The 177,777-nt window shown below is 70.9% G+C and carries 160 protein-coding genes, 5 tRNA genes, 1 pseudogene and 2 riboswitches (1 of these 168 cut by a window edge); of the genes and pseudogenes, 81 read left to right on the top strand and 85 right to left on the bottom strand.

The window, feature by feature from the left end:
• Window positions 1–553: 553 nt before the first annotated feature.
• From ACGFW5_RS02750 to ACGFW5_RS02740, 3 genes are all read left to right on the top strand, one after another.
• The gene (locus tag ACGFW5_RS02750; protein ID WP_393832359.1) at window positions 554–2,380 is read left to right on the top strand and encodes a DEAD/DEAH box helicase; all 1,827 of its coding nucleotides are present in this window, start codon (window positions 554–556) and stop codon (window positions 2,378–2,380) included.
• Between the two features lie 691 nt (window positions 2,381–3,071).
• The gene (locus ACGFW5_RS02745; protein WP_328312555.1) at window positions 3,072–3,716 is read left to right on the top strand and encodes a helix-turn-helix domain-containing protein; all 645 of its coding nucleotides are present in this window, start codon (window positions 3,072–3,074) and stop codon (window positions 3,714–3,716) included.
• A gap of 88 nt (window positions 3,717–3,804) precedes the next feature.
• On the top strand, window positions 3,805–4,593 hold the full coding sequence (locus ACGFW5_RS02740) for a PDZ domain-containing protein (RefSeq protein ID WP_393832321.1): 789 nt from the start codon (window positions 3,805–3,807) through the stop codon (window positions 4,591–4,593).
• Here ACGFW5_RS02740 and ACGFW5_RS02735 read toward each other — a convergent pair.
• The 8 genes from ACGFW5_RS02735 to ACGFW5_RS02700 form a co-directional block, all read right to left on the bottom strand.
• Window positions 4,526–6,046, bottom strand: coding sequence for an MFS transporter (locus ACGFW5_RS02735; protein ID WP_393832320.1), 1,521 nt, complete (start codon window positions 6,044–6,046; stop codon window positions 4,526–4,528). The two genes, ACGFW5_RS02740 and ACGFW5_RS02735, sit on opposite strands and share 68 nt — an antisense overlap.
• Window positions 6,043–6,219, bottom strand: a complete 177-nt coding sequence (locus ACGFW5_RS02730; RefSeq protein ID WP_393832319.1) for a hypothetical protein — start codon at window positions 6,217–6,219, stop codon at window positions 6,043–6,045. The genes ACGFW5_RS02735 and ACGFW5_RS02730 overlap by 4 nt, the downstream gene beginning before the upstream one ends.
• Window positions 6,220–6,275: 56 nt before the next feature.
• Window positions 6,276–6,884: an ArsR/SmtB family transcription factor gene (locus tag ACGFW5_RS02725; RefSeq protein ID WP_393832318.1), complete on the bottom strand. Its 609-nt coding sequence runs from the start codon at window positions 6,882–6,884 to the stop codon at window positions 6,276–6,278.
• A 100-nt stretch (window positions 6,885–6,984) separates the two neighbouring features.
• Window positions 6,985–7,983: a glycine betaine ABC transporter substrate-binding protein gene (locus ACGFW5_RS02720; protein ID WP_393832317.1), complete on the bottom strand. Its 999-nt coding sequence runs from the start codon at window positions 7,981–7,983 to the stop codon at window positions 6,985–6,987.
• On the bottom strand, window positions 7,983–8,861 hold the full coding sequence (locus ACGFW5_RS02715) for an ABC transporter permease (protein WP_393832316.1): 879 nt from the start codon (window positions 8,859–8,861) through the stop codon (window positions 7,983–7,985). The genes ACGFW5_RS02720 and ACGFW5_RS02715 overlap by 1 nt, the downstream gene beginning before the upstream one ends.
• Entirely contained in the window at window positions 8,858–10,132 is a 1,275-nt protein-coding gene (locus ACGFW5_RS02710; protein WP_393832315.1) for a betaine/proline/choline family ABC transporter ATP-binding protein, read from the bottom strand. Before ACGFW5_RS02710 ends, ACGFW5_RS02715 begins: the two co-directional genes overlap by 4 nt.
• Window positions 10,125–10,772 (bottom strand): ABC transporter permease, encoded by a 648-nt coding sequence (locus ACGFW5_RS02705; protein ID WP_393832314.1) that lies wholly within the window; start codon window positions 10,770–10,772, stop codon window positions 10,125–10,127. The genes ACGFW5_RS02710 and ACGFW5_RS02705 overlap by 8 nt, the downstream gene beginning before the upstream one ends.
• A gap of 24 nt (window positions 10,773–10,796) precedes the next feature.
• Window positions 10,797–11,282: an Lrp/AsnC family transcriptional regulator gene (locus ACGFW5_RS02700; RefSeq protein ID WP_393832313.1), complete on the bottom strand. Its 486-nt coding sequence runs from the start codon at window positions 11,280–11,282 to the stop codon at window positions 10,797–10,799.
• A 121-nt stretch (window positions 11,283–11,403) separates the two neighbouring features.
• On the opposite strand from ACGFW5_RS02700, the gene hppD reads away from it, so the two are divergent.
• Complete coding sequence (gene hppD, locus ACGFW5_RS02695) at window positions 11,404–12,549, top strand: 4-hydroxyphenylpyruvate dioxygenase (protein WP_393832312.1); 1,146 nt, start codon at window positions 11,404–11,406, stop codon at window positions 12,547–12,549.
• Between the two features lie 95 nt (window positions 12,550–12,644).
• Here hppD and ACGFW5_RS02690 read toward each other — a convergent pair whose 3' ends face one another.
• Complete coding sequence (locus ACGFW5_RS02690) at window positions 12,645–14,303, bottom strand: tetratricopeptide repeat protein (RefSeq protein ID WP_393832311.1); 1,659 nt, start codon at window positions 14,301–14,303, stop codon at window positions 12,645–12,647.
• 98 nt (window positions 14,304–14,401) lie between these two features.
• Here ACGFW5_RS02690 and ACGFW5_RS02685 point away from each other — a divergent pair, with 98 nt between their 5' ends.
• Window positions 14,402–15,769, top strand: a complete 1,368-nt coding sequence (locus ACGFW5_RS02685; protein WP_393832310.1) for an FAD-binding oxidoreductase — start codon at window positions 14,402–14,404, stop codon at window positions 15,767–15,769.
• Window positions 15,770–15,941: 172 nt separating this feature from the next.
• On the opposite strand, the gene ACGFW5_RS02680 is transcribed toward ACGFW5_RS02685, so the two are convergent.
• Both ACGFW5_RS02680 and ACGFW5_RS02675 read right to left on the bottom strand, forming a co-directional pair.
• Window positions 15,942–16,436: an SsgA family sporulation/cell division regulator gene (locus ACGFW5_RS02680; RefSeq protein WP_393832309.1), complete on the bottom strand. Its 495-nt coding sequence runs from the start codon at window positions 16,434–16,436 to the stop codon at window positions 15,942–15,944.
• Window positions 16,437–16,610: 174 nt separating this feature from the next.
• Window positions 16,611–17,777, bottom strand: coding sequence for a hypothetical protein (locus tag ACGFW5_RS02675; RefSeq protein WP_393832308.1), 1,167 nt, complete (start codon window positions 17,775–17,777; stop codon window positions 16,611–16,613).
• Between the two features lie 276 nt (window positions 17,778–18,053).
• Here ACGFW5_RS02675 and ACGFW5_RS02670 point away from each other — a divergent pair, with 276 nt between their 5' ends.
• Together ACGFW5_RS02670 and ACGFW5_RS02665 are read left to right on the top strand one after the other, a co-directional pair.
• Window positions 18,054–19,676, top strand: coding sequence for an RDD family protein (locus ACGFW5_RS02670; protein WP_393832307.1), 1,623 nt, complete (start codon window positions 18,054–18,056; stop codon window positions 19,674–19,676).
• 74 nt (window positions 19,677–19,750) lie between these two features.
• Window positions 19,751–20,536, top strand: coding sequence for an RDD family protein (locus tag ACGFW5_RS02665; protein ID WP_393832306.1), 786 nt, complete (start codon window positions 19,751–19,753; stop codon window positions 20,534–20,536).
• Here ACGFW5_RS02665 and ACGFW5_RS02660 read toward each other — a convergent pair.
• Window positions 20,522–20,851 carry a hypothetical protein gene (locus tag ACGFW5_RS02660; RefSeq protein WP_393832305.1) on the bottom strand — a complete coding sequence of 110 codons (330 nt, stop codon included), beginning with the start codon at window positions 20,849–20,851 and terminating at the stop codon, window positions 20,522–20,524. The genes ACGFW5_RS02665 and ACGFW5_RS02660 overlap by 15 nt on opposite strands.
• 422 nt (window positions 20,852–21,273) lie before the next feature.
• Between ACGFW5_RS02660 and ACGFW5_RS02655 the strand changes: the two genes are divergently transcribed.
• Together ACGFW5_RS02655 and ACGFW5_RS02650 are read left to right on the top strand one after the other, a co-directional pair.
• Window positions 21,274–23,664 carry an immune inhibitor A domain-containing protein gene (locus ACGFW5_RS02655; RefSeq protein WP_393832304.1) on the top strand — a complete coding sequence of 797 codons (2,391 nt, stop codon included), beginning with the start codon at window positions 21,274–21,276 and terminating at the stop codon, window positions 23,662–23,664.
• 135 nt (window positions 23,665–23,799) lie between these two features.
• The gene (locus ACGFW5_RS02650) at window positions 23,800–24,099 is read left to right on the top strand and encodes a hypothetical protein (RefSeq protein WP_267052983.1); all 300 of its coding nucleotides are present in this window, start codon (window positions 23,800–23,802) and stop codon (window positions 24,097–24,099) included.
• 45 nt (window positions 24,100–24,144) lie between these two features.
• On the opposite strand, the gene ACGFW5_RS02645 is transcribed toward ACGFW5_RS02650, so the two are convergent.
• Together ACGFW5_RS02645 and ACGFW5_RS02640 are read right to left on the bottom strand one after the other, a co-directional pair.
• Window positions 24,145–24,732, bottom strand: a complete 588-nt coding sequence (locus ACGFW5_RS02645) for an isochorismatase family protein (protein ID WP_393832303.1) — start codon at window positions 24,730–24,732, stop codon at window positions 24,145–24,147.
• Window positions 24,733–24,858: 126 nt separating this feature from the next.
• Window positions 24,859–26,187, bottom strand: coding sequence for a nicotinate phosphoribosyltransferase (locus tag ACGFW5_RS02640; protein ID WP_393832302.1), 1,329 nt, complete (start codon window positions 26,185–26,187; stop codon window positions 24,859–24,861).
• A gap of 275 nt (window positions 26,188–26,462) precedes the next feature.
• Here ACGFW5_RS02640 and clpS point away from each other — a divergent pair, with 275 nt between their 5' ends.
• From clpS to ACGFW5_RS02590, 10 genes are all read left to right on the top strand, one after another.
• Entirely contained in the window at window positions 26,463–26,768 is a 306-nt protein-coding gene (gene clpS / locus ACGFW5_RS02635; protein ID WP_100578580.1) for an ATP-dependent Clp protease adapter ClpS, read from the top strand.
• The gene (locus tag ACGFW5_RS02630) at window positions 26,768–27,349 is read left to right on the top strand and encodes a DUF2017 domain-containing protein (RefSeq protein ID WP_393832301.1); all 582 of its coding nucleotides are present in this window, start codon (window positions 26,768–26,770) and stop codon (window positions 27,347–27,349) included. The genes clpS and ACGFW5_RS02630 overlap by 1 nt, the downstream gene beginning before the upstream one ends.
• A gap of 319 nt (window positions 27,350–27,668) precedes the next feature.
• Window positions 27,669–29,132 carry an amino acid permease gene (locus ACGFW5_RS02625; protein WP_393832300.1) on the top strand — a complete coding sequence of 488 codons (1,464 nt, stop codon included), beginning with the start codon at window positions 27,669–27,671 and terminating at the stop codon, window positions 29,130–29,132.
• Window positions 29,133–29,228: 96 nt separating this feature from the next.
• Window positions 29,229–29,651, top strand: coding sequence for a Mov34/MPN/PAD-1 family protein (locus ACGFW5_RS02620; protein ID WP_393832299.1), 423 nt, complete (start codon window positions 29,229–29,231; stop codon window positions 29,649–29,651).
• Window positions 29,652–29,721: 70 nt separating this feature from the next.
• Window positions 29,722–29,805, top strand: a riboswitch (cobalamin riboswitch).
• 58 nt (window positions 29,806–29,863) lie between these two features.
• A complete protein-coding gene (locus ACGFW5_RS02615; protein WP_393832298.1) occupies window positions 29,864–30,844 on the top strand; it encodes an ABC transporter substrate-binding protein in 981 nt (326 codons plus the stop codon).
• A gap of 172 nt (window positions 30,845–31,016) precedes the next feature.
• Window positions 31,017–32,045 (top strand): FecCD family ABC transporter permease, encoded by a 1,029-nt coding sequence (locus tag ACGFW5_RS02610; protein WP_393832297.1) that lies wholly within the window; start codon window positions 31,017–31,019, stop codon window positions 32,043–32,045.
• A complete protein-coding gene (locus tag ACGFW5_RS02605) occupies window positions 32,042–32,836 on the top strand; it encodes an ABC transporter ATP-binding protein (protein WP_393832296.1) in 795 nt (264 codons plus the stop codon). Before ACGFW5_RS02610 ends, ACGFW5_RS02605 begins: the two co-directional genes overlap by 4 nt.
• Before the next feature lie 66 nt (window positions 32,837–32,902).
• Complete coding sequence (locus ACGFW5_RS02600) at window positions 32,903–33,031, top strand: putative leader peptide (RefSeq protein WP_393832295.1); 129 nt, start codon at window positions 32,903–32,905, stop codon at window positions 33,029–33,031.
• A 145-nt stretch (window positions 33,032–33,176) separates the two neighbouring features.
• A complete protein-coding gene (locus tag ACGFW5_RS02595; protein WP_393832294.1) occupies window positions 33,177–33,509 on the top strand; it encodes a MoaD/ThiS family protein in 333 nt (110 codons plus the stop codon).
• A gap of 1 nt (window position 33,510) precedes the next feature.
• Window positions 33,511–34,461, top strand: a complete 951-nt coding sequence (locus tag ACGFW5_RS02590) for a PLP-dependent cysteine synthase family protein (protein ID WP_393832293.1) — start codon at window positions 33,511–33,513, stop codon at window positions 34,459–34,461.
• 31 nt (window positions 34,462–34,492) lie between these two features.
• Here ACGFW5_RS02590 and ACGFW5_RS02585 read toward each other — a convergent pair whose 3' ends face one another.
• Window positions 34,493–34,981: a type II toxin-antitoxin system PemK/MazF family toxin gene (locus ACGFW5_RS02585; protein WP_393832292.1), complete on the bottom strand. Its 489-nt coding sequence runs from the start codon at window positions 34,979–34,981 to the stop codon at window positions 34,493–34,495.
• A 232-nt stretch (window positions 34,982–35,213) separates the two neighbouring features.
• On the opposite strand from ACGFW5_RS02585, the gene ACGFW5_RS02580 reads away from it, so the two are divergent.
• On the top strand, window positions 35,214–35,966 hold the full coding sequence (locus ACGFW5_RS02580; protein WP_393832291.1) for an MBL fold metallo-hydrolase: 753 nt from the start codon (window positions 35,214–35,216) through the stop codon (window positions 35,964–35,966).
• 86 nt (window positions 35,967–36,052) lie between these two features.
• Here the strand turns inward: ACGFW5_RS02580 and ACGFW5_RS02575 are convergent, their stop codons facing one another.
• Window positions 36,053–37,303 carry a PTS transporter subunit EIIC gene (locus ACGFW5_RS02575; RefSeq protein ID WP_393832290.1) on the bottom strand — a complete coding sequence of 417 codons (1,251 nt, stop codon included), beginning with the start codon at window positions 37,301–37,303 and terminating at the stop codon, window positions 36,053–36,055.
• Window positions 37,304–37,796: 493 nt separating this feature from the next.
• A complete protein-coding gene (locus ACGFW5_RS02570; protein ID WP_393832289.1) occupies window positions 37,797–39,092 on the bottom strand; it encodes a PTS transporter subunit EIIC in 1,296 nt (431 codons plus the stop codon).
• A gap of 231 nt (window positions 39,093–39,323) precedes the next feature.
• On the opposite strand from ACGFW5_RS02570, the gene ACGFW5_RS02565 reads away from it, so the two are divergent.
• From ACGFW5_RS02565 to rdgB, 3 genes are all read left to right on the top strand, one after another.
• Window positions 39,324–39,557 (top strand): glucose PTS transporter subunit EIIB, encoded by a 234-nt coding sequence (locus ACGFW5_RS02565; RefSeq protein ID WP_393832288.1) that lies wholly within the window; start codon window positions 39,324–39,326, stop codon window positions 39,555–39,557.
• Between the two features lie 235 nt (window positions 39,558–39,792).
• Window positions 39,793–40,554, top strand: a complete 762-nt coding sequence (gene rph / locus ACGFW5_RS02560; protein WP_393832287.1) for a ribonuclease PH — start codon at window positions 39,793–39,795, stop codon at window positions 40,552–40,554.
• Window positions 40,555–40,819: 265 nt separating this feature from the next.
• Window positions 40,820–41,422: an RdgB/HAM1 family non-canonical purine NTP pyrophosphatase gene (gene rdgB / locus ACGFW5_RS02555; RefSeq protein ID WP_393832286.1), complete on the top strand. Its 603-nt coding sequence runs from the start codon at window positions 40,820–40,822 to the stop codon at window positions 41,420–41,422.
• 57 nt (window positions 41,423–41,479) lie between these two features.
• Here the strand turns inward: rdgB and ACGFW5_RS02550 are convergent.
• The 4 genes from ACGFW5_RS02550 to bcp form a co-directional block, all read right to left on the bottom strand.
• Window positions 41,480–41,551: transfer RNA gene (locus ACGFW5_RS02550), tRNA-Leu, on the bottom strand.
• 60 nt (window positions 41,552–41,611) lie between these two features.
• Entirely contained in the window at window positions 41,612–42,274 is a 663-nt protein-coding gene (locus ACGFW5_RS02545) for an HNH endonuclease signature motif containing protein (protein WP_393832285.1), read from the bottom strand.
• Entirely contained in the window at window positions 42,271–42,918 is a 648-nt protein-coding gene (locus ACGFW5_RS02540) for an HNH endonuclease signature motif containing protein (protein WP_393832284.1), read from the bottom strand. Before ACGFW5_RS02540 ends, ACGFW5_RS02545 begins: the two co-directional genes overlap by 4 nt.
• A 95-nt stretch (window positions 42,919–43,013) precedes the next feature.
• Window positions 43,014–43,481 (bottom strand): thioredoxin-dependent thiol peroxidase, encoded by a 468-nt coding sequence (gene bcp, locus ACGFW5_RS02535; RefSeq protein ID WP_393832283.1) that lies wholly within the window; start codon window positions 43,479–43,481, stop codon window positions 43,014–43,016.
• A 98-nt stretch (window positions 43,482–43,579) separates the two neighbouring features.
• On the opposite strand from bcp, the gene ACGFW5_RS02530 reads away from it, so the two are divergent.
• The 4 genes from ACGFW5_RS02530 to ACGFW5_RS02515 all read left to right on the top strand — a co-directional run bounded on the left by ACGFW5_RS02530 (window position 43,580) and on the right by ACGFW5_RS02515 (window position 45,491).
• Window positions 43,580–43,945 (top strand): DUF3618 domain-containing protein, encoded by a 366-nt coding sequence (locus tag ACGFW5_RS02530; protein ID WP_393832282.1) that lies wholly within the window; start codon window positions 43,580–43,582, stop codon window positions 43,943–43,945.
• A 44-nt stretch (window positions 43,946–43,989) separates the two neighbouring features.
• The gene (locus ACGFW5_RS02525) at window positions 43,990–44,322 is read left to right on the top strand and encodes a GroES family chaperonin (RefSeq protein ID WP_393832281.1); all 333 of its coding nucleotides are present in this window, start codon (window positions 43,990–43,992) and stop codon (window positions 44,320–44,322) included.
• 97 nt (window positions 44,323–44,419) lie between these two features.
• Window positions 44,420–44,491, top strand: a riboswitch (guanidine-III (ykkC-III) riboswitch).
• A gap of 33 nt (window positions 44,492–44,524) precedes the next feature.
• On the top strand, window positions 44,525–44,845 hold the full coding sequence (locus ACGFW5_RS02520; protein ID WP_393832280.1) for a DMT family transporter: 321 nt from the start codon (window positions 44,525–44,527) through the stop codon (window positions 44,843–44,845).
• A gap of 178 nt (window positions 44,846–45,023) precedes the next feature.
• On the top strand, window positions 45,024–45,491 hold the full coding sequence (locus tag ACGFW5_RS02515) for a hypothetical protein (protein WP_393832279.1): 468 nt from the start codon (window positions 45,024–45,026) through the stop codon (window positions 45,489–45,491).
• A gap of 26 nt (window positions 45,492–45,517) precedes the next feature.
• On the opposite strand, the gene ACGFW5_RS02510 is transcribed toward ACGFW5_RS02515, so the two are convergent.
• Complete coding sequence (locus ACGFW5_RS02510) at window positions 45,518–48,142, bottom strand: transglycosylase domain-containing protein (protein ID WP_393832278.1); 2,625 nt, start codon at window positions 48,140–48,142, stop codon at window positions 45,518–45,520.
• A 349-nt stretch (window positions 48,143–48,491) separates the two neighbouring features.
• Between ACGFW5_RS02510 and ACGFW5_RS02505 the strand changes: the two genes are divergently transcribed.
• The 5 genes from ACGFW5_RS02505 to ACGFW5_RS02485 all read left to right on the top strand — a co-directional run bounded on the left by ACGFW5_RS02505 (window position 48,492) and on the right by ACGFW5_RS02485 (window position 54,014).
• Entirely contained in the window at window positions 48,492–49,292 is an 801-nt protein-coding gene (locus ACGFW5_RS02505) for an ABC transporter permease (RefSeq protein ID WP_393832277.1), read from the top strand.
• Window positions 49,293–49,302: 10 nt separating this feature from the next.
• Complete coding sequence (locus ACGFW5_RS02500; RefSeq protein WP_393832358.1) at window positions 49,303–50,139, top strand: ABC transporter permease; 837 nt, start codon at window positions 49,303–49,305, stop codon at window positions 50,137–50,139.
• Window positions 50,140–50,259: 120 nt separating this feature from the next.
• A complete protein-coding gene (locus ACGFW5_RS02495; RefSeq protein WP_393832276.1) occupies window positions 50,260–51,228 on the top strand; it encodes an ATP-binding cassette domain-containing protein in 969 nt (322 codons plus the stop codon).
• A 68-nt stretch (window positions 51,229–51,296) separates the two neighbouring features.
• Complete coding sequence (locus tag ACGFW5_RS02490) at window positions 51,297–51,971, top strand: DUF1707 domain-containing protein (protein WP_393832357.1); 675 nt, start codon at window positions 51,297–51,299, stop codon at window positions 51,969–51,971.
• Window positions 51,972–52,643: 672 nt separating this feature from the next.
• Window positions 52,644–54,014, top strand: a complete 1,371-nt coding sequence (locus ACGFW5_RS02485) for a DUF445 domain-containing protein (protein WP_393832275.1) — start codon at window positions 52,644–52,646, stop codon at window positions 54,012–54,014.
• A gap of 259 nt (window positions 54,015–54,273) precedes the next feature.
• On the opposite strand, the gene ACGFW5_RS02480 is transcribed toward ACGFW5_RS02485, so the two are convergent.
• The 4 genes from ACGFW5_RS02480 to ACGFW5_RS02465 all read right to left on the bottom strand — a co-directional run bounded on the left by ACGFW5_RS02480 (window position 54,274) and on the right by ACGFW5_RS02465 (window position 60,056).
• Window positions 54,274–54,579: a hypothetical protein gene (locus ACGFW5_RS02480; protein ID WP_393832274.1), complete on the bottom strand. Its 306-nt coding sequence runs from the start codon at window positions 54,577–54,579 to the stop codon at window positions 54,274–54,276.
• Window positions 54,580–54,825: 246 nt separating this feature from the next.
• On the bottom strand, window positions 54,826–55,725 hold the full coding sequence (locus ACGFW5_RS02475) for a restriction endonuclease (RefSeq protein ID WP_393832273.1): 900 nt from the start codon (window positions 55,723–55,725) through the stop codon (window positions 54,826–54,828).
• 103 nt (window positions 55,726–55,828) lie between these two features.
• The gene (locus ACGFW5_RS02470) at window positions 55,829–58,966 is read right to left on the bottom strand and encodes a DUF3427 domain-containing protein (protein ID WP_393832272.1); all 3,138 of its coding nucleotides are present in this window, start codon (window positions 58,964–58,966) and stop codon (window positions 55,829–55,831) included.
• A gap of 70 nt (window positions 58,967–59,036) precedes the next feature.
• Complete coding sequence (locus ACGFW5_RS02465) at window positions 59,037–60,056, bottom strand: SEC-C domain-containing protein (RefSeq protein ID WP_393832271.1); 1,020 nt, start codon at window positions 60,054–60,056, stop codon at window positions 59,037–59,039.
• A gap of 131 nt (window positions 60,057–60,187) precedes the next feature.
• Between ACGFW5_RS02465 and ACGFW5_RS02460 the strand changes: the two genes are divergently transcribed.
• The 7 genes from ACGFW5_RS02460 to ACGFW5_RS02430 all read left to right on the top strand — a co-directional run bounded on the left by ACGFW5_RS02460 (window position 60,188) and on the right by ACGFW5_RS02430 (window position 67,743).
• Window positions 60,188–61,018, top strand: a complete 831-nt coding sequence (locus ACGFW5_RS02460) for a class E sortase (protein WP_393832270.1) — start codon at window positions 60,188–60,190, stop codon at window positions 61,016–61,018.
• 9 nt (window positions 61,019–61,027) lie between these two features.
• Complete coding sequence (locus ACGFW5_RS02455) at window positions 61,028–61,294, top strand: DUF3311 domain-containing protein (protein ID WP_393832269.1); 267 nt, start codon at window positions 61,028–61,030, stop codon at window positions 61,292–61,294.
• Window positions 61,291–62,871 (top strand): sodium:solute symporter, encoded by a 1,581-nt coding sequence (locus tag ACGFW5_RS02450; RefSeq protein ID WP_393832268.1) that lies wholly within the window; start codon window positions 61,291–61,293, stop codon window positions 62,869–62,871. Before ACGFW5_RS02455 ends, ACGFW5_RS02450 begins: the two co-directional genes overlap by 4 nt.
• A gap of 199 nt (window positions 62,872–63,070) precedes the next feature.
• On the top strand, window positions 63,071–63,394 hold the full coding sequence (locus tag ACGFW5_RS02445; RefSeq protein ID WP_393832267.1) for a DUF6412 domain-containing protein: 324 nt from the start codon (window positions 63,071–63,073) through the stop codon (window positions 63,392–63,394).
• A 188-nt stretch (window positions 63,395–63,582) separates the two neighbouring features.
• Complete coding sequence (locus ACGFW5_RS02440) at window positions 63,583–64,350, top strand: YidC/Oxa1 family membrane protein insertase (RefSeq protein ID WP_393832266.1); 768 nt, start codon at window positions 63,583–63,585, stop codon at window positions 64,348–64,350.
• A gap of 201 nt (window positions 64,351–64,551) precedes the next feature.
• Window positions 64,552–65,409, top strand: a complete 858-nt coding sequence (locus tag ACGFW5_RS02435) for a fumarylacetoacetate hydrolase family protein (protein WP_393832265.1) — start codon at window positions 64,552–64,554, stop codon at window positions 65,407–65,409.
• Between the two features lie 849 nt (window positions 65,410–66,258).
• The gene (locus ACGFW5_RS02430; RefSeq protein ID WP_393832264.1) at window positions 66,259–67,743 is read left to right on the top strand and encodes a choice-of-anchor A family protein; all 1,485 of its coding nucleotides are present in this window, start codon (window positions 66,259–66,261) and stop codon (window positions 67,741–67,743) included.
• Between the two features lie 99 nt (window positions 67,744–67,842).
• On the opposite strand, the pseudogene ACGFW5_RS02425 reads toward ACGFW5_RS02430, so the two are convergent.
• Window positions 67,843–68,350: pseudogene (locus ACGFW5_RS02425) on the bottom strand (heme-degrading domain-containing protein).
• A gap of 158 nt (window positions 68,351–68,508) precedes the next feature.
• A complete protein-coding gene (locus ACGFW5_RS02420) occupies window positions 68,509–69,771 on the bottom strand; it encodes a Gfo/Idh/MocA family oxidoreductase (protein WP_393832263.1) in 1,263 nt (420 codons plus the stop codon).
• Between the two features lie 56 nt (window positions 69,772–69,827).
• On the opposite strand from ACGFW5_RS02420, the gene ACGFW5_RS02415 reads away from it, so the two are divergent.
• From ACGFW5_RS02415 to ACGFW5_RS02355, 13 genes are all read left to right on the top strand, one after another.
• On the top strand, window positions 69,828–71,030 hold the full coding sequence (locus tag ACGFW5_RS02415) for an ROK family protein (protein ID WP_393832262.1): 1,203 nt from the start codon (window positions 69,828–69,830) through the stop codon (window positions 71,028–71,030).
• A 193-nt stretch (window positions 71,031–71,223) separates the two neighbouring features.
• Window positions 71,224–72,015, top strand: coding sequence for a hypothetical protein (locus ACGFW5_RS02410; RefSeq protein WP_393832261.1), 792 nt, complete (start codon window positions 71,224–71,226; stop codon window positions 72,013–72,015).
• A 449-nt stretch (window positions 72,016–72,464) separates the two neighbouring features.
• Window positions 72,465–73,238 carry a GntR family transcriptional regulator gene (locus ACGFW5_RS02405; protein WP_393832356.1) on the top strand — a complete coding sequence of 258 codons (774 nt, stop codon included), beginning with the start codon at window positions 72,465–72,467 and terminating at the stop codon, window positions 73,236–73,238.
• Between the two features lie 275 nt (window positions 73,239–73,513).
• Window positions 73,514–74,644: a TIGR03364 family FAD-dependent oxidoreductase gene (locus ACGFW5_RS02400; protein WP_393832260.1), complete on the top strand. Its 1,131-nt coding sequence runs from the start codon at window positions 73,514–73,516 to the stop codon at window positions 74,642–74,644.
• Entirely contained in the window at window positions 74,641–75,354 is a 714-nt protein-coding gene (locus tag ACGFW5_RS02395) for an HAD family hydrolase (protein ID WP_393832259.1), read from the top strand. The genes ACGFW5_RS02400 and ACGFW5_RS02395 overlap by 4 nt, the downstream gene beginning before the upstream one ends.
• On the top strand, window positions 75,351–76,430 hold the full coding sequence (locus ACGFW5_RS02390; RefSeq protein WP_393832258.1) for an ABC transporter ATP-binding protein: 1,080 nt from the start codon (window positions 75,351–75,353) through the stop codon (window positions 76,428–76,430). Before ACGFW5_RS02395 ends, ACGFW5_RS02390 begins: the two co-directional genes overlap by 4 nt.
• A 97-nt stretch (window positions 76,431–76,527) precedes the next feature.
• Window positions 76,528–77,355 (top strand): 2-aminoethylphosphonate ABC transporter permease subunit, encoded by an 828-nt coding sequence (locus ACGFW5_RS02385; RefSeq protein WP_393832257.1) that lies wholly within the window; start codon window positions 76,528–76,530, stop codon window positions 77,353–77,355.
• On the top strand, window positions 77,342–78,139 hold the full coding sequence (locus tag ACGFW5_RS02380; RefSeq protein WP_393832256.1) for an ABC transporter permease: 798 nt from the start codon (window positions 77,342–77,344) through the stop codon (window positions 78,137–78,139). The genes ACGFW5_RS02385 and ACGFW5_RS02380 overlap by 14 nt, the downstream gene beginning before the upstream one ends.
• 169 nt (window positions 78,140–78,308) lie before the next feature.
• Window positions 78,309–79,385, top strand: coding sequence for a 2-aminoethylphosphonate ABC transporter substrate-binding protein (locus tag ACGFW5_RS02375; RefSeq protein WP_393832355.1), 1,077 nt, complete (start codon window positions 78,309–78,311; stop codon window positions 79,383–79,385).
• Window positions 79,386–79,534: 149 nt separating this feature from the next.
• On the top strand, window positions 79,535–80,314 hold the full coding sequence (locus ACGFW5_RS02370; RefSeq protein ID WP_393832255.1) for an HAD-IIA family hydrolase: 780 nt from the start codon (window positions 79,535–79,537) through the stop codon (window positions 80,312–80,314).
• A gap of 115 nt (window positions 80,315–80,429) precedes the next feature.
• Window positions 80,430–80,993, top strand: coding sequence for a hypothetical protein (locus ACGFW5_RS02365; RefSeq protein ID WP_393832254.1), 564 nt, complete (start codon window positions 80,430–80,432; stop codon window positions 80,991–80,993).
• 1 nt (window position 80,994) lies between these two features.
• Window positions 80,995–81,678 (top strand): class F sortase, encoded by a 684-nt coding sequence (locus ACGFW5_RS02360; protein ID WP_393832253.1) that lies wholly within the window; start codon window positions 80,995–80,997, stop codon window positions 81,676–81,678.
• A 293-nt stretch (window positions 81,679–81,971) separates the two neighbouring features.
• On the top strand, window positions 81,972–83,012 hold the full coding sequence (locus tag ACGFW5_RS02355; RefSeq protein WP_393832252.1) for a glycoside hydrolase family 6 protein: 1,041 nt from the start codon (window positions 81,972–81,974) through the stop codon (window positions 83,010–83,012).
• Window positions 83,013–83,133: 121 nt separating this feature from the next.
• Here ACGFW5_RS02355 and ACGFW5_RS02350 read toward each other — a convergent pair.
• Window positions 83,134–83,207, bottom strand: a tRNA-Lys gene (locus ACGFW5_RS02350).
• A 258-nt stretch (window positions 83,208–83,465) separates the two neighbouring features.
• On the opposite strand from ACGFW5_RS02350, the gene ACGFW5_RS02345 reads away from it, so the two are divergent.
• The 5 genes from ACGFW5_RS02345 to ACGFW5_RS02325 all read left to right on the top strand — a co-directional run bounded on the left by ACGFW5_RS02345 (window position 83,466) and on the right by ACGFW5_RS02325 (window position 90,159).
• The gene (locus ACGFW5_RS02345; protein WP_393832251.1) at window positions 83,466–84,851 is read left to right on the top strand and encodes a peptidoglycan-binding protein; all 1,386 of its coding nucleotides are present in this window, start codon (window positions 83,466–83,468) and stop codon (window positions 84,849–84,851) included.
• Between the two features lie 17 nt (window positions 84,852–84,868).
• Entirely contained in the window at window positions 84,869–86,194 is a 1,326-nt protein-coding gene (locus ACGFW5_RS02340) for an SPFH domain-containing protein (RefSeq protein WP_393832250.1), read from the top strand.
• Between the two features lie 389 nt (window positions 86,195–86,583).
• Window positions 86,584–87,183 carry a lytic polysaccharide monooxygenase gene (locus ACGFW5_RS02335; RefSeq protein WP_393832249.1) on the top strand — a complete coding sequence of 200 codons (600 nt, stop codon included), beginning with the start codon at window positions 86,584–86,586 and terminating at the stop codon, window positions 87,181–87,183.
• A 26-nt stretch (window positions 87,184–87,209) separates the two neighbouring features.
• Window positions 87,210–88,901 (top strand): AMP-binding protein, encoded by a 1,692-nt coding sequence (locus tag ACGFW5_RS02330; protein ID WP_393832248.1) that lies wholly within the window; start codon window positions 87,210–87,212, stop codon window positions 88,899–88,901.
• Window positions 88,902–89,160: 259 nt separating this feature from the next.
• The gene (locus ACGFW5_RS02325) at window positions 89,161–90,159 is read left to right on the top strand and encodes an SGNH/GDSL hydrolase family protein (RefSeq protein WP_393832247.1); all 999 of its coding nucleotides are present in this window, start codon (window positions 89,161–89,163) and stop codon (window positions 90,157–90,159) included.
• 187 nt (window positions 90,160–90,346) lie between these two features.
• Here ACGFW5_RS02325 and ACGFW5_RS02320 read toward each other — a convergent pair whose 3' ends face one another.
• Window positions 90,347–91,075 (bottom strand): GntR family transcriptional regulator, encoded by a 729-nt coding sequence (locus ACGFW5_RS02320; protein WP_393832246.1) that lies wholly within the window; start codon window positions 91,073–91,075, stop codon window positions 90,347–90,349.
• A 59-nt stretch (window positions 91,076–91,134) separates the two neighbouring features.
• Here ACGFW5_RS02320 and ACGFW5_RS02315 point away from each other — a divergent pair, with 59 nt between their 5' ends.
• A complete protein-coding gene (locus ACGFW5_RS02315) occupies window positions 91,135–91,959 on the top strand; it encodes a class I SAM-dependent methyltransferase (RefSeq protein WP_393832245.1) in 825 nt (274 codons plus the stop codon).
• 78 nt (window positions 91,960–92,037) lie between these two features.
• On the opposite strand, the gene ACGFW5_RS02310 is transcribed toward ACGFW5_RS02315, so the two are convergent.
• The 10 genes from ACGFW5_RS02310 to ACGFW5_RS02265 form a co-directional block, all read right to left on the bottom strand.
• Window positions 92,038–93,681 carry an MFS transporter gene (locus ACGFW5_RS02310; protein WP_393832244.1) on the bottom strand — a complete coding sequence of 548 codons (1,644 nt, stop codon included), beginning with the start codon at window positions 93,679–93,681 and terminating at the stop codon, window positions 92,038–92,040.
• A 255-nt stretch (window positions 93,682–93,936) separates the two neighbouring features.
• Window positions 93,937–94,785 (bottom strand): helix-turn-helix transcriptional regulator, encoded by an 849-nt coding sequence (locus ACGFW5_RS02305; RefSeq protein ID WP_393832243.1) that lies wholly within the window; start codon window positions 94,783–94,785, stop codon window positions 93,937–93,939.
• A 145-nt stretch (window positions 94,786–94,930) separates the two neighbouring features.
• Window positions 94,931–96,355: an MFS transporter gene (locus ACGFW5_RS02300; protein WP_393832242.1), complete on the bottom strand. Its 1,425-nt coding sequence runs from the start codon at window positions 96,353–96,355 to the stop codon at window positions 94,931–94,933.
• Window positions 96,356–96,543: 188 nt separating this feature from the next.
• Window positions 96,544–96,620: transfer RNA gene (locus tag ACGFW5_RS02295), tRNA-Lys, on the bottom strand.
• Between the two features lie 73 nt (window positions 96,621–96,693).
• Window positions 96,694–97,452, bottom strand: coding sequence for an IclR family transcriptional regulator (locus ACGFW5_RS02290; protein WP_393832241.1), 759 nt, complete (start codon window positions 97,450–97,452; stop codon window positions 96,694–96,696).
• Window positions 97,453–97,664: 212 nt separating this feature from the next.
• On the bottom strand, window positions 97,665–98,423 hold the full coding sequence (locus ACGFW5_RS02285; RefSeq protein ID WP_393832354.1) for an amino acid ABC transporter ATP-binding protein: 759 nt from the start codon (window positions 98,421–98,423) through the stop codon (window positions 97,665–97,667).
• A gap of 13 nt (window positions 98,424–98,436) precedes the next feature.
• Window positions 98,437–99,087 carry an ectoine/hydroxyectoine ABC transporter permease subunit EhuD gene (gene ehuD / locus ACGFW5_RS02280; RefSeq protein ID WP_393832240.1) on the bottom strand — a complete coding sequence of 217 codons (651 nt, stop codon included), beginning with the start codon at window positions 99,085–99,087 and terminating at the stop codon, window positions 98,437–98,439.
• Window positions 99,084–99,743 carry an ectoine/hydroxyectoine ABC transporter permease subunit EhuC gene (ehuC, locus tag ACGFW5_RS02275; protein WP_393832239.1) on the bottom strand — a complete coding sequence of 220 codons (660 nt, stop codon included), beginning with the start codon at window positions 99,741–99,743 and terminating at the stop codon, window positions 99,084–99,086. Before ehuC ends, ehuD begins: the two co-directional genes overlap by 4 nt.
• Window positions 99,740–100,618 carry an ectoine/hydroxyectoine ABC transporter substrate-binding protein EhuB gene (gene ehuB / locus ACGFW5_RS02270; protein ID WP_393832238.1) on the bottom strand — a complete coding sequence of 293 codons (879 nt, stop codon included), beginning with the start codon at window positions 100,616–100,618 and terminating at the stop codon, window positions 99,740–99,742. Before ehuB ends, ehuC begins: the two co-directional genes overlap by 4 nt.
• A 180-nt stretch (window positions 100,619–100,798) precedes the next feature.
• Window positions 100,799–102,199: an amidase gene (locus ACGFW5_RS02265; RefSeq protein ID WP_393832237.1), complete on the bottom strand. Its 1,401-nt coding sequence runs from the start codon at window positions 102,197–102,199 to the stop codon at window positions 100,799–100,801.
• Between the two features lie 266 nt (window positions 102,200–102,465).
• On the opposite strand from ACGFW5_RS02265, the gene ACGFW5_RS02260 reads away from it, so the two are divergent.
• Complete coding sequence (locus ACGFW5_RS02260; protein WP_393832236.1) at window positions 102,466–103,533, top strand: LLM class flavin-dependent oxidoreductase; 1,068 nt, start codon at window positions 102,466–102,468, stop codon at window positions 103,531–103,533.
• A 297-nt stretch (window positions 103,534–103,830) separates the two neighbouring features.
• Here the strand turns inward: ACGFW5_RS02260 and ACGFW5_RS02255 are convergent, their stop codons facing one another.
• Window positions 103,831–104,256: an NADPH-dependent FMN reductase gene (locus ACGFW5_RS02255; RefSeq protein ID WP_393832235.1), complete on the bottom strand. Its 426-nt coding sequence runs from the start codon at window positions 104,254–104,256 to the stop codon at window positions 103,831–103,833.
• A 313-nt stretch (window positions 104,257–104,569) separates the two neighbouring features.
• Here ACGFW5_RS02255 and ACGFW5_RS02250 point away from each other — a divergent pair, with 313 nt between their 5' ends.
• The gene (locus ACGFW5_RS02250; protein ID WP_393832234.1) at window positions 104,570–106,270 is read left to right on the top strand and encodes a glycosyl hydrolase family 18 protein; all 1,701 of its coding nucleotides are present in this window, start codon (window positions 104,570–104,572) and stop codon (window positions 106,268–106,270) included.
• Window positions 106,271–106,438: 168 nt separating this feature from the next.
• Here the strand turns inward: ACGFW5_RS02250 and ACGFW5_RS02245 are convergent, their stop codons facing one another.
• Window positions 106,439–108,364, bottom strand: a complete 1,926-nt coding sequence (locus ACGFW5_RS02245) for a putative bifunctional diguanylate cyclase/phosphodiesterase (protein WP_393832233.1) — start codon at window positions 108,362–108,364, stop codon at window positions 106,439–106,441.
• A 340-nt stretch (window positions 108,365–108,704) separates the two neighbouring features.
• Between ACGFW5_RS02245 and ACGFW5_RS02240 the strand changes: the two genes are divergently transcribed.
• Window positions 108,705–109,976: a M6 family metalloprotease domain-containing protein gene (locus ACGFW5_RS02240; RefSeq protein WP_393832232.1), complete on the top strand. Its 1,272-nt coding sequence runs from the start codon at window positions 108,705–108,707 to the stop codon at window positions 109,974–109,976.
• A gap of 156 nt (window positions 109,977–110,132) precedes the next feature.
• Here the strand turns inward: ACGFW5_RS02240 and ACGFW5_RS02235 are convergent.
• The 12 genes from ACGFW5_RS02235 to ACGFW5_RS02180 all read right to left on the bottom strand — a co-directional run bounded on the left by ACGFW5_RS02235 (window position 110,133) and on the right by ACGFW5_RS02180 (window position 119,437).
• A tRNA-Lys gene (locus ACGFW5_RS02235) sits at window positions 110,133–110,206 on the bottom strand.
• Window positions 110,197–110,835 carry a bifunctional DNA primase/polymerase gene (locus tag ACGFW5_RS02230; RefSeq protein WP_393832353.1) on the bottom strand — a complete coding sequence of 213 codons (639 nt, stop codon included), beginning with the start codon at window positions 110,833–110,835 and terminating at the stop codon, window positions 110,197–110,199. Before ACGFW5_RS02230 ends, ACGFW5_RS02235 begins: the two co-directional genes overlap by 10 nt.
• 393 nt (window positions 110,836–111,228) lie before the next feature.
• Window positions 111,229–111,576 (bottom strand): hypothetical protein, encoded by a 348-nt coding sequence (locus ACGFW5_RS02225; RefSeq protein WP_393832231.1) that lies wholly within the window; start codon window positions 111,574–111,576, stop codon window positions 111,229–111,231.
• A 459-nt stretch (window positions 111,577–112,035) separates the two neighbouring features.
• On the bottom strand, window positions 112,036–112,281 hold the full coding sequence (locus tag ACGFW5_RS02220) for a hypothetical protein (protein ID WP_393832230.1): 246 nt from the start codon (window positions 112,279–112,281) through the stop codon (window positions 112,036–112,038).
• Entirely contained in the window at window positions 112,281–112,493 is a 213-nt protein-coding gene (locus tag ACGFW5_RS02215; protein WP_393832229.1) for a hypothetical protein, read from the bottom strand. The genes ACGFW5_RS02220 and ACGFW5_RS02215 overlap by 1 nt, the downstream gene beginning before the upstream one ends.
• An 88-nt stretch (window positions 112,494–112,581) precedes the next feature.
• Window positions 112,582–113,421, bottom strand: a complete 840-nt coding sequence (locus tag ACGFW5_RS02210; protein WP_393832228.1) for a DUF5753 domain-containing protein — start codon at window positions 113,419–113,421, stop codon at window positions 112,582–112,584.
• 18 nt (window positions 113,422–113,439) lie between these two features.
• The gene (locus tag ACGFW5_RS02205) at window positions 113,440–113,967 is read right to left on the bottom strand and encodes a DUF6879 family protein (protein WP_393832227.1); all 528 of its coding nucleotides are present in this window, start codon (window positions 113,965–113,967) and stop codon (window positions 113,440–113,442) included.
• Window positions 113,948–114,178, bottom strand: a complete 231-nt coding sequence (locus ACGFW5_RS02200) for a hypothetical protein (RefSeq protein WP_393832226.1) — start codon at window positions 114,176–114,178, stop codon at window positions 113,948–113,950. The genes ACGFW5_RS02205 and ACGFW5_RS02200 overlap by 20 nt, the downstream gene beginning before the upstream one ends.
• Before the next feature lie 166 nt (window positions 114,179–114,344).
• Complete coding sequence (locus ACGFW5_RS02195) at window positions 114,345–115,679, bottom strand: AAA domain-containing protein (protein ID WP_393832225.1); 1,335 nt, start codon at window positions 115,677–115,679, stop codon at window positions 114,345–114,347.
• The gene (locus tag ACGFW5_RS02190; RefSeq protein WP_393832224.1) at window positions 115,676–117,289 is read right to left on the bottom strand and encodes a hypothetical protein; all 1,614 of its coding nucleotides are present in this window, start codon (window positions 117,287–117,289) and stop codon (window positions 115,676–115,678) included. The genes ACGFW5_RS02195 and ACGFW5_RS02190 overlap by 4 nt, the downstream gene beginning before the upstream one ends.
• Complete coding sequence (locus ACGFW5_RS02185; protein WP_393832223.1) at window positions 117,280–118,629, bottom strand: hypothetical protein; 1,350 nt, start codon at window positions 118,627–118,629, stop codon at window positions 117,280–117,282. Before ACGFW5_RS02185 ends, ACGFW5_RS02190 begins: the two co-directional genes overlap by 10 nt.
• Window positions 118,550–119,437: a phosphatase PAP2 family protein gene (locus tag ACGFW5_RS02180; RefSeq protein WP_393832222.1), complete on the bottom strand. Its 888-nt coding sequence runs from the start codon at window positions 119,435–119,437 to the stop codon at window positions 118,550–118,552. Before ACGFW5_RS02180 ends, ACGFW5_RS02185 begins: the two co-directional genes overlap by 80 nt.
• A 207-nt stretch (window positions 119,438–119,644) precedes the next feature.
• On the opposite strand from ACGFW5_RS02180, the gene ACGFW5_RS02175 reads away from it, so the two are divergent.
• On the top strand, window positions 119,645–120,250 hold the full coding sequence (locus ACGFW5_RS02175) for a histidine phosphatase family protein (RefSeq protein WP_393832221.1): 606 nt from the start codon (window positions 119,645–119,647) through the stop codon (window positions 120,248–120,250).
• Between the two features lie 563 nt (window positions 120,251–120,813).
• On the opposite strand, the gene ACGFW5_RS02170 is transcribed toward ACGFW5_RS02175, so the two are convergent.
• The gene (locus ACGFW5_RS02170; RefSeq protein WP_393832220.1) at window positions 120,814–122,382 is read right to left on the bottom strand and encodes a hypothetical protein; all 1,569 of its coding nucleotides are present in this window, start codon (window positions 122,380–122,382) and stop codon (window positions 120,814–120,816) included.
• Between the two features lie 230 nt (window positions 122,383–122,612).
• Here ACGFW5_RS02170 and ACGFW5_RS02165 point away from each other — a divergent pair, with 230 nt between their 5' ends.
• Complete coding sequence (locus ACGFW5_RS02165) at window positions 122,613–123,116, top strand: hypothetical protein (RefSeq protein WP_393832219.1); 504 nt, start codon at window positions 122,613–122,615, stop codon at window positions 123,114–123,116.
• Between the two features lie 62 nt (window positions 123,117–123,178).
• Window positions 123,179–124,042 carry a spermidine synthase gene (locus tag ACGFW5_RS02160; protein WP_393832218.1) on the top strand — a complete coding sequence of 288 codons (864 nt, stop codon included), beginning with the start codon at window positions 123,179–123,181 and terminating at the stop codon, window positions 124,040–124,042.
• 79 nt (window positions 124,043–124,121) lie between these two features.
• Here ACGFW5_RS02160 and ACGFW5_RS02155 read toward each other — a convergent pair whose 3' ends face one another.
• Window positions 124,122–124,688 carry a hypothetical protein gene (locus ACGFW5_RS02155; RefSeq protein WP_393832217.1) on the bottom strand — a complete coding sequence of 189 codons (567 nt, stop codon included), beginning with the start codon at window positions 124,686–124,688 and terminating at the stop codon, window positions 124,122–124,124.
• 99 nt (window positions 124,689–124,787) lie between these two features.
• Between ACGFW5_RS02155 and ACGFW5_RS02150 the strand changes: the two genes are divergently transcribed.
• From ACGFW5_RS02150 to ACGFW5_RS02140, 3 genes are all read left to right on the top strand, one after another.
• Window positions 124,788–125,477: a response regulator transcription factor gene (locus ACGFW5_RS02150; protein WP_393832216.1), complete on the top strand. Its 690-nt coding sequence runs from the start codon at window positions 124,788–124,790 to the stop codon at window positions 125,475–125,477.
• On the top strand, window positions 125,474–126,853 hold the full coding sequence (locus ACGFW5_RS02145) for a sensor histidine kinase (RefSeq protein WP_393832215.1): 1,380 nt from the start codon (window positions 125,474–125,476) through the stop codon (window positions 126,851–126,853). Before ACGFW5_RS02150 ends, ACGFW5_RS02145 begins: the two co-directional genes overlap by 4 nt.
• Window positions 126,854–127,930: 1,077 nt before the next feature.
• The gene (locus ACGFW5_RS02140) at window positions 127,931–129,436 is read left to right on the top strand and encodes a cellulose binding domain-containing protein (protein WP_393832214.1); all 1,506 of its coding nucleotides are present in this window, start codon (window positions 127,931–127,933) and stop codon (window positions 129,434–129,436) included.
• Window positions 129,437–129,505: 69 nt separating this feature from the next.
• On the opposite strand, the gene ACGFW5_RS02135 is transcribed toward ACGFW5_RS02140, so the two are convergent.
• Genes ACGFW5_RS02135 through ACGFW5_RS02110 form a run of 6 tightly spaced genes read right to left on the bottom strand, consistent with a single transcriptional unit; the run spans window position 129,506 to window position 134,965 of the window.
• A complete protein-coding gene (locus tag ACGFW5_RS02135; RefSeq protein WP_393832213.1) occupies window positions 129,506–129,685 on the bottom strand; it encodes a hypothetical protein in 180 nt (59 codons plus the stop codon).
• Window positions 129,685–130,251, bottom strand: coding sequence for a hypothetical protein (locus ACGFW5_RS02130; RefSeq protein ID WP_393832212.1), 567 nt, complete (start codon window positions 130,249–130,251; stop codon window positions 129,685–129,687). The genes ACGFW5_RS02135 and ACGFW5_RS02130 overlap by 1 nt, the downstream gene beginning before the upstream one ends.
• Window positions 130,252–130,298: 47 nt before the next feature.
• Window positions 130,299–131,726, bottom strand: coding sequence for a GH1 family beta-glucosidase (locus ACGFW5_RS02125; RefSeq protein ID WP_393832211.1), 1,428 nt, complete (start codon window positions 131,724–131,726; stop codon window positions 130,299–130,301).
• A 55-nt stretch (window positions 131,727–131,781) separates the two neighbouring features.
• Window positions 131,782–132,597, bottom strand: coding sequence for a carbohydrate ABC transporter permease (locus ACGFW5_RS02120; RefSeq protein ID WP_393832352.1), 816 nt, complete (start codon window positions 132,595–132,597; stop codon window positions 131,782–131,784).
• A gap of 23 nt (window positions 132,598–132,620) precedes the next feature.
• Complete coding sequence (locus ACGFW5_RS02115; RefSeq protein ID WP_393832210.1) at window positions 132,621–133,628, bottom strand: carbohydrate ABC transporter permease; 1,008 nt, start codon at window positions 133,626–133,628, stop codon at window positions 132,621–132,623.
• Between the two features lie 2 nt (window positions 133,629–133,630).
• A complete protein-coding gene (locus tag ACGFW5_RS02110; protein WP_393832209.1) occupies window positions 133,631–134,965 on the bottom strand; it encodes an extracellular solute-binding protein in 1,335 nt (444 codons plus the stop codon).
• A 233-nt stretch (window positions 134,966–135,198) separates the two neighbouring features.
• Here ACGFW5_RS02110 and ACGFW5_RS02105 point away from each other — a divergent pair, with 233 nt between their 5' ends.
• Window positions 135,199–136,230, top strand: coding sequence for a LacI family DNA-binding transcriptional regulator (locus ACGFW5_RS02105; protein ID WP_393832208.1), 1,032 nt, complete (start codon window positions 135,199–135,201; stop codon window positions 136,228–136,230).
• A 54-nt stretch (window positions 136,231–136,284) separates the two neighbouring features.
• Here ACGFW5_RS02105 and ACGFW5_RS02100 read toward each other — a convergent pair whose 3' ends face one another.
• From ACGFW5_RS02100 to ACGFW5_RS02085, 4 genes are all read right to left on the bottom strand, one after another.
• Complete coding sequence (locus ACGFW5_RS02100; RefSeq protein ID WP_393832207.1) at window positions 136,285–136,479, bottom strand: hypothetical protein; 195 nt, start codon at window positions 136,477–136,479, stop codon at window positions 136,285–136,287.
• A 22-nt stretch (window positions 136,480–136,501) separates the two neighbouring features.
• Window positions 136,502–136,574 (bottom strand) — tRNA-His (locus ACGFW5_RS02095).
• A 133-nt stretch (window positions 136,575–136,707) separates the two neighbouring features.
• Window positions 136,708–137,310 (bottom strand): oligoribonuclease, encoded by a 603-nt coding sequence (gene orn / locus ACGFW5_RS02090; RefSeq protein WP_393832206.1) that lies wholly within the window; start codon window positions 137,308–137,310, stop codon window positions 136,708–136,710.
• Window positions 137,311–137,320: 10 nt separating this feature from the next.
• Entirely contained in the window at window positions 137,321–138,571 is a 1,251-nt protein-coding gene (locus tag ACGFW5_RS02085; protein ID WP_393832205.1) for a helix-turn-helix domain-containing protein, read from the bottom strand.
• Window positions 138,572–139,786: 1,215 nt separating this feature from the next.
• On the opposite strand from ACGFW5_RS02085, the gene ACGFW5_RS02080 reads away from it, so the two are divergent.
• Window positions 139,787–140,308, top strand: a complete 522-nt coding sequence (locus ACGFW5_RS02080; protein WP_393832204.1) for a universal stress protein — start codon at window positions 139,787–139,789, stop codon at window positions 140,306–140,308.
• Between the two features lie 234 nt (window positions 140,309–140,542).
• Window positions 140,543–141,112 (top strand): GPR1/FUN34/YaaH family transporter, encoded by a 570-nt coding sequence (locus tag ACGFW5_RS02075; RefSeq protein WP_393832203.1) that lies wholly within the window; start codon window positions 140,543–140,545, stop codon window positions 141,110–141,112.
• Between the two features lie 125 nt (window positions 141,113–141,237).
• Here ACGFW5_RS02075 and glmS read toward each other — a convergent pair whose 3' ends face one another.
• Together glmS and ACGFW5_RS02065 are read right to left on the bottom strand one after the other, a co-directional pair.
• Window positions 141,238–143,055 (bottom strand): glutamine--fructose-6-phosphate transaminase (isomerizing), encoded by a 1,818-nt coding sequence (gene glmS, locus ACGFW5_RS02070; RefSeq protein WP_393832202.1) that lies wholly within the window; start codon window positions 143,053–143,055, stop codon window positions 141,238–141,240.
• A 63-nt stretch (window positions 143,056–143,118) separates the two neighbouring features.
• On the bottom strand, window positions 143,119–143,400 hold the full coding sequence (locus ACGFW5_RS02065; protein ID WP_393832201.1) for a hypothetical protein: 282 nt from the start codon (window positions 143,398–143,400) through the stop codon (window positions 143,119–143,121).
• A gap of 333 nt (window positions 143,401–143,733) precedes the next feature.
• On the opposite strand from ACGFW5_RS02065, the gene ACGFW5_RS02060 reads away from it, so the two are divergent.
• On the top strand, window positions 143,734–145,320 hold the full coding sequence (locus ACGFW5_RS02060) for a beta-N-acetylhexosaminidase (RefSeq protein WP_393832200.1): 1,587 nt from the start codon (window positions 143,734–143,736) through the stop codon (window positions 145,318–145,320).
• 146 nt (window positions 145,321–145,466) lie between these two features.
• Here the strand turns inward: ACGFW5_RS02060 and ACGFW5_RS02055 are convergent, their stop codons facing one another.
• The 12 genes from ACGFW5_RS02055 to ACGFW5_RS02000 form a co-directional block, all read right to left on the bottom strand.
• Window positions 145,467–147,278, bottom strand: a complete 1,812-nt coding sequence (locus tag ACGFW5_RS02055; protein ID WP_393832199.1) for an IucA/IucC family protein — start codon at window positions 147,276–147,278, stop codon at window positions 145,467–145,469.
• Window positions 147,275–147,847 carry a GNAT family N-acetyltransferase gene (locus tag ACGFW5_RS02050; RefSeq protein ID WP_393832198.1) on the bottom strand — a complete coding sequence of 191 codons (573 nt, stop codon included), beginning with the start codon at window positions 147,845–147,847 and terminating at the stop codon, window positions 147,275–147,277. The genes ACGFW5_RS02055 and ACGFW5_RS02050 overlap by 4 nt, the downstream gene beginning before the upstream one ends.
• On the bottom strand, window positions 147,844–149,139 hold the full coding sequence (locus ACGFW5_RS02045; protein ID WP_393832197.1) for a lysine N(6)-hydroxylase/L-ornithine N(5)-oxygenase family protein: 1,296 nt from the start codon (window positions 149,137–149,139) through the stop codon (window positions 147,844–147,846). The genes ACGFW5_RS02050 and ACGFW5_RS02045 overlap by 4 nt, the downstream gene beginning before the upstream one ends.
• A complete protein-coding gene (locus ACGFW5_RS02040; RefSeq protein WP_393832196.1) occupies window positions 149,123–150,571 on the bottom strand; it encodes a pyridoxal phosphate-dependent decarboxylase family protein in 1,449 nt (482 codons plus the stop codon). The genes ACGFW5_RS02045 and ACGFW5_RS02040 overlap by 17 nt, the downstream gene beginning before the upstream one ends.
• A gap of 917 nt (window positions 150,572–151,488) precedes the next feature.
• Window positions 151,489–152,328 (bottom strand): siderophore-interacting protein, encoded by an 840-nt coding sequence (locus ACGFW5_RS02035; protein WP_393832195.1) that lies wholly within the window; start codon window positions 152,326–152,328, stop codon window positions 151,489–151,491.
• A 2-nt stretch (window positions 152,329–152,330) separates the two neighbouring features.
• On the bottom strand, window positions 152,331–153,365 hold the full coding sequence (locus ACGFW5_RS02030; RefSeq protein ID WP_393832194.1) for an ABC transporter substrate-binding protein: 1,035 nt from the start codon (window positions 153,363–153,365) through the stop codon (window positions 152,331–152,333).
• A gap of 138 nt (window positions 153,366–153,503) precedes the next feature.
• Window positions 153,504–154,151, bottom strand: coding sequence for a GNAT family N-acetyltransferase (locus ACGFW5_RS02025; RefSeq protein ID WP_393832193.1), 648 nt, complete (start codon window positions 154,149–154,151; stop codon window positions 153,504–153,506).
• Window positions 154,152–154,365: 214 nt separating this feature from the next.
• On the bottom strand, window positions 154,366–154,560 hold the full coding sequence (locus ACGFW5_RS02020; protein ID WP_393832192.1) for a hypothetical protein: 195 nt from the start codon (window positions 154,558–154,560) through the stop codon (window positions 154,366–154,368).
• 440 nt (window positions 154,561–155,000) lie between these two features.
• Window positions 155,001–156,161 (bottom strand): acyl-CoA dehydrogenase family protein, encoded by a 1,161-nt coding sequence (locus tag ACGFW5_RS02015; RefSeq protein WP_393832191.1) that lies wholly within the window; start codon window positions 156,159–156,161, stop codon window positions 155,001–155,003.
• Window positions 156,162–156,163: 2 nt separating this feature from the next.
• Complete coding sequence (locus ACGFW5_RS02010) at window positions 156,164–157,102, bottom strand: hydroxymethylglutaryl-CoA lyase (protein WP_393832190.1); 939 nt, start codon at window positions 157,100–157,102, stop codon at window positions 156,164–156,166.
• The gene (locus tag ACGFW5_RS02005; protein ID WP_393832189.1) at window positions 157,099–159,078 is read right to left on the bottom strand and encodes a biotin carboxylase N-terminal domain-containing protein; all 1,980 of its coding nucleotides are present in this window, start codon (window positions 159,076–159,078) and stop codon (window positions 157,099–157,101) included. Before ACGFW5_RS02005 ends, ACGFW5_RS02010 begins: the two co-directional genes overlap by 4 nt.
• A 58-nt stretch (window positions 159,079–159,136) precedes the next feature.
• Complete coding sequence (locus ACGFW5_RS02000) at window positions 159,137–160,774, bottom strand: carboxyl transferase domain-containing protein (RefSeq protein WP_393832188.1); 1,638 nt, start codon at window positions 160,772–160,774, stop codon at window positions 159,137–159,139.
• 110 nt (window positions 160,775–160,884) lie between these two features.
• Here ACGFW5_RS02000 and ACGFW5_RS01995 point away from each other — a divergent pair, with 110 nt between their 5' ends.
• Entirely contained in the window at window positions 160,885–161,481 is a 597-nt protein-coding gene (locus ACGFW5_RS01995) for a TetR/AcrR family transcriptional regulator (protein ID WP_393832187.1), read from the top strand.
• A gap of 92 nt (window positions 161,482–161,573) precedes the next feature.
• Window positions 161,574–162,344, top strand: coding sequence for a phosphatase (locus tag ACGFW5_RS01990; protein WP_393832186.1), 771 nt, complete (start codon window positions 161,574–161,576; stop codon window positions 162,342–162,344).
• Between the two features lie 699 nt (window positions 162,345–163,043).
• On the opposite strand, the gene ACGFW5_RS01985 is transcribed toward ACGFW5_RS01990, so the two are convergent.
• From ACGFW5_RS01985 to ACGFW5_RS01975, 3 genes are read right to left on the bottom strand one after another with little or no spacing between them, the layout of a single operon-like run.
• Window positions 163,044–164,066 carry a cation diffusion facilitator family transporter gene (locus ACGFW5_RS01985; RefSeq protein WP_393832185.1) on the bottom strand — a complete coding sequence of 341 codons (1,023 nt, stop codon included), beginning with the start codon at window positions 164,064–164,066 and terminating at the stop codon, window positions 163,044–163,046.
• A gap of 37 nt (window positions 164,067–164,103) precedes the next feature.
• A complete protein-coding gene (tesB, locus tag ACGFW5_RS01980; RefSeq protein ID WP_393832184.1) occupies window positions 164,104–164,976 on the bottom strand; it encodes an acyl-CoA thioesterase II in 873 nt (290 codons plus the stop codon).
• Between the two features lie 24 nt (window positions 164,977–165,000).
• Window positions 165,001–166,158 carry an acyl-CoA dehydrogenase family protein gene (locus tag ACGFW5_RS01975; protein ID WP_267053096.1) on the bottom strand — a complete coding sequence of 386 codons (1,158 nt, stop codon included), beginning with the start codon at window positions 166,156–166,158 and terminating at the stop codon, window positions 165,001–165,003.
• A 180-nt stretch (window positions 166,159–166,338) separates the two neighbouring features.
• Here ACGFW5_RS01975 and ACGFW5_RS01970 point away from each other — a divergent pair, with 180 nt between their 5' ends.
• From ACGFW5_RS01970 to ACGFW5_RS01955, 4 genes are all read left to right on the top strand, one after another.
• Window positions 166,339–167,595, top strand: coding sequence for an ATP/GTP-binding protein (locus tag ACGFW5_RS01970; RefSeq protein ID WP_393832183.1), 1,257 nt, complete (start codon window positions 166,339–166,341; stop codon window positions 167,593–167,595).
• A 55-nt stretch (window positions 167,596–167,650) separates the two neighbouring features.
• The gene (locus tag ACGFW5_RS01965; RefSeq protein ID WP_393832182.1) at window positions 167,651–168,256 is read left to right on the top strand and encodes an RloB family protein; all 606 of its coding nucleotides are present in this window, start codon (window positions 167,651–167,653) and stop codon (window positions 168,254–168,256) included.
• Window positions 168,257–168,348: 92 nt separating this feature from the next.
• On the top strand, window positions 168,349–170,946 hold the full coding sequence (locus tag ACGFW5_RS01960) for an N-6 DNA methylase (RefSeq protein WP_393832181.1): 2,598 nt from the start codon (window positions 168,349–168,351) through the stop codon (window positions 170,944–170,946).
• A complete protein-coding gene (locus ACGFW5_RS01955; RefSeq protein WP_393832180.1) occupies window positions 170,936–172,144 on the top strand; it encodes a restriction endonuclease subunit S in 1,209 nt (402 codons plus the stop codon). Before ACGFW5_RS01960 ends, ACGFW5_RS01955 begins: the two co-directional genes overlap by 11 nt.
• A 91-nt stretch (window positions 172,145–172,235) precedes the next feature.
• Here the strand turns inward: ACGFW5_RS01955 and ACGFW5_RS01950 are convergent, their stop codons facing one another.
• Both ACGFW5_RS01950 and ACGFW5_RS01945 read right to left on the bottom strand, forming a co-directional pair.
• The gene (locus ACGFW5_RS01950; RefSeq protein ID WP_393832179.1) at window positions 172,236–172,457 is read right to left on the bottom strand and encodes a DUF397 domain-containing protein; all 222 of its coding nucleotides are present in this window, start codon (window positions 172,455–172,457) and stop codon (window positions 172,236–172,238) included.
• Window positions 172,450–173,244, bottom strand: a complete 795-nt coding sequence (locus ACGFW5_RS01945; RefSeq protein WP_393832178.1) for a Scr1 family TA system antitoxin-like transcriptional regulator — start codon at window positions 173,242–173,244, stop codon at window positions 172,450–172,452. The genes ACGFW5_RS01950 and ACGFW5_RS01945 overlap by 8 nt, the downstream gene beginning before the upstream one ends.
• Before the next feature lie 137 nt (window positions 173,245–173,381).
• On the opposite strand from ACGFW5_RS01945, the gene ACGFW5_RS01940 reads away from it, so the two are divergent.
• From ACGFW5_RS01940 to ACGFW5_RS01925, 4 genes are all read left to right on the top strand, one after another.
• Window positions 173,382–173,654: a hypothetical protein gene (locus tag ACGFW5_RS01940; RefSeq protein ID WP_393832177.1), complete on the top strand. Its 273-nt coding sequence runs from the start codon at window positions 173,382–173,384 to the stop codon at window positions 173,652–173,654.
• The gene (locus ACGFW5_RS01935; protein WP_393832176.1) at window positions 173,651–173,797 is read left to right on the top strand and encodes a hypothetical protein; all 147 of its coding nucleotides are present in this window, start codon (window positions 173,651–173,653) and stop codon (window positions 173,795–173,797) included. Before ACGFW5_RS01940 ends, ACGFW5_RS01935 begins: the two co-directional genes overlap by 4 nt.
• A 151-nt stretch (window positions 173,798–173,948) precedes the next feature.
• Window positions 173,949–177,515, top strand: a complete 3,567-nt coding sequence (locus ACGFW5_RS01930) for a type I restriction endonuclease subunit R (protein ID WP_393832175.1) — start codon at window positions 173,949–173,951, stop codon at window positions 177,513–177,515.
• Between the two features lie 5 nt (window positions 177,516–177,520).
• Window positions 177,521–177,777 carry the beginning of a M48 family metallopeptidase gene (locus tag ACGFW5_RS01925; protein ID WP_393832174.1) on the top strand. The gene runs 526 nt beyond the window's last position, so the window shows 257 of its 783 coding nt (coding positions 1–257); the start codon lies at window positions 177,521–177,523; its stop codon lies beyond the right edge, outside the window.

Here is a 177,777-nt window from a genome sequence, read left to right as displayed (position 1 = left end):
GGTTTGGGGCGGAGCCGCAGGGGCTCTGTCTTCGGCGTGGGGTCGTGGGTGGTTGCTCGCGCAGTTCCTCGCGCCCCTGGCTACGCGATGCCGGGCGGCATGTGCGTCTTCAGCCCGTCCGGCGTCTTCAGCCGGTCCGGCGTTTGAGGACGAGCGCCGTTTAGGCGCGATCGGGGTTTGGGGCGGAGCCGCAGGGGCTCTGTCTTCGGCGTGGGGTCGTGGGTGGTTGCTCGCGCAGTTCCTCGCGCCCCTGGCTACGCGATGCCGGGCAGCATGGGCGTCTTCAGCCCGTTCGGCGTCCTCCGCCCGTCCGGCGTCTTCAGCCGGTCCGGCGTTTGAGGACGGGCGCCGTTCAGGTGCGAACCCGATTTGGGGCGGAGGCCCGGGTGTGAGCCCGCTCTCACAGGCGGCCCGCCGGGGCGGGGCCGCCGGGGCTCGACCCCCCGCGCCGGTAAGGTGGCCCGGTTGTCGTACGTAAGAGCCGGTGTTCCGAACCCCGCCCGGACGGGGCCGGGCCCGCCTCAGCAGCAGCCCGCCGGGCCCCGCGGCCCGGATGCCCGTGATCCCGTACACCGAGAGCCCCGAGCCGGAGACCGTGACTACTACCGCCTCCCACCACCTCTCACCCGCCTTCCCCGGCCGCGCCCCCTGGGGCACCGCCAACAAGCTGCGCGCCTGGCAGCAGGGTGCCCTGGAGAGGTACGTCCAGGAGCAGCCGCGCGACTTCCTCGCCGTCGCGACGCCCGGCGCCGGCAAGACGACCTTCGCGCTGACGCTCGCGTCGTGGCTGCTCCACCACCACGTGGTGCAGCAGATCACCGTCGTCGCGCCGACCGAACACCTCAAGAAGCAGTGGTCGGACGCGGCGGCCCGCGTCGGCATCAAACTCGACCCGGACTACAGCGCCGGCCCGTTGAACCGCGAGTACCACGGCGTCGCCGTCACCTACGCCGGTGTCGGCGTGCGCCCGATGCTGCACCGCAACCGCTGCGAGCAGCGCAAGACGCTCGTCATCCTCGACGAGATCCACCATGCCGGTGACAGCAAGTCGTGGGGCGAGGCGTGCCTCGAAGCGTTCGATCCCGCCACCCGGCGGCTCGCGCTCACCGGTACGCCCTTCCGGTCCGACACCAACCCGATCCCGTTCGTCACGTACGAGGAGGGGAACGACGGCATCCGGCGTTCCTCCGCCGACTACACGTACGGATACGGCAACGCGCTCGCCGACGGTGTCGTGCGGCCGGTCATATTCATGAGCTACAGCGGCAACATGCGCTGGCGCACCAAGGCCGGCGACGAGATCGCGGCGCGGCTCGGCGAGCCGATGACCAAGGACGCCATCTCGCAGGCGTGGCGCACCGCGCTCGACGCGCGCGGCGACTGGATGCCCAATGTGCTGCGCGCCGCCGACCAGCGCCTCACCGAGGTCAGGAAGGCCATCCCGGACGCCGGCGCGCTCGTCATCGCCTCCGACCAGGACTCCGCCCGCGCCTACGCCAAACTGATCCGCGAGATCACCGGCACGAAGGCGACCGTCGTCCTGTCCGACGACACCGGCGCCTCCAAGCGGATCGACGAGTTCGCCGAGGGCGACCAGCGGTGGATGGTCGCCGTCCGCATGGTGTCGGAGGGCGTCGACGTGCCGCGCCTCGCCGTCGGCGTGTACGCCACCACCATTTCGACCCCCCTCTTCTTCGCCCAGGCCGTCGGCCGTTTCGTACGGTCGCGCAGGCGCGGTGAGACCGCTTCCGTTTTCCTGCCCACCATTCCGATGCTGCTCGGCTTCGCCAACGAGATGGAGGTCGAGCGCGACCACGTGCTCGACAAGCCGAAGAAGGACGGCGAGGAAGACCCGTACGCCGAGTCCGAGCAGGAAATGGACGACGCGAACAAGCAGGAGGACGAGGACACGGGGGAGCAGGACATGCTGCCCTTCGAGGCCCTGGAATCCGATGCCGTCTTCGACCGCGTCATGTACAACGGCGCCGAATTCGGCATGCAGGCCCACCCGGGAAGCGAGGAGGAGCAGGACTATCTCGGCATTCCCGGGCTGCTCGAACCCGACCAGGTGCAGATGCTGCTCCAGAAGCGGCAGGCCCGGCAGATCGCGCACAGCCGCCAGAAGCCGGCCGACCAGGCCGATCTGCTGGAAATGCCCGCCGAGCGGCGCCCGGTCGTCTCGCACAAGGAACTGCTCGAACTGCGCAAGTCGTTGAACACGATGGTCGGCGCGTACGTCCACCAGAGCGGCAAGCCGCACGGTGTCATCCACACCGAGCTGCGCCGGGTGTGCGGCGGTCCGCCGAGCGCCGAGGCCTCGGCCGGGCAGCTCCGCGAGCGGATCAAGAAGGTCCAGGAGTGGGCGACCCGTATGAAGTAGCCCCCCGGCGGCGGGGCGGGGGAGCACGCGAGCGGGGCCCGGTGTCTGCTGCCGGGTCCCGTACGTATTCCGGCGGGGCTGGTGCCGGGTCCCGAGCCGGGTCCCGAGCCGGGTCCCGTTCGTGTTCCCGGCGGGGCTGGTGCTGGGTCCCGTTCGTGTTTCCGGCGGGGCTGGTGCCGGGTCCCGAAGGTGTTGGCGAGGCTGGCGCCGGGTTGCGCTTGCGTTCCCAACTGGGCTGCTGCCGGGCCCCGTTCGGGTTCCCGTGGGGTCGGGGCGCGCCCCGGCGGACGGCTTCCGCGGGCGTCCTGCCGTACGACTGTCGTCGGGTAATGTCCCGGCAAATCTGTGGTGCCAGGCCTCGCTCCCCGGCGATACGGACTTAGATCCCGAAGGTGATCGAACGGGGACCAAATTCATCGCTTCCGGTGTTTATTTGTCCATCCACTGGGTCTGTTCCGCCCATTCCGCAGGGCCCGGAATTCTGCTCGCGCCCGGATTCTGGACGAGGTCTTCCGCTGAGCGGTGTCCGCTCGCTACTGTCCCCGCCATGCAAAACGCCCCGTGGCAGCGTCGCCGCGGAGCGCAGCCGGTGCCTTGGCCTCGCCGGCGGGCTCTGCGCGCGACGCCGATGGGACCGGCGCCGCGAACCACGTGAGAGTGCCGCCGCGACTCGCCACCTAAGGAGTGGGTCGTGACCGCGGAGACCTCCCAGACGCTCGACCGGGGACTACGTGTCCTCAAACTGCTCGCCGACACCGACCACGGTCTGACGGTCACCGAGTTGTCCAACAAACTCGGCGTCAACCGCACGGTCGTCTACCGCCTGCTCGCCACCCTGGAGCAGCACACCCTCGTACGCCGTGACCTGGGCGGCCGGGCCCGCGTCGGGCTCGGGGTGCTGCGCCTGGGCCGCCAGGTGCATCCGCTGGTCCGCGAGGCGGCGCTGCCCGCGCTGCGCTCGCTCGCCGAGGACATAGGGGCCACCGCCCACCTCACGCTGGTCGACGGTTCCGACGCGCTCGCCGTGGCCGTGGTCGAGCCGACCTGGACGGACTACCACGTCGCCTACCGCGCCGGGTTCCGTCACCCCCTGGACAAGGGCGCCGCGGGCCGGGCGATCCTCTCGGCCCGGCAGAGCGGCGGCCTGGGCGAGCCCGGTTTCACCCTCACCCACGGCGAGCTGGAGGCCGGGGCCAGCGGCGCCGCGGCCCCGCTGGTCGGGGTCACCGGGATAGAGGGCAGCGTGGGTGTGGTGATGCTCGCCGATGCGGTGCCCGAGCGGGTCGGGCCCCGGGTGGTGGACGCGGCGAAGGAAGTCGCCGACGCCCTGCGCTGAGCGGCGACGACCGGCCCCCGGCCCCCGGGGCCACGGGTGGCGAGGGGCGTGCGGCCGTCGGCAGGGAGCGTACGACTAGATTGGGGCCGTGCTCACTCGTCACTCCCGCCTCCGCAACCTCGCCGTCGGCGCCGCACCGGTCGTCGCGCTGCTCGCCGTCGCCTGCTTCGCGCCGCTGCCGTTCGCGGTGGCCCAGCCGGGGCCGACCGCGAACGTGCTGGGGAACGACGAGGGCAAGCCGGTGATCACCATCACCGGCGCGTCCACCCGCCCCACCAGCGGGCAGCTGCGCATGACCACCATCCTGGCCACCGGGCCCGACGCGGATGTCAAAATCTCCGACGTCGTCGACGGCTGGTTCCGCGCCGACCGGGCCGTCATGCCACATGACTCGGTCTATCCGGGCGGCGGCAGCGAGAAGGACATTTCCGAGCACAACCAGGCGGAGATGAAGCAGTCCCAGGACGCCGCCTCCGTCGCGGCCCTCGGCTATCTCGGCCTGAGCCCCGCCAAGGTCAAGGTCGATCTGCACCTCGCCGACGTCGGCGGCCCGAGCGCGGGCCTGCTCTTCACGCTCGGCATCATCGACAAACTGAACGGCGACGGCTCCGGCGGCGACCTCACCGGCGGCCGCACCATCGCAGGCACCGGGACGATCGCCGGGAACGGAACGGTCGGTGAGGTCGGCGGTGTCGCGCTCAAGACCCGGGCCGCCGCCCGGGACGGGGCGACCGTGTTCCTCGTACCGAAGGGCGAGTGTTCGGACGCCGCGTCCGGACTGCCCAAGGGGCTGCGCCTGATCCCCGTGACTACGCTGAAGGGCGCGGTGTCCGCGCTCCAGGCCCTGCAAAAGGGCCGGCCGGTTCCGTCCTGCTGATTGAGTCGGTGCTGGTGTCGTGACCGGTGCCGATGCCGGTGCCGGTGCCCGCGCTGGTCCTGGTGTCGGAGCCGGCGCTGGTGCTGGAGCCGGAGCCGGAGTCTGACCCCGAGCCCGAGCCCGAGCCCGAGCCGGAGCCCGAGCCCGAGCCGGAGCCCGAGGCGGGGACCGCGGTGGCGGCGAGGCCTACGACCTCCGCCTTCTCGGAGCCGCCCGCCGCGTTCATGTCCTTCCACGACGGGAAGACCAGCGGGCTCAGCGTCGCCAGCAGGTACACCCCGCCGACCAGGAGCAGCGCTCCGCGAAGCCCCGTGCTCTCGACGAGGAAACCGGCGGCGAGCCCTCCGAGCGGCATCGCCAGTTCACCGCCCGCCGTGAGCACCCCCGAGACCCGGCTGCGCAGCGCGTCCGGCACCTGCTCGTAGATCACCGTCGTGAGGATGGGGTTGAGCGTGCCGCTCGCGAGCCCCGCCACCGCCATCGTGACGGCCAGCGGCAGCGTGGTGCCGGTCAGCGCGGCCACGGCGTACCGGGGCGCCCCGCAGAGCAGCACGCACACCGAGAAGACCGTACGGCGCGGAAAGCGGTGGCCGAGCAGGCCGTACAGGAGCGCGCCGGCGAGGCCGCCCGCCCCGAACAGGGCGGACAGCAGGCCGAGTTGGGGTGCTCCGCCCAGGTTCCGTGCGGCGTGGATCGGCAGGAGTACGGCGTTCCAGCCCTGGTCGGTGCCGTTCATCAGCATGACCGTGACGACGATGGCGAGGAGGAGCCGGGTGCGCGCCAAGTGGGCGTATCCCTCGCGCAGTTCGGCCTTGTACGTGCGGGGTGAGACGGGCGGTGCGTCGCGCCGGGGCCGGGCCTCGGGGACGCCGCGCAGGCCGGCCGCGACCAGCACCGCCGATGCGGCGAAGGTGGCGGCGTCGATGAGCAGGACGTTGCCCGCGCCGGTCAGGGCGATGAGTACGCCGGCCAGGGCCGCGCCGGTCATCCGGGCGCCGCGCGCGACGGCGTCGTATCCACTGGCCGCACGCGACAGGGTCGTACCCGACCGGTTCGCGAGGTCCGGCAGCAGGACGTAGCGGGCCGTTACGCCCGGGGTGTGGGCGAGGCCGCCCAGCGCCATCAGGGCGCACAGCAGCCAGAACGCGAGGAGTCCGGCGTGGTGCAGCAGCGGGATCGCGCCGACGGCGAGCCCGCACACCACGTCGGAGCCCACCGAGATCCGGCGGCGCCCCACGCGGTCGATGACCGGACCGCCGATGAGCGCCGCCATGACGATCGGCAGCGTCGCGCAGAAGGCGACGACTCCCGCCCGGCCCGCGCTGCCCGTGGTCTCCAGCACGAACCACGGCACACCGATGAAGGTCAGTGAACTGCCGGTCGCCGAAACGGCGTTGGCGGTCAGGACCGCCGTGAGTGGCTTTGTGTCGCGGTGTCCCCCCGGCCCGCTCATGCGAGGCCGGCTCGCCGATGGGGCGGCTGCTGGGTCAGGCGTAGCCCCAACTCGACGAGTATCCAGCCCAGTTGGGCGCGCAGGGGCGGCTTGCTGGGGAGTGGGGTGCGGGCCTTGGCGGCCAGTTCGGCGGTGCGCAGGTGGTGCAGGAGGAGGTGGGTGTCGCTGTGCATGGTGCGAGTCCCTTCGGCGGGGCCGGCCTCGGCGGGCCGGATGCGGTGGGCCGGGCTCAGCGGGGCTGGTTGGAACGCGGGAAGGAGTGCAGGTGGACGCGGACCTGGGCGGCGTCGGACTCCGGCGCGATGGCTCGGTACGTCTCGACGACGGCGTGCAGCTTGTCGTTGAGCTCCTGGAGCTGGGCGGCGGTGAGGTTCAGGGTGAAGTCGCTCAGGTCGCCGCTGGAGGCCCATGGTTCGGGCCAGTCGCGCAGGGTGCCGAGCCAGGTCGCCAGTTCCTGGGTGTGGATGGTGGCGACCTCGTGCATGAACAGATCGGCCGCGCCCCGTACCTCCGGGTCGGCGCTGGTGTGCAGGCCCTTGGCGAAGGAGGTGCCGCTGTGGGCGGCCTTCCACCAGCGCTCGCGCCCCTTGCCGCGCCCCGGGTCGTCCTCGACGAATCCGTGCGAGGCGAGCTGGCGCAGGTGGTAGCTGGTCGCGCCGCTCGACTCGCCGAGCCGCTCGGCCAGTCGGGAGGCGGTGGCCGGTCCGTCGTGGCGCAGCGACTTCAGGATCTGGATGCGCAGGGGGTGGGCGAGACCGCGCAGGGAGCGGGCGTCGAGGATGCGCTCGCCGGACTCGTTCTCGGGCGGCTGGGCGCCGGGCCGCTTGTTCTCGGGCATGGTCCAAAGATAGCTATGCAAAGAGAGGCTTGCAACGCTTTCTTTGCATCAACTTCTTTGCACCGTGTTCTTTGCATGCGCCGCCGGGCCCGGATCCGGTTCACCCCTTCTTGATGAACCCCTCCCGCACCAGCCACTCCAGCGCCACGTCATGCGGGTCCTGGCCGTCCACGTCGACCCGGGCGTTCAGCTGACGGGCGACCTGCGTGGTCAGCTTCGCGCTGACCGGGTCCAACAGGCCTGCCATCGCCGGGTACTTCGCGTACGTCCTGCTGTGCAGGATCGGCGCCGCGTTGTAGTTGGGGAAGAAGTGCTTGTCGTCCTCGACGGTCGCCAGGTTCATCGCCTGGATGCGTCCGTCGGTGGTGAACACCTCGCCCAGCAGGCAGGAGTTGGACTTGGACACCTGGGTGTAGATGATCCCGGCGTCCATCTTCTGGATGTTGGACGCGGGGACCGACATCCCGTACGCCTTCTCCATGCCGGGCAGCCCGTCCTCGCGCGAGGCGAACTCGTTCTCCACGCAGATCGTCACCGCCGACGGGTCCTTCTTGGACAGCGCGGCCACGTCGGAGAGCGTCTTGAGGTGGTACTTGGCGTTGTTGGACTGGCTGATGCCCAGCGAGTAGGTGTTGTCGAGGGTCGACTGGGGCAGCCACGTCACGCCGTTCTTCAGGTCGGCGTCGCGCACCGCCCGCCACTGCGCCTGCGGGTCGACGATCGGCTTGCTGTTGCCCAGGTACGTGATCCACGCCGTGCCCGTGTAGTCGTACATCGCATCGGCGTCGCCCTTCACGATCGCCTCGCGGGCGCTGATCGAGCCCGGCAGGTTCGTCCGGTCCAGGACCTCGGCGCCGGCCGCCTTGAAGACCAGGCCGACCATCTGCCCCAGGATGATGTTCTCGCTGAAGTTCTTCGACGTGACCGTCAAGGAGGCCCCCTTGAGGGGCAGGCCCTTGCCGAGCGAGCCCGGCAGTACGTCGTCCACCAGCGGGGAGCCGGACTTCAGCCCGCAGCCCGACACCACGGCGAGCAGCGCCAGAGCGCCGCCGGCGCCGGCCAGGGCCGTACGGACGTGCCGCACACGGCGGTGCCGCATCACTCCACCTCCAGTCCGCGCGGGGTCAGCGCCACCTCGGCAAGCGACGCGAGCCAGTCCACGAGCAGCGCGAGAGCCACCGTCAGGATCGAGCCGAGGACCAGGACCGGCATGCGCTGGGTCTGGATGCCGGAGGTGATCAGGTCGCCGAGTCCGCCCCCGCCGCCGAACGTGGCGAGTGTGGCGGTGCCGACGTTCAGGACGAGCGCGGTGCGCACCCCCGCGAGGATCAGCGGCACCGCCAGCGGCAGTTCGACCCGGCCCAGGGTGCCGAGCGCCGACATGCCGATGCCCCGGGCCGCCTCCACGAGCTGGGGGTCGATCGCCTTCAGGCCGGCCACCGTGTTGGACAGGACCGGCAGGACCGCGTAGATCACCATGCCGATGATCGCCGTGCCCGGCCCGATGCCCAGCCAGATCACCAGGAGCGCGAGCAGGCCGATGGCCGGGGTGGCCTGGCCGATGTTGGCGAGCGCGGTGACCGGCGGGGCAGCCCTGCTCAGCCCGCGCCGGGTCAGCGCGATACCGAGCGGGATCGCGATGATCAGCACCCAGAACGTCGAGATCGCGGTCAGCTTCACGTGCTGCCACAGGCGCAGCTGGACGTTGCCGTTGTCCAGGGAGTTCTTGGCGATCGTGTCCAGATGGACGGTGGTGATCCAGAAGTACGTGATCACCAGGACCACCGCGAGGACCAGCGGCAGGAAGACCAGCTTCTGCCAGGTGATCCTGCGGGCCGGTCTGCCCGGTACCGGGCTCGCCGCGTCCTCGGGCTCGGGCTCGGCGAGCGGATCGGGGAGCTCGTCGCGGAAGGCGTGGCCCTTCACCTCGTGCTCGCCCGGCGGGCGCTCGGCCGGAGCGGGGCTTCTCGGCGTCATGACTCCTCCGCACCGCCCTCCAGCTCCTGTTCTCTCTGGTGGTGGCGGAGCTCTTCGAGGTCGTGCTGGTGCTCGATGGCGGCGAGCCGGTCGGCCTCAAGGAGCTCGTGCACGGAGTTCATCAGGGTCTCCATGTCGACGACGCCGATGTACTCGCCGCGCCGCCCGGTCACCGCGACCCGGCCACCGGAGTCGGTGAGCACGGCCTCCAGGGCGTCGTGCAGCGTCGCGTCCCGGGTCACCGTGTCGTGCACCAGTTGGCCGGCCCGCGCGAGCGAGCCCTTGGCGCGCATCAGGTCGCCGCGCCGCAGCCACTTGTAGGGCCGGTTCCTGCGGTCCAGCATGAGCAGTTCGTTGTGCGGGCCGCTGCGCAGCTTGTTGAAGATCGACTGGAGCGGGTCGTCGACGGTGACGGTGGGGAAGTCGGCCATCTCCACGTCCCGTACGCGGGTGAGGTTGAGCCGCTTCAGTGCCGCGCCCGCGCCCACGAACCCGGACACGAAGTCGTCGGCGGGGTTGGTGAGGATCGCCTCGGGGGTGTCGAACTGGGCGATGTGCGAGTGTTCGCGCAGCACCGCGATCCGGTCGCCCAGCTTGATCGCCTCGTCGAAGTCGTGGGTCACGAAGACGATCGTCTTGTGCAGCTCGTGCTGGAGGCGGATCAGCTCGTCCTGGAGGTGGTCGCGGGTGATCGGGTCGACCGCGCCGAACGGCTCGTCCATCAAAAGCACCGGCGGATCGGCCGCCAACGCCCGTGCCACGCCCACGCGTTGCTGCTGACCACCGGAGAGCTGGCGCGGATAGCGGCCGTGGAACTCGCGCGGGTCGAGGCCGACCAGGTCGAGCATTTCCTCGACCCGGTCCTTGACCTTCGCCTTGGACCAGCCGGTCATCTTCGGCACGAGTGCGATGTTCTCGGCGACCGTCATGTGCGGGAACAGCCCGGACGACTGGATCGCGTACCCGACCTTGCGGCGCAGCTTCACCGGGTCGATGTCCGTGACGTCCTCGTCGTTGATCCGGATGCGACCGGACGTCGGCTCGATCAACCGGTTGATCATCTTGAGGGTCGTCGACTTGCCGCAGCCCGAGGGGCCCACGAACACGACGGTCTCGCCCGCCTTGATCTCCATGGTCACGCTGTCCACGGACGGGGTGGCGTTGCCCGGGTAGCGCTTGGTGAGGTTTTCCAGCTGGATGGAGGCCCCGGACGTCGCCGCGTGGCCCGGCCCCTCGTGTGCGGGACCTTCGGGCTCGGATCGCTCAGACACGGATCCCCCTCGGAATGGTGAGACGGCCGATGAGTACGTACGCCGCGTCGAAGAGCAGGGCGAGCACCACGATGCCGAGGGTGCCCGCCAGCACCTGGTTGATGGCATTCGCGCTGCCCAGCGACGCGATCCCGCGGAAGATCTCGTTGCCGAGCCCCGGACCCGACGCGTACGCCGCGATCGCTGCGATGCCCATCAGCATCTGCGTGGAGACCCGGATGCCGGTCAGGATGGGCGGCCAGGCCAGCGGGAGTTCGACCCGGAGCAGGCGGGCGGCGCGCGACATCCCGATGCCCTTGGCGGCGTCCACGAGGGCCGGGTCGACGCCGCGCAGGCCGACGATGGAGTTCCGCACGATCGGCAGGAGCCCGTACAGGGTCAGGGTGACGACCGTGGGCGCCACGCCCAGGCCCACCAGCGGGATCAGCAGGCCGATCATGGCGAGCGAGGGGATCGTGAGGATCGTCGAGGTGGACGTGATGGCGAGGCCCGCCGCCCAGCCGCTGCGGTAGGTCACCACGCCGATGACGACGCCGAGCACGGTGGCGATCACCATGCACTGGAACACCGCGCTCGCGTGCTGGAGCGCGTCGGTGAGCAGCTGTTGGTGTCTGCCGGACAGGTAGTCCCAGAAGCCCACGCGCTCACCCCTGTCGGTCTCCGGTCAGCCACCGCCGGACACGGAGTCCTGACCCGCCTGCTCCACCAGCGGGATGATCCGCAGCGGGACCGGGTTCTCCATGACGATCGCCGTCGCGGCCCGGACGATGCCATCAAAACCGACAACCCGGTCGATCACACGTTGGAGATCGGCGTTGGAGCGCGCCACCAGACGGCACAGCATGTCGCCCTGGCCGGTGGTGGTGTGCAGCTCAAGGACCTCGGGCACGGACGCCAAGTGGGCCCGCACATCGGCCCCCTGGCCCTGTTTGATCTCCAGGGTGGCGAACGCGGTGACCGGGTAGCCGAGCGCGGCCGGATCGACGTCGGGACCGAAGCCCCGGATGACTCCATTCGACTGAAGCCGGTCGAGCCGCGCCTGGACCGTGCCGCGGGCCACCCCGAGCCGCCGGGACGCCTCCAGGACGCCGATGCGGGGCTCACGCGCGAGCAGCACGATCAGCCGCCCGTCCAGATGATCGATCGCCATGGCCGCCTCCGGATGGTCATCGTGTACAGAACGCCCCCTCATGGTGGCCGGAGACTGCACAGATTGACCAGTGAAAACGCGAACTATTGCGCAGCTTGCCCTCCGGGGCGACGCTCCCTCTATGACTGAGACCCTGGATCAGACCCCCGGAACCGCGCGGCAGGCCGACCCCTTCCCGGTGAAGGGCATGGACGCGGTGGTCTTCGCCGTGGGCAACGCCAAGCAGGCCGCGCACTACTACTCGACGGCCTTCGGCATGAAGCTGGTCGCGTACTCCGGACCGGAGAACGGCAGCCGTGAGACCGCCAGCTACGTGCTGACCAGCGGCGCCGCCCGCTTCGTGTTCACCTCCGTCATCAAGCCCACCACCGACCGCGGCCGCTTCCTCGCCGAGCACGTCGCCGAGCACGGTGACGGTGTGGTGGACCTCGCCATCGAGGTGCCCGACGCGCGGGCCGCGTACCAGTACGCCACCGAGCACGGCGCCACCGGTCTTGAGGAGCCGCACGAGGTCAAGGACGAGCACGGCACCGTCGTCCTCGCCGCGATCGCCACGTACGGCAAGACCCGGCACACCCTGGTCGAGCGCTCCGGCTACGAGGGCGCCTACCTGCCCGGGTTCGTCGCCGTCGCGCCGATGGTCGAGCCCGTGGAGAAGAGGTTCTTCCAGGCCATCGACCACTGCGTGGGCAATGTCGAGCTCGGCAAGATGGACGAGTGGGTGGCGTTCTACAACAACGTCATGGGCTTCACCAACATGAAGGAGTTCGTGGGCGACGACATCGCCACCGAGTACTCCGCGCTCATGTCCAAGGTCGTCGCCGACGGCACCCTCAAGGTGAAGTTCCCGCTCAACGAGCCGGCCATCGCCAAGAAGAAGTCGCAGATCGACGAGTACCTGGAGTTCTACGGCGGCCCCGGCGTCCAGCACATCGCGCTCGCCACCAACGACATCGTCGCCTCGGTGAAGGCCATGCGCGCAGCCGGTGTCCAGTTCCTCGACACCCCCGACTCGTACTACGACACCCTCGGCGAGTGGGCCGGCGAGACCCGGGTGCCCGTCGAGACGCTGCGCGAGCTGAAGATCCTCGTCGACCGCGACGAGGACGGCTACCTGCTCCAGATCTTCACCAAGCCGGTGCAGGACCGCCCGACCGTCTTCTTCGAAATGATCGAGCGGCACGGTTCGATGGGCTTCGGCAAGGGCAACTTCAAGGCCCTGTTCGAGGCGATCGAGCGCGAGCAGGAGCGGCGCGGCAACCTCTGAGCCGCAACTGATCGCAGCCGTACGGTAATTGAGTTACCGTCATGAGTCCCCGGCCCCACGGACCTGACCCGTGGGGCCGTGGCCTTGCACCGTGCTCAGCCGCGCCGTGACGGCTTCGCGGGTCTGGCGGGCCGGGGCCTTGCCGGGCGCCTGGCGCCCTGGTTCGACGCGGAGCCGGACGACGCGGAACTCCCGTCCCCGCCGCCGCCTGCGCCGCCGGAACCGCCGCCGGAGCTGGAGTCGGAGCCGGACGAGCCCGCCTGAGAAGACGCGGCCGCCACGTGCCCGTACATGTCCTTCGGGCCGCCGTCCGACGGCTCACCCAGCGCGGCGAGAGCTTCCTTCGCCTTCGGCGCGAGCGTCGGCGAGAAGTACGGGTTGGTGCGCAACGCGTCCTGAAGGTGACGCCTGGCCGCGCCCGACTGGCCCAACTCCTGCTCGATGACGCCCTGGTGGTAGGCGAAGAGGGCGTCGCGCACCCCGGAGTCGGTCGCCTTCTTCACGTGCGCCAGCGCCTGCTCCGTCTCACCCGCCCGGTACATCGCCCAGCCCAGCGCATCCTCCGCCGCCGCACTGGGATGCGCCCGCCACTCGGCGTCGAGCCGGTCCACCGCGGCGCGCGCCGCCCCGTGGTCCGCCTCGAACCGGCCGAGCACCAAGGCGTCGTCCACCCCGTTGGCGCCGTCCCGCGCGGCCAGCTCGCGCAGCTTGTCGAACCAGGTGCGCGCATCGCCGTCCAGGCCCTGGGACTCGTACAACTCGCCGAGCTCCATGACGTATTCGGGCCGCGGCAGCCGGGCGACCGCCGCCAGGTAGTCGCGCCGGGCGTCCGCCTTGCGGCCCAGCGCCACCTCGGCCCTCGCCCGGCCCGCGAGCGCCGCGTGCGCCCCCGGGTCGGCGTGCAGCGCGGCCTCGTACCGCGCGAGCGCGCCCTCCGGCTCGCCCCGCTCCCACGCCAGGTCGCCCGCCGCGGCCAGCGCGGCCGCCTTCTGCACGGGCGACGTGGCGTGCGCGACCGCCTCGTCGAGGGCCACCGTGGCGTCCTCGCGCCAGCCGCGCGCCCGGTAGACCTCGGCCGCCCGCGTCAACGCGGCCGGCCCCTCCCGCAGTTCGAGCAGTTTCTCCACCGCTTTCGCGGCGCCCTTGAGGTCGCCGAGACCGTCGTACGCCTCGATCAGCGCCGGGTAGAGCGTCCAGCGGTCCGCCGCGCGGGCCCTGACCCCCTCGGCCAGGGTGCGTGCCGCCGCATAGTCGTGCCGGGCGTTGGCGAGGGCCGCGAGCCCGATCTCGGCGTCCTGATTGTCCTTCGGCCGCACCTGGAGCGAGCGCCGCAGCGCCCCTTCGGCCCGGGGATAGAACGAGGGGTCGGCGCCCCGCACCCCGCGCTCCACATACGCCGAGCCCAGCACCGCCCAGGACGCCTCGTCCTTGGGGTGGGTGCGCACCCAGGCGGCCCGGTCCGTGATGAGGGCCGTCAGATCGCCCACCGACGCGGGCGCCCCCGCGGCCACCGCCGTCAGGGCGCGGGCCGCGGGCGCCGGGGCGGGCGGCGCCGCCTTGGGCCCTGGGCCCTCGGGCATGAGCAGCACGACACCCCCGACCAGCGTGCCCGCCGCGAGCGCCACCAGACCGGCCCGCCGCAGGGCGGTCCACGGTCCCGGGCGCCGCGGGGTGCGCTGGGCCGCGGCCGAGGCCGAGAGCCAGGCCGCCCGCCGCGCCGCGTCCGTGTCCCGGTCCGTCTTCGTGGTCTCCATGGAGATCACTGTGCGTCAATAGGAAGAGCTGACCCGGTCCCCCCGACCGGCCGGGGAAAGGGTTCACACCGATGGCCCCCGGGTGCCAGGCTGAAGACATGGACGATCTTCTCGAACGGCTGCGTAAGGGCCTCCCGGCGGACGCCGTCATCACCGACCCCGACATCACCGCCTCCTACGCCCACGACATGGCGAGCTTCTGCTCGGCCGGAAGCCCGGCCGTCGTGGTGCTGCCCCGCACCGTCGAGGAGGTCCAGCACGTGATGCGTACGGCCACCGCGCTGCGCGTGCCCGTCGTGCCGCAGGGCGCGCGCACCGGACTGTCCGGAGCGGCCAACGCGAGCGACGGCTGCATCGTCCTGTCCCTGGTCAAGATGGACCGCATCCTGGAGATCAGCCCGGTGGACCGGGTCGCGGTCGTCGAACCCGGCGTCGTCAACGCCGTCCTGTCACGAGCCGTCCACGAGCACGGGCTCTACTACCCGCCGGATCCCTCCAGTTGGGAGATGTGCACCATCGGCGGGAACATCGGCACCGCGTCCGGCGGCCTGTGCTGCGTGAAGTACGGCGTGACCGCCGAGTACGTACTCGGCCTCGAAGTGGTCCTCGCCGACGGGCGGCTCATGAGCACCGGGCGGCGCACCGCCAAGGGCGTCGCCGGGTACGACCTGACCCGGCTGTTCGTCGGCTCCGAGGGCAGCCTCGGCATCGTTGTCAAGGCGGTCCTCGCGCTGCGGCCCGCGCCGCCGCCGCAGCTCGTGCTCGCCGCCGAGTTCGGCTCGGCGGCCGCCGCCTGCGACGCCGTCGTCGCGATCATGGAGCGCGGCCACACGCCGTCGCTGCTCGAACTCATGGACCGCACCACCATCCAGGCCGTCAACCGCATGGCGAACATGGGACTGCCCGAGAGCACCGAGGCGCTGCTGCTCGCCGCCTTCGACACCCCCGACCCGGCCGCCGACCTCGCCGCCGTCGGCGCGTTGTGCACCGCCGCGGGCGCCACCGACGTCGTCCCCGCCGACAGCGTCGCCGAGTCCGAACTGCTGCTCCAGGCACGGCGGTTGTCCCTGACCGCCCTGGAAACGATCAAGTCGGCCACGATGATTGACGACGTGTGCGTGCCGCGCTCGAAGCTCGCCGCGATGCTGGAGGGCACCTCGGCGATCGCCGCCACGTACGGACTGACCATCGGCGTCTGCGCGCACGCCGGCGACGGCAACACCCACCCCGTGGTCTGCTTCGACGCCGCCGACGAGGACGAGTCACGGCGCGCCCGCGAGTCGTTCGACGAGATCATGGCGCTCGGCCTCAAACTGGGCGGCACCATCACCGGCGAACACGGCGTCGGGGTCCTGAAGAAGGAGTGGCTGGCCCGCGAACTCGGACCGGTCGGCGTCGAGATGCAGCGCGCGGTCAAGCACGCCTTCGACCCGCTGGGTCTGCTCAACCCCGGCAAGCTGTTCTGACGGCGACCTCGCACGCCTGCGCCTGCGCCTCGGCCTCGCACACCTGCGCCTTGCGCGCCTGGGCCTTGCGCGCCTGGGCCTTGCGCGCCTGCGCCTTGCGCGCCTCGGCCTTGCACACCTGCGCCTTGCACACCTGCGCCTTGCGCGCCTGCGCCTTTCAGGCCGGCTCCTTTCACGCCTGCTCCTCCGGGCGGGACTCGTCGCAGGGCCAGGGGTCGCGCAGCCACAGCTCGTCGGCGCCGCCCCGGCCGGTGGCGGGCGCGAGCAGCGCGGCGAGGCCGTCGTCGATGCCCAGCTGCTCCGTCTCCGCGCCCGGCGGCACCACCCGCAGCGTGCGCTCCAGCCACGCCGAGACCTGCACGGCGGGCGCTTCGAGCAGCGCGTCGCCGTCCGGCGAACTGAGCGCCATCACCACCACGCTGCGGCCCTCGGCCTTCGTCGGCCAGATCCGCACATCGCCGTGGCCGCACGGCCGGAACACCCCCTCCACCAGGAGCTCGCGCGCGAACGTCCAGTCGACGGGGGAGTCGGACCCGATGTGGAAGGTGATGTGCACGGCGTAGGGATCGTCCGTGCGGTAGGTCAGCCGGGCCGGCACGGCGATGCTGCGCTCGGGCGACAGCACCAGCGTGAGCTCCAGTTCGCGTTCCACGACGGTGTGACGCATGGGGTCCTCTTCTCTTCCCGGTACGGGCCCGGCGTCCGTGTCCGTGCCCGCGGTACGCGGCCCGGGAGCGGGCCGTACCGGGTGAGAGCGCGTTCCCCCGCGGTCATGACGCGACTACGGGAAACTTTTTCGCGGGATCCACCAGGCACCCCCTAAGCCCGCCGCCACCTGCGCTCAGGGCGGCCCCGAGCCGCCGAGCCAGCTCGCTCCGTACACCGCCGAGCCAAGCGCGAGGGCGGTGACCACGGGCACCGAGCGGGTCGCGCGCATCCGGGACAGCGCGAGCGCCACCGGCAGCAGCAGCGGGAAGGCGGGCAGCAGCAACCGCGGCTTGGAGCCGAAGTAGCCCGATGAGCACAGCGCGAGGGCCACCACGATGCCGGTGTAGACGAGCAGCGGCAGCGGCTGGCGCCGGCGCACGCACGCCACGTACGCCCACAGCGCGAGCGCGGTGCCCGCGATCAGGCCGAGCCCGGCGAGCACGACCGGCCAGCCGCCCAGGTGGGCCACGATGAACTTCCCGTACGCGAGGCCTCCGTCGAAGCCGTTGCCCCACTCCGCCTGCACGTCCAGATAGGCCAGCGGGCTGCCCCGGCGCAGGCCCACCCACAGGATGTAACCGGCCGCGCCGAGCGGGGCGAGCACCACCCCGGCGAGCATCCGGCCCCCGATGTGCCGGCTGCGCCGCGCCTCGACCGCGGCGCCCGCCCACACCGCGGCGGCGACCGCGAGACCCACCGGCCGGGTGAGCCCCGCGAGCGACGCGAGCAGCCCCGCGCCGACCCAGTGCCGGCGGGCTACCGCATACAACGACCAGGCGGCGAGCGCCACGAACAGCGCTTCGCTGTACGCCATGGACTGGACGATCCCGACCGGTACCGCCGCCCACAGCGTGACCAGGAAGAGCCCCGCCCGATGGCCGTGCAGATGATGCCCGATCAGATACATGCCCCAGGCGGCCACCGGGCCCGCCACCGCGCTGACCAGCAGCCCCGCGTCGCCGAGGCCCAGCGGGCCCACCGCGGCGACGGCCCGCTCCAGCCAGGGCAGCAGCGGGAAGAACGCCTGGTCGGACAGGACCCGGCCGTCCGGCGCGGTCAGCGTGAAGTCGTAACCCGACTCGGCGACCCGCACGTACCAGAGGGAGTCCCAGCGTGCGGACAGCAGCGCGTGGGCGTCCCGGCCGTTGGCGCGCGACCACAGCGTCAGGACCAGCAGACCGAGCGCGCGGACCGCCGCGAAGGCCGCGACCGCCGACCAGGCCCCGCGCAGCCCGGCAGGCGCCGCCCCGGGTCTGTCCACCGGGCTGTCATGACCCGTCCGACCAGGCCCCACGCGCATGCTCACTCACTTTCCTGACCGGCGGCGCCGGGGGCATCCGTTCGATGCGCCACGACTTTACGCACTGCCGCGCACCCGTCGTGCGTCCAGGACCCGGGTGCCGCACGGTGCCCCGGCATCGCCCGTACGCGGCCTTCCTGCCCGGCTTCCTCCAACCGGGCGCACGTTCTTCGTTAGGGTCCTCCTGGGACAAGCGGAAGCGCGCGGTCGGCACCCGGTACGGCCGGCGCGCCACGGCGGACATCAACGGTGCTGGATCGGAACGGAGTTGGGGACATGGCGACGGTTCCTTCTGACGGCGACGGGAGCGCAGCCCGGGAGGGTTACTACCCGGACCCCTCCATTCCCGGATATGTCCGGTACTGGAACGGGGTCTCCTGGGTGCCCGGCACGAGCCGCCCCGCCCCGGTGGCGGGTGAGGCGCCGCCCACCCCGCCGCCCGGCGCCGCCCCCGCGCCGGCCCCTTCGCTCGCCGCGGTGCCGCCGGTGCAGGCCGCGCCCGCCGAGGAGACGGGCCCGGTCTTCCTCGACGAGCCCGAGGGCTCGGCCGCCCTGGCCGCGCAGGGGCAGGGGCAGGGGCAGGGCGCCGGGTCGCAGCCCGTCTGGCACGCGGACGCCGCTCACCAGTCCGGCTTCGGCGGCGACCAGGACCGCCGGGTCTCCTGGGGCCGCCCGGTCGACCCGCGCGGCCTGCCCGAAGCGGCGGCCGACCCCCGACAGTCCGACCCCCGCCTTTCCGACCCTCGCCTGTCCGATTCCCGCCCGTCCGACCCCAGGCTGCCCGACCCCCGGCGCCCCGACGCAGGCCGGCCCATGGACTCCGCGTACCGGGCGGACCCCGGACAGCAGCCGCATCCCGCACAGTCGGCGGCCGCCGCGTGGACCGGGGGCCCGGTGCCGCACCAGCAGCAGCCCGCCCAGCTCGCTCCTTCCGTGCCGCCCGCCGCCGTCGAACCGCCGCCCGCCCGCGCCCAACTGCCCGCGGCGGCCGACCCGGTGCGCCCGGCGGCCCCCGGCCGCGCTGACGGCGGGTACGTGGCCCCGGCCCGGATGCCGTCCCCCGCCGGGCCCCAGCCGATGCCCCACCCCGCGTCACCGAGTCCCGTACAGCCCAGCCCTGTACAACCCAGTCCCGTACAACCGAGCCGCGCGCAGCAGCAGCCACCGGCGCACACCGCTCAGCCCGGTCATGCACAGCAGTCCGCTCCCGTCGACGCCGCTTCCGCCCACGCCGCTTCCGTGGCCGGGTCGCCGATGACGGCCGGGCCCGGGGGAGGCGCCGCGTCCTGGGCGCAGCAGGTGCACCAACTCGCCCAGCCCGACCCGCAGGGACAGGCGCGGCCGCAGGAGCCGGTCGTGCCGTGGAAGCCACCGGTGGCCGACCCCTTCCTCCAGGCCGCGCAGGCGCAGGCCTCGGCCCGGCCCGCCGGGCTCGGCAGGCGGCTGATCGCGCGGCTCGTGGACACCGTGCTGCTCGGCGCCGTCGTCGGTGGTCTCGCCGTGCCGCTGCTCACCCGGGTCGGCGACCACATCCAGGAGAAGATCGACGCGGCGAAACTGTCGGGCCGTACGGTCACCGTCTATCTCCTCGACGGCACGACCGCGGGCTTCCTCGGCATCGTGCTGGGCGCCTTCCTCGTCCTCGGCCTGCTGTACGAGGCGCTGCCCACCGCCAAGTGGGGCCGCACGCTCGGCAAGAAGCTGTGCGGCGTCCAGGTGCGCGGCATCGAGTCGTACGAGCCGCCGACGTTCGGCCAGGCGGCACGGCGCTGGCTGGTGTACGGCGTGCTCGGGCTGCTCGCGGTGGGCGTGGTCAACGTGGCCTGGTGCCTGTTCGACCGGCCGTGGCGCCAGTGCTGGCACGACAAGGCGGCCCGTACGTTCGTCGCGCAGGACTGAGGCCTCTCGCCGGGCGGCCCCCGAACGGCGTCCCTCAGGTCGCGGGCGCCTCGCGCGCGCGGTGCACTACCGCCATGAGTACCGATCAGCCGCCGCCCGGTCAGCCGCCCGAGGACGACCCGTTCCGCAAGAAGCCGTCAGAGCCTTGGCAGAGCGGTTCTCCCTACGGCGGTGCGCAGCCGCCGCCCGCTGATCCGCCGCACGGTCCGGGCCCGTCCGGTGGCGGGGGCGCCTATGGCACGCCGCCTCCGCCGCCCGGCGGGGGTGGCCCCTACGGCGGCCCGCCTCCTCCCGGTGGCGGCTCGCCGTACGACAGCGCGCCGCCGCCCTCCGACCCCTACGGCGGCCAGTACGGCGGCGTCGACCCGTTGGCCGGCATGCCGCCGCTCGCCGACTTCGGGAAGCGGTTCCTGGCCCGTGTGATCGACTACCTCATCATCGCGATCCCGCTGGGCCTGATCGAATGGGCGACCAGCAACCGTTTCGTCGTCGTCTCGACGGACAACGGCGACTCCGGCTCCGAGGTGATCAGCAAGGCGTACTCCGGCAGCGGGCTGCTGTGGCTGCTGATCTCGCTCGTCGCCTACATCGGCTACGACACCCTCATGGTGTCCAAGACCGGGCAGACCCTGGGCAAGAAGTGGCTGGGGCTGCGGGTCGCGATGCTCAACGACGGCCGGGTGCCCACCATCAACGCGGCGCTCGCGCGGGCCGCCGTGCTGTGGGCGCCCTTCGTGCTGTGCTGCTACTGCGTGTGGGACATCGTCCTGGGGATCACGATCCTGGCGGACAAGCCGTACCGGCAGGGCTGGCACGACAAGGCCGCCAAGACGGTGGTGGTGGTCTCAACCCCGCAGTGAGTGCTCGCGTGTGACGTCCCGCCGGGCGCGGGGGGACGGCACGCGCGCAGAAGCGGAAGTCTCGACGACGGCCGCACGGTTGACCGGTGCCGCACCAGCGGCCGGGGCCGTGCGGTCGTTTGCGTCCGCCCGCGAGCGGCGGGGCAGCGGCATGGGGACCGTCACGGCGACGAGCAGGCCGAGCAGGAGCGCGGCGAGCACGATGACCGCCACTCCGACGCCGGACTCGGTGCGCGAGAGCAGCAGCATGGCGACGGTCGAGAAGACGACGGTGGCCGAACCGTAGGAGAGCTGTGCGGCAGTGGGACGCGGCATGGCGTTATCCGTCCTCATGGTTCGGATAGGGGGTGAGCCTTTCGACCGTTCTCAACCGGTGGGCCGGGCCACCGGATCGCACTGCCAAGCGACTCTACGACGGTCCATGCCCGAGCGGAACTGTTGGTAAGCGTGACCTAACCCACGGTGCCGGTGCACAGGGGGCGCACAGAGTCATTTGCCGATGCGCCCCGGTCCGGATGGCGAGACGTGTGCACCTGTTGTCCCGGTCTGTTAGCACACCGGTCACGTCCGGATAACGGAACTGACCTTCTGCATAATGTACTTGGCACGAACAAGTCAAGATCTGTCTTTTCTTTGGCAACTCCGGTCCAATGTCGTCACTTGAGACGCGCGTCGAGCACCGGAACCAGCCCCTCACCCCCCGGTTCCTGCCGGCCCGCGGGGGAGGAAATCGTCAAGTGACCAGCAGCAGGAGGGCGGCAAGAGCCGCCGCCGTGCTCGTGGCCATAGCCACGGTCGGCGCAACGGGCTCGGCATTCGCCACGGCCCAGGCGGACTCGAAGGCTCCGGTGGCCGTTCAGCGCCAGGACCCGTCGAGGGCCAGCGGCCAGGAGCACAACCTGAAGGGCCCGTTCAGCGACCAGCAGGCGCAGCAGCGCCAAGCGGCGCTGGAACAGGTCATATCCGGCAAGAAGCAGGTGGAGAAGCGCGGCGGCTCCGACGTCGTCAAGCTCAGCGACAAGAAGTACGTCGAGCTCGGCCGCGAGAAGACCGACAAGATCTTCACGATCCTGGTGGAGTTCGGCGACCAGGTCGACAACACCACCATGTACGACCCGGACGGTCCCGACGGCCCCAAGCCGCCGCAGCCCAAGTACGGCGGCACCGCAGGCCCGGCGCACAACCAGATAGCCAAGCCGGACCGGTCGAAGGACAACTCGACCGCCTGGCAGGCCGATTACAACCAGAAGCACTACCAGGACCTGTACTTCGGTACCGGCAAGAACGTCAACTCGCTCAAGACGTACTACGAGAAGACGTCCTCGGGCCGTTACTCGGTCGACGGCCAGGTCACCGACTGGGTCAAGATCCCGTACAACGAGGCCCGTTACGGCTCCAACTACTGCGGCCAGACCAACTGCGCCAACGTGTGGGACACCGTCCGTGACGGCGTCAACGCCTGGGTCGCCGACCAGAAGGCCAAGGGCCAGACGGACGCGCAGATCAAGGCCGTCCTCGGTCAGTACGACCAGTGGGACCGCAACGACTACAACAACAACGGCAACTTCAACGAGCCCGACGGCTACATCGATCACTTCCAGATCGTGCACGCCGGCGAGGACGAGTCGGCGGGCGGCGGCGCCCAGGGCACCAACGCCCTGTGGGCGCACCGCTGGTACGCCTACGGCACCGACGCGGGCAAGACCGGCCCGGCGAACAACAAGGCCGGCGGCACCCAGATCGGTGACACCGGGATGTGGGTCGGCGACTACACGATGCAGCCGGAGAACGGCGGCCTCGGTGTCTTCGCGCACGAGTACGGGCACGACCTCGGTCTGCCGGACCTCTACGACACCACCAACACCGCCGAGAACTCGGTCGGTTTCTGGTCCCTGATGTCGGCCGGCTCCTGGCTCGGCACCGGCAAGGACTCCATCGGAGACCTGCCCGGCGACATGACCGCGTGGGACAAGCTCCAGCTGGGCTGGCTCGACTACGCCTCGGTGAAGGCGGGTTCGAAGGTCACCGCCAAGCTGGGCGTCTCGGAGTACAACACCAAGGACAACCAGGCGCTCGTCGTCGAGCTGCCCAAGAAGGAAGTCACCACCACCGTCGTCAAGCCCGTCGAGGGTTCGAAACAGTGGTGGAGCGGGATGGGTGACAACCTCAACAACACCCTGACGCGTTCGGTCGACCTGACCGGCAAGTCCAAGGCGTCCCTGGACCTTTCGGGCTGGTGGGACATCGAGAAGGACTACGACTTCCTCTACACCGAGGTCTCCACGGACAACGGCGCCAGCTGGAACGCGATCGACGGCACCGCCGACGGCAAGGCCATCACGCGCGACTCCAGCGACAAGCCGGCCCTGACCGACGCGTCGGGCGCGTACAAGAAGCTGTCGTACCCGCTCGACCAGTTCGCCGGCAAGAACATCCAGCTCCGCTTCCGCTACCAGACGGACGGCGGCGCGGGCGGCAAGGGCTTCACCGCCGACGCGATCACCGTCACCGCCGACGGCGCCGCCGTCGTCACCGACGGAGCCGAGGGCGGCGACAACGGCTGGACGGCGAAGAACTTCACCCGCATCGGGGAGTCCTTCACCAACGACTACCCGCAGTACTACCTCGCGGAGAACCGCCAGTACGTCTCGTACGACACGACCCTCAAGGTCGGCCCGTACAACTTCGGCTTCTCCAAGACCCGTCCGAGCTGGGTCGAGCACTACCCGTACCAGAAGGGTCTGCTCATCTGGCTCTGGGACACCTCCCAGAAGGACAACAACGTCTCGGCCCACCCCGGCCAGGGCCTGATCCTGCCGATCGACGCGCACGCCAAGCCGCTCAAGTGGGCCGACGGCACGATGATCCGCAACAAGATCCAGCCGTTCGACGCGCCGTTCAGCCAGTACCGGACGGACGCCTTCACGCTGCACAACGCGGACGTGGCGACCAAGATCAAGTCGCAGGCGGGCGTGCCGGTCTTCGACGACCACCACGGCACGTACTGGTACGCCGAGAACCCGACCGGCAGCGTCAAGGTTCCTGACACCAAGACGCGGATCTCGATCGTCGACCAGCCGCGCAACGGCCAGACGATCACGGTGAAGGTCGGCACCTCCACCAAGTAATTGTCAAAACCGCAGGTCAAACCATGATCGGCCGTCGCCCTCTAGCGGGCGGCGGCCGATCGTGTTTAGGTGCGTCCTACGAGTCCTTATTGACAGCGGGTCCAATGCGTCGTCTCGCAGGGGGAGTGGTCCGGCATGCCCGGCGGAGGTTATTGCAAGTTGCCAGGAGGCAGCGTGGTCGTCGCGCTGACCCTGCCGAACCCGGCGGCACCGGGCACCGACGTGCGCGTCCTGGTGCACGCCGTCAACCGGGCGCGCGCCCTGACCAGGCTCCGCAATCTCGGTCTGCGGGCGGTCTATCTGCGCGGCCAGACCGCGCCGCCGACCCTGGACGAGATCACGGCCGTCCTGCACCATCCCGACGGTTTGCTGTGGCGCACGGCCCCGGAGACCACCGAGGAGCTCTGGCATCCGATACGGGCGCTGCTGAGGTAGGAGCGCCGCGCCAGGGAAGGGGCCGGAGCCCGGGCCGCGGGCCCGCTACACGACGGGCTTGCCCGACAGGTCGACGCCCGCCGCCCGCATCTCCTCGACCGCGGCCGTCGTGGTGTGCGGGGCGACCCCGGCCGTGAGGTCGAGCAGGACGTGGGTGGCGAACCCGGCCCGCACCGCGTCGAGCGCGGTGGCCCGCACACAGTGGTCCGTGGCGATGCCGACCACGTCGACCTCGCCGACCTGCCGCGCCCGCAGCCAGTCCGCGAGCGAGAGCCCGTTCTCGTCCAGGCCCTCGAAGCCGCTGTACGCGGCGGCGTAGGCACCCTTGTCGAAGACCGCGTCGATGGCCCCGCTGGCGACCGCCGGAGCGAAGTTGGGGTGGAAGCCCACGCCCTCGGTGCCCGCGACGCAGTGCACCGGCCAGGAGTGCTCGAAGTCCGGCGTGTCGGAGAAGTGCGCGCCCGGGTCGATGTGGTGGTCGCGCGTGGCCACCACGTGGCGGTAGGCGGAGCCCGCCGCCTGGCCCACCAGGTCGGTGATGGCGGCGGCGACGTCGGATCCGCCCGCGACCGCGAGGGAGCCGCCCTCACAGAAGTCGTTCTGGACGTCCACGACGATCAAGGCGCGGTGCATGTCGGCTGTCCTTCGGTCTGCGGGCCCGTGTGGGGGTGGGGCTGTTCTTCGAGCGTAGAGACTTCGATGGCCGCGCGGCAGGGGGCAAACGGGGGCGGAAACCCGCTGGGCGGCGCGGCGTACGGCTCAGACGTACTCGGTGGGGATGACCGGCTCGCCCCGCGAGAGCTGGCCCGCGGACATCGGCAGCGCGGCCAGTGCGTCGATGTGCCGCTCGCGGGCGGTGTCAAGCGGCTCGCGGGCCACGACGGTGCCGCCCTTGACCAGCTCGACCAGGAGCTGGCGGTCCATGAGCGCGGCCGGCACCGCGCCGGTGCCGACGACCTCGGCCTCGGCGATCCCGTACGCGTCCGAGCGGCGCGCGGCCCACTTGCGCCCGCCCAGCGAGGACTTCGCGCCGAGCGACTTCTTGGCGACCGGGATCAGCGGCGCCTTCGCATCGGCCGACTGGGCGCGCGCGACCAGCTTGTAGACCATGGAGCAGGTCGGGTGCCCGGAGCCGGTGACCAGCTGCGTGCCGACGCCGTACGCGTCGACGGGGGCCGCCGCCAGTGAGGCGATGGCGTATTCGTCGAGGTCGGAGGTGACCACGATCTTGGTGGTGGTGGCGCCGAGGTCGTCGAGCTGCTGGCGCACCCGGTGGGCCACCAGGAGCAGGTCGCCGGAGTCGATACGGACCGCGCCGAGCTCCGGCCCGGCGATCTCGACGGCGGTGCGGACCGCCTCGGCGACGTCGTAGGTGTCCACGAGCAGGGTCGTGCCGCGGCCGAGCGAGTCGACCTGCGCCCGGAAGGCGTCCCGCTCGCTGTCGTGGAGCAGCGTGAAGGCGTGCGCGCTGGTGCCGACGGTGGGGATGCCGTAGCGGAAGCCCGCCGCGAGGTCCGATGTGGAGCTGAAGCCGCCGACGTAGGCGGCGCGCGAGGAGGCGACCGCGGACAGTTCGTGGGTGCGGCGGGCGCCCATCTCGATCAGCGGGCGCCCGCCGGCCGCGGCGGACATCCGGGAGGCGGCGGCGGCGATCGCGGAGTCGTGGTTGAGGATCGAGAGGATCACGGTCTCCAGGAGCACGCACTCGGCGAAGGAGCCCTCGACGCGCAGGATCGGCGAGCCCGGGAAGTACACCTCGCCCTCGGGGTAGCCCCAGATGTCGCCGCTGAAGCGGTAGGAGGAGAGCCAGCGCAGGGTGGGCTCGTCCACGATGTCGTTCTCGTGCAGGAAGCCGAGGACGCCCGGGTCGAACCGGAAGTTCTCGACGGCGTCCAGCACGCGTCCGGTGCCGCCGACCACGCCGTAGCGGCGGCCCTCGGGCAGGCGGCGGGTGAAGACCTCGAAGACCGAGCGCCGCTCGGCCGTACCGGCCTTCAGGGCGGCCTGGAGCATCGTGAACTCGTACTGGTCGGTGAAGAGCGCGGTCGACGGCACGTCCACCGGCAGACCGAGGTCCGCAGCATTCACAGCGAGCTACCTCGCACTTTCGTCCGGGCCGGGCACACGCCGGCCGGGGTTCCGGGGGATCGCCCCCCGGTGAGGGGGCATGCCGGGATGCTACCCCGAATACTCGTCACTCTGACGATTTCTAGGGGCCCGTTTGTGCGATGACCCGCTGCGGGTGGCAGCATGGAGGCCGTGGCTGTGATTTTTGGGGGCCGACCCCGGACCCCCGGCAGGCCGCTTTTCCCGGGGGCCGACCCCCGGACCCCCGGCAGAAGAGACGAAGGTCGCCCAGAGTCGTGAGCGTTGCCCCCGTAGAGATCGAACGCCCCGAGTCGGCGGAGTCGAGCCTTCCCGTCGCCGAGCCCGATGTGCCCTGGGTGACGCTCGTCCACAACGACCCGGTCAACCTGATGAGTTACGTGCAATACGTCTTCCAGTCCTACTTCGGCTACTCCAAGGACAAGGCCCACAAGCTGATGCTCGACGTGCACCACAAGGGGCGGGCCGTGGTCTCCAGCGGCAGCCGCGAGGAGATGGAACGCGACGTGCAGGCGATGCACGGCTACGGGCTCTGGGCGACGCTGACGCAGGACCGCGGCTGATGGCCGGGCACTTCGAGGGGACGCCCGGCGGCGGCGCGGCCGTCGCGCTCGACGAGGTCGAGATCGCCATCCTGCGCTCGCTCGCCGTCCAGCTGCTCGAACTCATCGGGCCCGGCGATGAGCCGGCCGAGGACGAGGACCCGCTGGCCGCCCTGTTCGCCGAGGGCCCGAGCGAGCCGCCCGCCGACCCGGCGCTCGCCCGCCTGTTCCCCGAGGCGTACGCGAGCGAGGAGAGCGACGAACTGCGCGCCAAATCGGCGGAGTTCAGGCGCTTCACCGAGAACGACCTGCGCACGCGCAAGCGCACCGACGCCCTCGCGGTGGTGCACGGCCTGGACGCGCTGAGCCCGAAGGGCGACGGCGGGGCCGTCCTGAAGCTGACCGCCGACGACGCGCGGCACTGGCTGGGCGCGCTCAACGACCTGCGCCTGACCATCGCCACCCGCCTCGACATCACCGACGAGGACGAGGGCGGCGAGCTGTACCGGCTGCCGGACCAGGACCCGCGCAAGCCGATGGTGATGGCCTATCTGTGGCTCGGTGTGTTGCAGGAAACACTCATCGAAACGCTCCTGCCCTGACCGATGGGCCCCCGCAGGGCCGTTCGCTCAGCGGACACTCAAATCCGTATAACGATCCTGTCACCCCATCGGCCTGCATTGTCATATTGACGGAACTTTGTCCGCTTCTTCCTGTGGTCTGCGCCACACCACCCGCTGGGGATCACTCATAAGGCCGTGATAAATCTTCACGACCACCCGGGGACGCCACCCATGTTCCCGGGGGCGCTTCGACCGGCAGACCGCCGGTGGCACTCCATCCACATCCGGGGGGATCAGGACCTGATCCGACGCTTCGTGACCGAGGCGGGCGGGTCAGCATGGAGAAAGGCGCACCACCATGACCTCAGCGCAGGTCGACCGGCACGGAGACCGTCCTGCCGGCCATGAGGCCGCGGAGACCGCCCAGGCTCCGGGCGAAGGCTCGGGCGAGGGATACCACCGGGGCCTCGGGGCCCGGCAGATCCAGATGATCGCGATCGGCGGTGCCATCGGCACCGGCCTCTTCCTCGGCGCGGGCAAGGGCATCTCGAAGGCCGGCCCCAGCCTCATCCTGGCCTACGCCATCGCGGGCGTGGTCATCTTCTTCATCATGCGCGCCCTCGGCGAGCTGCTCATGTACCGCCCGGTGTCGGGCTCCTTCTCGGAGTACGCCCGCGAGTTCGTCGGCCCGTTCTGGGGCTATGTGACCGGCTGGACGTACTGGCTCTTCTGGGTCGTCACCGGCATCGTCGAAGTCACCGCGGCGGCCCAGTACATGTCCTACTGGACCCACGACAGCATCCCGCAGTGGGCCTACGCCCTGATCTTCACGCTCATCCTGTACGCCGTGAACCTCATCTCCGTGAAGCTCTTCGGTGAGCTGGAGTTCTGGTTCTCCATGGTCAAGGTCACCGCCATCGTCGGCATGATCCTGATCTGCGCCGGCATCCTGACCCTCGGGTTCTCGGACGCCGCGGACACCGCCACCGTCGCCAACCTGTGGAACGACGGCGGGTTCTTCCCCAAGGGCATCGGCGGCACGCTGATGACGCTCCAGATCGTGATGTTCGCCTTCCTCGCCGTCGAGCTGGTCGGTGTGACCGCGGGCGAGTCCAAGGACCCCGAGAAGACCCTGCCCAAGGCCATCAACACCGTGCCGTGGCGCATCGCCGTCTTCTACATCGGCGCCCTGATCATGATCCTCTCGGTCGTCCCGTGGCACGAGTTCACCCCGTCCGTGAGCCCCTTCGTCGCCGCCTTCCAGAAGATGGGCCTCGGCATGGGCGCCGGGATCGTCAACTTCGTCGTGCTGACCGCCGCGCTCTCCTCCTGCAACTCGGGCATGTACTCCACCGGCCGCATGCTGCGCGACCTCGCGCTCAACGGCCAGGGCCCGAAGGTCCTCACCAAGCTCACCAGGAGCGGCACGCCGCTGGTCGGCACCACGGTCTCCGCAGCGCTCATGCTGGTCGGCGTCTGGATCAACTACGTGGCGCCCGGCAAGGCCTTCACCTACGTGGTCTCCTTCGCCACCATCTCCGGCATGTGGGCCTGGATCATGATCCTGGTCTGCCAGATCCGCTACCGCGCCAAGTCCGACCGCGGCGAGCTGCCGCGGTCCAGTTTCCGCGCCCCCGGCGCCCCTTACACCAGCTGGTTCGCGCTGCTCTTCATCTTCCTGGTCATCGTGATGATGGGCATCGACAAGGACGCCCGCATCTCCCTGTACTGCGCGCCGCTGTGGGCCCTGATCCTCGGCGTCTCCTACCTGGTCCTCAAGGCCAAGAACCCCGAGAACAAGGCGTTCGCCAAGCGCAGCTGAGCCGCTGACGCGGCTGTGACCAGCAGGTTCTCACCATGCGGGCCGTTCCGTATCGCACCTCGATACGGGACGGCCCCTCTGCTTATCCTTGCCGACATGCTGACCATCACCCAGGCCCTGTACGACCAGCTCGTGGCGCACGCCCGCGCCGACCACCCCGACGAGGCGTGCGGAATGGTCGCGGGCCCGGTGGGCACCGGCCGCCCCGAGCGCTTCATCCCGATGCTGAACGCCGCCCGCTCGCCCACGTTCTACGAGTTCGACTCGCAGGACCTCCTCAAGCTCTACCGCGACCTCGACGACCGCGACGAGGAACCGGTGATCGTCTACCACTCCCACACGGCGACCGAGGCCTACCCCTCCCGCACCGACGTCACGTACGCGAACGAGCCCGGCGCCCACTACGTCCTGGTCTCGACGGCGGACACGGACGGCGCGGGCGAGTTCCAGTTCCGCTCGTACCGCATCGTGGACGGCGTGATCACCGAAGAAGAGGTAAGGGTCGTAGCGGCGTACTGACGGATACGCAGGCCGGCGGATCTTCGCGCATACTGTCCCTACGCAATCTCGACCATCGGGCGGCAGGACCCAGGAAGCCGGTGCGAATCCGGCACGGTCCCGCCACTGTGACCGGCCGCGCGCACCATCCCGCGCGGCCGGAAGCCAGGAACTGACCTGCCGCCTTCTCCCATCGACAGGGGACGTGGAAATCCCCTCGGAGGAGCTGAGCCATGCCCTGGCGCCGCGCGGCACTCGCCGCCGTCCTGCTGTTCCCGCTCGCCGCGTGCACCACACGGGCGCAGCCCGAGGCCGCGGGCGGCCCCGCCCCCGGCTTCCCGTACACGCTCACCAACTGCGGCGTCACGACGACCTTCACCGCGCCCCCGAAACGGGCGGTGACGATGAACCAGCACGCCACGGAGGTCATGCTGGAGCTGGGCCTCGCCAAGTCCCTCGCAGGAACGGCCTACTTGGACGACGCGATCCTGCCGAAGTACGCGGCCGACTACCGCTCCGTGCCGGTCCTCGCGGCGCAGTACCCCTCGTACGAGAAGCTCCTGTCCGCGAACCCCGACTACGTGTACGGCGGCTACGCCTCGGCGTTCGCCGCGAACGAGGGCCGAGCGCGCGAGAGCCTGGCCAAGAGCGGCATCACGTCCCGCCTCAACGTGGAGAACTGCCCCAAGGGCGCGGCGACGACGATGGACGACGTGTACGACGAGATCCGCGAGGTCGGCCGGACCTTCGGCGTCGCGGACCGCGCCGAGGCCTGGATACGGACGGCCGATGCGACCAACGAGCGCACGCGCACGGCCCGCGCGGGCAGCGCCCCGGTGCCCGTCTTCGTCTACGACAGCGGCGACAAGACGGCGTTCACGGCGGGCGGCAAGGGCATCGGCAACGACATCGTGACCCGGGCGGGCGGGCGCAACGTCTTCGCCGACGACCTCAGGACGACCTCGTTCGGCGACGCGAGCTGGGAGAACGTCGTGGCCCGCGCCCCCGAGACCATCCTGATCCTGGACTACGGCGGCACGAGCGTGGAGGCCAAGAAGAAACGCCTGCGCGACGACCCGGCGCTCGCATCCGTCCCCGCCATCAAGAACAACAGCTTCGCCGTCCTCCCCCTCTCCGACATGGTGACAGGCGTCCGAGCCCCGGCAGCGGTCACCGAACTGGCGGCCCAACTGCGGCCGGGGGCGACCCGATGAGCGGGCGGCTCACGTACGGGCAGGCCGGGGGCGACCCGATGAGGGGGCGGCTCACGTACGGGCAGGCCGGATCCGCCGGCGGCCACCCGGCGAGGCGGGCCCGCCCCAACGCCGCGCCCCGCGCGCGGAGTTGGGGCCACCCCCAGCGCCGTACCGGAACCGGGGTGCGGGCATGATCCCGCGTCGGGGACACCCCGCCCTGCTCGGCGGGCTGGCCCTCGCGCTGATCGCCGCAACCGGAGCCGGTCTCGCACTCGGCTCGGTACGCATACCCCTGGGCGACGTGCTGGACATCGTCACCGGCACCGCCGAACCCGGCCCCAACCAAACCATCGTGCTCGACGTCAGGGCACCCCGCGTCGTGCTCGGTGCGGTCACCGGCGCCGGCCTCGCCGTCATCGGAACCACGCTCCAGGCCCTCGTACGCAACCCCCTCGCCGACCCCTTCCTGCTCGGCGTCTCCAGCGGCGCCTGCGCCGGAGCCGTCGCCGTGATCGTCCTCGGCGTCGGCGCCGGAGTGGCCACCACCGTCGCCCTGCCCGCCGCCGCCTTCGCGGGCGCACTCGCCGCCCTCGTCCTCGTCTACACCCTCGCCCGACGCGCCGGCTCCATGACGGGCGGCCGCCTCGTCCTCGCCGGAGTCGCCGTCTCCTACGTCCTGTCCGCGCTCACCAGCCTGCTCCTGGTCACCTCCGCGAACGCCGAACACGTACAGGAAGTCCTGCACTGGACGCTCGGCGGACTCGGCGGCGCCCGCTGGGACATGCTCGCCCTGCCCGCGACCGCCCTCACCCTCGGCACCCTCGCCCTGACCGCCCTGGCCCGCCCCCTCGACCTGCTCCTCGTCGGCGAGGAGGGTGCCACCGTCCTCGGCCTCGACACCAGCCGCTTCCGCGCGGCCGCCTTCGTGCTCGCCTCCCTGCTCACCGGCATCCTCGTCGCCTACAGCGGGGCCATCGGCTTCGTCGGCCTGATGGTCCCGCACGCCGCCCGCCTGGCCGTCGGCGCCGCCCACCGCACCCTGCTCCCCGTCGCGGCACTCGGCGGCGCCACCTTCCTCGTCCTGGCCGACCTCGCGGCCCGTACCGTCGCCGCCCCGCAGGACATCCCCGTCGGCGTGCTCACCGCACTCACCGGCGGCCCGTTCTTCCTCTGGATGCTGCGCGGCCGCAAACCCGGCACGGAAGGCGCCCCCGCATGACGACCCTGCGCACCGACGCGCTCTCCTACACCACACCCCAGGGCCGCACCCTGCTCCACGACATCACCCTGCACGCCGCCCACGGCGAAACCGTCGGCCTTGTCGGCCCCAACGGCAGCGGCAAGACCACCCTGCTCCGCTGCGTCTACGCCACCCTGCGCCCCACATCGGGCCGCGTCCTGCTCGACGACGCCGACCTGCACGCGATGCCGGTCAAGACCCGCGCCCGCCGCATCGCCACCGTCCCCCAGGACGCCGACGCCGGCGGCATCGAACTGACCGTCCGCGAGATCGTCGCCATGGGCCGCTCCCCGCACCACCGCTTCTGGGAGACGGACACCCCGGCCGACGACGCCCTCGTACGCGACGCGCTCGCCCGCGTCGGCATCGCCGCCCTCGCCAACCGCCCCTTCCCGTCCCTGTCCGGCGGCGAACGCCAGCGCGCCCTGGTCGCCAGAGCCCTCGTACAACAGCCGGACGTCGTCGTCCTCGACGAGCCGACCAACCACCTCGACATCCGCTACCAGCTCGAAATCCTGTCCCTGGTAAGGGAGTTGGGCACACTCAATCTCCTCGCCCTGCACGACCTGAACCTCGCCGCGTACTACTGCGACCGCGTCTGCGTCCTCGCGGAAGGCACCGTCGTCGCGGCAGGTCCCCCCGGCGACGTCCTGACCGCGCGGCTCCTCAAGGAGGTGTACGGGGTGAACGCCGAGGTGAGCGTCCACCCCGCCACCGGCGCACCGACCGTCGTCTACCTGCCGCCGACCAAGGTCACGCCCACATCCTGAGCAGCTTCCATCCAGGATGCGAGATCACATTCCAGGAAGCGGACCGGGAATCTATACGATGACCCCATGGTTTCGAACGACGTGAGCGACAAGACGCCGAGCAGCGGCCCCGCCCTGCTGCTCGTGGCGCGGCTGCACGTCGACCTGTGCCGCCTCGCCAGCGCGATCTGTACGCCCCGCGCCGCCGCCGTCTGACGCCGCTCACACCCTGCACGGCACCGCACCACCGCACCAGGCGCCACCGCACCACCGCACGCTCCGTGCGGCGCGCGGACCCGAACCCGAGACCGGGCCCGGCCCGCGCCCACCTGCCTCTTCCTTCCGATCAGGAGCCCACGCCATGGCCATCGAGGTCCGCATCCCGACCATCCTCCGCACCTACACCGACGGCGCCAAGGCCGTCGAAGGCAGCGGTGCCACCCTCGCCGACCTCCTCAACGACCTCGACGCCCGGCACACCGGCATCCGCGAGCGCATCGTGGACGGCGAAAACCTGCGCCGCTTCGTGAACGTGTACCTCAACGACGAGGACGTCCGCTTCCTCGACGGCATCGACACCAAGCTGGCCGACGGCGACAACGTCACCATCCTGCCCGCCGTCGCCGGAGGATCTGTCGCGGCGCAGCCGCGTCCGGCCGGGGCGGTGGCCGGGCGACGGGCCGGGTCCGTCTGACATGCGGTACGACTCCCCGCTCGCCGCGGTCGGCAACACCCCGCTGGTCCGCCTGCCGCGCCTGTCCCCCTCGGACGACGTACGGATCTGGGCCAAACTGGAGGACCGCAACCCGACCGGCTCCATCAAGGACCGGCCCGCCCTCCACATGGTCGAACAGGCCGAGAAGGACGGCCGGTTGACACCCGGCTGCACCATCCTCGAACCGACCAGCGGCAACACCGGCATCTCCCTCGCGATGGCCGCGAAGCTCAAGGGCTACCGCATCGTGTGCGTGATGCCGGAGAACACCTCTCAGGAACGCCGCGACCTGCTCGCGATGTGGGGCGCCGAGATCGTGTCGTCGCCGGCGGCGGGCGGCTCCAACACGGCCGTACGGGTCGCCAAGGAGCTGGCCGGGCAGAACCCGGACTGGGTGATGCTCTACCAGTACGGAAACCCGGACAACGCGGGCGCCCACTACGCCACCACGGGCCCGGAAATCCTCACCGACCTGCCCTCCATCACCCACTTCGTGGCAGGCCTCGGCACCACCGGCACGCTGATGGGCGTCGGCCGCTACCTGCGCGAAAACGTCCCCGGCATCCAGATCGTCGCCGCCGAACCCCGCTACGACGACCTGGTCTACGGCCTGCGCAACCTCGACGAGGGCTTCGTCCCCGAGCTGTACGACGCCTCCGTCCTGACCACCCGCTTCTCGGTGGGCTCCGCCGACGCGGTGACCCGCACCCGCGAGCTCCTGCAACAGGAGGGCATCTTCGCGGGCGTCTCCACCGGCGCCGCCCTGCACGCCGCGATCGGCGTCGGCAAGAAGGTTGTCAAGGCGGGCACCCCCGCCGACATCGTCTTCGTCGTCGCCGACGGCGGCTGGAAGTACCTGTCGACCGGCGTCTACACCGCGCCGACGACCGAGGCCGCGATCGAGACCCTGCACGGACAGCTCTGGGCCTGACGGCCCGTGCCGGACGGGCGCGGAGGCGCCGTCACCCCGCCAGGTGGCGGACCTGGTCCCACAGGGTCGGGTCCACCACCCCCACCCGGCGCCGGAACGCCCACACCCCGACCTCACGCAGCTCGTCCGTCTCCAGGAAACTGGGCCGGCCGTGCGCGTCGGCCACCGTGCCCGGCGGCAGCGGAATGACCCCGGCCCGCTCGTCGTGATACTTGCTGGTGATCTTCGCGACGGTCACCGCTTCACCGCGCACCCGCAACACCAGACACGGACGGTCCTTGCCGCCCCGGACATCCTCGTAGGGCACCTCCGCCCACCAGATCTCCGCGGCCTGCGGCAACCGCCGCCCCGCCGCCCCGCCCGCTAGGCCCTGACCCCCCGGCCGCCCCGGCGGACGCACCCGGCCACCGGGCCCACGCCGCGAGCGCCCCCGCCGCAAGCGCCCCCGCCCGTCCGCGACAGCCGCCACCAGGGCAAGCGCCACCACCGCTCCCAGCGCCAGCCACCACGACGTGTCCATACCGCAGACGTTACCGGCGCACCACCCACCGCGCGCGCTCCCCACCAACACCATCCGAACCGGTGACAGCGCAGGTGAGTTCCCCCACAACGGCCCGCCCCAAAGGAGCGAGCGGCCTTGACGCGCCTTACGCTCGACGCACCGCAAGCCCTTACCCGCGGCCTCCCCCCGACCCGCCCGCCCCGCAGCGACAGGCTTCGCCTGGCCCCTCTGTTCCGGAGGTTCACGCTCCATGAAGCTCACCGTCGTCGGCTGCTCCGGGTCGTTCCCGTCCGCGGAATCGGCCTGCTCCAGTTACCTCCTGGAGGCAGACGGCTTCAGGCTGCTCCTCGACATGGGCAACGGGGCCCTCGGTGAGCTACAGCGCCACATCGGCCTGTACGACCTCGACGCGATCTTCCTTTCCCACCTGCACGCCGACCACTGCATCGACATGTGCGGCTACTTCGTCGCCCGCTACTACCGCCACGAGGGCGGCCGCTGCGCCCCGATGCCCGTGTACGCACCGGAGGGCGCCGAGCAGCGCCTCACCACCGCCTACGCGGACACCCCCTCCCCGTCCTCCATGAGCGAGGTCTTCGACTTCCACACCCTGAAGCCGGGCTCCTTCGACATCGGCCCCTTCTCGGTGCGCACCGAGCGGGTGTGCCACCCCGTCGAGGCGTACGCCATCCGCGTCGAACACGCCGGACGCTCCCTCACGTACTCCGGCGACACCGGCCCGTGCCCCGCCCTCGACGAACTCGCCGAGGGCGCCGACCTGTTCCTGTGCGAGGCGTCCTTCACCTACGGCAAGGAGGACATCCCGGCGCTGCACCTCAACGGCCGCGAGGCCGGCGAGCACGCGGCACGCGCCGGAGCCGGGCGCCTGGTCCTCACCCACATCCCGCCGTGGACGGACGCGCAGGCCAACCTCGCGGACGCCCGCGCGGTCTACCCGGGCCCGACGGAACTCGCCGTGCCGGGCGCGGTGTACGACATCTGACCCTGCGCGCGGCTCAGGCATGCGGAAGGCCCCCGGAACCGTACGGCCGTACGGTTCCGGGGGCCTTTGTGCCGAGCGCCGAGGGCTTACGCCTTCGTCAGGTCCTCGATCTCCTCCTCGGGCTCACGGCCCGGGGTGGGGATGTTGAACTTGACGATCGCGAAGCGGAACAGGGCGTAGTAGATCGCTCCGAAGACCAGGCCGATCGGGATGATCAGCCAGGGCTTGGTCGCATGGGTCCAGTTCAGCGCGTAGTCGATCAGGCCGGCCGAGAAGTTGAACCCCGCGTGCACGCCCAGGGCCCAGGTGACGGCCATCGAGATCGCGGTGAGCACCACGTGGATCACGTACAGGACCGGCGCGATGAACATGAACGAGAACTCGATCGGCTCGGTCACACCGGTGACGAACGAGGTCAGAGCCAGCGAGACCATCATGCCGAGGACGACCTTGCGGCGCTCCGGGCGAGCGGTGTGGGCGATCGCGAGGGCGGCGGCCGGGAGGCCGAACATCATGATGGGGAAGAAGCCCGACTGGAACATGCCGGCCGTGTGGTCACCGGCGAGGAAGCGCGGGATGTCACCGTGGACGACCTGGCCGGCCGCGTCCGTGTAGTCACCGATCTGGAACCAGGCGACGGTGTTGACGAACTGGTGCATGCCGACCGGGATCAGAGCGCGGTTCACGCCACCGAAGAGGGCCGCGCCGCCGGCGCCGAGGCCGGTCATCCACTGCCCGAAGTCGGCGATGCCGTTGCCGATGGGCTCCCACACGAGGCCGAAGAAGACACCGACGACCAGGCCGACGAAGGCCATGATGATCGGGACGAGACGGCGGCCGTTGAAGAAGCCGAGCCAGTCGACGAGCCTGGTGCGGTGGAACTTCTGCCACAGCACGGCCGCGAGCAGACCCATGATGATGCCGCCGAGGACACCCGGGTCGTTGTACTTGGCGTCCACGATCTTGCCGTCGGCTATGTGCTGCTGCACGATCGGGAAGGCCTGAAGCACCTTGCTGTAGACGAGGAAGCCGACCAGAGCGGCGAGCGCGGTGGAGCCGTCGGACTTCTTGGCGAAGCCGATGGCCACGCCGATGCAGAACAACAGGGGAAGAGCGCCCGTGATGGCGCCGCCCGCGTTGCCGAAGACGTCGGAGACCTTGTTCCAGCCGAGGCCGTCCTTGCCGAACACGTCGGGCTGACCCAGGCGGACCATGATGCCCGCGGCGGGCAGCACGGCGATCGGCAGCTGCAAGCTGCGGCCGACCTTCTGCAGACCCTGGAACAGGCCGGAGCCCCGCTTCTTCGCGGGCGCCGCCGTAGCGGTGGCCGTACTCATCAACATCCTCCAGTAGGGCAAGGCGCCGCCCGGGAGCATGAGAAAATACGGGGGGACGGCGGCGTCTCAGGGGAACGCGGTCAAGCCCGCGTGGTCTACACCAATGAGTGGTGTAGACCAGTTGTAGCACGGTGAGGGTTAGATAAGGAACCTTCGTTTTTTGTGGCCTGAGCCATACCGGGCAATCGACACAACACCGACTTGCCGCCGTGACCTTTTCGTAGCCGCGCAGGGCCGCAACGACCCGCGAAAGCCAGGCCACAAGGCCCGGCGAAACGCCCCGCCAAGGCCCCCGTCGCACCCCCGCGAACGACTCGTCGACGACAGGCGAAGGCCCCCGGACCGGAGAGTCCGAGGGCCTGGCGGTTCACCGCAAGGAGAACTGCGCGGAGGTGGCGGAGGTATGGGGAGGCGTGCAGAGCTGCGCGGAGCTGTGTGGAGGCGGGCAGGGGCGGCGCGGGGGCGGCGCAGGGCTGCGCAGGCCTACGTAGGCCTACGCCTTGACGTTCTCCTTCTCCAACTCGTCCTCGTCCGGCTCCCGCCCCGGCGTCGGCAGGTTGAACTTGGTGATCGCGAAGCGGAACACCGCGTAATAGACGACCGCGAAACAGAGCCCCACCGGAATGATCAGCCAGGGTTTCGTCGCCAGACTCCAGTTGATGACGTAGTCGATGAGACCGGCCGAGAAACTGAACCCGTCCTTGATGCCGAGCCCCCAGCTCACCGCCATCGACACACCCGTCAGCACCGCGTGGATCACGTACAGGAGCGGCGCGATGAAGACGAAGGAGTACTCGATCGGCTCGGTGATGCCCGTGACGAACGAGGTCAGGCCGACCGAGAGCATCATGCCGCCGACCTCCTTGCGGCGGTGCGGCTTGGCGCAGTGCGCGATCGCGAGCGCCGCCGCGGGCAGCGCGAACATCATGATCGGGAAGAAGCCCGTCTGGAACTGGCCGGCCGTCGGGTCGCCCGCCAGGAACCGCGGGATGTCGCCGTGCACGATCGTGCCGTCCGGCTTGGTGAAGTCGCCGAACTGGAACCAGATGAAGGTGTTCAGGAACTGGTGCAGGCCGATCACGAGCAGCGCGCGGTTGGCCACACCGAAAATGCCCGAACCGCCCGCACCCAGGTCCACCAGCCACTTGCTGAAGCTGGTCAGCCCGTCACCGACCGGCGGCCACACCCACAGGCACGCCACCGAGAACACGATCGCGACCCCGGCCATGATGATCGGCACGAGCCGGCGCCCATTGAAGAACCCCAGCCAGTCCACCAGCTTCGTGCGGTGGAAACGCTGCCAGAAGTACGCCGTCAGAAGGCCCATCACGATGCCGCCGAACACCCCCGGGTTCTGGTAGGTGGCGAGCACCGCCGAACCGTCCTTGGCCACGCAGGCCCCGGCCGTGAGGGTCGCCCCCGTGGCGCAGTCCTTCGGGAACTGAAGCAGCACCCCGTAATACACGAGGAAACCCGCCACCGCGGCCAGCGCGGTCGAGCCGTCCGACTTCTTCGCCATGCCGATCGCGACGCCCACACAGAACAGCAGGGGCAACCCCAGCGAACCATCGAGCAGCGCGCCACCCGCACCCTTGAACACCTTGGCGACATCGTCCCAGCCGAGCCCGGTCTTGCCGAAGACGTCGTCCTGGCCCAGCCGGTTGAGGATGCCCGCCGCAGGCAGCACGGCGATGGGCAGCTGGAGACTGCGACCCATCTTCTGCAGCCCCTGGAACAGGCCGTTCCACCACTTGGGCTGCGGCACGGCGGCCGCGCTGCTGGCGCTCATCGGCAACCTCCAGGCCTGCGGAACAAGCCGGTCGGGGCGGTCGTTTGCACTGGTGTAGACCAGTTGCGGTATCGTCCGGAGCGAACCCCTCGCGGGGCATGGCTCCGGTGATCGCCATCCTTGGCCAGGCAGAATGCGCCCGCGCGCATAGCTGGGCCAAACGTGGGCTACCGTGACAAAGCGGACCTACCGTGGGCCGACACAGCGTTCTTCAAGAACCAGGAGAGACACATGGCCAGCAAGGCTGAGAAGATCGTCGCCGGCCTCGGCGGTATCGAGAACATCGAAGAGGTCGAAGGCTGCATCACCCGCCTGCGCACCGAGGTCATCGACCCCAGCAAGGTCGACGAGGCAGCCCTCAAGGCCGCCGGCGCCCACGGCGTCGTCAAGATGGGCACCGCCATCCAGGTCGTCATCGGCACCGACGCGGACCCCATCGCCGCGGAGATCGAAGACATGATGTGAGTCGCTGACTCCCTCACACCGCGAGGCCGGCCCCACCACCAGGAGGCCGGCCTTTTCGCGCACCCGAACCCCAACCCGGCCAAGCCCACGCCACCGAGCATTGCGCGCTCCCCCCCCACCACGGCAGGCGCAACCAGCCACGCACCGCCCACCCGCACCGCCCACCCGCAGCGCCTCGCCTCCGCACGCCGCGAACCGGAACCGGCCCCCACCCGCATCGCCTAGGCTCTTGGCCATGTCTCGAATCGACGGCCGCACCCCCGAACAGCTCCGCCCCGTCACCATCGAACGCGGATGGAGCAAGCACGCCGAGGGCTCCGTCCTCGTCTCCTTCGGCGACACCAAAGTCTTCTGCACCGCCTCCTTCAGCGAAGGCGTCCCCCGCTGGCGCAAAGGCAGCGGCGAAGGCTGGGTCACCGCCGAATACTCGATGCTGCCCCGCTCCACCAACACCCGCGGCGACCGCGAATCCGTCCGCGGCAAGATCGGCGGCCGCACCCACGAGATCTCCCGCCTCATCGGCCGCTCCCTGCGCGCAGTCATCGACTACAAGGCCCTCGGCGAAAACACCATCGTCCTGGACTGCGACGTCCTCCAGGCCGACGGCGGCACCCGCACCGCCGCCATCACCGGTGCCTACGTCGCCCTCGCCGACGCCATCACCTGGGCCCAGCGCAAGAAACTCATCAAGCACGGCCGCCAGCCCCTCACCGACACCGTCTCCGCCGTCTCCGTCGGCATCGTCGACGGCACCCCCCTCCTCGACCTCTGCTACGAGGAAGACGTACGCGCCGAGACCGACATGAACGTCGTCTGCACCGGCGACGGCCGCTTCGTCGAAGTCCAGGGCACCGCCGAAGCCGAACCCTTCGACCGCAAAGAACTGAACGCCCTGCTCGACCTCGCCACCGGCGGCTGCACCGACCTCGCAGCCCTCCAACTGCGCGCCCTGGCCGCGCTGTCCGACGCCGCCACCGACGGGCCCGCACCGGCCTGACCAGCCGGGATCGCCCAGCCACCGGGGCCCCGGCCCGCCGCGCCCCGGCCCGCCGCGCCCCGGTCCGCTGGGCCCCCGGGTCTGCCAAGCCCCCGGAAGCCCCAGAGCCGCTATGCCGTCGGCAACGTCCGTTCGGCCATCACGAGCGGCGACAACACCCCCGACATCAGCGGCGTCACCAACACGGCCAAGGAAGTCGGCAAGGTCTGCACACGCCCTGAACCACCCGCCCCACCCGCCCCACCCGCCACCGATACTGGTGGACATGACCCGCCTGATCCTCGCCACCCGCAACGCCGGCAAAATCACCGAACTCCACGCCATCCTGGCCGCCGCAGGCCTGCCCCACGAACTCGTGGGCGCCGACGCCTACCCCGAGATTCCCGACGTCAAGGAAACCGGCGTCACCTTCGCCGAGAACGCCCTCCTCAAGGCCCACGCCCTCGCCCAGGCCACCGGCCTCCCCGCCGTCGCCGACGACTCCGGCCTCTGCGTCGACGTCCTCAACGGCGCCCCCGGCATCTTCTCCGCCCGCTGGTCCGGCACCCACGGCGACGACCGGGCCAACCTGGACCTCCTCCTGGCCCAGCTCTCCGACATCGCCGACGAACACCGCGCCGCGCACTTCGCGTGCGCCGCCGCCCTCGCCCTGCCCGACGGAACGGAACGCGTCGTGGAGGGCCGCCTCCTCGGCACCCTGCGCCACGCCCCCGCAGGCACGGGCGGCTTCGGCTACGACCCGATCCTCCAGCCGCACGGCGAAACCCGCACGTGCGCGGAGCTGACGGCCGACGAGAAGAACGCGATCAGCCATCGCGGGCAGGCGTTCCGCGCGCTGGTGCCGGTGCTGCGGGAGTTGTTGGAGTGATACGGAAACGGCGTGGTTTCCCCTGCAGCCAGGAGAAACCACGCCGTGCCGATTCGGTGCGCCCGGTCGGATTCGAACCGACAAACACGATTACCTAAAAATCGCCGCTCGCCCTTGGCGTACGGGCGCGCACGCCCTTCCACTGTACTGGGCGAAGTCCGCTGTCGGTGGCCGGGCGGGCAGGGTCGGTTACGGAGATCTGCGGCGGCCGCCTCGACACCAGGTCGTGGTCACTGCGTGGCAGTTGGGGCACAACAGCCGAAGGTTCCCGGCCCGGTCGTCGCTCCAGTCCCCGTTGATGTGGTCGACCTCCAACGTCATCGGCCTGCCCTGCCACCGTGGTCCGGTACCGCACTCGTCGCACCGCTCAGGGATGCCGATCTCGTGCAGGGCTCGGCGCAGATGGACGGTTTTCGTACGGCGTTCGCCATCGTGCTTCGTCAGCACATCCTCGGCGCTCCTCCTCCGGGCGGGGGACGACTTGCCTCGCTGGTGCGCTTGCCCGAGGAAATGTTCCGTCGAGATTTTGTCCTCGGCCATCCAGTTGCGTAAGGCCGTCCTCTGACTCGTACTGTCCGGTCTGCCGAGGCGACGGAGCAGATCGGCGAGCGAGACGGATGCGGTCACCGCGCGGCGCAGCTCCGCTGTAGGGGGGCGAGGGCCCGCCCCCCGGGGGCTGCGGCGCCGGAAGTGCGCGATGTCGATGCCGTAGTGCGCGAAGCGCTTGAACAGATAGCGGCGCAGAGGCCCGTCGGGCGAGACGCCGAAGAAGACGATGGCCTCGTCGATGTCCTCACAGGCCTGGGCCGCCTCGACGAGCCGTTCACGCGTGTAGCGCGGCGTTGAGTTCACCTCGCACCCGCGTTCCCGGCCTTACCTCGGCCGCGATAACTGTCCGTTGTGGAATGGCAGTTGGGGCAGAGGAACCGCAGGTTCTCGATGCGGTTGTTCCGCCAGTCACCGTCGATGTGATCCACTTCGAGGGGGAGCGGCCGTCCCCGCCAAGTCGGTTCGGTGCCGCACATCGCGCAACGTTCGGTGAGGCCCAGGGACGCCATGGCGCGCTTGAGCCGATCGCTCGGAATCCGCCGCGCTGTGCCCGGTTCCTGTTGGACGAGCAGCGCTTCGGGCAGCCGCTGCCGGGTCTCCCCGGCGCGCGAGGGAGGTCTGAAGTGTGAGGTGTCGATGCTGTATGCCTTGATGCGCCGGGTGATGTGCGTGTGATGGCCGCCCACGACTTCGAGGCTCAGCCGGCGCAGCACCTCGCACATGTTCGTCGAAACCGCGACCACCGGCTCAAGAACCTCCCGAGTCCAGCGGGACCCCTCGCGTTCGAAGTGCGCGGTGTCTATGCCCAGCTTTCGCATGCGCTCGCGTATGTACCGCCGTGATCCACCCTTCGGGTCGACTCCCAGCTTGGCCAGTGCCTCCGACAGGGTGCGGGAGGAGCCGGCCGCTTCGGCCAGCCTCTCCCGGGTGTACGGGCTGGTGCCCATGGTCCCTCCGTCCCGGCCACGCGTTCGCGACCTCGTACGGAGTAACGAACCGGATAGCGGACGGTCACCACCGGAATGCGGAACGGCCCGCGCCGCTAGACGCCGAGGTCCTTGATGATTTTGGCTACGTGGCCCGTCGCCTTCACGTTGTACAGCGCGCGCTCCACCTTGCCCTCCTCGTCCACGACCACCGTCGAGCGGATGACCCCGGTCACCGTCTTGCCGTACAGCTTCTTCTCGCCGTACGCCCCGTACGCCTCCAGGACCTCCTTCGAGGGGTCGCCGACCAGCGTGACCTTCAGGGACTCCTTCTCGCGGAACTTCGCCAGCTTCTCCGGCTTGTCGGGGGAGACGCCGATGACGTCGTACCCGGCGCCCGCCAGCAGCTCCAGGTTGTCCGTGAAGTCGCACGCCTGCTTGGTGCAGCCGGGCGTCAGGGCGGCGGGGTAGAAGTACACGATGACCTTGCGGCCCTTGTGGGCGGCGAGCGAGACCTCGTTGCCGTCGGCGTCGGGCAGGGTGAAGGCGGGTGCGGTGTCGCCGGGCTGAAGTCGCTCGCTCATGGGGGTTTCCTCCGGAAAGGCCGCGGGTGGGGCGTACACCGACAGAGCCTAATGGGGGCCTGTGACAGTGCATCGGCGGCGGAGCTGACAGACTGTGGATGACGGATCACCACCCCACCCATACGACCACCGGAGGCGGCGCAGTGTCGGAAGCCAGGACCCCTGCGCAGATCGAGGCGGACATCAGGAGCCGGCGGGACCAGCTCGCGGTGACCCTCGACGAGATCGGGGTGCGGCTGCACCCGTCCACGATCGTCGGCGATGCCAAGGCGAGGCTCGCCTCGACCGTGGACCACACCGTGGGACGGGCGTACGTCGCGGTGAACCGTACGGTGAGCGACGTGAAGGCGAAGTTCGTGTCCGAGGACGGGGCGCCGCGCGTGGAGCGGATTGTTCCGGTCGCGCTCGTCGCGGTGGGCCTGGTGGGGCTGCTCGCCCTGTCGGCGAAGAAGCGGCGTGGCTGACCCTTCGGCGTACGTGTGGCATCCGGGCGGGTAGGTTCGACCTCGTGAGCGAGAACACCCACGACAAGCTGCCCATCCGGATGTTGCACGACCGTGTGCTGGTCCGGTCCGACACACCTGAGGGGGAACGGCGTTCGGGCGGCGGCATCCTCATTCCGGCGACCGCCGCCGTCGGCAAGCGGCTCGCCTGGGCCGAGGTGGTCGCGGTCGGCCAGAACGTGCGCACGGTGGAGCCGGGGGACCGGGTCCTGTACGACCCCGAGGACCGGGCCGAGGTGGAGGTGCGGGGCGTGGGGTATGTGCTGATGCGTGAGCGCGATCTGCATGCCGTGGCGTCCGAGCGGGTGTCGGTGGATGCCACCGGGCTGTATTTGTAGCGTCTGATCTGGGGCGGTAACGCCCGGGGCGACGTGTGCGCAGGGGCCGGTGACTGTCGTCACCGGCCCTTACGCATGCCCTTACCTATGCCCTTGCGCATGCCCTTTTGTTACGGTGGTGGGACCCCGACGAGACGCGTCGTACCGGGTCAGGACAAGACGACGCACCCCGTATGTGTGCGCGTCTTTCGGAGGTGCCGTCATGGCATGGGTCCTGCTTGTTGTGGCCGGTCTGCTTGAGGTGGGCTGGTCGATCGGGATGAAGTACACCGACGGTTTCACCCGTCTGGTCCCCAGTGTGTTCACGTGTGCCGGGATCGTCGCGTCGATGGTGTTGCTGTCGCAGGCGGCGAAGACGTTGCCGATCGGTACCGCGTACGGCGTGTGGGTGGGGATCGGCGCGGCCGGTGCGGCGGTGCTGGGCATGGTGGTGCTGGGTGAGCCGGTCACGGCCGCCCGGATCTTCTTCGTCTGTCTGTTGCTCGTGGCGGTGGTCGGTCTGAAGGCGACGAGCGGTCATTGAGGTTGGCGTCCGTCGACGGGGGGCGTTGCCGGGTGGCTGTCGCGGGGGCCGCGGCGGCCGCGCGGGTCGCGGGGGGGCCGTTGCTGAGCGGCTGTCGGCTGTCGCGCGGGTCGCCGGGGCGGGGAACAGCCTCGGTCGAAAGGGGCATTACTTTCGGTTTCGGGGTAGACGAGACGTCATGCACGGACAACATGCGCGTCCTACGAGCACTCTGTTCGGCTCCGTCTCCAAGGAAGGGACACCAGCGCCCGGCGGCCCCCGGCACTCCCGTTCGCGGCCCAGTGGCCATCTGCGGCGCCGCCTTCTGGCCTACCGGCAGGTCGAGTTCGTATCGCCCCGCCTGCCGGGGGATCAGGGCACCGACGAGGACAGTCTGCTCCTCGTGCACACCCGCAAGGTCGTCGGTCAGGTCCGCCACCGGATCTGCGGGCGGTGTGCCGAAGGTGTCATCACGGGGGTGGAGATCGAGGAGCGGTTCCTCGACGCGGGCCTGGATACGCGGGCGTTGTCCCATCTGCGTGCCCGCCACCCGGGCGTGGTGTGGCGCAGTGCTTTCGAGGACGCGCCGGGGCGGCGTGATGCGCTGCGTCGGATGCGCATTCCGGCGGCGACGGGTGCCGAACAGCTCTGTTCGCATCTGCGGTAGTCGTCGGGTCTCCGCTCGCGCCGGGGTCACGGGCGGGTGGGGCTCCATGGGGTGCGTGGGGCGTGCGGCGGTTCGGCGACGCCTGCTGTGGTGCCGCCCAGGCCTTCGGTCGTCCCGCCGTCGGTGGCGCCGCCGTTGTCGGTGCCTGCGTTGGTGGCCCCGCCGTTGGTGGCGCCGCCTTGGGTCTGCCCCTGGTTCTGCCCTTGGTTCTGTCCCTGGTTCTGGCCTTGTGTCTGGCCTTGGTTCGCGCCCGCGTTGACGGCGCCTTCGTTGTCGGCGCCGCCCTGTGCCCCTTGGTTCTGGCCCTGGTTCTGTCCTTGGGTCTGGCCCTGCGTCCGGCCTTGGTTCTGTCCTTGGGTCTGGCCCTGCGTCCGGCCTTGGTTCTGTCCTTGGGTCTGTCCTTGGGTCTGGCCCTGGTTGCGGCCGCCCGTCCTGCCCTGGTTCTGCCCTTGGTCCTGGCCCTGTGTCTGCCCTTGGTCCTGGCCTTGGTTGCGGCCGGGCGTCCCTGACTGGAACGGGTTCGGGGTGGGCGGTTCGACGGGTGCGTTGGCGCCGTCCTGGAGTTCCAGGTCGAAGTCCTTGACGTCGCTGCCCTGGAGGGCGTCCTTGGTGTACTGCGCCCAGATCTGCGCGGGGGGCCCGCCGCCGTTCACCCGGGGCAGGCCGAGCGCGCCGTACAGCGGTTGCTGGGCCGCCGTGTCGGGGTCGGCGCCCATGACGGCGACGACGGTGGCCAGGTCGGGGGTGTAGCCCGCGAACCAGGCGGCCTTGTCCTGTTCGGCGGTGCCGGTCTTGCCGGCAGCGGGGCGTCCGGAGGCCTGTGCGGCCGTGCCCGTGCCGCCGTCGACGACGCTTTGCAGCATCGACGTCGTGGTGTCGGCGGCCTCGCGGCTGACGGCCTGCTCGGTGTCCTGGGAGGGCAGGTCGGTCTGCTCGCCGTCCTTGGTGACCGATTCGACCATCGTGTAGGTGCCGTGTCGGCCGTGGCCGGCGAGCGTCGCGTACGCCTGTGTCATGTCGAGCACGCTCGCTGTAGAGGGGCCGAGCGCGATCGAGGGGGAGGCGACCAGGTCGGGGGTGTCGGCCGGGATGCCCAGGTCGATGGCGGTCTGCTTGACCTTGGCCGGGCCCACGTCGACGGCCATCTGCGCGTACACGGCGTTGACGGACTTGTCGGTGGCGGTGCGCACGGTGATCATGCCGTAGGTGGCGTCGTCCTCGTTGGAGGGGTTGTACAGGCCGCCCTTCCAGCCTTGTACGGGACGTTTGTTGGTGCCGTCGTAGACGGTGTTCGGGGTGATGACGCGTCCGTCCTGGGTGGTGGAGCCGTTGGCCACGGCGGAGGTGAAGACGAACGGCTTGAAGGTGGAGCCCACTTGGAAGTCGCGCCGGGTGGCGTTGTTGACGTACTGCTTGGTGTAGTCGATGCCGCCGTACATCGCGACGACCTTGCCGGTCGCGGGGTCGATGGAGGCGCCGCCGACGCGCACGTTGCGATCGGCTTTGCGGACGCTGGTGAGTTGGGAGTTGACCTTGTCGTCGACGGCTTTGACGAAGGCGTCCTGCTTGTCCTTGTGGATGGTGGTGGTGATGCGGTAGCCGCCGGTGGCGAGGGTGTTCTCGTCGATGATCTTGTTGGTGGTGAGATAGTCCTTGACCGCCTCGACGAGGTAGCCGCGCTGGCCGGCGAGTCCGGCCCGTGGCTTGACCTTTCCGGGTACGGGGAAGGTGGTCGCGGCCCGTTCGGATGCGCTGAGCCACTTCTTCTTGACCATGCCGTCGAGCACGTAGTTCCAGCGGGCGAGCGCCCTCGGTTTGTTCTCGGGGTGGGAGATGACGTCGTAGGCGCTGGGGGAGTTGAGCAGCGAGGCGAGGTAGGCGCCCTCGGCGGTGGTGAGCTGTTCGACGTTCTTGCTGTAGTACGCCTGTGACGCGGCCTGGATGCCGTAGGCGTTGCGGCCGAAGTAGCTGGTGTTCAGGTAGCCGGTGAGGATGTCCTCCTTGGTCTCCTCGCGGTTGAGTTTGATCGCGATGAAGAACTCCTTGACCTTGCGGGTGACCGTCTGTTCCTGGCCCAGGTAGTAGTTCTTGACGTACTGCTGGGTGATGGTGGAGCCGCCCTGGGTGCCCTTGCCGGTGAGGGTGTTCCAGGCGGCGCGGACCATGGCCTTGGGGTCGACGGCGCGCTCGGAGTAGAAGTCCCGGTCCTCGGCCGCCAGGACGGTGTGCTGCACGGTGAGGGGGATCTGCGAGAGCTGTACGTTCTCGCGGTTGATCTCGCCGTCCGAGGCGAGCTGGGTGCCGTCGGCGTACAGGAAGACGTTGGACTGGGCGGTGGCCACGGCGTTGGCGGGCGGGATCGACACGAGGGTGTAGCCGGCGATGAAGGCGCCGATGAGCAGCAGGGCGCAGACCAGGAAGAGGCCGAGCAGCAGGCGCCAGCGGGGTACGAAGCGGCGCCATCCGGTGCGCTTGGGCCGGCCGGTGGTGCCGCTCGGGGGCGGGGCCGCGTCGTCGTGCCCGTGGTGGCCGCCCGCCGGGGCGCCGGGGGGCTCCGGCCCGGGGCCGACGGTATCGGGGTCCCGGGGTGCCCAGGTGCGCGGCGGCTGGGGTCCGGGGTGCGGTGGCTCCGGCTGCTCGTCGTCGCTCATGTCTCTCCGGCCGATGCGTCTGGATCGTGTGCGGTGGAATGCGGGTGCGGGTGCGGGTGCGGTGGGGTGCGGGTCCGGCTGCGGCGGGGTGCGGTGCGGTGCGGTTGCGATGTGGTGCGGCTCGTACTCTGACCTTTTTCGTCCAGATTCACACGATTTACGCGATGTGCACGAGTCGGGGGATTCGACCGCATGGCGAAGGGCGCATGGATCACCCTGATGGCCCGTATCACCCGGATTGTGCCGTGCCGGCATCGTGCCTGCGGGGCCGCGGAAATTCCGTCGCGAACGGACGCGGCGCTGGGCTAGGCTCCTGCGCTTTGGTGTCGACGGAGGCGAGGGGGCGGTCGTGCGGCTGTACGGGGTCGTGGCCGCGGGCGGCTTCCGGCGCTACACGACGTACCGGGTCGCCACGGCGGCAGGGGTGTTCACCAACACTGTTTTCGGCGTCATCGTGGCCTACACCTATATGGCCCTGTGGGAGCAGCGCCCCCACCTCGGCGGGTACGACCAGTCGCAGGCGCTCACCTATGTGTGGGTCAGCCAGGCCCTGCTGATGACGGTCAACCTGTTCGGCGGCGGCTTCGCGGACGAGCTGGTGGAACGCATCCGTACGGGTGACATCGCGATCGACCTCTACCGTCCGGCCGACCTCCAACTGTGGTGGCTGGCGGCCGATCTGGGCCGGGCGCTGTTCCACTTTCTGGGGCGCGGGGCGATTCCCCTGGCCTTCGGCGCGCTGGTCTTCGACCTCTCACTGCCCACGGACCCGGGCACCTGGCTCGCCTTCCTCCTCGCGGTCCTGTTCGGCGTGGTGGTGAGCTTCGCGCTCCGATTCCTGGTGGCGCTCACGGCGTTCTGGCTGCTCGACGGAGCGGGCGTGGCCTCGCTGGTCTCCATCGCGGGACTGTTCTTCTCCGGCATGCTGCTGCCGCTCAACGCCTTCCCCGGGCTGCTCGGCGAGGTGGCGAGGGCGCTTCCCTGGTCCTCGCTGCTTCAGATCCCGGCGGACATCCTGATGGGCCGCCACCGCGGCTGGGGGCTGCTGGGCGCGTACGGCTTCCAGCTCGGCTGGGCGGCGGTGTTGCTGGGCGCCGGCCGGCTGCTTCAGTCCGTGGCGGTACGAAGGGTGGTGGTGCAGGGTGGCTGACGCGCACGACGTGGCCGGCCCGGTGGTGGAGGGGCGGCGGCCCGCGCCGGGTGCGTGGGCTGCGTACCGCATGATCGCCGGGATGTGGATCCGCTCCTCGCTGGCCTACCGGGCGTCCTTCTTGATGATGCTGACCGGGAACTTCCTGGCGACCGGTTTCGACTTCGTCGTGATCGCCCTGATGTTCTCGCAGGTCCGCTCGCTCGGGGGTTACTCGTTCGCCGAAGTGGCGTTCCTGTACGGGACGTCGACGACGGCGTTCGGGCTGGCCAATGTCGTCGTCGGCTCGATCGACAAGCTCGGGGCGCGCATCCGGGACGGCACGCTCGACACGCTGCTCGTGCGCCCGGTGCCGGTGCTCGCGCAGGTCGCCGCCGACCACTTCGGGCTCCAGCGTCTGGGCCGGCTGCTCCAGGGTGTCCTGGTCCTGGCCCTTTCGCTCGCGTCCCTGCACGTGCACTGGACGGTACTGAAGGTGCTCGTGCTGCCGATGATGCTGCTCAGCGGCACGGCGATCTTCTGCGCGGTGTTCGTGGCGGGTGCGGCGTTCCAGTTCTGGGCGCAGGACGCGGCGGAGGTGCAGAGCGCGTTCACCTACGGCGGCCAGACCCTGCTTCAGTACCCGCCGACGGTGTTCGCCAAGGACATGGTGCGGGGCGTCACCTTCGTCCTGCCGCTCGCCTTCGTGAACTGGCTGCCCGGCCTGTACGTCCTGGGCCGCCCGTATCCGCTGGACCTGCCGGGCCGGCTGGCCTTCGCGCCGCCGTTGGCCGCGACCGGCTGCCTCGTGGCGGCCGGCCTGGCGTGGCGGGTGGGCGTGCGGGCGTATCGCAGCACGGGGAGCTGAGCGATGGAGCCGTGCCGAACCCCGCCCGGCCCCGGCCCCCAGGACCCGCCCCGCCCCCCTCCCCTCGCCTCCCCTCCTCTCGCCTCACACTTCTCACCGCACCTCAAAGGGGGTTGACCCGTGGACCTCATCGAACTCGACGACGTGGAGAAGGTCTTCGACGTACGGCGTAAGACCGGCCGGTTCCGCCGCGAGAAGCGGCAGGTCAGGGCGGTCGACGGGATCAGCTTCCGGGTGCCGCGCGGGGAGATGGTGGGCTATATCGGCCCGAACGGCGCCGGAAAGTCCACCACCATCAAAATGCTGACGGGCATCCTGACCCCGAGCGCGGGAAGGCTGCGCGTGGCAGGCCTCGACCCGTCCCGCGAACGCACCGCGCTGGCACAGCGGATCGGCGTGGTGTTCGGCCAACGGACGACGCTCTGGTGGGACCTGCCGCTGTACGACTCCTACCGGCTCGCCCACCGGATGTACCGGATCCCGGACCGCCGCTTCCGCGAGAATTTGGACCGTTGCGTAGAACTCCTCGATCTGGCAAGCCTGTTGGACGTTCCCGTGCGGCAGTTGTCCCTCGGCCAGCGGATGCGCGGCGACATCGCGGCGGCACTCCTGCACGATCCGGACGTGCTGTACCTGGACGAGCCGACGATCGGCCTCGACGTCATCAGCAAGGCGAAGGTCCGGCAGTTCCTGCGCGATCTGAACGCCGAACGCGCCACGACGATCCTGCTGACGACGCACGACCTGACCGACATCGAGCAGCTGTGCAGCCGGGTGATGGTCATCGACCACGGGCGTCTGATGTACGACGGGGCGCTCGCGGGACTGCACGAGGCGGGCGAGAGCGAGCGGACCCTGGTGATCGACCTGGAGCGCGAACACCCGCCGGTGCGGGTGGAAGGCGCGCGGGTGGTGAAGGTGGAGGGCCCGCGTCAGTGGCTGTCCTTCCCCGCGTCGGCGTCGGCGGCGCCGCTGGTGGCGCGCATCGCGCAGGCGTATCCGCTGGTGGACCTGTCGATCCGTGAACCGGACATCGAGGCGGTGATCGCGCGCATGCTGTCGACGAAGGGGGCGAGTGTTCGAACGTGAGGGACCTGGGCCGGTGGCTTCACTAGGCTTCGCCCATGACGAGTGAAGCAGCGGGTGGACTGCCGGAGATGCGGGCTTCGGACGCGGAACGCGAGCGCGTCGCGGAACGGCTGCGGGAGGCGGTGGCTGAGGGGCGGCTCGACATGGAGGAGTTCGAGCAGCGCCTGGAGGTGGCGTACACGGCGCGTACGCATGGGGAGTTGGAGCCGCTGGTCCGCGACCTGCCCGCGCCGGGTGCCCCCGGCCCCGCCGTCGCGATGCCGCGCGCCACGCAGGAGGACGCCGAGGTCCACTGGCCGTCGCGGATCGGGCACGCGCCCACCTCCAAAGGAGGCTTCGCCTTCTGGGGCGGCTTCGCCCGCAAGGGCAACTGGACGGTGGCGAAGAAGTTCACGGCGTTCACGATGTGGGGCGGCGGCGACATCGACCTGCGGGAGGCCCGCTTCGAGGACCGCGAGACGGTCCTGCGCCTCTTCACGATCATGGCCGGCATCGGCGTGACCGTACCGCCGGAACTGAACGTTCAGGTCAAGGGCTTCGGCCTCATGGGCGGGGTGGGCGGCAGCAAGGCCAACGGCGAGGGCACGCCGGGCTCCCCGAGGGTGACGATCGTGGCGTTCGCCCTGATGGGCGGAATCGGAGTGGACCGCAAACTGAGGAAGGCGCACAAGGAGCGGCTGCGGTTGGAGAAGCGGGGGGAGGAGGGGCGCGGGGGCGGCGGCGGTCGGAAGGAACTGCGCTGAGTGGCGGCGGCGTCGGTGTCGACGCCGGTTCGGTGGGTGGGGCTGGGGTGTTGGGGACAGTCAGCCAGCCAGCCAGCCAGCCAGCCAGCCTGCTTGGCGCTGGCCCGCCGGCGGCATTGGTTCGGCGCGGTTTGCCCGGCGCGTGGGCTCGGCGCGTTGGCCCGGCGCGTTGGGTGGGCCGCTCGTGGCGGGTGGTAGGGGCTGGGGTGAGCCCGCTGACGTCGGCTCGGCGTGTTGGGCCGCCGCGTTGGGGGCGGCCCGCTCGTGGCGGTCGGAGGGAACTGGGCTGTGCCCACCGGCGCCGGCTCGCCATGTCGGCCCGCCGCGCCGACCCACCGCGTTGAAGACGGCCTGCTGACGCGTACCCCCGGAGGGTTTCGGGAAGGGGCGGGGCGGGGAGGACGCCCGCCGCAGGCGCGGCCCCCCGGGGCCCCCGGCACGCAGAAGAGGACCGGCGGACCGGCGGACCGGCGGACCGGCAGACCAGCGGACCGGCAGACCAGCGGATCGGCGGACAGGCGGACAGGCGGACAGGCGGACAGGCGAACCCGAACGAGTGGACGCTCGAACGTACGGGAACTGAACACGCACCCCGTCAGTACTTCATGTAGAGCACGCCGGGCGGGCCGCCCAGGAGAAGGCCGTCGGCGGTGGGCAAGAACGGTGGAGCGTATGGAACGTAGGGGAACGGGGCCCGGCCCCGAGACGCCGGTGAGGGCCGGCGAGGCGGGCGGGGCCGGCGCGGCGGCCGGGACGGGCACGCCCGCGCCCCGAGCCTCCCCGTTCGCGTACACGGCGGCGGACGAGGAGAAACGCCGGGGCGTGCGCCGGATGAAGGCCACGGCCACGGGCCTGCTGCTCCTGGTCGCGGTGGTCTTCGGCCTTGCCACGTGGGCGGACCGTTCGGGCGCCGGCGCCTGGGCGGGTTATGTCGCGGCGGCGGCCGAGGCGGGCATGGTGGGCGCGCTGGCCGACTGGTTCGCGGTGACGGCTCTGTTCCGCCGCCCCCTTGGCCTGCCGATCCCGCACACGGCGATCATCCAGAACAAGAAGGACCAGTTCGGCGCGTCGCTGGGTACGTTCGTCGGTGAGAACTTCCTGTCGGCGGCGGTGGTACGCACCCGCCTCCAGGCCCTCGGCATCGGCCGCCGTCTCGGCACCTGGCTTGCGGAGCCCGAGCATGCGGACCGGGTCACATCGGAGCTGGCCACGGCGCTGCGCGGGGCGTTGACGGTGCTCAGGGACGCTGATGTGCAGGCGGTGGTGGGTGAGGCCATCACACGCCGGGCGGACGCGGCGGAGATCGGGCCGGGCCTGGGCAAGGCGCTGGAGCGGATCGTCGCCGACGGCAGCCACCGCAGGGCGGTGGACCTGGTGTGTGTGCGGGCCCACGACTGGCTCGTGCTGCATGGGGACTCGGTGATGGACGCGGTGCAGGGCGGCGCCCCCGGCTGGACCCCGCGTTTCGTGGACCGCAAGGTGGGCGAGCGCGTCTACAAGGAGCTGCTGCGCTTCGTGACGGAGATGCGCGACATGCCGGCGCATCCGGCGCGCGGCGCCCTGGACCGCTTCCTGGCGGATTTCGCGGCCGACCTCCAGTCGGACACGGAGACCAGGACGAGGGTGGAGCGGTTCAAGTCGGAGATCCTGGCGCGTGCCGAGGTCCAGGACGTGATCGCCTCGGCGTGGTCCTCCGTACGCTCGATGATCATCGCGGCGGCGGAGGACGACCACAGCGAACTGCGCCTGCGCGCCCGGGCGTCGCTGCTGTCCCTCGGCACCCGTCTGACGACGGACCCCCGCCTCCAGTCCAAGGTGGACGGCTGGTTGGAGGACGCGGCGGCATACGTGGTGTCGACGTACCGCGCCGAGATCACGTCGCTGATCACGGACACGGTGGCGTCGTGGGACGCGAACGACACATCGCGCAAGATCGAGGCGAACATTGGCCGTGACCTGCAGTTCATCCGCATCAATGGCACGGTGGTGGGCGCGTTGGCGGGCCTGCTGATCTATACGGTGTCGCATGCGCTGGGCGGCTGAGCGGATTTCCTGCGTGCGGGGTGCGATGCCGCCCCCGGGAATGCCGGCCGGCCCGCCCGCGCCCAGCGCCCCGCTCCCATCCCGCTCGACCGCCTCGCCCCCGCCCCACCCCGCCGGGCGCATGACCGACCTGCCTGTCCAGCCGTACGGCCATGCGCCCGACCACTGGGGGGAGTTGCCCTTGGGTACGGACGCGGGGCAGGCTCTGTTCAACGGCCCGGGAAATCTCCCGGGGGGAGTTCCGTCATCCAGTGCGGTGCTACTCGGCGGAGTTGCGGGTGACGGCCCAGGAGGCCGCGGCGACGACCCCGGCCACACCGAACACGGAGGGCCAGGCGCCGACCTTCTTGGCCAGCGGATGCGACCCGGCGAACGCGGCCACGTACGCCCCGGTCAGCCCGACGGCCGCCTTGGTCCCGGCCGCCTGCTGCCACTGCCGGGCCGCCAAAACCCCGGCCGCGGCAAGCGCCACCCCACCGAGCGGCCGCTTCTTGGTCCACCGGGCAACCCCGTACCCCCCAATGAGCCCGCCGGCCGCGATCACAGTTGCGGGAACCTTCGCCATGTTCTGCCTCCTGAGGTGGGGTTTCCTTGAGGCTAGCGCGGGGATCTGTGACGCCTCGAAGCGCCCTGGGTGGTGGCAGGGCGCTTTCCTTGCAGGACTGCGTCTGGGCGTTGAGCATTGCGCACGGCTGTCCGCGCAGGTGCAGGCCGCTTTCACTACGTGACGCTTGAGGTGCCGACGCGTTATGGAACCCGCTGGCGGGGATCCGATACGTCCATGAGCGGAGTCGGATGACGAAGCGGAGGGCTAGGGAATGCTCTTTTTGTACTCGTTGCCTTCGGGCCAAATGACCTGTGCGGCGACCTCTGCTGCGTGACAAAGTTTGAGGAGATCGGGGCGAGGTTTGGACGGGAGGAGCAACGCGATATCGGGACGCGGTGTCAAGAGGCGGCGATAGTCGAAGAGTTGCCCTATGGCCATGCGTATCGCTTCCCGTGTTGCGTTCGCTTTCGCTTCAATGAGAAGTTTGTCGGTGGCGTCGTAGAGGTCAGTGTAAAGTGGCTTCACCTCACCCGCGGGCACGATTTTCTGTCGAGTGACCGTATGGCCTTGAGATTCCAGGTACTCGCGATACTTTTTCACAAGCATAGCCTCGCGACGGTCGGCCCTGCGCGGTTCGCCGCTGGGATTCACGATCATCTGCTCGACGTTGTGTTGTTCGACCTCCACGTCCTGGACCACCGTTGAAGGCGCAGGGCTGGGGCTGGCTACGAGGCCATCGGCCGGTGGGGCTTTCTTCGCGGGACGTAGCTTAAACATGATGACGGTGCGGATTTCGCCGTCCGCGTCTGGTGCGTCCGTAGTGAACCAGGGCTCCTTCTCGTCCAGTTCGAACTGCCCGAGATTGGCCACGACTCCCTTCGACGTGGACTTGAAAAGTTGGAGCGAACGTTTCTGCTGGGCATGCTCGGCAATGTCTAGGTTGCCGCCGACCATCTCCTGGTCGCCGTACCGGCCCTCGCCGCAGTAGTGGTAGCAGCCATCTTTGCCCCACCCGTCGTAGTAACCGTGTTGTCGCCCCTGCTGCGGGTTGGAGAACAGGAAGAGATACGGCTGGCCTTTGGGGCGACTGATTCCCTTTTGTCTGTTACCGCCGTACTGGTCGTGGATGGCTTGGCGGGTGATTTTCATGCCAACGGCAGCCATGTTCACTGTGTGTCTCCCCCTGGGGCGTGACTTTTGCGAGTTGAATGATGTGGGCGTGGGGTTAGCTTCCGTAGCGATTCGCCCGGGCCGGCGCCGGCCGGGGCTATCCCGCGGCGATCACGGCGTACGTCAACACCTCGGCCGGTAGCTCGTGCGTGAGCTCCCATGTGATGGCCATCGGCTTGCTGCCCTCGTGTTCGACGTACCTAACCGGGCCGAGCAGCATCCATGGTTGGGCGCCGCCGATGTCCGTGTTCTTGTAACGCCGGAGGAAAAGCAGGACATGGCTACCTTCGGCTACGTGGTTTTGGTAGCGCTTGCCAGTGGGCGATGTATCCGAGGTTTGGTTCTGTGACTCCCAGTGGAAGAGTTTCCCGCTGAGGGCGTAGTCGTGGTACCGCGTTTGCGGGGAGAAATCCTTTTCATCTTTTTCGCGAGTAATGAGAAGAGCGTCGGTCTTCGTGGACTCGCACCACCTCACGCCTTCACGGAAATGGCCCGGCATGGATCCGCCGATGTCGGACTGGCCTAGGGCCGGCAGGATTTCCTCGCGGGTATATGACGCATGCACGGTGAGCGGTAGACCAGCCTGGTCCCCGGTGAGTGGCACAGGGACGTGCTCGGTGCGGGCGAGGTTGTAGGCCAGGACCTGCTTGAGTTCGTCACGCAGGGCGGTCTGATTCGCCAAGGAGGCAAAGGCAGCGTCGTAACTCGTGAAAGTGCTTCCGAGCGGCCACAGGGAGAAGAAAAGCATCCGGGCATAGCCCTGCTCCTGCTCGCTCAGGTCGACATAGGCGGGGGGCGTGTCAGACAGCAACCGAGTGTAGGAAGCGACCCGCTGAGGATCGTCGACGTGCAGGAAGGAAGGGACCCGCTTGAGCAGCGTCGCCTCGCCCTCGGGCGGGGGAAACGTTAGAAGGTTGGCGCGGCGAAGCAAGACGGTCCACGAGTTCCCGCCACGGTAGATTTCCTTGAGTTCACGGTTACTCTCGTCCAGATACGTATCCAAGCGACGCTCGCCATATGCAGCAACTTCGCGAGCCAGCGCCGTGACATTGACCCCAAGTTGAGCCCTGATGTTGTCGATGATGACCCGTTTTGCCTTAGGTTCCAAAATGATCTGGCAGCCTGAAGGAAGCTGAGGGAAATCATGCGCAATATGGTTCAGGAGCCGCTTCCTGCTCAGGTTGGTGAGGGCCCGGAATTGGTTTTCGAAGCGGAACTCTTTGCGATGTTGACCGATGAAGTCCAGTACGGTCAGGACGGCCTTGCCTTCGCTCCGCCGCAAGCCGCGCCCCAACTGCTGGAGGAAGACGGTCGCGCTGGCCGTGGGGCGCAGGAGCAGGAGCGTGTCGACGTCGGGGACATCCAGCCCCTCGTTGAAGAGGTCGACCGAGAAGATCACCTGGAGAGCTCCAGATTTCAGGTCGGCTAGGGCCTGCTTGCGTTCGAGCCCCGGAGTCTCACCCGATAGCGCGGTGGCACGCAAGCCGGCACGGCGAAAGCGTTCCGCCATGAAGTGCGCATGAGCCACGGAGACACAGAACCCGAGGGCCCGCATGCTGGCAGGGTCAGGCACCTTGTCTTGAACTGCCTTGACGACCAACCGAGCTCGGGCATCGTTGCCCGTGAGGACATTGTTCAACGCCGCCGCGTCGTAGGCACCGCGCTTCCACTCGACCGTGCTCAGATCAGTGTTGTCGCTGATTCCGAAGTAGTGGAATGGACTGAGAAGGTCGTTCTCAAGGGCTTCCCACAGTCGCATCTCAGCTGCGATGCGACCGTCGAAGAACTCATCCTGAATATTCTTACCGTCCATGCGCTCTGGCGTCGCGGTCAGGCCGATGAGTTCTAGAGGTCGGAAGTGGTCAAGGATCTTCCGATACGTCGGCGAGACGCCATGATGAAACTCATCAATGACAATGATGTCAAAATGGTCGGGGGCGAACTGCTCAAGAGTGCGGGCGTTCAGCGACTGGACGCTTGCGAAAAGGTGCGTCTTGCGTACCGGCGTCTGGCCATCGAAAAGTAGCTCACCGAAATCGGCGTCCACAAGGACGTCTTGATAGGTGCGCAACGACTGTTGCAGGATTTCCTTGCGGTGGGCGACGAACAATAGTCGCGCGTCGCGCCCCAGGCTCTGGCGCAACTGCTTGTAGTCCAAGGCAGCCATCACCGTTTTACCCGTCCCAGTCGCCGCGACCAGGAGATTGCGGTGCCGGTCATGAACGGTTCGTTCGACTGCAAGCCGTTCCAACATGTCTCGCTGGTGCGGGTAAGGACGTACTTCCAGGCCGGAGAGTTGGAGCGATGGGCGCCCGGCACTGCTCAGGCGCCCAGAGGCTCGACTCAGAGCTTCATCGAGTCGTCCGCCATCACGGGCGGGGTCGTACGGCTCGAAGGACTGATCGTTCCAGTACGAGTCGAAGGTTGCCTCAAACTTCCTGAGGACATCGGGAGTGGCGATGGATGACAACCGGACGTTCCATTCCAAGCCGTCCAAGAGGGCTGCCTTGGAAAGGTTAGAGCTCCCGACATACGCCGTGTCGTATCCGCTGTTGCGGCGGAAGAGCCATGCTTTGGCGTGGAGCCGGGTGGAGCGAAGTTCGTAGCTCACGCGCACCTCGGCGTTGAACTCCTCGACCAGACGGTCGAGTGCTCGTCGCTCCGTTGCTCCTATATAGGTCGTAGTGATGACCCGAATCGGCACCCCTCGACCGTGGGCGGCCTTGAGGGGCTGCTCCAGCACCCTCAAACCATGCCACTTCACAAAGGCACACAACAGGTCAACGCGGTCAGCGGTGGCGAGCTCGGCACGAAGTTCGAAACCCAGGTTCGGGTCGTCAGGAGCGTTGGTGATCAGAGCCGTATCGGAGAGGGGGGTGGCCGGGCGGATCGCATAGACGCCCGGAGCCTCGGGCTCGGCCACAGCCAGCAACTGACGTGGGCCATCAGCTACCAGATCCACCCACTCGCGCGCCCCGTCCAGCGTGCTCACGGACTCAAGGATGTGATTGGCGGCATGGACGCGCTCTGTGGCTGGCAGTCGGTGCAGTACGTGCCGCACGGTGTTGGCAATGTGGCGTGCGAGGACGTGGGGAGTTGACTCGGAACCCACTTCTACATCAACGGTTCGCCAGCCTTCAGCATCGAGCGCCTTGAGCTGATCTGTCAGACGTAACGTAATGAGCTGCTCATAAAGCCCCGTTACGGGCTGCCCCGAGTCGTCGGTGTTGGTCACCCTGCGTCCCTCCCCTGAATGTCACCCCTAGTGAAGCAGGGGCCGCTGACAATTCAGGGGTTTGACCGAATCAAGCCACGCCGTGACAGTCCCCGTAAGCCACCCCCGAGCCGCACCAGCAGTCCGCGCCGCGGCCCGGGGGCCAGGAGGTCGCTCGGCCTCGGGCGGCCAGGGTGGTGGTGTATTGGGGGAGGAGGTCGGCGTTGGCGGGGGAGGAGGATTCTGAGGCGGCGAAGGCTTCGTAGGAGGGGACCGTCGCCGTCACGATGCCCAGGTTCGGGGTGCCGGCTGCCGCCAGTTCGCGCAGGGACGCCTCGATGTCGAGCAAGTGGGCGGCGTGGGTGGGGTATTCGGACTGGAGCTCCGGGTACGCGGTGAGGAGTTCGTCCAGTTCGGGCTCCGGCCAGTGCAGGACCGCCACCGGGAACGGGCGGGACAGAGCAAGCCGGTAGTTGCCCAACTCGGCGCGCAGGCGGGCCAGTTCGGCGCGGAGTTCGGCCGGGTCCTCCGAGCCGAGGGACCACAGGCGCTTCGGGTCGTGGAGTTCGTCCAGGGAGATCGGCGCGGTGTGCAGCTCGTCCGCCAGGGTGTCCCAGGTGTCGTGCGGCAGGGCCAGCAGACGGCGTACCCGGTGGCGGGTGGTCAGCAGGGACTGCGTGCTGTACGGGACGCCCGTGGGGTCGACGGTCGCCTCCGCGACGCCCAGCAGGGTCAGCGCGGTGGTCAGCGACGCATGGGCCAGGTCCAGTTCGTCATGGGCCTCCAGCGTCTCCGCGACGATCTCCCACGCCGCAGGGTCCAGCGGGGCCGCGGCCCGGATGCCGTCGATGATGGCGCGCGCCTCGGGCTCGTGGCCGTACTCCCACAGGTTCGCCGCCTTGAACGCCTTCACCAGGTGCGGGTGGTCCACCTTCGCGGACGAGGACAGCAGGCTGTCGTAGAGGGCGGTGGCCCTGGGGCGGTCGCCGGAGAGTTCCAGGTGGGCCGCGGCCCGCAGGAGCAGAGGTTCGTGGTCCTCCGGGTACTGCGCCGCGGTGCGCAGCAGACGCTCGGCTTCGGCAGTGTGATCGGCAGGCGTGTCGGGGCGCATGAGGGACACCGTACTGCCGTACGGGGGCTCGGCGGAGGGCGCTTCGGAGGCTGATGGGTCGAGTCCGTCACGTTCGGGGCCGGCACGTCGCGGGCCTGGTGAGTTGTGGGCCCGGCGCCTACCCTGCGCCCGTGCGCAGAGGGATACCGGTGGTGGTGCGGGGCGGGCGGCGCGGGCGCGGGCGGTGGGTCTGGGCGGCCCGCGGGCTGTGGGCCGGGGCCGAGCTCGCCGTGACGTGCGGGCTGGTCGTCCTGCTGCTCGTCGCGCACCAGCTGTGGTGGACCAACCGGGAGGCCCGTGCCGAGGCCGGCCGCACCGTCCACTCCCTGGGGGAAAAGTGGGGCGCCTCCGGGCAGGGCGCCGATCCGGCGCCCTCCCAAGCCGCGCCCGGCGAGCGGGATGCCGCCGTGGGGAGTGATCCCGCTCCTGGCGTCGCTTCCGGCGGTCGGGCGGGGGCCGGCGGCAAGGGGGCGCCCACGGGGGAGGGCGCGGGGGAGGGCACGCCGCGGGGGGACCAGGCGTACGCCGTCATCCGCATGCCGCGGATCGGGGTCACCGCGCCCATCGCGCAGGGGATCAGCAAGGCGGGGGTCCTCGACAAGGGGTACGTCGGGCACTACGTGCAGAGCGCCCAGCCCGGGCAGGCGGGCAACTTCGCGCTGGCCGGCCACCGCAACACCCACGGGGAACCGTTCCGCTACATCAACAGGCTGAGGGTGGGGGACGAGGTCGTGGTGGAGACCCGGGACACGGTCTATACGTACGTGGTGGACTCCGTGCTGCCGCAGACCTCCTCGCGCGACGGCGGGACCATAGCTCCCGTTCCCCGGAGCGACGTCAAGCCCTCGTACGGGTACAGCGAGCCCGGGCACTACCTCACGCTCACCACGTGCACGCCCGAGTTCACCTCCACCTACCGGCTTGTTGTGTGGGGCAAGTTGCGTGCGAGCCGTCCGCGCTAGCGTTCGGGCATGCGCCGTCGTCGATCTCATGTGCTCTGGCTGGGGGTGCCCTATGTGCTGTACGTCGGGGCGCTGCCTTTTGTGAACAAGGTGCGGCCCGTGGTGTTCGGGCTGCCGTTCCTCTTCTTCTGGCTGCTGGCCGCGACCCTGCTCACGCCGCTCGCCATCTGGTTCACCTGGCGGGGCGACCGGCGAAGCCGGGCGGGCCGGGCGGGGTCGTCGGGGCCGGCGGGGAACGCGGGGGACGCGGGGCGCGCGGCAGGGGGCGGGCGATGAGCAGTGCGGTCATGGCCACCACCATCTTCGGTGTCTTCATGGTGGGCGCCGTCGCGCTCGGCCTCTTCGCCGTACGGGGGCGCGGAGGCGGGAGCGGCGGGCTCGCCGAGTGGTCCGTCGGCGGCCGGAGCCTGGGCACGGTGTTCATCTGGGTGCTGATGGCGGGCGAGAGCTACACCAGTTTCAGTTACCTGGGTGCCGCGGGCTGGGGCTACAACTACGGCGCTCCCGTGCTGTATGTGGTCGCCTACATGTCGTGCGGCTACGCCGTGGGATACGTGGTCGGGCCCATGTTGTGGGCGTACGCGAAGAAGCACGGCCTGGTGGGCATCACCGACATGGTGGCCCATCGGTACGGGCGACCCTGGGTGGGGGCGCTGGTCGCGCTGCTCGCCACCGTCTTCCTACTGCCGTACATCCAGCTCCAGATCACCGGCATGGGTGTGGTCGTCTCCACCATCTCCTACGGCGCCGTCTCGCTGAACTGGGCCTACTTCATCGCCTTCGCCGTCACCACCGGATTCGTGGTCGTCAGCGGGCTGCGCGGCAGCGCCTGGGTGTCCGTGCTCAAGGACGTGCTCGTCATCGCCACCCTCGCCTTCCTCGCGATCTATGTGCCGCTGCACTACTTCGACGGTTACGGGGACTTCTTCGACCGGGTCGTGAGCGAGAAGAGCGACTGGCTCACGCTGCCCGGCCACGGCGGGGGTCTCGGGGAGGCGTGGTTCGCCACCACGTCCGTCCTCAACTCCCTCACGGTGGTGATCTTCCCGACCACCGTGGCCGGATACCTCGGCGCCCGCAGCGCCGACGCCCTGCGGCGCAACGCCATGCTGCTGCCCGCCTACAACGTGCTGCTCTTCGTGCCGATGCTGCTCGGCATGGCGGCGATCTTCGTCGTGCCGGGGCTGGCAGGCGCCGACTCCAATCTCGCGCTGTTCAAGCTGGTCGTCGACTCGCTGCCCGCCTGGACGGTCGGGCTCATCGGCGTCGCCGCGGCGCTGTCGTCCATCGTGCCGATGGCCGTGTTCATGCTGGTCATCGGCACGATGTGGGGCCGCAGTGTGCTCTCGCTCGTGCCCCGGCTGCGCGAGCGGCAGAAGGCGGCGTCGCAGGTCGTGGTGGTCGTCGCGGGGGCGCTGGCCCTGCTCATGACGTACACCGTGCCCAACACCCTCGTCCGGCTCTCGCTCATCTCCTACGAAGGGATGGCCCAGCTCCTGCCCATGCTGCTCCTGGGACTCCTGTGGCGGAAGCTGACCCTGGTGGGCGGGCTTGCGGGGCTCGCGGTCGGGGTCGGGACGGTCTGCGGGTTCGTGTTCACCGACCACGACCCGGTGTGGGGGGTGAACGCCGGGATCATCGCCCTGGGCCTCAACCTCCTGGTGGCGCTCGCCCTTTCGTACCTCGGGCCCCAGGGGGATCCGGCGGGCGAGGACGTACTGGCCCGCGATCCTCTCTACGGCGACTACGACGACCACGACGACCACGGCGACCACGATGATTACGGTGACGGCCGTGACGGCGGTGACGGCGGCCGCGGCGACCGCGGCGAGTCGAGCCCGGCGCGTTCGTAGGGGGCGGGCCCCGCGCGTCCTTAGGGGTGGACGAGCGCGCGGATGGCTCCGGGGTGGCGGCCGGCGCGCTGTTGCCGCATGCGGCTGGCGTCGGGGGGCCGGGAGTGCTGCCGTTGCTCTGGCGGTGGGCGTCGCCGGGGTGTCGTGTATAACAGCTGGAAGGAAATCCGCGGCGAACGAGTGACTGAGGGAGGTCGGCATGGGCGGCGTACTCGCACGATGTGCACGGTTCCTCCGGCCGCTGCTCGGCGTCCTTCTCTTCCTGCTCGCCCAGGTCGTCCTCGTCGAGGGCAGCATGCTCTCCGCCGCCGTCGCGCTCGCCGCGACCGCCGCCGCGGGCTCCGCTCTGGCCGTCTGCGCGACGCTCGCGTCCCGGGCGGTGCCGCACGTGGCGCGCACCCGGGTGCGTACCGCGATCCGCGACCGGGAACGGCGTACCGCCTTCCTGCCGCAACGCGACCCCGACGCCTCCGGGCGCCCCCGGCCCCGAGCCCCCGGCCGTCTCGTCCTGACGGCCGCGTAGGGGCACCGGGGTACACGCCTGGAACCGGGTACGCCTGGAACCGGGTACGCCTGGAACCGGGTACGCCCGGCATCGGGCACACCCCGCACCTCGCAGCACCGCTCCTCCCGGCTCGTCACCCCACACCGATCCGCACGTCGTCATGTGCGCCACGTGTCATTCCTGACGAGACGCCCCGGAGGGCCTCCATGCTCACGCCCCTTTTCAGTGCTTTCGCGAACCTCGCCGACCACCTTGCCGCCGTACTCGAACCCGTCTTCCACGGTGCTTCGACGGCTGCCGCGATCGTCCTTTTCACAGCCCTTGTACGTCTGGCGGTGCACCCCCTGTCGCGGCAGGCAGCGCGGGGTCAGAAGGCGCAGGCCAAGTTGAAGCCGCAGATCGCGGTGTTGCGCGAGAAGCACGGCAAGGACAGCAAGGCGCTCCAGAAAGCGGTCATGGAGCTGCATGCCGCCGAGAAGGTGTCGCCGCTGTCCGGCTGTCTGCCCGGACTGCTTCAGATGCCCGCCTTCTTCCTGCTCTACCACCTGTTCTCCAGCACCAAGATCGGCGACAAGGCGAACGGTCTGCTCGACCACGCCCTCTTCCAGGCACCGCTCGGCGGGAACTGGACGGACGCGCTCGCCCATGGCGGGGTGTTCGGGGCGCGAGGTCTCGTGTACGTCGCGCTGTTCGTGGTCGTCGCGGCCGTCGCGACCTTCAACTACCGGCGGATGAAGCGTCAGATGGCGGCCACGCCGCTCGTGGCGCCGGGCGGCCAGGACGCGGTGCCCGGCATGGCGGCGATGAACAAGTTCATGCCGCTGCTCTCCTTCGCCACGCTCTTCACCGTGGCCGTGGTCCCGCTCGCCGCCGCGCTGTACGTCGTGACCAGTACCACCTGGAGCGCCGTCGAGCGGGCCTTCCTCTACCGGGACATGCTGCCCGCGCCCGCCGCGCTGGCGACTGCCGCGTAGTACGTCGGAGTCCGGCATGCAGTGCATCGGGCTCAGGTATCAGTCGCCGACGCATCCTGCCGTATAGCACCTCGGGTCCCGGTTACGGTCCAGTGTGTGAACGGGGTCTTGCGGAGTGGATGGCTTCCTTGGAGGATCGGACGATCCTCCGATGGCCGCTACCCATCGGCCGGGCCCCGCTCGACCAAAGGGAGACTGACCATGAAGCTGCTGCGCGTAGGTGACGCGGGCGAAGAGCGTCCGGCGCTGCTCGACGCCGACGGGACCCTGCGGGACCTGTCCGGCCTGGTGGCCGACATCGACGGTGATCTGCTCGCCGACGAGTTCGCCCTGGACCGGATACGCGCCGCCGCAGGCGCCGGCGTGCTGCCCGCGCTCGACGACTCGGGCGCTCGTATCGGGCCGCCCGTCGCGCGGATCGGCAAGGTCGTGTGCATCGGGCTGAACTACCACGACCACGCCGCCGAGACCGGCGCCGCGATCCCCGCCGAGCCCGTCATCTTCTTCAAGGCGGCGGACACCGTGGTCGGGCCCAACGACACGGTGCTCGTGCCGCGCACATCGGTCAAGACCGACTGGGAGGTCGAGCTTGCCATCGTCATCGGGCGTACCGCGCGGTACGTGGGTGACGACGAGGACCCGCTGGCGTACGTCGCCGGGTACGCGGTGTCGCACGACGTGTCCGAGCGGGAGTTCCAGATCGAGCGCGGCGGCACATGGGACAAGGGCAAGAACTGCGAGACGTTCAACCCGCTCGGGCCCTGGCTGGTCACCCGGGACGAGGTCCCCGATCCCCAGGCGCTCTCGCTGAAGCTCTGGGTCAACGGGGAGCTCAGGCAGGACGGGTCCACCGCGCAGCAGATCTTCCCCGTCGCGGAGGTCGTGCGGTACGTCAGCCAGTTCATGACGCTGTACCCGGGTGACGTCATCAACACGGGTACGCCGGCGGGCGTGGCCATGGGGCAGCCCGAGCCCAAGCCGTACCTGCGGGCCGGGGACGTCGTGGAGCTTGAGGTGTCGGGGCTGGGGCGGCAGCGGCAGGGGCTGAAGGACGCGTAGTGCCTCCGGCGGGGTGGGGGGTTGGGGGGGCTTGGGCCTGCGGCCCTTGCCCTTGCCCACCCGCCCGCCCGTTCTGCCCGCTCGTGAGGTTGAGCGACCTGTGGGGGTGGCGGGTTCGGTGGCGGCCGTCCCCCGGTGGGGGGTGCCCCGCCTGCGGCGGGTTGTTTCCCACCCGCCCGCCCGTTCTGCCCGCTCGTGAGGCTGGGCGACCTGTGGGGGTGGCGGGTTCGGTGGCGGCCGTCCCCCGTTGGGGGGTGCCCCGCCTGCGGCGGGTTGTTACCCGCCCGCCCGCCCGTTCTGCCCGCTCGTGAGGCTGGGCGACCTGTGGGGTGGGTTCGGTGGCGGCCGTCCCCCGGTGGGGGTGCGCCGCCTGCGGCGGCCGTCCTCCGTGGGGGTGCCCCGCCTGCGGCGGGTTGTTGCCCGGGGGCCGGCCGGCCGTTCTGCCCGCTCGAAGGGTTTCGGGGGCCCGTGAGGGGGGGGCATTCGGGGGCGGCCGTCCCCCGGTGGGGGTGCCTCGCCGTCCGCGGCCGGGCTCCCGGCGGGTGCCTCGCCTGCGGCGGCCGGCCCCCCGTGCGGGTGCCTCGCCTGCGGCGGCCGGCCCCCCGTGCGGGTGCCCCGCCTGCGGCGGCCGCCCCCCGGTCGGGGGTGTTCCCCCTGCGGCGGGCCGGTCGTCGTCGCTGTTCCTCTGCGTTCCTCTGCGCCGGATGGGGGCGACCCCACGCGTGGCTCAGCGGTTCCACGGTCCTCTCTTCGCATATTGCGTATATGCGAAATACGCCGGGAATGCGGAACAGGGCCACCACAGTCGCCGCAGGCGGCAGTGCCCGTGGGGCGGGGCGGGCTAAGCGGGTGGTCACCGCGTCCGCCGTGCTCGTGGGGGCGGCCGTCGTCGTCGGGGGCGTGGCCACGCTCGGGGTGGCCGATCCCCTGCCGGACGGGCTCGGGCCCTGCAAGGGGAGCAACTGCCCTGAGCTGTACCCGGACGCCAACAACGGACCGCTCGCCGGGCGGGACAACAACATCAACGTGTTCGTCGGCGGGGACTTCCTCGTGCGGCAGGCCGCCGCCGAGGCGGAGGGCAAGATCGTCGTCCTCGGGAACTTCGACCAGCACAAGGCGGCCGGCGTCTCCCAGGTCTACAACGTGGGCGTCGCCGGGGTCGGCTCCCGCGTGCCGCCCGACAACGGCACCGACTTCCTGACCACCGGCAACGACATCACCGTCGCCCCCGGGCAGCGCCTCCTCGCCGAAGAGGGCTCCACCTTCGGTGTCGTACGCCACGGCGGCACGCTCAGCGGCACCGTCCGGCCCAGGACCGTCCACGACGCCGACGCGGCCGCCCCGTACGCCCGGATCAGGCCGAACCTGACCGCCGCCAGCCACTGCTACGCCTACGTCGACGGCAAGCCGAGGACCGCCACCGGCGCGGCCAGGAACAACGGCAACGAGACCCTGTTCACCGGGGACGGCACGTCCGCCCTCCAGGTGTTCAACGTCGACTTCGATCTCGCCGGGCGGACCGGCGGGGCGCAGGGGTTCCTGTTCACCGGGATCCCCGCGGGGGCCACCGTGCTGGTCAACCTCACCGGCGACGTACGCGAGATCAACACCTACATGGGCATGCTCCCTGCCGGGCTCCGCGACCGGGTGCTCTGGAACTTCCCCGACGCCGACGAGGTCCGGCTGCGCGGCAGCGGGCAGTTCTCCGGCAGCGTTCTCGTCGGCAATGCCGACAGCACGACGACCGTCACCCTGCCCGGCGTCAACGGGCGCTTCTTCACGGCCGGTTCACTCGTCCACACCTCCGTGGTGGGGGGCGGCGGCGGGCAGGAGATCCACGCCTATCCCTTCAACGGAGACCTGCCCAACTGCCGGGGTGAGGAGCCGTCCCCCTCGCCGACCCCGCCCACCCCGACGCCCGAGCCTCCGACCCCGACGCCCGAACCTCCGACCCCGACGCCCGAACCTCCGACCCCCACGCCCGAGCCGCCCACCCCGACGCCTGAGCCGCCCACTCCCACGCCCGAACCTCCGACCCCCACGCCCGAGCCGCCCACGCCGACCCCCGAGCCCCCGACCCCCGAGCCCCCGACGCCCAGCCCCACGGATTCCGAAGGCACGACCACGGGAGGGAACACGGGCGGTGACTCCGGCGGTGGTGACACCGGCGGGTACGGGGACGACAGTGGCGGCGGGAGCGACGGCGGCGGCGAGTTGCCCGACACCGGCGCGCCCTCCGACACGATGGTCCTGGCCGGTGGACTCGCGGTGGTCCTCGTCGTGGCGGGCGGCATCACCTTCGTGGTGACCCGCAAGCCCAAGGGCCTGGGGTAGGCCCTCGGGCCTGCCGGTCCGTCCGGTCAGGCCGGTCCGTCCGGTCCGTCCGGTCAGGCCGGTCAGGCCGGTCAGGCCGGGCTCGCGGGGCCCCGGTCCTCATCGTCCGGGCCGGCCGAGGCGGGCGGCGAGCCCGCTCAATGCCTCGGCCACCAGGGCGTGGTCCTCCGCCTGCGGCAGGCCTGACACGGTCGCCGTTCCCACGACCCCGACCCCCTCGACCACCACCGGGTACGAACCCCCGTGTGCGGCAAAGGAGTCGGGGTCGAGGCGTGACGCCTCCTCGAACGTGGTGCCCTTGGCCCGGTGGGGGTCCCCCCTGCTCCTCAAGAGCTTGGGGGAGCGCGCCGACCAGGAACGACGGTGCCGCATAGCGTTCGGCGACCCGGCGCTTGCGGTCGATCCAGGCGTCGTTGTCGGCGGTGGACCCGGGCAGCGCGCAGCGGAACACGGTGCGGGCGCCGTGCCGTACGTCGATGACGACCGGCGCCCCGCGCTCGATGGCCAGAGTGCGGAGCGACACCCCGAGTTCCCAGGCGTCCTCGTACGTGAACCGGTTCAGGAGTAGGCGGTGTTGCTCCGCTTCGAGCGCGGCCACCGTGTCCAGGGACGGGTCCCCTCCTGATGTCGGGTTCCCAACCGTCGCCGGGTTCGCTCCCGGCGACGGGTTCTCAACCGTCGCCGGGCCCGCTCCCGTGGCCGGGCTGCCTCCCGTAACCGGGCTGCCTCCCGTCGCGTCATGCCGCGCCGCCGTGTCCCGCGCCCTCACAGCGCCAGCTCCACCGTCACGCCCTCGCGGGCCGAGCGCCGAGCCGCCTCCAGGACATCGAGGGCGGCCGCGGCCTCGTGCGCGGTGACCGGCGGCTCGCCGCCCTCGCGCAGGGCCTTCGCGATCGCCGCGTAGTACGCCGGATAGTCGCCCGGTGTCGTCCGCACCGGGCGACCGCCGCCGGTCAGAGGCGAATCACCCTCGCCGACCCGGCCCCACAGCGCCTCCGGCTCCACACCCCAGGGCTCGCCGGGCGAAGGCCGCGCGCCCTCGCGCAAGGCCGCCTCCTGGGGGTCAAGGCCGTACTTCACATAACCCGCGGCCGACCCCAACACCCGGAAGCGCGGCCCCACTTGGGCTGTGGTCGCGCTGACGTACAGGTGGGAGCGGACGCCACCGGCGTGCGTGATCGCGATGAAGGTGTCGTCGTCCGCCTGGGCGCCGGGGCGGCGTACGTCGGCTTCCGCGTAGACGCGCAGCGCCGGACCGAACAGGACGAGCGCCTGGTCGACGACATGGCTGCCCAGGTCGTACAGGAGCCCGCCGATCTCCTCCGGGTCGCCCGACTCGCGCCAGCCTCCCTTGGGCTGCGGACGCCACCGCTCGAAGCGCGACTCGAAGCGCTGGACCTCGCCGAGCGCGCCGTCCGCGAGCAGTCCCTTGAGGGTCAGGAAGTCGTTGTCCCAGCGGCGGTTCTGGAAGACCGAGAGCAGCAGACCGCGCTCCTCGGCGAGGGCGGCGAGCTCGCGCGCCTCGGCGGCCGTGCCGGCCAGCGGCTTGTCCACGACGACCGGCAGGCCCGCCTTGAGGGCGCCGGTCGCGATCGGGACGTGCGTTTTGTTCGGCGAGGCGATCACGATCAGGTCGAGCCCCGCGTCGTACAACTCCTCGGGGGAGTCCGCGAAACGCAGCTCGTCGCCGTGCTCGGCGCGGGCCTGCGCCCGGCGCTCGGGGTTCGAGGTGACGATCGTGTCGAGGACCAGGCCCTCGGTCGCGGCGATCAGCGGAGCGTGGAAGACGGAGCCGGCCAGGCCGTAGCCCACGAGTCCCACGCGGAGGCCGGCGGTCGGGTGGACGGTCGCGGGCTCCACGAGGCGGACCGTATCCACGGAATCGACCGGATTCGCGGGGGCGACCGTATCCACGGGGGCGACCGTATTCGCCGGGGCGACCGTATCCAGGGGGTTGTCCGCATCCACGGGATCCAGGGGATCAACGGGATCCACGGCGTCCATGGCGTTCTTGGGGGCGTCCTTCATGACATCCACTTAAGCAACGCTGTTGCCAAAGTGCAAGCAAGAGGGACAATGGGTCGGTGAACAGGAGCAACACGGGTGGACATACGGGCGCGGGCGGACGCACAGGCGGACATACGGGCGGCCATGCCGGTGGCCGTACGGGTGCCCACAAGGGTGTGAACCTGCCTGCGCTGCGCAACCACAACGCCGCGCTCGTCCTCGACCTGCTGCGGGCGGCGGGCGAGACGGGCATCAGCAGGCTGGAACTCGCCGAGCGCACCGGGCTCACGCCGCAGGCCGTCAGCAAGATCACCGGACGGCTGCGGGACGAGGGCACGGCCACCGACGCGGGCCGCCGTGCCTCCACCGGGGGCAAGCCGCGCACCGTGCTCAAGCTGGTCCCCTCCGCCGCGCACGCCATCGGCCTGCACCTGGACCGCGACGAGCTCACCGCGGTCCTCGTCGACCTCGCGGGCACCCTGGTCGGCGCCAGGACCGTACCGCTCGACCTCGGCGCGCGGCCCTCGTGCGTGGTGGAGACTGCGGCCGCCGAGGCCGAGGCGCTGACCGGCGGGCGGCGTGTGCTCGGCGTCGGCGTGGCCATGCCGGGCCCGCTCGATCACGACAGCGGAGTGCTGCACCGCGTCACCGGCTTCCCGCACTGGAACGGCTTCCCGCTGCGCGACGCCCTCGCCGAACGGCTGGGCCAGAAGGTCGTCCTCGACAAGGACACCAATGCCGCCGCCCTCGGGCTCGCCCTGCGCGGCGGCGTCCAGAACGGCTCCTTCGCGTACCTCCACCTCGGCAGCGGGCTCGGCGCCGGCCTCGTGCTCGGCGGCTCCCTGCACCGTGGTGCGCGTACCGGCGCGGGAGAGTTCGGCCACCAGACGATCCTGCTCGGCGGCCCGGTGTGCGGCTGCGGCGGGCGCGGCTGCATCGAGGCGCTGTGCCTGGCCGCGGTCGCCCGGGGGGACATCGCGGCCGCGGCCCGCTTCCTCGGGGTGGGGGCGGCCAACCTGGTCGGGCTGCTGGACATCGACGAGATCCTGCTCGGCGGCCGCACCGTCACCGCCGACCAGGACACCTTCGTACGGGGTGTGGGCGCGGTCGTCGAGGAGCGTGCCCGGCGCGGGGGCGCCCCCGCGATCCCGGTCGGCCCGGCCGCGGGCGGACCGCACGCCGTGGCCGAGGGCGCCGCCCAACTCGTCCTCGTCCCGGTCTTCGGCCGCGCGAGCGTGGCCTATCCCCAGCCGCCGGGGCCGTCCTCCCCGTCCGTATGACGGGCTGATGTTGGGCTGATAGGGCGGTCTTCACGGGCGCCTCCTGGCGTGCCGGGACGTGGCGCACGGGGCGGCGCCCGGGCGCGTGGCAGGCTCGCGGACCAGGGCCGGGCCGGCCGGAGGGCGCCGCCCCCGGGCAGGCCCCGGTCCCCGAGCCCCGAGCCCCGAACGCCGCGAGCAGCAAAGGTCCCGCATGCGACTGCGTACTGCCCTCGTCACCGCGGTGGCCGCCGCCACGATCCTCCCGCTTGCGGGGGTCGCCGCCGCCGACGGTGGAGGGCTGCCGCCCGAGCGCCACGACGTGGCGCCACGCAAGCCGGTCGTCGCCACGGAACCCGTCGCCCGGCCGCCCGCCGAGAAGGCGCCCCCCTGCGCGCTGAGGACCGGCTCCGCCTTCCCGCTGGACACGAAGATCCACGGCGGGCCGGCCGAGTACGCTCCCGGCGGGGGCGTACGGGAGTGGTCCCTCGACCTCACCAACGCATCGGGCGAGTCCTGCGACAGCATCCACCCGGTCCTCGTGCTCGTCGACCGGGACCGCACTCTGAAGGACGCCCAGATCCGGCTGGAGTTCGACGATCCGGCCACTGGACGGACGCACCCGGTGACCTTCGTCAGGACCGATCAGGACGAGCACATCGGCGTCTTCGACGACGGCTTCCCCGGGTTCGTCATCGGCGCGGGCAGGACGCTCACGGTGCGGGTGCGGCTCGGCTTCAGCGACGACACCGTGCCGGGTCCGGTCACCGCGAACGCGGCGATCGTGCAGCGTCGGGGCAGCGACGGCCAGTGGGTGGGGGAGTCCGGCGAGTACCGCTTCGACGTCGTGGCCGAGGACGATCTGCTGGACGCGCTCGACACGGAACTCGCCGCGACGGGCCGGGGCAGCGCGCTCACCGGCCTCGGACTCACCGCCGCCGCACTCCTCGTCGCGGGCGGGACGCTGCTGGCCGGGGCGCGGCGGCTGCGCGCGCGGCGGGGCTGAGAGCCCGAGGTACGCGCCCGGGCGTCGAGCGCGGCCCCGGCCGACCCCGGGGCCAAAGGGTGGGCGGCCACTCCGGACGGCCCCGCGGGCTGAAGGTGAACGGCCACCCCGGACGACCCCGGCCACCCCGGACAACCCCGGGCGGCAAGGCGCGCGGCCGCCCCGGCCGACCCTGGACGACACCGGGGGCGGAAGGTGGGCAGCCGCCCCCGGCCGACCCCCGTCGTTCACCTGCCCGTGCGAGCATCGGCTCCGTGGCACACCCGAACGACACGCCGACCCGCTCCACGAGCCCGGCCGCCCCCACCGACCCGGCGCTTCCCGCGAGCCCGGTCAGCATGCCCACCGGGCTTGGGCCGGGCCTTTCCGACCCGGCGCTCCCCGCAAGCCCCGCGAGCCCGGTCAACCTGTCCGTCGAACCGGCCGCCCCCACCGACCCAACCCTCCCCGTGAACGGCTCCCCCGTCGGCTACCCCGAGGGCCAGGCGCCCGGCGCCCCCATCCGCTCCGGCATTCCCGACCACGGGCGCATTCCCAAGTACTACGCCGTCAAGGCCCAAGTCGCCCTGCTCATCGACGAGTTGGGCGAGGGCGGGCTGCTGCCGACCGAGCGCGACCTCGCGTTGCGCTACGCGGTCGCGCGGGAGACGGTGCGCCAGGCGTTGCGCGAACTCCTCCTCGAAGGGCGGCTGCGCCGCCAGGGCCGGGGCACCGTGGTGGCCGGCCCCAAACTGGAGCAGCCGCTTTCCCTGGCCAGTTACACCGAAGGCGTACGCCGTCAGGGCCGCACGCCCGGCCGCCACCTCATCACCCTCGAACGGTTCCCCTGCCCGCCCGCTCTCGCCGCCGAGACCGGGCTCCGGCGGGACGAGCCGGTCTGGCACATGGAGCGCGTCCTGCTCGCCGACGACGAGCGCATGGGCCTGGAGAGCACGTACGCGCCGGTGAGCCGCATGCCGGATCTGGCAACCGACTTCACCCCGGACTCCTCCTTCTACGCCTACCTGCGCGACCGGCGCGGCATCACCCTCGGCGACGTGGACGAACGCATCGAGACCGTCCTGGCCACCCCGCGCGAAGCCCTGCTCATCGGCACGCCACCCGCACTGCCCATGCTGCTCATCCACCGCGTGTCACGCGACGCCGACGGCCGCCCCGTCGAGCGGGTCCGCACCCTCTACCGCGGCGACCGCTTCTCCTTCACGACCCATCTGCGTCACTAGCCCGCAGCCCGCAGCCCGCAGCCCGCAGCCCGCAGCCCGCAGGCCCGCAGCACCGCAACCTCCCATCCCCGCAGCACCGCAACCTCCCGCCCCCACACACCGCAACCTCCCTCCCCGCAGCACCCCACCCCGCGGTCGGACGGCCCAACCCACCCCTCACGGGGACGCTTTGGTCACGTAAACATAACGGGTCTAGTCCAACCTTGGGCGCCCGTTCACCGTCCCGTCGTCGGCGGGACCGGTGCGGGACACCCGTTCCGAGGAGCGTTGCCGTCGTGAGAGTCATCGTCGTTGGAGCCGGCGTGGTGGGAACCATGCACGCCTGGCACGCAGTGGAACGCGGCCACGAGGTCGTACACATCGAGCGCGAGAGCCAGGCGCGCGGGGCCTCGCTCCGCAACTTCGGGCAGATATGGGTGAGCGGCCGTGCGGGCGGTGAGGAGCTGGCCACCGCGCTGCGCGCCTGCGACCTGTGGGAGGGCATCGGGAAGCGCGTGCCCGGGCTCGGGTTCCGCGCCAACGGCTCGCTGACCCCGCTGCGCACCGGCCTCGAACTGGCCGTCGCCGAGGCCGCGGTGGCGCGGGAGGACGCCGCGGACCGCGGCTACCGGCTCGTCACCGCCGACCGTGCCCGCGCCCTCAACCCCGCTCTGCGCGGCGACCTCACGGCCGCCCTGTGGTGTGAGCGGGACGCCGCCGTCGAGCCCCGAACGGCGCAACTCGCTTTGCAGGAAGCCCTGTTGGCGTCCGGCCGGTACACCTTCCTGGGGGGCAGGGAGGTCCGCGAGGTGAGCGAAGGCGCGGGCCACAGCGCGGTCCGCGACGACCACGGCGACGTGCACGCCGGTGACGTCGTGCTGCTGTGTACGGGGGCGTGGCTCGGCGGGCTCGTCCGCGAGCTCGCACCCGGCCTGCCGGTGCGCCGCGTACGCCTTCAGATGATGCAGACCGCCCCGCTCGGCGAACCGTTCCCCACCTCCGTCGCGGACGCCGACAGCTTCCGCTACTACCCGGCCTACGCGGGTGAGGCGCTTGACGCGTTCGACGCCGGGCAGCCGCAGCACCCGACCGCCGCCGCACACAAGATGCAGCTGCTCATGGTGCAGCGCGCGGACGGCGGCCTGACCATCGGCGACACCCACGCCTACGAGCACCCCTTCGACTTCGACGTCGTGGAGGAGCCCTACGACCACCTCACCCGGGTCGTCGAGTCCTTCATCGGGCGCCCGCTGCCCAGGATCCAGCGCCGCTGGGCCGGGGTCTACGCCCAGTGTGCCGACACCTCGCGCGTCGTGCACCGCCAGCAGGTGCGGGACGGGGTGTGGCTGGTGACCGGGCCCGGCGGGCGCGGCATGACCTGCGCGCCCGCCATCGCCGAGCAGACCGCGAACGAGCTGAACTGGTGAGGAAGTTGACCGCAGTGCGCACCTACAACCTGGTCGTGCTCGACATGGCGGGCACCACCGTCGCCGACGGCGGGCTCGTCGAGCGGGCCTTCGCGAGCGCCGCCAAACTCTTGGGCGTCGACCCGGGATCCGCCGAGCACGCCGCCATGCTCGACCACGTCCGCGCCACCATGGGCGAGTCCAAGATCTCCGTCTTCCGCCATCTCTTCGGCGACGAATCCAGGGCGCGGGCCGCCAACGCCGCCTTCGAGGAGGCGTACGGCACGCTCGTCGACGGCGGGCTCGTCGCCCCCGTCCCGGGCGCCCGCGACGCCATCGAACGGCTCTTGTCGGAGGGGCGGACCGTGGTCCTGTCCACCGGCTTCGCCCGGGTGACCCAGGACGCGATCCTCACGGCGCTCGGCTGGCAGGACCTCGTCCCGCTCACGTTGTGCCCGGCCGACGCGGGAGGCCGCGGCCGCCCCCACCCCGACCTGGTGCTCAGCGCGTTCCTGCGGACCCGCGCCGTCGAATCGGTGCGTGACATCGCGGTGGCGGGCGACACCTCGTACGACATGCTCAGCGGCGTACGCTCCGGGGCGGGCATCGTCGCCGGTGTGCTGACCGGAGCCCACGCCAGGGAAGCACTCGCCGGGGCGGGCGCCACCCACGTCCTCGGCTCCGTCGCCGAACTTCCCGACACCCTCGCCGAGTTGGAGAAGCGGCGGTGACCGGCCGGGCCCGACAGGAGGCCTCGCGCGGCGGCATCCGCTTCGACGGCGTCACCGTCGCCTATCACGGCAACGTCGTCCTCGACGCGCTCGACCTGACCGTCGAACCCGGTGAGGTGATGGCCCTGCTGGGCCCCTCGGGGTCGGGCAAGACCACCGCGCTGCGGGCCGTCGCCGGGTTCGTCCAGCCGGCCGGGGGGCGGGTGTTCATCGGCGACCGCGACGTGACCGCACTGCCGCCGCACCGGCGCGGCATCGGCATGGTCGTCCAGCAGTACGCGCTCTTCCCGCACCTGCGCGTCGAGGACAACGTCGCGTTCGGGCTGCGGGCGCAGAAGGTCCCACGGGCGCAGATCCCCGGCCGGGTCACCGAAGCGCTCGCCATGACCGGCATGGACACCTACGCCAGGCGCTACCCGCGCGAGCTCTCCGGCGGCCAGCAGCAGCGCGTCGCCATCGCCCGCGCGCTCGCCATCCGCCCCGGCGTCCTCCTCCTCGACGAGCCGCTTTCCGCGCTCGACGCCCAGCTGCGCTCCGGAATGCTGGCCGAACTCGCGCGGCTGCACCGGGAGTTGCCGGACGTCACCATCCTGTACGTCACCCACGACCAGATCGAAGCGCTCACCCTCTCCGACCGCATCGCCGTCATGGACCGCGCCCGCCTCCAGGACTGCGGAACCCCGCAGGACCTGTACCGCAGGCCGCGTACGGAGTTCACGGCCTCGTTCGTCGGCAACGCCAACCTCCTTCCCGTGCAGGTGGGTTCGGGCTCGGTCCGGTTCGCCGGCGCTGAGCTCTCGGTGGCCACCGGCCGGGCCGCCCGGGGGGCGTCGGCCACGTTGTGCGTGCGGCCGCACCTGGTCGGGCTCGGGCCGGGCCCCAACGCGCTGCGCGGCAAGGTCACGGAGGTGCAGTGGCGGGGGGCCACGCACCGGCTGTACGTCGATGTCGCGGGCCACCGCGTGAAGGCCGACGTCCGTGAGCTCCGGGCCACCCCGGGCCTCGGCGACGAGGTCACCCTGCACTTCGCCCGCGAGGACGCGGTGCTGCTCGGCGCGGGGGTGTCGGGTGGCTAGCGGCCGGCCGGGCGGTGGGCACGCATGGCCGGGAGGCCTCCGACGCCGAGGCGGGGCAGCCGGTGCGCCCGGCCGGAACACCGTCGGCGGCCCGGCCGTGCGACGTCAACTGGGCGGCCGGATCTGGGCGTTGCCGCCCGTCGCCGTACTGGCGGCCGTGTTCCTCTACCCGCTGGCCCTCGTCGTACGGCAGTCCGTCACCCCCGACGCCGGCGGCACCTCCCTCGCCCCCTACACGCAGGTGTTCGGGTCCGCCGCCTTCCAGGACGCGCTCGGGACGACCGTGTGGCTGGCGGCCGGGGCGACCGCCGGGTGTCTCGTGCTGGGATTCGTGCTCGCGCTCGTCATCGCGTTCGTGCCGTTCCCCGGCGCGAAGGCCGTCGCGAAGTTCATCGACGTCTTCCTCTCCTTCCCGTCCTTCCTGATCACGCTCGCCCTGCTGTTCGTCTACGGCACCGTCGGCATGGCCAACGGGCTGTGGAGCGACGTCACCGGCGCACACGGCGGACCCTTCCAGTTCCTGACCACGCCCTGGGGCGTGCTCCTCGCCGAGATCACGTACTTCACGCCGTTCGTGATGCGACCGCTGCTCGCCGCGTTCTCGCAACTGGACACCGCCCAGCTGGAAGTGGCGTCCTCGCTCGGCGCCCGGCCGGCCAGGATCGTGCGGCAGGTGATCCTCCCCGAGGCGCTGCCCGCGCTCGCGGCCGGTGGCGCGCTGGTCCTGGTGATGTGCCTCAACGAGTTCGGGATCGTGCTGTTCACCGGCGCCAAGGGTGTCACCACGCTGCCGATGCTCGTCTACAGCGAGGCGATCCTGGAGTCGGACTACCCGGCCGCCTGCGTCGTCGCCGTCGTCAACATCGCGATCTCCGTGGGTCTCTACGGCCTCTACCGGGTGGTGAGCCGTCGTGCTGGTGCATAGCCGGGCGGGCCGTCGCGCCGCCTGGGCCGTCTTCTTCGTCCTGTTCCTGCCGGTCTTCGCGCTGCCGCTGCTCGTCGTCGTGGCCGCGTCGTTCGCCACGAACTGGTCCGGCGCCTTCCCCTCCGGGTTCACCGCATCCCACTACGGCGCGGCCACCACCGGCGACTCCCTCCAGGCGCTCACCACCAGCCTGGTGACCGCGCTCGCGGCGAGCGTCCTCGCGCTCACCGTCGGTTCCTGGGCCGCGCTCGCGGCGGCCGCCCAGAAGAAAGGCGGACGCCGGTTCATGGACGCGCTGTTCGTGCTGCCGGTCGCCGTGCCGTCGGTGGTCGTCGGCCTCGCGGTCCTCGTGGCGTACTCCAAACCGCCCGTGCTGCTCAACGGGGCGCGCTGGATCGTGATCCTCGCGCACACCGTCCTGGTCATGGCGTTCGCCTACCAGTCGGTCTCGGCCGCCGTCCTGCGCCTGGACCCCATGTACGAACAGGCCGCCGCGAGCCTCGGCGCCCGGCCCGCGCTGGTGCTGTGGCGGGTGAGACTGCCGCTGCTCCTGCCGTCCCTGACCGCGGCGGCCGGGCTCTGCTTCGCCCTGTCCATGGGCGAGTTGAGCGCCACGATGATGCTCTACCCGCCCGACTGGACGCCGCTGCCGGTGCAGATCTTCGCCGCCACCGACCGCGGCTCCCTCTTCACGGGCGCGGCCGTCGCGGTGGTGCTCATGGGAACGACGCTGCTCGTCCTGCTCGCCGTGTCCCGCATCCGCACCAAGGCGTCGTACCGCTGACGTAAGCGCAGGCGCAGGCGCAGGCGCTGACGCGGGCAGTGGGCCGCGCGGACCGCTGACGCAGACCGCGCCGCCCCAGAAGTCGCCGACCCGAGAACCCGCCGATCCGAAAGCCTCAGGAGTCCCGAACGCCATGCACACGGACAACGCCATGCACACGGACAACGCCATGCACACGAACACCTCCACCACGCTCAAGCAGGTCGCCGCCGGCGCCGCCGGCCTCGTACTGGCCGCCGGGCTCTGCGCGTGCGGCGCCGGCTCGTCCGCCGACGCGAACGCGAAGACCGTCACCGTCTACAGCGCCGACGGCCTCAAGGGCGAGAAGGGCGACGGCTGGTACGACACGGTCTTCAAGGACTTCGAGGCGAAGACCGGCATCAAGGTCAAGTACGTCGAGGGCGGCTCCGGCGAGATGGTGCAGCGGGCCGTACGCGAGAAGTCCAACACCCAGGCGGACGTGCTGGTCACCCTGCCGCCGTTCATCCAGCAGGCCGAGGACAAGGGCCTGCTGGCGAAGTACGCGCCGGCCGGCGCCGACAAGGTCGACGGCGGAGCCAAGTCGCCCGACGGCACGTGGACGGCGGTCGTCAACAACTACGTCGGGTTCGTCTACAACAAGAAGGAACTGAAGGAGGCCCCCAAGAACTGGGAGGACCTGCTCGACGCCCGGTACAAGAACAGGATCCAGTACTCCACGCCCGGCGTCGCGGGCGACGGCACCGCCCTCCTGGTCAAGGCCATGCACGACTTCGGCGGCAAGGAGGCCGCGATGGCCTACTTGCGCAAGCTCCAGGCGAACAACGTCGGCCCGTCCGCCTCCACCGGCAAGCTGGCGCCGAAGGTCGACAAGGGCGAGCTGCTGGCCGCGAACGGCGACGTCCAGATGAACTACGCCCAGTCCAAGTCCATGCCGAACCTCGGCATCTGGTTCCCCGGCACCGCGAGCGGCACCAGGCCGTCCTCGTTCGGGCTGCCGTACGCGGCCGGACTGGTCAACGGCGCCCCGCACAGCACCAACGGCAAGAAGCTCCTCGACTTCATGCTGAGCGAGCAGGCGCAGCGCCAGGTCAGCGCCATCGGCGGCGGCTTCGCTGCCCGTACCGACATCAGGGCCACCGACCCCGACGCCGTCGCGCTCGCACAACTGATGCAGGGCGTCGACGTCTTCCAGCCGGACTGGATGGACGTGGCGAAGAACCTGCCGAAGTACATCGACGCGTGGAAGAGCGCCACCGGAAGCTGAGCCGAAGACCGAAGCGTGATCGGCCGGGTCGGGATCCGCCGGTACGTGACTAGGCTAAGGACGTCGGCAACGCACAGTGCGGTGCGCCGGCGTCCCAGCTGATCGTCATCAGCGCGAGAAGACCGCGCAGAACGCAGGAGTCCGCACCCATGGCAGAGCGCAAGCCGATCGAATCCTGGCTCACCGACATGGACGGTGTCCTCATCCACGAGGGCACCCCCATCCCCGGTGCGGACGCTTTCCTCAAGACGCTCAAGGAGTCGGGCCGCCCGTTCCTCGTCCTGACCAACAACTCGATCTACACCCCGCGCGACCTGCACGCCCGCCTGATGCGGATGGGTCTCGACGTGCCGGTCGAGAACATCTGGACCTCCGCGCTCGCCACCGCGAAGTTCCTCGACGATCAGCGGCCCGGCGGCACCGCGTACGTCATCGGCGAGGCCGGCCTGACCACCGCGCTGCACGACATCGGGTACGTCCTGACCGACCACGAGCCGGATTACGTCGTGCTCGGCGAAACGCGTACGTACAGTTTTGAAGCGCTCACCAAGGCGATCCGGCTGATCAACGGCGGGGCCCGCTTCATCTGCACCAACCCGGACGAGACCGGGCCGAGCCAGGAGGGCCCGCTGCCCGCCACCGGCGCGGTGGCCGCGCTGATCACCAAGGCGACCGGCAAGAAGCCCTACTTCGCGGGCAAGCCCAACCCGCTCATGATGCGCACCGGCCTCAACGCGATCGGCGCGCACTCCGAGACCAGCGCCATGATCGGCGACCGGATGGACACGGACGTACTCGCCGGGCTTGAGGCGGGCATGCAGACGTTCCTGGTCCTGACGGGGCTGACCCGGCCCGCGGACGTGGAGTCCTACCCGTTCCGCCCGTCGAAGATCGTCGACTCGATCGCCGACCTGGTGAAGCTGATCTGACCGGCTGATCCGGGCCGTAACAGGGGCGGCGGCTTGGCCCGTACGGCCCAGCCGCCACGCCCTCGGGATGCGGAATGCGGCCCGGCGCGTGAATCTCGGTTGCAGGAGGTTCACGATGCGCATCCGTCCCATGACACTCTGTGCGGCCGTGGCGGCCGCCGCCCTGACCGTGCTGCCCGCGTCCCCCGCGGTGGCCGAGTCCGAGCCGCACGGATCGGTGCGGGTGACCCCTGGCACCACGGCCGCCGGCGGGGAGGTGGACCTGAGGGTGAGCGTGTGCAGCGGCCGCGAGGCGGTCGGCAGCTCGGACGCCTTCGTCTCGGAGGCCCGCTTCACGCCCGCCTCGGACGGTGGTCTCTCCGCCCGGGCCCGCATCCGATCGGACGCGCAGGACCGCGACTACGACATCTGGGTCAACTGCAAGGACAGCTCGGGCAAGGCGAGCGGCAAGGTCACCGTGATCCGCGGCGACCATCACGACCACGACCACGACCACTCCCGCCCGACTCCGTACCAGCCCGTGCACGCGGGCGGCGGCGGTGCGGCAACGCTCGCCGCCGACGAGGCCAAGGAGCAGGGCCCCGGCACCCGGCACGCGGTGATCGGCCTCGCGCTCGCGGCGGTCGCGGCGGTGGCCGTGGCGTCGCGCAGCGTACGCCGTCGTCGCGGCGGAGGCTGACATGTCCGCGGCGCGGGGCGGCGGACGGTTCGTCACCGGCATCGCCTGGGCGGTGCTGCTGCTCGGTCTGTGGCTGTGGGGCCGGGACGTGTCCGGCGGTTCCGGCAGTACGTCGGCGCCCACCACCGGCGACATAGCCGCGGTGGGCCGTCCGCTCGGCGTGCCGCTGCCGCCCGCCCACGACCCGCTCAAGGGGGTGGCGCCGCGGCGCGTGGAGATCCCCTCCCTGGGCATAGCCGCGCCGGTCGTGCCGCGTGGTCTGGACGCCGACGGCGCGGTCGACCCGCCGCCGTACGCCCAGGCCGGCACGGTCGGCTGGTTCGACAGCGGGGCCCGGCCGGGCGAGGCGGGAGCCGCGCTGCTCGTCGGGCACGTGGACACCCAGAGCAGACCGGCCGTGTTCTACGGCCTGAGCGCGGCCCGGTCCGGCGAGCGGATCACGGTGACCGCAGTGGACGGCTCGGTCGCCGAGTTCACCATCGACGACATCCAGGTCTTCCCGCGCAAGCACTTCGACGCGGCGAAGGTGTACGGGCCCCGCCGGCAGGGCCGGGCCGAGCTGCGCCTGATCACCTGCGGCGGTACGTACGACCACAGAACCAAGGCGTACACCGCGAACGTGGTCGTCTCGGCCTACCTGACCGACGCGAGGGACCCGGCCCCTTCAAAGCCGTCGAAGCCCTGACCGCCCGGCACGGCCGGCCCGGCGCCGCTCCGTCAGGGGCGCCGCGCACCTGGCCCGGCCGACGACCCGCTCCCCCCGAAGCCGCCGACCGGGCAGGCCCTCGACCGCCGGCGCACGGACTGCGGGAGAAGCCCGGCACTGCCGCGGGAGGTTCAGTGGGGCCACGAGGCCGTGAGGCGTCCGATGCGGGGTCCGGCCCCACCACTCTAAAACCGGCCTGGCCCGCGGGCCTAGGCCGATATACCGCCAAGTCGCCTTGTGGGCCGGCCGTCATCCCCATCAAGTCCCGCGCTATGCACCGCAGTTGGCCGTGGCGGTCGCCGTGGCGGTGGCGGTCGCCGTCCCGGATCGGAGTGCCGGCCGTCGCGTTGGCGCTCCTCGCCGCGGGGTGCGGGAGCGGGGATGCGGACGCGGGGCCGAGCCCTGCCCGCTCCGTACTTTCCCAACTGCCGTCCCCCGCCAGTCCGTTCTGGGTGAACCCCGACACCCACGCGGCGCGCCAGCTCGTCGCGTACACCCGGGCCGGCGACAGCGAGAAGGCGGCGCTCATCAGGAAGATCGCCGAGCAGCCGATGGGCGAGTGGATCGCCGGGGACAACCCCGGGGGGAGGGTGCGCGGCTACACCGAGTCCGCGGTCGAGGCCGGCAGGACGGCGCTCCTGGTCCTCTACAACATCCCGCACCGCGACTGCGGCCAGTTCTCCCGGGGCGGCGCCCCCGACGACGACGCCTATCGCGGCTGGGTCGACCAGGTGGCCAGGGGCATCGGCGAGCGCCGCGCGACGATCGTCCTGGAGCCGGACGCGCTGCTGCACGTCGTCGACGGCTGCACCCCGCAGGAGTTCCGCGAGGCGCGGTACGCGCTGTTGAAGGGCGCCGTCGAGCGGCTGAAGCGGCAGCCCGCGGCGAAGGTGTACGTGGACGCGGGGAACGCCGGGTGGCGCTCTCCCGACGCGCTGGACGAGCCGTTGCGGCGGGCGGGCATCACGGGGGCCGACGGCTTCGCGGTCAACGTGTCCAATTTCCAGACCACGCGGGCGAGCCGGGAGTTCGGGGAGCGGCTTTCCGCGAAGGTGGGCGGCAAGCACTTCGTGATCGACACGAGCCGCAACGGCAATGGCCCCTACACGCAGGGCGACCCGGGGGAGCGGTGGTGCAATCCGCCCGGCCGGGCGCTCGGCGAGCGCCCGACGACGGACACGGGGGGTGGCCCGGTCGACGCCTATGTGTGGGCGAAACGCCCCGGGGAATCCGACGGCCCCTGTAGGGGCGGGCCCGCGGCGGGCGCCTGGTGGCCGGAATACGCCCTGTCCCTTGCGGGCAATTCGCGATGAACCGCTGAACGCCCTGTCGGGCAGCGCCCCGGCAGGGGGCGCGCCTCACGGGCGTGCCGCACTCCGGTTCCGGGAACGACCGAGGCCCCCTCGCGCTGGGCGAGGGGGCCTCGGTGGTGCGTGCGCCGCCAGGGACTCGAACCCCGGACCCGCTGATTAAGAGTCAGCTGCTCTAACCAACTGAGCTAGCGGCGCCTGCTGACTCGGAAAACTTTACCCGACTCCTGAGGGTGGTTTTGACCAGCGCCACGCTGTCAGATGTTCGTTTTATCAGTACTCATCGGTAAAAATATGACGAGTCGGGACAGAACGGCCCCTGCGCTCCGTCGCGCAAGCGCGGCGACCACCACGGCAGTACGGCAGTAACAGGCAGCACGGCAGTACGGCAATAACAGGCAGTACGGAAACGATCGCCGAAGTCTCCGAGGGCGGGACGAAGGGGAAGGGCAGCGGATGGAAGCCAGTACACCCGGGCCGGTGTTCGAGGACTACGAGCCCACGCGGGACTGCGGCTGCGCGGGCTGCGCGGACCGGCGGCGGGTGATGCGGCTGCTCCCGGTACGCGACGGCGGCCACCCCGCGGCACAGGGCGGCGCCCGCCGTGCACTGGTGGCGGCCACCGCGGCGTCGATGGTGCTGGGCACCGCCGCGGCCGCCGCGGCCGCCCCCCTCCCCGCGCCCGAGGGGCCCCGTATGAACAGGGCCGCCGATCCCGACCCGCCCACCGAGCAGGGCGGCAGGACCGGACTGCACGGCGCGCCCGGAGCGTCCTTGCCCCTCCCGCCGGCGACGCCGCGGCCCACCACCCGGGCCGAGATCATCAACCGGGCCAAGACGTGGGTGGCCGCGGCCGTGCCGTACGACATGGAGGCGTTCTGGAAGGACGGGTACCGGCAGGACTGCTCCGGCTACGTCTCGATGGCGTGGGACCTCGGCACCAACGAGTGGACGGGGAGCCTGGCCAAGTTCGCGGTGCGGGTGACGCGCGACGAGCTCCAGCCCGGCGACATCCTGCTGTTCCACAACCCGGACGACCCCAACAAGGGTTCACACGTCGTGATCTTCGGCGGCTGGACCGACCACACGCACGCCTCCTACACGGCCTACGAGCAGACCCCGCCCGGCACCCGCACGCAAACCACGCCGTACGCGTACTGGAAGAACTCCGCGAAATACCTGCCCTACCGGTACAAGGGCGTCGTCGCCGCGCCGAGCACGGCCCCTGCCGCGCCGAGTACGGTCCCTGCCGTGCCGAGCACGGGCGCCGCCACCCCGAGTACGGCCCCGGCCACCCCGAGTACGGGCGCCGCCACCCCGAGTACGGCCCCCGCCGCGCCGAGCACGGCTCCTGCCACCCCGAGTACGGCCCCCGCCGCGCCGAGCACGGCTCCTGCCACCCCGAGTACGGCCCCCGCCGCGCCGAGCACGGTCCCAGCTGCGCCGAGTACGGTCCCGGCCACCCCGAGCACGGGCGCTGCCACCCCGACTACGGCCCCGGCGAGCACGGGCACCCCGAGTAAGGTGCCCGCCGCCGCGAGCACGGGTGCCGCGAGCGTGCACGCGGGTGTCGCCGTGAGCACGGGCGCCGCGCAGGTGACGCGGCCCGCCTTTCCCGGCCCGAGCCTCTTCCGCATCGGGCAGAGCAGCCCGTACATCACCCAGCTCGGCCGGCAGCTCGTGAAGAAGGGCTTCGGCACGTACTACACCTCGGGTCCCGGCCCGCGCTGGAGCGAGGCGGACCGGCGCAATGTCGAGGCGTTCCAGCGCGCACAGGGCTGGCGCGGCGCCGAGGCCGACGGCTACCCCGGCCCCGAGACCTGGCGGCGGCTCTTCGCATGATGGAGGGACACACGAGCATGCAGACCCCCACTCCCACCCCCGGCCCCACCCTGAGCTCCGCCCCCGGCCTCACCCCCGCCCCTGTCCCCGGCTCAACTCCCGTCCCTGTTGCGGACGTTCCGGACAGCGGGCGGTCGCCCGTCCCCGTGCCCACCGCCTCCGACAGCGGGCGGTCGCCCGCCCCCGTGCCCACCGCCTCCGACAGCGGGCGGTCGCCCGCCCCCGTGCCCACCGCCTCGGACACCGGGCGCAGGGTGGCCGTGATTCGCAGTGAGAGCACTGCCGAGATCCCGGTCCACCTGCTGTTCCGCGACGACACGGGGCCCAGCCCCGTCGTCCCCGCGGTGGCGGACCCGGCGCCGCGTACCGTCGCCCGGCCGCCCAAGCAGGCGGGCGCACGGACCCCGGTCGCCGCCCCGGCCAGGCCCGCCACGCCGGTCGACCCGCGGATCTCGGAACGGCCGGGCCCGGTCGTGCCGGGCGGAACAGCCGTGGCCGCGGGGATCCTCGCGCTCGCCGGGTGCGCGGTGGTGACCTGGTGGACGGGAGTCCTGCCGCGCTCCCTCACCGCGCTGCTGCGGCTGCCCGCCTACCCGTACAACGGCATCCGGCTCGAAGAGTGGGGGCTGCTCGCGCTCGGGGTGAGCGTGGCGGTGCTCGCCTTCGGCGGGCTCGACCGCGGCCATGTCGGCTACGCCTGGGTGCTCTCGCTCTTCGGTGACTACCGGGGCAGCGTGCGGCGCACCGGCCTGGTGTGGATGAGCCCGCTGATGCTCCGGCGCCGGGTCGATCTGCGCCTGAGGCACTGGCGCAGCGAGCCGATGGGCGCCGTCGACGCCCGCGGCACCGCCCTCCAGGTGGTGGTCCTGGTGGTGTGGCGGGTCAAGGACACGGCGCGGGCCACGCTCGCCGTCGCCGACCACGAGACGTATCTGCGCGAGCAGGTGGAGGCGGCGATGGCCCGGGTGCTCTCGCAGCTCCCGGCCGACGCGTTCCACGAGGACGCTCCCACGCTCAGGAACGCGGAGGCCGTCGGTGACGCGCTGACCTGCATGCTGAAAGCGGAGACGGAGCCGGTCGGCATCGAGCTGTACTCGGCGCAGCCCACCCGGATCGAGTACGCGCCCGAGGTGGCGGCGGCGATGCGCAGGCAGCGGGTCGCCGCCATCGACGCCCAGCACCGCGACTCGGTGCTGACCTCGGTGGTGGACGCGGTGGACGACACCGTGCACCGGCTGACCTCGCGGGGCCTGGTGGAACTGGACGCCTACGAGCGCAAGGCCCTGGTGAAGGACCTGACGGTCGCCTTCTACACGGGGCGCGGCTCGGGAGAGGGCGTCTGAGGCGTCTGAGACGTCTGAGGGCGTCTGAGGCGTCCGTGAGCGTCCGTGAGGGTCCGCGCCGTTCGAGGGTGCCGAGGGGTGTGAGACGTCCGAGGCGTTCCAAACGTCCGACGGGTCCAGACGTACGACGGGTGCGACGTACGACGAGTGCGAGGCATTCGACGGGTGCGTGCGAGACGTACGACGAGTGCGAGGCATTCGACGGGTGCGAGGGGGCCCGTCGGTGCTGGGCGGCGTTGTCCGGGGGTGCCGGAAATCTGTTGGGGGATTGGCCTGGACACGCCCAACTCCCCTCCATAGTCTGGTAGTTGGTCTAGACCGGAACATGAAATACCGCACGCGTGCAGCTCCATCCGAAGGAACTCCCCACGTTCTCCAGGAGTGTCAGCATGCGAAAGAAGCAGCGGCTCGGTGCCGTCGTGGTGGGGCTCGCCGTCGCCGGCGCGTCCCTGCTCGCCACCGGCAGTGCGAGCAGCCACGGCTACACCGACCAGCCGATCAGCAGGCAGAAACTCTGCGCCAACGGCACGGTCAAGAACTGCGGTGACATCCAGTGGGAGCCGCAGTCCGTCGAGGGCCCCAAGGGATTCCCGGCGGGCGGTCCGTCCGACGGCACCATCTGTGCGGGCGGCAACAGCAGGTTCGCCGAGCTCGATGATCCGCGCGGCGGCACCGGCTGGCCGGCCACCAAGCTGACGGCCAGTCAGACCTACACGTTCCGCTGGCAGTTCACCGCGCGCCACGCCACGACCGACTTCCGCTACTACCTCACCAAACAGGGCTGGGACCCGAGCCGGCCGCTCACCCGCGCCGCCCTCGACACCCAGCCGTTCCTGACCGTGCCCTACGGCGGGAAGCAGCCACCGTCCACCGTCTCGCACCAGGGGACCATCCCCACCGGCAGGACCGGACACCACCTCATCGTCGCCGTATGGACGATCGCGGACACCGGCAACGCCTTCTACGCCTGCTCGGACGTTCAGTTCTGACGCACCATCAACTACCGTGCGGCGCCATGACGAAGAGGGCGCCGACCGCGTCGGCCGAGCCGACCGTCGCGGCGTACGTACAGCGCCAATGGGGCGAGGGGCGGACCGCGCTGCGCTGCGGCGGCCTGGAGCTCACCCACCACCAGGTCGCCGCGGGCGCCGCCGCCCGTGCCGCGCTCCTCGCCGAGCTGCTGCCCCGGGGTGCCGAGCCGCACCTCGGGGTGCTGCTCGACAACACCCCCGAATTCCCCCTCTGGCTCAGCGCGGCGGCCCTCGCCGGAGCCGCCGTCGCGGGCATCAACCCCACCCGGCGCGGGCCCGAGCTGGCCCGCGACATCCTGCACACCGAGTGCCGGGTCCTGGTCACCGCACGCGCCCACCTGCCCCTGCTCGACGGACTCGAACTGCCGGGCGTACGCGTCCTGGTGACGGACACGGAGGCGTACGGGCGCCTGCTCGCCCCGTACGAGGGCGCGAAGCCGGGCGAGTCGACGGTGGGCCCGGTCGGCCCGAAGAGCCGGCTCCTGCTGTACTTCACCTCCGGCTCGACCGGCGCCCCCAAGGCCGCGATCTGCACCCAGGGCCGGCTCGCCGCGGCGGGCGGGGCGCTGGCCTCCCACTTCGGGCTCGGCCGCGACGACGTCCACTACATCTGCATGCCGATGTTCCACGGCAACGCGGTGATCGCCAACTGGGCCCCGGCGCTCACGACGGGCGCGACCGTGGCGCTCCGGGACCGCTTCTCGGCGTCGGGGTTCCTGGCGGACGTACGGGCGTACGGCGCCACGTACTTCACGTACGTCGGCCGGGCCATCCAGTACCTGCTGGCCACCCCGGCCCGGCCGGACGACCGTGAGCACACCCTGCGGACCGGATTCGGGACCGAGGCGGGGGCGGTCGACGCGGACCGGTTCGCCGAGCGCTTCGGCGTGCGGCTCGTCGAGGGGTACGGGTCCTCCGAGGGCGGCGCGGCGATCCAGCGCGCCCCGGGCACACCACCGGGCGCCATCGGCAGGGCCGCGCCGGGCGGCGACCTCGCGGTGGTCGACCCGCAGACGGGCCGGGACTGCGAACCCGCGCGCTTCGACGAGGCGGGCCGCCTGCTCAACGGGGGCGCCGCGATAGGGGAGTTGGTGAACCGGGCGCCGAACCCCTTCGAGGGCTACTGGCGCAACCCGGCCGCGGACGCGGAACGCCGTCGGGGTGGCTGGTACTGGACGGGCGATCTGTTCTTCCGCGACGCGGACGGCTACCTCTACTTCGCGGCGCGCGCCGACGACCGCCTGCGGGTGGACAGCGAGAACCTGGCCGCCTCGATGATCGAGAACATCCTCGCGCGGTGGGAGCCGGTGCGGGGGGTGGCGGTGTACGCGGTGCCCGACCCGGTGACGGGCGACCAGGTGATGGCCACGCTCGCCCTGGCGGACCCGGCCTCGTTCGACCCCGCGCGGTTCGCCGCGTTCCTCGCCGCCCAGCCGGACCTGGGCACGAAGATGGCTCCGCGTTTCGTGCGGCTGGTACGGGGACTTCCCGTGACGGCGACGAACAAGGTGCGGCGGGGTGGGCTGCGGCGGGAGGGGTTCTGGTCGGGCGGCCCGGTGTGGTGGCGCCCACCCGGGGCCCGGACGTACCGCCGCCTGACCCCGGACGACATCCCCGGGGCCCTGCCCCCGCCTCACCGATCACCCCCGAGGCTTGAAGGACCAGGTGCCCCATGACGGGCTGAAGACGCTCATGCCGTCCGGCGCCGGGAGGTTGGGGGCGCGGCGACGCCGCGCGGGCGGGGCCGCACGGCGCGTCGGCGGCGCATTCGTCAGGCGTCGTCCCTGGAACGCAACCCTGGTGAGCGCTGTGCGGACGCCGGGCCGCCGTGCCGCCGACCCCTTCCCCTTGTCGTGTTGTCGCGTTGTCGCGCGCGCGAGTGAATTAGCGGCGGTCGTCCCCCGGCGGCCCGCCCCGCAATGGGTGGATGGTCATGTGAACCCCCGCCTCCTCCTCACCGCCATCGCCGCCGCCTCCGCGCTGCTCACCGCCCCCGCCACGTCGGTCGCGGCCACAGGCCCGGCCGCCACCGTCGCCCGGCCCCACTCCCCGTCGCCGCGGACCGTCACCTCCGCCGAGGACCGAGCCGGCCCCGCGGCCCGCACCGAGCCCCGCTTCCACGAGTACGTGGCTCTCGGCGACTCCTGGTCCGCCGATGTCACCGTGCTCGGCATCGACCCCACCTACGCCCCCATCGGCTGTGCGCAGAGCACCTGGAACTACCCCAAGCAGGTCGCCGCCCGCCTGGGCGTGGCCGTGTTCCGGGACGCCACGTGCGGGGGTGCCACCACCCGTGAGATGACCACGCCGCAGAACGTGGGCCGCGTACCGCTGCTCGCACAGGGCGTGAACCCGGCCCAGTTCGACCGGCTGACGCCCACCACCGACCTCGTCACCGTCGGGATCGGCGGCAACGACATCGGGCTCGCGGACGCGGTCATCGGCTGCATCAATCCGCTGCCCGCCCCGCTGACCGCAGCGTGCCGCACCCGGTTCACACGCGCGGACGGCACGGACGTGATGTCCCGGCGGATCGCCGACACCAAGTCCCGTATCACCAGCGTCCTCACGGGCATCAGGGACCGCTCGCCGCACGCCACGGTGCTGGTCGTCGACTACCTGGCGGGAATCTCCACCGACCGCGGCTGCTACCCCCTGGTGCCGATCCACGACCAGGACCTGACGTGGTTCGGAGCCCGCCTCAAGGAGCTCAACGGGATGCTCGCCTCCGCCGCCGTCGAGAGCGGGGCGTCCTTCGTCGACACGTACCGGGCCAGCCGCGGCCACGACGTGTGCGAGCCGGCCGGCAGCCGCTGGGTGGAGGGCCTGGCCCCGCTGTCCACCGACCCACCGGGCCTGGCCGTGCCATTCCACCCCAACCACCTGGGCGCCAACCACCAGACGGCGACTGTGCTGAGCGCGCTGGGTCGTTGAGCACGTCGGAGCCCCGGGGCCGGGTCAGTTGGCCGACGGTGCGTCAGGGCTCGCCCTTGCGGGATCCTTCTGGCGGCGCGCAGTGTGGGCGTGGCGTGGGCCACACCCTCATAGATTGGACCGGTGGACCGGTCCAGTCAAGTGGCGACAGTGAACCTGCCATGCCCGCACGCCGGGTGACGGGTCGTCAGCGAGCGCTGCTCATGGGGTAGCTGTCCGTCTCTTCCCACAGGTCGCCGGGCGTCACGCCGTACTCCACCACCAGCGTCCGCCCGTCCACGTCCGCCGCGGTGTGCAGCACCGTCTGCACGGCGAACGGGGGTTCCCGCTCCAAAAGCGTGGCTTCTTCGGCGGTGCCCAGCCGAACCGCCTTGATGTCGGTGCCGCGCACCGGGCTGCGCCCCGTCATGCGCAGGATGTAGCGGGTGGTGCCCTCGACGATCTGCCGTGTGCTCTCCAGGCGTGGGCACTGGTCGGCGATGTCCAGCGGGAACCATGCCTGCACCACCGTGAGGGGCGAGCCGTCGGCCAGTTGCATGAGCCGGTCACGGCGCAGCGCCACCTGCCCGTCCGGCACGCCGAGCGCGGCGGCGATGCGCCCCGGTGGGGCCTCGCGCACAGGGGTGCCGAGGATCCGGAAGGCCCGGCCGGTGCCCGCCCGGGTGGTGCCGGTCTTGCGGCCGCCTGCCGGGCGCGCGAGCGGCGCGGGCGCGACACGGAACCCCTGCCCCTGCCTTGCCACCACCAAGCCGTCCTGAACCAGAAGGTCGTACGCCTTGATCACGGTCGCGCGCGAGACGTCCCACTGCGCACACAGATCACGCTGCGAGGGCAGCAGGTCCTCCGGGGTGAACTCCCCATCCGCGATGCGTTGACGCAGGGAGTCGGCGATCAGCTCGTACTTGAGAACGGCCATGTGTGCGAGCCCCTTGCTCCTCTGGACAGGTGGACCGGTCAAGGTGGACCATCCCCGCTATGACACCAGACCCGCAAGTCGCGCCGGAAGTCCTGACTTTCTACTCCGAGACGAGCGACGAATCCGAGCGGCTGACCACGAGCGCGGACGGTGCGCTGGAACTGGTCCGCACCCAGGAGATTCTGCGCCCCCTCCTGCCGCCCGCGCCGGCTCGGATCCTGGACGTCGGAGGCGGCCCCGGCATCCACGCCCGGTGGCTCGTCGAGGACGGCTATACGGTGCACGTGGTCGACCCCGTTCCCCGTCACATCGAGCAGGCGGCGACCGCCGGCGCCACGGCCGAGCTGGGCGACGCACGCAAGCTCACCGCTGACGACCACTCCTATGACGCCGTGCTCGTACTCGGGCCGCTCTACCACCTCTTGGAGCGCGCCGAACGCGACCAGGCGCTCGCCGAAGCGGTACGTGTCGTCAAACCCGGCGGCCTGGTCGCCGCGGCCGCGATCGGCCGCTATGCGTCCCTGTTCGAGCACGTCGCCACGACCATGCTCGATGTCGACCGCGTGCACGATGCCATCGTCGACATCCTTGCCACCGGGATCCACGAGCCGGGCCGGAAGGGATTCACGGCCGCGTATTTCCACACCGCCGAATCCCTCGCCGAGGAAATGACCGCCGCAGGCCTGGCCGATGTCACCGTGCGGGGCATCGAAGGGCCCGCCTGGGCCGTCCTCAAGGGAACCGAGCAGCACAGCGGGGAATCGGTGACGGGCACCCCCATGTTCCGGTCGGCCCTGCGCGCCGCCCGACTTGCCGAGCCCTACCCGGAACTCCTGGCCGCCTCCTCCCACATGCTCGCTCTCGCGACCGCCCCAGGGATCTGACATCGCAACGGCGTGAGGCCGGCCATCTTCGCGATGGCCGGCCCTTCGGCTGCACCATGCGGTGCCGTGCGTACGGGTTCACACCGCCGGTTCCGCGAGCCGGCCCGGGGCTGTCGTTTCGACGTCGCCCGGAGCACCGGCACCCGCACCCGTGCTGCCACCCGCACCGGCCTCGGCGCCTCCGGCGGCCCCCAACTCCCGCCCATCCGCAGCCGCTTCGGCCGCCGCCGCGGGGCCCCGCAGCATTCCCGCCGCCAGTACCGCGGCGACCGCCAGGATCACCGTGCCGCCGGCCGCCGCGTACTGCATGCCGTGTACGAAGGCGTCCCGCGCCAGGGCCGCCAGGGTGTGGTCGGCGCCGGCGACGGCCGCGCCCAGGGTCTGGCGTGCGGCGGCCGGCGCCGAGGCCGGCATGTCGGCGCGGTAGACCGCGGTGCCGATCGAGCCGAGCACCGCCATGCCGAGCGCCCCGCCGAACTCCTGCCCCGTCTCCAGGAGCGAGGCCGCCGAGCCCGCCTTCTCGGCGGGGGCCGAGGCCAGCGCCATGTCGGAGACCAGCGCCATCACCGTGACGATGCCGCTCCCGATGACCGCCGCGCCCCCCAGCACCAACGCGAGGGAGTCCGTCCCTGCGAGGGTGAGCAGGGCGTATCCGACGGCGGCGACGGCGAAGCCCGCGGCGATGACGTAGGCCCGGTTCACCTTCTGCGCCACGGCGGTGGCGGTGGGGGCGGCGGCGCCGACGGCGACCGAGGGGGCGACGCTCCACAGCGCGGCCCGCATCGTGCTCATGTCCAGCACCGACTGGAGGTACTGGGTCGTGAAGTACGCCGAGCCCATCATCGCGAACGCGGCGATCGTGTTGCACGAGATCGCGGCGCCGAACCCGCGTCCGGGGCGGAACAGTTCGCGGCTGATCAGCGCGTCGCGCCGGGTGAGCTGACGGCGTACGAAGACCGTGCCGAGGACCAGGCCCACCGCGACACAGACCGCGTTCGTCGTCGAGAAACCGTCGGCCGCGAACTCCTTGAGCCCGTACACCACCGGCAGCACCGCGCCCATCGAGAGCGGCACGCTCAGGAAGTCGAACCTGCCGGGCTCCGGGTCCTTGGACTCGGGGACCAGCACCGGTGTCAGGACCAGGAGCAGCACCATCGCCGGCACATTGATCAGGAAGACGGATCCCCACCACAGGTGCTCCAGCATGATCCCGCTCAGCACCGACCCGAGCGCGATCCCGCCCGCCATGGCGGCGGACCAGATGCCGATGGCCCGGCCCCGCTGCTTGTCGTCGCGGAACATCGTGCGGACCAGACCCATCGTCGAGGGCATCAGGGTTGCCCCGCCGATGCCGAGCAGCGCCCGTGCGGCGATGAGCATGTCGGCGCTGGTGGCGTACGCGGCGGTCACCGATGCGATGCCGAAGGCGGCGGCGCCGAACAGGAGCAGCTTGCGCCGCCCGATGCGGTCGCCGAGCGAGCCCATCGTGATCAGCAGCCCGGCGAGGGCGAAGGCGTACACATCGATGATCCACAGCTGCTGGGTGGCGGAGGGGTCGAGCTCGCGGCTGATGGAGGGGAGCGCGAAGTACAGGACGGAGACGTCCATCGAGACGAGGAGGAGGGGCAGCAGAAGAACGATGAACGCCGTCCACTCCCTGCGACCGGCGCGCGGGCCGGCCCCGCCGATGGTGCTTGCTGTGGTGCTCGTCGAGTTGGGCATGGCAGTAATGTACGAGCGTCTTAAACGCGTGTCTAGTACTTACGTTTAAGACGTACGTATGGATCGGGGTGGAGCGCGCTCAGGGGCGTCCGATGGTTCGACGGTGGGGGTGGGGGTGGGGGGTGGCCGCTCCGCTCCGTCCCGACCCTCCCGGCGCGGGGCATGCGCACGTGCCCGCCCGGCGTCGGGCAGGGCGGGCAGGGGCAGGGTCGTATGGGGGTCGGAATGGGCGGCGGGGTGGAAAAGGGGAACGGGTCAGCGGGTGGGGACGGAGTCCACGTCCACCATCAGCAAATTCAGGGAATCCTCGTGCGGGGAGCCTTTTTCGGCGTGGTAGAACTTCAGGATGTTGCCGTCCTGGAGTTCCGCGGACTGGTACATCAATTCCAGCTCGCCGACCGCGGGATGGTCGAACGCCTTCGTTCCCTCCGTGCAGTTGGCGACTCGCTGGCGCGCCCAGATCGCGGCGAACTCCTCGCTCTGGATCGTGAGTTCACCGATCAGCTCCGCAAGTCGCGGATCATGGCGGTGATTGGCCGCGATGAAGCGCAGATAGGTGACGTTGGCGAGCGATTCGGTGGGCCAGTCCGCATACAGGCCGCGTACCTCGGCGTCGAGGAAATTGAGCGTGATGATGTTCGGCCGGAATTCCTCGGACTCGGGTGCGGAGAAGTCCAGATGCGGCGCGAAGAGGCGGTGGTACAGCGGGTTCCACGCGAGAATGTCGCACCGGTAGTTGAGCACCGCAGCCGCCACGTTTCCCAGCGACTCGACCAGCATGCGGGTGTGGGGGCTGATGCGGTCGAGAGCGGGGGCCGGTGCGGGCCGGTCCGGTTTCGGCGTGCCGATCTTGAGCAGGTACTCCTCCTCGTCCGGGCTCAGTTCGAGGGCCCGCGCGATGGAGAGCAGGATCGAGGGGGAGGCGTGTGCGGTCTGGGCCTGTTCCAGGCGGGTGTAATACGTCTGGCTCACGCCGGCCAGCGCGGCGACTTCCTCGCGCCGCAGCCCCGGCACGCGCCGGGAACCCCGGCTCACCAAGCCGATCTGTTCGGGCCGGATACGCTCCCGCATCTGCCGCAGATAGCTTCCGAGATCCGTGTTCACGTATTCGTCCACCCCTTCAGTATCACTGAGGCCTCTGGCTCCCGGGAGCTGGCTCCGGCATCATGGATTTCCTTCGTCGGCAGCCCAGTTGAGCCGCGTCGGCGGGCCGGGGAGGGGGCTCGCGGTCCCGGCGCCGCATTCACTTTCAGTGCCGCTCCTTGCGTCGCAGTACCAGCCACAGCAGTACGCCGCCGACGATCAGGGAGAGGGAGTCCACGGCGAGTGCGGCATGGATGCCGGACAACTGCCCGGCGACACCGGCGCCGGAGTTCTTGTCGCCGACGGACGTGGTGAACACCGCGCTGAGCAGCGGGATGCCGATCGCCATACCGACCTGCTGGCTCTGCGTCGCCATGCCGGTCGCCATGCCCTGCCGGCCGCTGTCCGCGGCCGACGTGGAGAGCACCATGAAGGCCAGCATCGCCAGCATGGAGAAGACCGCGTTCACGAACTGGGCGGCGATCAGCGGGATCAGCCAGTGGGACGCCGCCGACATCCGGATGCCGGGCAGCATGAAGGCGCCCTGGCCGATGAGCGCGATGCCGAGGAGCGTACGGGGCGACACCCTTTCGAGGATCCGTGGGCCGATCGTTCCGCCGAGGATCTGGCCGGCCCCGATACCGAGCAGAACGAGTCCGGCCACGAGCGAGGAGTGGCCGAGCACGTTCTGGACGTACAGGCCGGTGAAGAAGATGAGGGCGGTCTCGCCGCCGAAGATGAGGAGTGCGGCCGCGTTGGCGAAGGCGATGTCGGGCTTGCGCAGCATACGGACCGGCACCAGGGCGTCGGTGGTGCGGCGCTCCACCGTCCAGAACGCGGCCAGCAGGACGGCGGCGGCGATCAGCGAGGCGCAGGCGAGGGTGTCGAGGCCGGATTCGGCGGCGCGGGTGATGCCGTGGATCAGCGTGAAGAGGCCGGAGGTGATGAGCAGCGCGCCGGGGGCGTCGAGCCTGCTCCTGCGTTCCGCCCTGCTGTCGGCGACGACGAGCGGCACGACGACGACGGCCGCGACGGCGACCGGCACGTTGATGAAGAACGCCCAGCGCCAGGAGAACGCGTCCGTGAGGACACCGCCGAGAATCGACCCGACGGTGAATCCCGAGCTCATCATGACGCCGTTGAGGCCCAGGGCCCTGGTGCGCAGGCCCGGCTCGGTGAACGCGGTGGTGAGCATCGCCAGCGCGGCCGGGGTGACCGCCGCCGTGGCCAGGCCCTGAAGGGCGCGGGCCACCAGAAGCACCGGGGGAGCGGTGGCGATGCCGCCCAGCACCGAGGCGACGGCGAGCACGGCCATGCCGGCGATGAAGATGCGCCGCCGGCCAAGAAGGTCACCGACCCGGCCGAACACCAGGGTGCAGCCGGCCGCGCAGAGCGCGAACACGGTGGTGATCCACTGGAGGTTCCCCGCCGTGAACCCCAGGTCGGCGCCGACCCGGGGGAGGGCGACGTTGAGGACGGAGAAATCGGCGGCCATCATGAACTGCGAGGCGAGGAGCACCAGAAGAACGGCGACCTGACGGCTGGTCATCCTCGTCGACTGTTGCGGGGGCGAGGCGGTGATCGTGGTCATGCGGCAAGGCTCGCCGGACCGGAACGGCTCAGCCAGATCCCAGCTGTGGACAGCCCCGCCGGGGGTAGTCCTGCCAGTGCCAGGTTCGCGCTCCGCGTGCCGGCCGCAGGCCCTGTCGGCTGCGCTCGGAAAACGCGAATGGGCGTTCTCGGAAAACCGAGAACGCCCAGGTCAGCAACCTAATCGCATGGTGCGCCGCCAGGGACTCGAACCCCGGACCCGCTGATTAAGAGTCAGCTGCTCTAACCAACTGAGCTAGCGGCGCCTGCTGACAGAGAAAATACTACCTGGTCCCCCGGGGTGCTGATGACCACCGGGAACCGGGGTGCGCGGGGTCCTCAGATGGCCAGCGAGAGCACCACCGGGGCCGCCCGGCGGTTGAGGGTGTCGGCCGCGGCGCGCAGCCGGTGCGCGTGCTCGATCGGCATCGACAGGGCCAGGCAGCCCACGGCCGAGCCCGCGGTCAGGGGCACGGCCGCGCAGACCGTGCCCACCGCGTACTCCTGGAGGTCGAGGACCGGCACGGTGGCCGGCTGGCTGTCGAGCTTGGAGAACAGGACCTTCTCGCTGGTGATCGTCCGCGAGGTGAGCCGGGCGATCTTGTGGCGCGAGAGGTGGTCGCGGCGGCCGTTCTGGTCGAGCTGGGTCAGCAGGCACTTGCCGACCGCGCTGGCGTGCGCCGCGGACTTGAAGTCGACCCACTCGTTGACCTTCGGGGCGCGCGGCCCGTCCGCGTACTGGGTGATCTTGACCTCGCCGTCGATGTAGCGGCTGATGTAGACCGCCGCGCCCACCGTGTCGCGCAGGGACGTGAGGATGTCCTGGAGCTTGGTCTCCAGGGCGTCGCGGCGGGCGGCGCCCGAGCCGAGCAGGACCATCGAGTCGCCGATCACATAGGCGCCGTCGGCCACCTGCTCGACGTAGCCCTCGCGGCGCAGCATGAGCAGCATCGAGGTCAGGTGGGCGGTGGGCAGGCCGGTCTCGCGCGCGATCTGGCCATCGGTCACGCCTCCGCCGTGCCTGGAGATCGCTTCCAGGACCCGCAGGACGTAATGCACCGAATGGAACGGCGCGGTCGGCTCCGGCTTCAGCGCCACGGTTTCCCCCTAGCAGGTCGAGCTGCGAAGGTGGCAGGTCTGCTCCTCCACGATAGCCGCCAAGACCCGTTTCTGGTGGGGGTGTTGACAAGATTGGTGACGCGCTCCAGGGCTCTACGCTGGGACGCGCCACCGTGGCATATGCCAGAGTCACGATCGGGGGAGCGCTCGGATGGCCGGAACGTGAGGTCAGCGCCGTATACGGCGCGTGGTCACGCGATTGCGCCGAGGAATCCCCGCGTACGCTCGTGTTCCGGATCGCCGAAGATCTTCTCGGGCGGACCCGACTCGATGACCTTGCCCGCGTCGAACATCATCACCTCGTCGGAGATGTCCCGCGCGAAGCTCATCTCGTGAGTGACACAGAGCATGGTGATGTCCGTGGTGCGGGCGATGTCGCGCAGCAGGTCGAGCACCCCGGCCACCAGCTCCGGGTCGAGCGCGGACGTCACCTCGTCCAGGAGCAGCACCTCCGGACGCATCGCGAGCGCCCGGGCGATCGCGACGCGCTGCTGCTGGCCCCCGGAGAGCTGGGAGGGCTTCGCGTCGCGCTTCTCGTCGAGCCCCACCAGGTCGAGCAGTTCGCGCGCCCGCTCCTCGGCCTCGTCGGCGGACAGGCCGAGCACGCGGACCGGGGCCTCGGTGATGTTGCGCAGCACGCTCATGTTGGGGAACAGGTTGAACTGCTGGAAGACCATCCCGATCTTCTTGCGGGCCTGGCTGCGCTCCTTCTCGTTCGCCGGGAACAGCCGGTTCCCGTTGACCTGGATGATCCCCGAGTCCGGGGTCTCCAGGGTCATGAGCAGCCGCAGGATGGTGGTCTTGCCGGAGCCCGAGGGGCCGATCAGGGTGACGTGCTTGCCCTTGCGGGCGGTGAAGCACAGGTCGTCGAGGACGGTGTTGTCACCGAAGCGTTTGGTGACGTTCTCGAAGCGGATCAGCTCGCTGCCGCTCCGCTTCTTCACGGGCATCTCGATCTGGGTGTCAGCGGACAAGGCGGCGCTCCAGGGCTCGTACGAACAGCGAAGCCGGATAGGCGATGAGGATGAAGGCGACGCCGACGACGGTCAGCGGCTCGGTGTACTGGAAGGTGCTCGCCCCCGCGAGACGGGACTGCTGAAGCATCTCCAGGACGCTGATGCCGGCGAGCAGCGGCGTGTCCTTCAGCATGGAGATGACGTAATTGCCGAGCGCCGGCGCGATGCGGCGGACGGCCTGCGGCAGGATCACCGCGAACCAGGTGCGGTGCGCGGGCAGGCTCAGCGCGGTCGCCGCCTCCCACTGGCCCTTGGGCACGGCGTCGATGCCGGCCCGGTAGACCTGCGCGGTGTACGTCGAGTAGTGCAGGCCGATGGCGAGGATGCCGGTGGTCAGCGCGGAGAACTTCACGCCCCACTCCGGCAGCACGAAGAACAGGAAGAACAGCTGTACCAGCAGGGGCGTGGTGCGGATGAACTCCGTGATCAGGTTGACCGGCCAGCGCACGAAGCGGGTCGGGGCGCGGAAGGCGAGCGCCCACACCAGGCCGAGGCTGAAGGAGATGAGCGAGCCGAGCGCGAGGATGTGCAGCGTGGTGAGCACGCCGTCCCAGAAGCGCGGCATGAAGTCCCAGACGGCGGACCAGTCCCAGTTCACTTGACACTCACCCCCAGGTTGGCCTTGGTGCGGCGTTCCAGCGCCTTCATGCCGCGGGTGACACCGAAGGCGAGGACGAAGTAGATGACGAGGGTGATGGTGTAGATCTGCGCGCTGTCCTGCGTCGCGAGCCGCACCAGGTACGCCGCGAACGACACGTCGCCCACGCCGAGCAGGGACACGAGCGCGGTTCCCTTGAGCAGTTCGACCAGCAGATTGCAGAACGGCGGGATCATCTCCGGGACCGCCTGCGGCAGCAGGACGAGCCGCATCCGCTGCCAGGGCGTGAAGCTGAGCGCGATGCCCGCCTCGCGCTGCGCGGGCGCGACCGCGTTCAGGGCGCCGCGCACGATCTCCGCGCCGTACGCCCCGTAGGACAGGCCCAGCGCGAGCACCGCCGCCCACATCGGGACCAGTTGCCAGCCCGCGAGCGGCGGCAGCACGAAGAACAGCCAGAACATCAGGACCAGCGCCGATGTGCCGCGGAAGATCTCCGTGTACGCGGCCGCGAGGAAGCGCACAAGGCGCGAGCGGTGGGTCCGGGCGATGCCCACGCCGAAGGCGACGGCGGCCGCCAACGCGGCGCTGTACACGGTCAGTTGGAACGTGACCCAGATTCCCGGCAGTACCCAGTGCTGCCACAGTCCGGCCGTCATCGGCACAGCTCCTTGGCGGTCAGGTTGGTCATCTCGGCCTGGGTGAAGCCGAACGGCTTCAGGATCCGGAAGAGCTCGCCGCTCTGCTTCATGCGGTGGATCTCGGCGTTGAACGCGTCGCGCAGCGCGCCGTCGGTGGGACGGAAGGCGAAGCCGCCGCCGTCGATCTTCTTCTTGCCGTCGACGATCGCCGCGAAGGGCTGGGTGGCCTCGGCCTTCGCGCTCTTCTTCACCACCTCGCGCACCGTGAGCGCGGTGCCCGCGAACACGTCGACCCGGCCGGACTCCACGGCGTTCAGGCCCGCCACCTGGTCCTGGAGGATCACGATGTCCTTCTCGGGGTAACCGGCGGCGGTGGCGTAGGCGCTCTCCGCGTAACCGGTGCCGGTCGCGAACCGCGCCTTGGCGCGGACGACGTCCTCATAGGTGTGGAGGTTCTTCGGGTTGCCCTTGCGGACGATGAACGCGTCCAGCATCTGGTACTCGGGGTCCGCGAACAGCACCTGCGCGCAACGGTCCTTGTTGATGTACATCCCGGCCGAAACGACGTCGAACTGCTGGGAGTTGAGTCCGGGGATCAGCGAGGAGAAGTCGGTGGCGACGGGCTGTACGTGGCCGATTCCGAGCCGTTTGAAAATCACCTTGGCGAGTTCGGGAGCCTCACCGGTGAACTCGCCCTCGTCGTTCACGTACCCGTACGGGACCTCACCGGCGATGCCGAGGCGGACGGTGCCCTGCGACTTCAGGCGGGCCAGCGCGTTGCCGTCGGGGACGCGTGAGCAGGCGGCGGCGCCGGTGAGGGCGACGGCGGCGGCGCCGGTGAGCAGGGTCCGCCTGGGTATGGAGCGTCTGGGACGTGAGGTAGCTCGGGCCATGGCGGCGCGGCTACCCCCCTTTATCCAGCCCATGCCAACTATTTTTTTTCGGACGCCGCCGGGGCCCGCACGCGGGACTCACCCCATCGGGGAGCGGGCGGCGCGTGCGGGACCCGCCCCGCCGGGGGGCGGGGGCAGCGCGGGACTCACCCCGTCGGGGAGCGCGGGCGCATGGGGGACTCACCCCGCCGGGGAGCCCGGGAAGGCGGCGGCGGCCCGCAGCACCGTCCGGTCGCCGTGGCGCGCGGCGATCAGCTGGAGGCCGATCGGTAGGCCGTCGCCGTCCCGCCCGACCGGGACGGTCGCCGCGGGCTGCTGGGTCAGATTGAACGGATAGGTGAACGGCGTCCACGCCGTCCAGCGGTACGGGGCGAAGCCGGCCGGCGCATCGCGGCCCGCCTCGAACGCGGTGATCGGCAGTGTCGGCGTGACCAGCAGGTCGTAACGCTGGTGGAAGCGGGCCATCCGCCTGCCGAGCCCGATCCGGGCGTCCTCGGCGGCCAGCAGGTCGAGTGCCGAGAGGCGGGCGCCGCGCGCCGCGATCTCCCGCAGCCCCGGGTCGAGCAATGCCCGTTGCTCCAGGCCCAGTTGACCGACCCGCCGGGCCGCCCCCGCGTTCCACAGGGTGTGGAAGACATCGACCGGGTCCGCGAAGTCGGGATCGGCCTCCTCCACGTACGCGCCGAGGCCGGCGAGCCGGGTCACCGCCGCCCGCACCGCCGCGGCCACCTCGGGGCGCACCGCCACCTGCCCGCCGAAGGACGGCGAGTAGGCGATGCGCAGGCCCTTGACGCCCGCCGCGGTGTCCTCGGCGAGGGCGGCCTCGTAGGAGTGGGCGGGGGGCGCGAGGGCGGTGGGGTCGCGCCGGTCCGCGCCGCTGATGACGTCGAGCAGCAGCGCCGCGTCCGCCGCGTCCCGGGCGATCGGGCCCACGTGTGCCAGGGGGCCGAACGGGCTCGCGGGGTAGAGGGGGGCCCGGCCGTAGGTGGGCTTCAGGCCGAGGACGCCGCAGAACGAGGCCGGGATGCGGATCGAGCCCCCCCCGTCCGTGCCGAGCGAGAGCGGACCCGCCCCTGCCGCGACCGCCGCCGCGCCGCCGCCGCTGGAGCCGCCCGCCGTGCGCGCGGGATCGTGCGGGTTGCGTGTGATGCCGGTGCGCGGGGAGTCCGTGACGGCCTTCCAGCCGAACTCCGAGGTCGTCGTCTTGCCGATGAGCACCGCCCCGTGCTCGCGCAGCCGCGCGACGGCCGGCGCGTCCTCGCCCCAACTCCCGCGATCGGACGTGGTGTTGGAGCCGCGCAGGGTCGGTCCACCCGCCTGGAGGAGCAGATCCTTGACCGACACCGGCACCCCGTCGAGCAACCCCTGGGGCTCTCCCGCGTGCCGGCGCCGCGTGGCCGCGCGGGCCTGGGCCAGGGCCTGCTCGGCGTCGACGCGTACGAATGCGTTCAGACGAGGCTGTACTTCCTCGATGCGGGCCAGCACCGCCAGGGTCGCCTCGGTGGGGGAGAAGGTTCCGGCCCGGTAGCCGGCCAGGAGTTGACGTGCCGTCATGTCCGTGAGTTCGCTCGGCTCAGTCATGGAGGATGTCGTACCCACGCCGGCGCCCCGGCACGTGGGAACACCGGCTGCGGCCGCGTCGCGGGCCGCCCGGCGGCGCGGCGGGGAATAAAACGGAGCTAGCCTCCTGTTCCGGGGTGTGTACGGCGCCGGTGCCCGGTGCCCGTACGGAGCCGGCGTCGTACGGCACAGATGTCTGTACTGCTTGCGTGTACGGCATCGGTGTCCGGGCGGCGGCGTACGACGAGTGACCTGGTGTGACGGACTGGAGGCGTGGAGCGGTGGACGTGGATGCGATACGAGGGACGGCGGCCGGGACCGCGCCCGTGCCCCTGTCCGTACTCGACCTGGTGACGGTGGGCGACGGCTACACCGCGCACCGTGCGCTGCGTACCAGCGTGGAGATCTCCCGGCTCGCCGAGCGGCGCGGCTACCACCGGCACTGGGTCGCCGAGCACCACTCCATGCCCGGGGTCGCCTCGTCCGCGCCGGCCGTGATCCTCGCCCACCTCGCCGCCCACACCTCGCGCATCCGGCTCGGCTCGGGCGGTGTGATGCTGCCCAACCACGCGCCGCTGGTCATCGCCGAGCAGTTCGGCACCCTGGAGGCGATGGCGCCGGGCCGTGTCGACCTCGGGCTCGGGCGGGCGCCCGGCACGGACGGCGCGACGGCGGCGGCGCTGCGCCGCACCGACCGGCTGAACGAGGGCGCCGACGACTTCCCCCAGCAGCTGGCCGAACTGACCCGCTTCCTCGACGACGACTTCCCCGACGGGCACCCCTACGCCCGCATCCACGCGGTGCCGGGCCCCGTCCAGGGCCCGTCGGGCCGCCCGCCGATCTGGCTGCTCGGGTCCTCCGGCTTCAGCGCCCGCCTGGCCGGCATGCTCGGCCTTCCGTTCGCGTTCGCCCACCACTTCTCGGCGGCCAACACGGTCCCGGCGCTCGACCTGTACCGCGACTCCTTCCGGCCGTCGGCGCTGCTTGACGCGCCGTACGCGCTGATCGGCGTGTCGGCGCTGGCCGCGGACGACGAACGCGAGGCCAGGCGCCAGACACTCACCAACGCGCTGTCGATGGTCCGGCTGCGTACCGGCCGGCCCGGCCTCGTCCCGACCCCCGAGGAGGCCGAGGCCCACCAATTCAGCGCGCTGGAGCGGGAGTTCGTCGACAGCTGGCTCGCCAACGTGATCTCCGGGACGTCCGACGAGGTACGCGCGGGCCTGGACGACCTCCAGAAGCGGACCGGCGCGGACGAGCTGATGATCACGGCGAACGCGCATGGGCCGGAGGTGAGGGTGCGTTCGTACGAGCTGATCGCCGACGCGTACGGCCTGCCCGACCTGCCCGCCTGACCCTGCGCCCCCTAGGGGGTGTCTGGTGGATCATGGCCGGGGGTGCGGCGCCTGGCACGGCACCTCGCGGCGTTGCCGAAACGCCCCGATAGCTCCGCTATCACGACGTTCCCGCGCCTTGCGATGCACCGCACCAGGCGCCGCACCCTGACCGACCCTGATCCACCAGACACCCCCTAGCGGGCGACCCGGCACCCCACCCGCCCGGGGCGCGCACCAGGGCTCTTCGCTCTCGCGTGCGGGCCGTGGGTGGGTGGTCGCACGGTTCCCGTGCCCCTGCGGGGCGGGGCGGTGGGCTCAGTGGTGGGCGCGGGCCGCTGAGAGCAGGGTGGTGATCGCTCCGGTCAGGGCGGCCCGCGACGCCGGGTCGGTGATGGTTCCCGATGGGGCGATCGCGTCGCGCGGGACCGGGATGTGGACGGCCGCCGGGTCGACGATGCGCGCCCCCGTGTAGCCCAGCACCGTGCGCAGCGCCGCATGTGCCCCGGCCGCCCCCGTCGGGGCGACGGAGGCGTTGACCCAGCCCACCGGCTTGTCGGAGATCTCGACGCCGCCCACCGTCCAGTCGAGCAGGTTCTTGAAGGAGCCCGGCAGGTCACCCGCGTACTCCGGGGTGCAGATCAGCAGCGCGTCCGCCGAGGCGATCAGGGTGCGCAGGCGGACGACCTCCGCGGGCAGGGGGTCCGTGTCGTCGTCCGGGTTGAAGTGGGGGAGCGCGCCCATGCCCTCGTAGGTGATGGGCCGTGGTGCGCACACTGGCGGAACTCGCGGCGATGCTACGTCGGTAAAACCTGGGGCGGAGGAGGGGACTGGTCCACCCCGCCCCGCCGGGTCCGGGTGGCCGCATTTCTCCGGTCGTGGCCCACATCCGAAGGGGCAAAGCGCCTCAACTCGGCTTCTGACAAGGGGTTTCGCCCCAGGATTGGTCTAGTCCTCAATTTGGTTCAGACCATTGACGTGGCCGGGATCCGATCGCTATCACTTCCTCAACCGCCCTTCCCCGCACCCCCTCGTGCCCCACCCCCCGGAGGCCGTCTTGCACCGCCGCAGACCTCTCGTTGCCGCCCTGAGCACCGCCGTGCTCGCCGCCGGCGCCCTGGCCGCCTTCGCGGGCCTGGGCACCGCATCCGCCGCCGACGCCGCCCCGAGCGCCGCCGCACCCTCGACGGGCGGCGTGAAGATCGCGTACTACGACCAGTGGAGCGTGTACGGGAACGCCTTCTACCCCAAGCACCTCGACACCCGGGGCATCGCGGGCAAACTGGACGTCCTCAACTACTCGTTCGGCAACATCGACCCCACCAACCTCACCTGCTTCGAGGCGAACAAGGCGGCGGGTGACGACAACAACCCCAACGCCGGTGACGGGGCGGGCGATTCGTTCGCGGACTACCAGAAGTCGTTCTCGGCCGCCGACAGCGTCAGCGGCGTCGCCGACACCTGGAACCAGCCCATCGTGGGCGTCTTCAACCAGTTCAAGGAACTGAAGGCCAAGTACCCCAAGCTGAAGATCAACATTTCGATCGGCGGCTGGACGTACTCCAAGTACTTCCACGACGCGGCCCTCACCGACGCCAGCCGCAAGAAGTTCGTCTCGTCCTGCATCGACCAGTACATCGCCGGCAACCTGCCCACCGAGGGCGGCTACGGCGGCGCGGGCGCGGCGGCCGGGATCTTCGACGGCGTCGACATCGACTGGGAGTACCCGGGCTCGCCCGACGGCCACCTCGGCAACCACTACGGCGCCGAGGACAAGGCCAACTACACCGCCCTGCTCGCCGAGTTCCGCAAGCAGCTCGACGCGTACGGAACCGCGCACGGCGGCAAGCACTACCTCCTGACGGCGGCGCTCCCGGCCGGTCAGGACAAGATCAAGAACATCGAGACGGACAAGATCGGCGCGTCCCTCGACTACGCCAACATCATGACGTACGACATGCACGGCGCCTGGAACGCGACGGGACCGGCCTACCACCAGTCCCCGCTGGTCTCGCCGCCCAACGACCCCACGGACGTCATCAAGCCCGGCACCCAGAAGTACTCGATCTCCAACGCGATCGACTCCTGGATCGACGGCAACCCCGCCTACGGCATAGCGGGCGGCTTCCCCGCCAACAAGATCACGCTGGGGTACGAGTTCTACTACCGCGGCTGGAAGGGCGTCCCGGCGACCAACAACGGGCTCGGCCAGAGCGCGACCGGTCCCTCGGGCGCCCGGCCCACCAGCCAGGTCGCGGGCACCGCGCTCTACAAGGAGCTCGGCGGCATCGTCGACAACCCCGCGACCACCTTCTGGGACGCCGACGCGAAGGCCTCGTACTTCTACAAGGACGGCGAGTTCTTCACCGGCCTCGACAAGCAGTCCATCCAGGCCCGCGCCGACTACGCCCACCAGCGAGGTCTGGCCGGCGCCATGATGTACAGCCTGCTCGGCCTCGACGACAAGACCACGCTGCTCAACGACATCGTGGACGCGGTCGGCTCCTCGCCCTCCTCGACCCCGGACCCGACGCCGACGGCCACCAACTCCCCGTCGCCCACCCCGACCGCCCCCACCAGCCCGTCCCCGACCCCCGGTGGCTGCACCGCCGCGGCCTGGGACAGCGGCGCGACCTACACCGGAGGCAACCAGGTCTCCTACGGCGGTCACACCTGGAAGGCGCAGTGGTGGACCAAGGGCGAGCAGCCCGGCACCACCGGGCAGTGGGGCGTCTGGCAGGACCTCGGCGCCTGCTGATCCACCCGTCACGCACGGCCGCCCCGCTCTTCCTCCGGGAGGAGCGGGGCGGCCGTCTTCATGCAGGGGATTCGGCGAAGGGGCTTCGTGCGGGGCTTCGAGCGGCAATTCGAGCGGCAATTCGTGCGGGGATTCGTGCGGCAATTCGTGCGGCAATTCGTGCGGGACTCAGACCTTCTGCGGGCTGTGCGCGATCATCCGGGCGATCCGGTCCGGGGCGACCGCCCGTGAGTAGAGCCAGCCCTGGCCCGTGTCGCAGCCGATCCGGGCCAGCCGGGTCGCCTGTTCGGGGGTCTCCACGCACTCGGCGGTGACGGTGAGCCCGAGCCGGTGGGCGAGCTGGACCATGGCCTCGACGATGGTCTCGTCGGCCGGGCTGGGGTGGGCGCCGCCCTCGTCGTACTGGAAGCCGCGCACGAACGACCCGTCCAGCTTGAGGACGGAGACGGGCAGCCGGCTCAGATAGGCGAGATTGGAGTAGCCGGTGCCGAAGTCGTCGATCGCGATGTGCACGCCCATGTCGGACAGCGCCTGAAGGGCCTGGAGCGGGCGGCCCGCCGAGCCCATCACCGCGGACTCGGTCAGCTCCAACTGGAGCAGATGGGGCGCGAGTCCGGTCTCCGCCAGGATCTCCGCCACGTCCGCCACCAGGTCGGAGTCCCACACCTGGCGCACCGCGACATTGACGCTCACGAAGACCGGCGGCACATCGGGGTGCTCGATCTGCCAGCGCCTGGCCTGCCGGCACGCGGTGCGCAGCACCCACCGGCCGAGCTGGACCACCGAGCCGTCCTCCTCGGCGATCTGGATGAACCGATTCGGCGGAAGCATCCCGAATTGGGGGTGATTCCAGCGGACCAGCGCCTCGACGCCGTGCACGACACCGTCGGCCATCCCCACCAGCGGCTGGTACTCCAGGGTGAACTCGCCGCGCTCCACGGCCGGGCGGAGCGTGGAGGACAGCGCCTGGCGGGTCATGCGGTGCGCGTTGCGCTCGGGGTCGAAGAGCGTCCAGCGTGCCTTGCCGTCGGCCTTGGCCCAGTACAGCGTGGTGTCGGCGGCCTGCATCAGACCGGTCGCCGTGGTGCCGGCGCCGGCCCGCTCCACCACCCCGATCGAGGCCGAGACCGACAGGCGCTGGCCTGCCAGGTCGAAGGGCCGCTGAAGCGCGTTCAGCACGGAACGGGCGAGCTCGGCCAGTTGCTCCGTACCCGTGGAATCCTCGACCAGGACGGCGAACTCGTCGCCGCCGAGCCGTGCCACCAGGTGCCCGCCGCTGCGTGCGTAGCCGGACTGGTCGGCGCACTCGGTGAGGCGGCCCGCGACCGCGCTCAGCAGCCGGTCGCCGACCCGGTGGCCCAGCGTGTCGTTGACCGCCTTGAACCCGTCGAGATCCAGATAGCAGATCCCGATGCGGCCGGTGCCGCCGTTGTCGTACGCGGACGCTTCGAGCGCGGCGTTGAGCCGTTCGAAGAACAGGGTGCGGTTGGGCAGGCGGGTCACCGGGTCGTGCATCTGGAGGTGGCGCAGCCGGGCCTGGAGCTCGCGCCGGTCGCTGATGTCCGCGATGGAGAGCAGCACGCTGGAACTGTCGGGTACGGGCGCGACGGTGACCTCGGCCCAGAGCGAGTGGCCGTCGGGGTGCTTGAGGCGGCGGGTGCAGCGGAAGCGGTTGCGGGCGCCGCGCAGCACCTCGCGGTAGGCGTGCCAGGTGCGGTGGTCGGCGGCCAGGTCGACGAGGTCGGCGGCGTCCTGCTCGCGCAGCGAGCCCGGGTCGGTGCCGAGGAGTTCGGCGAGCGCGTCGTTGGCGGCGACGACGCTGCCCTCGCGGTCCACGACCGCCATCGCGAGATGGGCGGCGTTGAACGCGGCCCGGTAGTCGCGCAGTTCGGAGGCGGAGCGCCCCGCCGGGTACGTCGGGGAGGCGTCCTGAGCGGGCCCGGCCGGTTTCGGCGGGTGCTCGGGCAGGGGGTTTCCCGCGTGTTCGAGAGGGCGTTCCGCCAGGACGCCTGCGATCCGGTCCGTATGACGCTCCGTGACGGGCGGCCGGATGGTCCCGGGTGCTCGACCCGGTCCTTCGGAGGTTCCGCTCACCGCTGGCTCCCGCAGTGCATTCGAGTCGTGCAGAGGTAGTACGGAGTTGGCCGGGGTCTTCGGCCGGGGTGGACGCCGGCCTTGTGGGGCCGGATCCACGCAGGAAAGTAGGCCGATCATAGAGGCTGGCCGGTGGCGCGATCCAGCTTCGCGGTCGTGATCAAGAGCACCCGGAGTTCTGTGTCGATCGCTGACCGATCGTTTCTGCGCGGGTGTGGCCGGGCTCGGGCCCTCCGTGATCAGTCGTGACTTTGCGTACGTCATCGGGGTGTCGGCGCCCTCACCCTTCTGGGGCACCGCAACAGGGCATATCGCCAGAAACCTGCACAAAGTGGGTGGGATGTCCCGCATCCCGCTCCCGGAGGTCGCCGTGCAGGGTCAGCAGACACCCGGGGGAGTGGAGCGTGTCCGGCTGCGCAGTGCGGCGGCGGCGCTCACCTCCTTCATGGCGCTCGCCGCCATCTCGCTGGTGTCCGGGCCGGCGGTCGCGGCGGACTCCGTGGTGCCGTGCGCCCTGCCGAGGACCGACGCCCACCACTCGCTCGGCGTCGACACCTGGAACTCCGCCTACCCGCGCCCGGTCCGCGCACTGAAGGCGGTCATGGTCTTCCTGTCCTTCCCGGACTCCAGGCCCGCCACCGCCCCCAAGGACCTGGCCGCCGACTACTTCCCCGCCACCAGCCGCTTCTTCGAGCAGGCCTCGTACGGGAAGTTCCGGCTCGACGCCGAGCCCCAGCAGCGCTGGGTGCACATGCCGGCCGCGTCGACCTCGTACCGCATAGAACGGGACTGGGACCCGGGCCAGCGCACCCGCTACCTGAAGGACGCGATCCGGGCGGCCGACCCGACGACCGACTTCTCCGCGTACGACATCGTCTATCTGGTCGCCGACCCGGACGCGCCCGGCGTCGACTCGGACGCCACCAAGGTGGTCAACTTCGACCGGCCCGTGCGCGCCGACGGCCGGGACATCAACCGGGTCGTGACGGTCTTCGAGCACCATCCGCCGGACCGCAACGTGCTGGCCCACGAGACCGGGCACGTCTTCGACCTGCCGGACCTCTACCACCGGCCGCAGGACGGCAAGAGCGGCGACTGGGACACCTACGTCGGCGACTGGGACGTGATGGGCAGCCAGTTCGGTACGGCGCCCGACCTCTTCGCCTGGCAGAAGTGGAAGCTCGGCTGGATCGACCGGCGCGAGGTCAGCTGTGTGACGGGCAGCACGACGGCCCGACTCACCCTGGAGCCACTGTCCGCGTCCCCCGCGAAGGCCGGCACCGCGGGCAAGCGGCTGGCGGTGGTCCGCACCGGCGAGGACCACGCGATCGCCATCGAGGCACGCGAACCGGCGGGCCTGGACCGGGCGAGCTGCACCGCGGGACTCCTGGTCTACCGGGTCCGCAGCGGGTCCGGTTCGGGTGGCGGACCGGTCGAGGTGCTGGACGCGCACCCGGGTACGGAGTCGTGCTGGGAGAAGTCGGTGTATCCGGCGCTCGCGGACGCGCCGGTGGGCGTGGGCGAGACGTTCACGGTGCCCGGCGAGGGGATCAAGATCGAGGCGGAGGGCCGGACGAAGTCGGGCGCGTGGACGGTCAAGATCTCCCCTTGACCCCTTGACCCCTTGACCGTTTGACCGCTTGACCGCTTGAACCGCTCGCACCTGGCCGGCTTCGGCACCGCTCGGCCGTGCGATCCCTGGCCGTCAGCCGCCCCGGCCGGGGCAACGAAAAAGCCCCCCGCTTCCGCGAGGGGCTTCTTCCGTCTGTGCGCCGCCAGGGACTCGAACCCCGGACCCGCTGATTAAGAGTCAGCTGCTCTAACCAACTGAGCTAGCGGCGCCTGCTGACGTCGTAGACACTAGCATCCTGATCCGCGCGAGGAAAAATCGAAATCCGATGGCCCTCCCCGGCCTCGTTCCTGGCGGCGCGGACGCAGGCCCACAGGAGTACGTCCGGCCCCGGCAGCCAGGGCCGGCGGGTGTCGGGGGCGACCAGCCAGCGGGCCGCGCCGGAGTTCTCCGGCTCCGGGCGCACCAGGGCCGGGACGGTGACGGCGTCACCGGCGCCGTGGCACAGCAGCGGCGGCACCGCGGCGTCGGGGCCGTGCCACTCCTCCCACTCCAGGAGCGAGGGCAGGCGCTGCGCCGTACCGGGCGCCGCGAACAGGAGCATGCGCCCCCGGTGGATCGCCACCGGGCCGGAGCCGGGGCCCTCGGCCCACAGGCGGTCCAGCATGCGGCGCCCGAACATCGACGGCACGTTGACCACGTCGAAGACCGAGCCGCACGGCAGCACCCCGGGTGCGGTGGGCCGGGACTCCCACTGGGCGAGCGTGCTGCGCGGGTGGCCGGACGCGGACGACAGCCAGGCGGCGCCCGCGGCCGTCACCTCGGCGACCTGGTGCCGTCCCTCGTCGCGCAGGACACGGAAGATGTCGAGGGCGTCGTCGTCCTCGTCGCGCCGGCTCATTGTCGTGGCGCACGGGCTCACCGTCGTGGCGCACGGGCTCACCGTCGTGGCGCACGGGCTCACCGTCGTGAGGGGGCCGCCACCCATCTCCGTCTGCCGCACGCCGCTGCTCCTGCCCGTACCGTTGCCGCTGCTCATGCTCTACGTCTACCGGGATGCCGGGACCCACTCCGGTGGCTTGGCGGAAACCGGGACAGGACGGGGCGGGAGGGCGTATCTTGCGCCCCGGCATATGCCCCGGGCCCGTGGTCGCCCGACGAACCGGCCGGGGTGCGGCACGTGGCGCCGGGGGGCGTGGCACCCAGGTGCCGGGCGTGCGGCACGTGGCGCCGGGGGCGTGGCACCCCGGTGCCGGGGGTGCGGCACGAGGGGCCAAGGGCGTGGCGCCAGACGCTAGGGAATGTCGCCCGCGCGCATCAGGTCGCGGCCGAACTCGATCATCTTCTTCGCGTAGTCCTCGGTCCACTGGGCCCGCTGCGCCACGTCGGCGGGGGTCAGCCGGTCGAAGCGGCGGGGGTCGGCGAGCTGGGCGGCCGCGACCGCCTGGAACTCGACCGCCCGGTCCGCCGCCGCCCGGAAGGCGAGGGCCAGCTCGGTCGCGCGGCTCAGGAGCGCGCGGGGGTCCTCGATGGACTCCAGATCGAAGAAGTGCTCCGGGTCGGCGGTCGCCTCGGAAGGCTCGAAGAGCAACGGCGCAGGCCTCAGCCGTTGCCGCTCCTCGTTCCGCTCGTGCTCCGGCATGTCTGTCCTCCCAGGTGCAGGGTCCACGCTCAGGGTCCGGGCGCCCGGGCCACCGTCCATTCTCCCGCGTGCGCGCAAGGGGGCGCCGCGGGGTGCGTCCCGTCGGCGGGGTTTGTGAGCGACGGGGTTTGTGAGCGACGGGGTTCGTGACGCCGGGATGCCGGGCGGGGTCCTGTGCGGCGGGATCCGTGACCGCGGGGCGGGTCGCAGCGGCGGCACGTGATGCTGCGGGGCGGCTCCCGGGGACTCCGGCCCGCCGGGCGGCCCAGAGCCCCCCGGTCGGCGGCGGTGCTGGGGCGCCGGGCAGGTCCTCCGTGTCCGAGCCATCCGGGAGCCGGGTGGCTGCCTGGCTGGTGGGCGCCGGAGGCCGGCTGCGCGCCGGGTGCTCGTCCGAGCGCGGCCGGCACCGGAGCCCGGGGCTGCTTGCCTCCCGCAGGTTCAATTGCCGTGCCAGGCGCGTCACTTCACGGAGCGAGCCGTCCCGTCGGGAGCCGGGGAGCCGGTTCGGATCACCTCGGCGACCCGTTCGGCGAGGTGAGCGGGGAGCTGGCCCACGTCGACCCAGGCCGTGCCCTTGCGGCTGACCATGGGCCGCAGGTGCGCCGTCTGCGTCACCCCGGCACCCATGCCGGTCAGCGCTTCGCGAAGTGCCTCCGTCGCGCTGCCCGCCCTGGTCCAGGCGTCGCGCCATTCCTGCATCTCCATCACCGGGGGCACTTCCGGTGGGGGTGATTGCGGATCTCCGCCGCGGCGTCGTAGGCCGCGCTGCCCTTATGGGCCGCCCTGGCTTCCTCCAGTTCCTTCGCGAGTGCGGCGCACACCCCGCACCCCGCTGCCGGCGAGCAGCCGTACAGATAGGCGTCTACGGCCCCGGGCAAGTGGACGGGCGGCTGCGGATATGAGGTTGGATTGGTCATGGCTTCCTCTCGTCGGCAAACCGGTGTGCCAAAACGGTAGGAAACGAGTCGGCCGCGCGGAGAGAATGTTGCGCGGTGTTGTACGGCTTCATCCTTCGACGGCGTCGACAGCTCTCCTGATCAGGGCTTTGGCCTTTGAGCCGTAGACGGCGGCTCGTCCCAGCTGGGCAAAGGCGCTGAGGTAGACGTCGATCTCGGTTGCGTTCGTCACTCGGACCATGGCCGTGAGGGTCTCCACTTGGACCTCACGATCATCGAAGGCGTAGAAGGATTCGAGGGGCCAAACCGGCCGGCGTGACATCTGAGGGATGATCCCGAAAGCCAGGTTGGAGCGTCCGATCAGCGATATGAAGTGCTCCAGCTGCGCCGCGTGCTGCGGTGGGTCGGTCATGGGGATGTACAGAGCCGACTCTTCGATGAGAACGGACACTTGACCGCCCCGAAGAGTGGCGGCAGAGCGCTCCAGCCGTGCCTGGACGGCGTCGTCCACGTCGTCCGGAAGACCCCTGAAACGGCGGATCGTACGGAGAATGCCCTGGGCGTAGGCCTCCGTCTGGAGCATCCCGGGAAGAACTCCGCAGCTGTACACGCGGAAGACGCGTGTTTCCTGGTAGATGCCGCTGCGTTGCGCCGCGCCAAGACCCCCTTTCAGGTACTGGGTCCACTGGACGTACAGAGTCTTGGCCGTTCGGGTGGTGGCGATCAGCGCTTCGGCTTCGTCGGCCCTCCCGCATGCGGTGCACCAAGCGCGGATGTCAGCCGGCTTCGGGATGGTCTTCCGATTGATGATCCGGTGCGTCTTGGAGCGGTCCCAGCCGCACAGGGCGGCCAGTCGAGCGCCCGACAGGTCGGCATCTTCCATCATGGCGGTGAGCCGGTCGGCAACCGCCTTGTGGGCCTCTTCGGCTGTCGACAGAGGTGAAGTCATGAACTGGCAGCTGCTCCGTCAGACGGCGAACTCGCCGTGCGGAACAGCTCGCTTCCAAACCGCGTCGAACATGGCGGCACATCGCAACGCCACGCTCTCGTCGTCCGTGAAGTCGGTGTGCATCCAACGGCCATCGCCGTCAAAGACGTTGAACTGGACCAGCTTGTCGTCGAAGAGCCAGAAGTCGTTCCCGGGCAGCAGTAGCTCGGATGCCTGGCGACGAGCCAGCCACCGGACTTCCTCCCCACACGCGACATTGCCGTAGGTGACGTAGTGCTCCCACCTGATGTAGTCCGATACAGGCTCACCGACCACCCGGACACGGCGTACTGCCACGCCTCGCTCGGTCACGGTCCGGACCAGGCCGTGCCAGTCATCGCGCCACCACGACGAGCGGTCGTCCCAATCCGTTCGTTCTCCCGCCAGCCAAGCGTCGAAGGCGGGATGCTCCCCAGGGACGGCATATGCGTCGCGAGTTTCGAGGTGCACTGCTGAACGCTCGCACCGCCGAAGGAGATGCGCGAACTCAGCCAGACTCTGCGACACGGATAGCCTCCTTGAGGAGCGGGATCATCCTCGGTTCCAGAACGATCAGCGTCTCATCCTCGGCCCGCGGCGCATCAGCCGTCGTCAGGGCCTGTACGCCCTCCTCGGCCCGTTGTCCCTGTACGAGCAGCCTTCGGTCGTCGTCCACCCAGACCGCCGGGCACCCGTTCACGTCGGACTCGGGGTCCTTGCCGATGAAGACGTAGCCCATGGTGCGCCTCCTGCTGTGAGTGATGCGCCGCGTTGCGTTCTGTTACGTGCACACTCGGCTCAGGGCGCGCCCGGGTCAAGAGAGCAAGCGTGTTCCCCCGGCGGGGAGTTGTCCGGCCTTCGTGCCTACTGAGCACTCCGCAAGACCGGCGGCTCGGCCCTGTGGCTCAGGGCCGCTCCCAGCGGACCCGGTGCTCCGACCAGTGGTCCCACGTGGACATCATCGCCTCCCACCCGTCCGGGAACTTCACCGTCACGCCCAGCTGGACCGGCTCCGTGGAGGGGTGGTCGTCCAGGAGGTCGGCCACGCCCGCGCGGCACACCACGATGCAGGCGTGCCGGTGGCGCGAGGCCAGCACGCACAGGCGGCCCGTCTCCAGGTGGAAGGCCGTCGCGTCGGGGCGGCCCGACAGGGGGTGCAGGACGACCGTCACGTCGAACTCCCTGCCCTGGAGCCGGTTCGCCGTATCCACGGCCACCCCGCTCACGCCGAGCTCCGCGAGCGCCGCCCGGATCGCGGCCGCCTGGTCGCGGTGCGCGGTGCCGACCGCGATCCGGTCCGCCGTGAGCGGGGTGGGGTCCGGGGAGCGTTCGCTGGTCGCCGCGCCGCCCCGGTCCAGGAGACGGCGTACGACCAGCGCGACGGCGTGGACCGCCTCCGGGTCGGTGCGCGGGGTGTGCCGGGCCGGCAGCTCCAACAGGGCCCAGCCCGACGCGGCCGCCTCGTCGGCGGCCCGGTCCGGCGCCGAGCCGTCGGACGCGACGCCGAAGGCGAGGCGCCGGTCGCCGTGGCCGGTGCCGCTGCGGAACGGCGTGAAGGGATAGAACGCCGCCGACACCAGCGGCGCCGCCGACGCCGGGAGGCGCCAGGAGACGGGCAGCCGGTGCTGAGGCAGCTCCGGGTTGTGCGCGAGCAACGTCGAGACCGCGCTCGCCGACGGGTCGTAGGAGAGCCCCGCCCACTGCTCGGCGTCGGCGATCGCGAACGGGTCGAGCTGACCCGGGTCACCCACGAACAGCGCCCGCTCGAAGAGCCCGGCCACCGCAAGGAGCGCGTCCGAGCGCATCTGGTACGCCTCGTCCACGATCGCGTGGCCCCACGGCTCGACGTCCTTCACGTGCGCCCACTTCGCGGACGTCGAGATCACCACGTCCAGGCCCGCGAGGTCACCCGCCTTCGACGACTTCCGTACGTTGTCCAAGTCGTCCAGGGCCTTGTCGTACGGGTCGCTCTCGCTGCTGTGCAGCCGGCCGAGCGGCAGCTCGGGGGCCTTCTCCGCGAGGCGGACCACCAGGTCGTCGACCTGCGAGTTGGTCTGCGCGACCACCATCAACGGGCGCCCTGCGGCGGCCAGTTCGAGCGCGGCGCGCACCACGAGGGTCGACTTTCCGGCGCCCGGCGGCGAGTCCACGACGACACCGCGGGCCGAGCCGTGCAGGGTGTCGGCGAGGATCGCGTCGGTGGCCACGGCCGCGGCCGTGCCCGGATCGAAGGCGGTCACAGCAGGTCCTCGGGGGTGAGCGGATCGGGCTGTTCGGCGGTGGCGGAGCCCGGCGGACCGCCATGCGTCCACGGCGTGGCCTCCGCGTCGGGCAGCTTGGGCGCGCCGCGCTGGTCGTGCTCGAAGAGCGTCCAGCACACCCGGTCGCCCTTGTCGGGCACGGAGCCGGGCGCCGGGTCCTTGCCGCGCCCCATCTTGTCCAGGATGCGCAGCACCAGGGTGCTCTCGCCGCCGGCCCCCTCGGCCGCCGTCGTCTCGTACGTCACGAACTCGGCCTTCTGCGGCCTGCCGTCCAGGGTGCGGTAGACCTTCGCGCCCTCGGCGAGATGCGGGGCGTCGTCCGTACGCAGGGAGATGAGCGGGCGCGGGCTCGGGCGCTTGGACTCCGACCAGGCCGGGGTCACCTCGACGACCTCGCCCGCGAACGCCTCACCCGCGAGCCTGCGGCCCGCCATCACCAGCGGGTCGTCAAGGGCCTCGCCCGCTTCGAGCTCGGCCTGGGCGCGCTCGCGCCGCAGCAGCTTGGTGGCGGCGGTCACCGCGTCGTCACGGCGCGGCTGGGGCGGCTCGCCCGCGGTGATCCGGTCCCGGTGGCCGGTGAACGACCATCGGTCACTCGTCCAGCGCGCGGCCGCCCGCTCGCCCTCGGGCAGCTCACGCACCAGGTCGAGGGCGTGCCACACCGCGGACCATGTAGGCATGAGCTGGGCCGCGAGCAGGCGGCGGATCTCCCGTTCCGCGGCGGCCAGTTGACCAAGGCGCTCGTCCGCCGCCAGACCGTCCTGCGCCGCCTGGAGGGCCTGGCGGGCGCGGTCGTAGCGCTCGACGGCGGGGGCGAGCAGGCGGTTGTCGAACGCCGGGTCGGTGGCCGGGCCGGCCGGCGGGCACAGGAGCTGGCCGTCCGCGCCGCGCGCCAGCTCGGCCCGCAGCGCCGCCCGCGCCCCGGATGCGCCGGCCGGCGGGTCGATCCAGGCGAGCAGGGCGCCCAGGTGCTGGTCCTCAAGGCTGGACTGGCCGGTCGCCCAGTGCCGGTTCAGGAGGTCGGTGGCGCAGAGCAGCAGCGCGGAGCCGGGCGTGCGGGCGCGCTCGGCGTAGTGCGTGAACCAGCGGCCGAGCAGCGGGACCCGGGGCGGTGCCGGATGGGGCGCGTCCGGATCCTGCTCGGCGGTGCGGCGGAACCGCATCGAACGGCCCAGGAGACGGACGAAGTCGACGCCTGCCCGGCCGGGCACGATCAACTGCGGCGCGTCGGCGCACAGTTCGACCTCGACCTTGGTCTTCTTGCCGGTCTCCGGGTCGGTCTCGGAGCGCTCGGCCTGCTCGACGTCGTCGGCGTACGCGTCCAGGTACGGCAGGACGGCCTCCGCGAGGTCGGCCAGGAAGGAGAAACGCAGGTCGCGGTCGCGGGGCTGGGGGACCACGAGCAGGGTGGGGGCCTCGCGGTCGGCGCCGACCAGGGCGCCGAGCGGCGCGCCCGCCTCGCCCGCCGTGGTGAGCGGCACGAAGACGAGCGGCCGCTCGGACAGATGGCGGTGGCGGACGGTGGTCAGCGGCTGGGCGCGGCCGGACTCGACGGCCTCCAGGCGAGCCAGCGTGGAGATCAGCGACACGACGCTCCTTCGTCGTCACCGGCCTGCGCGGCCTGCGCGGGCAGGGCGGCCGTGGCGGGGGCGCCGGGGGCGCCGGGGGTTGCGGAGGCGGCGGGCGGTGCAGGGGTGGTGTCCGCGCCTGGGGCGGCTGATGGTTCGGTCACGGCGTCCGCGCCTGGGCCGGCCGGTTCGGTCGCGGTGTCCGTACCGGCTCCGGTCGCGAGGGCGGTTGCCTCCGCGCGCAGGGCGGCGGCGCGGCGTACCGCGGCCACCGTCGGATCCGCGGGGTCGCCCGTCTCGCCGCGTGCCGCCGCCAGGACGTCGCCGACCGTGGTCAGGCCGCCGAGCTCGCCCCGCAAGGAGCGCCCGAGCGCGGTCACCGCGCCGTCCTCGCGGGCCCGGCCGCGGCAGTGGAAGGCCAGCTCGCAGGCGGACAGGCACTCCGGCGCGTACACCGCGGGCACCGCCTCGACCGCCGACGCCAGCGACGCGCCCGACTGGCCGTCGAGGTCGAAGGTGGTGCCGGGCGGCAGGGTGTCCGCGATGTCCTCGATCCGGGTGAGACGGGTCAACTGGCGTCGGGTGACCGACAGTTGCTTGCGTACGTCGACCACGGACGCGGTCGGCAGGTTGGAGAAGTCCTTGGGGCAGACCAGGAGCACCGAATGGTTCACCGAGGCGCCTTCGGTGCGCTCCGCGACCCGTTCGAGCGCGAGGACGTACACCGCGGACTGGCGGGCCGCCGCGCCCACCTTCGACGGGTCGGCCGCCGCGTCGATCATGGGGAAGGACTTGATCTCGACCACCGTCCAGCGGCCGTCGGGGTGCACCACCACCGCGTCCGGCTCCAGGTAGGCGGGGGAGCCCGCCACATCCAGGGCCAGCATCGGATGGTCGAGCAGCGCCCAGCCGCCGGCTCCGGTGGCCTCGCGCAGGGCGAGCGCGGTGCGGGCCGCGCGGCCTTCGGGGCCGGCCGCGGCGAGATCGGGGGACGCGGCGGCGCCGGGCGGCTCGGATCCCGCGCCCATCCGCTCGTACAGCAGGCGCAGCAGCTCGGTGCCGCCGTCGCCCTTCACCTTCGCCTCGAAGGCGTTGCCCCGCATGAACGCGAACTGGGACTGGCCGAACGCCGCCGACGGCGAGCCGATCGCTTCGGCGAGCGCGCCCTTGTCCACCCCGGCGCCGTCGAGCAGGGCGCGTCTGCGGCAGCCCGGGTTCGCGGCGAGGGCCGCGAGCGCGCGGGCGTCGAGCGGGCGGGCCGGGACCGCCGGACCGCGTAGCTCAGCGAGCCTTCGACGCAGTGACGTCGACGGCTTCTGCGGGGGTGTCGGATGAGGTCCGCTGCCCAGGGAATGGCTCACCCGGGGAAGTCTGGCATCCGGGACTGACAATCGGGGCACCGGTGACGGAAGGGGCGGCGGCGAAACGGGTGCGTACGCGCTCCGCCAGCCGCATCACCGGCTTCGAGAGCAGCAGGCCAAGGCCCATCACCGCGACGCCCGCGACGGCGTCGAGGAGGTAGTGGTTGGCCGTGCCCATCACCACGAACGTGATGGTCAGCGGGTAGGCGACGGCCGCGGCCCGGGCGATCCGGTTCCCGCCGAACCGCCACAGCATGATCCCGCACCACAGCGCCCACCCGACGTGCAGGCTGGGCATCGCGGCGAACTGGTTGGTCATCCCGCCCATGCCGCGCGGCGCGCTCGCCTCGCCGCCCCACCAGCCGTGCGAGCTGTACTGCGCCATCGTGTCCGTGAAGCCCTGCACGGCGGGGAGCAGCCGGGGCGGGCAGGTCGGCAGGAACGTGAAGCCGATCAGACCGAGCAGCGTGGACGTCATCAGCCAGCTGCGGGCCGCCCGGTACTGCCGCGGGCGGCGGTGGAACAGCCAGATCAGGATGGCCGGGGTTATCAGGTAGTGCAGCGAGGCGTAGATGAAGTCGGCGGGTATGCCCAGGGCCGGGGTGTGCGTGAACAGCCTGTTCAGCGGGTGCTCGGCGTTCAGGTGGAACGTCTTCTCGAAGCGCAGGATGGACAGACCGTGCTCGACGGCCCGCGCCTCGTCGCCGCGTACGATCAGCCGGCCCGCGGAGTACGCCGCGTACACGAGGGCGATCAGGGGGAGTTCGGTCCACCAGCGCGGTCGCGTGGCATGCTGCGGCAACTGCATCCGGAAGGTTCCCCCCACTTGGTTTTCGGGCTGCCCACTGGGGGCCTCCGGGTTTTCGACGTGCGTTCAACCGTACGGTGTAATCGGTCGCCCTCGCACAGCACCCCGTCGTTCCGGTCAGACGCCGGGATCCGGCTCCTGGTTGCTTCGGGGGGTGCGCGATGATGGACGGCGGAACATTTCGTACGGGATCGGGAGAGAACACCCATGGCAGCCGCCGCACCGCGCATCCTGCTGGCCCGGCACGGGCAGACCGAGTGGTCGCTCGCGGGCAAGCACACCGGACGGACCGACATTCCCCTCCTGGAGGAGGGCCGGCGCGGCGCGAAGCTGCTCGGCGAGCGGTTGCACCGGGCGCCCTGGGGCGGGCTGCCCGGTGTCGAGGTCCGTACGAGCCCGCTCGTACGCGCGTCCGAGACGTGCGGGCTCGCCGGGTTCGGGGAGCGGGCCGAGCCGTGGGACGCGCTCATGGAGTACGACTACGGCGCGTACGAGGGCATGACGCCGCCCGAGATCCAGGCCGTGCGGCCGGGCTGGTTCATCTGGCGCGACGGGGTGCCGGAGGGGGAGACCCTGGCGCAGGTCTCGGCGCGGGCGGACGAGGTGGTGGCGTGGGCGCGGGCTGCCGGGCGGGACGTCCTGGTCTTCGCCCACGGGCACATTCTGCGGTCCATCGCGGCGCGGTGGCTGGGCGAGGACATCTCCTTCGCGGCGCGCGTCCGGCTCGATCCGACGTCGCTGTCCGTGCTGGGGTGGGCCTACGGGGAGCCGGCGGTTGAGCGGTGGAACGACACGGGGCACCTTGAGCGGTGAGCGGCTGGGTGTGCTGGGTGCCCCCCGGGGGGTTTGCCCGCCCACCCACCCGTGACGGATGCCGAAAGGTCCAGCTCCCCGGGGCTCCGCCCCAGACCCCGCCCGCGCCTGAAAGGCGCTTGTCCTCAATCGCCGGACGGGCTGAGGGTGCGCATGCGGGGCGGCGCCGAGTGGTTAAGGGGCGCGGGGAACTGCGCGAGCAATCCTCCGCGGTCCGCGGTCGAAGACGGGTTTAGGGGCGCGGGGAACTGCGCGACCGGCCTCGCGCGGTCGGCATGCCGGAAGCCGGGCCCCTGGGGCTGCGCCCCAGACCCCGCCGCGCCTGAACGGCGCTTGTCCTCAATCGCCGGACGGGCTGAGGGTGCGCATGCGGGGCGGCGCCGAGTGGTTAAGGGGCGCGGGGAACTGCGCGAGGAGCGGCCGCGGCCCGCAGTCGAATGCCGGACTCCCACAGGGGGCGCGGCGCGCGCAACCCTCCGCGGTCCGCGTCCGCCCGCCGCGTGGCCAAGACGCGCAGGCCCGGCGGCTCCTACACCGCCAACGCCGCCCGGCGGCGGCGGCCCCTACACCGCCACCGCCGCCCGGCGTTCCAGGAATGACGCCACCTCCGGGGACGCCCGGTACGGGATCAGGAGGCGGGACGTGTCGGCCAGCATCGCCTGGATGCGGGTGGACTGGACCTGGTTCAGAAGGTCAAGGACCTGCTGCCCGGCCGCCGCGGACTCCGCAGGCGCACCCGCACGCGCGAGATCGTCGGCGAGCTCGGCCCGGTACAGCGCGAGGTTCCGCGTGAAGTACGGGTCCTGGAGCGAGGCCGCGCGATGCGCGTGACGGGCCGCACGCGACCAGTCGCCCAGCGCCGAGAAACACTGCGCCTGCAACATCTCCAGCTCCGCCTCGACGAAGAAGCTCATCCACTCCGGGTCAGCGGCGCAGCCACCCCGCGCGAACCGGCTGTGGGCCCGCGCCAAGGATTCCTCGCACGCCGAGCGGTCGCCGAGCCCCGCCCAGCCGCCCGCCTCGCGCAGCGACAGCAGGGACAGCAGCCGCGCCGAGCCGAGCGACTGCGCCGCGCGCTCACCCGCCTGCGCCGCCCGCATCGCCTCACGCGGTCTGCCCATGTCCCTGGCCAGGAAGGACATGTTGCAGAACGCGTGCGCCTCAAGGGCCGGGTCACCCGCGAGGCGAGCCGTGGCAAGCGCCTCCGCATAGTGCGAGCGTGCCTCGCCGAAGCGACCCGAATCGTGCGCCAACCAGCCGACGGAGATGGCCAGTTCACCCGCCCCCGAGTGCAGCCGGTCCTGCGTCGAACGCCGGGCCGCGCTCGCGTCGAGCAGGGCGTAGGCGGTGCGCAGCGGTTGCGCGGCACTCTGGTAGAGCGCGTCCGCGCCGTGCCGGTCGTCCAGGAGTCTGATCCGGCGCACCGCATCCTCCACGGCGCTCACCTCGGCCTCGCCGACGCGCTGGACGGAACGTGCGGATGCCGGGCCGAGGCCCAGCGAGACGGCCGCCACCGTGGCGGTGGAGCCCGTCATGAATGCGCGACGCAGCACGTCGCTCTCCTCGTGGTTCTGGTGGAGCCAGTGGTTGTGGTCGTGGTCGTGGTCGCGGTCGGGGTGGTCTCGGTCGTCGTCGTGAGCGGGGGAATCGTGGGAATCGTGCGGGTCGTAGTGATCTCGGCGGTCCGCCAGGTGGCCCGACAGACGGTCTGGCAGGTGGCCCGACGGGTGGTCGGACGACGGGTGGTCCGGTTGTCCGGGGCGGGGGGTCAGACGGATGAGGGGCGCGGCGAACAGGGTGCGCGCCCCCCGGCCCCGTACCGTCTCCCGTGCCGAGAACCCCAAGTCGGCCAGGGTCAAACCCGGGAACATGTGCCGGAAGACCCGTTCGTACGCATAGTTGGGGCAGCGGATCTCGCCGTTCTCCACGCGCCCGATGTAGCGGGCGTCGCAGGCCACCTGCTCGCCGATCTCGCGCGCGGCGCGGCGCACCGCTGCCGCGAACTCGCCCGGCGAGCGCCCGCCCCTCAACAGCCGGAACGCCACGTTCGGTTCGCGCGCCGGCCGGCGCGGCGTCCGCGGAGTCCGCGCGTTCACCCGGGGGTCTGCCTGGGGATCTGGTGACGGCGCCATGGCTCGACAGCTCTCTCTGGCGGGGTGGTGCGGAGCAAGAACGTACCTTCTGTGACGGGTCGTTCACACAGCGTTTGGCTACAAAACGGATATCTCACCTGCGATCCGCCATGAACTGCCATCCTTTGCGGCGGCGTGCCGCCGTTCCCCTTGACGCGTCGGGGCGTTGAACCATGTGGAGAGCGCCAGACACCGCCAAGACGCGGAGGGCTTGCCTTGTGGAGGACTGCGTGAACACCGACACCCCCATCGACTTCACCGTCTCCGGTACGCAGACGACGGCCGTCCGCCATCCGCAGTCGCCGCGGGCGAGCGCTCCGCCGGTCTCCGCGTGCGGCGCCGAGGAACCCTGCGACCTGGTGACCGTGCCCGCCCGTCAGGGCCTTGAGGCCGTCGACATCATCCGCCGCGGCGCCGCCCCCGCGGCCGTCGGACCGGTCCTGCACGACGGGGCCTGCGACACCCTCGGCTTTCTGGTGCCGCCCGGCACCGCCGCCGCCTGGGACGTGCCGGGGAGTGCCTGTACGGAGACCAACGGGCGCGGACTGCGCATCGCGGGGCTCCCCGTGGTGCCGCCCGTCACCGGCTCCGGATGGCTGCTCCCGCCGGACACCACCGAGGTCACCGACCCCGGACTGCTGCGTGCCGCGCTGGGCGAGGCGGCCCGCATGATCGAGGCGGCCGACGGCATCAGCGAGGCGGCCGACGGCCTCGGCGAGACCGGGGGCCGCTGACGCGGTGCGGCGCCCGGCGGCCCGGGAAGGCGGCACCCGCGCGGCCGGTCGATAATGGCGGGATGGCGAAGAGCGGCAGGCGGCGGGGGGCGGGGCCCGAGCCCGTCGTGGAGGCGGTGGACGGTGGGCTCGCGGAGCTCATACCCGACCGGGACCGGTCCGGCGGGTGGACGCTGCTGCTCGACGGGGCGCCCCAGTCGCACGTGGACCTCGACGCGCCGCAACGACTCACCTTCGAGTACCAGCGCCGCCTCGGGCACGTCATCGACCTGGCCGCCGCGCCCGGCCAGCCCCTGAATGTGCTGCACCTCGGCGGCGGGGCCTTCACCCTGGCCCGCTACATCGCGGCGACCCGGCCCCGCTCCACCCAGCAGATAGTCGAGCTGGACGCGGCCCTCGTCCAGCTCGTACGCCGCGAGCTGCCGCTCGATCCCGGCGCCCGGATACGGGTGCGCGGCGGCGACGCGCGGGCCGGGCTCGCCAGGCTCCCCGACGGCTGGGCCGACCTCGTCATCGCGGACGTGTTCAGCGGGGCCCGCACCCCGGCGCACCTGACCAGCACCGAATTCCTCGCCGACGTACGCCGGGTGCTCAAGCCGGCAGGCACGTACGCCGCGAACCTCGCCGACGGGCCCCCGCTCGCGCATCTGCGCGGCCAGATCGCCACCGCCTCCGGGGTCTTCCCCGAGCTCGCGCTCGCCGCCGACCCCACGGTGCTGCGCGGCAAGCGGTTCGGCAACGCGGTGCTCGTCGGCTCGGCCGTGCCGCTGCCCGTCGCCGAGCTGACCCGGCGGATCGCGGGCGACCCGCACCCCGGGCGCGTCCAGCACGGCCGGGAGCTGGCCGACTTCACGGGCGGAGCCGCGCCGGTGACCGACGCGAGCGCCAAGCCGTCGCCCGCGCCGCCCGCCTCCGCCTTCCGCTGAGCGGCGTGACGCGGCGTGACGCGGCGTGCAGCGAGGTGCGCGGTGGGGTGCCTGCCGAGCCGGCCGGCGCGTCGTCGGGTCAGGTGTTGTTGATCTCCACCGCGGGCGGATGGCCGTTCCAGGTGCAGAACACCGAGACGGTCTCGCCGCCCCGCGTGAAGGTGACCCGTATCCACTCCGTCTGGATCCAGCGCTGCATCTGCCAGCCCGATGCGGGCGTCGCCGAGACCAGTTGGGCCGAGGCGGCGCCGAGGTCGAAGACGACGCGCCCGCCCGACACGTTGTACCCCCGCACGGCACCGGAACTGGCCGCATCGCCCGAACTCGCGTACGGCGAGGGCGACTTGGCGGGATCCGACGGCGAACGCCCGCCCGACGGCGTGCCGCTCCCGGGCCCCTTCGACGCCTTTGGCGTGGCCGAGGCCGACGGCGCGGGGCCGGACGGGCTCGGGGCGGGGCGGTGGGTCGAGGACGCGTCGGGCCCCGAGTCCTGATGAATGGTGCGGGCCTCGCCGCTGATCGGCAGCGCGCGGGGAGGGTCGTACGCCGTGCCGGCCATCACCGTGTGGACACCCCACCAGGAGAGCGTCACCGCCGCTCCCGTGGCGAGCGACCACGCCAGACCGTGTACGAGTGCTCTGTGCATCCGGGCCATACTGCACCACACGCCCCAGCCGTGTCCCGCCACCGCCGGGTCCACTCCCACGGGGGACCGCGCTCCCACGGATGGCGTACGGTGCGGGCCATGGCAAGTGTGCTCGTGGTCGAGGACGACCAGTTTGTCCGCTCCGCCCTCATCCGCCACCTCACCGAGGCCTCCCACACGGTACGGAGCGTCGGCACGGCACTTGAGGCGCTGCGCGAAGTCGCTCATATCCCGTTCGACGTGGTCATCCTGGACCTCGGACTGCCCGATCTGGACGGGTCCGAGGCGTTGAAGATGCTGCGCGGCATCACCGACGTACCGGTGATCATCGCGACCGCGCGGGACGACGAGACGGAGATCGTCCGGCTCCTCAACGACGGCGCCGACGACTACCTCACCAAACCGTTCTCCGTGGAGCACCTGTCCGCGCGGATGGCCGCCGTGCTGCGCCGGGCGCGCGCCACCACCGGAGCCGAACCGCCCTCACGGGTGCTCCAGGTCGGCGGCCTGTGCATCGACCCGCTGCGCCGCCAGGCCGAACTCGACGGTGTGCAACTCGACCTGACCCGGCGGGAGTTCGACCTGCTCGCCTTTCTCGCGGGCCGGCCCGGTGTGGTCGTGGCGCGCAAGGAACTCCTCGCCGAGGTGTGGCAGCAGTCCTACGGCGACGACCAGACCATCGACGTCCATCTGTCGTGGCTGCGGCGGAAGCTGGGCGAGACCGCGGCCCGGCCCCGCTATCTGCACACCCTGCGCGGCGTCGGCGTGAAACTGGAGCCACCCCTGTGAGGTGGGCCCTGGTCAAGGTCTGCCTCGCCGTCACCGTGATGGTCGTGGTCGCCTTCGCGGTACCGCTCGGCATGGTCATCAAGGAGATGGCGCGCGACCGGGCGTTCTCCAACGCCGAACGACAGGCGGCGGCGATCGGGCCCACGCTGTCCATCACCACCGACCGCGACGCCCTGGAACGGGCCGTCGCCTCCACCCAGTCCGGCGCCGAGGGCCGGATGGCCGTCCACGTCCCCGCCGACCCGGCCGTGCCGGGCAGCACGCCGGTGGACATCGGCCGGCAGCGGGCCGCGGACAAGGACCTCGACACCACCCGCAAGGTCATCAAGGCCTCGATCTCGGACGTGTCGGGCGGCTCCACGCTGCTCCAGCCCACCGCCCTGAGCTCCGGCCAGATCGCCATCGTCGAGGTCTTCGTGCCGGAGGCCGAGGTCACCAACGGCGTGGCGACGGCCTGGCTGGTCCTCGCCGGCGTCGGCACCGCCCTGATCATCGGCTCCGTGGCCGTCGCCGACCGCCTCGGTGTACGCATGGTCCGCCCGGCCCAGCGGCTCGCGGGCGCGGCGCAGGACCTGGGCGAGGGGAAACTCGGGGCGCGGGTCCCCGAGGAGGGGCCCACCGAACTGCGCTCGGCGGCCGTCGCGTTCAACTCCATGGCCGACCAGGTCGTCCAACTCCTCGCCAACGAAAGGGAGTTGGCGGCCGACCTCTCCCACCGGCTGCGTACGCCACTCACCGTGCTCCGCTTGAACGCGGCCTCGCTCGGCGACGGGCCCGCGGCCGACCAGACCCGGGCGGCGGTCGAGCAGCTGGAGCGCGAGGTCGACACGATCATCCGTACGGCGCGGGACGCCAAGCCCAAGACCCAGCCCGCCGGGCCCGGCGCGGGGTGCGATGCCTGCGAGGTGATCCCGGACCGGATGGCGTTCTGGTCGGCGCTCGCCGAGGACGAGGGCCGCGAGGTGCGGCTCGCCGGCGTGGACCGGCCCGTCCGCATCCCGGTGGCCCGCGCCGACCTCGTCGCCGTGCTCGACGCGCTGCTCGGCAACGTCTTCCGGCACACCCCGGAGGGCACGGCGTTCTCGGTGGACGTCCACAACGGGGAGGACGCGGTGATCGTGCTGGTCTCCGACGCGGGGCCGGGCATCTCCGACCCGCGGGCCGCGCTGGCGCGGGGCAACAGCGGGGGGCGGCCCGGGTCGACGGGGCTCGGCCTCGACATCGTGCGTCGCGTGGCCGAGTCGACGGGGGGCGATGTGCGGATCGGCCATTCCGTGCTGGGCGGCACGGAGGTACGCCTCTGGATCGGGCTGGGCCGCCCCGCCGCCCCGGCCCGGCGCGGCCACCGCCTCCGCCGCCGCGGCGCCCCGACGTAGCGGCTCCGCCCCGCCCCGCTCGGGCCTTGCAGCCCCTCGTCCTCAATCGCCGGACGGGCTGGGGATGCCGCTGCCGGGCGGCGTCGGGCGGTCGGCCGGGCTGGGGGTGCCGATGCCGTCCGGCACCTCGTGGCTGAGGGGCGCGGGGCTGTGTCCCTTGCGCGGCTCCGCCGCGGTGGGCGCGGGTGCGCCTGGGGTGCTCCGGGTGCCCTACTGGGGGCGCGGGGAACTGCGCGGGTGCCCCAGCACGGTCCGCAGGTGAAAGCGGCGGGGTTGCCGGGGCTCCGCCCCAGACCCCGGGGATGGCCCCACCCCGCCCCTTCCCGAAACCCGCCGGGGGTGAGAGTGGGGCTGAGGCACACACTCAATCGCCGGACGGGCTGGGTATGTCGCCCTGCCGGGCACGGAGTAGTTGGGGGCGCGGGGAACTGCGCGAGACGCGGGCACGGTCCGCAGGCGTAGGCGGGGTTGCCGGGGCTTCGCCCCGGGCCCCGGTCGGGCCTGAACGGCCCTCGTCCTCAATCGCCGGACGGGCTGGGGATGCCGATGCCGGGCGGCGTCGGGCGGTCGGCCGGGCTGGGAATGTGCGTGCCGGGCGGCACGGAGTGGTTGGGGGCGCGGGGAACTGCGCGAGACGTGGGCACGGTCCGCAGGCGTAGGCGGGGTTGCCGGGGCTTCGCCCCAGACCCCGTTCGGGCCTGAACGGCCCTCGTCCTCAATCGCCGGACGGGCTGGAAGTGCCGACGCTGGGCGGCGTCGGGCGGCGGGCCAGGCCGGGGATGCCGATGCCCGGCGATGTAGGGCTGCCGGGCGGGCTGGGGATGCCGATGCCGGGCGGTGCCGAGTGGTCAGGGGCGCGGGGAACTGCGCGAGTGGCCACGGGCGGGCCGGGGTCGGGGGCGGGGCACCCTGCCAAGGGCGTCCCGCCCGGGCGCGGGCTTAATCCCTGCCCATCGGATCCTTAAGCGGAGCCTAAGATCCCCAACCCCCGCCCTGAACTGGGCATTTGTCCGATTCCCCAGAGCTAGCGTGCTGCCCGCACCCCAGAAACCCCCGCAACGCAGAGGCAGGCACGGCATGGGCACCAGTACGCACCGGCGCAGGGCGAGTGGCAAGACCAAGGCCATCGGCGCAGTGGCCGCCGCCGCGGTCGTCGGCGGCGCCGCGTTCGCGCTCACCGGCACCGCCCAGGCCGCCTCGGTCGGCGCGGCGTTCACCAGGACCAGCAGCTGGACCGGTGGTTACACCGGGCAGTACGTCATCACCAACGACACCGGCAAGACCCTCCCCGACTGGACCCTGGAGTTCGACCTGCCGGCCGGCACCTCGCTCTCCTCCCTCTGGAACGGCGACCAGAGCGTCAAGGGCCGGCACGTCACAGTGAAGCCGCCCAGCTGGGACAAGGGCGGACTGGCCCCGGGCAAGTCCGTCACCATCGGCTTCGTCACATCCACCCCGGGCACCGCGAACGGCGCCCCGGACGGCACCGCGGGCGACCCCGTCGGCTGCCTCATCGACCAGGAGAAGTGCTCCGTCGACACCGGCGCCACCCCGCAGCCCAGCGGCCGCCCCACCCAGCCGCCCACCGCCAAGCCGACCGCCACCCCGTCCAAGACGGCCACCGCGACCCCGACCCCGAGCAAGTCCTCGGGCAGCGGAACGGCCGGCGGAACGGGCAGCGGAACGGCCGGCGGCGCCGGGTTCTCCCCGTACGTCGACACCTCGCTCTACCCGGCGTACGACCTCACCGGCACCGCCGACAAGACCGGTGTCAAGCAGTTCACCCTCGCCTTCATCACCTCCGGCGGCGGCTGCACCCCGCTGTGGGGCGGCGTCTCCGACCTGGGGAGCGACAAGGTCGCCTCGCAGATAGGCGCGCTGCGCGCCAAGGGCGGCGACGTCCGGGTCTCCTTCGGCGGCGCGTCCGGATCCGAGCTCGGCCTCGTCTGCAAGAGCGCCGACGAGCTGGCCGCCGCGTACGGCAAGGTCGTCGACGCCTACAAGCTGACCAAGGTCGACTTCGACATCGAGGGCGCCGCACTGCCCGACACCGGCGCCAACACCCGCCGTGCGCAGGCCATCGCGAAGCTCCAGAAGTCCCACCCCGGGCTCGACGTCTCCTTCACGCTGCCCGTGATGCCGGAGGGCCTGACCCAGCCCGGCGTCGACCTCGTCGCCGACGCCAAGAAGAACGGCGTCGCCGTCTCCGCCGTCAACATCATGGCCATGGACTACGGGCCCTCCTACAACGGTGACATGGGGGACTACGCGATCCAGGCGGCCACGGCAACGCAGGCCCAGATCAAGGGAGTTCTCGGTCTCTCCGACGCCGCCGCGTGGAAGTCTGTCGTGGTCACCCCGATGATCGGCGTCAACGACGTCAACGTCGAGAAGTTCACCGTCGCCGACGCCACCAAGCTGGTCGGCTTCGCCAAGTCCAAGAACCTCGGCGGGCTCGCCATGTGGTCCGCGGCCCGCGACCAGCAGTGCCCGGGCGGCGCCAAGAACTCCGCCGACCCCACCTGCTCCTCGATCGCCCAGGAGCCGCTGGCCTTCACGAAGGCGTTCGGCGCCTACAAGTAACCCCGGCCCCGCCCACTGGACCAGCGCCCCGGCCGGAGCGCCCCTTCCCCCACGCCGGCCGGGGCGCGCTCAGCGCTTGCCGGACCCGGTGGCCGCCCTCGCCACCAGGGCCGGCACGCCCACCGCGATCACCACCCCCGCCACCACGTCCCACCCGATCACCCCGAACGCCGCGAGTACGCACATCAGCGGCGCCATGAGCAGCAGGAACGGCAACAGCGAGAACATGTTCACCGGGTGCTTGCTCATCACCGCGCTCCGTTCTGTGCTTTCGCCGCGTCCAGGTAGTCCGCAAGGCCGTCCCACTGGCCCGGCCGCGCCGCCGTGTCTCCCGACAGCGCCGCCGGGTCCTCGTGCCAGGCGGCCCGTACACCGGCGGAGATCGACCGGTCGCCGCCGCTGAACAGGGCGCTCAGTTCGTCCATCCGGGCCGCGAGAGTACGTACGCGCGGATCGGCCGACGGGATGCCGGACGTCCTCAACTCCTCGGCCCGCCGGTACAGTCCGGGCCACTCGATCTCCAGCAGATAGTGCGCGGCCGGGCCGGCGGCGGCGCCGTGTACGCCGAGGGCCCGGAGCTGGTCGTCGTCCAGGTGACGGCGCACCGCCTCGTCGGCGCCGGGGCTCGCGGCGCCCGTGGCGCGCAGCGCGTCGAAGAGCGCCGCGGCCGTCGGCGCCCCGCCGCCCGCCACTTCCTCCTCGACGCGCACGAGCCGGTCCCGCAGCACGGTGAGCGCGGCGAGGTGCGCCTCGACGCTCTCCAGGTGGAAGCGGTCATGAGGCCACCTTGCATCCTCACGCCACGTCAGGTGCAAGCCCCACGGAGCCCCCCGGGAGGCGGGGCCGCGCCCGCGCCACCCCCTCACGCCTCGGGCAGCTCCCCCGTCCGCGCCAGCTCCGCGTACCAGTGGGCGCTCGACTTCGGGGTGCGGGTCAGCGTCTCGTAGTCCACGTACACCGCGCCGAACCGCTTTCCGTACCCGTACGACCACTCGAAGTTGTCCATCAGGGACCACAGGTAGTAGCCCCGCACGTCCGCGCCCGCGTCCATCGCCCGGCGCACCGCCGCGAGGTGACCATGCAGGTAGTGGATGCGGTCCGGGTCGTGCACGGTCCCGTCCTGGTCCGGTTTGTCGTCGCAGGCCGCGCCGTTCTCGGTGATCAGGAGCGGCAGGCCGGGGGCCTCATCGGCGTACCGCAGCAGCAGGTCGTACAGGCCGGAGGCGTCGATGCTCCAGCCCATCGCGGTGCGCTCGCCCGGCGGCTGGTGGAAGGCGACCGATTCGGCGCCCGGCCAGCACGAGTGGGTGCTCGCGCCGTGGCCGTCGGCCCTGGCGCCCGCGTGGTCGGGGCCGGCCGCCGACACCAGGGACGTCGTGTAGTAGTTCAGGCCGAGCGCGTCGAGCGGCTGGTGGATCGCGCGCAGATCGCCGTCGTGCACGAAGGACCAGTCGGTGACGGACGCGGTGTCCGCGAACAGCCGACTCGGGTACGCGCCGTGCAGCATCGGGCCGTGGAAGATCCCGTTGGCCAGGTTGTCGATCCTGCGCACCGCCTCCAGGTCTGCCGGATCCTGCGAAAGGGGCCTGACCACCGCCGAGTTGAGGCTCGCCGCGATCTGGTTGCGGGCGGGCATCGCGGCCCGCAGCGCCGAAGTGGCTTCGCCATGAGCGAGGTTGAGGTGGTGGGCGGCGCGCAGGGAGGCCGCCGGGTCGGTGCGTCCCGGTGCGTGCACCCCCGAGGCGTACCCCAGAAAGGCGCTGCACCAGGGCTCGTTGAGAGTGATCCACCGTTCGACCCGGTCGCCCAGCGCGGTCCCGACGAGCGCCGCGTACTCGGCGAAGCGGGCCGCCGTGTCGCGGGCGGGCCAGCCGCCGCCCGCGGCGGAGCCGCTGGAGAACCCGGTCTCCAGTTCCTGCGGCAGGTCCCAGTGGTAGAGGGTGAGTGCGGGCGCGATGCCGTGGTCGAGCAGTTCGTCGACGAGGCGCCGGTAGAAGTCGAGGCCGCGCTGGACGGCGGGTCCGCGCCCGGTGGGCTGGACCCGGGACCAGGAGACGGAGAAGCGGTACGAGGTGAGGCCGAGCTCCGCCATCAGGGCGACGTCCTCGCGCATGCGGTGGTAGTGGTCCACGGCCACGTCACCGGTGTCGCCGTCGGCTGTCTTGCCCGGGGTGTGGCTGAAGGTGTCCCAGATGGAGGGGGTGCGGCCGTCCTCCCGTGCCGCCCCCTCGATCTGGTAGGCGGAGGTGGCGGCGCCCCAGAGGAACCCGGGCGGAAAGCGGTCGGACATACGGCACTCCCAATGAGCTGACGGATAAAGGGACTTGGGGGCATCGCGGGGCGGGTCAGCCCTTGACCGCGCCCTGCATGATCCCGCCCACGATCTGCCGTCCGAACACGACGAACGCGAGCAGCAGCGGCAGCGTGCCGAGCAGGGCGCCGGCCATGATGACCGACTGGTCGGGGATGTAGCCGCGGCCGAGGCCGGTGAGGGCCACCTGGACGGTGGGGCTGCCGTTCTGGGTGAGCGCGATGATCGGCCAGAAGAAGTCGTTCCAGGCCATCACGAACGTCAGCATCCCGAGCACCGCCATCGCGGGTCTGGCCACCGGGAACACGATGTGCCACACCACGCGCCAGCTGCTCGCGCCGTCCACCCGGGCCGCCTCGACCAGCTCGGTGGGCAGCGCCTCCACCAGGTACTGCCGCATGAAGAACACCCCGAACGCGCTGACCAGGGTGGGCAGAATGACGGCCTGGAGCTGGTCGGTCCAGGACAGCTTGGCGACCATCATGTACAGCGGTACGACGCTGAGCTGCGGCGGCACCATCATCGTGCCGATGACGAGGACGAGCAGCAGGTTCTTGAAGCGGAAGCGCAGCTTGGCGAAGGCGAAGCCGGCCAGCGTGGAGAAGAACACCGTGCCGGCCGCGATGGAGCCGGCCACGATCGTCGTGTTGAGCAGGGCCGTGCCCATGTTGGCGTCGGTCCAGGCGATCTGGAGATTCCTGAACAGGTTCCCGCCGAACCAGAACGGCGGGGGCGTCTGGGCCAGCCGGGTGTTGGTGCGGGAGGCCGCCACCGCCGTCCAGACCAGTGGGAACAGCGATCCGGCGGTGAACACCATCAGTACGGCGTAGGTGAAGCGGCCGCCGTGCATCTGGCGGCCGGCACGCTGGGCTCTCAACTCGTCTCTCCCTTGCGCAAGGTGCGGGAGACGAGCCAGTTCACCGCGCCGATGAGGAGCAGGATCAGGAACATCGCCCAGGCGATCGCCGAGGCCCGGCCCAGGTGCAGATTCACCCAGCCCTGCTCGTACAGATAGAGGCCGAGCGTCTGGAACTGGTGGTCCGAGCCGCCGGTGGCGCCCGCGGCGCCGTTGAAGAGCAGCGGCTCGCCGAACAGCTGGGTGGCGCCGATGGTGGAGACGACCGTGGTGAACAGGATCGTCGGCCGCAGCGCCGGGATCGTCACATGGATGAACTGCTGCCACCGCGAGGCCCCGTCGAGCGCGGCGGACTCGTACAGATCGGCGGGCACCGCCTGCATCGCGGCCAGGTAGATCAGCGCGTTGTAGCCGGTCCACCGCCAGACGACGATGGTGGACACGGCGAGCTGCGAGGTCCAGGTGCCGTTCTGCCAGTCGACGGGGCCGAACCCGACGAACCCGAGCGCCCAGTTGATCATTCCGTAGTCGCGCCCGAAGAGCAGCACGAACACCAGGGTCGCGGCGGCCACGCTGGTGGCGTACGGGGTGAGCACGGCGACCCGGAAGAACATCGAGCCGCGCAGCTTGTAGTTGAGCAGGTGCGCGATGCCGAGCGCGACGAGCAGCTGCGGGACGGTGGAGAGCACCCCGATGGTGAAGGTGTTGCGCAGCGCGTTCCAGAAGAATTCGTCGGAGAGCAGCCGCGAGAAGTTCTTGAACCCCACCCACGTCATGTCGTTCGGCGCGGTCAGCTCGACCTGGTGCAGCGAGGCCCAGCCGGTGTAGAGGAGCGGGAAGAGGCCGAAGGCCGCGAAGAACACGAAGAAGGGCGCGACGAACGCGTACGGACTCCAGCGCACGTCCCGCCGGTAGCGGCGGCTGCGCCGCTCCTCGGCGCGGGCCCCGGCGGGAGCTCCGGCGGGGGCCGCGCCCTCCTTCCCGGAGCCGGGGGAGGGCACGGCGGCCGTGGTGTCGCTCGCCATCGTCACTGGTCCAGGGCGTTGTCGATCGCCTTCACCGCGGCTTCCCAGCCCTGCTGCGGCGACTTGCCCTTCTGCTCGACCTGGAGCATGCCGATGTCGGTGAGGTTCTGCTGGATGATCTGGTCCTTCGGCCCGAGGATCTGCACGGGGGTGCCCTCGGCGGCCTGCGCGAAGATCTGGCCGATGGGTGCGTTGCCGAAGTAGGCGTGCTTGGCGTTGGCCACGGCGGGCAGCCCATAGGCGGCCTTCGCGCTCGGGAAGCTGCCGCGCTTCTCGAACAGGACGGCCTGCTGGGCGGGCGCGGTCAGCCAGGCGGCCAGCTTGGCGGCCTCCGCCTTGTGCTTGCCGGCCGAGGGCACGGTCAGGAAGGAGCCGCCCCAGTTGGAGGGCTTGGGCGCGGCGGCCACGTCCCACTGGTCCTTGCCGGCCGCGCCCGCCTTGTCCTGGATGTAGCCGAGCATCCAGGCGGGGCAGGAGACGGTGGCGAACGAGGCGTTGGCGAAGCCCTGGTCCCAAGTGGGCTGGAACTGCTGGAGCTTGGCGGTCAGGCCGCCGGCCGCGAACGCCGTCGCGGTGTCCCAGGCCTGCTTGACGGCCGGGTTGTCCTTGTAGACCACCTTGCCGTCGGCGTCGTAGTAACGGATGGCACTGGAGCCGGTGATCGAGTTCAGCACGCCGGACGCGGAGTCGACGAAGGCGGGCCCCGACGGGACCTTCGCCTTGAACTGCCGCCCCACATCCAGGTACTTGTTCCAGTCGCCTGCCCACAGCTTGCCCACGGCGTCCCGGTCGGTGGGCAGGCCGGCCTTGGCGAACAGGTCCTTGCGGTAGCAGATGCCGGTCGGCCCGGTGTCGGTGCCCAGGCCCACCGTCTTGCCGTCCTTGGCGGTGCCCTCGGCCCACTTCCACGGCAGGAAGTCGTCCTTGTTCACGCCGGACGCCTTGGAGAGGTCCTCCAGCTTGCCGCTCTGCGTCGACGTGATCTCCGCGATGTTGCTGACCTCGACCGCCTGGATGTCGGCGAGCCCGCTGCCCGATCCGAGGTGGGTGAGGAGCTGCGGGTAGTAGTTCTCGTTCCGCTCGATCGAGGTCTGCTTGATGGCGATGTCCGGGTGGAGCTTCATGTACGCGTCGTAGAGCCCGGCCTCCTTCAGGCCGAAGGCGCCGAAGACGCCGACGGTGAGGGTGGTCTTCGCACCGCCACCACCGCCACCGGAGGAGCCGCCGCCGGCCTGGTCCTTGCCGTCGTCGGCACACCCGGCGAGCAGCCCGGTACCGAGCGCGACCACGGCCGCGAGGGCCGCGAATCGTCTGGACATATGTGTACGCGTGCGCATGTTCTTCCTCCAACTGTCGTCCGGGCCAGCCCCGTTGAGGCGCGTCGGCGCGGGCGGAAGGGATGCGAAAGGTGTAAGGACCTACTACTGTGGGAGCGCTCCCAGCCGTGATGTGTTGAAGGGTCGCGGCTCCCTGTTGGACTGTCAAGGGACCGCGCAATGACAAGAGATGGCGTTTTTCGCCCAGCGGGGCCTGTTACTTTCACCGGAGTTGCGCGAGTGGGGAGGCAGACGTGACGACAGCTCGCACGGCCAGGGGCCGTGGCGCGGGGCGGCCGACCCTCGAAGAGGTGGCCGCGAGGGCCGGGGTCGGCCGGGGCACCGTGTCCCGGGTGATCAACGGTTCGCCCCGGGTCAGCGAGGAGACCCGCGCCGCCGTCGAGGCCGCCGTGGCCGAACTCGGGTACGTGCCCAACCGGGCGGCCCGCGCGCTCGCCGCGAACCGCACGGACGCGATCGCCCTGGTCGTCCCCGAGCCCGAGGCCCGCTTCTTCGCGGAGCCGTACTTCTCCGACATCGTGCGCGGCGTGGGCGCGGCGCTGGCCGACACCGAGATGCAGCTCCTGCTCACCCTGGTCGGCGGCGACCGGGAACGGCGCAGGCTCGCGCAGTACCTCGCCTCGAACCGGGTGGACGGGGTCCTGCTCGTCTCGGTCCACGCCGACGACCCGCTGCCCGACCTCCTGGAACAGCTCGGCATCCCGGTCGTCATCAGCGGCCGCCGCTGCGAGGACGAGCCGCTGGCCTCGGTCGACTCCGACAACTTCGAGGGTGCCCGCACCGCCGTCGCCCACCTCGCCGCCCGGGGCCGGCGCACCATAGCGACGATCGCCGGGCCCCTGGACGTGTACGGAGCCCGGCGCCGCCTGGACGGCTACCGGGCGGCGCTCGCGGAGGCCGGCCTGGCCGACCTCACGGCGCACGGCGACTTCACCGAGGAGGGCGGGCGCCGCGCGATGACGGAGCTGTTGGCCGGCGCCCCCGAGCTCGACGCGGTCTTCGCCGCGTCCGACCTGATGGCGTCCGGCGCCCGCCAGGTCCTGCGCGAACACGGCCGCCGCGTCCCGGAGGACATAGCCCTGATCGGCTTCGACGACTCGGCGATCGCCCGCCACATGGACCCGCCCCTGACCAGCGTGCGCCAGCCGATCGAAGAAATGGGCCGAGCCATGGCCGACCTGCTCCTCACAGAAATAACCGCCACCGAACCGACCCGCCGAAGCCTGGTGCTGCCTACGGAACTTGTCGTGCGGGCGTCGTCGTAGGGGGCGCCGCCCCCCAGCCCGGAGCCCCGCGCAAACCGGCCCCTGCCGGCCGCTTCAGGACACCACCCACTGACCCGTGTCGTCCGAGAAACCACTGTCCATCGCGAACTGGACCTTGGTGACCTTCGACGTCGTCGGGATCTCGAAGACGATGAACCCCAGGGCGCTGCGATGCGCCCCGGCGCGGGCTCGCGCACACCGGCCGGGTGCCGCGACCCCGAACGCGAAGAGGGCCCGCTCCGTTTTCACGGAGCGGGCCCTCTTCGATCAGGGTGAGTAACGGGACTCGAACCCGCGACATCCTGGACCACAACCAGGTGCTCTACCATCTGAGCTATACCCACCATGCGCGGCCGGACTGTTGTGGTCTTGGCAAGTCCCTGGGGGCTTACCTACCGGCCGAGAAAAAGTGTACATGGTCCGGGAGGGTGCTCGCGCACATGTTTCGAGGCACCCTCCCGGACCCCCTGCGAAGGGCTACTCCGCAGGCAGGACGTACTTCGCCGCGATGGTCTTCGCGGTGTCCGAGTCCGGGCCGGGCTGCGGGACGAAGACCGCCTCGCGGTAGTAGCGGAGCTCCGCGATGGATTCGCGGATGTCCGCAAGCGCCCGGTGGTTTCCGTTCTTGTCCGGGCTGTTGAAGTACGCCCGTGGATACCAGCGCCGGGCGAGCTCCTTCACGGAGGAGACGTCCACGATCCGGTAGTGGAGGTGGGACTCCAGACTCGGCATGTCCCGAAGGAGGAAGCCACGGTCGGTACCGACCGAGTTTCCGCACAGCGGCGCCTTGCCCGGCTCCTTGACGTGTTCACGTACGTACGCGAGGACCTGCTCCTCCGCGTCGGCCAGCGTGGTGCCGCCGGCCAGCTCGTCGAGGAGCCCGGAGGCGGTGTGCATGGTGCGCACCACCTCCGGCATGGTCTCCAGCGCGGCGTCCGGGGGACGGATCACGATGTCCACCCCTTCACCGAGTACGTTCAGCTCCGAGTCGGTGACCAGTGCGGCCACCTCGATGAGTGCGTCGTCCGCCAGCGAGAGCCCGGTCATCTCGCAGTCGATCCACACCATGCGGTCGTTCATGCGCCTCACCCTACGGGGCGCTCCGCTGGCCGGGCAGACTCGGACGGCCACCGGTGTACCCGGAGGCGTACAGATCGGAGCTGGGTTTCCCCGGCTCCGGCCCGGTGTGCGAGGTCGCGGAAGGACCCATCACCGCGCTGGCCGCCGCTGTCCGCCGGGCCTGGGGGAGCGCCTGGGGCGGGACGGTCTCCGGCACGGGGGCCGGCATGGGCACCGCGACGGGGCCGCCGTTCGGTTCGGGCTGTGGACGCCTCGCCCGGTAGGCCGCCCGATAGGAGGCCGGGGACGAGCCGAGCTGGCGGCGGAAGTGCCCGCGCAGCGCGACCGGGGAACGGAAGCCGCAGCGGCCCGCGACCTCGTCCACCGAGTAGTCCGACGTCTCCAGCAAGCGCTGGGCCTGGAGGACCCGCTGGGTGATCAGCCACTGGAGCGGGGCCGACCCGGTCAGCGAACGGAACCGGCGGTCGAAGGTGCGACGGCTCATGTACGCCCGTGCGGCCAGGGTCTCCACGTCGAACTGCTCGTGCAGATGCTCCAGCGCCCAGGCGACGACCTCGGCCAGCGGGTCGGAGCCGATCTCCTCAGGTAAAGACCTGTCGAGATAGCGCTCCTGCCCGCCACTGCGGCGCGGCGGCACGACGAGTCGGCGGGCCAGCGCGCCGGCCGCCTCACTGCCGTGGTCCGTCCGCACGATGTGCAGACAGAGGTCGATACCGGCCGCGGTCCCGGCCGAGGTGAGGACGTCCCCGTCGTCGACGAAGAGCTCCCTCGGGTCCACATGGACGGATGGATACCGTTTGGCCAGTGTCGGCGCGTACATCCAGTGCGTCGTCGCCGGACGGCCGTCGAGTAGACCGGCCGCCGCGAGCACGAACGCGCCGGTGCACAGCCCGACGATTCTTGCCCCTTCCTCGTGTGCCCGGCGCAGCGCTTCGAGCGCCGCGGCGGGGGGCGGTGAGGTGATGGAACGCCACGCGGGCACCACCACCGTTCCCGCCCTGCTGATTGCTTCCAGGCCGTAGGGCGCGGTGAGTTCGAGTCCCCCTGTGGTCCGCAGGGGTCCTTCCTCGCCGGCACATACCAGCAGCCTGTAACGCGGAACTCCCGCGTCCTGACGGTCGATTCCGAACACGGAGAGCGGAATGGAACTTTCGAAGATGGGGCCGCCACTGAACAGCAGTACGGCGACGACTTCCCGGCGTCGGCGGCCGGCCAGCTTCCTTGCGGTCTCCGGTGATGCGGCAGCGGAGTCCTGGCTCATGGCGCTAAGCCCCCCTCGGTGTTCGCGGCTCCCCGTTCTTGTCGGGCCTGTCGCTCCTGCACTTTTCCCCTCGGTTTTGCACGAGTCCCCAGCCTTCGATACGCATGATCGAATCTACTGCGTCCCGTGGTGCCGGCGTGACAAGTCCGGCACCCAGCGCTATGTCGACAAGGCAACTTGGCGCGAAGCATTCGATCACGAGCGTTTCACTCGTGGGCCCCGTAGGGGAAGTGCGCCTCAGGGGGATGGCCCGTACCCGTATGGTGCCAGACGCCGCAATGGTGCTTTCCTCCCTGGTGGCAAGGGGGTTGGCAGGCCATTTGGCCAAGGAATCCCCCACCCGGGGAAGTTGGCCGAAAACATACGGGTCCAGGTGTGCGATCGACTCACCTCTCGGGTGTACAGGCTCCTCTGTGACGCCCGCCGCGGCGCCCTCCCGGGATCCCGCGGCCGCGCCGGGAGGGCGCCGTAACCGACCGCCGTGCCCGTTCTTCGGCGGCGGCCCGCTCGGACTGCCGCAAGAGCAGGCGGCACACGGCCGTCACGGCTGTCAGGCCCACGGCGGAACCGACCGTTCCCGCGAACGAAGCCCCGTACACGACGAGCACCACGGGTACGAGCACACAGCTGAACGCCGCCCAGCGCACGACGTCGCCCGCCGGATCCGAGCCCGGCCCGGCATCGGCGGACCAGAGTGGTTCGCCGTTCACGGACCGGTTGGTACGTACTGTTTCAGCCGCGGGCGGCGCTCCCGGAGACCGATGGCGTGCGCCGGCCGGTGCGGAAGGGGCGGAAGGACGGACGACCGGGGGAAGGGGCACGAGGAGGTGGCTTCCTGATCGGGGTCGGTGTGATCGCGTGCCTAACGCGAAACCGGCCGCTCCGGTCACTGGAAGATCATCAGGATGGGGGCGCGGAACCGGCCGGAGAAGGGGGACGGGGCGTGGCCGTGAGGCGACGGAAGGGACGGCTGTACAGGGCACCGGGCATTGCCATCCGGGGCGGGCTCGTGCATGCTCCGGGGAACGCCGAGTAGGTTCGGCGGCTCTGGGCAGGAGAGGAGTCTCGCCGTACCCTTGGGGGTATGGGGTTGGGAAGATGATTCCCGGACACGGCTCCCCCCGGACACAGCCACGTCGCCGACTCGTTGTTGCTCATCAGTCCCCGCTGTCCCTCGCTGTCCCTCGACTGAGGACCTCTTTCGCCGAGACACCCATGGCCGGTCACGAATTCTTCGAACCCGCGGACCGCAAGCAGGTAGCCGACCCCACGTCGGACCTCCAGGCGGCGACAGAACCACGTCATTCCTGCGATCCCGCATTCCGTCACGGCGTCGTCGTCGGCTTCGACGGCTCGACCTCCAGTGAGCGGGCTCTCGCGTACGCCATCGGCATGGCCAAGCGGTCGGGCTCCGGGCTGATCATCGTCCACGTGGCCAACCGGCTGCCCACCACGGTGTGGGCGGGCTGCGAGCCGCCGGTCTTCGTGGACGTCCCCGACCACCGCACCGAAGTACTCGGCCTCGAACTTGCCTGCGCCGACTACCTCGCCGAGGTCCCCTGGATCCTGGTGGAGCGCGGCGGCGACATCTGCCACGAACTGGAAGAGGTCGGGCGCGAGTACGCGGCCGACGCGATCGTCGTCGGCTCCACGCACGGCCTCGTCGGGCGGATCTTCGGTTCGGTCGCGGGCCGCCTCGCGCGCCGGGCACAGCGCCCCGTGGTCGTCATTCCGTAATCGGCCGCCCGTGGTCGTCACTCCGTAACCCGGCCGCCCCGGCCGCCCCCGTCGTCGTCATCCCGTAATCGGGCGTTGTCCCAGTCGAGACCCGTGCCGGGGTTTGGCTGACGTGACGTCAACTCCCTTGCGCCGCAGGTGAATCTACCCATGCGTAGGGGTGGATTGTTCCGTTGTGAAGGGTACATAAAGCTCGCTGGGAAGCAGCACAACGGCACATGAAGGGAGCCCGCCGTGGACAACGAAGTTCCCGCGGGAAGCACCACCTCCACTCTCGGTCACCTCGCGCTCGGACTCACCCTGCTGGCCTTCGGCATCGGCAACACGCGGGTGATCCACGGCGTCACGGTGGCCGACTCGGTCTCGGTCGCCACCTACGTCGGCGGCATCGGTCTGTTCGTCCTCGGCGTCCTCGCCTTCCGCGAGCAGGACGCGTTCACCGGCACCGCCTTCGCCGGTCTCGGCGCCTTCTGGTTCACCTGGGCGGCAGGCGCGGACACCAAGTTCTCCGCCAACGCGGCCGGCCTCTTCCTCGTCCTGTTCGCGTTGCTCGCGCTGAGCCTCGCGGCCGGCTCGACGGGGGCCGGGATCTTCCGGCAGGGCACGTACGGACTGCTCTTCCTGGCTCTGGTGCTGCTGGCCGTCGGCCAGTTCGCCGGCAGCGCCTCGCTCGGCAAGGTGGCCGGCTGGGTCGCCGCGGTCGCGGGCGCCGTCGCCTGGTACGGGGCCACGGCCGCGCTCGCCAAGTGGCCGACCGCGATGCCCCGACGCGCCGCCGGCCGGGGGGTGACGGCCACCGGCTGAACGGCAGCGGGCCGGTGCGTGGGCAGCACGGGCACGCACGAGGGCGACCCCCGCCGATGAGACGGGGGTCGCCCTTCTATGTGCTCAGGGATGCGTACGGCCACCTGCCGTACCGCGGTCCCGGACTACTCGACCGTGACCGACTTCGCCAGGTTGCGCGGCTTGTCGATGTCGCGGCCCATGGCAAGTGCCGTGTGGTACGCGAAGAGCTGGAGCGGGATGCCCATGAGGATCGGGTCCAGCTCGGACTCGTTCTTCGGCACGACGATGGTGTGGTCGGCCTTCTCCTGGTTCTGGTGCGCCACCGCGAGGATGCGGCCGCTGCGGGCCTTGATCTCCTCAAGGGCGGCGCGGTTCTTCTCCAGGAGGTCGTCGTCGGGGACGATCGCGACCGTCGGGAGCGCCGGCTCGATGAGCGCGAGCGGGCCGTGCTTCAGCTCGGACGCGGGGTAGGCCTCGGCGTGGATGTAGGAGATCTCCTTGAGCTTCAGGGAGGCCTCAAGGGCGACCGGGTAGCCGCGCACACGCCCGATGAACATCATCGACTGGGCGCCCGCGTACTCCTGGGCCAGCTTCTCGATCTCCGGCTCCATGGCCAGGATCTCCTCGATCTGGCCGGGCAGCTTGCGCAGGCCCTCGATGATCCGCTTGCCGTCGGCGACCGACAGGTCGCGGATGCGGCCGAGGTGCAGGGCCAGCAGCGCGAAGGCCACGACCGTGTTGGTGAAGCACTTGGTGGAGACGACGCAGACCTCGGGGCCCGCGTGCACATAGGTGCCGCCGTCCGCCTCGCGGGCGATCGCCGAGCCGACCACGTTCACGACGCCGAGCACACGGGCGCCCTTGCGCTTGAGCTCCTGCACCGCCGCGAGCACGTCGTACGTCTCACCGGACTGGGAGACCGCGATGTACAGGGTGTCGGGGTCCACGACCGGGTTGCGGTAGCGGAACTCGGAGGCCGGCTCGGCGTCCGCGGGGATGCGGGCCAGCTCCTCGATGAGACCGGCGCCGATCATGCCCGCGTGGTACGAGGTGCCACAGCCGAGGATCTTGATGCGGCGCACGCCGCGGGCCTCGCGGGCGTCCAGGTTGAGGCCACCGAGGTGGACGGTCGAGAACCGGTCGTCGATGCGGCCGCGCAGGACCCGGTCGACGGCCTCGGCCTGCTCGCTCATCTCCTTGTGCATGTACGTGTCGTGGCCGCCCATGTCGAAGGAGGCGGCCTCCCACTCGACGGTCTCGGGGGTGGCGTTGGTGAGCGTGCCCGAGGTCGTGTACGTGCGGAAGTCGTCGGCCTTCAGGGTCGCCATCTCGCCGTCGTTGAGCGTGACGACCTGGCGGGTGTGCGCGATGAGCGCGGCGACGTCGGAGGCGACCAGCATCTCCTTCTCGCCGATGCCGAGGATGACCGGGGAGCCGTTGCGGGCGACCACGATGCGGTCGGCGAAGTCGGCGTGCATCACGGCGATGCCGTAGGTGCCCTCGATGACCTTCAGCGCTTCGCGGACCTTCTCCTCAAGGGAGTCGGCCGGGGAGCGCGCGATGAGGTGGGTGATGACCTCGGTGTCGGTCTCGGACGCGAAGACGACGCCCTCGGCCTCCAGCTTGGCGCGCAGGTCGGCCGCGTTGTCGACGATGCCGTTGTGGACGACGGCGACCTTGTTCTCGGGGTCCAGGTGCGGGTGCGAGTTCACGTCGGAGGGGGCGCCGTGGGTGGCCCAGCGGGTGTGGGCGATGCCCGTGGTGCCGGCGAAGCGCTTGGGGACGCGGGCCTCCAGGTCGCGGACGCGGCCCTTGGCCTTGACCATCTTCAGGGCCCCGGACTTGGGGGTGTTGACGACCATGCCCGCGGAGTCGTAACCCCGGTACTCCAGCCGCGCCAGGCCTTCCAGCAGCAGCGGAGCCACATCACGCTTACCGATATAACCGACGATTCCGCACATAAAGTCTCTGCCCCTCCATCGACGTACAACGTTCCTGTGTGCCCGGCCGCGCCCGTTGGCGTATCAGCCGTAGACGATGCGGCGCAGCTGCCGGAGCGAGAGCTCCGGTGGCGCCACGGCGCGGTGCGGCAGCTCGGCCGCGATCCGTTCGAAGATCTCGGCGTTGACGGCTCCACCGGACTGCAACTCGCGGTGGCGCCGACGGACGAATTCCTCGCACGTCTCGTCGAAGTACGCCAGCACGTCGAGAACCACCCGGGCCGCTTCACCGCGCTGGAGCGCGGTGCTGCGCACCAGATGATCTACGAGGTCGTCGTGGGACGACGGGCTGCGGCGTTCGAGCACCCGTCGATATTGCGGGCTGGCGGGGTATCGCGCAAGAATCCTGCCCGATTCCGGGCAGGATTCACATGATCACGCTCCTGGTCTGGACCAGTCGCCGTCGTGGGTGCCCGGTCCTCGGGGCCTCGGATGCCGTCCTTCTGGATGATTTCCGCCCGTCCAGGATTCCCTCACCGCCCGATCAGGTGATGATCGACTCACGGACGTCCTGCCGTGCGAGCCCGCCCCTGCCGGGCTGGTGCGCACCTTGACCCCGGCCGGGGTCGCCGGGTCCCATGGAACAGGTGCGGTTGCTCGGCCCCCACAGTCGCGTGCCCCCGTGGAAGGGAACCGCTTGTGCGACAGAGACAGCGCAGGACATTCGCCCGGCTCCTCGGCTCACTGGTCCTGGTGGCGGCCGCCGGACTCACCGGCATCACGACGGCGGGCCCCGCCGCCGCGGCCGGACCCCGCCCGCTCGACCAGATCGTGCCCGTCCCCGCCTCCGTGTCCCCGGGTGGCGCCCCCTACGCCATCGGGCCCGCCACCCGCATCAGAGTCGCGCCCGGCTCGCCCGAGGCGCAGCGGATCGGCGCCTATCTGGCGGGCGTCCTTCGCCCCTCCACCGGGTACGCCCTGCCGGTCACCGGCGCCGGCCGCGACGGCATCCGGCTGCTGCTCGGCGCCGACGACGAGAGCCTGGGCGACGAGGGGTACCGGCTGACCTCCGGCAAGGACGCGGTCACCGTCACCGCCCCCACCCCGGCCGGGCTCTTCCACGGCGTGCAGACCCTGCGCCAGCTGCTGCCCGCCGACGTCGAGAAGAAGACGCGGCAGAGCGGCCCCTGGCAGATCGCGGGCGGCACGATCACCGACGCGCCGCGCTACGCCTACCGGGGCGCGATGATCGACGTGTCGCGGCACTTCTTCACCGTCGCCCAGGTCGAGCGCTACATCGACCAGCTCGCCCTCTACAAGATCAATGAGCTGCATCTGCACCTCAGCGACGACCAGGGCTGGCGGATCGCCGTCGACTCCTGGCCCCGGCTCACCACCTACGGCGGCCAGACGCAGGTCGGCGGCGGCAAGGGCGGCTTCTACACCAAGGCCGACTACCGGACGATCCTCGCCTACGCCTCCTCCCGCTACCTGGAGGTCGTGCCCGAGATCGACACCCCCGGGCACATCAACGCGGCCCTCGCCTCCTACGCCGGGCTCAACTGCGACGGCGTCGCGCCCCCGCTGTACACGGGGACCGCCGTGGGCTTCAGCTCGCTGTGCGTGCCCAAGGAGGTGACGTACGGCTTCTTCGACGACGTGGTGCGCGAGGTCGCCGCCATGACGCCGGGGCGCTACGTCCACATCGGCGGGGACGAGGCGCAGTCCACGTCGAAGGACGACTACGACACCTTCATGGACCGGGCCCAGCCCGTCGTCCAGAAGTACGGCAAGACCGTCATGGCGTGGCACCAGATCGTCGACGCCACGCCCGTGGAGGGCGCCGTCGCCCAGTACTGGGGCACGACCGGCGACGAGACGGACGTCGCCGCCGCCGCGCAGGCCGGCACCAAGCTGGTGTTGTCGCCGGCGAACCGCGCCTACCTGGACATGAAGTACGACGCGACGACGCGCCTCGGCACCAACTGGGCCGGCTACGTCGACGTCGACAAGTCCTACGCGTGGGACCCGGACACCTTCGTCCGGGGCGTGCCCGCCGATGCCGTGCTCGGCGTGGAGGCGCCGGTCTGGACGGCGACGCTGAGCGACAGCGCACAGATCGAGTACATGGCGTTCCCGCGGCTCCAGGGGATCGCCGAGATCGGCTGGTCGCCCGCGTCCACGCACGACTGGGCGTCGTACAAGCTGCGGCTCGCGCAGCAGGGCCCGAGGATGGCGGCGCTCGGCATCGCCTTCTACCGCTCGCCACTGGTGCCCTGGGTCTGACCCGACGGGGTGGGGGCGCGGCGGTGCGGGCGCCCGAGGGCGGGGGCCCGACAGGGTAGGGGGCGCGGTGATCCACGCGCGGACCACACGCGCGGACCCGCACGCGGATCGCCGCGCGCGGGAGCCGCGCCCCCCACCGTCGGCCCTCAGGCGGCGATCGGGTTCCGCAGGGTGCCGGCCAGCTGGAGGGCGCCCGCCGGGTCGGCCAGGTCCACCATCTGCTTGTTGTCGCGCAGCTGGAGCCGGTTCAGGCAGGACAGCGCGAAGTCGGGGGCGAACAGGTCGTACTGCTTGAAGCGGTCGGCCAGTTCGGGCTTGGACTCCTGATAGGCCCGCACACACGCGGCGACCGTCTCCCAGAACGCCGCCTCCTCCAGCACGCCCTCGGTGACGAGGCTCGCGTTCAGGAAGCGGAAGAAGCAGTCGAAGACGTCCGTGAAGACGGAGAGCAGCTTCATGTCGTCGGGCACGTCCGCCCGGATCCGCTCCACCGCGGGCGGCAGCACCGCGTGCGGGTCCATCACCGCGATCTCCTCGGCGATGTCCTTGAAGACGGCCCGTACGACGGTGCCGTCCTCGGCGAGCACCAGGATCACGTTTTCGCCGTGCGGCATGAAGACCAGGTCGTAGGCGTAGAAGGAGTGCAGCACCGGGACCAGGTAGGCGTCCAGATAGCCGCGCAGCCACCGCGCCGGAGCGAGACCGGACTCGGCGATGAGGGCGCCCGCGAACGAGGAACCCTCGTGGTCGGTGTGCAGCAGCGAGGCCATCGTGGCCAGGCGTTCGCCGGGTTCGAGGGAGGGCACCGGGCTCTCGCGCCACAGCGCGGCCAGCATCTTGCGGTACGGCGAATGACGGTCGGTGGCCCGCTCGTACTGCTCGTGGCGGTAACCGATCGCGGCGCGCTCGCGGATGATCGAGAACCGGGCGGCGCGGAACGTCTCGTCGGCGGCGATCACCCCGGCGAGCCAGTCGTTGATGGCGGGCGTCGCCTCCATGTACGCGGCCGAAAGCCCCCGCATGAAGCCCATGTTGAGGACCGAGAGCGCCGTCTTGACGTAGTGCTTGGCCGGGTCGCTGGTGTTGAAGAACGTACGGATCGACTGCTGGGCGAGGTAGTCGTCGTCGCCCTCGCCGAGCAGCACGAGGCGTTCCTGGGCGATCTCCGCGGCGAAGGTCACCGACAGCTTGTTCCACCACTGCCAGGGGTGCACCGGCAGGAGCAGGAAGTCGTCCAGGTCCAGGCCGCGCTCCGTCAGCGTCGCGGCGAACCGGTCGATTGTCCTTGAGCCGAGTTCGGAGCGCATCAGGCTCTCGTGGTCGAGCCCGGCGCCCGCGGTGAACGTGGCGCGGTCGCGGCGGGCCGCGAGCCAGATCAGCCGGACCGGGCTCGCGGTCTCCGGGGCGTACGCCAGATACTCGTGGGCGCCGAACCCGAGGCGCCCGTTGTTGGCGACGAAGCAGGGGTGGCCCTCGGTCATGCCGGTCTCGATGGCCTGGAAACCGGCGCGGGCGAGCTCGGCGGAGGTGACGGGTTCCTTGGTGAGTTTGTACGCCGTGCCCGCAAGGGTCGAGGAGATTTCCTCCAGGTACACCGGCAGGATGGCGTCGCTCAGGCCGAGCGAGCCGCGCAGATCGAGGAAGAAGTCGAGGGCATCGAGCGGGAGTTGGCCCGTCTCGCCGTGCCGGGATATCGACTCGGGGAACACCTGCCAGTGGTCGAGGGAGAGCCGGGAGGCGGTGAAGCGGTACTCGACGGGGCCCTCGTCGGCGCGGACACGAAAGGCCCTCTCCCCGGGCCTGACGGAGCCGGGAGCCGGCGGGAGGCCGTCGCCCAGCGGCTCGGGGATCAGCAGGCGCTCGTGCGCGAACTCGGCGAGCGCCTTGCGGATCAGAAGCCGGTTGGCCTCGGCCCAGAGGCCGGGGGTGAGGTGGGGGAGCGTGGTGTCGGTGCTCATCGGGCTGCCGCCTCTCCGGCTCGGGCCGTACGGAACTGCTCTCGGGTGCAGAAGGACAGCAGGGCGTCCTTCTCCGGTTTGGTGATCCGCCCGGCGACCTCGAAACCGACGGCCGCGTTCAGGGCGTGCACCGCGGTGTTGCCGACATCGGGCTCGACGACGACCCGCTCGGTGGCCGCGTCGGCGAACAGCTCCGCCATCACGGCGGTGATGACGGCCCGGGTGAATCCGTGCACCGGGGTGTCGGTGGGCGCGACCAGGAAGTGCATGCCCACATCGCCGGGCCGCGCCTCGTACAGGCCGACGAGCTCGACGTGCGCCGGGTCGTAGCGCTCCATGAGGAAGGCGGGCTCGCCGTCGTGCAGGCCGATGAAGGCGTGGTGGTGCGGGTGGGCGGCGATCGCCATGTACTCGCGCTCGACGTCCTGGAGCCTGGCATCCCCCATCAGCCAGAACGCGGCCTTGGGGTGCGTCACCCAGGAGTGCACGAGCTCGGCGTCCCGCGTGGGATCGAGCGGCCGGAAGGTGAAGGAACCGGCCGTGGGGGAGCCGGCGGCGGGGGTGTTCATACGGCGAACTCCTGGAAGGCGATGGACTTCTCGACCGGGTAGTGGGCACGGCCGAGCAGCTCGCCGATGATGTACGCGTTGCGGTAGGCGCCCATGCCGAGGTCGGGCGAGGTGATCGAGTGGGTGTGCACCCCGGCGTTCTGGAGGAAGACGCCGCGCCCCGTGGTGTCGATGGAGTAGTTGCGGGCCACGTCGAAGCGCCCCCGGCCGTCCCGGCGCAGCCGCTCGGCGACGGGCGCGAGGAAAGCGGGCTCGGCGTACTGGTAGCCGGTGGCGAGCACCAGGCCCTGGGTGCTGAGGGTGTAGTCCTTCGCCTGCTCCTCCTGGCGCAGCCCGAGCGTGTACGTGCCCGATGTCGTGTCGTAACTGGCGGCGGTGAGCGCGGAGTTGGCGAGGAGACGGGTCGGAACGGGCCCCTTGATGTTCTTCTGGTACAGCAGGTCGAAGATGGCGTCGATCAGCTGCGAGTCGATGCCCTTGAAGAGGCCCTTCTGCGCCGATTCGAGCCGGTAGCGGGTGGCCTCGGGCAGGGCGTGGAAGTAGTCGATGTACTCCGGCGACGTCATCTCAAGGGTGAGTTTGGTGTATTCGAGCGGGAAGAACCGGGGCGAGCGTGTCACCCAGTTCAGCCGGTAGCCGTGGACGTCGATCTCGGAGAGCAGGTCGTAGTAGATCTCGGCGGCGGACTGGCCCGAGCCGATGACGGTGATCGACTCCTTCTTCTGGAGTGCTTCTCTGTGCTCCAGGTAGCGGGAGTTGTGCAGCAGGTCTCCGCCGAGGTCCCGGCAGGGCTCGGGAAGGTGCGGCGGGGTGCCGGTGCCGAGCACGAGCCGGCGGGCGCGGAAGGAGTCGCCGGCCGCGGTGGCCACGGCGTACGTCTGGCTCGTCTCGTCGTACGTCACCGAGGTGACGGTCTGGTCGAAGCGGACGGAGCTCAGCTTTCCGGCGGCCCAGCGGCAGTAGTCGTTGTACTCGGTGCGCAGCGGATAGAAGTTCTCGCGGATGTAGAACGAGTACAACCGGCCCGATTCCTTCAGGTAGTTGAGGAAGGAGTACGGCGACGTGGGGTCGGCGAGGGTGACGAGATCGGACAGGAAGGGCGTCTGGAGGTGGGCGCCTTCGAGGAACATCCCGGAGTGCCACTCGAAGCCGGGCTTGGTTTCGAGGAAGAGGCCGTTCAGCTCCTCGATGGGCTCGGCGAGACAGGCGAGCCCGAGGTTGAAGGGGCCGAGCCCGATCCCGATGAAGTCGTACGCCTCGGACGTGCCGGGGGCTTCAGGACGCGTGGACAAGGTTCTCTCCCAGGTACTGCTCGGCGTGGCCGGCGATCAGGTCGAGCACGGCGGCGATGTCGTCGACGCTCGTCTCGGGGTTGAGCAGGGTGAATTTCAGGTACTGGCGGCCGCCGGACGTGGTCCCGGCGACGACGGCCTCGCCGGATGCGAAGAGCGCCTTGCGGGCGTGGAGGTTGGCGCGGTCGATCTCGGCGGCCGAGGTGGCGGCGGCGGGGACGTAGCGGAAGACGAGGGTGGAGAGCGTGGGCGCCACGACGACGTCGTACCGCGGGTCCGCGGCCAGCAACTGCCATCCTGCGACGGCCAGTTCACACACCTCGTCGAAGAGCGAGCCGATGCCGTCGGCGCCCATGGTGCGCAGGGTCATCCACAGTTTCAGGGCGTCGAAACGGCGGGTGGTCTGGAGCGACTTGTCCACCTGGTTGGGGATGCGCTCCTCGGCGGCGCGGCGCGGGTTGAGGTAGTCGGCGTGGTACGTGGCGTGCCGCAGCGTGCTCGCGTCACGGACCAGCACCGCGCTCGAACTCACCGGCTGGAAGAAGGACTTGTGGTAGTCCACGGTGACGGAGTCGGCCCGCTCGATGCCGTCGAGCAGGGCGCGGCGGGCCGGGGTGGGCGAAGCGAGCAGGCCGCATCCGTAGGCGGCGTCCACATGCATCCACGCGCCGTACCGGTCGCAGAGTTCGGCGATGCCGGGCAGCGGGTCGATGGAGCCGAAGTCGGTGGTCCCGGCGGTGGCGACGACGGCCATGGGGACGTTGCCCTCGTCGACGCAGCGCTCAAGGGCGCGGGCGAGTGCCACGGTCTGCATGCGCTTGGCGTGATCGGTGGGAATCGAGACGACCGAGTCCCGTCCCATGCCGAGGAGTTGGGCGGACTTCTGCACGCTGAAGTGGCTGCACTCGGAGGCGAAGACGCGCAGCTTCGCGAGGTCGTTCGTCTTGGCCTCCTCGCGGGCGAGCAGCAGCGACTGGAGGTTGGACTGGGTGCCGCCGCTGGTGAACACCCCGTCGGCGGCGGGCCCGAGCCCGATGCGGGCGGCCGTCCAGTCGATGAGCCGCCGCTCGATGAGGGTGCCGCCGGCGCTCTGGTCCCAGGTGTCGAGGGAGGAGTTGACCGCGGAGAGCACCGCCTCGCCGAGCACGGCGGGGATGACGACCGGGCAGTTGAGGTGCCCGAGGTAGCGGGGGTGGTGGAAGTAGACGGCGTCGCGGAGGTAGACGTCCTCCAGCTCGTCGAGCACGGCGGAGGCGTCGCCGAGGGGGCGGTCGAGGTCGATGCCGTCGATGAGCGGGGCGAGATCGTCGACTCCGGCACCGGTGAACGGCCGCCGCGTCGTGGCGAGTTTGCGCGCCACCCGCTCGACTCCTTCGGTCACGGAGCGGCGGTAGTGCTCCGCGGTCGTGTCGTTGAGCAGATGCGAACGCATGTGTCCTCCCGGGTCGGGGGAGCGGGGCCCTCCGGGCAGGAAGGGGGGTCGAGGGCCGCGAGCTCCAACTTAGGTTAGCCTAACCTAAATTCTCTCTCCCATGTGGGGGTGCCGCCCACGCCGAGGTTCTGCGCAGTTCCCCGCGTTCCTGGGGGGCCGGTTTTGGGGTGCGGCCGCGGTCGCCTCGGCCGCGGGCCGTGGTCGCTTTTTGCGCAGTTCCCCGCGCCCCTTGCGGGCCGGCTTTCGGGCGCGGGCCGTGGTCGTTTTTTGCGCAGTTCCCCGCGCCCCTAAGCCCGTTGTCGTCCGCGGGTCGTGGACGGTGTTCGCGCGGTTCCTCGCGCCCCTGGACCCGTTGTCGTCCGCGGGCCGTGGACGGTGCTCGCGCAGTTCCTCGCGTCCCTGAACCCCGTTGTTCGCTGCGGACCGTGGGGGCTGGTCGCGCGGTTCCTCGCGCCCCTAAACCCGTCGTCGCCTGCGGGTCGTGGACGGTGTTCGCGCGGTTCCTCGCGCCCCTATACCCGTTGTCGTCCGCGGGCCGTGGACGGTGTTCGCGCGGTTCCTCGCGCCCCTATACCCGTTGTCGTCCGCGGGTCGTGGACGGTGTTGGCGCGGTTCCTCGCGTCCCTGGCGGCGCTGGTGCAGGAACCGTGCTGGGTTGCTCGGGCATCTTCAGCCTGTCCGGCGATTGAGGACGAGCGCCGTTCAGGCGCGAACCGGGGGTGCAGGGGGCGGAGCCCCCGCATGGGGTCTGGGGCGGAGCCCCAGGGGTCGGCTCATTCCATGCGCTGTACGGGCGGGTGGGTGGGCAAACCCCCGAGGTCTGGGGCGCAGCCCCAGGGAGCCGCACTCTCAAGTAGCCGCACGGGATGGGGGTCCCCCCTGCTCCTTAAGAGCTTGGGGGAGGGTGGGAAAACACCCTACGACGCCGCCCGGAGCTCGTCCTCCGTACGCCCCCGCCGCCAATACCCCACAAACGTGACCCGCCCCCGATCAACCCCCCGCTCCTCCACGAAGTGCCGCCGCAGGGACCGCACTTGGCCCGCCTCCCCGGCGATCCACACGTACGGGGAAACGCCCGGCAGCGCCCCGGCCCGGACGGAGTCCAGCGCGGACGGCCCCGTCAGCCACGTCACCTCCGCCGCGGCCTCCGTCGGCAACGGAAGCCGGTCCTCGTCGTGCGGGACGGAGAGGAAGACCCGCGCCGGAGTCCCGGGCGGCAGCCATTCCAGGATCGCCGCCGCCGCGGGCAGCGCGGTCTCGTCGGCGCAGATGACCACGGAGTCGGTACCGCCCGGCGGCCGGAAGCGTACGGCCGTGTTGTCCGCGACCGCCGGCCCCAGCACCACGACCCGGTCGCCGGGCCGGGCCGAGCCCGCCCAGCGGCAGGCCGGACCGCCGTCGTCGTGCAGCGCGAAGTCGATGTCGATCTCCCCGGGACCGCCCGCCGGATCGCGGCGCTGGGCGCGGACCGTGTACGAGCGCATGATGGCGCGTTCGGCGTCGGGCAGCGCACGGTAGGCGTTCCACCAGCCGGCCGCGTGGTCGGCGGGCGGCAGTACGGGTGCCGCCTGGCCGGGGTGGGGCAGGAAGAGGGACAGGCTCTGGTCGCGTCCCCCGGCGGCGAACGACGACAGGTCCTCGTCGCCGAAGCCGCCGAAGGTGACCCGCGTCAGCGACGGGCCGAGCCGCCGGGCCCGTATCACGCGCAGATCGAAGAGGCGGAAGGGGGCGGTGGCGGTCTCGGCCGGTGCGGGCATGGTCAGGCGACCTTCTTCGCGTTCTCGATGGCCTGGGCGAGCGCGTCGACGATGGGGGCGACGCGTGCGTAGGAGTAGATCGGTTCGGTCAGGCGCGGCACGATCTGCTTGGCCTTGACGGCGGGCAGCTGCGCCCAGGTCGGCTTGTTGCCGAGGTCGCCGGGCTGAAGGGTGCCGGTGCGGTTGTCCATGAGGATCAGGTCGGCCGGGTACTTGCCGACGTTCTCCCAGCTGAGCGATTCGAAGAAGCCCTGCGAGTCGACCTTCGGGGTGACGAACTGGACGCCCAGCTCCTGGAAGTACCGGGTGTCACAGCTCCGCTTGGCCTCGGACACGTAGAACAGGTCGGGGCTCGCGGAGCCGAGCAGCACCCGGATCCCGGGGTTGGCCTTGGCGGCGGCGCGCAGCCGGGCGGAGGCCTTCTCGAAGGCGGCCTTGGCGTCGGTGACCTTCTTCGCGTTCAGGTCCGCGCCGAGGGACTTGGCGAGGTCCGCGCGGCGCTGGAGCGCGGCGGGCATGCTCTGGTCGGCGGCCCACAGCGCGACGCTGGGCGCCAGCTTGAGGATCTTGTCCTTGCTGTTGTCGGGCACGTACCAGAGGACGTCCTTCTGCCACATGTCCGTGATCAGCACGTCGGGCTGGAGGGCGGCGTACTTCTCGACGCTGAACTCGCCGTACACATTGCCGATGATCTCGACCTTGCTGATGTCGAGGCCGCCGGCCTGCACATCGGGCTTGCCGTCCTTGGTCTTGGTGGGCCCGAAGACGCCCTTGACCTGGATGCCGTAATCGAAGAGGGCGGCCGCGGTGCCGGTGTAGGCGACGATGTTCTTCGGCAGCGCCTTGGTCTTCGCGGTCTGGCCTCGGTCGTCCGTGAACGACCAGGGACCCGAAGCCCCGGTGGCCTTGGTGCCGTCCGCCGTCCCGCTCTTCTTGTCACCGCCGCCGCAGGCGGTCAGCGCGGCACCGATGCCGATCGCTCCGCCCATGGCCAGCAGGCCGCGACGGGTGGGCAGGGATGCTCGGGCGTGGGGCATGACGGTGTCCGCTTTCGTACGTACGACGAGCCGGGGATCGGCCACTGACTGACGCGAACAAAGGTTAGCCTAACCTCATTCGCTGTCCAGTGGTGCCGGCCCCCGGGCCATCCCCGGGCCGTCCCCGGCCATCCCGCGTCATACGTCGAACATGTCCCGGCACTCCTCAAGCCCCTCGACGCGTACGTCGACGGTGCGATGGCGTTCCCAGTCCGCCCGGTCCAGGCGCAGCCGCTGAAGCGTGACCGGCCGGTCCCGTACGGCGGCGCTCTGGATGCCGTCCGGCCGGTAGCCGAGGCGGCGCGAGACGCCGAGCGAGCGCGGGTTGTCACTCATCGCGGCCGAGACCGCGCCCCGGGCGCCGAGCCCGGCGAACGCCAAGTGCAGGGCGGCGGCCCGCATTTCGGTGCCGATGCCGCGGCCCTGGTGGGCGAGACCGAGCCAGGAGCCCGTCTCCACCTCGCGGACCACCGCGAAATCGGACGCGGACATGTCCTGACGGCCGACCACGATGCCCTCGTGCAGCACGGCGAGGCTCAGCGTCCAGGCGGCCGGCGACCACGTGGCGATCGTGCTGAGGACGTGCTGCCAGACCGAACGGCCGCGCCCGGCGGGAGAGCCCTCGGTCCACGGCACGGTGAACGGCATCCGGTCCGGGGCGTGCACCCCCTCCGCCGCCACCTGGGCAAGGTCCGCGAGCAACGCCTGGTCGGGCAGGCGCAGTTCGAGGCGGGGGGTGTGGATGCGCAGGGCGTAGGGGGGCCACCAGGCCGAGGGCGGTTCCATGGACCGACTGTGCCGGGCGCGGTTGGTGCCTGTCGAACGAATTGCCCGTGCGGGAACCGGTCGACGCACCGGACTTCGGCTCGGCCGCGGACCGTGGTCGCTCCTCGCGCAGTTCCCCGCGCCCCTGGCGGCGCTGGTGCCGGGCCGGGTGGGCGTCCTTGGGCCGCTGACCGCTCGATGCCGTCCGGCGTGGGCAACCTCGGCCCCTGTCCGGCTATCCCAGCAGCGGTACCTGCCGGCGCAGCGGGGCGTACGTGAAGCGCACCTTGTGCGACGCGCTCGGCTCGTACGTGCGCAGGCACAGGCCGCAATGCCAGTGCCAGCGGTCGGCGGCGCCCGGCGCCGTGGACGAGGTGTCCTTCCACAGCGGTGGGCGGTTCGCACAACTGGGGCAGGTCGGGGGATTCACCCTGACAGGGTGCGGCCCCGGACCCCCGGCCCGGTGCCGACGCGAGCGCGTACCACCCCATCGGGGGACCTGCGTGCCCTCCAGCCGCAGGCGCCGCGAGCCCTCGCACCGCGAGCGCCGCCCGGCCCCGACGTCACCAGAGTCAGGCGGCCCCCCCCAAGCCGCAGGGGTTAGGCGCCCCCCAAGCCGCAAGGTCAGACGCTCCTCCCAAGCCGCAGGCTCAGGCGGCCTCCGGGCACCGTGGCCCCCCGGACACCAGAGTCAGGCGCCCCCCGAACCGCAAGGGTCAGGCCCCCGAATCGCAAGGTCAGCCGACCCGCGGACACCGTGGCCCCCGGACACCCGAGTCAGGCCCCCCCTGCGCCGCAAGGTCAGGCGCCCCCGGACACCAGAGTCAGGCCCCCCAAGCCGCAAGGGTCAGGCCCCCCGAACCGCAAGGGTCAGGCCGGCAGCCCCAGTTCGCGGGCGATCAGCATGCGCTGCACCTCGCTCGTGCCCTCGCCGATCTCCAGGATCTTGGAGTCGCGCCACATGCGGGCCACCGGATACTCGTTCATGAAGCCGTAGCCGCCGAAGATCTGCGTGCCCTCACGGGCGTTGTCGACCGCCACCGTCGAGGAGTACAGCTTCGCGAGCGCGGCCTCCTTCTTGAACGGCTCGCCGTGCACCAGGCGGGACGCCGCGTCGCGCCAGCCCACCCGCGCCATGTGCGCCCGCAGCTCCATGTCGGCGATCTTGAACTGGATCGCCTGGTTGTCGCCGATCGGCCGGCCGAAGGCGTGCCGTTCCTTCGCGTACTTCACCGACTCGTCCACACAGCCCTGCGCAAGGCCCGTCGCGAGCGCGGAGATCGCGATGCGGCCCTCGTCCAGGATGCGCAGGAACTGGGCGTACCCACGGCCCTCTTCGCCCAGCAGGTTCGCCACCGGCACGCGGACGTCGGAGAAGGACAGCTCCCGCGTGTCCGACGCGTTCCAGCCGACCTTGGAGTACGGCGCCGCGACCGTGAAGCCCGGCGTACCGGACGGCACGATGATCGAGGAGATCAGCGGACGGCCGTCGTCCTTGCGGCCGGTGACCGCGGTGACGGTGACCAGACCCGTGATGTCCGTACCGGAGTTGGTGATGAAGCACTTCGAGCCGTTGATGACCCACTCGTCGCCGTCGCGCACCGCGGTGGTGCGGGTGCCGCCCGCGTCCGAACCGCAGTCGGGCTCGGTCAGGCCGAACGCGCCCAGCATCTCGCCCGAGCACAGCCTCGGCAGCCACTCGCGCTTCTGCTCCTCCGTGCCGAAGCGGAAGACCGGCATCGCGCCCAGCGAGACGCCCGCCTCCAGGGTGATCGCCACCGAGGAGTCGACGCGGGCCAGCTCCTCAAGGGCGATGCCCAGCGCGAGGTAGTCGCCGCCCATGCCCCCGTACTCCTCGGGGAAGGGCAGCCCGAACAGGCCCATGCGGCCCATCTCCCGGACGATCTCGTACGGGAACTCGTGGCGCTCGTAGAAGTCGCCGATCTTGGGCGCGACGACGTCGTGGGCGAACTCCTCGACGGTGCGGCGGAGCTCTTCGTGCTCGGGGGTGAGACGGTGGTCGAGGGGCATGGTCACGACTCCTGGTGGGAGAGGGCACGTACGGTGCGGGAGGGGCTGGGGCGGCCCAGCCGGCCGGCCATCCACACGCTGGTGGCGGTGAGTTGGCCGAGGTCGACCCCGGTGTCGACACCGAGGCCCTTGAGCATCCACACGAGGTCTTCGGTGGCGAGGTTTCCGGTCGCGGACTTCGCGTACGGGCAGCCGCCGAGGCCGCCCGCCGACGCGTCCACGGTGCTCACTCCGTGCTGGAGCGCGGCGAGGGTGTTGGCGAGCGCCTGACCGTAGGTGTCGTGGAAGTGCACCCCGATGGTGTCGGTGGCGACCGCCTGTTCGCCGAGCCCGGTGAGCAGCGCCCCCACATGGGCGGGGGTGGCCACCCCGATGGTGTCGCCGAGGCTCAGCTCGTCGCAGCCGAGGTCCATGAGGGCCTTGGCGACCCGCACCACCTGGGGCACCGGCACCGCGCCTTCCCAGGGGTCGCCGAAACACATCGACAGGTAGCCCCGCACATGCGCGCCCGCCGCCTTGGCGCGGGCCACGACGGGCTCGAACATGGCAAGCGACTCGTCGACCGTGCGGTTCAGGTTGGCCTTGGCGAAGGACTCGGTGGCGCTGGCGAACACCGCGATGCGGCGGGCGCCGAGCGCGAGCGCCCGGTCAAGACCCCGCTCGTTCGGCACGAGGACGGGCAGTTCCACGCCCTCCAGGTCGCCCAGCATCGGGAACAGGGCTTCGGCGTCGGCGAGTTGGGGCACCCACTTGGGGTGCACGAAGCTCGTCGCCTCGATGGTGGTCAGCCCGGCCGCGGCCAGGCGGTGCACGAACTCGGCCTTGACCTCGGTCGGCACGACCGACTTCTCGTTCTGGAGTCCGTCGCGCGCCCCCACCTCGTGAATGCGGACCCGGGCCGGCAGGCCCTGCGCCGGTACGACCATGGGCAGGCCGGTCATGAGGTCTCCTCGGGGCTCTCCTGGGCGGCGGGGGTGACGACGGCCAGGACCTGGTCCATGGCCACGGTCGAGCCGGGCACGACGTCGAGCTCGGTGACCGTGCCCGCGTGCGGCGCGGAGATCACGTGCTCCATCTTCATCGCCTCGACCACCAACAGGCTCTGCCCGGCGTCCACCTGGTCGCCGACCGCCACCTTGACGACGGTGACCGTGCCCGGCATGGGCGCGGCCAGGGTGTCGGCCCCGGCGTGGCTGCGGCCGGACAGGGCGGCCTCGACGGCGTCGTGGTCGACGACCTGCCAGCTGTCGCCGTCCCGGCCCAGCCAGGCGCCGGCCCGGTGGAAGGTGTGGGTGACGCCGTCGAGCTCGACGGTGACCCGGTCGGCGGTGACCAGCGCCCCGGCGGGCGCGGTGTGAGTAACGGGCTCGGCTCCCGCGACGCGCAGCGGGAAGGCGAGCGGGGCGGGCTCGCCGCCCATGCGCCAGCCGCTCGGCACCGAGAACGGGTCGGTCCAGCCCTCGGCGGGCGCGGGCCTCAGCGCGTCGAACCGGACGGCGGCCGCCGCCGCGTACACCTCGTCGGGCACCCCCTCGGGGACGAGCGAATCCGCTTCGCGCTCGACGAGTCCGGTGTCCAACTCGCCTGACACCACCGCCGGGTGAGCCAGGAGGCGGCGCAGGAACCCGGCGTTGGTGGGCACCCCGAGCGTCACCGTGCCGGCGAGCGCGGCGCGCAGCTTGCGCAGCGCGGTCGCCCGGTCGGGCCCGTACACGATGACCTTGGACAGCATCGGGTCGTACAGGCTGCCGACCTCGGTGCCCTCGCTCAGGCCCGAGTCCGTACGCACTCCGTCGCCCTGCGGCTCGCGCAGCGCAAGGACCGTACCGCCGGACGGCAGGAACCCGCGCGAGGGGTCCTCTGCGCACAGGCGGGCCTCGATGGCGTGGCCGGTGAGGGTGATGTCCTTCTGCTCGTACGGCAGTTGCTCGCCGGCCGCGACGCGCAGCTGCCACTCCACCAGGTCGAAGCCGCCCCCGGCGGTAGCCGGATCGACGGATACGACGAGCTCGGTGACCGGGTGCTCGACCTGGAGGCGGGTGTTCATCTCCATGAAGTAGTACGAGGAGGGGTCGCTGCCCGGCACGATGAACTCGACCGTGCCCGCGCCCGAGTAGCCGCACGAGCGGGCCGCCTGGACGGCCGCCTCGCCCATCGCGGCACGGGTCTCCTCGTCGAGCAGGACGCTGGGCGCCTCCTCGATGATCTTCTGGTGGCGGCGCTGGAGCGAGCACTCGCGCTCGCCGAGGTGGATCACGTTGCCGTGGTTGTCGGCGAGGACCTGGATCTCGATATGGCGGGGCCGGTCGACCCACCGCTCGACGAGGAGCGTGTCGTCGCCGAAGGAGGCGCGGGCCTCCCGGCGGGCCGCCGCGATCTCGTCGCCGAGCAGCGCCTCGTCGCGGACCAGGCGCATGCCCTTGCCGCCGCCGCCCGCGCTCGGCTTGAGGAGCACCGGCATGCCGATCTCCCGCGCGGCGTCGGCCAGTTGGGCGTCGCTCAGGCCGCTGCCCGAGGAGCCGGGCACGACCGGGACGCCGGCCTTCTGCACGGTCTCCTTGGCGCGGATCTTGTCGCCCATGAGGGAGATCGCGCCGGCGGGCGGGCCGATGAAGACCAGGCCCGCGTCGGCGCAGGCCTGAGCGAACCCCGCGTTCTCCGCGAGGAAGCCGTAGCCCGGGTGGACGGCCTGGGCGCCGGTGCGCAGCGCCGCCTCGATGAGGCGGTCGGGGCGCAGATAGCTCTCGGAGGCGGCCGCGGGGCCGATCCGTACCGCCGTGTCCGCCTCGCGGACGTGGCGCGCCTCGGCGTCCGCGTCGCTGAAGACGGCGACCGAGCGGATGCCGAGCTGCCGCAGGGTGCGGATGACGCGGACCGCGATCTCGCCCCGGTTGGCGACGAGCACTGTCGTGAACATGGAAGCCCTCAACGTAGGAGTCGGCGGGGACGTCGTCGGGTCGGTTGGCATGACGGCGTCACATCCGGAAGACGCCGAAGGCGGGGTCGGCGAGCGGGGCGTTGGCGCAGGCGGTCAGGGCGAGGCCGAGCACCTGGCGGGTGTCGACCGGGTCGATCACGCCGTCGTCCCAGAGCCGGGCCGTCGCGTAGTAGGCGTTGCCCTGCGTCTCGTACTGCTCGCGGATGGGGGCCTTGAAGGCCTCCTCGTCCTCGGCGCTCCAGTCGTCGCCCAACTGGTCGCGCTTGACGGTGGCGAGGACCGAGGCGGCCTGCTCGCCGCCCATCACCGAGATCTTGGCGTTGGGCCACATCCACAGGAAGCGGGGGCTGTAGGCCCGGCCGCACATCGAGTAGTTGCCCGCGCCGTACGAACCGCCGACGACAACGGTCAGCTTCGGCACCCGCGTACAGGCGACGGCCGTGACCATTTTCGCGCCGTGCTTGGCGATGCCGCCCGCCTCGTAGTCCCGGCCGACCATGAAGCCCGAGATGTTCTGGAGGAACACCAGCGGGATGCCGCGCTGGTCGCACAGCTCGATGAAGTGGGCGCCCTTCTGGGCGGATTCGGAGAACAGGATGCCGTTGTTGGCGACGATGCCGACCGGGTGGCCGTGGATCCGCGCGAAGCCGGTGACGAGCGTCTGCCCGTACTCCGCCTTGAACTCCTGGAAGCGCGACCCGTCGACGACCCGGGCGATCACTTCCCTTACGTCGTAGGGGGTGCGCGAGTCGACCGGCACGGCGCCGTACAGACCGAACGGGTCGGCCTTCGGCTCCTCGGCCGGCTCGACCGGCCAGGGCAGCGGGCCGCGGCCGGGCAGCGTCGCCACGATGTTGCGGACGATCCGCAGCGCGTGCGCGTCGTCCTCGGCCAGGTGGTCGGTGACGCCGGAGACCCGCGAGTGGACCTCGCCGCCGCCCAGCTCCTCGGCCGTGACGACCTCGCCGGTCGCCGCCTTCACCAGCGGCGGGCCGCCGAGGAAGATGGTGCCCTGGTTGCGGACGATCACGGCCTCGTCGCTCATCGCGGGCACATACGCGCCGCCCGCCGTGCACGAACCGAGGACGGCGGCGATCTGCGGGATGCCGGCGCCGGACATCCGGGCCTGGTTGTAGAAGATCCGGCCGAAGTGCTCGCGGTCGGGGAAGACCTCGTCCTGCATCGGCAGGAACGCGCCGCCCGAGTCGACCAGGTAGAGGCACGGCAGCCGGTTCTCCAGGGCCACCTCCTGCGCGCGCAGGTGCTTCTTGACCGTCATCGGGTAGTACGTGCCGCCCTTGACCGTGGCGTCATTGGCGACGATCACGCACTCGCGGCCGCTCACCCGCCCGATCCCGGCGATCACGCCCGCGGCGGGCGCCTGCCCGCCGTACATCCCGTCGGCAGCCAGCGGGGCCAGTTCGAGGAACGGCGAGCCGGGGTCGAGCAGCGTGTCCACCCGGTCCCTCGGCAGCAGCTTGCCGCGCGCCACATGCCGGGTGCGGGACCGCTCACCTCCGCCGAGCCGGGCCGCGGCGAGCTTCGCCCGCAGCTCCTCGCCGAGCGCGTGGTGTGCCGCCTCGTTGACCCGCCAGGCCTCGGAGGCGGGACTTTCCCCCAAGGACTCCGTCCAGGGGGTACCCCCAGCACTCCTCAGGACCGTTGCCTGCTGCATCGTGTCGAGCCCCCTTGCCCGTACGCGGCGATGTCAACGGATGTTAATGACCGTTAACTCGTTTCGTTCAGGTTAACGAGCGCTAACCCCGTTGTCTAGAATGACTTCCCATGAGCACCCGTACCGACGCCCCCACCCGGCGTGAGCAGATCCTGCGCGAGGCCGCCCGCCTCTTCGCCGAGCGCGGCTTCCACGGCGTCGGCGTCGACGAGATAGGGGCCGCCGTCGGCATCAGCGGGCCCGGTCTGTACCGGCACTTCGCGGGCAAGGACGCGATGCTGGCCGAACTGCTCGTCGGCATCAGCGGGCGCCTGTACGACGGCGGCCGCAAGCGGGTCGCCGAGGCCGGGGGCGACCCCGAGCGGCTGCTCGGCTCGCTCATCGACGGGCACATCGACTTCGCCCTCGACGACCGGGCCCTGATCACCCTGCACGACCGCGAACTCGACCGGCTGCGCGACAGCGACCGCAAGCTGGTGCGCCAGCTCCAGCGGCAGTACGTCGAGCTGTGGGTCGGCGTCGTGCGCGAGCTGTACCCGCCGGTGCCTCAGGCGGAGGTGCGCGGGGCGGTGCACGCCGTGTTCGGGCTGCTCAACTCAACCCCCCACCTCGGCTCGTACGGCACCGGGCTGCCCGGCCGCGCGGCCACCGAGGCGTTGCTGCGCCGTCTGGCGCACGGCGCCTTCGCCGCCCTGGACGGGCACTGAAGGCGGCGGGCCGCGGGCGGTGGCTGCGGCGGGCGGCGTCCACCCGTGGGACGGCCGGGCCGTCGGCGGCGCGGGCGGGGCAGAATGGCCGCATGCCGATACCCAGCCGTGCCGCCCTCGTCGACCACCTAGTCCGCACCCGTATCGCCGGTGACGTCGCCACGCCCCGCGACAACAACCTCTCCCACTACCGCAAGCTCGCCAACGGCGACCGTCACTACTGGCTGGGTCTTGAGCTGGGTGACCGCTGGCGCGACGAGCAGGACGTGCTGGCCGTCATGGCCGAGCGGTGCGGTGTCGTCGACGACCCGGGGCACCGTGCCGGTCAGGACACCATCGACCCCGAGCTCACCGTGGACGGCCTTGAGCGGATGGCGGCGCGGCTGCGGAAGGCCGCGGCGGGGCGGGAGCGGGTGCTGTTCGCGACCGGGCACCCGGGCGCGCTCCTGGACGTGCACAGCAGGACCGCGGCGGCGCTGCGGGCGGCCGGGTGCGAGATCGTACGCATCCCGGGCGGGCTCACCGCCGACGAGGGGTACGTCGTGCAGTTCGCGGACGTCGCCGTCTTCGAGCGGGGTGCGTCGCTGTGGCACACCCACTCGCCCGAGCCCATGCGGGCGATCCTCGCGGCGCTGTCCACCCCGCCGGACCTCGTGGTCGCGGACCACGGGTGGGCCGGGTGTGCGGGGCAGCACGGGGTGGATGCGATGGGGTACGCGGACAGTAACGACCCCGCGCTGTTCCTTGCGGAGGCGGAGGGGACGCTCCAGGTGACCGTCCCTCTGGACGACCACGTGGTCGATCCGCGCTTCTATGAGCCGATGACGGCGTATCTGCTGGACGCGGCGGGCCTCTCGGCCTGAGGTTTGGGGCGCGTTTGCCGATCCCGGCAGCGCCCGGCTGTGCGGCTACTTGAGGGTGCGCCCTGGGGCTGCGCCCTGGACCCCGGGGGGTTTTCCCACCCACCCGCCCGTGCGGCTACTTGAGGGTGCGGCTCCCTGGGGCTCCGCCCCAGACCCCCTGCGGGGGCTCCGCCCCCTGCACCCCCGTTCGCGCCTGAACGGCGCTCGTCCTCAATCGCCGGACGGGCTGAAGATGCCCGTGCAGGCCCGCATCGAGTAGCCAGGGGCGCGGGGAACTGCGCGACCAGCCCCGCACGGCCCGCGGACGAAGTCGGGTTTCTGCCGCGGTGGCCGCGAGAGGCGATTCCGGGTGCCCTACAGGGGCGCGAGGAACTGCGCGACCAGCCCCGCACGGTCCGCGGACGAAGGGGGGTTTCAGGGGCGCGGGGAACTGCGCGGGAAGCGACCACGGCGGCCAGTCGAAAGCGGGGTTAGGGGCGCGGGGAACTGCGCGGGAAGCGACCACGGCCGACAGTCGAGATCGGGTTTCAGGGGCGCGGGGAACTGCGCGAGAAGCGACCACGGCGGGCAGCCGAAAGCGGGGTTAGGGGCGCGGGGAACGGCGCGGGAAGCGAGCACGGTCCGCAGCCGACCGGCCGGCCTTCAAAGGGGCGCGGGGAACTGCGCAAACGCAGGGGGCGTCCGACCCCGCAGGGGGGATCACGGGCCCGGGGTCGGGGGCGGAGCCCCGGGGGGTTGGGGTGGGGACGGGGTTGGGTCCAGGTAGACGCGGCGTACCGCGGGGAAGCGGGTGCGAAGGCGGGCCTCCGCCTCGTCACAGGCCCCCTCGACCTCCCCCGCCGTGGAAACATCCCGAAAGTCGATCTTCGCCGCGATCAGCAGCTCCTCCGGCCCCTGAATGAGCGTGGTCAGCTCAAGGACCGCCTCGATGTGCCGCACCCCGAGCAGCACCTCCCGCACCCCCGCCCGCATCTCCGGCGGCAGCGGACGCCCGATCAGGAGGCGCGCGTTGGAGCGGCCCAGCTCCCAGGCCACGTACACCAGGAGCAGCCCGATCAGGATGGACGCCGTGCCGTCCCAGACGCCCGAGCCCGTGAGCTGCCCGCCGAGCAGTCCGCCCGCCGCGAGCAGCAGGCCGGCCAGGGCCGCCGAGTCCTCCATCACCACCGCCTTGACCGCCGTGTCCGGGGTCAGACGGAAGTAGCGGCCCACGGGGGCGCCCAGCCGGGCCGCCTCAGCCTTCACCTGCCGCAGGCCCGTGCGCAGCGAGTACCCCTCCAGGCAGAAGGCGACGGCCAGCACGAGGTAGGAGACGAGCGGGTCGCCCAGTTCCTCGCCCGCCACCAGGGTGTGGACGCCGTCGTAGACCGAGAACACCGCGCCGCCGACGAACGTGGCGACCGCCGCGAACATCGCCCAGATGTAGCGCTCGGGCCCGTATCCGAGCGGGTGGTCCTCGTCGGCCGGCTTGTCGCTGCGTTTGAGGGAGGTGAGCAGGAGGAGTTCGGTGACCGTGTCGGCCAGCGAGTGCGCGGCCTCCGACAGCATCGCGCTCGAACCGCTGATCACCCCGGCCACGGCCTTCGCCAGTGCGATCCCGAGGTTGGCGGCCGCCGCGACGACGACCGTGACCGTGCTCTCGCCGCCGCCGCCCTCGTCCCGGTCGCCGCCACCACCACCCTCGTCACGGTCGCCGCCGCCGTTCCCGCCCGTTGTGCTCATACGGCGACGCTAGGGGGCAACGGTACGGAGCGCGACGTCAGCGCGGGATACGGACGACGCCCTCCTGGATGACGGTGATCGCGAGTCGCCCGTCCTGCGTGTAGATCCGCGCCTGCCCGAGGCCACGCCCGCCGGACGCCGAGGGCGACTCCTGGTCGTACAGGAGCCATTCGTCGGCGCGGAAGGGCCGGTGGAACCACATCGCGTGGTCGAGCGAGGCGCCGACCACGTCGCCGACCGCCCAGCCGCCCCGGCCGTGGGCCAGCAGCACCGAGTCGAGCAGCGTCATGTCGGACACGTACGTCGCCAGGCACACATGGAGGAGCGGGTCGTCGGCCAGTTTGCCGTTGGTGCGGAACCACACCTGCGAGCGCGGCTCGCGCGGCGTGCCCACGCTGCCCCACGGCGGCGCGTCCACATACCGCAGGTCGACGGCCGCGCGGGCCTCGATCAGACGGTCCACCACACCCGCGTCGCGGAACGCGGACGCATACCGCGGCAGCATGTCCGCGGCCGTCGGCAGCGACTCGGGGTCCGGCGCCTGCGGCATGCCGGCCTGGTGCTCCATGCCCTCCTCGTACGTCTGGAACGAGGCGGAGAGGTGGAAGATCGGCTGTCCGTGCTGGACGGCGACGACGCGGCGGGTCGTGAAGGAGGCGCCGTCGCGGATGCGGTCGACGCTGTAGACGATGGGCGCGCCCGGGTCGCCCGCCCGCAGGAAGTAGGCGTGCAGCGAGTGCGCCATCCGTTCGGCGGGGACGGTCCGGCCCGCGGCGACCAGCGCCTGGGCCGCGACCTGGCCGCCGAAGACGCGCGGCACGACCGCGGAGCGGGACCGGCCGCGGAAAATGTCCTCCTCGATCCGCTCCAGGTCGAGCAGATCGAGAAGGCTCTCAAGTGCCTGATGCATGAAGGTAGTTGTACCCGAGTGCTCTTACAGGCCCATGTTCTTGGCGATGATCGACTTCATGATCTCGCTGGTGCCGCCGTAGATCCGGTTCACGCGGTTGTCCGCGTACAGGCGGGCGATCGGGTACTCGTTCATGAAGCCGTAGCCGCCGTGCAGCTGGAGGCAGCGGTCGATGACGCGGTGCGCGACCTCGGTGCAGAACAGCTTCGCGGACGCGGCCTCGGCCGGCGTCAGCTCGCCCGCGTCCAGGGCTTCGAGGGCGCGGTCGGCGACCGCCTCGGCGGCGTCCACCTCGGCCTGGCAGGCGGCCAGCTCGAACTTGGTGTTCTGGAACGAGGCGACCGTCTTGCCGAAGACCGTGCGGTCCTGCACGTACTCCTTGGCGAACCGCACGGCCGCCTTGGCCTGGGCGTACGCGCCGAACGCGATGCCCCAGCGCTCGGACGCGAGGTTGTGGCCGAGGTAGTAGAACCCCTTGTTCTCCTCGCCCAGCAGGTCCTCGACGGGCACCTTCACGTCGACGAACGCGAGCTCGGCGGTGTCGGAGGTCTTCAGGCCGAGCTTGTCGAGCTTGCGGCCGACCGAGTAGCCCTCGGACTTGGTGTCCACCGCGAAGAGCGAGATGCCGTGGCGGCGGTCCTCGGCGGTGGGCGCGTCGGTGCGGGCGCAGACGATCACGCGGTCGGCGTGCACGCCGCCGGTGATGAACGTCTTCGCGCCGTTCAGGACGTAGTGCGAGCCGTCCTCGGAGAGCTTGGCGGTGGTCTTCATGCCCGCGAGGTCGGAGCCGGTGCCCGGCTCGGTCATCGCGAGAGCCCACATCTCCTCGCCGGTGACGAACTTCGGCAGGAAGCGCTTCTTCTGCTCGTCGGTGGCGAGCATCTTGATGTAGGGCAGGCCGAGCAGCACGTGCACACCGGAGCCGCCGAACTGGACGCCCGCGCGGGCCGTCTCCTCGTACATCACGGCCTCGAACTTGTACGAGTCGATGCCGGCGCCGCCGAACTCCTCGTCCACGCGGATGCCGAAGATGCCGAGGTCGGCCAGCTTGGAGTAGAACTCGCGCGGCACGATGCCCGCGGCGAACCACTCGTCGTAGGCGGGCACGACCTCGGCCTCGATGAAGGCGCGCAGGGTGTCCCGGAACGCCTCGTGGTCCTCGTCGAAAACGGTACGGCGCACGGACGCCCTCCTCGGGTGGCAGTTTGGCCGAGCATTGGCTAAGCGCTTGCTCAGGTTGAAATACGAAGTTACCCGGCAGTCACCGGCGCTGTCCAGAGTGAGCCTGCACACGCTCGGGTGCCACCCGGGGCGAGCCGATGTCATCAGGGGCTACTACTCTGGCCGCGAGAAGGGGGCAGCATGCTGCTGAGGTTCCGCACCACGAACGTACGGTCCCTGCGCGATGAGCAGGAACTGTCCTTTGTCGTGCCGGGGAGCGAGCCGAGCGCGGCGGCAAGGCCGCTGCAGCTCGCAGGTAGCCGACCCCTCGGGGCCCTGCCCCTGATCGGCATCTTCGGAGCCAATGCCTCCGGCAAGTCGAATGTGCTCGCCGCCATGGTCGACATGCGCGCCGCCGTTCTCAACTCCTATGCGCGCTGGGCGTCGTACGAGGGAACACAGCGGCAGGCCTTCGCGCTCGGCGCCAAGGAAGGGCAGGAGCCGAGCTTCTTCGAGACGGACCTCGTCCTTGACGGAGTGCGCTGGACGTACGGCTTCGAGCTCGGTCCGGACCGGGTGGAGGCTGAGTGGCTGCACAGTTACCCCCGCGGCCACCGCCAGGTCTGGCTCGACCGGGACGCCTCGCGGACCGAGGTTTACGAATGGCCGGGCGCCCGCGTGAAGGACCGGGCCCAACTGGTGCGTCGCACTCGGCCCAACGCCCTGCTCCTCTCCACGGCCGGTACGGACAACCATCCGCAGCTCTCCCCGCTCTTCCACTGGTTCCGCCGCAACTTCTGGCTGATCAATCCAGAGGACGAGCGGGCCCAGCGCGAGACGTTCACGGCGCGCGAGCTTGCCGGCAGCCGTGCCCGCCGGATCAATGAGCTGCTGCGCGTGGCCGATCTGGGAATCATCGGCGCGGATGTCGAGCAGGACGGGAAGGGTTCGTCGACGGTGAGGCTGACCCACCGGACGGCCACTGGCGAGGTCGCCCTCGACTGGCAGCGCGAGTCGTACGGAACGCGGTCCTGGTTCGCGCTGCTCGGCCCGCTGCTGCTGGCACTCGACGAGGGTGTCGTACTTCTCGTCGACGAGCTGGACGCGAGTCTGCACCCGAGGTTCGCTGCCGAGGTGGTCCGTCTTTTCCAGGACCCGGACGCCAACCCGCGGGGCGCGCAGCTGATCTTCACTTCGCACGACCCGTCGGTCATCACCACCCCGAGTGGCGAGCGGTTGCTCGACCCGGCACAGGTGTGGCTCACGGAGAAGGACAAAGATGGAGCCACGGAGTTGTATCCGCTGAGCGCGGTGTCTCCAGGCGAGGAAGAGGATCTGACAGCGTCCTATCTGGCGGGTGCTTTCGGCGGGGTCCCCGCCCTCATGGAGGGGCAGATCGCCCGGAAGTTGCTGGCGGTACGGGGCGGTACGGGGCGGAGCGGAGCTGATGGCGAGTAAGCGGGGGAATGATTCGCTGGAGCAGGCCGCATACAAAAAGCTCCGTAGGAGGGTCGTGCACGTCTTCTCGGAGGGGAAGGTCACCGAACCGACCTACATCGACATCGTCAGGGCCCAGGGAGTCCCGAAAGACCCGGCGACCACTCCCGACGTGCGCATCGCCAATGACCGGGCCCCCGGCTCCCAGCGCAAACCCATCAAGCTGGTCGAGGCAGCCGTCAGCCTGATGCGCGAGGAGACGCGCAAGGCCAAAAAGGCCAAGGTGGCGGCGGAGCTCATGCCGGAGGTCTGGTGCCTGTTCGATCGGGATACGCACAAGTCCATCGAGACCGCCCTGAAGATGGCCAAGGAGGGGAACGTTAAAGTCGCGTTCTCGCATCCGTGCTTCGAACTGTGGCGCCTGCTGCACCACAAGCCGGTGGCGAGCTCATTCGGCGGGGTCTGTGACGAAGCGGTGCAGCTGCTCCCCTTCGCGACGGACACGGAGAACATCAAGGTCGTACAGCCCGACGAGATCGAGCGAGGCAGCTACGCCGTGGCGAAGAAGCGCGCCCTGAAGATCAATGCCGCCTATGGCGACCACGTGTCGAAGATTCATCGCGACCCGTACACGGATGTCTTCACGTTCGTCGAAGACGGACTGGGAATCGCCTCCTACTGAGCAGCGACGACCGGTCACGCCGGCCGTTTCCGTTGCGACGCCTCGGCCCCGTAGGGTTCCTACGTCAATCCGGGGTCTTAGGGAGTCGCACGGTGGCCAAGCTCACGCTCGCGCAGTTGGAGCGGCATCTTTTCGCCGCCGCGGACATTCTCCGCGGCACGATGGACGCGTCCGAGTACAAGGACTACATCTTCGGTCTGCTCTTCCTGAAGCGGGCCAACGACGAGTTCGAAGCCGCGCGTGACGAGATCAGGGAGTATGCGGCGAGCGAGCTGCGCCTGAGCGGGGTATCGCTGGACGGCTACCTGGAGCAGGCATCCGAGTACAGCAACCGCGATGTGCTGTTCGTCCCCAAGATCGCACGCTGGAAGTCGATCTCGTCAGCCACGCACAACATCAACGAGGAGCGCCTGCGCCCCGCCCTTCAGGCCCTGGAGGGTCAGAACGACAAGCTCAAGGGCCTGTTCGACCACCTCGACTTCAACCGCATCGGCGGCTCCGGCACGGCGGCGGGCGCGGCCAAGCTCGCCGACCAGCGCCTGAAGCTCCTCATCGCCCACTTCGGCCGCATCAGGCTGCGTACCGACGACTTCGAGTTCCCCGACCTGATCGGTGCCGCGTACGAGTACCTGATCAAGGAGTTCGCGGACTCGGCGGGCCGCAAGGGCGGCGAGTTCTACACCCCGCGTGCTGTGGTTCGCATGATGGTCGAACTCCTGGACCCCCGGCAGGGGGCGCGCATCTACGACCCGTGTGTCGGCTCGGGCGGCATGCTCATCCACGCGAAGGAATACGTGGAGGAGCACGGTGGGGACACCTCGGACATGTTCCTCGCCGGCCAGGACGCCAACAGCAGCTCCTGGATCATGTCGACGATGAACATGGTGCTGCACGGCGTACGCCGCTTCGACCTGCGCACCGGCGACACCCTCGCCGAGCCGGCGCACGTACCGAAGACTGACCTGGAACGCTTCGACGGGGTACTCAGCAACCCGCCGTTCTCCATGGACTATGTGCTGGCCGACCTCGCGTACGGCGCCGAGCGGACGAAGTACGGGGCGACCAGCGAGCGTGGCAAGGCCGACCTGATGTTCCTTCAGCACATGCTCTGGGAGACCAAGCGGGAGGGGCGCGGTGGCATGGTCATCACGGTCATGCCGCACGGTGTGCTCTTCCGTGGCGGCGGCGAGCAGGAAATCCGTACGAAGCTGCTGGACGAGGACGCGATCGAGGCCGTCATCGGTCTGGCCCCCAACCTCTTCTACGGCACCGGTATCCCGGCCTGCATCCTCATGCTGCGCCCGCCGGGCAAGAAGGACCCGGCGCGGGCGGGCAAGGTGCTGTTCATCAACGCCGACCGCGAGTACCACTCCGAGCGGGCCCAGAATGTCCTGCTGCCCGAGCACGCCGAGAAGATTGTCACGACGTACCGCGAGTACGCCGAGGTGCCGGGCCTGTCACGAGTGGTGAGCCGTGAGGAGCTGCGCGACAACGAGGACAACCTCAACATTCGCCGGTACGTGGACAACACGCCGCCGCCGGAGCCGCAGGATGTGCGGGCCCACCTGGTGGGTGGTGTCCCGCGCACTGAGATCGAGGCGAAGAAGGAGCTGCTCGACTCGTACGGGCTGCGGCTCACCGACCTCTTTGTCGAGCGAAATCCGGCGGATCCCGAGTACGTCGACTTCCTGCCGGAAGGGCAGCGTCCGGACGCAGCCCGGCTCGCCGGACTGGCCCGCCCGCGAGAGACAGCGCTGCGGGACGCCTTCGGGGAGTGGTGGGCCGGGGAAGTCCGTTACCTGGAGGAGGTGGCCGCCACCCCCGAGCGCCTCGCCGATCTGACCCCCTCGGAGCGTAAGGCCGCACTGATGGCTGTGCGGGGCTCGCTCATCGAGTCGTTCGTGGAACGGCTCGGCAAGATCGGCCTTCTCGACCGGTACGCGCTCGCTGGCGCGGTGGCCGGCTGGTGGTACGAGGCCAAGTACGACCTGCTCGCGCTGTCGGAGAACGGGTTCGCGGGCGTCCTGGACGGCTGGATCGAGAACGTCGAGACCATGCTCGCGCCCGAACAGGACCCGAAGACACGGAAGGTGCGCAAGCGCACGGCGACCGAGCGTCGTCAGGCGTACGACCACAAGGTGGTCGCCGCCATCGCCCCGGACTTCCTGGAAGAACTTGCGGCGGCGGACGCGCGCAAGGCGGAGTTGGACGCACGCTGGAAGGAACTCAACGCCGAGCCGTCGGAAGACGGCGAGGAAGAGGGGGACGAAGCCGATGCGCCCTCGCGCGAGGAAATCGCCCTGAGCGTAGAGCAGTTGGCCGAGCTGGCGACGGTGAAGAAAGAGCGCGCGAAGGTGGGCGCGCTCATCAAGCGCCTTGAGGCCGATTTCTGGTTCGAGCGTGCGCCGGGGGATCAGCCCCAACTGGGCGAGGAGTCGACACCCCGCCTGTTCCGGGCGCGGGCTGCGCTGGACCCGGCGGGGGAGCGGCGGGTCGTGCTGGACCTGTTGCGGGGCGACCTTGCCGCAAAGACAAATGGGCATGTCACACGCAGGCGGCAGGGTTTGATGAGCGCGTACTCGGGATGGGCTGAAAAATATGCGGTCTCGTTCAGGGAAATCCAGAGGCGTCGCCAGGCAGCCGCCGATCAACTGGCAGGATTCCTGAAAGGGCTCGGCTATGACAACTAGTCAGTGGGCGAGCGTCCGTCTGTCTTCGCTCCTGGATGAGAGCTTTGCTGGGGCATGGGGAGACAGCCCGTCAGACAGCCGCGAGGGGAATGTTTGGGTTCTTCGTGCCACGAATATTGATGGAGAGGGCGGCATTGACTACTCCGCTCCGGCCCCGCGTGTCTTCCCGACGAAAGACGTTCTGCGGAAGCGGCTGGTCCAGGGTGACCTGATCGTGGAGGCATCGGGTGGTGGACCTGGGACACCGGTTGGCAGGGCGGCACTATTCAATGGTGCCGCCGCGCATGTGGACTACGCCTGCTCAAATTTCTTCCGGGTCCTGCGTCCGAAATCTGATTCTGTTTACTCGGCTTACTTGGTGCAATTCCTGGTCAAAGTCTATCGATCGTCTGCGATTTGGCGCTATCAGCAGCAGACAACCGGCCTTGTGAATCTGAAACTCAAGGACTTCCTGGAACAGCCTGTGCTGCTTCCTCCGATGTCGGAGCAGCGCCGCATCGTCGAGGTCGTCGAGGCGATGTCTGCTCAAGAGCGGGCCATCGAGGCGTCGATTGCGAAGCTGGAGTCCTTGAGCGCGGCTGCGATGGCAGAACTCTGGGATCTTGAGTGCGGCACTTTTGAAGAGGTGATCGATTTTGGCCCACAGAACGGAATCTATAAGCCAGGTTCCTCCTATGGCCTTGAGGGGACGCCGATCGTTCGCATCGACAGCTTCAGGGGCGGGCCATCGGACTTCACGCGCAATCTCCTCAGGGTGTCGTTGACTCTAAGCGAGGTTGAGCGTTACGGGCTTGCCGCCGGCGATGTCCTGATCAACCGCGTGAATACTCCGGAACTCGTCGGGAAGTCCACCGCTGTAGGCGCGCTGGTGGAGCCGGTCGTCTTCGAGTCAAACATGATGCGCTGCAAGCTCCTTACAGATCGGGCTGTCCCCGCGTTTGTGGAAACATGGCTGGGCAGCCCGACGGTGAAGAGGTATTTCCGGCAGCGCGCGAAGAGCGCGATCTCGCAAGCCAGCATTAACGGTAGTGACGTTCGCGGATGCCCATTCCCCAGGCTGGATGTGGCGCGACAGCTGGAATTCCTGGACCGCCTGGCCATGGTTCGAGAGCAGCAGCGTCTGGAGAGGGCTGAGCTTGCCAAGCTGAGCACGCTCAAGCGTGGGGTCATTGATGACCTGCTGGGTGGGACGTCCTGACCGTCGGTTCCAGATTGCGCCGGGACTGTGGAGCCCAGAACGTGGAGAGGCCCGCGCTTTGGGAAGCGCGGGCCTGTCGGCTGGGGCATGTTCAGATGGCGAACTCTCCGGCCTTGACTGCCGCGACGAAAGGTGACCATCCCTCGGCAGGAAACACCAGTGCCGGCCCGTTCGCGACTTTGGAGTCGCGGACCGGGACGCCCGTGGGATAGTCATCCAAGACCTCGACGCAACTCCCCGAGTCGCTTCCGCTGTACGACGATTTGCGCCAGCCGGTCAGTGAGGCGGCGTTCGGGATTATGTGTTCACTCACGGTGTCCGTACTCCTTTGCTGTCGCCTTCAATAGGGCAAGTGACTCTTTGGTCGGTAGCGCTTCGCCCAGTGCGAGATCGTAGACGGCTTGCAGCCGCTCGACCACGGCCGGGGAGTCGTGCACCTTGCCTACGGACAGCCCCTCGCTGTAGGCCGCCGGGGGTTGGTCCTCGAACCACATCAGCGTCAGCATGCTCTGCATGAGCGGGTACACGCCCAAGCCGAACGGCATCACATGTGTGCGCACCCGCCCGCTCTCGATCAGGCGGACGATGTGCATGATCTGCTCCGCCATGACCTCCGGGCCGCCGACCGGGCGCCGCAGGACGGCCTCGTCCAACAGGGCCCACACCACGGGCGTCACCGGATTGCTGAGGATCTTCGAGCGGCCAAGTCGTGCGACAACGTGCCTGTCACGTTCCTCATCGCTGTGCGGAGGGAAGGCGGCACCGATCACGGCGCGTGCATAGCAGTCTGTTTGCAGGATGCCGGGTACGTAGGACAGCGCGAACTCCCGGATCATCGAGGCCTGTTGTTCGAGATGGCGCGCCGCCGCGAAATGATCAGCGATCGCCGAGTCGCCTCCCGGAAGAAAGCTGGTCAAAACGTCGCCCGTGCCCAGCGCCATGTCCAGCCTCCGCGCATCGTCCTTGGAGGGAATCCTTCGCCCCGCCTCGATGTGCGCGATGTGCGACCGAGTCATGAACGCCTTCTCGGCGAGCGCCTGCTGAGTGAGGCCGGCCGCCTCGCGCTGCTGGCGCAGCCATTCGCCGTACGTATTGGTCACGGCCAACTCCCTTGCGACGAAAGCCTTGTCACGCTCTACCCCCTGGCAAGGCTAGCCGGTCGATCTCACTCTGTGAGTGGATCGCTACACAGGGACATCGGGGCGGGGTGCCGCCAACTGCCAAGAGGGGCGGCGACATGACGTACTGGATCATCCGAATTCTCGAAAGGCTGCTGCTGCGACTACGGCCCGCCGGGCCTGAACCGGTCCCGCCACACCCCGCCCTGCCGAGGGTCGCCGCCTTCCCGGACCCCGAACCGATCTTCCGAGGCGAGGACAGCCCCCTCGTCCGCCCCTATCTCGTCGCGCACGAGCGGGACGAGGCCCGGCGGCGGCGCGTGCTCTGGCTCACCGCTCGCGGGGTCGAGATTCGGCCGTACCCGAACCGGCGTGCGGGAGTGGGCGCATGAGGGGGGAAGGGCGGCTGCTCCTGGGTGCCGACTCGGAGGGCAAGCCTGGTGACCTCCTCACGGACGGCGCCGTGCACCTCACCGGGTTCGCCGACGGCGGGCCCGGCATTCGGGGGTCTGATCCCGGCGGGCCCGGTGGCTGAACCCGGCTGCCTCATGGACGTACACACACAAACCGCACCACAATCTCAGCCCCCACCTCATTCCCGCAGGCCAGAACCCTCCCACCCTTCCCTTCCGAGGCGCAGAATGAGGGCCTGAGCGGAGAACGGTACGGGTGGGAAGGCGCGGGGCGTGGTCGTGCAGGCGGAGCGGGACGAGGTGGAGCGGCCGATCGTCGCGCAGCTTGAGGCGGTGGGGTGGACGCATCTCACCGGCAAGGACGTCGGGACGCTCGACGCCGATACGCCCCTCCTCGTGGGCCGGCTGGATGCGGCGCTGCACCGGATCAACCTGCGGGCGGGTGACCGTAAACCGTGGATGGATGCGACGGATGTGTCCCGGGCCCGTACGGAACTGACGCTCGTCCCCCTCGGCAAGGGCATCGCTCAGGCCAACTTCGACGCCACCGAACTGCTGCTCAGCGGCTGCGTGCTGACCGCGCCGTCCGCCGAGCACGGTGGACCCTCCGCGACCGTGCAGTACATCGAGTGGCATGAGGAACGGGCTCAGCTCAACGAGTTCGTCGTCGTTGATCAGCTTCGGGTCAAGAGCCGGTCCGGTGATGTGTCGATCCTCGACATCGTCCTTTTCGTGAACGGGATCCCGCTCGTCGTCTTCGAGGCCAAGAGCCCGGAGCTGTCCGATCCGCTCCGCAGTGCCGTTGCCGACCTGCGTCACTACGCCGGCGATCCACTCCCCGACGACGAACGTGTGGAGGCCGGACTGCCGTTGCCGGCCGGTGTTCCTGAGCTCTTCCGGACCGTGCAGCTGCTGGTCGCCGCGACGACCGACACCGCCTATCTCGGCACGGTCACCTCGACGCCCGAGCACTTCCACCCGTGGCGCAGCGTCGAGCCGGAGCGGCCGGACACGATCGCCGACGAACTGCCGGACGGCGTCGGCCCGTTGAACGAGCGGCACAAGCTCGTCGGGGTCGTGCTGCGGCCGGCCGCGCTGCTCAATGTCATACGGCATTACGTCATTCCGCTTCCCGTCGAGACCGAATCCGGTGGGACGCGGACGGTCAAGGCTGTGGCACGACACCAGCAGTACCGGGCCGCTGAGAAGGCCGTGAAACGGCTGCTCAACGGGCGGACCCGAAACGGGTTGCTCGACAATGACGAGCGCGGCGGTGTCATCTGGCATACCCAGGGCTCCGGTAAGAGCCTGACCATGACATTCCTGGTGCGGCGCATCCATCTGCACCACCGGCTCAGCGAGTTCATGGTGGTGGTCGTCACCGACCGTGCCCAGCTCCAGGATCAGTTGTCCAAGACCTTGAGGCTGAGCGAGTCCGAGGTCGAGACCGCCGAGACCCGGGCGCAGATGGAGGGGCTGCTGCGGGACGGCGGGCGGCGCGTCGTCTTCGCCATGATCCAGAAGTACGGGGGCGGGTTCACCTTCGCCGCCGAGAGCGGGCAGGACGGCGACGACCGGGACCTCTCCGAGGAGTACGAAGAGGCCGAGCGGGCCCGGCGGCGACGGGTGACCGAGACCCCGCCGATCGTTCCGAACTTCCCGGAGTGCAACACGTCTTCCGACATTCTCGTCCTGGTCGACGAGGCGCACCGCTCGCACACAAGCGTGCTGCACGCCGCGCTGCGCAAGGCCATCCCCAACGCGGCGAAGATCGGATTCACCGGCACGCCGATCATGACCGGCCGGGAGGCCGACACCCGCCGGATCTTCAGCGGTGGTTCGGGCCGGGACTTCCTCGACACGTACCGGATGGAGGAAGCCGAGCACGACGGCGTCGTCGTCCGCATCCGGTACGAAGGCCGCACGGGCGAGGGCAAGGTCTTCGACAAGGACGGGCTCGACCGGAACTTCGAGGACCTGATCAGGGAGCGCACGCCTGAGGAGCGCGCGAAACTTCTGAAGAGTTCCCCGACCGAGCGGGACGTCGCCGAATCACGGCCGATGATCCGCGCCAAGGCCGAGGACATGCTGGAGCACTGGGTCACCTGGGTGCTGCCGGGCGGCGGCTTCAAGGCTCAGGTCGCCGCCGTCAGTCGGAAGGCGGCCGTGGAATACCACCAGGCGCTGCGGGCCGCGCGCGATGCGCTGATGATCGAGCTCGCCGCCTTCGACCCGGAATCCGTGGCCGGCACACCCGCCGAGGACCTGCCCCGTCGGCTCCGCTACCTGCACACGGCCCACCAGTACCGTGCACTGCTGCGCCGCATTGACTTCGTACCGGTCATCTCGCCCGGTGCCGAGCGCAAGCACCGCCGCTGGCTGTCGTGGACCGACAAGGAGCGGCAGAAGGCGTATGTCGAACGCTTCCACCACGCGTTCCCGCACCTTCCGCCCGAGCCGGAGTGGGTGGCGTCGACGCCCTTCCATCAGGGGCCGCAGGACACCCAGTACTACGACGCCGCGGACCACCCCTGGTCCCAGCCCGCTCAGCCGGCCCAGCCCGCTCAGCCCTCGCAGCCCGAGACCGGGCCGGGTCCGGACCCCGTGCACCCGGAGAGCCCTGTCGCCTTCCTCATCGTGAAGTCGATGCTGCTCACCGGTTTCGACGTGCCGCGCGAACAGGCCCTCTACCTGGACCGCCCGATCCGTGACGCGGAACTGCTTCAGGCCGTCGCCCGGGTCAACCGACCCATGCCCGGCAAGAAGGTCGGGTATGTCGTCGACTACTACGGAGTCTTCGAGCACCTGACCGCCGCGCTGGCAGGGTACCGGGACGCCGATGTCAAGGACACCATGAAGAGCCTCTCGGACGAAGTCGAGGCATTGGCCCCGGCCGCAGAGAAGGTGCGGAACTTCCTGAAGCAGTGCGGCATTGATGACGCCGGCCTTGACGACATCACACGGCTCGGTGGAATGGCTGCCGGTTTCGAGGACGAGGTCAAACGGTCCGACTACGACACGGTGCTGCACACGTTTCTGGCAGCGCTGGAGCGCGTACTGCCCCACGAGCACGCGCTGGACTTCGTGGACGACGCCCGCCGATGGGGCAGGCTGCAAAAGCGTATCCGGACGCTTCACCGGGACGGCCCTGGCGGGATCTTCACCATGCGCAACTACGGCCGCAAGGTGCGCGCGTTGATCGCCGATCATCTTGAGGCGCCGGAGTTCGAAGAGGTCATCCCGCCCGTCTCGCTCGCCTCGCCCGCGTTCGACGACATGGTGCGCGCCCTGCCGGTCCGCGAGGCGGCAGCAGAAATGGGGCATGCCCTGCGCTTCCACCTGGAGGAGCGGGTCAAGCGGGAGGACCCGGCGAAATACGCCCGTCTCTCGGAGCGGCTTGAGGAGATCCTGCGGGACCTTGCCGGACGGTTCGACGAGCAGCTCGCTGAGTTCGGCCCGCTCATCGAGCAGGCGCGGCAGGAGGAGGAGCAGGATCCGGCGCTGGCCGGACTGAGCCCGCTTGAGCAGCGAGTCTTCAGGCTCCTCGACCAGTTGTTGATGGAGTGTCCGGGAGCCGCGCGTGACGAGACGCGAGATGGTCGGCTCCTGATCGGTGACGTGTGCGACGTGGCCGCACGCACCATGGGCAAGGCCGCCTACCAGAGCCAGAGCCAGGACATCAGCGACCTGGCGAACGGCATCCACACGCAGCTGGTGAGGGGCGGCCTTCGGCCCACCGACCCGGCGGACTGGAGTCCTCTGGGGCACATCGCGCAAGGGCTCGCGTCTTTCGCGAACAGGAACCGTGCGCAGTTTCTGGGCAGGGCCCGGGGAGAATAGGGCGGGTGATCGCACTCGCAGACGACCGAATCTCCCCGGCACTCGCCGACGAGGACGAGCTGACCGTGGACGGCTTGCTCCTGCGGGTCCGGACCAGCACCCGTCGCAAGCGGTTCGCGCTGACCGTGGAGACGGACGCGGCGCTCACACTGCACGCACCCTGGGGTCGATCGGTATCCGAGGCGGAGGGCTTCGTCCGTGCACACCGCGACTGGCTGGTGACCAAACTCGGGCTGCGTGAGCGCACCCGACCGTTGAATCC

The organism is Streptomyces sp. NPDC048416 (genome assembly GCF_043200435.1).
Classification (GTDB): domain Bacteria; phylum Actinomycetota; class Actinomycetes; order Streptomycetales; family Streptomycetaceae; genus Streptomyces.
This window is presented reverse-complemented; position numbering and strand designations above follow the sequence as displayed.

Excerpts from the sequence above, each read along its gene's own strand:
- ACGFW5_RS02750 (WP_393832359.1), top strand. The coding sequence starts at position 554 with ATGCCCGTGATCCCGTACACCGAGAGCCCCGAGCCGGAGACCGTGACT.
- ACGFW5_RS02735 (WP_393832320.1), bottom strand. The coding sequence starts at position 6,046 with ATGAGCGGGCCGGGGGGACACCGCGACACAAAGCCACTCACGGCGGTC.
- ACGFW5_RS02730 (WP_393832319.1), bottom strand. The coding sequence starts at position 6,219 with ATGCACAGCGACACCCACCTCCTCCTGCACCACCTGCGCACCGCCGAA.
- ACGFW5_RS02725 (WP_393832318.1), bottom strand. The coding sequence starts at position 6,884 with ATGCCCGAGAACAAGCGGCCCGGCGCCCAGCCGCCCGAGAACGAGTCC.
- ACGFW5_RS02720 (WP_393832317.1), bottom strand. The coding sequence starts at position 7,983 with ATGCGGCACCGCCGTGTGCGGCACGTCCGTACGGCCCTGGCCGGCGCC.
- ACGFW5_RS02715 (WP_393832316.1), bottom strand. The coding sequence starts at position 8,861 with ATGACGCCGAGAAGCCCCGCTCCGGCCGAGCGCCCGCCGGGCGAGCAC.
- ACGFW5_RS02700 (WP_393832313.1), bottom strand. The coding sequence starts at position 11,282 with ATGGCGATCGATCATCTGGACGGGCGGCTGATCGTGCTGCTCGCGCGT.
- hppD (WP_393832312.1), top strand. The coding sequence starts at position 11,404 with ATGACTGAGACCCTGGATCAGACCCCCGGAACCGCGCGGCAGGCCGAC.
- ACGFW5_RS02690 (WP_393832311.1), bottom strand. The coding sequence starts at position 14,303 with ATGGAGACCACGAAGACGGACCGGGACACGGACGCGGCGCGGCGGGCG.
- ACGFW5_RS02685 (WP_393832310.1), top strand. The coding sequence starts at position 14,402 with ATGGACGATCTTCTCGAACGGCTGCGTAAGGGCCTCCCGGCGGACGCC.
- ACGFW5_RS02680 (WP_393832309.1), bottom strand. The coding sequence starts at position 16,436 with ATGCGTCACACCGTCGTGGAACGCGAACTGGAGCTCACGCTGGTGCTG.
- ACGFW5_RS02675 (WP_393832308.1), bottom strand. The coding sequence starts at position 17,777 with ATGCGCGTGGGGCCTGGTCGGACGGGTCATGACAGCCCGGTGGACAGA.
- ACGFW5_RS02670 (WP_393832307.1), top strand. The coding sequence starts at position 18,054 with ATGGCGACGGTTCCTTCTGACGGCGACGGGAGCGCAGCCCGGGAGGGT.
- ACGFW5_RS02665 (WP_393832306.1), top strand. The coding sequence starts at position 19,751 with ATGAGTACCGATCAGCCGCCGCCCGGTCAGCCGCCCGAGGACGACCCG.
- ACGFW5_RS02660 (WP_393832305.1), bottom strand. The coding sequence starts at position 20,851 with ATGCCGCGTCCCACTGCCGCACAGCTCTCCTACGGTTCGGCCACCGTC.
- ACGFW5_RS02650 (WP_267052983.1), top strand. The coding sequence starts at position 23,800 with ATGCCCGGCGGAGGTTATTGCAAGTTGCCAGGAGGCAGCGTGGTCGTC.
- ACGFW5_RS02645 (WP_393832303.1), bottom strand. The coding sequence starts at position 24,732 with ATGCACCGCGCCTTGATCGTCGTGGACGTCCAGAACGACTTCTGTGAG.
- ACGFW5_RS02630 (WP_393832301.1), top strand. The coding sequence starts at position 26,768 with ATGGCCGGGCACTTCGAGGGGACGCCCGGCGGCGGCGCGGCCGTCGCG.
- ACGFW5_RS02625 (WP_393832300.1), top strand. The coding sequence starts at position 27,669 with ATGACCTCAGCGCAGGTCGACCGGCACGGAGACCGTCCTGCCGGCCAT.
- ACGFW5_RS02620 (WP_393832299.1), top strand. The coding sequence starts at position 29,229 with ATGCTGACCATCACCCAGGCCCTGTACGACCAGCTCGTGGCGCACGCC.
- ACGFW5_RS02615 (WP_393832298.1), top strand. The coding sequence starts at position 29,864 with ATGCCCTGGCGCCGCGCGGCACTCGCCGCCGTCCTGCTGTTCCCGCTC.
- ACGFW5_RS02610 (WP_393832297.1), top strand. The coding sequence starts at position 31,017 with ATGATCCCGCGTCGGGGACACCCCGCCCTGCTCGGCGGGCTGGCCCTC.
- ACGFW5_RS02605 (WP_393832296.1), top strand. The coding sequence starts at position 32,042 with ATGACGACCCTGCGCACCGACGCGCTCTCCTACACCACACCCCAGGGC.
- ACGFW5_RS02600 (WP_393832295.1), top strand. The coding sequence starts at position 32,903 with ATGGTTTCGAACGACGTGAGCGACAAGACGCCGAGCAGCGGCCCCGCC.
- ACGFW5_RS02595 (WP_393832294.1), top strand. The coding sequence starts at position 33,177 with ATGGCCATCGAGGTCCGCATCCCGACCATCCTCCGCACCTACACCGAC.
- ACGFW5_RS02590 (WP_393832293.1), top strand. The coding sequence starts at position 33,511 with ATGCGGTACGACTCCCCGCTCGCCGCGGTCGGCAACACCCCGCTGGTC.
- ACGFW5_RS02585 (WP_393832292.1), bottom strand. The coding sequence starts at position 34,981 with ATGGACACGTCGTGGTGGCTGGCGCTGGGAGCGGTGGTGGCGCTTGCC.
- ACGFW5_RS02580 (WP_393832291.1), top strand. The coding sequence starts at position 35,214 with ATGAAGCTCACCGTCGTCGGCTGCTCCGGGTCGTTCCCGTCCGCGGAA.
- ACGFW5_RS02575 (WP_393832290.1), bottom strand. The coding sequence starts at position 37,303 with ATGAGTACGGCCACCGCTACGGCGGCGCCCGCGAAGAAGCGGGGCTCC.
- ACGFW5_RS02570 (WP_393832289.1), bottom strand. The coding sequence starts at position 39,092 with ATGAGCGCCAGCAGCGCGGCCGCCGTGCCGCAGCCCAAGTGGTGGAAC.
- ACGFW5_RS02565 (WP_393832288.1), top strand. The coding sequence starts at position 39,324 with ATGGCCAGCAAGGCTGAGAAGATCGTCGCCGGCCTCGGCGGTATCGAG.
- rph (WP_393832287.1), top strand. The coding sequence starts at position 39,793 with ATGTCTCGAATCGACGGCCGCACCCCCGAACAGCTCCGCCCCGTCACC.
- rdgB (WP_393832286.1), top strand. The coding sequence starts at position 40,820 with ATGACCCGCCTGATCCTCGCCACCCGCAACGCCGGCAAAATCACCGAA.
- ACGFW5_RS02540 (WP_393832284.1), bottom strand. The coding sequence starts at position 42,918 with ATGGGCACCAGCCCGTACACCCGGGAGAGGCTGGCCGAAGCGGCCGGC.
- bcp (WP_393832283.1), bottom strand. The coding sequence starts at position 43,481 with ATGAGCGAGCGACTTCAGCCCGGCGACACCGCACCCGCCTTCACCCTG.
- ACGFW5_RS02530 (WP_393832282.1), top strand. The coding sequence starts at position 43,580 with ATGACGGATCACCACCCCACCCATACGACCACCGGAGGCGGCGCAGTG.
- ACGFW5_RS02520 (WP_393832280.1), top strand. The coding sequence starts at position 44,525 with ATGGCATGGGTCCTGCTTGTTGTGGCCGGTCTGCTTGAGGTGGGCTGG.
- ACGFW5_RS02515 (WP_393832279.1), top strand. The coding sequence starts at position 45,024 with ATGCACGGACAACATGCGCGTCCTACGAGCACTCTGTTCGGCTCCGTC.
- ACGFW5_RS02510 (WP_393832278.1), bottom strand. The coding sequence starts at position 48,142 with ATGAGCGACGACGAGCAGCCGGAGCCACCGCACCCCGGACCCCAGCCG.
- ACGFW5_RS02490 (WP_393832357.1), top strand. The coding sequence starts at position 51,297 with ATGCGGGCTTCGGACGCGGAACGCGAGCGCGTCGCGGAACGGCTGCGG.
- ACGFW5_RS02485 (WP_393832275.1), top strand. The coding sequence starts at position 52,644 with ATGGAACGTAGGGGAACGGGGCCCGGCCCCGAGACGCCGGTGAGGGCC.
- ACGFW5_RS02480 (WP_393832274.1), bottom strand. The coding sequence starts at position 54,579 with ATGGCGAAGGTTCCCGCAACTGTGATCGCGGCCGGCGGGCTCATTGGG.
- ACGFW5_RS02475 (WP_393832273.1), bottom strand. The coding sequence starts at position 55,725 with ATGGCTGCCGTTGGCATGAAAATCACCCGCCAAGCCATCCACGACCAG.
- ACGFW5_RS02465 (WP_393832271.1), bottom strand. The coding sequence starts at position 60,056 with ATGCGCCCCGACACGCCTGCCGATCACACTGCCGAAGCCGAGCGTCTG.
- ACGFW5_RS02455 (WP_393832269.1), top strand. The coding sequence starts at position 61,028 with ATGCGCCGTCGTCGATCTCATGTGCTCTGGCTGGGGGTGCCCTATGTG.
- ACGFW5_RS02450 (WP_393832268.1), top strand. The coding sequence starts at position 61,291 with ATGAGCAGTGCGGTCATGGCCACCACCATCTTCGGTGTCTTCATGGTG.
- ACGFW5_RS02445 (WP_393832267.1), top strand. The coding sequence starts at position 63,071 with ATGGGCGGCGTACTCGCACGATGTGCACGGTTCCTCCGGCCGCTGCTC.
- ACGFW5_RS02440 (WP_393832266.1), top strand. The coding sequence starts at position 63,583 with ATGCTCACGCCCCTTTTCAGTGCTTTCGCGAACCTCGCCGACCACCTT.
- ACGFW5_RS02435 (WP_393832265.1), top strand. The coding sequence starts at position 64,552 with ATGAAGCTGCTGCGCGTAGGTGACGCGGGCGAAGAGCGTCCGGCGCTG.
- ACGFW5_RS02420 (WP_393832263.1), bottom strand. The coding sequence starts at position 69,771 with ATGAAGGACGCCCCCAAGAACGCCATGGACGCCGTGGATCCCGTTGAT.
- ACGFW5_RS02410 (WP_393832261.1), top strand. The coding sequence starts at position 71,224 with ATGCGACTGCGTACTGCCCTCGTCACCGCGGTGGCCGCCGCCACGATC.
- ACGFW5_RS02375 (WP_393832355.1), top strand. The coding sequence starts at position 78,309 with ATGCACACGAACACCTCCACCACGCTCAAGCAGGTCGCCGCCGGCGCC.
- ACGFW5_RS02370 (WP_393832255.1), top strand. The coding sequence starts at position 79,535 with ATGGCAGAGCGCAAGCCGATCGAATCCTGGCTCACCGACATGGACGGT.
- ACGFW5_RS02365 (WP_393832254.1), top strand. The coding sequence starts at position 80,430 with ATGCGCATCCGTCCCATGACACTCTGTGCGGCCGTGGCGGCCGCCGCC.
- ACGFW5_RS02360 (WP_393832253.1), top strand. The coding sequence starts at position 80,995 with ATGTCCGCGGCGCGGGGCGGCGGACGGTTCGTCACCGGCATCGCCTGG.
- ACGFW5_RS02355 (WP_393832252.1), top strand. The coding sequence starts at position 81,972 with ATGCACCGCAGTTGGCCGTGGCGGTCGCCGTGGCGGTGGCGGTCGCCG.
- ACGFW5_RS02345 (WP_393832251.1), top strand. The coding sequence starts at position 83,466 with ATGGAAGCCAGTACACCCGGGCCGGTGTTCGAGGACTACGAGCCCACG.
- ACGFW5_RS02340 (WP_393832250.1), top strand. The coding sequence starts at position 84,869 with ATGCAGACCCCCACTCCCACCCCCGGCCCCACCCTGAGCTCCGCCCCC.
- ACGFW5_RS02335 (WP_393832249.1), top strand. The coding sequence starts at position 86,584 with ATGCGAAAGAAGCAGCGGCTCGGTGCCGTCGTGGTGGGGCTCGCCGTC.
- ACGFW5_RS02330 (WP_393832248.1), top strand. The coding sequence starts at position 87,210 with ATGACGAAGAGGGCGCCGACCGCGTCGGCCGAGCCGACCGTCGCGGCG.
- ACGFW5_RS02320 (WP_393832246.1), bottom strand. The coding sequence starts at position 91,075 with ATGGCCGTTCTCAAGTACGAGCTGATCGCCGACTCCCTGCGTCAACGC.
- ACGFW5_RS02315 (WP_393832245.1), top strand. The coding sequence starts at position 91,135 with ATGACACCAGACCCGCAAGTCGCGCCGGAAGTCCTGACTTTCTACTCC.
- ACGFW5_RS02310 (WP_393832244.1), bottom strand. The coding sequence starts at position 93,681 with ATGCCCAACTCGACGAGCACCACAGCAAGCACCATCGGCGGGGCCGGC.
- ACGFW5_RS02300 (WP_393832242.1), bottom strand. The coding sequence starts at position 96,355 with ATGACCACGATCACCGCCTCGCCCCCGCAACAGTCGACGAGGATGACC.
- ACGFW5_RS02285 (WP_393832354.1), bottom strand. The coding sequence starts at position 98,423 with ATGCCCGTGAAGAAGCGGAGCGGCAGCGAGCTGATCCGCTTCGAGAAC.
- ehuC (WP_393832239.1), bottom strand. The coding sequence starts at position 99,743 with ATGACGGCCGGACTGTGGCAGCACTGGGTACTGCCGGGAATCTGGGTC.
- ehuB (WP_393832238.1), bottom strand. The coding sequence starts at position 100,618 with ATGGCCCGAGCTACCTCACGTCCCAGACGCTCCATACCCAGGCGGACC.
- ACGFW5_RS02265 (WP_393832237.1), bottom strand. The coding sequence starts at position 102,199 with ATGACTGAGCCGAGCGAACTCACGGACATGACGGCACGTCAACTCCTG.
- ACGFW5_RS02255 (WP_393832235.1), bottom strand. The coding sequence starts at position 104,256 with ATGGGCGCGCTCCCCCACTTCAACCCGGACGACGACACGGACCCCCTG.
- ACGFW5_RS02240 (WP_393832232.1), top strand. The coding sequence starts at position 108,705 with ATGTCCCGCATCCCGCTCCCGGAGGTCGCCGTGCAGGGTCAGCAGACA.
- ACGFW5_RS02230 (WP_393832353.1), bottom strand. The coding sequence starts at position 110,835 with ATGAGCCGGCGCGACGAGGACGACGACGCCCTCGACATCTTCCGTGTC.
- ACGFW5_RS02225 (WP_393832231.1), bottom strand. The coding sequence starts at position 111,576 with ATGCCGGAGCACGAGCGGAACGAGGAGCGGCAACGGCTGAGGCCTGCG.
- ACGFW5_RS02220 (WP_393832230.1), bottom strand. The coding sequence starts at position 112,281 with ATGGAGATGCAGGAATGGCGCGACGCCTGGACCAGGGCGGGCAGCGCG.
- ACGFW5_RS02215 (WP_393832229.1), bottom strand. The coding sequence starts at position 112,493 with ATGACCAATCCAACCTCATATCCGCAGCCGCCCGTCCACTTGCCCGGG.
- ACGFW5_RS02210 (WP_393832228.1), bottom strand. The coding sequence starts at position 113,421 with ATGACTTCACCTCTGTCGACAGCCGAAGAGGCCCACAAGGCGGTTGCC.
- ACGFW5_RS02200 (WP_393832226.1), bottom strand. The coding sequence starts at position 114,178 with ATGGGCTACGTCTTCATCGGCAAGGACCCCGAGTCCGACGTGAACGGG.
- ACGFW5_RS02180 (WP_393832222.1), bottom strand. The coding sequence starts at position 119,437 with ATGCAGTTGCCGCAGCATGCCACGCGACCGCGCTGGTGGACCGAACTC.
- ACGFW5_RS02175 (WP_393832221.1), top strand. The coding sequence starts at position 119,645 with ATGGCAGCCGCCGCACCGCGCATCCTGCTGGCCCGGCACGGGCAGACC.
- ACGFW5_RS02170 (WP_393832220.1), bottom strand. The coding sequence starts at position 122,382 with ATGGCGCCGTCACCAGATCCCCAGGCAGACCCCCGGGTGAACGCGCGG.
- ACGFW5_RS02160 (WP_393832218.1), top strand. The coding sequence starts at position 123,179 with ATGGCGAAGAGCGGCAGGCGGCGGGGGGCGGGGCCCGAGCCCGTCGTG.
- ACGFW5_RS02155 (WP_393832217.1), bottom strand. The coding sequence starts at position 124,688 with ATGCACAGAGCACTCGTACACGGTCTGGCGTGGTCGCTCGCCACGGGA.
- ACGFW5_RS02150 (WP_393832216.1), top strand. The coding sequence starts at position 124,788 with ATGGCAAGTGTGCTCGTGGTCGAGGACGACCAGTTTGTCCGCTCCGCC.
- ACGFW5_RS02140 (WP_393832214.1), top strand. The coding sequence starts at position 127,931 with ATGGGCACCAGTACGCACCGGCGCAGGGCGAGTGGCAAGACCAAGGCC.
- ACGFW5_RS02135 (WP_393832213.1), bottom strand. The coding sequence starts at position 129,685 with ATGAGCAAGCACCCGGTGAACATGTTCTCGCTGTTGCCGTTCCTGCTG.
- ACGFW5_RS02125 (WP_393832211.1), bottom strand. The coding sequence starts at position 131,726 with ATGTCCGACCGCTTTCCGCCCGGGTTCCTCTGGGGCGCCGCCACCTCC.
- ACGFW5_RS02120 (WP_393832352.1), bottom strand. The coding sequence starts at position 132,597 with ATGCACGGCGGCCGCTTCACCTACGCCGTACTGATGGTGTTCACCGCC.
- ACGFW5_RS02115 (WP_393832210.1), bottom strand. The coding sequence starts at position 133,628 with ATGGCGAGCGACACCACGGCCGCCGTGCCCTCCCCCGGCTCCGGGAAG.
- ACGFW5_RS02110 (WP_393832209.1), bottom strand. The coding sequence starts at position 134,965 with ATGCGCACGCGTACACATATGTCCAGACGATTCGCGGCCCTCGCGGCC.
- orn (WP_393832206.1), bottom strand. The coding sequence starts at position 137,310 with ATGAACGACCGCATGGTGTGGATCGACTGCGAGATGACCGGGCTCTCG.
- ACGFW5_RS02085 (WP_393832205.1), bottom strand. The coding sequence starts at position 138,571 with ATGAGCCAGGACTCCGCTGCCGCATCACCGGAGACCGCAAGGAAGCTG.
- ACGFW5_RS02080 (WP_393832204.1), top strand. The coding sequence starts at position 139,787 with ATGGCCGGTCACGAATTCTTCGAACCCGCGGACCGCAAGCAGGTAGCC.
- glmS (WP_393832202.1), bottom strand. The coding sequence starts at position 143,055 with ATGTGCGGAATCGTCGGTTATATCGGTAAGCGTGATGTGGCTCCGCTG.
- ACGFW5_RS02055 (WP_393832199.1), bottom strand. The coding sequence starts at position 147,278 with ATGAGCACCGACACCACGCTCCCCCACCTCACCCCCGGCCTCTGGGCC.
- ACGFW5_RS02050 (WP_393832198.1), bottom strand. The coding sequence starts at position 147,847 with ATGAACACCCCCGCCGCCGGCTCCCCCACGGCCGGTTCCTTCACCTTC.
- ACGFW5_RS02040 (WP_393832196.1), bottom strand. The coding sequence starts at position 150,571 with ATGCGTTCGCATCTGCTCAACGACACGACCGCGGAGCACTACCGCCGC.
- ACGFW5_RS02035 (WP_393832195.1), bottom strand. The coding sequence starts at position 152,328 with ATGCCCGCACCGGCCGAGACCGCCACCGCCCCCTTCCGCCTCTTCGAT.
- ACGFW5_RS02030 (WP_393832194.1), bottom strand. The coding sequence starts at position 153,365 with ATGCCCCACGCCCGAGCATCCCTGCCCACCCGTCGCGGCCTGCTGGCC.
- ACGFW5_RS02025 (WP_393832193.1), bottom strand. The coding sequence starts at position 154,151 with ATGGAACCGCCCTCGGCCTGGTGGCCCCCCTACGCCCTGCGCATCCAC.
- ACGFW5_RS02015 (WP_393832191.1), bottom strand. The coding sequence starts at position 156,161 with ATGCCCCTCGACCACCGTCTCACCCCCGAGCACGAAGAGCTCCGCCGC.
- ACGFW5_RS02010 (WP_393832190.1), bottom strand. The coding sequence starts at position 157,102 with ATGACCGGCCTGCCCATGGTCGTACCGGCGCAGGGCCTGCCGGCCCGG.
- ACGFW5_RS02005 (WP_393832189.1), bottom strand. The coding sequence starts at position 159,078 with ATGTTCACGACAGTGCTCGTCGCCAACCGGGGCGAGATCGCGGTCCGC.
- ACGFW5_RS02000 (WP_393832188.1), bottom strand. The coding sequence starts at position 160,774 with ATGCAGCAGGCAACGGTCCTGAGGAGTGCTGGGGGTACCCCCTGGACG.
- ACGFW5_RS01995 (WP_393832187.1), top strand. The coding sequence starts at position 160,885 with ATGAGCACCCGTACCGACGCCCCCACCCGGCGTGAGCAGATCCTGCGC.
- ACGFW5_RS01990 (WP_393832186.1), top strand. The coding sequence starts at position 161,574 with ATGCCGATACCCAGCCGTGCCGCCCTCGTCGACCACCTAGTCCGCACC.
- ACGFW5_RS01985 (WP_393832185.1), bottom strand. The coding sequence starts at position 164,066 with ATGAGCACAACGGGCGGGAACGGCGGCGGCGACCGTGACGAGGGTGGT.
- tesB (WP_393832184.1), bottom strand. The coding sequence starts at position 164,976 with ATGCATCAGGCACTTGAGAGCCTTCTCGATCTGCTCGACCTGGAGCGG.
- ACGFW5_RS01970 (WP_393832183.1), top strand. The coding sequence starts at position 166,339 with ATGCTGCTGAGGTTCCGCACCACGAACGTACGGTCCCTGCGCGATGAG.
- ACGFW5_RS01955 (WP_393832180.1), top strand. The coding sequence starts at position 170,936 with ATGACAACTAGTCAGTGGGCGAGCGTCCGTCTGTCTTCGCTCCTGGAT.
- ACGFW5_RS01940 (WP_393832177.1), top strand. The coding sequence starts at position 173,382 with ATGACGTACTGGATCATCCGAATTCTCGAAAGGCTGCTGCTGCGACTA.
- ACGFW5_RS01935 (WP_393832176.1), top strand. The coding sequence starts at position 173,651 with ATGAGGGGGGAAGGGCGGCTGCTCCTGGGTGCCGACTCGGAGGGCAAG.